At 67.8% G+C, this 230,209-nt stretch carries 198 protein-coding genes, 2 tRNA genes and 1 pseudogene (1 of these 201 cut by a window edge); 110 read left to right on the forward strand and 91 right to left on the reverse strand.

Annotation, left to right across the window (positions count from 1 at the left end):
* The first annotated feature begins 83 nt into the window (after positions 1–83).
* Entirely contained in the window at positions 84–653 is a 570-nt protein-coding gene (locus GV007_RS06735; RefSeq protein WP_160071611.1) for a hypothetical protein, read from the forward strand.
* Positions 654–734: 81 nt separating this feature from the next.
* On the opposite strand, the gene GV007_RS06740 is transcribed toward GV007_RS06735, so the two are convergent.
* Together GV007_RS06740 and GV007_RS06745 are read right to left on the reverse strand one after the other, a co-directional pair.
* On the reverse strand, positions 735–1,181 hold the full coding sequence (locus tag GV007_RS06740; RefSeq protein ID WP_160071612.1) for a VOC family protein: 447 nt from the start codon (positions 1,179–1,181) through the stop codon (positions 735–737).
* Positions 1,178–1,657, reverse strand: a complete 480-nt coding sequence (locus tag GV007_RS06745) for an SRPBCC domain-containing protein (protein WP_160071613.1) — start codon at positions 1,655–1,657, stop codon at positions 1,178–1,180. The genes GV007_RS06740 and GV007_RS06745 overlap by 4 nt, the downstream gene beginning before the upstream one ends.
* Positions 1,658–1,831: 174 nt before the next feature.
* Here GV007_RS06745 and GV007_RS06750 point away from each other — a divergent pair, with 174 nt between their 5' ends.
* A complete protein-coding gene (locus GV007_RS06750) occupies positions 1,832–2,260 on the forward strand; it encodes a YciI family protein (RefSeq protein WP_104241075.1) in 429 nt (142 codons plus the stop codon).
* Positions 2,261–2,298: 38 nt separating this feature from the next.
* On the forward strand, positions 2,299–3,621 hold the full coding sequence (locus GV007_RS06755) for an RNA polymerase sigma factor (RefSeq protein WP_160071614.1): 1,323 nt from the start codon (positions 2,299–2,301) through the stop codon (positions 3,619–3,621).
* 179 nt (positions 3,622–3,800) lie between these two features.
* On the opposite strand, the gene GV007_RS06760 is transcribed toward GV007_RS06755, so the two are convergent.
* Entirely contained in the window at positions 3,801–4,502 is a 702-nt protein-coding gene (locus GV007_RS06760) for a YceI family protein (protein ID WP_160071615.1), read from the reverse strand.
* A 194-nt stretch (positions 4,503–4,696) separates the two neighbouring features.
* Here GV007_RS06760 and GV007_RS06765 point away from each other — a divergent pair, with 194 nt between their 5' ends.
* A complete protein-coding gene (locus GV007_RS06765; RefSeq protein ID WP_160071616.1) occupies positions 4,697–6,424 on the forward strand; it encodes a long-chain-fatty-acid--CoA ligase in 1,728 nt (575 codons plus the stop codon).
* Positions 6,425–6,447: 23 nt separating this feature from the next.
* Here GV007_RS06765 and GV007_RS06770 read toward each other — a convergent pair whose 3' ends face one another.
* The gene (locus GV007_RS06770) at positions 6,448–7,668 is read right to left on the reverse strand and encodes an alpha/beta hydrolase family protein (RefSeq protein ID WP_160071617.1); all 1,221 of its coding nucleotides are present in this window, start codon (positions 7,666–7,668) and stop codon (positions 6,448–6,450) included.
* A gap of 123 nt (positions 7,669–7,791) precedes the next feature.
* Here GV007_RS06770 and GV007_RS06775 point away from each other — a divergent pair, with 123 nt between their 5' ends.
* The 3 genes and pseudogenes from GV007_RS06775 to GV007_RS06780 all read left to right on the forward strand — a co-directional run bounded on the left by GV007_RS06775 (position 7,792) and on the right by GV007_RS06780 (position 8,519).
* Positions 7,792–8,094 carry a DUF4287 domain-containing protein gene (locus GV007_RS06775; RefSeq protein WP_160071618.1) on the forward strand — a complete coding sequence of 101 codons (303 nt, stop codon included), beginning with the start codon at positions 7,792–7,794 and terminating at the stop codon, positions 8,092–8,094.
* A pseudogene (locus GV007_RS19440) lies at positions 8,091–8,168 on the forward strand (hypothetical protein); the annotation flags it as partial. The gene GV007_RS06775 and the pseudogene GV007_RS19440, both read left to right, overlap by 4 nt.
* Positions 8,169–8,231: 63 nt before the next feature.
* On the forward strand, positions 8,232–8,519 hold the full coding sequence (locus tag GV007_RS06780; protein ID WP_442960384.1) for a YchJ family protein: 288 nt from the start codon (positions 8,232–8,234) through the stop codon (positions 8,517–8,519).
* Positions 8,520–8,648: 129 nt separating this feature from the next.
* Here the strand turns inward: GV007_RS06780 and GV007_RS06785 are convergent, their stop codons facing one another.
* The 4 genes from GV007_RS06785 to GV007_RS06800 form a co-directional block, all read right to left on the reverse strand.
* Complete coding sequence (locus GV007_RS06785) at positions 8,649–11,351, reverse strand: phosphoenolpyruvate carboxylase (protein WP_160071620.1); 2,703 nt, start codon at positions 11,349–11,351, stop codon at positions 8,649–8,651.
* A 105-nt stretch (positions 11,352–11,456) separates the two neighbouring features.
* A complete protein-coding gene (locus GV007_RS06790; RefSeq protein ID WP_160071621.1) occupies positions 11,457–11,933 on the reverse strand; it encodes an SRPBCC domain-containing protein in 477 nt (158 codons plus the stop codon).
* Positions 11,934–11,942: 9 nt separating this feature from the next.
* A complete protein-coding gene (locus GV007_RS06795; RefSeq protein ID WP_160071622.1) occupies positions 11,943–13,052 on the reverse strand; it encodes a DNA alkylation repair protein in 1,110 nt (369 codons plus the stop codon).
* Entirely contained in the window at positions 13,039–13,779 is a 741-nt protein-coding gene (locus GV007_RS06800) for a TetR/AcrR family transcriptional regulator (protein WP_160071623.1), read from the reverse strand. The genes GV007_RS06795 and GV007_RS06800 overlap by 14 nt, the downstream gene beginning before the upstream one ends.
* A 182-nt stretch (positions 13,780–13,961) precedes the next feature.
* Between GV007_RS06800 and GV007_RS06805 the strand changes: the two genes are divergently transcribed.
* The 4 genes from GV007_RS06805 (at position 13,962) to GV007_RS06820 (ending at position 18,043) form a co-directional block, all read left to right on the forward strand.
* Positions 13,962–14,570, forward strand: a complete 609-nt coding sequence (locus GV007_RS06805; RefSeq protein ID WP_160071624.1) for a hypothetical protein — start codon at positions 13,962–13,964, stop codon at positions 14,568–14,570.
* A gap of 68 nt (positions 14,571–14,638) precedes the next feature.
* Entirely contained in the window at positions 14,639–15,817 is a 1,179-nt protein-coding gene (locus GV007_RS06810) for an aminotransferase class I/II-fold pyridoxal phosphate-dependent enzyme (protein WP_160071625.1), read from the forward strand.
* A 56-nt stretch (positions 15,818–15,873) separates the two neighbouring features.
* Complete coding sequence (locus GV007_RS06815; RefSeq protein ID WP_160071627.1) at positions 15,874–16,557, forward strand: ABC transporter ATP-binding protein; 684 nt, start codon at positions 15,874–15,876, stop codon at positions 16,555–16,557.
* The gene (locus tag GV007_RS06820) at positions 16,544–18,043 is read left to right on the forward strand and encodes a hypothetical protein (protein ID WP_236558394.1); all 1,500 of its coding nucleotides are present in this window, start codon (positions 16,544–16,546) and stop codon (positions 18,041–18,043) included. The genes GV007_RS06815 and GV007_RS06820 overlap by 14 nt, the downstream gene beginning before the upstream one ends.
* Here GV007_RS06820 and GV007_RS06825 read toward each other — a convergent pair.
* Positions 18,028–18,591: a dihydrofolate reductase family protein gene (locus tag GV007_RS06825; protein WP_160071630.1), complete on the reverse strand. Its 564-nt coding sequence runs from the start codon at positions 18,589–18,591 to the stop codon at positions 18,028–18,030. The two genes, GV007_RS06820 and GV007_RS06825, sit on opposite strands and share 16 nt — an antisense overlap.
* 94 nt (positions 18,592–18,685) lie before the next feature.
* Between GV007_RS06825 and GV007_RS06830 the strand changes: the two genes are divergently transcribed.
* A complete protein-coding gene (locus GV007_RS06830) occupies positions 18,686–19,729 on the forward strand; it encodes an LLM class flavin-dependent oxidoreductase (RefSeq protein ID WP_160071632.1) in 1,044 nt (347 codons plus the stop codon).
* A gap of 13 nt (positions 19,730–19,742) precedes the next feature.
* Here GV007_RS06830 and GV007_RS06835 read toward each other — a convergent pair whose 3' ends face one another.
* Entirely contained in the window at positions 19,743–20,306 is a 564-nt protein-coding gene (locus tag GV007_RS06835; RefSeq protein WP_160071633.1) for a dihydrofolate reductase family protein, read from the reverse strand.
* 154 nt (positions 20,307–20,460) lie between these two features.
* Between GV007_RS06835 and GV007_RS06840 the strand changes: the two genes are divergently transcribed.
* Positions 20,461–22,086 carry an HNH endonuclease signature motif containing protein gene (locus GV007_RS06840; RefSeq protein WP_160071635.1) on the forward strand — a complete coding sequence of 542 codons (1,626 nt, stop codon included), beginning with the start codon at positions 20,461–20,463 and terminating at the stop codon, positions 22,084–22,086.
* Positions 22,087–22,306: 220 nt separating this feature from the next.
* On the opposite strand, the gene GV007_RS06845 is transcribed toward GV007_RS06840, so the two are convergent.
* A complete protein-coding gene (locus GV007_RS06845; RefSeq protein WP_160071637.1) occupies positions 22,307–23,116 on the reverse strand; it encodes a substrate-binding domain-containing protein in 810 nt (269 codons plus the stop codon).
* Positions 23,117–23,212: 96 nt separating this feature from the next.
* Here GV007_RS06845 and GV007_RS06850 point away from each other — a divergent pair, with 96 nt between their 5' ends.
* The gene (locus tag GV007_RS06850; protein ID WP_201297726.1) at positions 23,213–23,569 is read left to right on the forward strand and encodes a DUF5997 family protein; all 357 of its coding nucleotides are present in this window, start codon (positions 23,213–23,215) and stop codon (positions 23,567–23,569) included.
* A gap of 7 nt (positions 23,570–23,576) precedes the next feature.
* Positions 23,577–24,158 carry an MOSC domain-containing protein gene (locus GV007_RS06855; RefSeq protein WP_160071640.1) on the forward strand — a complete coding sequence of 194 codons (582 nt, stop codon included), beginning with the start codon at positions 23,577–23,579 and terminating at the stop codon, positions 24,156–24,158.
* 589 nt (positions 24,159–24,747) lie between these two features.
* Here GV007_RS06855 and GV007_RS06865 read toward each other — a convergent pair.
* Genes GV007_RS06865 through GV007_RS06875 form a run of 3 tightly spaced genes read right to left on the reverse strand, consistent with a single transcriptional unit; the run spans position 24,748 to position 27,915 of the window.
* The gene (locus GV007_RS06865; protein ID WP_236558396.1) at positions 24,748–26,166 is read right to left on the reverse strand and encodes a dihydrolipoyl dehydrogenase family protein; all 1,419 of its coding nucleotides are present in this window, start codon (positions 26,164–26,166) and stop codon (positions 24,748–24,750) included.
* 25 nt (positions 26,167–26,191) lie between these two features.
* Positions 26,192–26,833 (reverse strand): MBL fold metallo-hydrolase, encoded by a 642-nt coding sequence (locus GV007_RS06870; RefSeq protein ID WP_236558398.1) that lies wholly within the window; start codon positions 26,831–26,833, stop codon positions 26,192–26,194.
* Positions 26,830–27,915 (reverse strand): S-(hydroxymethyl)mycothiol dehydrogenase, encoded by a 1,086-nt coding sequence (locus tag GV007_RS06875; protein ID WP_160074116.1) that lies wholly within the window; start codon positions 27,913–27,915, stop codon positions 26,830–26,832. The genes GV007_RS06870 and GV007_RS06875 overlap by 4 nt, the downstream gene beginning before the upstream one ends.
* 28 nt (positions 27,916–27,943) lie before the next feature.
* Here GV007_RS06875 and GV007_RS06880 point away from each other — a divergent pair, with 28 nt between their 5' ends.
* Positions 27,944–28,876, forward strand: coding sequence for a DUF4031 domain-containing protein (locus GV007_RS06880; RefSeq protein ID WP_160071646.1), 933 nt, complete (start codon positions 27,944–27,946; stop codon positions 28,874–28,876).
* Here the strand turns inward: GV007_RS06880 and GV007_RS06885 are convergent.
* Entirely contained in the window at positions 28,873–31,122 is a 2,250-nt protein-coding gene (locus tag GV007_RS06885) for an ATP-binding cassette domain-containing protein (protein ID WP_160071647.1), read from the reverse strand. The genes GV007_RS06880 and GV007_RS06885 overlap by 4 nt on opposite strands.
* A 69-nt stretch (positions 31,123–31,191) precedes the next feature.
* Between GV007_RS06885 and mgtE the strand changes: the two genes are divergently transcribed.
* Positions 31,192–32,544 carry a magnesium transporter gene (gene mgtE, locus GV007_RS06890; RefSeq protein ID WP_160071648.1) on the forward strand — a complete coding sequence of 451 codons (1,353 nt, stop codon included), beginning with the start codon at positions 31,192–31,194 and terminating at the stop codon, positions 32,542–32,544.
* A 330-nt stretch (positions 32,545–32,874) separates the two neighbouring features.
* Positions 32,875–35,346 (forward strand): helix-turn-helix transcriptional regulator, encoded by a 2,472-nt coding sequence (locus GV007_RS06895; protein WP_160071650.1) that lies wholly within the window; start codon positions 32,875–32,877, stop codon positions 35,344–35,346.
* Positions 35,347–35,362: 16 nt separating this feature from the next.
* On the opposite strand, the gene GV007_RS06900 is transcribed toward GV007_RS06895, so the two are convergent.
* Genes GV007_RS06900 through GV007_RS06910 form a run of 3 tightly spaced genes read right to left on the reverse strand, consistent with a single transcriptional unit; the run spans position 35,363 to position 40,136 of the window.
* Entirely contained in the window at positions 35,363–36,385 is a 1,023-nt protein-coding gene (locus tag GV007_RS06900) for an NAD-dependent epimerase/dehydratase family protein (protein WP_160071652.1), read from the reverse strand.
* Positions 36,382–39,120, reverse strand: a complete 2,739-nt coding sequence (locus GV007_RS06905; RefSeq protein ID WP_160071654.1) for an alpha/beta fold hydrolase — start codon at positions 39,118–39,120, stop codon at positions 36,382–36,384. Before GV007_RS06905 ends, GV007_RS06900 begins: the two co-directional genes overlap by 4 nt.
* Complete coding sequence (locus tag GV007_RS06910) at positions 39,114–40,136, reverse strand: 3-oxoacyl-ACP synthase III (RefSeq protein ID WP_160071656.1); 1,023 nt, start codon at positions 40,134–40,136, stop codon at positions 39,114–39,116. The genes GV007_RS06905 and GV007_RS06910 overlap by 7 nt, the downstream gene beginning before the upstream one ends.
* Positions 40,137–40,246: 110 nt before the next feature.
* Here GV007_RS06910 and GV007_RS06915 point away from each other — a divergent pair, with 110 nt between their 5' ends.
* Entirely contained in the window at positions 40,247–41,377 is a 1,131-nt protein-coding gene (locus GV007_RS06915) for a baeRF11 domain-containing protein (RefSeq protein ID WP_160071658.1), read from the forward strand.
* A gap of 128 nt (positions 41,378–41,505) precedes the next feature.
* Here GV007_RS06915 and GV007_RS06920 read toward each other — a convergent pair whose 3' ends face one another.
* A complete protein-coding gene (locus GV007_RS06920; RefSeq protein ID WP_160071660.1) occupies positions 41,506–43,212 on the reverse strand; it encodes a cation:proton antiporter in 1,707 nt (568 codons plus the stop codon).
* 191 nt (positions 43,213–43,403) lie between these two features.
* On the opposite strand from GV007_RS06920, the gene GV007_RS06925 reads away from it, so the two are divergent.
* Positions 43,404–44,651 (forward strand): LLM class flavin-dependent oxidoreductase, encoded by a 1,248-nt coding sequence (locus tag GV007_RS06925; protein ID WP_160071661.1) that lies wholly within the window; start codon positions 43,404–43,406, stop codon positions 44,649–44,651.
* Positions 44,648–46,057: an NtaA/DmoA family FMN-dependent monooxygenase gene (locus GV007_RS06930; protein WP_160071662.1), complete on the forward strand. Its 1,410-nt coding sequence runs from the start codon at positions 44,648–44,650 to the stop codon at positions 46,055–46,057. Before GV007_RS06925 ends, GV007_RS06930 begins: the two co-directional genes overlap by 4 nt.
* On the opposite strand, the gene GV007_RS06935 is transcribed toward GV007_RS06930, so the two are convergent.
* Positions 46,009–47,472, reverse strand: a complete 1,464-nt coding sequence (locus GV007_RS06935) for an XRE family transcriptional regulator (protein ID WP_160071663.1) — start codon at positions 47,470–47,472, stop codon at positions 46,009–46,011. The two genes, GV007_RS06930 and GV007_RS06935, sit on opposite strands and share 49 nt — an antisense overlap.
* 134 nt (positions 47,473–47,606) lie before the next feature.
* Between GV007_RS06935 and aceA the strand changes: the two genes are divergently transcribed.
* Complete coding sequence (gene aceA / locus GV007_RS06940) at positions 47,607–48,917, forward strand: isocitrate lyase (RefSeq protein WP_160071664.1); 1,311 nt, start codon at positions 47,607–47,609, stop codon at positions 48,915–48,917.
* A 112-nt stretch (positions 48,918–49,029) separates the two neighbouring features.
* The gene (aceB, locus tag GV007_RS06945) at positions 49,030–50,697 is read left to right on the forward strand and encodes a malate synthase A (protein WP_160071665.1); all 1,668 of its coding nucleotides are present in this window, start codon (positions 49,030–49,032) and stop codon (positions 50,695–50,697) included.
* A 130-nt stretch (positions 50,698–50,827) separates the two neighbouring features.
* Here the strand turns inward: aceB and GV007_RS06950 are convergent, their stop codons facing one another.
* Positions 50,828–51,526: a MarR family transcriptional regulator gene (locus GV007_RS06950; RefSeq protein ID WP_160071666.1), complete on the reverse strand. Its 699-nt coding sequence runs from the start codon at positions 51,524–51,526 to the stop codon at positions 50,828–50,830.
* A 60-nt stretch (positions 51,527–51,586) separates the two neighbouring features.
* On the opposite strand from GV007_RS06950, the gene GV007_RS06955 reads away from it, so the two are divergent.
* From GV007_RS06955 to GV007_RS06990, 8 genes are all read left to right on the forward strand, one after another.
* Entirely contained in the window at positions 51,587–52,471 is an 885-nt protein-coding gene (locus GV007_RS06955) for a VOC family protein (RefSeq protein WP_160071667.1), read from the forward strand.
* Positions 52,468–53,106, forward strand: a complete 639-nt coding sequence (locus GV007_RS06960) for an alpha/beta hydrolase (RefSeq protein ID WP_160071668.1) — start codon at positions 52,468–52,470, stop codon at positions 53,104–53,106. Before GV007_RS06955 ends, GV007_RS06960 begins: the two co-directional genes overlap by 4 nt.
* A gap of 133 nt (positions 53,107–53,239) precedes the next feature.
* Positions 53,240–54,841, forward strand: a complete 1,602-nt coding sequence (locus GV007_RS06965; RefSeq protein ID WP_160071669.1) for an ABC transporter substrate-binding protein — start codon at positions 53,240–53,242, stop codon at positions 54,839–54,841.
* Positions 54,842–54,845: 4 nt separating this feature from the next.
* Positions 54,846–55,880, forward strand: coding sequence for an ABC transporter permease (locus GV007_RS06970; RefSeq protein ID WP_160071670.1), 1,035 nt, complete (start codon positions 54,846–54,848; stop codon positions 55,878–55,880).
* Positions 55,877–56,836 (forward strand): ABC transporter permease, encoded by a 960-nt coding sequence (locus GV007_RS06975; protein WP_160071671.1) that lies wholly within the window; start codon positions 55,877–55,879, stop codon positions 56,834–56,836. The genes GV007_RS06970 and GV007_RS06975 overlap by 4 nt, the downstream gene beginning before the upstream one ends.
* Positions 56,833–58,506: a dipeptide ABC transporter ATP-binding protein gene (locus GV007_RS06980; protein WP_201297631.1), complete on the forward strand. Its 1,674-nt coding sequence runs from the start codon at positions 56,833–56,835 to the stop codon at positions 58,504–58,506. The genes GV007_RS06975 and GV007_RS06980 overlap by 4 nt, the downstream gene beginning before the upstream one ends.
* Positions 58,503–60,545, forward strand: a complete 2,043-nt coding sequence (locus GV007_RS06985) for an FAD/NAD(P)-binding protein (protein ID WP_201297633.1) — start codon at positions 58,503–58,505, stop codon at positions 60,543–60,545. Before GV007_RS06980 ends, GV007_RS06985 begins: the two co-directional genes overlap by 4 nt.
* On the forward strand, positions 60,472–61,260 hold the full coding sequence (locus GV007_RS06990) for a DUF1684 domain-containing protein (protein WP_160071672.1): 789 nt from the start codon (positions 60,472–60,474) through the stop codon (positions 61,258–61,260). Before GV007_RS06985 ends, GV007_RS06990 begins: the two co-directional genes overlap by 74 nt.
* A gap of 72 nt (positions 61,261–61,332) precedes the next feature.
* On the opposite strand, the gene GV007_RS06995 is transcribed toward GV007_RS06990, so the two are convergent.
* A complete protein-coding gene (locus GV007_RS06995) occupies positions 61,333–61,758 on the reverse strand; it encodes an RNA-binding S4 domain-containing protein (RefSeq protein ID WP_104331119.1) in 426 nt (141 codons plus the stop codon).
* Positions 61,759–61,924: 166 nt separating this feature from the next.
* Here GV007_RS06995 and GV007_RS07000 point away from each other — a divergent pair, with 166 nt between their 5' ends.
* On the forward strand, positions 61,925–62,497 hold the full coding sequence (locus GV007_RS07000; RefSeq protein WP_160071673.1) for a CDP-alcohol phosphatidyltransferase family protein: 573 nt from the start codon (positions 61,925–61,927) through the stop codon (positions 62,495–62,497).
* Here GV007_RS07000 and GV007_RS07005 read toward each other — a convergent pair.
* The gene (locus GV007_RS07005) at positions 62,469–63,374 is read right to left on the reverse strand and encodes a DUF3097 family protein (RefSeq protein WP_236558400.1); all 906 of its coding nucleotides are present in this window, start codon (positions 63,372–63,374) and stop codon (positions 62,469–62,471) included. The two genes, GV007_RS07000 and GV007_RS07005, sit on opposite strands and share 29 nt — an antisense overlap.
* A 167-nt stretch (positions 63,375–63,541) precedes the next feature.
* On the opposite strand from GV007_RS07005, the gene GV007_RS07010 reads away from it, so the two are divergent.
* The 3 genes from GV007_RS07010 (at position 63,542) to GV007_RS07020 (ending at position 65,580) form a co-directional block, all read left to right on the forward strand.
* Entirely contained in the window at positions 63,542–64,042 is a 501-nt protein-coding gene (locus GV007_RS07010; protein ID WP_068478243.1) for an FHA domain-containing protein, read from the forward strand.
* An 11-nt stretch (positions 64,043–64,053) separates the two neighbouring features.
* On the forward strand, positions 64,054–64,737 hold the full coding sequence (ftsR, locus tag GV007_RS07015; protein ID WP_160071674.1) for a transcriptional regulator FtsR: 684 nt from the start codon (positions 64,054–64,056) through the stop codon (positions 64,735–64,737).
* A gap of 300 nt (positions 64,738–65,037) precedes the next feature.
* The gene (locus GV007_RS07020) at positions 65,038–65,580 is read left to right on the forward strand and encodes a MerR family transcriptional regulator (RefSeq protein WP_104241118.1); all 543 of its coding nucleotides are present in this window, start codon (positions 65,038–65,040) and stop codon (positions 65,578–65,580) included.
* 111 nt (positions 65,581–65,691) lie between these two features.
* On the opposite strand, the gene GV007_RS07025 is transcribed toward GV007_RS07020, so the two are convergent.
* The gene (locus GV007_RS07025) at positions 65,692–66,558 is read right to left on the reverse strand and encodes a ParA family protein (protein WP_160071675.1); all 867 of its coding nucleotides are present in this window, start codon (positions 66,556–66,558) and stop codon (positions 65,692–65,694) included.
* A gap of 77 nt (positions 66,559–66,635) precedes the next feature.
* Here GV007_RS07025 and GV007_RS07030 point away from each other — a divergent pair, with 77 nt between their 5' ends.
* Genes GV007_RS07030 through def form a run of 3 tightly spaced genes read left to right on the forward strand, consistent with a single transcriptional unit; the run spans position 66,636 to position 72,005 of the window.
* The gene (locus GV007_RS07030; protein ID WP_160071676.1) at positions 66,636–70,058 is read left to right on the forward strand and encodes a pyruvate carboxylase; all 3,423 of its coding nucleotides are present in this window, start codon (positions 66,636–66,638) and stop codon (positions 70,056–70,058) included.
* Positions 70,051–71,457, forward strand: coding sequence for a mycothione reductase (locus GV007_RS07035; RefSeq protein ID WP_160071677.1), 1,407 nt, complete (start codon positions 70,051–70,053; stop codon positions 71,455–71,457). The genes GV007_RS07030 and GV007_RS07035 overlap by 8 nt, the downstream gene beginning before the upstream one ends.
* A complete protein-coding gene (gene def, locus GV007_RS07040; RefSeq protein WP_160071678.1) occupies positions 71,454–72,005 on the forward strand; it encodes a peptide deformylase in 552 nt (183 codons plus the stop codon). The genes GV007_RS07035 and def overlap by 4 nt, the downstream gene beginning before the upstream one ends.
* Positions 72,006–72,050: 45 nt before the next feature.
* On the opposite strand, the gene GV007_RS07045 is transcribed toward def, so the two are convergent.
* Positions 72,051–73,871, reverse strand: coding sequence for an AMP-dependent synthetase/ligase (locus GV007_RS07045; RefSeq protein ID WP_160071679.1), 1,821 nt, complete (start codon positions 73,869–73,871; stop codon positions 72,051–72,053).
* A 175-nt stretch (positions 73,872–74,046) separates the two neighbouring features.
* On the opposite strand from GV007_RS07045, the gene GV007_RS07050 reads away from it, so the two are divergent.
* The 3 genes from GV007_RS07050 to GV007_RS07060 all read left to right on the forward strand — a co-directional run bounded on the left by GV007_RS07050 (position 74,047) and on the right by GV007_RS07060 (position 78,193).
* Positions 74,047–74,766: a lysophospholipid acyltransferase family protein gene (locus tag GV007_RS07050; RefSeq protein ID WP_104241124.1), complete on the forward strand. Its 720-nt coding sequence runs from the start codon at positions 74,047–74,049 to the stop codon at positions 74,764–74,766.
* 169 nt (positions 74,767–74,935) lie between these two features.
* The gene (locus tag GV007_RS07055) at positions 74,936–76,321 is read left to right on the forward strand and encodes a class II 3-deoxy-7-phosphoheptulonate synthase (protein WP_160071680.1); all 1,386 of its coding nucleotides are present in this window, start codon (positions 74,936–74,938) and stop codon (positions 76,319–76,321) included.
* A gap of 168 nt (positions 76,322–76,489) precedes the next feature.
* Positions 76,490–78,193 (forward strand): acyltransferase, encoded by a 1,704-nt coding sequence (locus GV007_RS07060; protein ID WP_160071681.1) that lies wholly within the window; start codon positions 76,490–76,492, stop codon positions 78,191–78,193.
* Between the two features lie 115 nt (positions 78,194–78,308).
* On the opposite strand, the gene pknB is transcribed toward GV007_RS07060, so the two are convergent.
* Complete coding sequence (gene pknB / locus GV007_RS07065; RefSeq protein ID WP_160074126.1) at positions 78,309–80,324, reverse strand: Stk1 family PASTA domain-containing Ser/Thr kinase; 2,016 nt, start codon at positions 80,322–80,324, stop codon at positions 78,309–78,311.
* Between the two features lie 134 nt (positions 80,325–80,458).
* On the opposite strand from pknB, the gene GV007_RS07070 reads away from it, so the two are divergent.
* A complete protein-coding gene (locus GV007_RS07070) occupies positions 80,459–80,803 on the forward strand; it encodes an Rv2175c family DNA-binding protein (protein ID WP_104241128.1) in 345 nt (114 codons plus the stop codon).
* A gap of 110 nt (positions 80,804–80,913) precedes the next feature.
* Here GV007_RS07070 and GV007_RS07075 read toward each other — a convergent pair whose 3' ends face one another.
* Entirely contained in the window at positions 80,914–81,996 is a 1,083-nt protein-coding gene (locus GV007_RS07075) for a polyprenyl synthetase family protein (RefSeq protein WP_160071682.1), read from the reverse strand.
* A gap of 87 nt (positions 81,997–82,083) precedes the next feature.
* On the opposite strand from GV007_RS07075, the gene GV007_RS07080 reads away from it, so the two are divergent.
* The 24 genes from GV007_RS07080 (at position 82,084) to GV007_RS07195 (ending at position 108,973) form a co-directional block, all read left to right on the forward strand.
* On the forward strand, positions 82,084–82,467 hold the full coding sequence (locus GV007_RS07080; RefSeq protein WP_160071683.1) for a DUF3040 domain-containing protein: 384 nt from the start codon (positions 82,084–82,086) through the stop codon (positions 82,465–82,467).
* A gap of 266 nt (positions 82,468–82,733) precedes the next feature.
* Entirely contained in the window at positions 82,734–83,165 is a 432-nt protein-coding gene (gene mraZ / locus GV007_RS07085) for a division/cell wall cluster transcriptional repressor MraZ (RefSeq protein ID WP_160071684.1), read from the forward strand.
* Positions 83,166–83,357: 192 nt separating this feature from the next.
* A complete protein-coding gene (rsmH, locus tag GV007_RS07090) occupies positions 83,358–84,359 on the forward strand; it encodes a 16S rRNA (cytosine(1402)-N(4))-methyltransferase RsmH (RefSeq protein ID WP_228502430.1) in 1,002 nt (333 codons plus the stop codon).
* On the forward strand, positions 84,356–84,919 hold the full coding sequence (locus GV007_RS07095) for a hypothetical protein (protein ID WP_160071686.1): 564 nt from the start codon (positions 84,356–84,358) through the stop codon (positions 84,917–84,919). Before rsmH ends, GV007_RS07095 begins: the two co-directional genes overlap by 4 nt.
* Before the next feature lie 36 nt (positions 84,920–84,955).
* The gene (locus GV007_RS07100) at positions 84,956–86,725 is read left to right on the forward strand and encodes a peptidoglycan D,D-transpeptidase FtsI family protein (RefSeq protein WP_160071687.1); all 1,770 of its coding nucleotides are present in this window, start codon (positions 84,956–84,958) and stop codon (positions 86,723–86,725) included.
* A gap of 23 nt (positions 86,726–86,748) precedes the next feature.
* On the forward strand, positions 86,749–88,281 hold the full coding sequence (locus GV007_RS07105; protein WP_160071688.1) for a Mur ligase family protein: 1,533 nt from the start codon (positions 86,749–86,751) through the stop codon (positions 88,279–88,281).
* A gap of 4 nt (positions 88,282–88,285) precedes the next feature.
* A complete protein-coding gene (locus GV007_RS07110) occupies positions 88,286–89,704 on the forward strand; it encodes a UDP-N-acetylmuramoyl-tripeptide--D-alanyl-D-alanine ligase (RefSeq protein ID WP_160071689.1) in 1,419 nt (472 codons plus the stop codon).
* On the forward strand, positions 89,701–90,798 hold the full coding sequence (gene mraY, locus GV007_RS07115; protein WP_104241137.1) for a phospho-N-acetylmuramoyl-pentapeptide-transferase: 1,098 nt from the start codon (positions 89,701–89,703) through the stop codon (positions 90,796–90,798). Before GV007_RS07110 ends, mraY begins: the two co-directional genes overlap by 4 nt.
* On the forward strand, positions 90,795–92,306 hold the full coding sequence (murD, locus tag GV007_RS07120) for a UDP-N-acetylmuramoyl-L-alanine--D-glutamate ligase (protein ID WP_160071690.1): 1,512 nt from the start codon (positions 90,795–90,797) through the stop codon (positions 92,304–92,306). Before mraY ends, murD begins: the two co-directional genes overlap by 4 nt.
* Complete coding sequence (gene ftsW, locus GV007_RS07125; RefSeq protein WP_160071691.1) at positions 92,266–93,495, forward strand: putative lipid II flippase FtsW; 1,230 nt, start codon at positions 92,266–92,268, stop codon at positions 93,493–93,495. The genes murD and ftsW overlap by 41 nt, the downstream gene beginning before the upstream one ends.
* Positions 93,492–94,577, forward strand: coding sequence for a UDP-N-acetylglucosamine--N-acetylmuramyl-(pentapeptide) pyrophosphoryl-undecaprenol N-acetylglucosamine transferase (locus GV007_RS07130; protein ID WP_160071692.1), 1,086 nt, complete (start codon positions 93,492–93,494; stop codon positions 94,575–94,577). The genes ftsW and GV007_RS07130 overlap by 4 nt, the downstream gene beginning before the upstream one ends.
* Before the next feature lie 89 nt (positions 94,578–94,666).
* Positions 94,667–96,076, forward strand: a complete 1,410-nt coding sequence (murC, locus tag GV007_RS07135; protein ID WP_160071693.1) for a UDP-N-acetylmuramate--L-alanine ligase — start codon at positions 94,667–94,669, stop codon at positions 96,074–96,076.
* Complete coding sequence (locus GV007_RS07140; RefSeq protein WP_160071694.1) at positions 96,073–96,795, forward strand: FtsQ-type POTRA domain-containing protein; 723 nt, start codon at positions 96,073–96,075, stop codon at positions 96,793–96,795. The genes murC and GV007_RS07140 overlap by 4 nt, the downstream gene beginning before the upstream one ends.
* Positions 96,796–97,048: 253 nt before the next feature.
* Positions 97,049–98,275 (forward strand): cell division protein FtsZ, encoded by a 1,227-nt coding sequence (gene ftsZ / locus GV007_RS07145; protein WP_104241143.1) that lies wholly within the window; start codon positions 97,049–97,051, stop codon positions 98,273–98,275.
* A 7-nt stretch (positions 98,276–98,282) separates the two neighbouring features.
* A complete protein-coding gene (locus tag GV007_RS07150; protein ID WP_160071695.1) occupies positions 98,283–98,999 on the forward strand; it encodes a YggS family pyridoxal phosphate-dependent enzyme in 717 nt (238 codons plus the stop codon).
* 33 nt (positions 99,000–99,032) lie between these two features.
* The gene (locus GV007_RS07155; RefSeq protein WP_104241145.1) at positions 99,033–99,539 is read left to right on the forward strand and encodes a cell division protein SepF; all 507 of its coding nucleotides are present in this window, start codon (positions 99,033–99,035) and stop codon (positions 99,537–99,539) included.
* Between the two features lie 118 nt (positions 99,540–99,657).
* On the forward strand, positions 99,658–99,942 hold the full coding sequence (locus GV007_RS07160) for a YggT family protein (protein WP_104241146.1): 285 nt from the start codon (positions 99,658–99,660) through the stop codon (positions 99,940–99,942).
* 306 nt (positions 99,943–100,248) lie between these two features.
* On the forward strand, positions 100,249–100,995 hold the full coding sequence (locus GV007_RS07165) for a DivIVA domain-containing protein (RefSeq protein WP_104331145.1): 747 nt from the start codon (positions 100,249–100,251) through the stop codon (positions 100,993–100,995).
* 10 nt (positions 100,996–101,005) lie between these two features.
* A complete protein-coding gene (gene lspA, locus GV007_RS07170; RefSeq protein ID WP_236558404.1) occupies positions 101,006–101,557 on the forward strand; it encodes a signal peptidase II in 552 nt (183 codons plus the stop codon).
* Complete coding sequence (locus GV007_RS07175; protein ID WP_160074128.1) at positions 101,557–102,483, forward strand: RluA family pseudouridine synthase; 927 nt, start codon at positions 101,557–101,559, stop codon at positions 102,481–102,483. The genes lspA and GV007_RS07175 overlap by 1 nt, the downstream gene beginning before the upstream one ends.
* Before the next feature lie 76 nt (positions 102,484–102,559).
* Positions 102,560–106,069, forward strand: a complete 3,510-nt coding sequence (gene dnaE / locus GV007_RS07180; protein ID WP_104241149.1) for a DNA polymerase III subunit alpha — start codon at positions 102,560–102,562, stop codon at positions 106,067–106,069.
* 62 nt (positions 106,070–106,131) lie between these two features.
* Positions 106,132–107,436 (forward strand): histidinol dehydrogenase, encoded by a 1,305-nt coding sequence (hisD, locus tag GV007_RS07185; protein WP_160071696.1) that lies wholly within the window; start codon positions 106,132–106,134, stop codon positions 107,434–107,436.
* The gene (gene nrdR, locus GV007_RS07190; protein WP_104241151.1) at positions 107,436–107,945 is read left to right on the forward strand and encodes a transcriptional regulator NrdR; all 510 of its coding nucleotides are present in this window, start codon (positions 107,436–107,438) and stop codon (positions 107,943–107,945) included. Before hisD ends, nrdR begins: the two co-directional genes overlap by 1 nt.
* Complete coding sequence (locus tag GV007_RS07195; RefSeq protein ID WP_160071697.1) at positions 107,942–108,973, forward strand: quinone-dependent dihydroorotate dehydrogenase; 1,032 nt, start codon at positions 107,942–107,944, stop codon at positions 108,971–108,973. Before nrdR ends, GV007_RS07195 begins: the two co-directional genes overlap by 4 nt.
* Before the next feature lie 164 nt (positions 108,974–109,137).
* On the opposite strand, the gene GV007_RS07200 is transcribed toward GV007_RS07195, so the two are convergent.
* On the reverse strand, positions 109,138–109,722 hold the full coding sequence (locus GV007_RS07200) for a DUF3043 domain-containing protein (protein WP_160071698.1): 585 nt from the start codon (positions 109,720–109,722) through the stop codon (positions 109,138–109,140).
* A gap of 40 nt (positions 109,723–109,762) precedes the next feature.
* Between GV007_RS07200 and GV007_RS07205 the strand changes: the two genes are divergently transcribed.
* The 5 genes from GV007_RS07205 to GV007_RS07225 all read left to right on the forward strand — a co-directional run bounded on the left by GV007_RS07205 (position 109,763) and on the right by GV007_RS07225 (position 114,881).
* Complete coding sequence (locus GV007_RS07205) at positions 109,763–111,181, forward strand: dipeptidase (protein WP_160071699.1); 1,419 nt, start codon at positions 109,763–109,765, stop codon at positions 111,179–111,181.
* A 100-nt stretch (positions 111,182–111,281) separates the two neighbouring features.
* A complete protein-coding gene (locus tag GV007_RS07210; protein ID WP_104241155.1) occupies positions 111,282–111,647 on the forward strand; it encodes a HesB/IscA family protein in 366 nt (121 codons plus the stop codon).
* 128 nt (positions 111,648–111,775) lie between these two features.
* A complete protein-coding gene (ctaC, locus tag GV007_RS07215; RefSeq protein ID WP_104241156.1) occupies positions 111,776–112,729 on the forward strand; it encodes an aa3-type cytochrome oxidase subunit II in 954 nt (317 codons plus the stop codon).
* Between the two features lie 11 nt (positions 112,730–112,740).
* Positions 112,741–114,462, forward strand: coding sequence for an aa3-type cytochrome oxidase subunit I (ctaD, locus tag GV007_RS07220; protein WP_104241157.1), 1,722 nt, complete (start codon positions 112,741–112,743; stop codon positions 114,460–114,462).
* On the forward strand, positions 114,459–114,881 hold the full coding sequence (locus tag GV007_RS07225; protein ID WP_104331153.1) for a cytochrome c oxidase subunit 4: 423 nt from the start codon (positions 114,459–114,461) through the stop codon (positions 114,879–114,881). Before ctaD ends, GV007_RS07225 begins: the two co-directional genes overlap by 4 nt.
* A 1,111-nt stretch (positions 114,882–115,992) precedes the next feature.
* Here GV007_RS07225 and qcrB read toward each other — a convergent pair.
* From qcrB to ctaE, 4 genes are all read right to left on the reverse strand, one after another.
* The gene (qcrB, locus tag GV007_RS07230; RefSeq protein WP_104331154.1) at positions 115,993–117,597 is read right to left on the reverse strand and encodes a cytochrome bc1 complex cytochrome b subunit; all 1,605 of its coding nucleotides are present in this window, start codon (positions 117,595–117,597) and stop codon (positions 115,993–115,995) included.
* Positions 117,581–118,660, reverse strand: a complete 1,080-nt coding sequence (qcrA, locus tag GV007_RS07235; protein WP_104241161.1) for a cytochrome bc1 complex Rieske iron-sulfur subunit — start codon at positions 118,658–118,660, stop codon at positions 117,581–117,583. Before qcrA ends, qcrB begins: the two co-directional genes overlap by 17 nt.
* Positions 118,661–118,732: 72 nt before the next feature.
* Positions 118,733–119,566 (reverse strand): cytochrome bc1 complex diheme cytochrome c subunit, encoded by an 834-nt coding sequence (qcrC, locus tag GV007_RS07240; RefSeq protein ID WP_104241162.1) that lies wholly within the window; start codon positions 119,564–119,566, stop codon positions 118,733–118,735.
* A gap of 22 nt (positions 119,567–119,588) precedes the next feature.
* Positions 119,589–120,221: an aa3-type cytochrome oxidase subunit III gene (gene ctaE / locus GV007_RS07245; protein ID WP_236558405.1), complete on the reverse strand. Its 633-nt coding sequence runs from the start codon at positions 120,219–120,221 to the stop codon at positions 119,589–119,591.
* 106 nt (positions 120,222–120,327) lie between these two features.
* Between ctaE and trpD the strand changes: the two genes are divergently transcribed.
* Positions 120,328–121,386, forward strand: a complete 1,059-nt coding sequence (trpD, locus tag GV007_RS07250) for an anthranilate phosphoribosyltransferase (protein ID WP_160071700.1) — start codon at positions 120,328–120,330, stop codon at positions 121,384–121,386.
* A 126-nt stretch (positions 121,387–121,512) separates the two neighbouring features.
* Here the strand turns inward: trpD and glpK are convergent, their stop codons facing one another.
* Entirely contained in the window at positions 121,513–123,027 is a 1,515-nt protein-coding gene (glpK, locus tag GV007_RS07255) for a glycerol kinase GlpK (protein WP_160071701.1), read from the reverse strand.
* Between the two features lie 154 nt (positions 123,028–123,181).
* On the reverse strand, positions 123,182–123,979 hold the full coding sequence (locus GV007_RS07260; RefSeq protein WP_104241166.1) for an MIP/aquaporin family protein: 798 nt from the start codon (positions 123,977–123,979) through the stop codon (positions 123,182–123,184).
* Positions 123,980–124,167: 188 nt separating this feature from the next.
* On the opposite strand from GV007_RS07260, the gene dhaK reads away from it, so the two are divergent.
* The 6 genes from dhaK (at position 124,168) to GV007_RS07290 (ending at position 129,261) form a co-directional block, all read left to right on the forward strand.
* Positions 124,168–125,169 carry a dihydroxyacetone kinase subunit DhaK gene (gene dhaK, locus GV007_RS07265; RefSeq protein ID WP_104331378.1) on the forward strand — a complete coding sequence of 334 codons (1,002 nt, stop codon included), beginning with the start codon at positions 124,168–124,170 and terminating at the stop codon, positions 125,167–125,169.
* 3 nt (positions 125,170–125,172) lie between these two features.
* Positions 125,173–125,805, forward strand: a complete 633-nt coding sequence (gene dhaL, locus GV007_RS07270) for a dihydroxyacetone kinase subunit DhaL (protein ID WP_160071702.1) — start codon at positions 125,173–125,175, stop codon at positions 125,803–125,805.
* Positions 125,802–126,506, forward strand: a complete 705-nt coding sequence (gene dhaM / locus GV007_RS07275; RefSeq protein WP_160071703.1) for a dihydroxyacetone kinase phosphoryl donor subunit DhaM — start codon at positions 125,802–125,804, stop codon at positions 126,504–126,506. Before dhaL ends, dhaM begins: the two co-directional genes overlap by 4 nt.
* Before the next feature lie 133 nt (positions 126,507–126,639).
* On the forward strand, positions 126,640–127,107 hold the full coding sequence (locus tag GV007_RS07280) for an NfeD family protein (RefSeq protein WP_160071704.1): 468 nt from the start codon (positions 126,640–126,642) through the stop codon (positions 127,105–127,107).
* A gap of 95 nt (positions 127,108–127,202) precedes the next feature.
* Positions 127,203–128,678 carry a flotillin family protein gene (locus GV007_RS07285; protein ID WP_104241170.1) on the forward strand — a complete coding sequence of 492 codons (1,476 nt, stop codon included), beginning with the start codon at positions 127,203–127,205 and terminating at the stop codon, positions 128,676–128,678.
* Between the two features lie 91 nt (positions 128,679–128,769).
* On the forward strand, positions 128,770–129,261 hold the full coding sequence (locus GV007_RS07290; protein ID WP_160071705.1) for a hypothetical protein: 492 nt from the start codon (positions 128,770–128,772) through the stop codon (positions 129,259–129,261).
* Here the strand turns inward: GV007_RS07290 and GV007_RS07295 are convergent.
* Complete coding sequence (locus GV007_RS07295; RefSeq protein ID WP_160071706.1) at positions 129,258–131,201, reverse strand: potassium transporter Kup; 1,944 nt, start codon at positions 131,199–131,201, stop codon at positions 129,258–129,260. The genes GV007_RS07290 and GV007_RS07295 overlap by 4 nt on opposite strands.
* An 87-nt stretch (positions 131,202–131,288) precedes the next feature.
* Here GV007_RS07295 and GV007_RS07300 point away from each other — a divergent pair, with 87 nt between their 5' ends.
* Complete coding sequence (locus GV007_RS07300) at positions 131,289–132,746, forward strand: amino acid permease (protein ID WP_194677313.1); 1,458 nt, start codon at positions 131,289–131,291, stop codon at positions 132,744–132,746.
* Here the strand turns inward: GV007_RS07300 and GV007_RS07305 are convergent.
* The 3 genes from GV007_RS07305 to GV007_RS07315 form a co-directional block, all read right to left on the reverse strand.
* A complete protein-coding gene (locus GV007_RS07305) occupies positions 132,728–134,743 on the reverse strand; it encodes an ABC1 kinase family protein (protein ID WP_160071708.1) in 2,016 nt (671 codons plus the stop codon). The genes GV007_RS07300 and GV007_RS07305 overlap by 19 nt on opposite strands.
* A gap of 128 nt (positions 134,744–134,871) precedes the next feature.
* Entirely contained in the window at positions 134,872–135,918 is a 1,047-nt protein-coding gene (locus tag GV007_RS07310) for an LLM class flavin-dependent oxidoreductase (RefSeq protein WP_160071709.1), read from the reverse strand.
* Positions 135,919–136,129: 211 nt separating this feature from the next.
* Positions 136,130–136,276 carry a hypothetical protein gene (locus tag GV007_RS07315; protein WP_160071710.1) on the reverse strand — a complete coding sequence of 49 codons (147 nt, stop codon included), beginning with the start codon at positions 136,274–136,276 and terminating at the stop codon, positions 136,130–136,132.
* A gap of 147 nt (positions 136,277–136,423) precedes the next feature.
* Here GV007_RS07315 and GV007_RS07320 point away from each other — a divergent pair, with 147 nt between their 5' ends.
* Both GV007_RS07320 and GV007_RS07325 read left to right on the forward strand, forming a co-directional pair.
* Positions 136,424–136,603: a hypothetical protein gene (locus GV007_RS07320; protein ID WP_160071711.1), complete on the forward strand. Its 180-nt coding sequence runs from the start codon at positions 136,424–136,426 to the stop codon at positions 136,601–136,603.
* Between the two features lie 20 nt (positions 136,604–136,623).
* Positions 136,624–137,088: an SRPBCC family protein gene (locus tag GV007_RS07325; RefSeq protein ID WP_160071712.1), complete on the forward strand. Its 465-nt coding sequence runs from the start codon at positions 136,624–136,626 to the stop codon at positions 137,086–137,088.
* 97 nt (positions 137,089–137,185) lie between these two features.
* Here the strand turns inward: GV007_RS07325 and GV007_RS07330 are convergent, their stop codons facing one another.
* Positions 137,186–137,965, reverse strand: coding sequence for an SDR family oxidoreductase (locus GV007_RS07330; RefSeq protein ID WP_201297635.1), 780 nt, complete (start codon positions 137,963–137,965; stop codon positions 137,186–137,188).
* A gap of 52 nt (positions 137,966–138,017) precedes the next feature.
* Here GV007_RS07330 and GV007_RS07335 point away from each other — a divergent pair, with 52 nt between their 5' ends.
* Both GV007_RS07335 and GV007_RS07340 read left to right on the forward strand, forming a co-directional pair.
* Entirely contained in the window at positions 138,018–138,788 is a 771-nt protein-coding gene (locus GV007_RS07335) for a glycerophosphodiester phosphodiesterase family protein (RefSeq protein ID WP_160071713.1), read from the forward strand.
* A 99-nt stretch (positions 138,789–138,887) separates the two neighbouring features.
* Complete coding sequence (locus tag GV007_RS07340) at positions 138,888–139,256, forward strand: RNA polymerase-binding protein RbpA (protein WP_068479689.1); 369 nt, start codon at positions 138,888–138,890, stop codon at positions 139,254–139,256.
* A 124-nt stretch (positions 139,257–139,380) separates the two neighbouring features.
* Here GV007_RS07340 and lnt read toward each other — a convergent pair whose 3' ends face one another.
* The 11 genes from lnt to GV007_RS07395 form a co-directional block, all read right to left on the reverse strand.
* Positions 139,381–140,901, reverse strand: coding sequence for an apolipoprotein N-acyltransferase (lnt, locus tag GV007_RS07345; protein ID WP_160071714.1), 1,521 nt, complete (start codon positions 140,899–140,901; stop codon positions 139,381–139,383).
* Positions 140,902–140,921: 20 nt separating this feature from the next.
* Complete coding sequence (locus tag GV007_RS07350; RefSeq protein ID WP_160071715.1) at positions 140,922–143,372, reverse strand: DEAD/DEAH box helicase; 2,451 nt, start codon at positions 143,370–143,372, stop codon at positions 140,922–140,924.
* Positions 143,369–144,238 (reverse strand): twin-arginine translocase subunit TatC, encoded by an 870-nt coding sequence (gene tatC, locus GV007_RS07355; RefSeq protein ID WP_236558406.1) that lies wholly within the window; start codon positions 144,236–144,238, stop codon positions 143,369–143,371. The genes GV007_RS07350 and tatC overlap by 4 nt, the downstream gene beginning before the upstream one ends.
* A 1-nt stretch (position 144,239) precedes the next feature.
* Positions 144,240–144,575, reverse strand: a complete 336-nt coding sequence (gene tatA, locus GV007_RS07360) for a Sec-independent protein translocase subunit TatA (protein ID WP_160071716.1) — start codon at positions 144,573–144,575, stop codon at positions 144,240–144,242.
* Between the two features lie 4 nt (positions 144,576–144,579).
* Entirely contained in the window at positions 144,580–144,897 is a 318-nt protein-coding gene (locus GV007_RS07365) for a hypothetical protein (protein ID WP_146080545.1), read from the reverse strand.
* A gap of 106 nt (positions 144,898–145,003) precedes the next feature.
* The gene (locus GV007_RS07370) at positions 145,004–145,975 is read right to left on the reverse strand and encodes a helix-turn-helix transcriptional regulator (RefSeq protein ID WP_160071717.1); all 972 of its coding nucleotides are present in this window, start codon (positions 145,973–145,975) and stop codon (positions 145,004–145,006) included.
* On the reverse strand, positions 145,972–146,997 hold the full coding sequence (locus GV007_RS07375; RefSeq protein WP_160071718.1) for a helix-turn-helix transcriptional regulator: 1,026 nt from the start codon (positions 146,995–146,997) through the stop codon (positions 145,972–145,974). Before GV007_RS07375 ends, GV007_RS07370 begins: the two co-directional genes overlap by 4 nt.
* A gap of 9 nt (positions 146,998–147,006) precedes the next feature.
* The gene (locus tag GV007_RS07380) at positions 147,007–147,924 is read right to left on the reverse strand and encodes an FKBP-type peptidyl-prolyl cis-trans isomerase (RefSeq protein ID WP_160071719.1); all 918 of its coding nucleotides are present in this window, start codon (positions 147,922–147,924) and stop codon (positions 147,007–147,009) included.
* Positions 147,925–147,975: 51 nt separating this feature from the next.
* Complete coding sequence (locus GV007_RS07385) at positions 147,976–148,971, reverse strand: hypothetical protein (protein ID WP_160071720.1); 996 nt, start codon at positions 148,969–148,971, stop codon at positions 147,976–147,978.
* On the reverse strand, positions 148,968–150,023 hold the full coding sequence (locus GV007_RS07390; protein ID WP_160071721.1) for a tRNA (adenine-N1)-methyltransferase: 1,056 nt from the start codon (positions 150,021–150,023) through the stop codon (positions 148,968–148,970). Before GV007_RS07390 ends, GV007_RS07385 begins: the two co-directional genes overlap by 4 nt.
* Entirely contained in the window at positions 150,020–150,760 is a 741-nt protein-coding gene (locus tag GV007_RS07395; protein WP_160071722.1) for an HAD family hydrolase, read from the reverse strand. Before GV007_RS07395 ends, GV007_RS07390 begins: the two co-directional genes overlap by 4 nt.
* Before the next feature lie 87 nt (positions 150,761–150,847).
* On the opposite strand from GV007_RS07395, the gene GV007_RS07400 reads away from it, so the two are divergent.
* Complete coding sequence (locus GV007_RS07400) at positions 150,848–151,993, forward strand: proteasome assembly chaperone family protein (protein ID WP_236558407.1); 1,146 nt, start codon at positions 150,848–150,850, stop codon at positions 151,991–151,993.
* A 45-nt stretch (positions 151,994–152,038) separates the two neighbouring features.
* Here GV007_RS07400 and mshC read toward each other — a convergent pair whose 3' ends face one another.
* The 3 genes from mshC to GV007_RS07415 form a co-directional block, all read right to left on the reverse strand.
* The gene (gene mshC, locus GV007_RS07405; protein WP_160071724.1) at positions 152,039–153,355 is read right to left on the reverse strand and encodes a cysteine--1-D-myo-inosityl 2-amino-2-deoxy-alpha-D-glucopyranoside ligase; all 1,317 of its coding nucleotides are present in this window, start codon (positions 153,353–153,355) and stop codon (positions 152,039–152,041) included.
* 64 nt (positions 153,356–153,419) lie between these two features.
* Positions 153,420–154,262: an undecaprenyl-diphosphate phosphatase gene (locus GV007_RS07410; protein ID WP_104241188.1), complete on the reverse strand. Its 843-nt coding sequence runs from the start codon at positions 154,260–154,262 to the stop codon at positions 153,420–153,422.
* 163 nt (positions 154,263–154,425) lie between these two features.
* Complete coding sequence (locus GV007_RS07415) at positions 154,426–155,736, reverse strand: M20/M25/M40 family metallo-hydrolase (RefSeq protein ID WP_160071725.1); 1,311 nt, start codon at positions 155,734–155,736, stop codon at positions 154,426–154,428.
* Between the two features lie 132 nt (positions 155,737–155,868).
* Between GV007_RS07415 and GV007_RS07420 the strand changes: the two genes are divergently transcribed.
* The 3 genes from GV007_RS07420 to GV007_RS07430 all read left to right on the forward strand — a co-directional run bounded on the left by GV007_RS07420 (position 155,869) and on the right by GV007_RS07430 (position 157,526).
* Positions 155,869–155,954 (forward strand) — tRNA-Leu (locus tag GV007_RS07420).
* A 214-nt stretch (positions 155,955–156,168) separates the two neighbouring features.
* Positions 156,169–156,717, forward strand: coding sequence for a flavin reductase family protein (locus GV007_RS07425; RefSeq protein ID WP_160071726.1), 549 nt, complete (start codon positions 156,169–156,171; stop codon positions 156,715–156,717).
* Positions 156,718–156,824: 107 nt separating this feature from the next.
* Entirely contained in the window at positions 156,825–157,526 is a 702-nt protein-coding gene (locus GV007_RS07430) for a DedA family protein (protein WP_160071727.1), read from the forward strand.
* A 34-nt stretch (positions 157,527–157,560) separates the two neighbouring features.
* On the opposite strand, the gene GV007_RS07435 is transcribed toward GV007_RS07430, so the two are convergent.
* A complete protein-coding gene (locus tag GV007_RS07435; protein ID WP_160071728.1) occupies positions 157,561–159,390 on the reverse strand; it encodes a DEAD/DEAH box helicase in 1,830 nt (609 codons plus the stop codon).
* 35 nt (positions 159,391–159,425) lie between these two features.
* Positions 159,426–160,604, reverse strand: a complete 1,179-nt coding sequence (locus GV007_RS07440; protein WP_160071729.1) for an acyl-CoA dehydrogenase family protein — start codon at positions 160,602–160,604, stop codon at positions 159,426–159,428.
* 97 nt (positions 160,605–160,701) lie between these two features.
* Here GV007_RS07440 and GV007_RS07445 point away from each other — a divergent pair, with 97 nt between their 5' ends.
* Positions 160,702–161,511 (forward strand): SGNH/GDSL hydrolase family protein, encoded by an 810-nt coding sequence (locus tag GV007_RS07445; protein ID WP_160071730.1) that lies wholly within the window; start codon positions 160,702–160,704, stop codon positions 161,509–161,511.
* Positions 161,512–161,523: 12 nt separating this feature from the next.
* Here the strand turns inward: GV007_RS07445 and GV007_RS07450 are convergent, their stop codons facing one another.
* Positions 161,524–162,363 carry a TrmH family RNA methyltransferase gene (locus GV007_RS07450; RefSeq protein WP_160071731.1) on the reverse strand — a complete coding sequence of 280 codons (840 nt, stop codon included), beginning with the start codon at positions 162,361–162,363 and terminating at the stop codon, positions 161,524–161,526.
* Here GV007_RS07450 and GV007_RS07455 point away from each other — a divergent pair.
* A complete protein-coding gene (locus tag GV007_RS07455) occupies positions 162,362–163,237 on the forward strand; it encodes a Sir2 family NAD-dependent protein deacetylase (protein WP_236558408.1) in 876 nt (291 codons plus the stop codon). The genes GV007_RS07450 and GV007_RS07455 overlap by 2 nt on opposite strands.
* Positions 163,238–163,271: 34 nt before the next feature.
* On the opposite strand, the gene GV007_RS07460 is transcribed toward GV007_RS07455, so the two are convergent.
* Complete coding sequence (locus tag GV007_RS07460) at positions 163,272–164,351, reverse strand: glycosyltransferase family 4 protein (RefSeq protein ID WP_160071732.1); 1,080 nt, start codon at positions 164,349–164,351, stop codon at positions 163,272–163,274.
* Positions 164,348–165,259: an alpha/beta fold hydrolase gene (locus GV007_RS07465; RefSeq protein ID WP_160071733.1), complete on the reverse strand. Its 912-nt coding sequence runs from the start codon at positions 165,257–165,259 to the stop codon at positions 164,348–164,350. Before GV007_RS07465 ends, GV007_RS07460 begins: the two co-directional genes overlap by 4 nt.
* Positions 165,260–165,364: 105 nt before the next feature.
* On the opposite strand from GV007_RS07465, the gene GV007_RS07470 reads away from it, so the two are divergent.
* On the forward strand, positions 165,365–166,060 hold the full coding sequence (locus tag GV007_RS07470; protein WP_160071734.1) for an exonuclease domain-containing protein: 696 nt from the start codon (positions 165,365–165,367) through the stop codon (positions 166,058–166,060).
* Between the two features lie 84 nt (positions 166,061–166,144).
* On the opposite strand, the gene GV007_RS07475 is transcribed toward GV007_RS07470, so the two are convergent.
* The 3 genes from GV007_RS07475 to glgA all read right to left on the reverse strand — a co-directional run bounded on the left by GV007_RS07475 (position 166,145) and on the right by glgA (position 168,514).
* Complete coding sequence (locus GV007_RS07475) at positions 166,145–166,405, reverse strand: type B 50S ribosomal protein L31 (RefSeq protein ID WP_068481959.1); 261 nt, start codon at positions 166,403–166,405, stop codon at positions 166,145–166,147.
* An 88-nt stretch (positions 166,406–166,493) separates the two neighbouring features.
* Positions 166,494–167,279: an ABC transporter ATP-binding protein gene (locus GV007_RS07480; protein ID WP_160071735.1), complete on the reverse strand. Its 786-nt coding sequence runs from the start codon at positions 167,277–167,279 to the stop codon at positions 166,494–166,496.
* Between the two features lie 50 nt (positions 167,280–167,329).
* The gene (glgA, locus tag GV007_RS07485; RefSeq protein ID WP_160071736.1) at positions 167,330–168,514 is read right to left on the reverse strand and encodes a glycogen synthase; all 1,185 of its coding nucleotides are present in this window, start codon (positions 168,512–168,514) and stop codon (positions 167,330–167,332) included.
* A 47-nt stretch (positions 168,515–168,561) separates the two neighbouring features.
* On the opposite strand from glgA, the gene GV007_RS07490 reads away from it, so the two are divergent.
* Positions 168,562–169,803: a glucose-1-phosphate adenylyltransferase gene (locus GV007_RS07490; RefSeq protein WP_160071737.1), complete on the forward strand. Its 1,242-nt coding sequence runs from the start codon at positions 168,562–168,564 to the stop codon at positions 169,801–169,803.
* Positions 169,800–170,459, forward strand: a complete 660-nt coding sequence (gene serB, locus GV007_RS07495) for a phosphoserine phosphatase SerB (protein ID WP_160071738.1) — start codon at positions 169,800–169,802, stop codon at positions 170,457–170,459. The genes GV007_RS07490 and serB overlap by 4 nt, the downstream gene beginning before the upstream one ends.
* 133 nt (positions 170,460–170,592) lie before the next feature.
* Here serB and GV007_RS07500 read toward each other — a convergent pair whose 3' ends face one another.
* Positions 170,593–171,303, reverse strand: a complete 711-nt coding sequence (locus GV007_RS07500) for a beta-ketoacyl-ACP reductase (protein WP_104306605.1) — start codon at positions 171,301–171,303, stop codon at positions 170,593–170,595.
* 80 nt (positions 171,304–171,383) lie between these two features.
* Here GV007_RS07500 and GV007_RS07505 point away from each other — a divergent pair, with 80 nt between their 5' ends.
* The 3 genes from GV007_RS07505 to GV007_RS07515 are packed head-to-tail and all read left to right on the forward strand — an operon-like array spanning position 171,384 to position 172,784.
* Positions 171,384–171,659, forward strand: a complete 276-nt coding sequence (locus GV007_RS07505; protein ID WP_146080201.1) for a DUF3099 domain-containing protein — start codon at positions 171,384–171,386, stop codon at positions 171,657–171,659.
* Positions 171,652–171,933 carry an acetone carboxylase gene (locus GV007_RS07510; protein ID WP_236558409.1) on the forward strand — a complete coding sequence of 94 codons (282 nt, stop codon included), beginning with the start codon at positions 171,652–171,654 and terminating at the stop codon, positions 171,931–171,933. Before GV007_RS07505 ends, GV007_RS07510 begins: the two co-directional genes overlap by 8 nt.
* The gene (locus GV007_RS07515; protein WP_160071739.1) at positions 171,930–172,784 is read left to right on the forward strand and encodes an SURF1 family cytochrome oxidase biogenesis protein; all 855 of its coding nucleotides are present in this window, start codon (positions 171,930–171,932) and stop codon (positions 172,782–172,784) included. Before GV007_RS07510 ends, GV007_RS07515 begins: the two co-directional genes overlap by 4 nt.
* Before the next feature lie 93 nt (positions 172,785–172,877).
* Here the strand turns inward: GV007_RS07515 and GV007_RS07520 are convergent, their stop codons facing one another.
* The 6 genes from GV007_RS07520 to sufB form a co-directional block, all read right to left on the reverse strand.
* Positions 172,878–174,476, reverse strand: a complete 1,599-nt coding sequence (locus GV007_RS07520) for an ABC-F family ATP-binding cassette domain-containing protein (protein WP_104241205.1) — start codon at positions 174,474–174,476, stop codon at positions 172,878–172,880.
* A gap of 180 nt (positions 174,477–174,656) precedes the next feature.
* Positions 174,657–174,989 carry a metal-sulfur cluster assembly factor gene (locus GV007_RS07525; protein WP_104241206.1) on the reverse strand — a complete coding sequence of 111 codons (333 nt, stop codon included), beginning with the start codon at positions 174,987–174,989 and terminating at the stop codon, positions 174,657–174,659.
* Positions 174,990–174,998: 9 nt separating this feature from the next.
* Complete coding sequence (gene sufC / locus GV007_RS07530; protein ID WP_068481926.1) at positions 174,999–175,763, reverse strand: Fe-S cluster assembly ATPase SufC; 765 nt, start codon at positions 175,761–175,763, stop codon at positions 174,999–175,001.
* Between the two features lie 3 nt (positions 175,764–175,766).
* Positions 175,767–176,099, reverse strand: a complete 333-nt coding sequence (locus tag GV007_RS07535; protein WP_104299032.1) for a non-heme iron oxygenase ferredoxin subunit — start codon at positions 176,097–176,099, stop codon at positions 175,767–175,769.
* Positions 176,096–177,301, reverse strand: coding sequence for a Fe-S cluster assembly protein SufD (gene sufD / locus GV007_RS07540; RefSeq protein ID WP_160071740.1), 1,206 nt, complete (start codon positions 177,299–177,301; stop codon positions 176,096–176,098). Before sufD ends, GV007_RS07535 begins: the two co-directional genes overlap by 4 nt.
* A complete protein-coding gene (gene sufB, locus GV007_RS07545; RefSeq protein WP_104242038.1) occupies positions 177,302–178,720 on the reverse strand; it encodes a Fe-S cluster assembly protein SufB in 1,419 nt (472 codons plus the stop codon). It lies immediately after the preceding gene.
* A 262-nt stretch (positions 178,721–178,982) separates the two neighbouring features.
* On the opposite strand from sufB, the gene GV007_RS07550 reads away from it, so the two are divergent.
* The gene (locus tag GV007_RS07550; RefSeq protein WP_160071741.1) at positions 178,983–179,948 is read left to right on the forward strand and encodes a COX15/CtaA family protein; all 966 of its coding nucleotides are present in this window, start codon (positions 178,983–178,985) and stop codon (positions 179,946–179,948) included.
* A 674-nt stretch (positions 179,949–180,622) separates the two neighbouring features.
* On the opposite strand, the gene GV007_RS07555 is transcribed toward GV007_RS07550, so the two are convergent.
* A complete protein-coding gene (locus tag GV007_RS07555; protein ID WP_236558549.1) occupies positions 180,623–181,525 on the reverse strand; it encodes a heme o synthase in 903 nt (300 codons plus the stop codon).
* Between the two features lie 243 nt (positions 181,526–181,768).
* Here GV007_RS07555 and tkt point away from each other — a divergent pair, with 243 nt between their 5' ends.
* The 6 genes from tkt to pgl all read left to right on the forward strand — a co-directional run bounded on the left by tkt (position 181,769) and on the right by pgl (position 190,047).
* Entirely contained in the window at positions 181,769–183,859 is a 2,091-nt protein-coding gene (gene tkt / locus GV007_RS07560) for a transketolase (RefSeq protein WP_160071742.1), read from the forward strand.
* A gap of 79 nt (positions 183,860–183,938) precedes the next feature.
* Positions 183,939–185,057, forward strand: a complete 1,119-nt coding sequence (tal, locus tag GV007_RS07565) for a transaldolase (RefSeq protein ID WP_160071743.1) — start codon at positions 183,939–183,941, stop codon at positions 185,055–185,057.
* 9 nt (positions 185,058–185,066) lie between these two features.
* On the forward strand, positions 185,067–186,653 hold the full coding sequence (locus tag GV007_RS07570) for a glucose-6-phosphate isomerase (RefSeq protein WP_160071744.1): 1,587 nt from the start codon (positions 185,067–185,069) through the stop codon (positions 186,651–186,653).
* Positions 186,654–186,758: 105 nt separating this feature from the next.
* A complete protein-coding gene (gene zwf, locus GV007_RS07575) occupies positions 186,759–188,300 on the forward strand; it encodes a glucose-6-phosphate dehydrogenase (protein ID WP_236558410.1) in 1,542 nt (513 codons plus the stop codon).
* Complete coding sequence (locus GV007_RS07580) at positions 188,297–189,295, forward strand: glucose-6-phosphate dehydrogenase assembly protein OpcA (protein ID WP_160071746.1); 999 nt, start codon at positions 188,297–188,299, stop codon at positions 189,293–189,295. The genes zwf and GV007_RS07580 overlap by 4 nt, the downstream gene beginning before the upstream one ends.
* Positions 189,292–190,047: a 6-phosphogluconolactonase gene (gene pgl / locus GV007_RS07585; RefSeq protein ID WP_160071747.1), complete on the forward strand. Its 756-nt coding sequence runs from the start codon at positions 189,292–189,294 to the stop codon at positions 190,045–190,047. Before GV007_RS07580 ends, pgl begins: the two co-directional genes overlap by 4 nt.
* A gap of 91 nt (positions 190,048–190,138) precedes the next feature.
* Here the strand turns inward: pgl and GV007_RS07590 are convergent, their stop codons facing one another.
* The 11 genes from GV007_RS07590 to GV007_RS07640 form a co-directional block, all read right to left on the reverse strand.
* Entirely contained in the window at positions 190,139–190,507 is a 369-nt protein-coding gene (locus tag GV007_RS07590; RefSeq protein ID WP_104241217.1) for an RNA polymerase-binding protein RbpA, read from the reverse strand.
* Complete coding sequence (secG, locus tag GV007_RS07595) at positions 190,507–190,764, reverse strand: preprotein translocase subunit SecG (protein ID WP_104241218.1); 258 nt, start codon at positions 190,762–190,764, stop codon at positions 190,507–190,509. Before secG ends, GV007_RS07590 begins: the two co-directional genes overlap by 1 nt.
* A gap of 81 nt (positions 190,765–190,845) precedes the next feature.
* On the reverse strand, positions 190,846–191,634 hold the full coding sequence (gene tpiA / locus GV007_RS07600) for a triose-phosphate isomerase (RefSeq protein ID WP_104331204.1): 789 nt from the start codon (positions 191,632–191,634) through the stop codon (positions 190,846–190,848).
* A complete protein-coding gene (locus GV007_RS07605) occupies positions 191,628–192,839 on the reverse strand; it encodes a phosphoglycerate kinase (protein WP_160071748.1) in 1,212 nt (403 codons plus the stop codon). The genes tpiA and GV007_RS07605 overlap by 7 nt, the downstream gene beginning before the upstream one ends.
* Before the next feature lie 31 nt (positions 192,840–192,870).
* The gene (gene gap / locus GV007_RS07610) at positions 192,871–193,872 is read right to left on the reverse strand and encodes a type I glyceraldehyde-3-phosphate dehydrogenase (protein ID WP_236558411.1); all 1,002 of its coding nucleotides are present in this window, start codon (positions 193,870–193,872) and stop codon (positions 192,871–192,873) included.
* A 184-nt stretch (positions 193,873–194,056) separates the two neighbouring features.
* On the reverse strand, positions 194,057–195,034 hold the full coding sequence (gene whiA, locus GV007_RS07615; RefSeq protein WP_068481866.1) for a DNA-binding protein WhiA: 978 nt from the start codon (positions 195,032–195,034) through the stop codon (positions 194,057–194,059).
* 71 nt (positions 195,035–195,105) lie between these two features.
* On the reverse strand, positions 195,106–195,993 hold the full coding sequence (gene rapZ / locus GV007_RS07620; RefSeq protein ID WP_068481863.1) for an RNase adapter RapZ: 888 nt from the start codon (positions 195,991–195,993) through the stop codon (positions 195,106–195,108).
* A gap of 58 nt (positions 195,994–196,051) precedes the next feature.
* Positions 196,052–197,974, reverse strand: coding sequence for an excinuclease ABC subunit UvrC (gene uvrC, locus GV007_RS07625; RefSeq protein ID WP_160071750.1), 1,923 nt, complete (start codon positions 197,972–197,974; stop codon positions 196,052–196,054).
* Positions 197,974–200,847: an excinuclease ABC subunit UvrA gene (uvrA, locus tag GV007_RS07630; protein ID WP_104241223.1), complete on the reverse strand. Its 2,874-nt coding sequence runs from the start codon at positions 200,845–200,847 to the stop codon at positions 197,974–197,976. Before uvrA ends, uvrC begins: the two co-directional genes overlap by 1 nt.
* Before the next feature lie 64 nt (positions 200,848–200,911).
* Positions 200,912–202,990, reverse strand: a complete 2,079-nt coding sequence (gene uvrB, locus GV007_RS07635) for an excinuclease ABC subunit UvrB (protein WP_104241224.1) — start codon at positions 202,988–202,990, stop codon at positions 200,912–200,914.
* A gap of 96 nt (positions 202,991–203,086) precedes the next feature.
* Complete coding sequence (locus GV007_RS07640; RefSeq protein WP_160071751.1) at positions 203,087–203,623, reverse strand: Dps family protein; 537 nt, start codon at positions 203,621–203,623, stop codon at positions 203,087–203,089.
* Positions 203,624–203,766: 143 nt separating this feature from the next.
* Between GV007_RS07640 and GV007_RS07645 the strand changes: the two genes are divergently transcribed.
* A complete protein-coding gene (locus GV007_RS07645; protein WP_160071752.1) occupies positions 203,767–204,492 on the forward strand; it encodes an IMPACT family protein in 726 nt (241 codons plus the stop codon).
* Positions 204,493–204,547: 55 nt separating this feature from the next.
* Here the strand turns inward: GV007_RS07645 and coaE are convergent, their stop codons facing one another.
* Positions 204,548–205,183 carry a dephospho-CoA kinase gene (coaE, locus tag GV007_RS07650; protein WP_160071753.1) on the reverse strand — a complete coding sequence of 212 codons (636 nt, stop codon included), beginning with the start codon at positions 205,181–205,183 and terminating at the stop codon, positions 204,548–204,550.
* Between the two features lie 150 nt (positions 205,184–205,333).
* On the opposite strand from coaE, the gene GV007_RS07655 reads away from it, so the two are divergent.
* Complete coding sequence (locus GV007_RS07655; protein ID WP_160071754.1) at positions 205,334–205,978, forward strand: DUF4126 domain-containing protein; 645 nt, start codon at positions 205,334–205,336, stop codon at positions 205,976–205,978.
* Between the two features lie 157 nt (positions 205,979–206,135).
* On the opposite strand, the gene rpsA is transcribed toward GV007_RS07655, so the two are convergent.
* The 4 genes from rpsA to GV007_RS07675 all read right to left on the reverse strand — a co-directional run bounded on the left by rpsA (position 206,136) and on the right by GV007_RS07675 (position 210,605).
* Complete coding sequence (rpsA, locus tag GV007_RS07660; RefSeq protein ID WP_104241229.1) at positions 206,136–207,593, reverse strand: 30S ribosomal protein S1; 1,458 nt, start codon at positions 207,591–207,593, stop codon at positions 206,136–206,138.
* Positions 207,594–207,811: 218 nt separating this feature from the next.
* The gene (locus GV007_RS07665; RefSeq protein WP_160071755.1) at positions 207,812–208,273 is read right to left on the reverse strand and encodes a DUF779 domain-containing protein; all 462 of its coding nucleotides are present in this window, start codon (positions 208,271–208,273) and stop codon (positions 207,812–207,814) included.
* A 125-nt stretch (positions 208,274–208,398) separates the two neighbouring features.
* The gene (locus GV007_RS07670) at positions 208,399–209,700 is read right to left on the reverse strand and encodes an MFS transporter (protein ID WP_160071756.1); all 1,302 of its coding nucleotides are present in this window, start codon (positions 209,698–209,700) and stop codon (positions 208,399–208,401) included.
* Positions 209,697–210,605 (reverse strand): shikimate dehydrogenase, encoded by a 909-nt coding sequence (locus tag GV007_RS07675; protein ID WP_201297728.1) that lies wholly within the window; start codon positions 210,603–210,605, stop codon positions 209,697–209,699. The genes GV007_RS07670 and GV007_RS07675 overlap by 4 nt, the downstream gene beginning before the upstream one ends.
* A gap of 130 nt (positions 210,606–210,735) precedes the next feature.
* Here GV007_RS07675 and GV007_RS07680 point away from each other — a divergent pair, with 130 nt between their 5' ends.
* Entirely contained in the window at positions 210,736–212,568 is a 1,833-nt protein-coding gene (locus GV007_RS07680; RefSeq protein WP_160071758.1) for a sugar phosphate isomerase/epimerase and 4-hydroxyphenylpyruvate domain-containing protein, read from the forward strand.
* A complete protein-coding gene (locus GV007_RS07685; protein ID WP_160071759.1) occupies positions 212,534–213,172 on the forward strand; it encodes a TetR/AcrR family transcriptional regulator in 639 nt (212 codons plus the stop codon). Before GV007_RS07680 ends, GV007_RS07685 begins: the two co-directional genes overlap by 35 nt.
* Before the next feature lie 65 nt (positions 213,173–213,237).
* On the opposite strand, the gene exaC is transcribed toward GV007_RS07685, so the two are convergent.
* The 4 genes from exaC to polA form a co-directional block, all read right to left on the reverse strand.
* Complete coding sequence (exaC, locus tag GV007_RS07690) at positions 213,238–214,761, reverse strand: acetaldehyde dehydrogenase ExaC (protein ID WP_160071760.1); 1,524 nt, start codon at positions 214,759–214,761, stop codon at positions 213,238–213,240.
* 100 nt (positions 214,762–214,861) lie between these two features.
* Positions 214,862–216,181, reverse strand: a complete 1,320-nt coding sequence (locus GV007_RS07695; RefSeq protein WP_160071761.1) for a helix-turn-helix domain-containing protein — start codon at positions 216,179–216,181, stop codon at positions 214,862–214,864.
* Between the two features lie 117 nt (positions 216,182–216,298).
* A complete protein-coding gene (locus GV007_RS07700) occupies positions 216,299–217,996 on the reverse strand; it encodes a DUF885 domain-containing protein (RefSeq protein WP_160071762.1) in 1,698 nt (565 codons plus the stop codon).
* Positions 217,997–218,091: 95 nt separating this feature from the next.
* The gene (gene polA, locus GV007_RS07705) at positions 218,092–220,722 is read right to left on the reverse strand and encodes a DNA polymerase I (RefSeq protein WP_160071763.1); all 2,631 of its coding nucleotides are present in this window, start codon (positions 220,720–220,722) and stop codon (positions 218,092–218,094) included.
* Positions 220,723–220,826: 104 nt separating this feature from the next.
* On the opposite strand from polA, the gene GV007_RS07710 reads away from it, so the two are divergent.
* On the forward strand, positions 220,827–221,273 hold the full coding sequence (locus GV007_RS07710) for a PaaI family thioesterase (protein WP_160071764.1): 447 nt from the start codon (positions 220,827–220,829) through the stop codon (positions 221,271–221,273).
* 68 nt (positions 221,274–221,341) lie between these two features.
* Here the strand turns inward: GV007_RS07710 and GV007_RS07715 are convergent, their stop codons facing one another.
* Positions 221,342–221,944, reverse strand: coding sequence for an ANTAR domain-containing response regulator (locus GV007_RS07715; RefSeq protein ID WP_104241240.1), 603 nt, complete (start codon positions 221,942–221,944; stop codon positions 221,342–221,344).
* Positions 221,945–221,979: 35 nt separating this feature from the next.
* Here GV007_RS07715 and GV007_RS07720 point away from each other — a divergent pair.
* Positions 221,980–222,062 (forward strand) — tRNA-Leu (locus tag GV007_RS07720).
* 64 nt (positions 222,063–222,126) lie between these two features.
* A complete protein-coding gene (locus GV007_RS07725; RefSeq protein WP_160071765.1) occupies positions 222,127–224,079 on the forward strand; it encodes an LPXTG cell wall anchor domain-containing protein in 1,953 nt (650 codons plus the stop codon).
* Positions 224,080–224,281: 202 nt separating this feature from the next.
* Here the strand turns inward: GV007_RS07725 and GV007_RS07730 are convergent, their stop codons facing one another.
* Entirely contained in the window at positions 224,282–224,542 is a 261-nt protein-coding gene (locus GV007_RS07730) for a hypothetical protein (protein WP_160071766.1), read from the reverse strand.
* 274 nt (positions 224,543–224,816) lie between these two features.
* Between GV007_RS07730 and GV007_RS07735 the strand changes: the two genes are divergently transcribed.
* Positions 224,817–230,209, forward strand: partial view of a glutamate synthase-related protein gene (locus GV007_RS07735; protein ID WP_236558413.1) — the 5' portion only. It continues 205 nt past the right edge of the window; the window shows 5,393 of its 5,598 coding nt (coding positions 1–5,393); its start codon is at positions 224,817–224,819; its stop codon lies beyond the right edge, outside the window.

Consider the following 230,209-nt stretch of genomic DNA (forward strand, 5'->3'; position numbering starts at 1 on the left):
GAGGGGGCGGGGGCGGAGGCGATGCAGCTGCCCCGGGCGGTCCGCCTTCGTTCACGCCCAGTGTGAGGGCGCTCGAATCGCCGATGAGCTCGCTCCTCACCCCGGTGCTGTGTCGACCCTGCGGCGGCGGTGGGGGAGGCGCACGCCTGACTGCGCCGGCCCCGCCGAGGAGCTTCACGGTCAGCGACGTGCTCACGCTGGCACCGGCATCGGTGTCGCTCATGGCGGAGCCGTCCACGTGGAGCATCGTCGGGTCCCACACGAACTTCTTCACGACGGCGACCAAGCACACCGCTTCAGGCACCGTCCTCGGGTACCCCGTCACCGCGACGTTCACGCCCGTGTCCTACCGGTGGGACTCCGGCGACGGCACCACGCGGGAGACGACCACGCCCGGAGCCAGCTGGGCGGCACTCGGCCAAGAGGACTTCACCGCAACGGCGACCAGTCACGTCTATCGGGAGAAGGCCACCGTGCAAGCTTCCGTCACCGTCGTCTACACGGCGAGCGTGACCCTCGCGAACGGCACGAGCATCCCCGTCACGGGCACCCTCGACCGAGCCTCCGCGGCTGTGGCGATCGAGCTCTTCACCGCCGACACCGTCATCACCGTCGGCGACTGCAGCGAGCACCCGCAACAGCCCCGCTGCTGACCTGCCCCTGACAACGACCGTCGCGAGCGAAGCCGAGCCAGCGCGAACTCGAGCGCGAACTCGAACCCAGCTCGAGGCGGGCTATTCCTGCCCGTCCTGATCGAAGACGACGGAACCGTCGGGCAGCACCGCCCAGCCCGGGTTGTGCGCCACCTCCCAGACGACACCGTTCGGGTCCTCGACGAGTCCATGGAAGACCCCGCCGAACTCACCCTCCTGCGGCACCTTCAACATCACCCCGCCACCGGAAGCCATGGCCGACACCACCGCGACGACCTCCTCCCGGCTGCCCACATTGTGCGCCAAAGTCACACCGGACACCGTCGACCGCTGCTCTCCCGTGCCCAGGTCACGGTCGAACTTCTCCGCATCGAAGAAACCCAGCACCTGACCGGCCCCGATCTGGAAGAACAGCACCTCGTCCACCACATCCAGCAACGGCTCCCACCCCAGCGCCTCCGAGTAGAAGCGCCGCGCCTCGTCAAGATCACGAGTCGCGAACGTCACGAAGTTCACCTGCTGCTTCACTGGCGACCCACAAACGCCGACAGGTTCTCCAGCGACGACGACATGCCATCGACGTGTTCCCCCTGAGCGATGCCGCTCGGCACGTCGTAGGCCGAGACCGTCACCAAGGTCCCGCCTGGGAACTCCGCCAGCTCCCACACCATCGTCATCGTCCCAGCGAACGTGGGGTCTTCCGACTCGAACACGACCTGCTGCGAGACCCGCTCGTCGGGGACGAGCTCCACGAGCACGGAGGCCGACACATCCCGAGACGCGGACGTCTTCCCGCCACCCGCCGGGGCCTCTGAGTAGGTGAGCTCGAGCACGCTGCGCCCGCCCACCCAGGGCTCGAAGCTGAGGTATTTCCCCGACATGCCCTGCGGCGGCAACCAGGATTCAAGCGCCCGCTGGTCCAGCAGAGCCCCATAGACGCTGGATGCGCTCGCCGGCAGCACCCGGGAGACCCGGTCGACGCGTGGTTCGAAATCGCTTGTCATGACCGGAAGGTAACAACCCGAGGTGGGGATGCGCCGACCGGCCTCCAGAAGAAAATCCGAAGAAGATTCCGACGTGTGTCGATTCCGCCGGCCCTCGTTCGACGCAATAGTAGAAGGGTGCTGACCGGCACCCTGAAACCGGCCCCGAGTGGGTCGCAGACAAGGAGAACCATCATGAAGTTCATGCTCATCATGCGCGCCACCGACGAAGCCAAGGCCTCCTACGAGAACACCGACTTCACCGAGATCATCAATGCCATGGGCAAGTACAACGAGTCGATGATGGAAGCCGGTGTCCTGCTCGCAGGCGAAGGGCTCGCCGACGACCTCAGCACGGCCTTCGTGGTCGACTTCACGGGCGAGCAGCCCGTCGTCACCGACGGCCCCTACGGCGAGACGCATGAGCTCTTCAACGGCTTCTGGATCATCGAGACCGCCACCCGCGACGAAGCCATCCAGTGGGCGTCCCGCGCCCCGCTCCAAGGCCCAGGGTCGAAGCTCGAAGTTCGCCGCGTCACCGACATGAGCGACTTCGAAGGCCATGAGGACAACGAGTACCTCCGCAAGGAAGAGGGCTGGCGTGAGGAGCAGGCGGGCGCCTGAAGCCGGACACGTCTCGAATCCTCATCTCGCCAACGGTCATGACCGCCTCCGAACACGGCCACGAAGCTGAGACGCGCGGCGGCTCCACCGGGAGTGCGAATGCCGACGCCAGCGAAGCTCCACGTGCCAGCGTGGCGGCTATCGACGCCGTCTGGCGCATCGAGAGCGCGAGAATCGTGGCCACCTTGACGAGGATGGTCGGCGACGTCTCCCTTGCAGAGGACCTCGCGCAGGAAGCGGTCGCCGATGCTCTGACGCAGTGGCCAGAGTCGGGCGTCCCGGTCAACCCGGGGGCCTGGCTCACGGCCGTCGCCAAGCGCAAGGCCATCGACGGATGGCGGCGGCGCGAGCGACTCGACGAGCGCTACAGCGCCATCGCGCGAGACCTCAGCGAAGCGGATGCATCTGCGAGCGACGAGTGGGAGCCGATCAGCGACGACGTCCTCCGGCTCATGTTCGTCGCCTGCCATCCGGCACTCTCCCGCGAAGCCCAGGTGGCCCTCACCCTGCGCATCGTCGGCGGCCTGACGAGTGGCGAGATCGCGCGCCTCTTCCTGCTGCCGGTCGCGACCGTACAGCAGCGCATCGTGCGCGCCAAGAAGAGCCTCGCCGCCGCCAAGGTGCCGTTCGAGACGCCCGACCCCAGCGAATGGACCGCCCGTCTCAAGGGAGTCCTCGCCGTGATCTACCTCATCTTCACGGAGGGGTACGCGGCGACTTCCGGCGACCGCTGGCTGAGATCCGACCTTGCGGCCGAGGCGCTGCGCCTCGGCCGCGCCCTCAGCAGCATGCTGCCGCGCGAGCCCGAGGTGCTGGGGCTCGTCGCGCTCATGGAACTGCAGTCCTCGCGCTTCGCGGCGCGCGAAGCGGCGGATGGCACGCCGATCCTCCTCGCAGACCAGGACCGTCGCCGCTGGGACCGATCTGCGATCCTCCGCGGCCGCACCCTCCTATCGCGAGCGGATGCGCTGGGCAAGGGGCGAGGCACCTACTGTCTGCAGGCCGCCATCGCCGAACGTCATGCGGTCGCACCGTCCGTTGCTGACACCGACTGGCAGCAGATCGTCCTCCTCTACGAGGTCCTCGGCCGCATCGCGCCGAGCCCCATCGTCGAGCTCAACCGTGCGGTGGCCGTGTCGATGGCGACGGGACCTGCCAGCGCACTGGCGATCGTCGACCGGCTGGGAGCATCCGGCGCTCTCGCCAGTGGTCCGCTGCTCGCGAGCATCCGAGGGGAGCTGCTGGTGCAGCTCGGGAGGGTCGAGGAGGCTCGCTCGGAGCTGCTGGTCGCCGTCCGGCTGAGCGATAACGAGCAGCAGCGCGGGGTGCTGCAAGGGAAGCTCGACGCGCTCGGAGCCTGAAACCAGGCCACGTCGAACGCGCGTCACGCAGAAACGACCAACTTGCGTGACAGAGGGGCTGCCTGAGCCGAGCTCTGGCCGGATGCATCGGTTCTGTCACGCAAGTTGGTCAGCGGGTGGAGAGGGCGGTCGGGTTGAAGAGGGACCCAGGCCGGAGGTGTCGGCTGGGGCGGTGAACGCTAGGCGCGCTCGAGCACCAGGAGGAACTCGACATCGCCTGTGGGCTCGACGGAGACGAACCCGAGGTTCGGTGCCTCGACGCCGTAGTCGGCGAAGGTCACGGGAATGCTGCCGGCGACCTGCACGGTCTCGCCGTCGAGGCCGGCCGTGATGTCGATGCTCACCTGCTGGCTGACGCCGTTGAGCGTGAGCGTGCCCGTTGCCGGGATGGTCTCCTGCGTGCCTTCTGCGAGGCCATCGAGTGCTGCGACGGGCTCGTCGAGCGTGAAGGTCGCTTCCGGGTTCGTGGCGGTGTCGAGGGCTTCGCTGCGGAAGTACTCGTCGCGGCGCTGCTCGTCGGTGGCGATGGACGCCACGTCGACCGTGATGTCGGCTGCCGTGAGCTCGGTGTCGGTGGTCGTGAGCGTTCCGGAGACGGTCTCGGTGCGTCCGGTGACGGTCACGTCCGTGCCGTTGAGGACCTCGTCGACGCGGTAGCCCGCGTATGAGCCAGCGGCGACGGTCCAGGAGCCGGCGAGCGATCCGACATCGGCGCTGCTCGTGGTCGTGGATTCGATCTCGAGGGCGGGGGCCTCAGCTGCGGGCGCCGCGATGACATCGCGGTAGATCATGGGGCCGAACACTGCGGCCGCGATGCCGATCACCACGACGACAGCCGCGATGACGATGCCGATGGTGGCTTTCTTCGATGGCTTCTTCATAGTTGTAGCTTGAAGCACTTTTCTATGGACAAGCTATGGGTTTGACGTCTCCTTCGTCTGTGCGGGGATGCGCACCTTATCCGTGACGTGTCCACGACGTGGCAGTGACCGACGCACGGCTCCAGCACAACCGCCCCGTCATAGGGTTCGAGTGCACCGCTGTGCGCGCAGCCGTGATTGTCGAAGGGACCCCGGTGAACGACGCCAACGAGACCAGCAAGACTTCCGCCCTCGCATCCCGGCCTTGGCTGGCCGCCTACGCGGAAGACGTGCCCCATGACATCCCGGAGGTGCGGGAATCGCTCGTTGACCTTCTCGACAACGCGGTCAAGCGGTTCGGGTCTCGCCCCGCGCTCGAGTTCTTCGGCGCGGAGACCAGCTACGGCGAGCTCGGCGAGCAGGTGGCTCGGGCTGCCGAGGGGCTCCGCAAGCTCGGAGTCGGGGCAGGCGACCGGGTTGCACTCGTGCTCCCCAACTGCCCGCAGCATGTCGTCGCCTTTTACGCGGCGCTCCGCCTGGGGGCCATCGTCATCGAGCACAACCCGCTGTACACGGCCCGGGAGCTGCGGCACCAGTTCGAAGACCACGGCGCGAAGCTCGCGATCGTCTGGGACAAGGTCGCGGACCTCATCTCCGAGCTGCCGAGCGATGTGGTCCCGGAGACGATCGTCGCCGTCGACATGTCCTCGGCGCTCCCGTTCGGGAAGCGAGTCGCTCTGCGTCTGCCGATCGCCAAGGCGCGCGAGTCTCGCGAGGCCATGACGGCGACACCCTCGGACCGCAGCGTGCTCAAGTGGGAGCGCATCGCGAACGCCAAGCGCATCTCGAAGCGAGTGCCGCATCCCGGCATCGACGACGTCGCCCTGCTGCAGTACACGAGCGGAACGACCGGCAACCCCAAGGGGGCCATCCTCACGCACCGCAACCTGCGGGCGAACGCGGCGCAGGGACGCGCCTGGGTGCCGGGCCTCACCGAGGGGCGCGAGACCTTCTACGGCGTCCTGCCGCTCTTCCACGCGTACGGCATGACACTGTGTCTGACTTTTGCCATGAGCCTCGGCGCCAAGCTCGTCCTCTTCCCGAAGTTCGACGTCGATCTCGTGGTCGCCGCGGCGAAGGCGTCGCCGCCGACGTTCCTGCCCGCGGTTCCGCCCATCTACGACGCGCTCTCGCGGGCGGCCTCCCGCAAGGGAGTCAGCTTCACGAGCATCCGCTTTGCGATCTCCGGGGCCATGAGCCTGCCCGTGAAGACCGTCGAACGGTGGGAAGAGGTCACCGGCGGACTCCTCGTCGAGGGGTACGGCATGACCGAGACCTCACCGGTCGCGCTCGGCAACCCGGTCGGCCCGAGCCGCCGCCCCGGCACGGTTGGCGTGCCGTTCCCGAGCACGCACATCCGTGTCGTCGACCCCGAGGACCCGACCGTGGAGCGTGCCTTCGGCGAACCGGGCGAGCTGCTCATCCGCGGCCCCCAGGTCTTCCAGGGCTACTGGAAGCGCCCAGACGAGACGCGGGAGGTGCTGCTCGCCGGCGGATGGCTTCGCACGGGCGACATCGTCACCGTCTCGGACGACGGGTTCGTGACGGTCGTCGACCGCATGAAGGAGCTCATCATCACGGGAGGCTTCAACGTGAGCCCCTCCGAGGTCGAGGAGGCGCTCACGGCGCATCCCGACGTGGACGGGGCGGCAGTGGTCGGCCTGCCCCGCAGTTCCGGCGGTGAGGATGTGACAGCGGCGGTTGTCCTCCGGGAGGGCGCCGCGTTCGATGCAGACGCCCTTCGTGACTTCTGCCGCTCCCGCCTCGCTTCCTACAAGGTGCCGAAGCGGGTCGTGCAGGTCGACGAGCTGCCGAAGTCGCTTATCGGCAAGGTGCTCCGTCGACAGGTGCGGGACGGGCTCGTCGCGAAGCGCAGCGAGTAGCGCGGGGAGGCTAGCGAACGAGGCTAGCGAACGAGGCGCGCATCGAGCCAATCGAGGAGCACCTCGTTGACTGCGGTGCGAGCGAGCGGCTCGCAGTGGGAGTCGGCCCCGTTGACGGCTGTGAAGCGAACGAGCTCGGCCTCGGGCACAAGCGACGCGAGTTCCTCGGCTTGGCCTGGCCAGAACTGCTCGTTCTCCGGTGCCGTGATGAGCAGCGGAGTCGTGATCGAGCTGGCGATTTCAGCGGTGAGGCGATACTTCTCGACCTCGCGGTAGACGGCGAAGTAGCCGGTGCTGGCGTACGGCTTCGCGCGGAAGCTCCACACGGCGCGCTCCGCCGCACTGTGGCCGAGCCCCAGCTTCATGTACTGGTCGAAGTGCTTCGAGTCGCCCTTCGCAAGTTCGCGGCGCAGGGGAGAGGGCAGGTGCGAGAGCCACGAGGTCGATACGTCCGTCACACCGGGGTCGACCATGGCCGCGGCCACGCGGTGCTCGAACGCGAGCGCTCGTGGCACCCAGTAGCCGGCCTGGCTGACGCCATAGACCGCCAGTCGTGAGGCATCCACGCCCGCGAGGCCGAGGGCCGCATCGATGACCGGCGTCAGCACAGCCTCGAAATCGGGCCTGAAGTGCGACCCCGCGATGAGCTGGCTCTGCTGGCCGGGGCCGTCGAAGTAGAGCACGGCGTAGCCCCGGGCGGCGGCGGAGGCTCCGATCGTGGCATAGAGGTCGGTGAGTGTTCCGTCGCTGCCGTTCACGAGCACCAGAAGCGGAGACGGCCCGTCTTCGGCACCGAACTCGGGACGCTGCAGGTAGCCCGGGAGCCTGCCCCTGCCGAAGGGGATCGAGAGTCGTTCCAACGGCACGCGCCTGAGCTCCGCGAAGCGATCCCAGGCAGCACGGTGCAGTGCGAAGGCGTTCGCGTAGCCGTCATCGTCGCCGATCGCGGCGATCGCGTTCAGGGCATGGCCGTAGTAGGCGGATGCGCGAAGCCATTGGGCGGCGGCCGTCACGGTTCGCCCATTGCCCGTCGAGACCTCGGCAAGCTGCCGCGTGACCTGGGCTCGCGCGAACCACGCCCTGATCCACGACTCGCGCTTCCCGTCCTCGATGGCGGCGAGCGTCGCGAAGATCTCGCCCAGATCGCCGGCACCCGCACCGACAGATCCGAGGACGATCTTGGCTTCGAAGTTCTGGTCTGCGTCGTGGAACAGCGGCCGCGACAGTGCTGGATGGTGCGACATAGCCTCATCATCCTCCTGCCCTGACGGGCCCGGTCCGATCCGCAGGCATTTGGAAGGAAGGTCGGGTCGTTAGGATGCCAGCACGGTTCTCCGGCCAGAGGCGAGCCTAGGGAAGGTGCATCCATGTCGTTCCAGTCGTACCTCGACAACATCGAGGAGAAGACGGGCCTCACGCCGCGTCAGTTCATCGCGATCGCGAAGGAGAAGGGCCTCGACGGCGAGGCCACGAAGGCTGGCGAGATCCTCGCCTGGCTCAAGGAGGACTACGACCTCGGGCGAGGCCACGGGATGGCGCTGGTGCACGTCATCAAGAAGGGCCCGAAGATCAGCGACAAGCACGTCGGGAAGACGGGCCCGCACGGCGACGAGTCCGACACCCTGTGGCTGGATGGCAAGGCGACCAAGCCCTCGGCGGCGGGCGAATGAGCGAGGCAGCGTCCGGCGACGCGACGCAGGGCGCCCAGGCCCAGACCGAGCTCTGCCCTTGCGGAAGCGGGGCCACGTATGCCGCGTGCTGCGGCGTCTTCCATGCGGGCGCGCCGGCGCCAACAGCTGAGGCACTCATGCGATCCCGTTACTCAGCGTTCGCGCGGCGGCTGCCGGACTATCTCAACGCGACCTGGGACTCGGAGACCCGCCCAGCGGACCTCGAGCTCGAGGACGGCACGGTGTGGCGGCGTCTGCAGATCGTCGACACGTTCGACGGGGCCGAAGGCGACTCGACGGGAGTTGTCGAGTTCCGGGCGTCCTACCGTGACGCGGACGGTGCCGGCCTGCTCCACGAACGCGCCCGCTTCACGCGCAACAACGGGCGCTGGGTCTACGTCGACGGCAGGGTCATCCGCGACTGAGGCGGGCACGCCGGAGGGACGTGCCCGCGCGATGTCCAACAGTCAGCGACGCCAGAAAGACGGAGAGGCCTTCATCCCTGCGGGGATGAAGGCCTCTCGCTGTGTCGGCGAAGACGGTCGCCGGTGGCGTCAGCCGGTGTTCTGGAGACCGGCCGCGACGCCGTTCACGGAGAGCAGCAGGAGTCGCTGGAGCTCGGCGGCCTCATCCCCGTCGGGCTTCCTGGCGTCGTCACGCAGCCTGCGGAGCGCGCGCAGCTGCAGGAGCGACAGCGCGTCCACGTAGGGGCTGCGCATCTTCACGGCGCGCTGCAGCACGGGCTTGCGCTCGAGCAGCTCGGCGCCACCTGTGATCCGGGTGACCCAGCTCGCCGTGAGGTCGAGCTCGCTCGTCACCAGCTCGGCGAGCTCCGGGCGGTCGCCGAGCTCCAGGTAGCGGCGGGCGATGCGTCCGTCTGTCTTCGCGAGACTCATCGCGACGTTGTCGATCATCGACCTGAAGAGCGGCCATTCGGCGTAGGCGGCCTGCAGCTGGTCGAGGTCGCCGACCGCGTCGAGCGCCGTGCCGAGGCCGAACCAGCCGGTGAGGTTGATGCGCGCCTGCGTCCACGCGAACACCCACGGGATGGCGCGCAGATCCTCGAGGGACTCCACGGAGAGGCCGCGGCGAGCGGGGCGCGACCCGAGGGCGAGCATCCCGACCTCCTCCATGGGGGTCACACGGGCGAACCAGGGTGCGAAACCGGGGGCCTTCACGAGCGCGAAGAAACGCTCGCGTGAAGCGGAGTCCATGGTCGCGGCGACCCCTGCGTACTTCTGGGCGGCGTCCGCGTTGCGGGTCTCCGTCGACGGGGCAGAGGCGAGGAGCGTCGCCGAGATCACCTGGTCGATGTGCCTGGCCGCGATGTCCGGGTCGCCATACCTGGCGAAGATGACCTCACCCTGCTCGGTCAGCTTGAAGCGACCGTCGACGGAGTGCGGCGGCTGGGCCAGGATCGCGACGTTCGCGGGGCCACCGCCGCGGCCGAGCGCACCGCCGCGACCGTGGAAGAGGGTGAGCTCGATGCCGTTCTCACGGGCCCAGGCGGCGATCTGGCTCTGCGCCTCGTACAGGGCGAGCGTTGCAGCCACTGGCCCGACGTCCTTCGAGGAGTCGGAATAGCCGAGCATTACCTCGAGCCTGCGCCCGTTGCCGGCGAGCAGCTCGACGACCTCGGGCTGCTCGAGCATCTCGGCGAGGATGCGAGGAGCCGCCTGCAGGTCGGCGAACGTCTCGAAGAGGGGGATCACGTTGAGCGCGGGCGGCGTCGCCCCGGGGCCTGTCGCCGCGACGGCGAGCTTGTAGACGTTGGCGATGTCCTCGGACGACTGCGTGAAGGACACGATGTAGCGGCCCGCCGCGCGCGGACCGTGGCGCTCCTGGATGAACGCGATCGAGCGGAACACGTCGAGCACCTCGGCGGCCAGCTCGCTGGGCTCTGCGCCCGCCTGCTGCTCGGCGAGCTCGGCGAGCACCTTGCGGTGCACCTGCGAGTGCTGGCGCACCTCGAGCTCGGTGAGGTGGAAGCCGAACGTCTCGACCTGCCAGATGAGGTGCTGCAGCTCGCCGTAGGCGTGCCGGCCAGCGCCAGCGGCGACAAGAGATGCCTGCAAGATGCGCAGCTCCCGCAGCAGCTCGTCCGGCACCTTGTAGGCGAGGTCCGCGTTGCGTCTCCGGGTCGCCTCGATGCGGCGGGCGATGAGCAGCAGGATGCGGCGGTGCGGCTCCCCGGGGGAGCGCTGGGCGATCTCGGCTGCTGCACTCTCGTCGCCGCTGCCGAGTCGCGCGAGGAGGGTCGCTGCGGCCGGGTCGAGGGGGGTGGTGTCGGCGCCGAGCGTGAGCGTGCGCCCGATTCGAGCCGAGGCGCGTTCGAGGCCGAGGAGGACGTGCTCGGACGCGATGACTGCTGCCTGACGGCTGACCTTCGCGGTCACGAACGGGTTGCCATCTCGGTCGCCGCCGATCCAGGAGCCGACGCGCACGAAGGGCTCAGCGATGGGCTTCGACGTTCCAGAGAGCGCGCCCTGCAGGGCCTCGTCGACTCGGCGGTAGACGCGGGGGACCGTCGTGAAGAGGGTCTCGTCGAAGACGGCCATGACGGTGCGCACCTCGTCGACGGGCGTCGGCTTGTCGCTGCGCAGCGGAGAGGTGCGCCACAGCAGGTCGATCTCCTCGAGCAGGCGACGGGTCAGCTCCTGAGCGGCGGGGCTGCCCTCGGATGCGCCACCCGAGAGCCGCTGTTCGTCGCGTTCCTCGAGCAGGTCGCTGATGCGACGGATCGCCGAGGAGACAGCGCGACGGCGGGCCTCGGTCGGGTGCGCCGTGAAGACGGGGTGGAAGCGCAGGGCGCGGACCCGCACCGACGCGGCGTCCGCGCCGATCTCGTCGCTCAGGCGCGCGAACGCCTGCGAGATCGTGTCCTCCTGCTGCTTCGAGGGTGAGGTGCCGCGGGCGCGGAGCACGCGCACGCGGTGGTGCTCCTCGGCGAGGTTCACGAGGTGGAAGTAGCAGGTGAACGCGCGCGCAACCTCGTCCGCCCGTGCCGGTGAGAGTGCATCCACGAGCTCCTCGGCGGAGGCGAACGAGTCGTTCGCGGCCGCGCCGTCGTGCTCGTAGGCCGAGATCGTGAGGCGCCGCAGCCGCTCGACGTCGTCGAGGAGCTCTGGGCCTCCCGTCTCTGTCAGAACCTGGCCGAGCAGGGTGCCGAGGAGGTGCACGTCAGAGCGCAGCTCATCTGGCAGTTCAGCGCCAGCCTCAGTGCGGCTGGCGGGGGAGTTCGTTGGGGCTTCGAGCATGAGTCCAGGCTACCGATGCCGTGTATCGACAATGTGACACGGCATCCATCATGACCGGGAATGACATCCCCCGAGTGAGGCGAAGGGGAGTGCGGACCGCCGCGGTCACGCCTCTTCTGCAGGGGCCTCCAGGTAGTCCTCGAAGACGGGCGTCTCGAGGCCGTCCTTGGCCGCCAGCATCAGGTCGAGATAGTAGTTCCAGCCTGCCCGGATATCCGAGATCATCGCCACGGGCACCTCGAAGTGCTCGAAGACGAGCCGAGTGGCCTCGCCCCGCACCCCGGACTCCGCCAATGAGACACGCAGATGCCACGATCCGGCTGCATCCTCGGTCGTGAGTTCCAACAGGCTCGGGGGCTCGCAGCGCCAGATCGTCGCCGCGCTTGCTGGGGCGCCCTCCTCTGCCACGAGCTGCAGCCCGATCCGACCGCGCTCTTTGTCAGTGAAGTGCCACGGGCCGATCCACTGGGCCGTCTTCTCGCTCGCCGTGAACCACAGCCACAGCTCCTCCCGAGCGGTGTCCACGCTCCGCTCGAGGCGAATGGTCTCGGTGTCGACTGCTTCGGAACGATCTTCGGACATGCGGGTATCTCAGCACACCGGGTCGAGAACCAGGTCGAATTCGGCGAAACCGTGCCGGATCCCGTTGACCTGCAGCTCGATGGCGTGCACGCCGGCGTAGTAGCGACGAGTGGTGATGGGCCTGACGGCGTGCCGCTTACCGATGCTCAGCGTGGCGCCGGGTGCGAGTTTCGTCGTCGAGATCTTGAACGTCTTCGGGGTGCGGCTGCCGTCCGCCTTCACATGGTGCACGACATAGTCGACGACAAGATCCGCGGCGACCTGCCCACGATTCGTGATGCTGGCGGTGATGAGCAGTTCCTCGCCGAGCACCAGGCTCGCTCGATCAAGCGTGGGCCCGTCCACGACGACCTCCGCCGAGCCGAAGCCGAGCAGGGCCAAGGCGTCGGAGTCACCGCGTTTCACGAGCGTCCTGAGGGCGTGGCGGACGAGCTTCGGCGTGCGCTCGTCACCGTCGGCGAGCCACGCGGCGGCCGTCTCGCGGACCAGGTCCGCGTCGTGCCTGCTGATGTCGTTCAGGTGGTTGGCGACCGAACGGCGAACGTACTCGCTGTCGTCGCGGTAGAGCGCATCCAGAATCGGGATGCAGAGACGCGCATCGCGGGTGATCTCGGCCACACGGGTGCCCCACGGCAGGTACGGCCGCGTCCCCTCAGACGCGAGCCGACGCACGTGCTCGTTGTCGCTCCTTGTCCACTCGAGCATGATCTCGAGTGCCCGCTCGAGCCTCGCCCGCAGCATGGGCCGCACCGCCCACTCGCAGGTCAGCCGAGGGGTGAGTTCCGCGAGGAGCCGCATTCCGTCGTCGAACGCCGGAGCGCCGCCATCGGCGATGGCGGCGGCTGACACCGCGTTCGAGATGGGCCACACCATCCACCCCTCGAGGGACGACGACACCAGCGCGCGGCGAATGATCGAGGCGAACTCGGGGTAGTCGACCGGGAGGTCTTCCAGGATGGCGGCTGCCAGATGGGAACTCCGCGCGCCGAGGGCGAGCCCGTCGAGGCCCTCAGCGGTCGCACGCGTCGCGGAGAGCTGATGGTTTTCGGCCGCCGATTGCAGCAGCTTGACCATCGCGGAAGCCTGCTGGAGTCCCAGGAGCTCATCAGCGAAGGGCATGCTGCGTCTCCTCCTCGAAAGACGTGCCTCGCGCGTCGTCATCCATCTCAGAGATGCCGCCCGTCTGGGAGCCACCGAAGGCTGAGTCCATGAGCTTGCCGACGCGCTCGGCGCTCTCCGGCGTCGTCAGGCCGAGCAGAATGATCCGCCAATGCACCCCGATGCGCTCCAGGAGGTCCTGCCGGTCGGTCAGCGCCCCAGAGAGCAGCTGCGTTCCCGTGAAGGACGAGACGAAGAGCGAGCTGACGTCGTCGGCGCTGAAGTCGCCGCGGATGCTGCCCTCTCGCTGGCAGATCCGAATGACGGGGCGGATGCGCGCAAGCCAGTCCAGATAGGAGCCGTGCGAGAGGAAACTGGAGCCGATCTCCGACGTCACGATGACGCCTGCGAGGACCACGACATCGCTCTGCAGGAGCTTCGCGAAGGCGACGGACACCCTCAGGAGTGCATCGATGCCGCTTGACGCTGATCTTGTCGCCTCGGCCACCGCGTCCGAGGCCCGCGCCGCGTACTCGCCGAGGACTGCCTCGGCGACGGCCTCGCGCGTCGCGAAGTGGTGGTAGAAGGCCCCGTTCGTGACTCCCGAGTTCGCCCGGATGCGCGACAAGGTCGAGCTGGCGAAGCCGTACTCCACGAAGGTCGTGGCAGCGGCGAGCACCAAGCGGCTCCGGGTCTGGATGCTGCGCTGCTGCTGGGGTCCGCCGGCCGATCGGGCGAGGGCATTCATAGCCAGTGAGTGTAGTGACGATCGGGGCAGCACCGCACCCGTTCGGGGTAGGTCGGGGATGCCGGATTCCGCCATATGTGAAGACGAATTCGTCGCGAACAGGAGGCGGATGCCCCTTCGGCGTGCTACGTTGCGCGGAGATTTTCAGCGCGGAGCAACACCGCTCGCGAGGTTGGAGAGCCGTGGGAATACTCGTACATCCGGACCAGGAAGTGCACCCCGCCGTCCGGTGGGCGATCGTCGAGGGGCTGCTTCGAGTTGTCGCCGACCACGGTTCGGGTGCACCGTGGCTGCTCGCGCGACCATTGGAGCGGGCCCTCACCGAGGTCCGAACGAGGCACCTCGACCTCATCTTCCTCACTCGCCTCTCCAGCGAGCCGGCGACATCCGTCGTGCTGCGGGCCCAGGGGCGACGATTCCTGGACGAGCTCGACGACCTCCCGGAGCTGCTCGTACCATCCGCGGTCATGATCGCCAAGGACCGGACCGGAGCGCTGCGGGTCCAAGGCGCACGCCCCGGAGAACGAGGGCAGAGCAGACCGGTGTGGCTGGAGGAGGGAATGGCGGCCTTCATCAGTGACGACCCCCGTCTTCTCGAGGAGGTCTTCTCGCCCCGTTCTGGGCACCTTGACCGGGACGCCTGGCAGTTAATCAAGACCATCCCAGCGGGCACGTGGCTGCACACCCAGGCGGGCAGGAGCCCGCGAGTGCGCGCACTCGTCGACGACCCGGCCCCTTCACCTTCCGAGAGCGAGTGCACGGAGGCTGGGGCTGGCGCCACCAGCAGTTGAGCCTCACTCCGCTCAGCAGGCGCGCCCGCTCACCGCCGCGAGACCGGGCTACCTGGCATCCTTGGGGCATGAAGCTCTCGCATCGCGCCCAGACGGTCGAGCCGTTCCACGCCATGGCGTTCGGGCAGCGCGCCGCTGCCCTCGAAGCCGAGGGCAAGCGCGTCGTGAAGCTCTCCTTGGGGGAACCCGACTTCGGGGCGCCACCCCAGGTTCGGGAGGCGATGCGCGAGGCCATGGACGGTCGACCGCTCCCGTACACCGTCGCGCTCGGTCTCCCAGCGCTGCGCGAGGCGATCAGCGAGTTCTACCGCATCCGTCACGGCGTCGAGGTCGACCCGGCCCGCATCCTCGTGACCTCAGGCGCATCGGCAGCCCTCCTCGTCGTCGTGGCCGCCACCACCGACCCCGGTGACGATGTGATCATGGCCGATCCGTCGTACCCCTGCAATCGGCAGCTGGTCGAGAGCTTCGGCGGGCGGGTGGTCGGCGTCCCCACGAGCATTGAATCTCGCTACCAGCTCGACGTGCCCAGCGTCGAAGCGGTCTGGGGTGAGCGGACGGCCTCGATCATGATCGCGACGCCATCGAACCCGACCGGCACCTCCGTGCCATTCGAGGAGCTTGCCACCCTCTGCGCGTTCGTCCGCGAGCGGGGCGCGTGGCGAATCGTCGACGAGATCTATCTGAACCTCTCCGACCCGGGCGAGGGTGGCACCCCGCCGCGGAGCGTCCTGAACGTCGACCCTGAAGCGATCGTCGTCAACAGCTTCTCCAAGTACTTCGGCATGACCGGCTGGCGACTCGGCTGGGCCGTCCTCCCGGAGGCTCTTGTTCCGGCCGTCGAGAAGCTCGCGACGAACTACTTCCTGTCGGCGTCGGCACCGGCACAGCTTGCCGCGCTCGCTGCGTTCACCCCCGAGTCGCTGTCGATCTGCGAAGAGCGCCGGGTCGAGCTCGCCGATCGTCGCGATCTCGTGCTCGAGGGCCTGAAGCGCATCGGACTCCCCGTTCCGGTGCTGCCCGACGGTGCCTTCTACGTGTACTTCGACGTGTCCCGGACCGGTCTGTCCTCGTGGGATTTCTGCGGACGGGCCCTCGAGGAGGCCCAGGTCGCGCTGACGCCTGGCCGCGACTTCGGGGCGCACACGGGCGAGAGCCACGTCAGGCTCTCCTACGCCGCCTCGCGAACGGAGCTCGTCGAGGGGCTGCGCCGCCTCGAGTCGTTCGTCGAAGGGCTGCTGCCGTGAGCGGGTCTGGCCCCGAACGACTTGATCGCGGTCCTGGTCGAGGGGAGGATGGCTGCATGCCAGTCGTGCGCGTCGAGGGTCTCTCCGTGAAGCGTGGGGGCATGCGGGTGCTCTCCGATGTCGATCTCGCGGTGCCTGCCGGATCGGTGCTGTGCCTCACCGGGTCGAACGGCTCCGGGAAGACGACGCTGCTCCGCGCGCTGGCCGGGCTCGTGAGGCCGAGCGAGGGCCGAATCCTCCTCGACGACGGGCCGGTGGATGAACGGAGTCCGCGGTTCCGGCGAAGCCTCGCGGCCTTGCTCGGATCGGTCCCGTTCTCGCTGACCCTGACTGCCAGAGAGCATCTGACGGCGGTCGCAGCGTCGTGGGGGACCAGCACGCTCGAGGGGGAGCGTTCCGCCGATTCGGTGCTGGCGCGCCTCGGCATCGAGCACCTTGCGACGCGGTTCCCGCACGAGCTCTCGTCCGGGCAGTTCCAGATGCTCTCGCTGGCCACGGTGCTGGCGCGCCCGTTCGACGTGCTTGTGCTCGACGAACCCGAGCAGCGTCTCGACGAGGAGCGACGTGAGCTGCTTGCCCGCATCCTGACGGAAGAGCGAGACAGGGGCGCGACGGTCATCGTCGCGACCCACAGCCGAGCGCTCATCGAGGCGCTGGGCGCGGACGAGTTGCGGCTTGCCGGGGAACGCGAACGCGACGGCGACAACCAGGGCAAGGGCGGTGGGCGTGCGGCGGCGTGAGGGTGCGTATCGCGCGTACCTTGCGGGAGCGGTGGTGCTCGTCGCGGTCGCGCCGCTGGCGCGGATGCTGTTCATCGCGCTCCTGGAACCGGCCTCGATCGCCTGGCTCACGTCCCCGGCGTTCGCGGAGCAGCTGCGGGTCTTGTCTGCGGCGGTGGTGCCGCTCGGCCTGCTGGTGGGGACGACTCGTGGTCCGGCACTTCTTGATCCCTTCGCGACGGTCACCCTCGGTTCCAATCACGTGCCGAGGCGCCGCTCGTTGCGGCGGCCGTTCCGGCGGAGTGTGCTCGCTGCCTCGGTGGGGACGGGGATTCTTGTCTGTCTCCTGGGGGCCGCACTGGTCGTGGGCTCCGGGGCTCCTCTGGTGCCAGTGGCGTGCTTCGCGGCGGCCGCAGTCGCACTGGCCTACCTCGGCGTGGTCGCGGCACTCGTGGGGCAGGTCATCGGCAGCCTGCGCGCATGGGTGGCGGCGATCGCTCTCGGTCTTCTCGGGGTGTCGCCCCTTGGGGTCGGGGCCTGGTTCGGGTCGATCTGGACCGGCGTCGTGGGCCGGAGTGGTGGGAACGGTCAAGGGCTTCATTCGGCCCTCGAGGGTTTTCTTGGTCATGACGGCGGCCTGAGTCTCGTTCTCGTCGGTGCGCTGGCGCTCCTCGGGGTCCTGGCGGCTGCGCTTGTATCCGTCCCTCGGCTGCTGGACCGACTGCGGGGTGACGCGCTCCTTCGTCAAGCTCGGCGCCGTGAGGCTGCCGCGTTCGCTGCAGCTGCCGGGGAGCTGTCTGGCGCATCGGCGGCCTACCGCGAGTTGCCCTCGGTGGGGAGGGGGCTTCATGCCGTCGTCGGCGGGCCGCGCGTGCTCTCCATGCTCGTCCGCGATGCAGTCGGTGCGTTGCGGACACCGCAGCGCACCGCGTTCGGGCTCGTCGGGGTTGTGGTCGCGGCCCTCCTCATGGGTCTGGCGGTCAGCCCGTCGGCGGTCACCGCGCTGGCCGCGCTCGGCGGCTCCATTCTGATGTTCCTCGCCCTGGCCCCGTTCACCGAGGGGTTCCGGCATGCGGCAGACGCAGCGGCCGGTGCCGCCGTCTTCGGAACGCCTACGGCAGAGCAGTTCCTGCTGCACGCCGTGTTCCCGTTGATCGTCATCCTCCTTGTCGTCGGTGTCACGCTCCTCGTCTCGAGCGGTGGCGGTGGTGGTGCCGCGCCCCTGCTCGCAAGCCTCGCCATGGTCGCCGTGCGCGCCTACGAAGCGGGCCGCGGGCACCTCCCTCCGCTGCTCCTGACGCCCATGCCGAGCGAGGTCGGCGACGTGTCCGTGCTCGCGAGGCTCGTCTGGCAGCTCGACTCGGTCATCATCGCTGCGCTCCTCGGGCTCGCCACGACGATGCTCTGGACCGTGGGCCTTCCTGTCGTCTCGGTCGTGCTTCTGCTCGCGGGCGCGTTTGTGCTCGCTCTCGCGACGAGATCGCGCCTTCGTCACCTCCGCGGGTAGCGCACCTCGTAGCGCGCTTCTACGAACTGTCCCCGGGCGTGCGCTGAGGTCAGGTGCAGTGCATCCGCTTCAATGCGGCGGGGGAGCACCGGAGCGCCGGAGGCCAGGGTGACCGGCGCGATCGAGAGGCGGATCTCAGTCAGATTGCCCGAGTCGTAGAACTGGCCGGCGAGGTCTCCGCCACCCACGACCCAGACATTGCGGTCGCCGCCGGCGGCAGCGATGGCGCCGATGTGGTCGGCGACGGCACCCCGCACGAGGTGGATGTCGAGTCCCTCAGGGACGGGCAGGTCGCGGCTCGTGAACACGAACGTCGGCCGGTCGGCGTAGGAGGCTCGCCACTTCTCGGGATGCTCGTCGAGACCCTCGTGGTCGTAGACCCACTGGTAGGTGGTCGATCCCATCACGAGCGCCCCGATGCTCGCCAGGAACGAGGCGAAGCTGTCGTCGTCGGGCTGGTCGACGACGAACAGCCAGTCGAGAGCGTCGTTGTCGTCGGCGATGAAGCCGGAGAGGGTTGTGGCGGTGTTGTAGATCACGTTCGTCATGCGAGGAAGGTAACCCCGACCTCCGACATTCGGGAGAAGGCGACACGCGAGCGGTCTCGGGAATGCGGCATCCATCCCAGACGCTGTGCTCAGCATGCGCAAGAAAATCGGCTTCCTCTCGTTCGGGCACTGGCACCCGTCTCCGCAGTCGGGCACGCGAACGGGCGGTGATGCGCTCGTGCAGTCCATCGAACTCGCGGTCGCGGCGGAAGAGCTCGGCATCGACGGCGCCTACTATCGCGTGCATCACTTCGCGCGACAGCTCGCTGCCCCATTCCCGCTCCTGGCAGCCGTCGGGGCTCGGACCAGCCGCATCGAGATCGGCACCGGCGTCATCGACATGCGCTACGAGAACCCGTTGTACATGGCAGAGGAGGCTGCCGCTGCCGACCTCATCAGCGCACACGCCGGCGGCGAGGGGCGGCTCCAGCTCGGTCTGAGCCGAGGATCGCCCGAGCCTGCCCAGGACGGCGCGCACGCGTTCGGCTTCACACCGCCTGAAGGCAAGACCGATGACGAGCTGGCTCGCGCCAAGACGGAGCTGTTCCGAGCGGCGATCACCGGTGCGGGGCTCGTCGCCGGCAACCCGCAGATGACAGGTTCGACGGCGCCGCTCCCCATCCAGCCACAGTCCGCCGGCCTGGACGACCGGATCTGGTGGGGCTCCGGGAGCCGCGCCAGCGCCGTGTGGGTAGCGGAGCAGGGCATGAACCTCATGAGCTCGACGCTGCTCACGGAAGACACGGGCGTGCCCTTCGACGAGCTTCAGGCCGAGCAGATCCAGGGGTACCGCGACGCATGGGCAGCCGCAGGACACCGTCGAGAGCCCCGGGTCTCGGTGAGCCGCAGCGTCATTCCCATCACCACCGACGAGGACGTGACCTACTTCGGCGGGCGAGGTGGCGGGGAGGGCGATCAGGTCGGCGTACTCGATGGGATGCGTTCACGCTTCGGTCGCACCTACCAGAGCGCTCCCGATCGTCTCGCCGAGGAGCTCGCAGCGGATGCTGCCGTCCAGGCGGCGGATACCCTCCTGCTGACCGTGCCGAATCAGCTCGGTGTCGCCTACAACACGCGGATGCTCGCCACCATCGCCGAGCACATCGCTCCGGCGATCGGCTGGTCGCGCGAGGCGTAGTCGACAGTCCGGGTCAGCGCAGGACTCGGTAGCGCAGATGCACGACGCCCGACTCGAAGGTTCGTGAGTCGAGCAGCTCGAGGTTCGTGCGGCGGTCGTTCTGTGAGAAGAACGGCGTGCCGCCTCCGACGAGGACGGGGCAGATGCGCAGCAGGTACTCGTCGATCAGATCGAGATCAGCCACCTGATGCGCCAGCTCTGCTCCACCGATCGCGATCGGTCCTTCTCCCGGTTCAGCCTTCAGGCGCTCGATCTCCTCGGCGAGTCCGTCTCCAGCGATCCGCGTATTGCCTTGCACCTCGGTGATCGTGTTCGAGAACACGATCTTCGGCAGGGCACGCCAGAGCTCGGCGAACTCCGTCTCGAGCTCCCCGTAGTCCCGCGCTTCATCGGTCGGCTCCCAATAGACCATCGTCTCGTAGAGGCGGCGACCCATCAGGTGGAAGTCGGCTGCTCGAACCTCCTCAGTCGCCAAGCGGAACACCTCTTCGCTGGGGTCCCCCCAGTCGAAGCTGCCGTCCGAGTCCTTGATGTAGCCGTCGAGGGTGAGGGCCAGTGAGTAGGTGACCTTGCGCATCAGCGAACCTCCTTGTTCGTGCCTTTGAATCTACCACCGGCTGGGGCGGCAAAGGCGTCCCGGCGTCTCGGAAACTCGCCGTCTGATCTGGGTTTTCACTGGGTTGTGAGCCTCTGGGGCCGCGATTGTCGGTGGTCCGGTCCAAGATGCGGGTATGTCTTCGACCGATGATGTGACGCCGACCGGGCTGGGGTGCGATCCCCGCGATCCGGGGTCGGTCGCTGCGCGTCGTCGGCTGCTCCTGGCGCGGGAGACGGGGCTGATGGCAGCGGCTGCTGTGGTCGCGGCGGCGCAGGTGCGAGTTCGTGCTGAGCTGGCGGAGATTGCGGCAGCCTTGGATGCGGCTGAGGGCTCGGTGGAGCACGGTTTGCATGTGCGGTCATTGGCAGCCGAGGTGGCGCTGGTCGAACAGGTTGGGCAGTCGGTCGCGGAGGGACTGCTGCAGGAGGCGGTGACAGCGGTGCGTGAGTTCCCGGGGCTCGTGGACGCACTGGGTGCGGGCGCGGTGAGCGAGGCGCAGCTGCGGGTGCTGACCGAGGCAGGCCTGTCGGTGTCGCATGTGGATGCGGTGGAGCAGACAGCGCGGCGGGCTGCGTTCGTACGCGAGATGCTCACGGAGTTCGGTGCGCGGGTGCTGCCGCCCCGCGCGTTGCGGGTGGCGGCCGCGAGGGTCGCCGAGTCGTTGACGCAGGAGTCGGTGTGCGAGCGGTTCGCGCGGGCGCGGACGACGCGGTACGTGTCGGTGACCGAGGCGGAGAACGGCATGTGCCTTCTGCGAGCGCGGTTGCCGCTCATCGAGGGCAAGGCGATCGCGGACCGCCTGCGCAAGCAGGCGAAGGCCGTGATCCGGGCGAGGCCTGCACCCACGGGCAGCACGGGCAGCACGGGCAGCGACGGGAGTGCCGGCAACACCCAGAGCGCCGGGAACATTCAGAGCACCGGGGGTACTGGGAACAGCGAGAGCGCCGCGAGCGGGGCCCGCGCTGAGGGGCCGGGCGAGATGCTGGACGAGGCTCCGGATGAGCGGACGGTCGACCAGGTCAAGGCCGACCTGTTCGCAGACGTGCTCCTCACCTCGACGCCCACCTCCAACGTCGCGGCTGCGGGGATCCAGGCGAGCGTGCAGTTCACGTTCCCGATCCTCACGCTCCTCGGCACTGGCGGCGCTCTCGCCTCGGATTCTTCCCGCCTGACTCCGGCGCCCGCGCTGCTCAACGGCATGTCACCCATTCCGCTCGAGGAAGCAAAGCGACTCGCGGCAAACGCTCCCTCATTCCAGCGCATCCTGACCCACCCCATCACGGGAGCGGTCGCGGCCGTCGATACCTACCGCCCCACCGCGGCGATGCGGGCCTTCCTCACCGCGAGAGACATCCACTGCCGCTGGCCCGGCTGCCGGCAACCCGCCGCCCGCTGCGACCTCGACCACACCCACGCCTGGGAACACGGCGGCACAACCAGCATCGACAACCTCTGCGGACTGTGCAGAGGGCACCACGTCATGAAACACGCCACCGCCTGGACGGTGAGACAACTCGGAGGTGGTGTCCTCGAATGGCGCACCCCCAGCGGCAAGAGCTACACCGACCGCCCAGAACACCACGACACTCACGCCAACACCAACGTCGAATTCAGGCCGAGCGACGAGGCGCGCGACGGCCGCGCCGCGACAGGCACGGGGATGCCGTGGCCTGCGTCTCAGCAGAACAGCAACGCCGAGCCGCCAACCCCAGATGAGTCGAAACAGCGGGGGAGCGCAGACGAACCGCCGCCCTTCTAAGCTCGGAGCCAAGCGGCGTCAGGAAGGCTGATCGCTGCCCCGGGCGCGAGGTCTCACCCGAACCCTGCTAGAGAATGCGGCAAGAGCTCTGCCTGCCTGCCTGCCTGCCTGCCAGCCCGCCAGCCTGCCTGCCCGCCCGCGCGTTGGTTTGTCGGCACATCTGTTTGGCAAGCCAGCAGGCAGAAGGGCGGCGAACCAGCGAGCAGCGAACCAGCCAGCGCTAGCGGCGCTTGCGCTTGCCGCCCGATCCGCCCGCCTTGGCACGCTTCGCGGCGAGCTGCGCGCCGCGGCTCGTTCCGGAGGAGGTTCCGATTCGCTTCGCGGTCGCCCGCTTCTTCTGCTGCTCCTTCACGCGGCGCTCGGCCTCCGCTAGCGCCTGCTGCTCTTCCCGCTGCAGCGCGGCCGACTTCGCGCCGGTGCGTCCCCTCGAGCTGCCCGCGGTGCGCCCGCGGACGATGCCCACGAACTCCTCGGTATCGAGACGGTCGTCGGCGACCGCCCAGACCACAGAAACGGGAACCCGAGGGAGGTCGCTGATGACCCGATACGTGACGTCCTTGCGAGCGTGCTGCCTCGCGACCGACTGAGGGACGATCGCGACCCCCGCGCCGCCCGCGACAAGCTCCATCGCATCCGCCGGATCGGTCGTCATGGCCGCCGCGCCCGAATCGAGCCCAAGGCGCTCTGCCGCCTCCGCCCAATCGGGGGTCCACGCAGCCAGCACCAGCTGCCAGTCGTCGAGCTCCTCCAACCGCAACGGCTCATCGATGTCGAGATCCGACTCGACCGCCACCACAGCCACCACGTCTTCGGCGAACAGATCGATCGCGTTCAACCCCTCACGTTCGAAGGGGTGCCGCACGAAGGCGACCTGCGCTCCGTCATCGAGAACGAGCTGCCTGGCCTCGGCCGAATGCAGGGTCGTGAACTCCAGCGGCGTCTCTGCTCTCCGCTCCTCCCACACTCGAGACCACTTCCGTGGGTTGATGCCGGGGGCGAGAGCGACCGTGAGGTGCGTCGGAGTCTCCATGCCCGCAAGGCTACTGGGTACGATGCTCAGATGAGCGAATCAGAAGGCAACTCGGCCGAGAGCCACACCGCGGCCGACCGCGGGTCAGACCAGACCATGAAGCCGGCGACCGCCGCCAAGAAGCTCGGCATCTACCTGCCGGCAACCCCAGAAGCGTTCCAGGAAGCCCCGCTCACCCGTAGCGAGTTCCTCGAGCTGCAGGAGACCCCGCCCGAATGGCTGCAGGAGCTGCGCCGCACGGGTCCCCACCCGCGCGACATCGTCGCCCGCAAGCTCGGCATCACCAACTCCGGCCTCGCCCGCGGCGGTGTCACCGAAGCGCTCACCACCGAAGAGATCCAGGCCCTGCTCGAGAACGCTCCATCGTGGCTCTCCCACGAGCGGGGCGTCCAGGCGAAGGTCCGCGCCGAGAACGCCCGCGTCGCCGAACTGCACGCGAAGCGAAAGAACTGAGCCGACCTTGGCCCAGCTGCTCGCCGTCTGCGCCGTTGCGCAGCTCCGCCGGGACCCCGGTGCCGTCGGCGTCACTGCGATCGACAAGCGAACCCTTGAGGGCGCCGTCAAGGTGGGGCGCTACGGGGTCTACGGCGACGTGCAAGCCGATCGAAAGCACCACGGCGGCCTCGACCAGGCGGTCTACGCCTACTCGCAGATCGACGCCGACCACTGGGCTGAAGAACTCGGCCGTCAGCTTCCACCGGGCTTCTTCGGCGAGAACCTCCGCATCGACGGGCTCGACGTCAACGAACTCCACATCGGTGACACCCTCCGCATCGGAGACCTCACCGCCGCGGGCTCGTCCCGCGTCGTCGAACTCGTCGTGACCGCCCCGCGTGTCCCATGCCAGACCTTCGCCAGGTGGGTCGGGGGAGACGACGAACGTGGCTGGGTGAAGCGATTCAGCTCAGCCGCCCGCGTCGGCGCCTACCTGCGCGTCGCGAGGAACGGCAAGATCGCGGCGGGCGACACCGTCGAAGTCCTCGAGACGGCCGAGGGTGCGCCGACAGTTCGTCAGGTTTTCTCCGGCGCCCACGGCGGCTGAGACGAGCGAAGTCGAAGTCGAAGTCGAAGTCGAACTCGGTGCCGGTGCCGGATCCGGAGCCAAAGTCGGAACCGGAGCCGAGGTCGGAACCGGTCGAGGCCGAACCCAAAGCCAAGGCAAAGTCAGAGCCGTCGCCGTCGCCGAAGCCGAAGTCAAAGCTGAAGTCAAAGCAAGAACAAGAGTAAGACCCGGGTCGGAGCAAGAGCCGGCGCGAGACCGAGCGCCGGATCCCGGACCAAGCGCCGAAAGCACACGGCCTCGTGCACACCTGGCTCCCGCCCGTTTGCTGACGCCGAGCCGTCGGTCTGCTGACGCCGGACGGCTGGTCTGCTGACGCCGGACGGCCGGTCTACTGACGCCGAGCCGTCTGCCGAGGTCGAGCCGCCCGTCTGCTGCCGTCGAGCCTCGAGCCTCGACCCTTTGAAGCCGAGCCGCGCGTCTGCCTCGCCCAGTCACCGGCGGGAGAGTGTTTCGAAGCCCGCTCGCACCCTCCGCCGGTGGGCAATCGCTTGAGCGTTTGCCGCAACCGCAACCGCAACCGCAACCGCAACCGCAACCGCAACCGCAACCGCAACCGCTACTGCTACTGCTACCGCGGGCGCCCGTAGCCCTCGAGCAGCCGCAGCCAGAGCTCGCTGATCGTCGGGAACGACGGAACCGCATGCCACAGCCGTGAGAGGGGCACCTCGCCGACGACCGCGATCGTCGCCGCGTGCAGCAGCTCGCCCACGTCGGGGCCGACCATGGTGAACCCGACGACAACCCCGCGATCTTCGTCCACGACCATCCGGGCCGTTCCCTCGTAGCCCTCCGCGTGCAGCGAAGCCCCCGACACGTTGCCGATGGGCACGTCGATGGCCCGCACCCGAAGGCCCTGCTTCTCGGCGGCACCGCTCGTGAGCCCGACAGCGGCGACCTCTGGGTCCGAGTAGACGAGCTGAGGCACCGCGGCGTGATCAGCCGTGGCCACGTGCGTGCCCCAGGGTCCATCGTCGAGGGTGCGTCCCGCGGCGCGCGCCGCGATCGCGTCACCGGCCGCCCGCGCCTGGTACTTGCCCTGGTGCGTCAGCAGGGCGCGATGGTTGACGTCGCCCGCCGCGTACAACCAGTCGCTGCCGCGGACGAGCATCGTGTCGTCGACATCGATCCAGGCCCCGGACTCGAGCCCGGCCGTCTCGAGACCGACATCGCCCGTGCGCGGGACCCGGCCCGTCGCCACAAGAAGCTCACTGCTCTCGAGGGTGCGGCCGTCGTCGAGCGTCACCGTGACAGGACCGGACGCATCCCGGGCAACACCGGTTGGCGACGCGCCCGTGATGATCGTCGCCCCACGCGAACGCAGGGCCGCCACGACCGCCTCACCAGCGAACTCCTCGAAGCCGCCGAGGACCGTGCTCCGGGCGACCAGCGTCACCCGGGCGCCGAGGTCCGTGTATGCGGTCGCGATCTCGACCGCCACAACGCCGCCGCCGATGATCGTGATCGATTCTGGGATGCGCTCGACCGACGTCGCCTCTCGGCTCGTCCACGGCTCCGCGTCAGCAAGCCCCGGGATGTCCGGCAGCAGCGCCGCCGATCCGGTCGCGACGACGACGGCGACACGCGCCGAGTACGTCGTCTCGCCGACCGTCACCTCACGCTCACCCGTCAGGCGGGCATGCCCACGGACGAGTTCGATGCCGGCGTCCGACAACCAGGCCACCTGACCGTCGTCGCTCCACTCAGACACGTACGAGTCGCGACGGGCCAGGACTGCCGACACGTCGAGGTCACCCGTCGCCGCCTCGCGGCTGCCCGGCACGGCCCGCGCCGCGCGCAGAGCAGCCCCGCTTCGAAGGAGCGCCTTCGAGGGGATGCACGCCCAGTACGAGCACTCACCGCCGACGAGCTCCTTCTCGACGATGAGCGTGCTCAGGCCACCCTGGACAGTGCGGTCAGCCACGTTCTCCCCGACGGGGCCTGCGCCGATGACGATGACGTCGAACGTCGTCGCACTGGTTGGAGGCACGTTCTCCTCGGACGAGGGCTGAGACTCAGTGGCCACGCGCGATCCATTCTTCGAGGTGCGGCGATTCCGCCCCGATCGTCGTCGAATCCCCGTGACCCGTGAAGACCTTCGTTTCCGCCGGCAGCGTCAGCAGGCGCTCCGAGATCGACGCGATGATCGTCCCGAAATCGCTGTAGCTCCGACCCGTGGCCCCGGGCCCGCCGCTGAAGAGCGTGTCTCCGCTGAACAGCGCCCCGAGGGCCGGAGCGTAGAAGCAGACCGACCCGGGCGAATGGCCCGGCGTGTGCAGCACCTGCAGGTCGACCTCATCGATCACGATTCGGTCGTCGTCCGTGAGCTCGATGTCGGGAGCCGAGCCGGGGTAGACCGCATCCCAGAGCATCCGGTCGCCGTCGTGCAGCGCGACGGGCGCGTCCACGAGCGTCGCGAACTCCTGCGCCGCCGCGATGTGATCGTCATGCCCGTGCGTCAGGAGCACCCGGCGCACGCGGCGGTCGCCGACCGCGTCACGCACCGCCTGGGCGTCGTGGGCCGGGTCGATCACGACGACGTCCTCGTCGTCGCCGACCAGGTACACGTTGTTGTCGACGTCCCATGTGCCCCCGTCGAGGGAGAACGTGCCGCTTGTGACGACACGGTCGATGCGCACCTTGCCGTGGCCGCTCACAGCTCCACCACCGAACGCAGAACCGTGCCGTCCTTCATGCGGCCGAACGACGCCTCGATGTCGTCGATGCCGATGCGCTCCGAGACGAAGGCGTCCAAGTCGAGCCTGCCGAGGCGGTACTGCTCGACGAGCATCGGGAAGTCGCGACTCGGGAGGCAGTCCCCGTACCAGGACGACTTCAGAGAGCCGCCGCGGCCGAAGACATCGAGCAGCGGAAGCTCGAGGGTCATCTCAGGCGTCGGCACCCCGACGAGCACAACGCGACCGGCGAGGTCGCGGGCGTAGAACGCCTGCTTGTACGTCTCGGGTCGACCAACGGCCTCGATGACCACATCGGCTCCGAACCCGCCCGTGAGGGCTCTGACGCCTTCGACGACGTCCTCCTCCCGGGAGTCGATGGTGTGCGTCGCCCCGAAGTGGGCGGCACGCTCCAGCTTCGCTGGGTCGATGTCGACGGCGATGATCGTCGTCGCCCCGGCCAAGGCGGCCCCGGCGATCGCCGCCATGCCCACCCCACCGCAGCCGATGACCGCGACCGACTCGCCGCGCTTCACCTCGCCCGTGTTGATGGCGGCACCGATGCCGGCCATGACGCCGCAGCCCAGGAGACCGACGGCAGCCGCATCCGACTCCTCGTCGACCTTCGTGCACTGGCCAGCGGCGACGAGCGTCTTCTCGATGAACGCGCCGATGCCGAGAGCGGGGGAGAGCTCCGTGCCGTCCTCCAGCGTCATCTTCTGCGTCGCGTTGTGGGTGTTGAAGCAGTACTGAGGCTGCCCCTTCGCGCAGGCACGGCACTCGCCGCACACCGCGCGCCAGTTCAGGATGACCCGGTCGCCGACCGCGACCTCCGTCACGCCCTCGCCGACCGCCGACACGCGACCGGTGGCCTCATGGCCGAGCAGGAACGGGAAGTCATCGCTGATCCCACCCTGCTGATAGTGGAGATCGGTGTGGCAGACACCGCTCGTGATGATGTCGACCACGGCTTCGCCTGGCCCCGGATCGGGGACCAGCACCGTCTCGATCGACACCGGTTCGTTCTTGCCACGGACAACTGCACCTTTGACACGGGAGACCATGTGGCAAGGGTAGTCGTAGTCTCTCTGGATGGTCATCCTGATCGATCCGCCCGTCTGGCCCGCGCACGGCACGACGTTCTCGCACCTCGTGTCCGACGACTCCGTCGACGAGCTGCACGCCTTCGCCCGGAAGGCGGGCATCCGCGACCGCGCCTTCGACGTCGACCACTACGACGTCCCGGCCGAGCAGTACGGCGCTCTCGTCGCGCTCGGGGCCGAACCCGTGGGGGGCTCCGAGCTCGTGCGCCGACTCGTCGCGGGAGGCGTGCGCGTGCCCGCGCGCGACAGGCCCAAGCGGGCCCGGCTCACCCTCGTCCGACGCTGGGCCGAGCTCGAGCTGCCCGTGACTGGTGGCAGGCAGCGGGCGACGGATGCACTGCGCGACGACCTCCTGGACGCCTGGTCGGCTCCCTCCCGGCACTACCACGACGTGACGCACCTGCTCTCGGTGCTGGACGCCATCGACATCATGCGCCTCCGCGCCGCCGAGACCCGGGAGCCCCTGGCCGAGCGCGAACTGCTGACCGCCAGGCTCGCCGCCTGGTTCCACGACGCGGTCTACGAGGGCGCCGCAGGCGACGACGAACGCGCCAGCGCCGACCTCGCCGTCGAGCGGCTCACGGCCCTCGGCGTCGACTCCACCCTCGTCGCCGACGTCGAGCGCCTCGTGCTCGCGACCATCGTCCACACGGTGGCGGAGAGCGACGCGGCCGGTCAGATCCTCATGGACGCCGACCTCGCCGTCCTCGCGCGCTCGGAGGACGGCTACGCGCGCTACGTCGCGCTGGTGAGGCGCGATTTCGCGCACGTCACCGACGAGCAGTGGCGAGCCGGCCGCGCGTCCGTGCTCGAGACACTGCTCGCGACGCCCCGCCTCTTCGTGTCACCCGCCGCCCCGGAGGACTGGGAGGAACGGGCGAGACGAAACCTCGAGCACGAGCTCGACGCACTTCGACGCTAGGCGCCCACGTAGCCCGCGAGGTGCTTGCCGGTGAGGGTCGACGGGTCGGCCACGAGCTGCGCGGGTGTCCCCTCGAACACCACCGAGCCGCCATCGTGGCCAGCGCCGGGGCCGATGTCGATGATCCAGTCGGCGTGCGCCATGACCGCCTGGTGATGCTCGATGACGATGACCGACTTGCCCGAGTCCACGAGCCGATCCAGGAGCGAGAGCAGCTGCCGCACATCCGCGAGGTGCAGGCCCGTCGTCGGCTCGTCGAGCACGTACACGCCGCCTTTCTCCGCCATGTGGATCGCCAGCTTGAGCCGCTGGCGCTCGCCACCCGACAGCGTCGTGAGCGGCTGCCCGAGCCCCAGGTAGCCGAGCCCGACGTCGACGAGGCGCCCCAGCACCTTGTTGGCGGGACCGGTGGCGAAGAACTCGTGCGCCTCCGCGATCGACATCGACAGCACCTCGCTGATGTTCTTGCCGTCGAGCGTGTAAGCGAGCACCTCAGCCTGGAAGCGCTTGCCCTCGCATTCCTCGCACACCGTCGACACCGCCGCCATCATGGCGAGGTCCGTGAAGATGACCCCGAGGCCGTTGCACTTCTGGCAGGCACCAGAGGAGTTAGCGCTGAACAGGCCAGGCTTGACGCCGTTGGCCTTCGCGAAGGCCGCCCGGATCGCGTCGAGGACCCCCGTGTAGGTGGCGGGCGTGCTCCGCCTGGAGCCGCGGATGGCGGTCTGGTCGACGACGACCACATTGGCCGACTTCGGGATCGACCCGTGGATGAGGGAGCTCTTGCCCGAGCCCGCGACCCCCGTCACGACCGTCAGCACGCCAAGGGGGATATCGACGTCCACATCCTTGAGGTTGTGACGCGTCGCCCCGCGGATCTCGAGGCTCGTCTTCGAACCGCGCGTCTCCTCCTTGAGCGAGACCCTGTCGTCGAGGTGCTTGCCCGTGAGGGTCCCCGACGCGCGCAGTCCCTCGACCGTGCCCGCGAACTGCAGCTCTCCGCCGCCGGACCCTGCACGGGGCCCAAGATCGACGACGTGGTCGGCGATCGCGATCGTCTCGGGCTTGTGCTCAACGACCAGCACCGTGTTCCCCTTGTCGCGCAAGCGCAGCAGGAGCTCGTTCATGCGCTGGATATCGTGCGGGTGGAGCCCGACCGTCGGCTCGTCGAACACGTAGGTGACGTCCGTGAGGCTCGAGCCCAGGTGCCGCACCATCTTCACGCGCTGTGCCTCGCCACCCGAGAGGCTCCCCGACTCGCGGTCGAGGCTCAGATAGCCGAGCCCGATGTTCACGAGGGAGTCGAGCGTCTCCTGCAGGGTCGCGATGACCGGGGCGACTTGCCGATCCCGCACACCCTTCATGAACGCCGCCAGGTCGCTGATCTGCATCGACGAGCAGTCGGCGATGTTCTTGCCCTGGATTCGGCTCGCGAGGGCCACCTGGTTCAGGCGCGTCCCCCCGCACTCGGGGCAGGCGGTGAACGTGACCGCACGGTCCATGAAGGCGCGGATCGCGGGCTGCACCGCTTCCGGGTCCTTCGACAGGATCGACTTGTGGATGCGGGGGATGAGCCCCTCGTAGCTCAGGTTCATGTTGAGGGCCGGCATGTTGACCTTCGTCGGCTCCTTGTAGAGGAAGTCGTGCAGCTCTGCCTCAGAGAAGTCGGCAACCTTCTTGTCGCCGTCGAGGAACGGCGCGTCCGAGTATCCGCGCACCATCCACCCATCGACCTTGTAGCCGGGAATCGTGATCGCGCCCTCGTTCAGCGACTTCGTTCGATCGACGACCTCATCGATGTCGAGGTCGGTGACGCGTCCGATGCCCTCGCAGCGAGGGCACATGCCCTCGGCGAGGTTGAAGCTGAAGTGGCCGGCCGGTCCCGCCGATGGAGCCCCGAGGCGGGAGAAGATGATGCGGAGCATCGTGTGCGCGTCGGTCGCCGTGCCCACCGTGGAGCGGGCGTTCGCGCCCATGCGCTCCTGGTCGACCACGATGGACGCGCTCAGCCCCTCGAGCACCTCGACGTCCGGCCGCGCGAGGCTGGGCATGAACGACTGCACGAAGGCCGTGTACGTCTCGTTGATGAGGCGCTGGGACTCGGCCGCGATCGTCCCGAACACGAGCGAGCTCTCGCCCGACCCGGAGACGCCAGTGAAGACCGTGAGCTTCCGCTTCGGGATGTCGACGTCGATTCCCTTGAGGTTGTTCTCGCGAGCGCCGCGCACGCGGATGGTTTCATGCATGCGGTGATCGTAGCGACCCGCCGGGGTGCGAGCCACGCTCCGGAGGTCAGGGTGTGCTTCGATGCCCCCATGCCTCCGATCCACTCCCTCGACGATCTCGTCGAACTCGTCACGACCGATCTCGCTCGCGGAGACCTGAGCGCCGCCGCGACCGCCCTGGGGAGCGCGCCGCTCCCGGACGTCGCGGTCCTGCTCGAGCGCCTCCCGGCCCGGGATGCCGGCGTCGCGTTCCGGCTGCTGCCGAAGGACGAGGCCATGACCGTGTTCGAGCGGATGGACGCCCCAGCGCAGCGCGAGGTCGTCACGCAGCTCTCCGATGCCGACGTCGCGCGGGTGTTCGCGGAGCTCGACGCCGACGACCGGGTCGCGCTGATGGACGAGCTCCCGGCGAAGATCGCGAAGCGCCTCGTGCAGGAGCTGCCGGCGGATGAACGCGGCGAGACGGCGATCATCCTCGGCTACCCGGTCGGTTCCGTCGGCAGGCGGATGACGCCCGACTACGTGCACGTGTACGCGCAGGAGCTCGTCGGGGTGGCGCTCGAGCGCATCCAGCAGCGAGGCGCGGACGCCGAGACGATCTACACGATCCCGGTCATCGACGATGGGCGGCGCCTCCTCGGGGTCGTCAGTCTCCGCGAGCTGTTCTTCGCGTCGCCGAACGACGCCGTCGAGGAGCACATGGCGACCGCCCTCTACGCGCACGCCGATGACGACGCGGAGGTGACGGCACGGACGCTCGTGGACCGGGGAGTCCTCGCGATGCCCATCGTCGACCGCGAGGAGCGCCTCCTCGGCCTCCTCACGGGCGACGACGCACACCGCATGGTCGAGGCCGCCCGCGACGAGGACGAGGCGCACGCGGGAGCCTCCGAGCCGCTGAGGCGCCCCTACCTGACGACCCCCGTCTTCGCGGTCGTGCGCTCGCGCGTCGTCTGGCTGTTCGTGCTCGCGATCTCCGCCATCCTGACCGTGAGTGTCCTCGAGCTCTTCGAGGCGACCCTCGAGCAGCAGGTCGCGCTCGCCCTGTTCATCCCGCTCCTCACGGGTATCGGCGGCAATACGGGCTCGCAGGCCGCGACAACCGTGACGAGGGCCTTGGCGATGGGGGAGGTGCGCCCGAGGAACGCCTGGCCCGTCGCCCTCAAGGAGCTGCGCACGGGCATCGTGCTCGGCATCTCGCTCGGAGCGGTGGCCTTCGCCGTCGCGACGTTCTTCTACGGGCTGGGCATCGGCACCGTCATCGGCCTGACGCTGCTCTCCGTCTGCACCATCTCGGCGACCGTCGGCGGCGTCATGCCGCTGGTAGCGAAGTCCATCCGGGTCGATCCGGCGGTCTTCTCGACGCCCTTCATCTCGACGTTCTGCGACGCGACGGGACTCATCGTCTACTTCTCGATCGCGAAATCCGTGCTGGGCATCTGACGGATGCGCCCCTGGCTCCCGTCCAGAGGTCGGAAACGCCCGAGCTGATTCGGGGGCATCTCATGCTCCTTGAGCTCGCGGGGCTCGCGGGGCGACAGTCAATTCTGCTTCTCAAGGGGGCGAAATCTGACACAGCGCACTGCACACGTCTCCTCCGCTCGTCGCCTCAGATGGAGATCGCTGGACAGCGCCGGACCGTATACGACGCGCGTAACTCCGAAACCGTATCGTGGGCCGAGGCGTGGCGACGGAGGACGAGCTCCGACACCACGCAGGACTCTGGGGGGAGTCCGCGGCGCGCAGCGCTGAGAACCAGCGGGGGAAACAAGCATGTCCAGCAGCACGCTCAACGATGGAGCTCGAGCCGCAGAGCCTTGGCACACGCTCGAACGCGACCGGCTCTCGGGGCTCGCGCTCGCCGAACAGCGCCTCACCCTCATCGTCGGGATGCCGGGCGACGGTCGCACGACCCTCCTCAGGCAGATGCGGGGCAAGCTCGGAGCGACCGGCTCCACGGTCCTCTGGTGCGCCTCTCGGGCCGAGCTGCTTCGCGTCCTCGCCGAGCTCGACTCCGGGGTGCACACGGGGCGCACCGCGGTCATGCTCGACGACCTCATCGTGGCGCAGGACGACGAGCTGTGGGAGCACATCAGGCGGTTTGTGGCCGGCCCCGACCGCGAGCTGGGTGTGCGGTTCCTCATCGCCTCCCTCGGCATGCCGGACTGGGCCTCCTCGCTCGGCCCCGAAGGCATGGTCATCCACCCGAGCCAGCTCGCCTTCGACGCTTCCGAGCTCGACGGGCTGCTGGCCCTCAACGAACCGGGGGCACCGCCAGCGCTTCGGATGCGGCTCCTCGATGCGCTCGCTGGCCACCCCCTCACAACCCGCATCGCCCTGCAGCGCTCCCGTTCTGACGCGGACGCGGAAGGATGGTCCGTCGTCAGTGGCACGTCGAGCGCGGCCATGACGCTGCAGGAGCTCCGCCGTTTCGACCCCGCCGAGCTCGACCGCGTCGACGCGGTCCGCATGATGCGAGCCCTGAGCGTGCTGCGCCGCTTCTCGAGGGGCGACCTCCAGCTGCTCACCGCGGAGATCGCCGGTGATCACTGGTTCGACCAGCTCGCCTCCTCGCCGTACGGCACCACCGAGATCAACCGTCTCACGCTCGACGTCGAGTTCGTCTGGCACGCCGACACCTTCAGGCTCCTCACCGCCGACCGCTCCCCACACGAGGCGCGGACGTTCGCCTCCGGGGCCATCGGATTCTTCCCGGGGGAGCAGAACATCATGCAGCGACTCTTCCTGGCCTTGAGGGCTCGCGCGTGGGGTGAGGCCGAATCGATAGCGCAGCGTCACTTCAGGACCATCTACGAGTACGCGCCCCGCGAGAGCGTCGAGGAGATGGTGCAAGTCCCCGCGAGCGTGCTCGCTCGACTCGTGAGCACACGCCTGCTCGTCGCGCTCTTCAAGTGGCGACGCTTCGGGGCGACACGGGGCGTCCTGCTCAGCCTCCGCGAGTCCAGCCTCGCGACCACGAGGATCGCCCCAAGTGACCCCGTCGGACTGTTCGCTCAGGTCACCAGGCACTCGCTCGCGACCTCCTTCGGGGGCGACCGTGCGGCTGCCCGGCGGGGCCTCCAGGATGCGAAGGCACTCATCCGCGACGTCGACGAAACCCTGCTCGCCGCGCTCGCCGCTTCTCCCATCGCTCGCGGCCGGTTCGCGGCCGACTGCCTCGTGCTCGAGTGGGCAGCGATCCTCTCCGACGACCTGCCCTTCGCGCTCGAGCTCGCCGCGCTCGCCGCCGAGCAGGGCGAGGACTTCAACCGAACCGACGCCGATGCGCTGCGGCACGTCGAGATCATCGGCGTCATCTGCGGCGTCCGCCAGACCGACGCGGAGATGCTCAGCGGCCGGAGCCTCCCGGGCTTCGCCGAGTGCTTCGAGCTCCTCGATGACGGCAAGGAAGCCGGGGCGCTCGACGTGGCCAGGAAGCTCCGAGACCTGCCGCGAGCGGTCCTGCCGAAAGACACGGCGGCCAGCGTCCGGATCCTCATGGAAGCCCTCGTCGGCGACGAGGACCCGGTCGCCGAGGTCGAAGAGCTCCTCGAGCTCAGCGCCGAGTCCTGGCGCGATGGGCGACCCTCCACTCTGCTGACGTTCGCGGCGACCACCTTCTTCCTCACTCGCGGCCAGAGCGCTCGCGCGCAGCGGGCGGCCGACTACCAAGGTGCGCAGGGCGACTGCTACATCAATCTCGCCCGGTCCCTCGTCGAGCTCGCCAGCGGCCGGCACAGAGAAGCCATCGCACACGCTGAGGCAGCCCTGGCCGACACCAAGCTCGCCTCGAGGTTCGCATCGATCGCGAGAACGATCACGGCGCTGTGCCTGCTGCGGATGGGCAACCTGGCCGCCGCCGCCAACCGCATCGCGACGATCGCCACCCAGTGCCTCGACGACCGCAACGCCCGATTCGCGCTCCGCTTCGCGACGGACAGCGACGCTGCCCTCATGGCGTCTATCAGCGACAAGCTGCCGGGCCGCATCGCCGCCCTTCTTGTTGTCGTCGCGGCAGACTCCCGACCCCTGTCAGCCTGCACGGTCGGCGAGGAGCTGTCGAGCGCCGAGATCGAGGTGCTCAGGCTCGTGGGCCAGAACTGGACCAACGCGCAGATCGCCGCGCAGCGCTTCGTCTCCGTGCACACCGTGCGTGCTCAGCTGCGCAGCGCGTTCCGCAAGCTCGGGACCGGCGACCGGCGGTCCGCGGTGGCTGCCGCCGAGCGGCGGGGCTTCCTCGACTAGGAGTGCCTGACACGAGCTAGCGTCGCTCTCGGCCCGATCCCGAGCCGGAATGCGAGCCGGATCCCGAGGCGGAACCCGCGGTGTGGTCGGTGAGTCGCTGCAGCCCTTCTTCCAGCGAGACCGCCGGCGTCCAGTCCAGATCCGCGCGCGTGCGTCGCTGATCGAACCAGTGCGCCGTCGAGAGCTGCTCGGCGAGGAATCTTGTCATCGGCGGCTCATCCTGCCCCGGTCGGATGCGCCACACGCCCTCGATGAGGGAGCCGGCGGCCCGAGCGATGACGGCTGGCACTCGGAGTCGGGGCGGCGGCGCTCCACCCGCGCGGCAGATCCCCTCCATGAGCTCCGCAACGGTCCGCGGCTCCCCGTTCGTGATGACGTAGCTGTTGCCGTGGGCGACCGGCGCTCGCCGCAACGCCGCTGCGATACCCGACGCGGCGTTGTCGACGTAGCATGAGTCGATGAGGGCCGCACCGCGCCCGAGGAGCGGCAGCGTGCCCCTCGTCGCCCGGTCGAGGATGCGAGCCACGAGCTGCGTGTCACCGGGGCCCCACACCAGGTGGGGGCGCACCGCGACGACGGCGAAGTCCGGGGAGTCGGCGGCGAGAGCACGCAGCTCCGCTTCCGCCTTCGTCCGGGCGTAGCTTCCGTGGGCGAGGTCGGGCCTGGCCTCATCCGCACCCGCGCCGTGGATGGCGGCACCGAAGTGGGCCACGGAGGGGGAGGAGACCATGACGAAGCGGGTCGCCCCCGCAGCCTTCGCATGCTCCACGAGACGCTCGGTCCCGGCGATGTTGACGGCCTCGAACTCCGCCTCCGCTCCGCTCAGCGACACCTTGGCCGCGAGGTGGACAACCCCCTCCATGCCGACGACAGCACGCGCAACGGCTGTGTCGTCGGTGATCGAGCCGAGCGCGTCCGTCACTCCGGCGATGCCGCTCGCGCTGCGCTGCATCGTCGTGACCTCATGGCCCTCGTCGCGCAGCTGCACCGCCACGGCGCGCCCCAGCATGCCGCTCGCCCCAGTGACGAGCACCCTCATGGGGCCGACACCCGCTCCCCGGAGAGCGCGCGCTCAGCCCAGCTGGCGAGCGCGGTCCGGTCGATCTTCGAGTTGTGTCTGATGTCGGTGGGCAGCTCGGGCACGATGAGGGCGGCAGCGAGGGGCTGCGTCGTGGAGGCGCGGAGCGCGTCGGCGAGCTCCGCCTCGGCCACACGGACCCCGCGAGAAGGCTCCCGGGTCTCGAGCACGGCCACCGCCTGCGCCGTTCCGGCTGGTCCGACACCGACGACGGCGGCGCGCCGCACCCACGGCAGCGTCTCGAGGTCCTGCTCAGTGCCGACCGGCGCGAGTGGACCGTCGACCGTCACGAAGACGTGGGGGAGGCGCCCCTCGATCCAGAGGCGTCCCTCGGCGTCGAGGTGGCCGACGTCGCCCGTGCGGTGCCAGCGGCGCCGGTCATCGTGATCGGGATGTCCGTGATCGGAACGTGCGTCATCGGAACAGGCCTGATCGGAAGGTCCCCGACTGGCGGACCCTGCGCCGCCGCCGGGCAGATCGCGCACGGCCGCCCGATCGGTCATCGCGAGGCGGTCGTAGCGCTCCTTGAGGTGTGGGGCGCTGATGATGACCTCGCCGAGCACTCCAGCCTGGTCGGAGGGGGCGCCGGTCGCGGCACCCGTCTCGTCAAGAGCGCTGATGCGGACGACGTTGCGCCCGATCGGTGTGCCGACGCACACTCCGTGGTCAGCGGCGAGCGCGGCGGCGGAGATGCCCTCGCGGTCGATGTCGGTGACGAGCAGGCACTCGGTCATCCCGTACGGCGTGTGCGCCTCCGCGTTCGGCATGAGGGCGCAGGCGTCGTCGAGCAGCCGCGCCCCGATGGGCGCCCCCGTCGAGAGGAACGTGTCGACGCTCCCGAGGGCCTCGCGCTGCGCCGCATCGAGGTCGTCGCGCGTCGCGACGACGTTGAGGATCGCGGCGGGCGAGAGGAACACGATGCGCGCATCCGCCGCTACGACCGCATCAGCCACGGCCGTGGCCGTGAGAGTTCGGGGGGAGGTGACGTCCATATCCGGCGTCACCGATCGGGTTCCGAGGGCCGGGCCGAGCAAGGCGAAGGGGGCGAAGCCCGTGACGAGGCCCGATTCGGCCGTCACCCCGTAGGTGTCGCGGAGCGTGTCCCGCACTGCCTGCAACTGGCGGTGCGTGTACACGACGCCCTTCGCGGGTCCGGTCGAGCCCGAGGTGAACAGCACCGCTGCAAGGTCCTCTGGACCTGGAGGAGTCGGCAGCGCCGCGCCGCGCCCGAGGGCGGCCACCTCGGCGAGCGAGTGCGCCACACCGAGGGCGGCTCGAGCGCTGGCCGGGATGCTCGTGGCGCTGATGCGCAGGCCAGGCCAGCCGAGCGCCTTGGCCGCTGTCAGACCGGGGACCTGGCCGATGATGACGTCGGGCCAGGCGCCGCGGACGGCGCGTGAGAGACCCTTGACGCCGAGCCCGGCATCCGCGACGACGACGACGGCGCCGATGCGCAGGCAGGCGTAGACGATGGCGGTGAGGGTGACACCAGGCTGCACGAGCAGCGACACGCGGTCGCCCCGGCGCACCCCGACGGCGCTCAGGCCGGCCGCGATCTCGTCGACTCGGCGCGCAAGCTGCCGCCAGGAGACCCGCAGCGGAGCTCCATCCGTCCCGCGCCCCATCTCGAGGGCAGCGATGCTCGGGTCGTCACGGTGCTCGTCCAGTGCAGCCCACATGGGCGTGGATGCGTCCTCGGGGCTCGGTTCCGGAGCGTGCTGGCCCCGGCGACGAGCAGTTCCCGCGGCGACGTCGTCGAGCCAGGCGAGGAGATGCGTCGCGTACGGGGTGTCCTCCGCGATGAGGTGTCCAGCGCCTTCGAAGCGGTGCACCTCAGCGTGGGGGAGGCGACGCATGAGGTCACCCAGGTACAGGTCGGTGAAGATCGGGTCGCGGGGGCCCCAGAGCAGCAGCGCTGGCACGTCGAGCGCGGCGACACCAGCGGAGACACCCTGCAGCGCCTCGTGGCTCCGTGTGGATTCGTCGACCGGGATGTCGGCCACGAACTGCTCGATGCCGAGCCGCGAGGCCCGATCGAGGTAGGGCGCCGAGTAGGCGGCCTTCACCTGGGGGGCGAGCGGCGGATTCGCGAGGGCGAGCGTCGTGGCCAGGAAGGCCGGACTCGTCGACGTGGATGCGCGCAGCACGGGGCCGAAGCGGGCGAGACGCAGGGCGGCCGGGATGGGCAGCTCGCTCGGCTGGTCGACGGCGGTGTTGAGGGAGGCGACCGCCGTGAGCAGCTCCGGGTGGCGGACCGCCCAGCCAAGCGCGACGACCCCGCCCCAGTCATGGCCGAGTGAGACGACGTTGCCGCTGAGACCGAGCTCGTCGGTCAGTGCGCCGAGATCGAGGATGCGCTGCTCGAGCGTGCGACGCACCTCGGTGCGCTCGGAGAAGCCCATCTCGAGCTGGTCGACCGCGATGACGCGCCACGCGGCCGCCCCGGATTCGGCGGCCGAGATCGATTCGCTCACCAGCGAGCGCCAGAGGTACGACCACGTGGGGTTGCCGTGCACGGCGAGGACCGTGCCGACGGGTTCGATGCCCAGCTCCTGGAGTATCGGCCCCGTGTCGAGGAGGTGCCAGGTGCGGCTCGAGCCGGTGTCCTCGCCGACGCCCGTCGTCTCGACGAGGCGGCTGAATCGTTCCTGGAGGCCGGGCAGGCCGGCGGGTGGGCGAGAGGCCGACCTCACCACTTGAGCTCCATCATCGCCGTGTTGAGGCCGGACCCGACCCCCATGAGGAGGACCCGGTCGTCGCGCTTCAGGCTCTTCGACTGCAGGTCGAGGGTGATGGGGATGGACGCGGGACCGACGTTCCCGAGCGTCGGGTAGGTGGTCGGCACGCGCTTGGCGTCGAGGCCGACGGCCTTGACGATCGCGTTGGTGTGGACGCGCGACACCTGGTGGGTGATGTAGTGGTCCATCGACGACCAGTTCCAGTCGGTCTGCGCCTCTTTCCAGGCCGACACGACGAGGTCGAGGCCGCCGCGCAGCAGCGCCTTGGCATCCGTGAACATGCCCTGCACGCTGCCGACGCACAGCTCGTGGAACTGGGTCGCTGCTCGCGTCACGCCGCCGAGGATCTGGTGCCCCTCGGGGTGCTCGTCCGTGCGTCCGAGCACGGCTGCCGCCGCACCGGAGCCGAGCGTGAGGCTCGCGAACTCACTCATGAAGTCCTCGCGCCCGATGTCGTCGCGGAGCAGTCGGTTGATGGTGTTCACCTGGATCTCGTCGGCGTCCTCGCCGTTGACGATGATGGCGTAGCGGATCTGGCCCGCCTCGATCATCTGCGCTGCGAGCGTCATGCCGTTCACGAAGCCGAGGCACGCGTTCGCGATGTCAAAGTTCACGGCGGAGCTCGGCATACCCAGGCCGTGGTGCATGCGCACGGCCACCGATGGCTCGAGATGGGTGCGGGTCACTGACGTGTTGATAAGCAGGCCCACCTCGCTCGCGTCCACACCCGCGCGGCGGAGCGCCTCGTGGCCGGCGGCGACGGTCGCCTCGGTGAACGATTCGCCCTCAGCCCAGTTCCGTCGCTCGGTCACGCCGGCGACGCGCTCGAGGAGGTTGCCTGGGAGTCGAAGCCGCTTCAAGCCGGCGGCGAGCTTGCCTTCGATGTCTGCCGAAGCCGTTGCCTTCGAGGGAAGGCTGCTCGCAACCGACAGCAGCGAGACGTTGTGGAAGCGAGTAGTCGCGTTACCTGTCATAGATGTAATTTGCGTCCTGAGCCGTGCAGAGAGTGGGGAGGGGCGTAACCACGTCAGTCTAGGTGTTCGTCGATGACCGTATTCTCAGGCCCGATCATTAGCGTGCAGAGATGTTGCCAAGTGATATTCCTAGCCATGAAGATCTGCTTGAACTGACCGAGTACCGGGGCGAGGGCAGCGTGAGCATCGCCATCCCGGCCTCGAGTGCCCCGAGCGAGTCGGAGGCCCTGCGACTGGAGTTGCGGGCCGCCGTGAGCCAGGCGGCGAAGGAGCTCGAGACTCTCGGTCTGGATCGGACGCGTATCGCGAAGATCCTCGATCCAGCGAAGCAGCTCGAGTCCGATCCCGAGTTCTGGCGGGCTCAATCCCGCTCCCTCGTCATCCTCGCGTCCGCCGACCGTTTCCGCACCTTCCGCCTCGCCAACCGCCTCGGCCAGCACGTCGCGGTTGGCGACCGCTTCGACGTCGGCGCACTGCTGCGCGCGACGACGTTCCCGAACTGCGGCTTCGTGCTCGGGCTCTCTCGAGGCGAGGTGACGCTTTTCGAGGTGCTCGCCGACGCGAAGCCGCGCCAGCTGCCCATCGAGGGGCTCCCCGACGACCTCGCGACGGTGCTCGAGCACACGACCACCGGCGGCCGCTTCGATCGACAGCGCGCGCAGGGAACGACGGGCGACCGGATCGGGCACGAGCGCTTCGCGCGCATCGTCCAGGAGCAGGTCATCCCGATTCTCCGAGACTCGGGTGCCCCGCTCATCCTCGCCGCGACCGGCGACTTCGACACCGCCTACCGGGCCGTGAACGAGTACCCGGGGCTCCTCGAGCAGCGCATCGGCGCCCACCCGGGTTCACTCGCGCCGGGGGAGCTCGACGCGAAGGCGCGCGGCATCCTCGACGACCACTACCGGGGGGAGATCAACGACTGGCGGGAGGAGTTCGGCACGAAGCGGAGCAACGGCCACGCGACCACCTCCATCAATGAGGTTGCGAAGGCGGCCTCGCAAGGCGCCGTCGCCGAGCTCTACTTCGACATGGACTCGACCCTGGAGGGCGAGCTGGACGAGGACGGCAAGCTCACGCGCGCCGAGACCCCCGGCCCGCACACCTACGCCATCGTGGACGAGATCGCCGCCCGCGCCCTCAAGCACGGCGCCAAGGTCAGGGCCGTTCGGCGAGGCGACCTCGTCGACGGCGCCGAGGTGGCCGCGACGCTTCGGTATCCCCTGAACGCCACGGCGTAGCCGCACCAGCAGAGCCCAAGGCAGCGCCCGACAGGCGCTCGAGCGAAACGGCGGGGTGCGGGCTCAGGACGAGCCCGCACCCCGCCGTCGTGCACGAGGGTGTCGCGTCGGGCGTCGCCGAACTCGCGTCAGGCGCCACCGAAGCGGAGGGCCTCGGCATCGAGGCGGTGCTGCGCCTGCTCGATGGTCCGAGACGAGTAGCTCCCTGACGACCTCGCATCGAGCAGCGCCAGCTGGGCGTTGTCGAGCAGGATGCGGGTGAGCTCTCGCCGCTGCACGTGCGTGTCCTGCGCGTCCTCGTCGAGGTCGACGGGCTTCGAGAGCAGCCGACTCATGCGGGACGCGACTGCCTGCACCTGCTCAAGCAGCTCAGCGTCGTACTCTCCACCATCCGCCCGCCGAAGCTCCGGGTTCGCGAGCGACTCGCGCGCGACGTCGAACACCTCGTCGGCGAGGCTCGCGAGCTCCCGCGCGTCCGCGTCGGCGTCCGTGCCGGTGACCCCGAGCTTCCTGATGAGGAGCGGGAGGGTCCCGCCCTGCACGACGAGCGTCACGATCGCCACCGTGAAGGCGATCAGCACGAGCTGCGGCCTGTACGGGAAATCGGCGGGCAGCGACTGCGCCGCCGCGAGCGTGACGACCCCGCGCATCCCGGACCACGCGAGCACTGCCCCGCCTCGCCAGCCGAGCCCCTCGTCACGATAGAACGCGATGTCGGCGCTCGCACGCTTGGCTCGGTCGACGAGGCGCGGTCGCGCGCTCGCGAGTCCTGGGGCGGTCACCCGCTTGAGGAACTGCTCGACGCGAGGCGCGACGAGCTCGGCGCGGCGCTGCTCCCTTCGGAGCATGAGCACGAGCGGGATGACGAACAGCACTCGGATGACGACCAGCGCGATCGTCGCGAGCAGGCCGATGCCGACAGCATGCAACAGCCCGATGCCGTCTGCGTCGCCGTCGACGGACTCGATGAGCGCGGACAGTTCGAAGCCCATGAGGAGGAAGACGCCGTTCTCCAGCAAGAGCTGCGCCGTGCGCCAGTTCGTGCGCTCGCTGATGCGATCCTGCGGGCTGAAGCGGCTCGCACTGGCGTGCCCCGTGATGAGGCCCGCGACCACGACCGCGAGCACACCGGAGCCACCCACCTCCTCCGTCGGCACGTAGGTCAGGAAAGGCACCGTGAAGGAGATCGCCGTCGTCAGCACGGCGCTGTCGAGCTTGGAGCGCACGTACACGGTGACCGCGCCGACCACGGCGCCGAGCACCACGGCCAGGGTCACGGCGAGCACGAAGTCACCGACAGCTCCCCAGAACGACAGCGCTCCCGCCGTCGCCGCGATCGCGCTGCGGAGCATGACAAGCGCCGTCGCATCGTTCACGAGGCCCTCGCCCTCGAGCACCGTCACGAGGCGCGGAGGAAGACCGAGCCGCTTGCCGACCGCCGTCGCGGCCACCGCATCCGGCGGGCTGATGACGGCCCCGAGCGCGATCGCGGCGGCGAGGTTCAGGTCGGGGAGGAGCGCGTAGAGGAGCAGCCCGCTGCCGAACGCCGAGATGATGACGAGCAGCACCGACAGCCCCGTGATGGAGCGCAGGTTGCGTCGGAAGTCCGCCAGCGGAACGTTCACGGCGGCCGAGTAGAGGATGGGCGGCAGCACGATCGTGAGGATCAGCTCAGGGGGGAACTCGAAGTCAGGGACCCCGGGCAGATAGCCGACGCCGATACCGACGAGCACCAGCAGGATGGGCGCCGCGACCCCCAGCTTGGGCGCGATGGCGGCCACGGCGACGATGATGAGGACCGCCGCCACACCGAAGACTGCGAGTTCGAGCTCCATGGAACAGCAGACTAATCGGCCACGGCCGTGATCCCGGTCGCTCGCGCGCGTCGCAATGTTGCACTCCATTTCGGCGGGTGACGCACCCAGGCTCCCGGCTGTGACGCGCGGAACTACGATCGGGCAACCCAGAACACCGCGGCTGCTGCGCTCCGCGGTGCTCGGACACCGGATCCCGTGAGAGAGGCATCATGTCGAGACGACCAAGCCCCGGACGATTCACGGTCGGGCTCGCCCTCCAGGGCGCAGGCTGGCACCCGGCCGCGTGGACGGTGCTGCCACGCGGTGACGGGACTCGGCTCACGGAGCTCGGCTACTGGCGCGATCTCGTCCAGCATGCCGAGCGCGCCGGGATCGACTACGTCACCTTCGAGGACGCCTACCAGATCGAGGGGAGCGCCCCGGACTGGGAGGCATCTCGCGATCTCGCCGAGGTGTCGCTCGACGCGACCCTGCTCGCGGCCGCCCTCGCCCCGCACACCAAGCGGATCGGGCTCGTCCCCACCATCGGCCTCACGCACGCGGAGCCCTTCCACGCGGCTACGAGCATCCAGACCCTCGACTTCGTGTCGCTCGGCCGTGCGGGCCTTCGGGCCAAGCTCAGCGCGAGTGCCGCGGAGGCGGCGAGCTTCGGACGCAAGAGCTCACTCGGTCTCGACGCGATCTTCGCCGAGGGAGCGGACTCGGTCGAGGTCATCCGGCGGCTCTGGGACAGCTGGGAGGACGATGCCGTCATCCGCGACGAGTCGACGGGCCGGTTCATCGACGCGGACCGCCTGCACTACGCGGACTTCGAGGGCGAGCACTTCAGCGTGAAGGGGCCCTCTATCGTGCCGCGCTCGCCGCAGGGGCAGCCGCCGGTCTTCGCGCTCGCGCAGACGCAGGACGCGTTCGAGTTCGCGGCGCGGCAGGCCGACGTCGTGTTCGTCACGCCTGGCCGAGCCACGGTCGCCGAGCTCCTCGCTGCGATCCGCGAGGCAGAGCAGCGCGTGGGCCGCACGGGCGAGCCCCTCCGCGTCGTCGCCGACCTGGAGATCTTCCTCGGCGACGAGGACGGGTCGACGGAGGAGCACTTCCGAGCGCTCGACGAGCGCGTCCGCGCTGACTCCGGCTACCGCAGCGACACCCGAGTCGTGGTCAGATCAAACGTGACGACCGCCGAGCTCATCGCCAAGTACGCGGACGCTGGCCTCGACGGCGTGCGCGTCCGCCCCCTGACCCACGGCGACGTCGCCGAGTTCGTCGACAGGGTGCGCCCCATGCTGGAGGCTCGAGGCATCGTCTCGCCCCCCAACCCCCGCGAGAAGTCACCGAGCCTGCGCAAGACTCTCGGGCTCGAACCGCGTCCCGCGAATCGCTTCGCCGCAGCCCACGCAGACCGCCAAGCGGCTCGCGGCCGCGGTGCCCTGGTCAACGATGGAAAGGCACAGCGCGCATGAGCGGCACGCCCCTCAAGCAGGTCCACCTCGCGGCGCACTTCCCCGGCGTCAACAACACGACCATCTGGACCGACCCTGATGCAGGAAGCCAGATCGACCTCGCCTCCTTCCGGGCCTTCGCGGAGACGGCCGAGCGCGGCAGGTTCGACTACCTGTTCCTCGCCGAGGGGCTTCGGCTTCGCGAGCACAAGGGGCGCATCCACGAGCTCGACGTCGTCGGGCGGCCCAACACGCTCGTGATCCTCGCCGCACTCGCCAGCCTCACCGAGCACATCGGACTCGTCGGCACACTCTCCTCGACCTTCAACGAGCCGGCAGATCTCGCGAGGCAGCTCGCGACCCTCGATCACCTCTCCGAAGGCCGAGCCGGCTGGAACGTCGTCACTTCGAGCGACGCGTTCCACGGTCAGAACTTCCGCCGCGGCGGGTTCCTGGAGTACGCGGAGCGCTATGAGCGGGCCGAGGAGTTCGTGCGGCTCTCGAAGCGCCTCTGGGACGCGTGGGAAGCGGACGCGATCGCCGCCAACCCCGGCCGGGGCGAGTACCTGCGCCCCGGCGGGGTCAGCCGCATCAACCACGTCGGCAAGCACTTCGACGTCGAGACGATCCCGAACCTGCCCCGCAGCCCCCAGCGCTACCCGGTCATCGTGCAGGCCGGCGACTCCCCGGCGGGGCGCGACTTCGCGTCGGCGAACGCCGAGATCATCTTCTCTCTCCACGCCGCCTTCGAGGACGGCAAGCGGTTCTACGACGACGTCAAGGGCCGCCTGCCTGCCGCCGGCCGCTCACGCGACTCTCTCCTGATCATGCCGGCAGCGACGTTCGTCATCGGCGATTCGGAGGCGGACGCCCGCGAGCGGTCCCGCGAGGAGGCCCTCGCCCAGGTCAGCCCGCAGACGGCGATCGCGATGCTCGAGCAGGTGTGGGGGAGGGACCTGTCTGGCGTCGACCCGGACGGTCCGCTTCCCGACCTCGAGCCGGGCGACGAGCGCATCCGCGCCGGTCAGGCGAACGACCTCTCCAAGCAGCGCGCCCAGATCTCCAAGTTCAGGGAGATCGCGGAGCGCGAGTCGCTCACCGTGCGCGAGCTGATGGTGAAGCTCAACACGCGGCACACCTTCGTCGGGACGGCGTCGCACATCGCCGACGAGATCTCCCGCTACGTCCAGGGCGGTGCGTCCGACGGGTTCGTCATCGTGCCCTCGCTGATCCCGAACGGGCTCGACCGCTTCGTCGACGGAGTGATCCCAGAGCTGCAGGAGCGCGGCGTGTACCGCGAGGAGTACACCCCCGGGGCCACCCTCCGCGAGACGCTCGGACTGCCAGCGGAGCCGCCGTCGGCGGATGCGCCCAGCGGTCAGCTGCTCGGCGCTGGCGGTGCCTCCGCCGGTGTCGGCGGGGCGTGACGCTCCAGGAACTCGTACACCTCCACCTCGTCGACGCCGGGGAACGCCCCGGTCGGCATCGCCGCGTGCAGTGAGGTGTGGAGTCGGGCGTTCGGGAACGAAGCGCCCGCCCACCTCGCCGACAGCTGCTCCGAGGGGCGGCGACAGCAGTCGCCGTTCGGGCAGGTGGAGGTATGCCTTCGCGTCGTCTCGCGTCCCGCGAACCACTTCGCGTGCTCGAAGGCCGTGCCGACGCTGACCGAGAAGGTGCCCCGAGGCGTGGTCTGGATGCGCGAGGTGCACCAGTAGGTCCCGACCGGCTTGTCCGTGTACTGGTGGTACGGGCTGAAGCGGTCCTCGACGTCGAACACCCGTCGCGCGCTCCACTGCCTGCACACGAACTGGCCCTCCACGGCGCCGAGCGCGTCGGTGGGGAAGCTGACGCTGTCGTTCTCGTAGGCCTTCGAGATGACCCCGGACTCGCTGACCTTGAGGAAGTGGACCGGGATGCCGAGGTGATGGGTGCTGAGGTTCGTGAACCGGTGCGCGGCGGTCTCGTAGCTCACGCCGTACGCGTCGCGGAGGTCCTCGACCGAAAGCGCCCGACGCTGCTGGGCCGCGCCCATGAGCTTCGCGGCGCCCAGCTCCGGGATCAGGAGCGCGCCGGTGAAGTAGTTCGTCTCGACCCGCTGCATGAGGAACTCCGCGTAGTCGCGCGGCGCCTCGTGGCCGAGCACGTAGCTCGAGATGGTCTGCAGGATGATCGATCGGGGGTCCGCATCCGCCGACTGGGCCAGGGGCACGTAGATGCGGCCGTGCCTCCGATCGACGACCGAACGGGTCGAGACGGGCAGGTCGCGCACATAGTGCAGCGTCAGCCCGAGGTGAGCCGCGATGTCGGCCGCGGTGCGCTGCGACAGCGGCCCGTCCGTGTGCCCGACGCTCGTGAGCAGCGCAGCGGCCTGCTCCTCGAGTTCCGCGTAGTAGTTGTCCCGCTCCCGCATGGCACGCCGCAGCTCGGTGTTGGCTCGCCGCGCCTCCTCTGGGGTCGCCGCCCGCTCTGAGTCGATTCTGGCGAGCTCCCGGTAGAGAGCGAGGATCGTCTCGATGGCCTCGTCGCTCAGCGAGCGGCGGATGGGGAGCGGATCCAGGCCGAGCGCGAGCGCGATCCGGCCCGCCTGCGCGCGTTCGAGTTCGACTTCGAGTGACGCGCGCTTCGAGAGCGGGGCGTCGGAGAGCAGCTCGTCGACGCTCACCCCGAAGAGGCGCGCGAAGGCCTGCAGCTCCGTCAATCGAACCTCGCGCTTCCCTGTCTCGATGGCGGAGATCTGCGAGGGTGCGCGCTTGATGGCGGTGCCGAGCGCCTCGAGGGTGAGGCCCCGCTCCTGCCGAATCGAGCGGATGCGTCGGCCGAGCGTCAGAACGTCGATGTCCATGTGCGCAACCGTGCCACACACATCCTTCTGCGCGCTAGAAGAACGGGCAGATTTCTAGTGGGAGTTTCCATCTCGGGCGTCCAGGACGGCGCAGGATCGACACAACACCAGTTCTTCGAGCAAAGGAGCTCATCATGGACCAGACGACGCCTCACGGAACCGAGTCGGCGCAGGCGACGGCCGCGAGCATCGAGAATGCCTGGAAGACAGAAGCGCGCTGGAGTGGCATCACGCGCGACTTCTCCGCCGAGGACGTCGTCGCCCTGCGGGGGAGTGTCGTCGAGGAGCAGACGCTCGCACGCCGAGGAGCGGAGCACCTCTGGGACCTCGTGAACGACGACGACGGCAGCTGGGTCGCTGCCCTCGGAGCCCTCACTGGCAACCAGGCCGTGCAGCAGGTGCGCGCCGGCCTCAAGGCCATCTACCTCTCCGGGTGGCAGGTCGCGGCCGACGCGAACCTCTCCGGCCAGACCTACCCGGACCAGAGTCTCTACCCGGCGAACTCCGTGCCGGCCGTCGTCCGCCGCATCAACAATGCCCTCCTCCGCGCCGACCAGATCGAGACCGCCGAGGACGGGGCGCCGAGCCGCGACTGGCTCGCGCCCATCGTCGCCGATGCCGAAGCGGGCTTCGGCGGCCCGCTCAATGCCTACGAGCTCATGGCCTCCATGATCCAAGCAGGAGCCGCTGGCGTGCATTGGGAAGACCAGCTCGCGAGCGAGAAGAAGTGCGGTCACATGGGCGGCAAGGTCCTCGTGCCGACCCAGCAGCACATCCGCACCCTCAACGCGGCCCGTCTCGCCGCCGACGTCGCCGGCGTGCCCAGCGTCATCATCGCCCGCACCGACTCCCTCGCCGCGAACCTCATCACGAGCGATGTCGACGAGCGCGACCGACCGTTCCTGACGGGCGACCGGACCGCCGAAGGGTTCTACGAGACGAAGCCAGGCATCGAGACCGTGCTCGCCCGCGGGCACGCCTACGCCCCGTACGCCGACCTCCTCTGGGTCGAGAGCGGCGAACCCGACCTCGAGCTGGCCCGAACCTTCGCCGAGAGCATCCACGCGGAGTTCCCCGGCAAGAAGCTGGCCTACAACTGCTCGCCGTCCTTCAACTGGAAGCGACACCTCGACGACGCGCAGATCGCCGCGTTCCAGCGTGAGCTCGCTGCGATGGGCTACACCTTCCAGTTCATCACCCTTGCCGGATTCCATGCGCTCAACCACTCCATGTACACCCTCGCCCGCGACTACAGCGCCCGCCACATGAGTGCCTACGTCGACCTCCAGGAGGCCGAGTTCGCGAGCGAGGCCGACGGCTACACGGCGACGAAGCACCAGCGCGAGGTCGGCACCGGCTACTTCGACCGCCTGTCCTCGAGCCTCAACCCCGCCAGCTCCACACTCGCGCTCGTCGGCTCCACCGAGTCCGAGCAGTTCCACTGAACCGCGCGACGTCACGCTCTCCCGCGACCCCTCTGACCCCCGCGACCTCTCTGACCCCCGCGACCTCTCTGACCCCCGCGACCTCTCTGACCCATCGACGCAGAAAGCAGCCATGACCATGAACAGCACACCAGAACCGCGCCTGAAGGTGACGGGGCCGATCGGCGACCGCTTCGACGAGATCCTCACCCGCGAAGCCCTCGAGTTCGTCCTGCGCCTCCACGACCAGTTCGCGGGCCGCCGCCACGAACGCCTCCTCGCCAGGATGGACGGCCGGAAAGCCGTCGAGAACGGCCGCGACTTCCGCTTCCTGAGTGAGACGGCAGCCGTGCGGGAGGACCCGAACTGGCGAGTCGCCGGCGCCGGCCCCGGCCTCGAGGACCGCCGCATCGAGATCACCGGCCCCACCGACCGAAAGATGACCATCAACGCCCTCAACTCGGGAGCGAACGCCTGGCTGGCCGACCTCGAGGACGCGACGAGCCCCACCTGGCAGAACATCGTCGGCGGGCAGGTCTCGCTGCTGGACGCCGTCAGAGAGCGCATCGAGTACACGAGCCCAGAAGGAAAGGAGTACTCGGTCACCGCCGACACGACGCCGACCATCATCGTCAGGCCTCGCGGCTGGCACCTCGTCGAGAAGCACCTCAGCTACACCGACCGCTCGGGCCAGCAGCGGCCCGCTTCCGGTTCCCTCGTGGACTTCGGGCTCTACTTCTTCCACAACGCCACGGAGTTGCTGGCACGCGGGCGCGGTCCGTACTTCTACCTGCCCAAGCTCGAGAACCACCTCGAGGCGCGCCTCTGGGACGACGTCTTCACCTTCTCGGAACGGGCCATCGGCATCGAGCACGGCACGATCCGGGCGACCGTGCTCATCGAGACGCTCCCGGCGGCCTTCGAGATGGACGAGATCCTCTACGAGCTCCGCGAGCACTGCGCCGGCCTCAACGCCGGACGATGGGACTACATCTTCAGCTTCATCAAGCACTACCGCTCGCGCGGACCCCAGTACGTCTTCCCGAACCGTGACCGGATCACGATGACGGTCCCGTTCATGCGTGCATACACGGAGCTGCTCGTGCGGACCTGCCACGCTCGGGGCGCGCACGCAATCGGCGGCATGAGCGCCTTCATCCCGAACTCCCGCGAGCCCGAGGTCACGGCGCGTGCCCTCGAGAAGGTGCGCGCCGACAAGGCGAGGGAGGCCGGTGACGGATTCGACGGGTCGTGGGTCGCGCATCCGGGACTCATCGACGTTGCACGCACTGAATTCGACGCCGTGCTCGGCGGGGCACCGAACCAGCTCGGACGGGACCGCTCCGAGGTCGACGTCACGGCGGCGCAGCTCCTCGACGTGCGCTCGCTGGAGAAGCACGTCACCGATGAGGGGGTGCGCGCCAATGTCTCCGTCGCGCTCCGCTACATCGAGAGCTGGCTGCGTGGGGTGGGTGCCGTCGCGATCGACGACCTCATGGAGGATGCGGCGACGGCGGAGATCTCACGCTCCCAGCTCTGGCAGTGGATCGCCCAACAGACCGTGACCGACTCCGGCACGGTGGTGACGCGTGAGCTGGTCGCGTCGCTGCTCGACGGCGCCCTCAGTGACGCGCAGCGCTTCGAGGGCGACCGCTTCGAGGCCGCCGCGCAGATCCTGCGACGAGTCTCACTGGACGACGAGTTCCCGACGTTCCTGACGATCCCCGCCTACGCGCACCACCTCTGCGAGCGGCCGGTCGCGCGGAGCATCGAGCGTGAGGCGCACCTCGCCGCAGCCTGAGCGAGAGTCAGCCCGCTGCCCGCCGTTGCGGCATGCCGCGGTGCTGACGGCCCTGGCGGTCCGGGCGTCTCTGTCCGTGTCTCTGTCCGTGCCTCTGCACGCGTCTCTGCACGCGTTCCTGCCCGGACCGTCAGCGCTGCAGCGGTGCGAGTCCGCGCGCCTCGAGGGCGCCCTCGAGGATGCCGACGGCGCGGGGGCCGACGCCGTGCAGGGAGAGCAGGTGCTCGCGGCTCGCACCGGCGACGTCGCCGAGCAGGGTCTGCCCATCGCCGGCGAGCGCACGGGTCGCTGGAGCCCCGATGCCCAATCGGGCGATCGGCTCAGAGTCCGAGCCTGACGGCTCCGTCGCGGTCCGGTGGACGCCGAAGCGGTCTTCCGGGTCGATCCGGTCGAGCAGCTTCTGGGAGATCCTGCCGAGCGCGCTGAACTCCTCGGGGGTGAGGGCATCCACGATGAGCTCCCGCACCTTGCCGACGTGGCCGGGCGCAGTCTCCTCGAGGAACAGCATGCCGCTGTCGCTGAGCTTCGCGATCTTCGCCCTGCGGTCGCCGGGGTGGCTCGTGCGCTCGACGTGACCGCGCTGCTCCAGGCCGAGGACTACACGGGAGAGGCGTGGGAGCGTGGCGTTGGTGCGCGTCGCGAGGTCGGTCATGCGCAGACTCCGGCCCGGCGACTCCGAGAGGACCGCCATCACGAGATACTCGTAGTGCGTGATGCCGGCGTCGTTGCCGAGCTGCGTGTCGAGCGCACCCGGGAGCAGCTCGACGACCCCGATGAAGTGCAGCCACGAGTGCTGCTCGTCCGCGGAGAGCCATCTGGGTTCGGTCATGCCTTCATCCTCGCGTCTTTTACTTGTAGATGCAAGTTCTTGAGTGCTACGGTTCGTGCCATGACGACATCAGATGGCGACAAGCTCGACGCAGGCACCGGGATGGGCCTCGTCTCACTCCACGTCGGCGACCTCGCCGCGCAATCCGAGTACTACCGCACGGCGCTCGCCCTCGAGCCGATCGCCGAGACCGACGGCGAGATCACGCTCGGACGAGGAGCCGCCCCGCTCGTGCGCCTCCGGCACACCCCCGGCCTCCCGGTCGCTCCGCGACGTGCCGCCGGGCTCTTCCACACCGCCCTCCTGTTCGACACGCCGAGCGACCTCGCCGCGACCGTCTACCGGGCGGCCCAGCACCCGCGCTCCCAGTTCGTCGGATCCTCCGACCACCACGTCAGCGAGGCCTTCTACTTCACCGACCCAGAGGGCAACGGCATCGAGCTCTACACCGACCGTCCGCGTGACACGTGGCTCGACGCCACCGGGCGCATCGCCATGTCCACCGAGTTCCTCGATCCCAACGCCTACCTGCGAGCCAATCTCGTCGAAGACACCGCGGATGCGCCCCAGAAGGCAGCAGCGGACGTCGGCCACGTGCACCTGCAGGTCGGCGACGTCGACACGGCCAAGAGCTTCTACGTCGACACCCTCGGCTTCGAGACGACGACCACCTATCCGGGAGCGCTCTTCGTGAGCGCGGGCGGCTACCACCACCACATCGCCCTCAACGTCTGGAACAGCGCAGGCGCCGGACCCCGAGCCGCGACCCTGGGGCTCGGCCAGCTCACGATCGAGGTTCCAGAACGGACCGAGCTCGACGCTGTTGCCGACCGGCTCCGCGGCGCCGGCCTTCAGTTCGCCGACGATGGGGCGACCATCACCGTGCTGGACCCCTGGCGCTCCGAAGTCGTGCTCCGCACGCGTGAGGAGGCAGTCGCAGCATGAGCGAGCTCGCGATCAGCACAGCCCTCTCGTCGGTCGATGCCTCTGGCAAGCGGCCGATCCTCCTGCTCATGCACGGCTACGGGTCGCACGAGGACGACCTCACGAGCCTCCTGCCGGCCCTCGGCGACGGCTTCGACTGGGCGTCCCTGCGCGCGCCCCTCGTCCTCCGTGAGAAGACGCCCGCCGAGGTCGGCTCCTACGCCTGGGTGCCCATCGACCGCCCCGGCCTGCCCGACCCGGCCAAAGCCGCAGCGGCCACGGACGCCGTGCTCGCCTGGCTCGACCAGAACACGGCACCGGCCGCGAGCGTCATCCCGATCGGCTTCTCGCAGGGCGGGCTCATGGTGACCCAGCTGCTTCGCCGGGAGCCGCAGCGCTTCGAGCGCGGAGCCATCCTCTCCGGCTTCTCCCTCCAGGGCGAGCAGCCGGGCGACGAGGAGCTCACCAGCATCCGCCCACCCGTGTTCTTCGGGCGCGGGGACCGGGACCAGATCATCAGCGACGCCACCTTCGACCGAACCACCGCGTGGCTGTCCGATCACGCGACGGCCAGCGAGCACGTCTACCCGGGCCTTGCGCACGGCATCTCGCCGCAGGAGCTGGAAGACCTCGCCGGGTTCCTCAGCGCAATGTGACCCTGCGTGTCCTCCTGGTACCTGAGATTTCGGCCGTCCACCTGAGTGGGCGGCCGTCTTCCTAGTCTCTGGACATCCCCGTACCTGGGGCCGATCCCGCAAGTGGGATGCGTTCCGCCTAGAAGGAGTCCAGATGACCCGCTCGACCAGACCGCTCTCCGCCGCCGCCCTCGCCGCGGTCGGGATGATGGCGCTCGCCTCGTGCGCGGCGCAGTCTGGAGCGGTTCCGGCGGCCGACGCAGAGCCCGTCCAGGGTGGCAACCTGCGCGTCGGCATCCTCAGCGACATCGGATGCATCGACCCGGCCCAGGTCGGCAACAACAACAACGTCAACATCGCCCGCCAGACCGTCGCGTCGCTCACGACGCAGGACGTCGAGACCGGCGAAGTGCTTCCGTGGCTCGCTGAGTCCTGGGAGATCTCGGACGACGCGAGGGAGTTCACCTTCACGCTCGCCGAGGGGCCGACCTTCGCCGACGGCACGCCCATCGACGCCGAAGCCGTCAAGGCCAACGCGGAGGGCGTCCAGGCGCTCGGCGCGAAGTCGCCGCTCGGCAACCTGTACCTCGCCGGCCTCGAGTCGGTCACCGTCGTGGACCCGCAGACGGTGACTTATACCTTCGCCGAGCCGTCCGCGCAGTTCTTGCAGGCGACCTCCACCTTCACGCTCGGGCTCGTCTCCACCGAGAGCACGAAGCTCAGCCAGGAAGCGCGCTGCGCTGGCGACTTCATCGGCTCAGGGCCCTTCTCCGTCGAGAGCTACACCCCCAACGCCGAGACGGTCCTCGCCGCCCGCGAGGACTACGCGTGGGGTGCATCGACGACCGGCAACACCGAGCGTCCCTACCTCGACACGATCACGTACTCGGTCATCCCGGAGGCATCGACGCTCACCGGGTCGCTCCAGTCCGGCCAGCTCGACGTCTCGACCGACGTCTCCTTCGTCGACCTCGACGCACTCAAGGGCGCCGGCGCGAACGTGCAGAACCGCGCCAACCCCGGCGTCGTCTACAACCTCATCCCGAATGCCTCGCACCCGATCCTCTCCGACAAGAACGTGCGCCTTGCCGTGCAGAAGAGCATCAACCGCGAGGAGCTCCTCGCCCTCCTGACGCCAGAGGACAGCCCAGCCACGAGCGTGCTCGCCACGTCGACGCCCTACTACAGCGACCAGAGCGACATCCTCGAGTACAACGTCGAGGACGCCGCGAAGCTGCTCGACGAAGCCGGCTGGGTCGAAGGCGCGGACGGCATCCGCGAGAAGGACGGCCAGAAGCTGAGCTTCGAGCTCGCCTACTGGCAGCCGACCACCAACGTCCTCGAGCAGGTGCAGGTCCAGCTCGCCGCCGTCGGCATCGACCTCCAGCTCCGCGAGGCTCCCATCGCCGACGTGACCGCGATCAACGATGGCACGCAGCCGTTCACCTGGGCGAACATCACCCGCGCCGACCCGGACGCGCTCCGCATCTTCTTCTCGGCTGAGGGCGGCAACAAGTACAACTACCGCGAGGTCGGCCCGATCGACGAGGTGCTCAACTCGCAGGCCGCCATCGTCGATGCGGATGCGCGCCAGACCGAGGTCGACGCGGCTGTCACCAAGCTGCTCGAAGAGGGCTACGCCGTCCCCGTCATCCAGCTCTCCACGAACCTCGTCCAGGCGCCCGGCGTCCAGGGAGTGCAGTTCGAGGCGTCCAGCAGGCTCGACTTCTCGGCAGCCTGGAAGGCCGCGGAGTAACCGTATGGCTCGCTACTTCGCGTGGAGGCTCGCCCTGGGGATCCTGGTCCTCTGGGCGGCCTTCACCCTGTCGTTCCTCCTCCTCTACCTCCTCCCTGGCGACGCGGCGGCCGTGGCCGCGGCCGGCGGCGGAGAAGGGGCAGCCGACCCGGCCGCCATCGAGGCGCTGAGAGCGGAGCTCGGGCTCGACGCTCCGTTCCACGAGCAGTACCTGGCCGCCCTCGGGGGGGCCCTGGTCCTCGACTTCGGCAGCTCCGTGCAGAACGGCATCCCCGCCACCGAGGTGCTCGCCCGCGCGCTCCCGTCGACGGCCACCCTCGCCGGGGCGGCCCTCGTCCTGTCCGTCATCGGCGGCATCGGGCTCGCGCTCATCAGCAACCTCATCCGATCCTCCTGGCTGCGCGGCATCCTCCAGTCGCTGCCCTCGCTCGCCATCGCGGTTCCGACGTTCTGGCTCGGGCTCCTGCTCCTGCAGGTCTTCTCCTTCCAGCTCGGCTGGGTGCCAGCCTTCGGCAGCACGGGCTTCGTGGGGCTCATCCTCCCTGCGCTGACACTCTCGATCCCGACCGGCGCCTACCTGGCCCAGGTGCTCACCCGCAGCCTGCACGAGACCCTCGCCCGGCCCTTCATCGAGCAGGCCAAGGCGAAGGGTGCCGGCGACACGCGCATCCTCGTGCGCCATGCCCTCAGGAACGCGGCCCTGCCGACTCTCACGATCGGCGGGGTGCTCGTCGGCCAGCTCCTCGCAGGAACCGTCGTCACCGAGACCGTCTTCTCCCGCGACGGCGTCGGCCGCATGATCGTGACCGCCGTCGCCAACCGGGACATCCCCCTCGTCATGATCGCGGTCGTCTTCGCCGCCGCGATCTTCGTCGTCACCAACCTCATCGTCGACGCGCTCTACCCGCTCGTCGACCCCCGCCTCTCGCACTCCACGAAGCAGCGCCCGGCGACCAAGGCGCGTCCGACACCCCCACCGGCGTCCGGTACCACTGCCACGGAGCCCGGCAGGACTCGAGCGAACGAGGTCGCAGCATGACCCAGCCCCTCCTCACACCGCCGTCAGACCTCGCTGCGCTGAGTCGCACCGAGCGGTACGTGGCCCCCGGCAGCGCTGGCGGCGTCGCCGCCGAGCGGACCCCGCAGCCCGTGCCAGCTGCCGCGAAGCCGTCGTCGTTCGCGCGCTTCCGCAGCCTCCTGCGCCTCCCGTCCCTCATCCTTGCGATCGCCGTGCTCGCAACCGTCATCGCGTGGGCCGTCGCGCCGTCGATCTTCACGCCGTACGACGCCATTAACGGCGCCCTCCTCGACCGCCTCCAGCCGCCGAGCCCCGCGCACCCCTTCGGCACCGACAACCTGGGCCGGGACACCCTCGCGCGCTTTATCCACGGCTCGCAGACCACCCTCCTCGCTTCCGGCCTCGCCGTCGTCATCGCGCTCGGCACCGGGGCGCTCCTCGGGCTTCTCGCCGGATACCTCCGGGGCTTCGTCGACGAGGCGATCATGCGATTCATGGACGTCATCCTCGCGATCCCAGCCCTGCTGCTCTCGCTCACCATCATCACGGGACTCGGCTTCGGGACGCTCAACATCGCGATCGCGGTCGGCCTCGCATCCACCGCAGCCTTCGCGCGCATCATGCGCTCGCAGGTCCTCTCGGTCGCCACTGCCGGCTACATCGAGGCGGCGAAGCTCTCGGGCGCTCGCTGGCCGAGCATCATCTTCCGCCAGGTCCTCCCCGCCGCGATCACCCCGGTCCTCGCGCTCGCCGCCATCGAGTTCGGCGCGGCAGTGCTCGCCATCTCCGCCCTCAGCTTCCTCGGCTTCGGAGCCCCGCCGCCCCAGCCGGAGTGGGGCGCCCTCATCTCCGAAGGCCGCGACTACCTCCAGGCCGCCTGGTGGCTCACCACCCTGCCCGGACTCGTGATCGTCGCGGTCGTGCTCTCCACGGCACGCATCTCGCGCTGGCTCCAAGAACGAGGAGACCGCTCATGACCTCCACACCCCTGACCCAGCAGGCAGGCAGCGAAACGCAGCCGCTCCTGTCCGTCCGCGACCTCCAGCTCGCCTACAAGGGGGCCACGACGCTCGCCGTCGCCGGCGTGTCCTTCGACGTGTACCCGGGCGAGCAGGTCGCCATCGTCGGCGAGTCCGGCTCCGGCAAGACCAGCGTCGCCAAGGCCATCGTCGATCTCCTCCCCGCGAGCACCGCGGTGACCGCGAACGCACTCCGCTACGACGGCCTCGACCTCACCGCCTTGACGCCGCTCGAATGGCGTGCCGTCCGCGGCGCACGCATCGGCCTCATCCCGCAGGACCCATCGGCGTCCCTGAACCCGCTGCAGACCGTCGGAGCGCAGGTCGCCGAGGTGCTCCTCATCCACGGCCTCGCCACGAAGAAGGATGCACGCGCGCGAGCCGTCGAGCTCCTCCATGACGCCGGGATCCCCGACGCGGCAAAGCGTGCAGCGCAGTACCCGCACCAGTTCTCCGGCGGCATGCGGCAGCGAGTCCTCATCGCGGCCGCGCTCGCAGCCTCGCCCGGCCTCATCATCGCCGACGAGCCGACGAGCGCACTCGACGTGACCGTCCAACGCCAGATCCTCGACCTCATCGCGGAGCGGGCCGCCGTCGCATCCACGGCCGTGCTCTTCATCACCCACGACCTCGGCGTGGCAGCCGACCGGGCCGACCGCATCCTCGTCATGCAGCACGGAACGATCGTCGAGGCCGGCCCGGCGGCCCAGGTCCTCGAGGACCCGCAGCACCCGTACACGAAGCGACTCGTCGCGGCCGCACCCACCAGGACCTCGACGCGACTCGCGCCGGCCAATGGGGCCCTCGGCATCGACCGCAGCCGCCCGGTGCTGGAGGTCAGGGGACTGAGCAAGACCTTCCGGCTGCCAGGAGGCGCACGGGTCGACGCGACGAAGGACGTCGCCTTCTCGATCGCCCGCGGCGAGAGCTACGCCCTCGTCGGCGAGTCGGGCTCCGGCAAGAGCACAACCGCTCGCCTCGCCCTGCTCCTCGAACGACCGGACCAAGGGAGCATCCGCCTCGACGGCCTCGACGGCCTCGAAGTCGCCGGCGCCAGAGGCAGCGCCCTGAGAGCCTTCCGCCGCAGGACCGGGCTCGTGCACCAGGACCCCTACTCATCGCTCGACCCGCGATTCACGGTCGCGGACTCCATCGAGCAGCCGCTGCGGGCCTTCGGGGTCGGCGACAAGCAGTCGCGCCGCGCGCGGGTGCTCGAGCTGCTGGACGACGTCGCGCTCCCCGCCGATTTCGCGCAACGGCGCTCGACGCAGCTCTCCGGAGGGCAGCGGCAGCGCGTCGCCATCGCACGAGCACTCGCCCTGAAGCCAGAGCTCATCGTCCTCGACGAAGCCGTCTCCGCCCTCGACGTCTCCGTCCAGGCGCAGATCCTCCAGCTCCTCGTCGACCTCCAGGCCGAGCACTCGCTGAGCTACCTGTTCATCACCCACGACCTCGGGGTCGTCCGCCAGATCGCCGACCGCGTCGGCGTGCTCCGAGGCGGCGAGCTGCTCGAGGAAGGCACCGTCGACGAGGTCTTCGAGCGCAGCACCAACGCCTACACTCGAGCGCTCGTCGACGCCATCCCGGGCGGCAAGCCCACCGAGCGCGTCCTGGAGGCGATCGCATGACATCCGCAGCCAGGCTCATCGATATCGACAGCACCAGGGGAGCCAGGTGCATCGCCGTCCTCGGCGCCGGACCTCGCGGAGCTGGGCTCCTCGAGCGCATCGTCGCCAACTACGACGGCGAGACCACTGGCCCGCTTGTCGTGCACCTCATCGACCCGCACCCGCCTGGAGCCGGACGCATCTGGCGAGACGCCCAGTCCGGGCTCCTGAAGCTCAACTCGCTGGCGGCCGACGTCACCATGTTCACCGACGAGACGAGCACCATCGAGGGCCCGGTAAAACAGGGCCCCTCCCTCGTCGAGTGGGCTGAGCTCGCGAGCCGCGGCGAGCTGGCAGGCTACGACCTCGACACGGAGGACCAGCAGGTGGCCGCCGAGGTGCGGTCACTCGGTCCGGCGAGCTTCCCTACGAGGCGCCTGCAGAGCAGGTACCTCGGCTGGTTCTTCGAGCAGGCGGCGGACGCGGCGCCAGAGGGCCTGACGGTCCTCGTCCACGCCGCCGAGGTGACGGGCGTCACGACGATCGACAACGGCGCGCAGCGCGTCGAGCTCGATACGGGCGACAGCCTCACCGTCGACGTCGTCGTGTACGCGCTCGGCCACTCCGGAACCCTGGTCCACGAAGGAACGAGAACCGCCGAGCTGAGCGAGTTCGCGGCCCGCCACGACCTCGCCTACGTGCCGCCCTCGTTCACGGCAGACGCAGACTTCAGTGCAGTGGAAGCTGGGGAGCCCGTCATCGTCCGCGGTCTCGGCCTCGCCGCCGTCGACCTGCTCGTCCTGCTCACCGAAGGGCGCGGGGGAGCGTTCCTGCCCGGAGACGAGCCGGGACGCCTCAGGTACCGTCCCTCCGGCCGCGAGCCCCGCATCCTCGTCGGCTCCAGGCGGGGCGTTCCCTACCACTCCAAGGTCACGAGCGTGCTCCAGGGGGAGCCGTTCGAGACCCGCTACTTCACGGCGGACATCGCCCGCGAGATCGTCGCCGAGCACGAGATCCTGGATTTCCGCACGCACTTCTGGCCGCTCCTCGCCAAGGAGATGCTGCACGGCTACTACCGCGAGCTCTTCACGGGGCACCCAGATCGAGTGCGCGTGTCCTGGGTCGAGTTCCGGGCCGAGCTCGACCGATTCGCCGCCCAGTCGCCCGAACTCCACGAGGCAGTGCTCGCCGCGCTCGTCGACCCGAGCGACGAGCTCGACATCGAGACCTTCGACCACCCCCTGCGCGGGGCCGCGGCAACCGACGTCGGCTCGGTGTCGGTCGCCCTCCACGACTACATCCGCGAAGACCTCCGCAGGAGGAACAGCCAGCAGCACAGCGAGAACCAAGGGCTCTTCCTCGCCCTCCTCTTCTCCTTCATGACCTTCGTCGAATTCCAGGATGCTCCCAACTGGTCGCCGGTATCGCTCGCCGGAGACGTTCGCGTCTGGTGGAAGGGCTTCTTCAGCTACGTTGCGTCCGGCCCGCCAGGACACCGTCTCGACGAGCTCCTCGCGCTCAGCGAGGCCGGTGTCGTGCACTTCCTGGGCGGCGAGCTGCGCGTTTGGGAGGACGAGGAAGCCGGCCTCTTCAGGGCAAAGGGCACAACGCTCGAGCGACAGGTGTCGGCCCGCGCGCTCATCGACGCCTGGCTTCCCGACGCCGACGTCGCCCACACCGACAACCTGGCGCTCAGGCAGCTCATCGAGTCTGGCGAGGGGCGCGAGCGCATCGCAGCCACCCCGGAGGGCAGCCTCGCCACCGGCGTCATCGAGGTGCGCCGCGAGGACTCGAGGATCGTGCAGGCAGACGGGACGACGCATCCCCGTCGGTTCGCAATCGGCCCGTACACGTCCAATCCATTCGTCGGGGCGTTCTCCCGCCCCCGGACCAACGCCGTCTCGTTCCGCGAGAACGACGCCGTCGCCCTGAGTACGTTGAGACTCGTCGGCGAGATCAGCAGAGAGAACGAGGAGAGGGAACAGCATGAGCACGCAGCAGAGCACCACTACCGGAGACCACTTCAGCGCACGGTGGGCGGTCTGGCACGAAAGTCGTGAGCGCGCGGTCCGTGCCCCGTACGGGCCGGCGGCCCTCGTCGCGACCAACTGGCTCGCCGATGGCATCGAGCTCGAACTGGAGGGCGTCGCGGGAACCTGGAGCATCGTCGACGGCACCGTCGTCGGCAGCGGGCTCGCCGAGAGCGGGTACGTGGACGCCTCCGGCTCCGGAGTCGGCGACCGCGTGACGCTGAAGACGGGTGAGGAGCTCCGCGACGGTGCGCGCATCGTCCGGGCGTTCGCGCGCGACGATCAGCGCGCCCTCCGAGTGCTCGACCCCGAGGCGTCGGGGCGAGCCGCGCTGCTCGGCATCGACAGCTACCAGCCTGACGACGACTACGTCGTGTCTGCGAGCTTCCGTTCCTCGACCGAGCAGGTCGACGTGCTCCAGGCAGACGGCTACGTGTCCAGGAAGGACCTCGGCGGGAAGCTCGACTTCGAGCTCGGCGGCTCGGCGTTCTCGATCGACGCCGACCACACCGAGGCAGGACTCCAGGTCGTGTTCGCCGACACAACGAGCGGTGTCGAGAGCTACCGTTTCCGGTTCCTGACCGTCCCCGCCCCCGAGGCCGACGGGGCGACGACGATCGACTTCAATCGCGCCTACCTACCGCCGTGCGCCTTCAGCGACCACTTCGTCTGCCCGACGCCTGCCGCCGACAACCGGCTCAGCGTGCCGGTCAGAGCTGGCGAGCGGAACGCCATCAAGGCCTGACGCCAGCGTCCAGTCGCCGACGACGATCGCGAACCGCGCCCGACGGAACCCAACCCGGAGCGCGGTTCGCGATCACTCGTCCGGATCGAGCAGGGGCCGCTCGTCGCGGCCGCGGATGCGATCGATCTCTCGACGCTCCCGCTTCGTCGGACGCCCGGCCCCACGGTCGCGGTACGCGATGGGGGAGGCGAACTCCCGAGGGGGAGGCGGAGGTGAGTTGTCGATGAGCGCCTTCGCCGCGATCGGCGCGCCGACGCGCTTCTTGAGGAGCTCCTGCGCGACGAGGACCCGGTCACGATCGGTCCGCACCCGAACCTCGTCGCCGACGTGGATGCGCTGCGCTGGCTTGGCCCGATCGCCGTCGATCTTGACGTGCCCGGCCTTGCAGGCTGCGGTCGCGGCGCTGCGGGTCTTGTAGATGCGGACCGCCCAGAGCCACACGTCGACCCGCACGGAAGCGGGTCCTGGCTGGTGGTAGCCCTGCTCGTCTCGGTCCATCCGATGATCGTATCGAGTTCGTGAGGCCGCGCCCAGCGGTCGTGCTCAGCGGTCGTGCCCTCGTGCGCGCACAGCAGATGGCGTCACCACGTGTCGACCCGCGCGGGCTTCACCGACACGCAGACGCGCCGAGACGCGCGAGGCGTGCCACTGCGACAATGACCTCATGGCAGGCGACCGGCACGAGAGCCCGATGCGGTGGGCGACGCTTCCCAACGCCATCTCGGTGGCGCGACTGCTCGTCTTCGTGCCCCTCACTATGTGGCTCGCCGCCGACGGCCGGGAGCTGGCCGCCACCCTGAGCCTCGCTGCGTTCGGGGCGACCGACTGGATCGACGGCTTCCTCGCCCGCCGCCTCGGGCAGGTTTCCCGAGTGGGGGAGGTCCTCGACCCGGTCGCCGACCGGCTCGGCATCATCATCATCGGCTTCGGCCTGGCACTCCTCGGCTACTTCCCGTGGTTCGTGCTGGTCACGATCTTCCTCTGCGACCTGGCGCTGCTCGTCATCGGGCTGGCGCGGCTCGAGCGGGTTCGCGAGGGGCGCGTGAACCTGCTCGGCAAGGCCAGGTCGGCGTTCATCATGGTTGCCATGCCGCTCCACCTGCTGTCATACGCCGAGCAGGTGCCCGCCGAGCCGCTGCGCACCATCACGTGGTGGATGCTGCTGATCGGGACGGTCCTGCACGTCGCAGCAGGAGCCGTCTACGCGGTCAGGTACCTGCGCCGCCGGGCTCCGTGACGAAGTCGATGAGCTCCTCCACCCGGCCGAGCAGCGACGGCTCCAGGTCCCGGTAGTCGCGGACGCGCTCCAGGATGCGCTGCCAGGCCCTTGCCGTGTCCGCCTGCTCCTCTGCGGGCCAGCCGAGGGCCCTGCAGATGCCCTTCTTCCAGTCCTGCCCTCGAGGAATGACGGGCCATGCCTTGAGTCCGAGGCGCTCGGGCTTCACCGACTGCCACACGTCGACGTACGGGTGGCCGACGACCCGCACGTGCGAGGCGCCGAAGCGCCGCGTGATGTCGTCGGCGATGCGCTGCTCCTTCGAGCCCTTGACGAGATGATCGAGCAGCACTCCGACGCGGCGTGTCGGGCTCGGTCCGAACACCGTCAGCACTTCGGCGAGGTGGTCGGCGCCCTGCAGGAACTCGACGACGACCCCGTCGATGCGCAGGTCGTGGCCCCAGACCTTCTCGACGAGCTCGGCGTCGTGCTTGCCCTCCACGAAGATTCGCCCGGCCCTCGCGGTCCTCGCCTTGGCATCGGCGACGTGGAAGGAGCCGGACGCGCTGCGTGCTCGCCCAGACTGCTGCTTGGCCGCCGGGGGCCCGAGGAGGATGGCCTCATCCTCGAGCAGGAAGATCGAATCGGCGGGGAACGCCTTGCGCTGACCGTCGAAGTCCTGCAGCGTCACGGTCTGCTTGTTGGCCGACGCGAGGCGGCCGTAGAAGCCGCTCGCCGCATCCTCGAGCCACATGCCGCTGGCCATGGGCACCTTCCGCGTGAGGGGCGCGGACTTGCGCTCGCGCATGCGGGCGATGGGGTCACCCGAGTAGCGGTCGTCGGACTCGGCGCGGCCGTCGAAACTCGCGCGATCGCCGGAGAGGGAGTCGTCTAGCACTCCGGAAGTGTACGCCGAGGGTGAAAATCGGGCTCGATCTTCCCGCTCGTTTCGACAACACTCAGTCGTCTGACGCACAATGGCAGGCGGTGCTGCTGCAATTAACCGACCGGAATTCGGGCACCCCCGATTCCGCTACGCTTGAGCATCGACTCGAGGAGGCAAATATGGCTGGTTCTGACGCTGAGGCGCGGACCCCTGAAGGCGACGGCGTCGTCGATGAGCAGACACAGTCTTCGACGATGTCGTTCACCGGCGATTTCAGCGCGCAGCTCGCTGCGCTCATCGCAGGTGGTGTGTCGAAGGAGGAGATGGAGTCCATCAGTGCGCTTCCCTCCGGATCCGCGCTCCTGATCGTCCGTCGCGGTTCCAACGTGGGAGCCAGGTTCCTGCTCGACACCGACCTCCAGGTCGCCGGCAGGCACCCGAACGCGGAGATCTTCCTCGACGACGTCACCGTGTCCCGACGTCACGCCGAGTTCACGCGGCACGGCCGCGAGTTCCACATGCGCGATCTTGGTTCGCTCAACGGCACGTACTACAACGGCGAGCGCATCAACTCCGCCGTCCTCACCAACGGCGGAGAAGTGCAGGTCGGCAAATTCCGGCTCACTTTCTACAGCTCTCCGCTTGACACCAGCCTGACTTCCGCGTCTGCCGGGAACTGATCGTGGCCGCTATGGCGGCGGCGGCTTCTGCGCGGGGACCAGGTCGGACGCTCAGTATCGGTCAGGTGCTGCAGCGGCTGAACGTCGAGTTCCCTGAGCTGAGCCCCTCCAAGCTCCGCTTCCTCGAGGACAAGGGCCTCGTGCATCCCGAGCGAACGCCGAAGGGGTATCGCAAGTTCTCCGCGGCCGACGTCGCTCGCCTGCGCGAGGTGCTCACCATGCAGCGCGACCTCTACCTGCCGCTCAAGGTGATCGCCGAGTACTTCGACGACCTCGATCGGGGCCTCGAGCCTGAGCTCCCGGGATCGCGGGCACCGCAGCGGCAGACCATGCTCGCCGCCGGCACCGTCCTCGATCGCGCGCAGCTGCTCGAGCGCTCTGGAGCCAAGCCCGCCCTGCTCGAGCAGGCCGTGAGTGCCGGACTCATCCCGGCGGCGAGTCGGTACCAGGAAGACGAGCTCACCATGCTGAGCACGCTCGTGGAGCTCGAGCGGGTGGGCATCGAGCCGCGCCACCTGCGCCCTTTTCGCGCTGCCGCACATCACGAGTACGGGCTCATCGAGCAAGCGCTCTCGACGAACACCCGGCGGGCGCGCTCGCAGGGCGAGGCCGTCGAGCGTGCCAACGAGCTCGCCGAGCAGCTCGGGTCGGTTCGCCGGTCCCTCATCCGCCAAGCGGTTCGCGGTCGCAGGTAGGTTCATCCTCCACTTGAACGTGAAGTGGATTCGCGAGCCACGATCTCGTGCCACGACACGCCGCAGGCCTGCCGCGGATGCCTGAAATCCGGGGCAAGTCGGGTCATGATCACATCGTTGTCGTTCGGAAGTAGCCGAGCGGCATGCACTCCAATAGAATCGACCCAGACGGCTCGGGACTTACCTCAAGTTCCCTTGTGGTACAAGGCTTCCCCAGGGCGCATCGGCTCCCCGGAGCGCAGGGCTTGCTCCAGGAGTACGGGGCGCTGAGTTGGTCGAAAACGTGTGAAAGGTGTAGGCATGAGCGAGCAGGGACAGGGCGACGCGCCAACCGGCGGCGAGTTGGTCTTCACCGACGGCATTCCGGACCTCGATCCGGGCTCCGGGTACCGTGGCGCCGTTGCCGCGCGTGCCGCGGGCATCACCTATCGGCAGCTTGACTACTGGGCTCGCACCGGCCTGGTCGAGCCGACGGTTCGCGGGGCGAAGGGCTCAGGCTCGCAGCGTCTCTACTCGTTCCGCGACATCCTCGTCCTCAAGCTCGTGAAGCGACTGCTCGAGACGGGCATCTCGCTCCAGCAGATCCGCACGGCGGTCGACCAGCTCGCCGAGACCGGCGTCGTTGACCTCGCGCAGACGACGCTCATGTCGGATGGCGCAAGCGTCTACCTGTGCACCTCGAACGACCAGGTCATCGACCTCGTGCACCGCGGGCAGGGCGTGTTCGGCATCTTCGTCGGCCAGGTGCTCCGCGAGGTCGAGTCGACCCTCGTCGACTTCGAGCAGCAGACGCTCGACCCAGTCGACGAGCTCGCAGCACGCCGCGCCAGCCGCGCGAGCTGAACCCGCAGACGGCCTCGCTGTCTCGGCACGTTCGGGCGCTTGACCGCGCTCCGGTTGCCTGACCACGCGAGGCAGGCCGCGGCGCCGAAGCCGCTGGTTTCCGGAAACTCGCTAGTTGTTCGACCGGCCCCGTTGACGCCCGCGCGTCACCGGGGCTTCGTCGTCGCCCGTGGCGGGGGCTTCCGCATAGGTGCCCAGCCGGCCGGCCCGCATGATGCGGTCGAGCAGCTTGTCGAAGTTCGCCGCCATCTCCTCGGCTGAGCTTCCCGGCCAGAGGTGCACGGGCTTCGCTGCGCCCTGCGCCTGCTGCAGTGAGGTGCGCTCTGGGAGCGCGGGGGAGAGCACGAGGGGACCGAACATGTCCCGGAGCTCGCCGAGACGGAACTGGTGCTCGAGGGACTGGTGCTTGGCCCGGTTGACGATGATGCCGAGCGGCTGGAGCCGCGGCGACAGCTCGCGCCTGATCTCGTCGACGGCCCGGAGCGCGCGGTCGGCGGCGGCGACCGAGAAGAGCCCGGGCTCGGTGACGACCGCGACACGGTCCGAAGCGGCCCAGGCCGTGCGCGTAAGCGCGTTCAGCGAGGGCGGGCAGTCGATGAGGACGAGGTCGTAGTCCTCCTCGACGACGGCAAGCGCCTCCTCGAGTCGCCAGATCTCTCGGATCGAGGGATTCGGGGTATCGAAGCTCAGCGCTGCTGGACTGCCCACCATGAGGTCGATGACGCCGCGGCTGCCTTCGCCCCACGCGGAGCGGGCGATCGCCGCGCGAACCGTGCTTGGCTTCGGCGAGCGGAGGACGTCGGAGATCGTGGCGCCATCCTGCGCGCGGGCATCGAGCCCTGTGGAGACGTCGGACTGGGGATCCAGGTCGACGACGAGGGTTCTGAGCCCGCGGGCCCAGGCGGCGGAAGCGAGGCCAAGGGTCACCGTGGTCTTGCCGACGCCGCCCTTGAGAGAACTGATGCTGAGGACGAACACCAGCCCAGGCTACATTCACTAGGCTTGAGGTCACGTTGCTGCATGCCCCTGTCGTGTTGTCGGAAGGTGGAACACCGGTGTTCAAGAAGATCCTGGTCGCGAATCGAGGCGAGATCGCGATCCGCGCATTCCGCGCCGCAGTCGAGCTCGGAGCGCGGACGGTCGCGGTCTACCCGTATGAGGACCGCAACTCCCTGCACCGCCTGAAAGCTGACGAGGCGTACCAGATCGGCACCGTCGGACAGCCTGTTCGCGCCTACCTCGATGTCGCCGAGATCCTCCGCGTCGCGAAGGAGTCGGGGGCTGACGCCATCTACCCGGGCTACGGCTTCCTGAGTGAGAACCCGGAACTCGCGCGCGCTGCTGAGGAGGCCGGCATCGCGTTCATCGGTCCGCCGCCACGGGTCCTCGAGTCCGCGGGCAACAAGGTCACGGCGAAGAACCAGGCCATTGCCGCCGGCGTGCCCGTGCTCGCCTCGAGCCAGCCCTCGACGGATCTCGACGAACTCTGCGCTGCCGCCGACGAGATCGGCTTCCCGATCTTCGCGAAGGCCGTCGCCGGAGGCGGCGGGCGCGGCATGCGTCGCGTCGAGCGAACAGAGGATCTGCGCGAGGCGCTCGAGTCTGCGATGAAGGAGGCAGAGAGCGCCTTCGGCGACCCGACGATGTTCGTGGAGCAGGCCGTGCTTCGGCCCCGCCACATCGAGGTGCAGATCCTCGCCGATGAGCACGGCAACGTCGTGCATCTGTTCGAGCGCGACTGCAGCGTCCAGCGGCGGCACCAGAAGGTCGTCGAGATCGCTCCGGCTCCGAACCTCCCGCAGGAGGTCAGGGACAAGCTCTACGCGGATGCCGTCGCCTTCGCGAAGTCCATCGACTACGTCAACGCCGGCACCGTGGAGTTCCTGCTGGACACGGCCGGACCGCGCGCCGGGCAGCATGTCTTCATCGAGATGAACCCGCGCATCCAGGTCGAGCACACCGTGACGGAGGAGGTCACGGACGTCGACCTCGTCCAGGCGCAGATGCGCGTGGCCTCGGGCGAGCGGCTCGACGACATGGGGCTTCAGCAGCACCAGCTGGAACTCCACGGCTTCGCGCTGCAGTGCCGCATCACGACTGAGGACCCCTCCCAGGGGTTCCGTCCCGACACCGGCGTCATCACGACGTACCGCTCCGCGGGCGGCTCCGGCATCCGCATCGACGGCGGCACCATCGCAACGGGGGCCGAGGTCCTGCCGCACTTCGACTCGATGCTCATGAAGCTCACGGCTCGCGGACGCGACTTCCCCGCAGCCGTTCGGCGGGCACGTCGAGCGCTCTCCGAGTTCCGCATCCGCGGCGTCGCCACGAACATCCCCTTCCTCCTCGGCGTGCTCGACGACCCCGACTTCCAGCGTGGCGACGTCGCGACCGACTTCATCGAGAAGCGTCCGGGGCTGCTCGAGTACCGCCGACCCGGCGATCGAGGGACGAAGATCGTCAACTGGCTCGCCGACGTCACGGTCAACGCTCCGCACGGCGCTCGGCCGACCTCCGTCGAGCCCCGCTCGAAGCTCCCTGAGCTCGACACCGCCCTCCCGCTGCCCTCCGGGCGCCGACAGGAGCTGCTTGAGCTCGGGCCGACGGCTTTTGCAGCGCAGCTCCGCTCGGAGCGACGACTCGCCGTGACCGACACCACGTTCCGCGACGCGCACCAATCGCTCCTCGCGACGCGCGTCCGAACGCGGGACCTCGTCACAGCGGCGCCCTACCTCGCGCGGCTCACGCCAGAGCTGCTCTCCATCGAAGCCTGGGGAGGGGCGACCTACGATGTCGCGCTCCGCTTCCTCGGGGAGGAACCCTGGGAGCGCCTCGCGAGCCTTCGCGAGGCTGTCCCGAACATCCCCCTGCAGATGCTGCTCCGCGGGCGCAACACCGTCGGCTACACGCCGTACCCCGAGGCTGTGACCAAGGCGTTCGTCCACGAGGCGACTGCGACGGGTGTCGACATCTTCCGCATCTTCGACGCGCTGAACGACGTCTCGCAGATGAAGCCCGCCATCGACGCAGTGCTCGAGACCGGCACCGCCGTCGCCGAGGTCGCCCTCTGCTACACCGGCAACCTCGCCGACCCCGCTGAGCCGTTCTACACGCTCGACTACTACCTGCGCCTCGCGGAGCAGATCGTGGAGGCGGGCGCGCACATCATCGCGATCAAGGACATGGCGGGACTCCTGCGCCCTCAGGCGGCCTCGATCCTCGTCAAGGCCCTGCGCGAGCGCTTCGACCTGCCCGTCCACCTGCACACGCACGACACCGCTGGTGGTCAGCTGGCGACGCTCCTGGCGTCAAGCGAGGCAGGCGTCGACGCCGTCGACGTGGCCAGTGCTCCGATGTCGGGCACGACCAGCCAAGCGAGTCTCTCGGCGCTGGTCGCATCGCTCGAGCACACGGAGCGAGACACCGGCATCAGCCTCACGAACGTCACCGATCTCGAGCCGTACTGGGAGGCGGTCCGCCTCGTCTACCGCCCCTTCGAGTCGGGTCTGCCCGGCCCGACCGGTCGCGTGTACAAGCACGAGATCCCCGGTGGCCAGCTGTCGAACCTCCGCCAGCAGGCCATCGCACTCGGACTCGCGGACCAGTTCGAGCGCATCGAGGACATGTACGACGCGGCCGACAAGATCCTCGGCCGCATTCCGAAGGTGACCCCCTCGTCGAAGGTCGTCGGAGACCTCGCCCTGCACCTCGTCGCGGTGGGCGCCGACCCGGCCGACTTCGCCGAGAACCCGGGCAAGTTCGACATCCCGGACTCGGTCATCGGCTTCATGGCGGGCGAACTCGGCGAGCTGCCCAACGGATGGCCGGAGCCCTTCCGCAGCAAGGTGCTCGAGGGTCGAGACGTCAAGATCGAGATCACGCCGCTCTCCGCAGCCGACGAAGCCGGCCTCGCCGGCGACAGCCTCGAGCGCAGGCGCACCCTCAACAGGCTCCTCTTTCCGCAGCCGACCGCGAGCTACGAGGACACGGTCCGGCTCTTCGGCGACCTGTCCGTGCTCGACACCCTCGACTACCTGTACGGGCTCGAACCTGGCGAGGAGCACGTCATCCACATCGGCAAGGGCGTGCAGCTCTTCGTCGGGCTCGAGGCCATCGGCGAGCCGGATGCGGACGGCATGCGCACGGTCATGGCCACCCTGAACGGTCAGCTGCGGCCCGTCTTCGTGCGTGACCGCAGCATCAAGGTCGACACGATCGAGCGCGAGAAGGCCGACAGCGGGAATCCCGGTCACGTGGCAGCGCCGTTCTCCGGCGTCGTCACGCTGCGGGTGGACGTCGGCGAACGCGTCGCCCAGGGACAGACCGTCGCGACGATCGAGGCGATGAAGATGGAGGCCGGGATCACCGCTCCAGTCGCTGGAGTCGTCGAGCGCCTCGCGATCTCCTCACCGCTGGAGGTCGGCAACGGAGACCTCCTCGTCGTCGTGCGTCCGGGTGCAGAGAGCGCCGATGCCTGAGCTCACCGACGCCGAGCACTTCGGCCTCATCATCATCGGCGCGGGCTCGGGGAACTCCCTCCCGCCAGGCGACGAGAGCGGGCCGAGGACCGCGATCATCGACGACGGCCCGCACTTCGGCGGAACCTGCCTCAACGTCGGCTGCATCCCGACCAAGATGTTCGTCCACGTGGCGGACATCGTGCGGGTTGCGCGCGACGCCGACCGCCTGGGCATCCACGACGTCCGGCTGCGCCCGTCGTGGCCGGAGGTGCGCGACCGTGTGTTCGGGCGCATCGACCACATCAGCGACAGCGGGGAGCAGTACCGGGAGAGCGGCAACCCTCGGGTCACGCTTGTCCGTGAGCGAGTCGAGATGCTCGGCGACCGCGAGGTGCTCACGGCATCCGGCAGGCGCCTAACCGCCGACACGCTGGTCATCGCCGCGGGAAGTCGCGCGCGCCACCACGACGTCGTTCCGCTCAGCTCGCCACTCGTCCACACCTCCGACACGATCATGCGCATCGATGACGCGCCCCGACGCCTAGCGATCATCGGCGGCGGCTCGATCGCGTCTGAGTTCGCGCACGTCTTCAGTGCCTTCGGCTCCGAGGTGACGCAGCTGGTGCGTGGGCGCGTGCTCTCCTCGCTCGATGCCGACGTCGCCGAGACCTTCGCGGAAGCGGCACGGGAGCGCTGGCGCCTCGAGACCAGCACCTCCGTCGTCGGCTTCTCCGATGACGGCGGCGTCGCGACGCTCACGACCGACTCGGGAGAGCGCATCGAGGTCGACGCTGTGCTCGTCGCGATCGGGCGCATCCCGAACACCGACACGCTCGGCACCTTCGAGGTCGGCTTCGACCACCACGACGACGGCCGGCTGCGCGTGGATGCCTACCAGCGCGTCCTGCGCGACGGCCACCAGGTGCCTGGCGTCTTCGCCCTCGGCGACATCGACTCGGAGCACCAGCTCAAGCACGTCGCCAACCACGAGGCGCGGGTCGTCGCCCACAACATCGCCGTCGAGCCCGGCCGTCGCCTCATGAAGAACACCCTCGGCCCGGTCCCGGACGTGGTGTTCACCGAACCTCAGATCGCCAGCTTCGGGGCAACCCTCGAGCGGGCCGAGCAGCTCGGCTACGACGCCTTCGAGGTCGTGCACGAGTACGGGTCCACTGCCTGGGGGTGGGCGCTCGAAGACCAGCGCAGCTTCTGTAAACTCGTCATAGCGCGTGGAAGCGCGACCATCCTCGGGGCGCACATCGTGGGCCCGGACGCGGCGGTCCTGCTCCAGCCCCTCGTCCTCGCGGCGAGCTTCGGGCACTCCATCCGGGGCCTCGCGCGTGGCCAGTACTGGCCCCACCCCGCGGCGAGCGAGGTGGTCGAGAACGCGCTGCTGCGCGCTGAGGAGGAACTGTGACCGTTCGCCCCATCCGCTTCTACGGAGATCCGGTGCTGCGCACGCCCGCCGAGCAGATCACTGTCGTGGACGACCGCATCCGCAGTCTTGTCACCGACCTGCTCGACACGACGGCGCTCGACGGCCGAGCCGGGGTGGCTGCTCCGCAGATCGGGGTCGGGCTCGCCGCGTTCTCGTACAACATCGACGGGCGGACCGGCTACGTCCTCAACCCGGTCCTCGAGAGCACCTGGGGAGACGTCGAGGAGATCGACGAGGGCTGCCTCTCCGTCCCCGGCCTCTGGAACAAGACGCCACGGTACGAGCACGCTCGGATCACCGGAATCGACCTGGACGGCGAGCCCGTCGTCCTCGAGGGCTCTGGCCTCATGGCTCAGATGCTGCAGCATGAGACCGACCACCTCAAGGGGCTCGTGTACATCGACACGCTCGCGCCAGAGCACCGCAAGGAAGCCATGCGGGAGATCCGGGGCAGCGAGTGGTTCGCGCCCGCGACCGTCTCTGCTGGATCCGCGAAGGCCAGCGCCTTCGGCCGCACGTCGCGCTGACGACGCTGACCGGAGGCGCTGGCCGCGAGGGTCCAGCTCTCCGAGCTACTTGAGCGTGATGCCCTGCGTCGCCGGTGCGGCGTTGTAGATGCCCTCGATGATTCCTCGGTACTTCTCGAGGATCACGTGGCGCTTGATCGACATCTTCGGAGTCAGCGTGCCGTCGGCCTCCGTGAACTCGCCATCGAGCACGACGAACTTGCGGATCGACTCGGCCCGGGAGACGCGCGTGTTCGCGAGGTCGACAGCATGCTGGATCTCGGCCAGCACCTTCGGGTGCTCCGCGGCCTGGGCGACCGAGATGCTCGGGTCCTCGCCGTTGTTGGAGAGCCAGGTCTTCAGCATCTCGGGATCGAGCGTGACGAGCGCGGAGATGAACGGTCGCTGATCTCCGACGACGACGATCTGGCCGACGAGCGGGTTGGCTCGGATCGGGTCCTCGAGCGCCGCGGGGGAGACGTTCTTCCCGCCGGAGGTCACGATGATCTCCTTGATGCGCCCGGTGACGGTGATGTAGCCGTCGTCGTCGATCGAGCCGAGATCTCCCGTCTTGAACCATTCGCCGTCGAAGGCCGCGGCCGTCGCCTCGGGGTTCTTCCAGTACTCGCGGAACACGTTGATGCCCTTGACCTGGAGCTCGCCGCTGTCATCGGTGCGCACGGCCACGCCGGGCAGTGCAGGCCCGACGGTGCCGATCTTCGACTTCTCCGCGAGGTTCACGGACGCAGGGGCCGTGGTCTCGGTGAGACCATAGCCCTCGAGGATGTTCACGCCGATAGCCCGGTAGAAGTGGCCGAGACGCGCGCCGAGTGGCGCCGAGCCCGAGACGGCGTGCTTGACCCGGCCGCCCATGACCTCACGCAGCTTCGAGTAGACGAGCTTGTCGAACAGCTTGTACTGCAGGCCGAGGACAAGCGGCGTCCGGCCCGCGTCCTGCGATTCCGAGTAGCGGACCGCGACGTCTGCCGCCTTGCGGAAGATCTTGCCCCGGCCGCCGGTCTCTGCCTTCTGCTCCGCCGAGTTGTAGACCTTCTCGAATACGCGGGGCACCGCGAGGAGGAAGGTCGGGTGGAAGGTACCGAGCGACTCGACGAGCTTCGAGGTGTCGTGCTGGTGGCCCACCTTGACCCCGCCGTAGATGCAGAGCACCGAGATGAAGCGAGCGAAGACATGCGCGAGCGTGATGAAGAGCACCGTGGATGCGCCGGGGTAGATGAGCGCGCCAAGCGGGTCCTTCACGTTGCGGCACAGCTCGACGAAGTTCGAGTGCGTGATGACACACCCCTTGGGGCGTCCCGTCGATCCCGAGGTGTAGATGAGCGTCGCGATGTCAGCGCCGTTCGCGATCCCGCGACGGCGCTCGATCTCCGCGTCCTCGACGCCGGCCCCGAGGCGGATGAGCTCCTCGATCGCGCCGGCATGCAGCGCGTAGCGCACGCGCAGCCCCGAGACGGTGTCAGAGATCTCGTCGAGCTTGTCGTCGTGCTCTGGGAGCTCGGAGATGATGCCGACGGCCTCTGAGTCCTCGAGCATCCACTCGATCTGCGCGGACGAGCTGGTCTCGTAGACCGGCACCATCACTGCCCCGGCATACCAGAGCGCGAAGTCGACGAGCGTCCACTCGTAGTTCGTCTTCGCGACGAACGCGATGCGCTCCCCGGGCTCGATGCCGGCGGCGACAAAGCCCTTGGCGAGGGTGTGCACCTTCGCGTGGAACTCCTTGACCGGCACGTCGCGCCAGGTGCTGCCTTCTGGCAGGGCGAAGAGGGCGAGATCCGGCGATTCTCGAAGTCGGTACTCGAGCAGATCTGTGGTGTTCCAGCTCGGCTCCGGGCTGACGACGGCGGGGGTCTCGGATAGCTTCATTGCAACTCCTGAGTGTGGTCCTGGTCGTGAGCCGCCTGAACGCCCATCGTCCGGACCGATTCGACTTCACGTTCCGTGGCTTCCAACCCTACCGTTTCGGAAACGGGGAGCGGCGCAACGGGGCCGGGCATGTCCCGAGTACACTGATGTGCCATCGCCTATCGGGAGGCCACGCATGTTGTATTGGGTGCTCAAGCATCTCTTCGCAGGGCCCTTGGTGCGCGGAACCTTCCGCCCTTGGGTGCGCGGCGTCGAGAACATACCGGCGAAGGGGCCGGTCATTCTGGCGTCGAACCACTTGTCGGTCATCGACTCGTTCTTCATGCCGTTGTCGATCGACCGCCGCGTCTACTTCCTCGCGAAGAAGGAGTACTTCACCGGAACGGGGATCAAGGGCTATCTGACGGCGCAGTTCTTCAAGTCGACGGGCATGCTCCCGATCGACCGGGGCGGCGGAGCAGCGAGCGAGGCGTCCCTGCAGACGGGTCTGCGAGTGCTGGGCGAGGGCAAGGTGCTCGGGATCTATCCGGAGGGCACCCGCAGCCCCGACGCACGGATGTTCCGTGGGCGCACGGGAATCGCCCGAATGATCATGCAGGCGGACAAGCCCGTCACGGTCGTCCCCGTGGTCATGGTCGACACGGAGCGCGTCCTGCCCATCGGAGCGAAGGTTCCTCGTCTGCGCAAGGTCGGCATGGTCTTCGGCGAGCCGCTCACCTTCACCAGGTACGAGGGCATGGCGGCCGACCGCTTCGTGCTCCGTTCCATCACGGACGAGATCATGAGCGAGCTGCACGCCCTCAGCAACCAGGACTATCGCGACATCTATGCCTCGTCCATCCGAACCAAGATGGACGCAGAGGCCAAGGCGCTCGCCGCCGCACAGAAGCACTGAATCGCCCAGCAAGTCTGAGCGTTCGAGAAGCCCTGAGCGATCAACAGAGCAGAGCGCCGCGGCCCCGAGTATCGTCGGGGCCGTTCGGCGTGAGATCCAGCAACACACCAGCGCTGCAGCGCCCAAGCTGCCAGCATGAGATCAGAGACATGAGATCAGAGAAGCGAGCATGAGCCAATTCACCTCCACCCGCACAGAGTCGATCCCGACGCCCCCCGGCGTGCTCGAGGGGCTCGATGCCTGGCGCGAGCTGCCGATCCGGCAGCAGCCGCAGTGGGGCGACGCGACCAAGGTCGCGAGCGTCTCAGGTGAGCTCGCGTCGCTGCCACCACTCGTCTTCGCCGGCGAGGTCGACCGCCTGCGCGACCGCATCGCGACAGCCGCTGCCGGGCAGGCGTTTGTCCTGCAGGGTGGCGACTGCGCCGAGACCTTCGCGGGCGCGACGGCGGACAAGATCCGTGCGCGTGTGCGAACGATCCTGCAGATGGCCGTCGTGCTGACGTACGGCGCGTCGATGCCGGTCGTCAAGATGGGCCGCATGGCCGGTCAGTTCGCGAAGCCCAGGTCGAGCGACAACGAGACCCGCGGCGACGTGACGCTGCCCGCGTACCGCGGGGACATCGTCAACGACTTCGACTTCACCGAGGAGGGCCGGACCCCGGACCCGGAGCGCATGCTCCGCGGCTACCACACGGCCGCATCCACGCTGAACCTCGTCCGCGCGTTCACGACGGGCGGCTTCGCCGACCTGCGCGAGGTGCACTCCTGGAACCAGGGCTTCGCCGCCAATCCCGCCAACGCGCGCTACGAGCAGCTCGCAGCTGAGATCGATCGTGCCGTGCGCTTCATGGCGGCCGCCGGGGCTGACTTCTACGCACTCCGCGACGTCGAGTTCTTCGTCGGCCATGAGGGGCTCCTCATGGACTACGAGCGACCCATGACCCGGATCGACTCGCGCACCGGTCTGCCATACGACACCTCCGGCCACTTCATCTGGATTGGGGAGCGCACGCGCGACCTGGACGAGGCGCACGTCGACTTCTTCAGCCGCGTGAAGAACCCCATCGGCGTGAAGCTCGGGCCGTCGACGACGCCCGAGACCATGCTGCGGCTCATCGACAAGATCGACCCGAACCGCGAACCTGGTCGCCTCACCTTCATCACCCGCATGGGCGCAGGCAAGATCCGCGATGCGCTTCCACCCCTGCTCGAGGCGATCAAGAGCAGCGATGCGCAGCCGCTGTGGATCACCGACCCGATGCACGGAAACGGGATCACGACGCCGAACGGCTACAAGACGCGTCGCTTCGACGACGTCGTCGACGAGGTGAAGGGCTTCTTCGAGGCGCATCGCGCCGCGGGCACGCACCCGGGTGGCATCCACGTCGAGCTCACGGGCGACGATGTCACCGAGTGCCTCGGCGGTTCCGAGCACATCGACGAGAAGACCCTCGAGACCCGCTACGAGTCGCTGTGCGACCCGCGACTCAACCACATGCAGTCGCTCGAGCTCGCGTTCCTCGTGGCTGAGGAGCTGCGCGCGGGCAAGCACTAGAGGGACTCGGCCGTGACCTGCTTGGTGGCGATTCCGGTCGTGTGAGGTGACGAGGCCTCCTGGGGTGGTGGAGCTGTGAGCTCTGCCATCACCAGGAGGCCTCTGTCGGAGTGTGGGAGCACGGAACCCTGAACTCTCTCGCCGCATCACCCGTGAAATGATGAGCGCATGACGGCTGACGGCGTGCGCAGAGTCGATTTCCTCCCATGGGAGTACGATCCCCACTCCGCTGACGGAGCCGCTCAGGCTGAGCGGCTGGGCGAACTGGCGGCGTCGGGCGCCGCGATCGGCGATCGGGTCTTCGTCTCGGCGAGTGCCGCCGTCTTCTGCGACCGGCTGTCGATCGGCGACCGCAGCTATATCGCCGCCAACGCCTACGTCACCGACAACGTCGCGATCGGCGCGGATTGCTCCGTCAACCCGTTCGCCGTGGTCCGCGGCGACGTGCAGATGGGCGACGGCGTCCGGATCGGCGCACACACCTCGATCCTCGGCTTCAACCACTTGATGGAGCCGGACGCTCCGGTCTTCACCCAGGGGCTCTCGAGTCGAGGGATCGTTCTCGGAGACGATGTCTGGATCGGCTCGCAGGTGACGATCCTCGACGGGGTGGTGGTCGGCGACCACGTCGTCATCGGCGCTGGTTCGGTGGTCACGAAGAGTGTCCCGGACCACGCGATCGTGGCAGGCAACCCGGCGCGCGTCCTGCGCGACCGCCGGGCTCCGGCACGCCAGACTGGGCTCGGGGAGGCGCTCCGACGCTTCGGGGACACGGCTCGGGCTGAGATCCCGGCAGTGCTCGAGCGGTGCTTCGAGGGCGGCCGCTTCGTCGATCGCCCAGGCACGGCTGCAGCGCCCACCCTGCGCCCATGGGCCGACGCGGTCGAGCTCGCCGACCTGCTGCTGGACGCACCGCCGCCGGGCTTCGCCGCCGCGGACCTGCTCCGGCGGCTGACGACGAGGCAGGATCCTGCGACGGGGCTGGTCGCCGACGGCGATCTCTCGGACGCCGGCCTCGAGCGAGCGCAGACGTCGCCCGATCGGCAGCCATCGGAGCCGCTTTCGGCGTTCGACGGGCCGGCGAGCTACCACGTCCTCAGCGTCAGCTACGCCGTGCGGCTGCTGGGCGGGCGGATGCCCCACCCGATCCGCGCCGTGCACGGGCTCACGGGAACGGACCTGACGGCCGCCCTCGACGCCCGCGACTGGGGCGCTGGCGCCTGGGGCTCCGGCGCCGCGGTCGACGCGGTCGCTACGGCCTGCGCCGCGAACATTCTGGATCATTCCGACGCCTTCGACGACGGGGGAGCCGGGCCTCTCCTCACCTTGCTTGGCTGGGCTGTCGCACGCGCGGACCCGCGAACAGGCCTGTGGGGGGAGGTGCTGCCCGGCTCGGAGTTACCACGGCTGCAGGCCGTGAACGGTTTCTACCGGCTGACCCGCGGACTCTTCGCGCAGTTCGGACTGCCGCTGCCGTATCCGGTCGCGACGATCGACACCGTGCTGCTGCACGCGGCTGACCCTCACCTCTCCACGCCAGCTGGCTGGACCGCGTGCAACGTCCTCGACATCGTGCATCCGCTCTGGCTTGCTTCGCAGCAGACCCCGCACCGCCGCGCGGAGATCGCGGAGTGGGCGCGCGGGGCGCTCGAGCAGGCGCTCGGCCAGTGGGTTCCCGGCGAGGGGATAGCGTTCGCTCCGCGTTCCCAGAGCGCGGGTGGCGCACCAGGGTTGCAGGGAACCGAGATGTGGTCGAGCATCATCTGGCTGCTCGCCGACCTGCTTCACGCATCGGATTCGCTGGGCTACCGCATGCGCGGGGTGCATCGTCCTGATCCGATAGCGGCACTTCGGCCGACGTCACTCTCGTAGCGCTCGACTGCGGTCTGAGAGAGTCTGCACCAGCCGGGACGTGTCCCGGCGGCGTCGGAACGAGTTCGAGCAGAGGCCCTGATCGTGATCCCGCGCGCGTCAGCGGCCCGAGCACCTACAGCGTCGCGGTGGCCGTCAGCGTGACGTTCGACCCGGCCGGTACCTCGACCCCGGCGGCGGGGGACTGCGTCGAGACGACGAACTTGATGACCGGGTTCGGGTCGTTGACGATGCCGGGGGGAACGTTGTGGCCGACCGTCAGCCCGAGTCCCTCGAGCGTCGCGATGGCTTCGCCGATGGGTGCGCCGACGACGTCTGGGAGGACGACGGGGGCTGGCCCCTTCGAGACCGATATGTTGATCGTGTCGCCCGGAACGACCGGATCGGTGGTGGTCGAGGAGGCGATGACGACGCCGCTGGCCACCGAGGCTGAGAACTCCCGGCTCGACACGTTCACGACGAGTCCGGCCTCCTCGATGAGCTTCGTCGCGTTCGCTTCCGTCTCGCCAGCTACGTCCGGGAGGACTCCTGCCGAGGCCACGAGACGGATGGGCTGGCCCTCGGCGAGCGTGGAGGGGAGTGGAGCGCCGGTGGTGTCCGTCGCCGCGATCACGACGTCGGCTTCCTCATCGGAGAACTGGCGCAGGGTCGTGGCCTGGTCGTAGGTGAAGCCGGCCTCGGTGATGGCGGACTCCGCCGCCTCGAGCGTCAGCCCTTCGAGGGCCGGTACCGTGAGCATCTCCGGCCCGGCGGAGACGATGAGGGAGATCGGAGTCTCGGGGGCGAGCGACGTGCCGGCTTGCGGGTCCATGTCCATGACGGTGCCGGCAGCGACCTCGAGCGAGAACTCCTGCGTGACGTCGCCGACGGTGAAGCCGGCAGCGGTGATCGCCGACTCCGCGTCCGCCTGGGTGAGCGAAACCGCCTCGGGGACCGTGTTGTAGGACCCAGGTCCGAGTCCGAACCACCAGCCGATGCCGCCGGCCGCCGCGACCAGTGCGATGACCAAGATGGCGATGACTGCGCCGAAGGTGCGTCGCTTGCGGGCGCCCTGCTCGGCCGTCGAGGTGGCTTGCGGGAGCGAGGGCACGAGCTCTGCAACGCCCGTCTCCGGGAAGATCGGCGCCCCTACGACTGTGGGGGAGTCTCCGGGTCTGAAGGACTCGACGTGTCCTTCGGAGAACTCCGGAGGGGAAGACGCCGATGACATCTGGCTCGTGATGAGGGCGAGCTGCGTCGGGTCCGTGTCCTCGACGTCGCTCTGGCTCGCGGTGGCCAGGACCGCCGTCGGGTCGACAGCTCGGGCCGATTGGCCGAGCTCGGCTTCCGCGCGACGCAGCGCTTCGAGCATCACGCCGGCGTCCGCCGGCCGAAGTTCGGGATCGCGTTCCGTCGACCAGGCGACGAGCTCGTCGAGTTCATGCGGCACGCTGGCGTTGACCTCGCTTGGAGCGGGAACCGTCTCGTTGGCGTGCCGGTACGCGATGTTGACGGGCTGGTCGCCTCGGTATGGCTGCTCGCCCGTCAGCATCTCGAAGAGCATGATGCCCAACGAGTAGATGTCGCTGCGCACGTCGGCGGTGCCCTTGGTCACGAGCTCGGGACTCAGGTAGGCGATGGTGCCGAGCAGGACCTGCCCGGTCGCCGTGTTCGCGCTCGCCGCACGGGCGAGACCGAAGTCGCTGAGCTTGATGCGGCCGTCGTCGGCGAGCAGGACGTTCTCGGGCTTGAGGTCGCGATGCACGATGCCGAGCTTGTGAGCCGCCTGCAGGCCCGCGAGTACGGCGTCCATGACGTCGATCGACTGCTCCGGGGTGAGTCGGTGATGGTCGTGGAGCAGGTCGCGGAGCGTGATGCCCGGGATGTACTCCATCACCATGTAGGCGAAGACCTCGTCGTCACCCTGGTCGTAGACGTTCACGACGTTCGGGTGGGTGATCTTCGCCGCGGAGCGCGCCTCGCGGATGAACCGCTCGCGGAAGCGCTCGTCGGCGGCGAGGTGGTCGTGCATCACCTTGATCGCGACCCTGCGCTCGAGGCGCAGATCAGTGGCGACATAGACCGTAGCCATGCCGCCCTTGGCGATCAGAGAGCGCACTTGATATCGGCCGTCGATCAGACGGCCGATCATGTCGTCGGGACCAACGGGACTCACGTCGTGCAGGATAGCCCGACGAGGCACGCGCCTCCCGGATGAAACACCGCACGGCGCCGAGGAATCGCTCGGGCTCGCATCGATGCGCGGAGTCTGCGACCATGTGAGGCGTGAGCGACGTCTTCAGTACCCGTGAGTGGTACACGATTCCCCAGGCAGCATCCGAGCTCGGTGTCTCGACGGGGCGCGTGTCGACCCTGATCGAGGACAAGCAGCTGCTGTCGTTCCGCATCGAGCGAGAGCCGCGCATCCCGCAGGAGTTCATCAAGGACGGCGAGCCGCTGGCTGGCCTCCGGGGGACGCTGTTCCTGCTCGGCGACGCAGGGCTCAGCGCGCACGACCAGATGGTGTGGCTCCTGAGCGTCGATGAGACGCTCGGCGTCGCCCCTCTTGACGCGCTCGTGCAGGGACGCAAGACGCAGGTGCGTCACGCCGTCCAGCTGCTCGCCATCTAGTCGATCAGCGCTGCTCGACCTCCGCTGCTCGACGGGTGCTGCGTCTCGGCACCGCTGGCCAACCGGTGCTGGCGCCGAGCAGGCTGCCAGCTGGTCAGTGCTCCAGCTGGTCAGTGCTCCCGGTGAGCCGTACGCTCCGCGAGCTGCTCAAGCAGCTGTCGCGAGCCGGGGTCGAGCTCGAGGCTCTCCAGTCCGGCGAGCGCCTCGACGAGTGAGGTGCTGATCAGCTCCTCCACACGCTGCAGTCCGCCAGACTCCGCGATGAGCGCCTGCATCCAGGCGATCTGAGAGTCATCCAGCCCCTGGTCTCCGAGGAGCTCGTCGAGCCGCGCCGAGTCCGAAGGCGATGCCAGCTCCTGAGCTGCGGCGATCATGAGCGTTCGCTTGCCCTCTCGGAGGTCGTCTCCGCTGGGCTTGCCGGTGACCGCCTCGTCTCCGAACACGCCGAGGACGTCATCCCGAAGCTGGAAGGCGAGGCCGAGGGGCAACCCGAAGGCGCGAATCTGCTCCACGCGGGCATCGGATGCACCCCCGAGGAGCGCTCCGAGCACAAGAGGCTCCTCGACGCTGTACCTGGCGGACTTCGAGATCGCGATCGTCGTGGCCCGGGAGGCGCGTTCGTCGATGGGAACGACCGGCCACGCCACCTCCTCGACGAGGTCGAGGTACTGGCCGATGGTCACCTCGCTGCGCATCTTGCTGAACTCGGCTCGTGCGCGGACGGCGTCCGCGGGAGGCACGAGGGCACAGGCCTCCACGAAGAGCTGGTCGCTCCAGACGAGCAGCAGGTCGCCGAGCAGGATCGCGGCGCTGAGACCGAAGTGCTCCTCGTCGCCAGCCCAGCCGGCGGCGCGGTGGTGCTTCGAGAAGGCGCGGTGGGTGGAAGGAGCGCCCCTGCGAGTGTCGGAGCGATCGATGATGTCGTCGTGGACCAGAGCTGCGGCGTGGAAGAGCTCGATCGAGGCTGCAGCGAGGATCACCGCCTCGCTCTGCTCTGGAGTGCCGGCGGCGCTGCTGTACCCGGCGGCGCAGAACGAGGCCCGGAGGCGCTTGCCGCCCGTCGTGAAGGCCCCGGCCTGTTCGAGGAAGGCGGGCACATCGACGCCGATCGGCCCCAGAACCTGAAGATTCTCGGCAATTGTGGCGTCCAGACGACGCTGGACTTTGGAGGACAGCGTAGAACTCTCAGACACGACACCACTCTACCCAGGTGCGCGCGCCTACAATGGGCGCAATACTTCGGAGCGGGGCTCCGATCGCCCCCTGAGCACGAGGTCAACATGGCACTATCTGAGCAAGAGCAGCGGTTGCTTGATGAGATGGAGCGCAGCTTCTACCAGAACGATGCGGACGTGGTGTCCACATCGCCGAGAAGCGGCGCTGCGGTCACCACGCGAGCCGTCGTGGTCGCGTTCCTTTCCGTCGCAGTCGGCATCGGCGTCGTCGTCGCCGGCGTCGCGACCAACATCCCGGTCCTGGGGGTCGTCGGGTTCGTCCTGATGCTCGCTGGAGTCGTCTACGCGTTCGCCGCCCCGAAGGGCGGGTCTTCGCAGTCCGATCCACTGCCAACAGGTCGCCCCTCATCGAAGAGTGGTGATTCGTCTGACGGTTCGTTCATGGACAAGCTCGGCAACCGCTGGGACAAGCGGCAGCAGGGGGAGTAGCGGCGGGGAGCCGCCACAGCCCTCCACCTCGCACCTTCTCTCACCACTCCACTTTCATACCTCGGGACCGGCCACCTGGCCGGTCCCTTTTTTTGTGCCCACGTGAGGTGAAAACAGCTCCACTTCCCTCCACCCTTGAGAGGCCAGTAATTTACTGGCCTCTTTCTGCATTCACAGGCGAGAAATAGTGCGTTTGCGTAGATGTGTGGTGGGTTGTGGAGTAAAGTGGAGCATGTGGGGATTCAGCGACAGGGAGGGAGGCGTGCATGTTCCTTGGCACGTACTCGCCCAAGCTCGACGAGAAAGGGCGGCTCATCCTTCCGGCCAAGTTCCGCGAAGAGCTCGAAGAGGGTGTCGTGCTGACTCGCGGGCAGGACCGCTGCGTCTACGTCTTCTCTACGAGCGAGTTCGAGGAGCTCCACAACCGCATCCGCCAGGCCCCAGTCACCAGCAAGCAGGCTCGCGACTACCTGCGTCTTCTGCTCTCCGGAGCCCACGCGGAGACGCCTGACCGGCAGAACCGCGTGACCATCCCGCAACAGCTCAGGCAGTACGCAGGGCTCGACCGCGAGCTCGCCGTGATCGGTGCTGGCAGCCGCGCCGAGATCTGGGATGCCGAGGCCTGGAACACCTACGTCGCGGCCAACGAGGCCGCCTTCTCCGAGACCGCGGAGGAGGTGATCCCGGGACTCTTCTGACCCTGACCGCCGATTCTCAGCCGTTCCGCTCTGAAGCGCCTTCCCTCGCAGCAGAGCTCAGCAGCACCGCGGAGCCCCATCTGAAGCCACTTCCCCGGCGGCAGAAGGAATCTCCACTTCGCTCCCCTCGCGCATCGCTGCGGGGAGAGAGAACGGATGGGAATCAGTGATCAGGGAGGAACCCGCATCGTCATGACACAGAACAGCCAGAACACACAGCCGGAGAACGACGGCGAACGCGACCCGGCATCGCTGCACACGCCAGTGCTCCTCGAGCGCTGCGTGGAGCTCCTCGCACCCGCTCTGCAGGCCCCAGGCAGCATCTACGTCGACGCGACGCTCGGCATGGGTGGCCACAGCGAGGCAGTCCTCGACCGCTGCCCGAACGCCCGCCTGGTCGGATTCGATCGCGACTCGGAGGCACTCGGCCTCGCCGGTCGACGCCTCGCTCGCTTCGGCGATCGGGTCACGCTCGTGCACGCCGTCTACGACGAGTTCGAGTCCTCGCTCGACGAGCTCGGGATCGACACCGTCGACGCCGTTCTGTTCGACCTCGGTGTCTCGTCGCTCCAGCTCGACGAAGCGAGCCGCGGTTTCTCCTACAGCCAGGACGCGCCCCTCGACATGCGCATGGACGCCACGAAGGGCGTCACGGCGGCAGAGATCGTCGCCACGTACGGTGAAGAGGAGCTCAAGCAGCTCTTCTACCGGTACGGCGACGAGAAGCTCGCTCCGCGGTACGCGAGCTGGATCGTGCGCGAGCGGGCCCAGGGTCCGATCGCGACGACTGGACAGCTCGTCGACGTCCTCCAACGAGCCACCCCGGCCGCGAAGCGCGACGCCGGCCACCCCGCGAAGCGCGTCTTCCAGGCCCTCCGCATCGAAGTCAATGCTGAACTGGGCGCACTCGAGCGTGCCCTCCCGCAGGCCCTCGACCGAGTCAGTCTCGGCGGACGCGTCGTCGTCGAGGCCTACCAGTCCCTCGAGGATCGCTTCGTGAAGCGGCTGTTCGAGGCGAAGACCACGTCGACCGCCCCGAGCGGCCTTCCGGTCGAGCTGCCCGAGCACAAGCCCGAGTTCGAACGCCTCGTGCGCGGCGCGGAGCGCGCCGGCGCCGACGAGGGCGAGATCAATCCACGAGCACTTCCCGTGCGCTTGCGCGCGGTGGCGAGAGTTAGGAGCCCACGGGCATGACTGCAGCAACAAGCCTCCTCCGCGGGTCCACCTCCACGCGTCGCCAGAAGTCGCCCCCTAGGGCGGCGACCCCGTCGCCGCGGTTGCGCCTCGTCGAGGCACCCGGCACCCGGAGGCTCCCGAGCCTTCGCTCGATGCTCATCTCCCTCGTGGTCCTCGCCGGGGTCTTCGTCACGCAGCTCGCACTGAGCATCGCGATCTCCCAGGGCGCCTACGAGGTCAGCGGGCTCGAGCAGACGCAGACCGAGCTCGCTCGCACCGAGTCAGCGGCACTCGAGGAGCTCAGCGCGATGTCGTCGGCGCAGAACCTCGCGGTCGAGGCCACGAAGCTCGGAATGGTGCCGACCGACTCGCAGGCGTTCCTGCAGGTCGGCAGCGGCTCGCTCGCCACCGATGCAGCCTCCACCGGCACCTCCGCTCCCATCAACACGGGGCTCGTCACGAACGAGGTCACGCAGCCAGCGGCACCGGTCGCCGACCCCAACGGAGTTTCAGCGGAGCAGGCCGCCGCGCCTGCCGTACCCTCGGTCACCGAGCTGCGTTCTCCCTCCACGAGGTAGACCCACCAAGAGCAACACCAGAGGGGGAGGACCACCGTGTCACCGAAAGTGTCCAGGCGCAGGGCGGGCCTCGTCATCATCCTCGTGACCGCGGTGCTCGTCGCCTTCGGGGTGCGCCTCATCGACGTGCAGCTGGTCTCCGCGTCGACCATCAACGCCGACGCCGAATCCAAGCGCGGCGTCTCCAGCACGATCTTCAGCGAGCGCGGGTCGATCATCGACAAGAACGGCGAGATCCTCGCCGATTCCGCCGACCGCTTCGACCTCACGGTAGCCCCCGCGAATGTCGACGAGTTCGATCGCAAGGGCGACGACGGCAAGACCACCACGGTCTCCAGGGATCAGGCGCTCGGCGAGATCGCAGCCATCACCGGGCAGCAGCAGGCAGAGCTCATCGGCGTCATCGACGGGGCGCTTGCCATCGACCCGGAGAGCAACTTCGCGTACCTCAGCCGGGGGCTCGAGCTCGCGGCCTATCAGAAGGTGCGCGCGCTCGAGATCCCATGGATCTACCCGAAGAGGGAAGCGGCGCGCGTCTACCCCAACGGCCAGGTGGCCGGAAACCTCACCGGTTTCCTCGGCGCTGATGGCGAGCCTCTCGCCGGACTCGAATACTCCGAGAACCAGTGCCTCGCGGGCGTCGACGGCGAGGAGACTTACGAGCGCAGCGCTGACAACGTTCGCATCCCAGGCACCGAGGTCACGCTGACCGAGGCGAAGCAGGGTGGCACGCTCAAGCTCACGGTCGACGCCGACCTGCAGTACTACGCACTCCAGGTGCTCGCTCAGCAGGTCACGGCGATGGGCGGCCAATGGGGGCACGTCATCGTCCAGGAGGTCGACACCGGCAAGGTCCTCGCCGCGGCGGACTATCCGTCCGTCGACCCCAACGACCCAGGCGCCACGGCGACCGAGGACCGCGGCTCGCGCGCGTTCACGGCACCGTACGAGCCCGGCTCGACGATGAAGGCCCTCACCGCCGCGATGGTCTTCGACAAGGGACTCTCAACGCCCGGTGAGCAGTTCACGGTGCCCGGCCGCTTCGAGCAGACCGACGTCAGCTTCGGCGACGACTGGGCGCACGGAGATGAGCGGTGGACCGCGGCGGGCATCATGACACGCTCCTCCAACATCGGCATCGCCCTGATGGGGCAGCGACTCAGCGCTGGCGAGCGCTACGACTACATGCTCGACTTCGGCCTGAACGCCGACACCGAGGCCGGCTTCCTCGGCGAGGAGGCCGGAACGGTCCGCCCCTACGACGAGTGGGACCCGCAGACGAACTACGCCACGATGTTCGGCCAGGGCCTGCAAGTCACGGCCCCACAGATGGCGAGCGCCTACCAGACCATCGCCAACGGCGGTCAGCGGCTTCCCGTCCAGCTCGTCGAGGGCTGTGAGACGGAGGACGGCTTCGTGCCGACCGAACCCGGTGAGGCGCGCCAGGTCGTCTCCGCGAAGGCCGCAACCGACACGCTGACGCTGCTCGAGGCCACGGCGCAGAGCGGGAGCCTCGCGAACGAGGTGGCGATCCCCGGCTACCGGGTCGGCATTAAGACGGGCACCGCGGAGGTCTCTGATGGACAGGGGCAGTACGTCGCGGGGAGCTTCATGACCTCGATGGCGGGAGTCGCCCCGATCGACGACCCCAAGTACGTCGTCACGGTCTCGATCATGAACCCAACTACGATGAGGGGCAGCGCCGCCACCGCGCCAGCATGGCACGATGTCATGGCCTACGTCCTCCAATCCAACCGGGTGGCACCATCGCCGAGCCCGTGGCCGACGATCCCGACCACGTTCTGATCCGCACTACTGCACAGGAAGTCATGCCCGCAGCAAGCATTCGTCCATCCCACCCAGTGCCGCGCTCGCTCTCTGAGCTGTGCGCGCACTTCGGACTCGACGCCCCCGAAGGCGTCGACCAGGTCGAGGTGACCGGCGTCTCCATCTCATCACTGGACGTCGAAGCCGGAGATCTGTACGTGGGGCTTCCCGGTGCTCGCGTGCACGGGGCCAGCTACGCCGCGAACGCGGCTGAGGCCGGCGCCGTCGCGGTCCTCACCGACGCCGCCGGGGCCGAGCTGGCCAGCGACCTCGGAGTGCCGGTCCTCGTGACCGAGGAGCCGCGTCTCGCACTCGGCGACGTCTCCGCGTGGATCTACCGCACCGACCCGGACCAGCCGAAGCTCTTCGGCGTCACGGGGACCAACGGGAAGACGTCCGTCGTCTACATCCTCGACGGCCTCCTGCTGCAGCTCGGCGTCGTCACCGGCCTCACCACGACCGTCGAGCGCCGTATCGGCGAAGAGCGGATCGAGGCGAGCCTGACGACGCCAGAAGCCAGCGAGCTGCACGCACTGCTCGCCCGCATGCGCGAGGTCGGCGTCCACGCGGCCAGCATCGAGGTCTCCGCGCAGGCCATCACGAGGCACCGGGTCGACGGCATCGAGTTCGACGTCGTCGGCTTCATCAACCTCTCACATGACCACCTCGACGACTACGTCGACTTCGATGCCTACTTCGGCGAGAAGCTCAAGCTCTTCACGCCGGAGCGCGCTCGACGCGGCGTCGTGTCGCTCGACTCCGAGTGGGGCGCGCGCGTCGTCGAGGACTCCCGCATTCCCGTCACGACCATCTCCTCGAAGCCCGGGATCGACGCCGACTGGAACCTGGTCGTCACCGACTCCAGCGGAGGCAGCACGAGCTTCACGCTCACGAGCCCCGATGACCGGGTGCTGCACACGAGCATCCCGATGCCAGGCTGGTTCTCTGCCGCCAACGCGGGACTCGCGATCGCGATGCTCGTCGAGTCCGGCTACGACCTCGGCGAGATCGCCGAGGTGCTCGAGCGTGACGGCGGCATCGACGCCTTCGTGCCTGGGCGCCTCGAACTGGTCTCCGGTGAGCGAGGCCCACGACTGTACGTCGACTACGGGCACACCCCGGATGCGTTCGAGCAGACGCTCGGCGCGCTTCGAGCGATGACGACGGGACGCCTCTTCATGGTCTTCGGTGCCGACGGCGACCGCGACCGCACGAAGCGCCCCGAGATGGCGCGAGTCGCCGCCGCGGGCAGCGACGTCGTCATCATCACCGACTACAACCCCCGCACCGAGGACCCGGACGAGATCAGACGCGTCCTCGTCGAGAGCGCCAGGTCCAGCCACCCAGAACGCGAACTCTACGAGATCGCCGACGCGAGCCTCGGTCTGCGCAAGGCGGTTTCGCTTGCGGGCGCAGAGGACACTATCCTCATTGCCGGTCCGGGCCACGAGAGCTACACCGAGGTCGCGGGCAAGAAGATCCAGTATTCGGCACGAGAAGAGGCCAGAGCGGCGCTCAGGGAAGCAGGGTGGTGAACGGATGATCGAACTCCGACTTCGCGAGATCGCAGAGATCACCGGGGGAGAAGCCCGACCGGCGGCAGGCGACACCCTCGAGAGCGTCTTCTCCGGGACCGTCGACACCGACTCTCGGCTCATCCGACCCGGCGACATCTTCGTCGCCAAGCCGGGCGAGGTCACCGACGGCCACCTCTTCGCGCCGAAGGCGGCCGAGAACGGAGCCGCGCTCCTGCTCGTCGAGCGCATCCTCGACCTCCCCGTCACCCAGGTCGTCGTCGATGACGCGGTCCTCGCGCTCGGGCGCCTCGCTACAGAGGTCGTGACCCGCGTCAAGGCCGGCGGCGAGCTCGTGACGATCGCCGTGACCGGGTCCAATGGCAAGACGACGACCAAGAACCTCCTGCGCGAGATCTTCTCGGCTCGAGGGGAGACCGTCGCCCCCGTCGCCAGCTTCAACAACGAGGTCGGAGCCCCGCTCACGTTCCTCAAGCTGACCGAGGGCACGCAGACCCTCATCGCCGAGATGGGGGCAAGCGCACCCGGCGAGATCAGCAGGCTCATCGCCATGGCCAAGCCCGACGTCGGGATCGTGCTCACGGTCGGCCTCGCCCACGCCGGCGAGTTCGGCGGCATCGAGGTGACGCTGACCTCGAAGACCGAGATGGTCCAGGGCCTCGCCGCCGGAGACACCGCCGTGCTGAACGCCGACGACGGCCGGGTCGCCTCGATGGCCGACAAGACCGAGGCCGATGTGCTGTGGTTCGGCAGGGGTGCTCGCGCGGATGTGCGTGCCAGCGACGTCTCGACGAGTCTCGCCGGCACCCAGTTCACCCTGCACGTACCTGGTGAGGACGCCGTCCTGGTGCGCTTCGGAGTCATCGGAGAGCATCACGTCACCAACGCGCTCGCCGCGGCAGCCGCGGCGCACACGCAGGGAGTCCCCGCGACCGAGATCCGGGATGCGCTCGAGCGCGTCACCCGCGCGGAGCAGTGGCGCATGGAGCTCCAGCATGCGGGCCAGGTCAACCTGATCAACGACGCGTACAACGCGAGCCCTGACTCCATGGCTGCTGCGCTGAAGACCATCGCGCAGATCGCACCGACGGGGTCTCGGACGGTCGCGGTGCTCGGTGCCATGAGCGAGCTCGGCGATGCGTCGATCGAGGAGCACGACCGCCTCGGGCTCCTTGCTGTCCGCCTCGGCATCGATCAGCTCATCGTCGTCGGCCGGGACGCGCGCGCGCTTCACCTCGGGGCCATCGCCCAGGGATCCTGGGACGGCGAATCCATCTTCGTCGAGTCCATGGACGAGGCCTACGAGCTCCTCGTGCGGGAGACCCGCCCAGGCGACCTCGTGCTCGTCAAGTCTTCGAACTCAGCGGGCCTCCGACACCTTGGGGACCGTTTCGCCGAGCACCTCAGGGGGCACTTCGCGTGATAGCGATCCTTATTGCCGGGGGCGTCGGTCTGGCGTTCACGCTCTTCATGACGCCGCTCTTCATCAGGCTCTTCCATCGCCTCGAGTGGGGTCAGTTCATCCGCGAGGACGGGCCTCAAGCCCACCACTCGAAGCGGGGAACAGCGACGATGGGCGGCATCGTCTTCATCGTCGGGTCGGTGCTCGCCTACTTCGCGGCGACGCTCGCGACGGGCGACCAGGTGACGGCCGCGGGACTCCTCATCCTCGGCATGATGGTCGGCCTCGGCGTCATCGGCTTCATCGACGATTTCCTCAAGGTGCGCAAGCAGCAGTCGCTGGGCCTCGGCGGATGGTCGAAGATCGTCGGCCAGGTCGTCGTCGCCGGACTCTTCGCGGTGGTCGGCCTCCAGTTCCGCAACAACGACGGCGTGCCGGTCATCTCCACGCACATCTCGTTCATCCGTGACCTGCCCATCGACTTCATGGCGCTCGGCGCCGTCGCGGGAACGATCGCGCTCATCATCTGGATCGTCGTCATCACGACGAGCACTTCCAACGCCGTCAACGTGACGGACGGCCTCGACGGCCTCGCCACGGGGGCCTCGATCATCTCGATCGGCTCGTACGGCATCATCGCCTACTGGCAGTTCAACCAGGCCTGCGGGACCGAGCGTCTTGCCGAGTCGCTCGAGTCGGCGTGCTACACGGCGTACGCGCCCCTCGACGTCGCGATCGTCGCGGCTGGCATCGCGGGAGCCCTCATCGGCTTCCTCTGGTGGAACACCTCGCCTGCGCAGATCTTCATGGGCGACACCGGCTCGCTCGGCTTGGGTGGTGCCATCGCCGCCTTCGCCATCATCACCCGCACCGAGCTGCTCCTCGTCCTCATCGGCGGTCTGTTCGTCATGACGACCGGATCCGTCATCGTGCAGCGCATCTACTTCAAGCTCACCAAGGGCAAGCGCATCTTCCTCATGAGCCCGATCCACCACCACTTCGAGCTGAAGGGCTGGGCTGAGACGACGGTTGTCGTCAGGTTCTGGATCATCGCGGGGCTGTGCGCCGCGCTCGGCATCGGCCTCTTCTACGCGGAGTGGGGAGTCACGACGTGACCCGCGACATCGAGGCGCTGCGGAGCTGGCACGACGACTGGAACGGCATCGCCGTCGCAGTTCTCGGACTCGGCAAGACCGGGTTCTCGGTCGCCGACACCCTCGCCGAACTCGGTGCGAGGCCGCACGTCATCGCCCAGTCCCACGACGAGGAGCGCGAGCGCATCCTGGAAGTCCTCGACGTCCCCGTCACGGTCGCCGAGAGTGACGACGTCGCGGTCGAGGCGCTGCGGGGCCTCGGCGCCGACCTCGTGGTCGCGTCTCCCGGCTTCGCGCCGAGCCACCCGCTCATCGCGGCGGCTGAAGCGCTCGGCGTTCCACTCTGGGGCGACGTGGAACTCGCCTGGCGGCTTCGCGACAAGTTCGGGGAGCCGGCCCCGTGGCTCGCGGTCACCGGCACGAACGGCAAGACGACCACCACACAGCTCGCAGCGCACATGGGGCTCGCCGCTGGCATCCGCACCGCGCCGTGCGGCAACATCGGCGTGCCGGTACTCGACGTGCTCAGGGATCCGGCAGAGTTCCAGCTGCTCGTCGTCGAGCTCTCCAGCTTCCAGCTGCACTCGCTGCATTCGATGTCGGCGCACGCGGCCGTCGTCCTCAACATCGCGGACGACCATCTCGACTGGCACGGCGGAGCCGAGGCCTACCGTGCAGCGAAGGGGCGCGTCTACGAGCGTGCCCAGATCGCCTGCGTCTACAACAAGGGTGACGAGGCGACGCTGGATCTCGTAGAGGCGGCCGACGTCATCGAAGGATGCCGTGCGATCGGCTTCGGCACGGACGTGCCGGGCCCCAGCGATTTCGGTGTCGTCGACGGCATCCTCGTCGACCGCGCGTTCCTCGATGATCGAGCGAGCACCGCGCTCGAGCTGACGACGTTGGATGAGCTGCGCCTGCGCGGGCTCTCCTCGAAGCACCTCGTCGAGGACGTGCTGGCGGCCTCCGCTCTCGTCCGTGCGGTCGGGGTTCCCGTCTCCGCCATCTCGGCTGCGCTCTCGACGTTCTCCGTCGACCGGCACCGCCATGAGGTCCTCGCCGAGCGCTCGGGCGTCCTTTGGGTCGACGACTCCAAGGCCACGAACGTGCACGCGGCCGATGCCTCTCTCGCCGCTCACCGCAGTGTCGTCTGGCTGGTCGGCGGGCTCTTGAAGGGCGTCGACATCGCACCCCTCGTCGCGAAGCACGCGGGGCGGCTGCGGGGCGCCGTCGTGCTCGGCACCTCGCGCTCTGAGGTGGTCGACGCGTTCACGCAACACGCGCCCCAGGTCACCTTCATCGAGATCGACGTGAGCGAAACTGACTCCATCATGAGTCGTGCCGTGGCGGAAGCCGCTCGGCTCGCGCAGGACGGGGACACCGTGCTGCTCGCACCGGCGGCCGCCTCCATGGATCAGTTCGTGAGTTACAGCGACCGTGGTCAGCGATTCGCGCTGGCCGTCGCGTCGCATCTTGAAGGGGGCCTGCATGCCGAGACAGAAGGCTCCCCAGACCGCACCCCCGAGTAGTCCAGGCGGCTCGAGCGCCCGCACCGCGCAAGCCCGCAAGAGCTCCTCGACCGCCGTCGTGGTCTCGCTCGGCAAGCGCATCCGCGGCGTCAACAGGAACTTCGTGCTCCTGCTGTCGATCACGTTGTTCCTCGTCGCCTTCGGCATCGTCATGGTGCTCTCGAGCTCCTCGGTCGAGGAGTTCGCGGGAGGGAACGCGGTCTCGTCACGGTTCGTGAGCCAGGCGACGTTCGCCGCGCTCGGCATCCCGCTCATGCTCTTCGCATCTCGGATGCCCCTCAGCTTCTGGAAGAGATCGGCGTGGGCCGCGCTCGCCGTCGCCATCATCCTCCAGGCGCTCGTCTTCACTCCTATCGGCGTGGACATCAACGGCAACCGGGCGTGGATCAACCTCGGCTTCACGACGATGCAGCCGGCGGAGGTCGTCAAGGTCGCCCTTGTGCTCTGGCTCGGTCTCATCATCGGCCGCAAGCAGGGCAAGCTCCACATCGGCAAGGAGGTCGCGGTCCCGATCGTGCCGGTCCTGCTCCTCTGCTTCGGGATCATGCTCCTGAGCAAGGACCTCGGCACCATCATCGTGGTCGGGGCGCTTGTGCTCGGCGCGCTGTACTTCGGGGGAGTGGCGACCAGATACCTCCTGCTGGCTCTCACCGTCGCCGTGGCCGGGGCAGTGCTGATGTCGGTCTTCAGCGACAACCGCATGGCTCGCATCACCAACTTCTTCGGCGGCGACGTCGACTACGAGTCGTGGGGGTGGCAGAGCGCGCACGGCCTCTATGCGCTGGCCGCCGGTGGCCTCTTCGGCTCCGGCCTCGGGAACTCGAAGGCCAAGTGGTCGTGGCTGCCCGAGGCCGACAACGACTTCATCTTCGCGATCATCGGCGAAGAGCTCGGGCTCATCGGCGCGATCGTGGTGATCGGGCTCTTCGTCCTGCTCGCCGTCGTGCTCGTGCGCATCTACCACGAGGCGAGCGACTGGACCGCGAAGACGATCGTCGGCGGTGTGCTGACCTGGATCGTCTTCCAGGCCTTCGTGAACATCGCGGTGGTCATCGGCTTCCTCCCCGTGCTCGGCGTGCCGCTCCCGCTCGTCTCCTCCGGTGGTTCCGCGCTCATCACGACGCTCTTCGCGATTGGCATAGTCTTGTCGATCGCCCGCAACCCGAAGAGATCGGAGTCACGCACGTGACCAACTACCTGCTCGCCGGAGGCGGCACGGCCGGCCACGTCAACCCGCTTCTCGCAGTCGCCGACGCGCTGCGCGCCCGTGACCCGGAATCCAAGATCTTCGTCCTCGGCACGAAGGAGGGGCTCGAGGCGCGCCTCGTGCCAGCTCGCGGATACGAGCTCCTGACCATCCCGAAGCTGCCGTTCCCGCGCCGCCCGAACGCGCAGGTCCTGACGTTCCTGCCGCGGCTCCGCGAGACCGTCGCCTCCGTCCGGCGCATGCTCGCCGAGCACGACATCGAGGCGGTCGCGGGGTTCGGCGGCTACGCGGCCGCACCCGCCTACCTGGCCGCCCGGGGACGAGTGCCGATCGTCGTGCACGAGGCGAACGCGCTCCCCGGCATGGCGAACAAGCTCGGCGCGCGCTGGGCGAAGCGGGTTGGCGTGGCCTTCGACGGCACCCCGCTCCGCGGCGCCGTGACCGTCGGCATGCCCCTGCGCGCCGAGATCGAGCACCTCGATCGCGAAGCGAAGCGAGGCGAGGCCGTCGAGTTCTTCGGATTGGACCCGGCACGCCGCACCCTCCTCGTCACCGGGGGCTCGCTCGGCGCGAGGCGCGTCAACGAGACCGTGAGAGCCGTCGTCCCCGCGCTCATCGCGGAGGGGTGGCAGATCCTCCACCTCGTCGGTGGGCTGTCGAAGTTCGAGCATGACGAGCTCGACGGCTACCACGTCCTCGAGTACTGCGACCGCATGGACCTGGCCTTCGCGGCCGCCGACCTGGTCGTCGCCCGCGCTGGCGCGTCGACCGTCAGCGAACTCGGCGTCGTCGGACTCCCCGCGGTCTACGTGCCGTACCCCGCGGCCACGGGCGATCACCAGACGATCAACATCCGCTCGGTGCTCGCCGCCGGCGGTGCGCTTCGCGTGACGGACGCCGACTTCTCACCTGAGTGGGCGTCGAAAGAGCTCCTCGCGCTCGCGCGCGACGGGGAGCGCCGCGCTCGCATGGAGGCCGCGACCCTCGCGTCTGCGCAGCGTGACGGCGCCGCGCGCGTCGTCACGCTCCTCGACGAGGCGCTGCAGAGCCCTCAGGGGCGCTAGGCGCCTCACATCGATCAGGCGGAGTACCCTCGACCATCGACGTGGCAGACGCCGCGCAGCTCGAAGACCGAGCGAACCCAGGAGCAGAGATGATCAATCCAGACGCCACCGCGCAGATCCCCGATGAGATCGGCACGGTGCACTTCATCGGCATCGGCGGCTCGGGCATGAGCGGTATCGCACGCATGATGCTCGATCGCGGCCTCACCGTCTCCGGCAGCGATCGCACGGAGAACTACGCGACCCGGGAGCTTCGCGAACGCGGAGCCCGGGTGGAGATCGGGCACGCGGCCGAGCACCTCGGCGACGCCGACACCATCGTCGTGACGAGCGCCCTCTGGCCAGACAACCCGGAGCTCGTCCTGGCGAAGCAGCGCGGACTCAACGTCCTGCACCGCTCGCAGGCGCTCGTCTGGCTGACGCGCGGCAGTCGACTCGTCTCGGTCGCAGGCGCACACGGGAAGACCACGTCGACCGGCATGATCGTCACGGCACTGGACGCGCTCGATGCCTCCCCGAGCTTCGTGAACGGCGGCATCATCTCGGCGCTCGGCACGAGCTCCGCGGTGGGCTCCGGCGAGGCGTTCGTCGTCGAGGCCGACGAGTCCGACGGATCCTTCCTGTTCTACGACACGGCGATCGCGCTCATCACGAACGTCGACAACGACCACCTCGACCATTACGGCACCGTCGATGCCTTCGAAGCCGCGTTCGTCCAGTTCGCAGACGCCGCCACAGAGGCCGTCGTCATCTCGAGCGATGACCCCCTCGCGGTCGAGCTGACCGGAAAGCTCTCGCACGAGCGGGTACTGACCTTCGGCCAGGCCCCATCGGCCGACGCGCGCGTCTCCGACATCGCGTCCGAGGGCGGGCAGACCCGGTTCACCGTGACCTGGCAGGGCGTCGACTACCCGGCGCTCCTGCACGTTCCCGGAGTTCACAACGCGCTCAACGCGACCGGCGCGTTTGTCGTCCTCGTCCAGCTCGGCTTCGAGCCCGCCGCCGTCCTCGACGCGCTCGCGAAGTTCGGCGGCACCAAGCGCCGCTTCGAGCTGCACGGCACGGTGAGCGGTGTCAGCGTCTACGACGACTACGCCCACCACCCGGCCGAGGTCGAGGCGGCGCTCTCCGCGGCTCGCACCGTCGTCGGCTCCGGCCGCCTCATCGCCGTCCACCAGCCGCACCTGTACTCGCGCACGCTGGCGATGAGCGACGTGTTCGCGGAGGTCTACGAGCGTCTTGCCGATGAGACCGTCGTGCTCGACGTGTGCGGAGCTCGCGAGGACCCGATCGAGGGCGTCACCGGGGCCCTGGTGGAGAACGCCTTCGTCGACCAGAGCAAGGTCGCGTACCGGCCCGACTGGCAGGATGCCGCCGATACCGTCGCGCAGATCTCCCGAGATGGCGACTTCGTGATCACCTTCGGCTGCGGCGACGTCAACCTCATCGTGCCCCAGCTCCTCGACGCGCTCGGCGCGAAGGAGCAAGGCAAGTCGTGAGCGTGCTCGGCGACGAAGCGCGCCGATTCACCTGGCGCGCGCGGCGGCGTCGCCGCATCCTGCTCTGGATCGCGGCGGCTCTCGCCGCCCTCGTGGCATTCGTGGCGGTCGCCGTCTACAGCCCCATCATGTCCGTGCGGGAGATCGTCGTGTCCGGCGCCGAGCGCGTCGACAAGGCACAGATCGACGCATCGCTCGCTGATCTCAACGGCCAGCCGCTCGCCCTCGTCACGAACGAGGACGTCGAGAGTCGGTTGCAGTCCTACGTTCTGGTGCAGAGCTACTCCATCCGAGTCGAACCGCCGAGCAGGCTCGTCGTGACGATCGTCGAGCGCTCGCCGATCGGGACCGTCCAGGTGCCGGCAGGCTACGACGTCATGGACGCGGCCGGAGTCGTGCTGTGGACACAGTCGGAGCCCGCCGCCGACATCCCCACCCTCGAGCTCGACGGGCAGGGAGTCGACTCCGAGGCGTTCGCGTCGGCGGCCGCAGTGTCGCTCGCGCTGCCCGTGGAGTTCCGCTCCGGAGTGGCTGCGGTCACGGCCAAGAGCATCGACGACGTCCGCCTCACGATGCGAAGCGGAGCCGAGGTCGTCTGGGGGAGCGCGGAGGAGTCCGACCGCAAGGCCGAGGTGCTCGCGGCTCTCGTCGCGGCGACGGCCGAGCAGTCCATCTCGAGCTACGACGTATCGAGTCCGGAGACACCCGTCACCCGCTGATGCGAGCCCGCGGCGGCGGTCACGGGGAAACCTTCAAGTGGGGGTTGAAGCGACTCGCTGTCATTCGCCGCGCAAAACGCAACACACCTGCGGACTGCACGGATCGTGCGGGCTTCGCGACCTAGCGTCGAAGCAAGCAATCAGGAAACCGCATATCTCTGAGCTTCAAGTAGAGGTTGAAGCTCTCGGGCTTCTCGCCGAGGTGTGCACTCCGTACTTCATCCACACCACACGCCAACGAGGGGCCGGACACGTGTCGAACACCAACAACTACCTCGCCGTCATCAAGGTCGTCGGCATCGGCGGCGGCGGCGTCAATGCAGTCAACCGCATGATCGAGCTCGGCCTCCGTGGCGTCGAGTTCATCGCGATCAACACCGATGCTCAGGCGCTGCTCATGAGCGACGCCGACGTCAAGCTGGACGTGGGCCGCGAGCTCACCCGCGGTCTCGGAGCAGGAGCCGACCCTGAGGTCGGACGCCGTGCCGCCGAGGACCACGCCGAGGAGATCGAGCAGGCGCTCGCCGGCGCCGACATGGTCTTCGTGACCGCAGGAGAAGGCGGAGGCACCGGAACGGGTGGCGCTCCGGTCGTCGCCCGCATCGCCAAGTCGATCGGCGCCCTGACGATCGGTGTCGTCACGAAGCCCTTCAGCTTCGAGGGCCGCCGCCGCATGCAGCAGGCCGAGCAGGGTGTCGCGACCCTGAAGGAAGAGGTCGACACCCTCATCGTCGTCCCCAACGACCGTCTCCTGGAGATCAGCGACCGCGGAATCTCGATGATCGAGGCGTTCTCCACGGCAGACCAGGTGCTGCTCGCCGGTGTGCAGGGCATCACCGACCTCATCACGACTCCCGGCCTCATCAACCTCGACTTCGCCGACGTGAAGTCGGTCATGCAGGGGGCGGGCTCGGCCCTCATGGGAATCGGCTCCTCCCGAGGTGCGGACCGTGCCATCAAGGCGGCCGAGCTCGCCGTTGCCTCACCGCTGCTCGAGGCGAGCATCGAGGGTGCCCACGGCGTCCTGCTGTCGATCCAGGGTGGCTCAAACCTCGGCATCTTCGAGATCAACGACGCCGCCAAGCTCGTGCAGGAGGCCGTCCACCAGGAGGCCAACATCATCTTCGGAGCCGTCATCGACGACACCCTCGGTGATGAGGTGCGCGTGACGGTCATCGCCGCAGGCTTCGCCGGTGGCGAGCCCAAGACGATCCAGGAGCAGCAGGCGGCCCCAGCGGTCGCGGCGGCTCCCGTGCAGCAGGCGAACACCGGAGCGATCGGTCTCGGCGCTGCTGCTGCGGCAGTCGCCTCGGCCCCAGCCGCACCCATCGAACGGGAGCCCGTCCAGGCGCCGGTTCCCGTGGCTCAGGCCCCGTCCTGGTCGACGGCAGAGGCTCCCACGATTGCTCCGCGCCGCGAGCCCGAGGCGGCGTACGACGACGCCGAGGACATCCTCGACGTCCCGGACTTCCTCAAGTAGCTCGTCTATGCCAGAGCATGCGGTGGAGGCGCTCGGCCAGGGTCATTCGACGCTGGCCGGGCGCCTCTCGGCGATCCAGGCGGCCATCGGCGAGAGCTGCAGCGCTGCAGGCCGGGACGTGTCCGAGGTCACCCTCATCCCGGTCACCAAGTTCCACGGACCCGAGCTCGTGGCCGAGCTCATCGACCTCGGACTGCGCCGTTTCGCGGAGAGCAGGCATCCGGAGGCCAGGGACAAGGCCGAGGCCCTCGCAGGCCGCGCCGAGCTCGAGTGGCACTTCGTCGGGCAGATCCAGACCAAGAAAGCCAGGCAGATCGCTCAGTACGCGGATGCCGTGCACTCGATCGACCGTGCAGGCCTCGTCGACGCCCTGTCGACGATCGAGCGCGAGCAGCCGCTGCCCGTCTTCGTGCAGGTCAACATGACGCCTGACGTCGCCCGTGGCGGCGTCCAGCCCAAGGAGCTCGACGCGCTTGTCGAGCACGTGCTCCGCACTCCGACCCTCGAGCTGCAGGGCCTCATGTGCGTCGCCCCGCTGGGGGAGGAGCCGCGCGCATCCTTCGGCGAGCTCAGGGTGCTCAGCCAGCGCATCCAGGCGCTGGCCCCCGCTGCCACCGGACTCTCGATGGGCATGTCGAACGATTTCAGGGAAGCCATCGAAAACGGTGCGACACACCTAAGGATCGGCGCGGCAATCACGGGAAAGCGCCCCGACCGGACGTAGCGTGGACGCACGCCGAACACACGGAGGAGCACAATGGCCAACCCGCTGCGCAATGCCATGGTCTACCTGGGCCTTGCTGACGAAGACGAGCAGAATCTGCACGACGAGACGCCCCAGGCGCAGCAGCAGCAGAGGCAGTCGCCCACGGCGGCCCCCTCGCCGCAGCTCTCCCCGGTGGTCACCGAGCGCCCCAAGCCGGCGCCAGTGACTCCGATCACCAAAGCTCCCAAGCACACTTCGACCCCGGCGATGGCGGAAATGAACGAGATCCTCACGGTCCACCCGAAGGCCTACAACAAAGACGCGCAGGTCATCGCCGAGAACTTCCGCGATGGCGTCCCGGTCATCATGAACCTCTCGGAGATGGACGAGGCTGAAGCCCGTCGCCTCATCGACTTCGCGAGCGGACTCTCCCAGGGCCTGTATGGCAAGATCGAGCGCGTGACGAGCCGGGTCTTCCTGCTCTCTCCGCAGCACATCGCCGTCCACGGCGAGTCGAGCAAGCTCGAGGCGGAGAAGGAAGCCTCGTTCTTCCAGTAGCCCCATCCAGTCAGGCTCTGCCGCCAGGCGGACCGGCCCGCATTCGCGCGAACGGTGAGACGGTGCATCCAGTGGGTGCACCGTCGCCGTGTCTGCGCGACAACATCTCAGGAAACGAATGAACATCCTCGGCGCGATCCTCGGCTTCATCATCGGTCTCTACATCATGGTGATGTGGGGGCGGCTGATCCTCGACTACGCGCGCATGTTCGCCCCGCGCTGGAAGCCGAAGGGCTTCGTCCTCGTGCTCTGCGAAGGCGTCTACTCGCTGACCGACCCGCCCCTCCGTGCGGTCCGCAAGGTCGTTCCGCCTCTCCGCATCGGCAACATTGCGCTCGACCTCGCCTGGATCATCGTGATGTTCGCTCTCGTCATCACGTCGAATCTCGTCCGACTCCTCTGAGCTCGGCTGCCGTGCGGCGCCGCTTCTGCCCCGAGAACGGCCGGAATCGGCGTATTCCACGAGGTCAATGCCGACTTTCCCGGCAGAATGTGACGCGCGGGACCCAAGTGCCGTAATGTGACCTATGTGCTGTGCAGCACAGCAACGTTCTGCGCGCACACCTGTGCAACGCTAGTGTTGTCAAGTCAGACCCAGTGTCTTGAAGCAAGATCCAATGTCTTGAAGTCAGGCCCAGAGTCTTGAAGTAAAACTCAGTGTCTATACCAGATACAGACCAATCGCAGAGAGAGTCGAAAGGTGGCCGACATGGCACTCACTCCTGAGGACGTCATCAACAAACGCTTCCAGCAGACCAAGTTCCGCGAGGGGTACGACCAAGATGAGGTCGACGACTTCCTCGACGAGGTCGTTGCAGAGATGCGCCGCCTCGTGGGGGAGAACGAGCAGCTTCGTCAGCAGCTCGAAGAGGCACAGGCTCGCGCGGATCACGCGCCGGCTGCAGCCGCTCCCGCCCCGGTCGAGGAGCCCAGCGTCGAGGTCGAGGCAGCGCCCGAGCCCGAGCCGGAGCCAATCGCTCCGCTCGCTCAGCCCGCAGCTCCCGCACCCGTCGTCGCACAGGGCGAAGACGAGGCCGAGACGAGCAGCTCGCTCATCGCGCTCGCCCGTCGCCTCCACGACGAGCACGTCGAAGAGGGAACGCGCAAGCGCGATGAGATCATCGCAACGGGTGAGACCCGTGCGCGGGAGATCGTCGCCGAGTCCGAGAACCGCGCCCGTCAGATCGAGGGCGACAGCGAGAAGCGTGCCCGCGAGATCACGGCCGAGTCCGAGGGTCGTGCCCGCACGATCGTCACCGAGGCCGAGGCCAAGGAACGCGAGACCCTGGGTCGCCTCGAGGAGACCAAGACGAAGCTCGAGGCTCGTATCGAGGAACTTCGCATCTTCGAGCGCGAGTACCGCAACAACCTGCGCTCCTACATCGAGGGACAGCTCAACGACCTGAACCGTCAGGCCAGCGACGTCCTCGAAGGCTCCGCACCAGCGGGCCAGTAGCATTCGGAACGTGGAGGACACACCTCTGCAGACCACCGAACGGCGATCGCGACCGAGCATCCGCATTCTTGCGATGCTCGCCGCGGTCGCCGTCGGCGCGTTTGCGCTCGACCAGATCAGCAAGGCCGCCGTCGTCGGATCGATGACCGAGGGTCAGACCATCGAAGTGCTCGGGGGATTCCTCCAATGGCATTTCGTCAGGAACCCCGGCGCGGCCTTCTCGTTCGCCGCCGGCTCGACGTGGATCTTCACGGGCGTCTCGACCATCATGGTGATCGTCATCATCGTCGTGGCCAGGAAGCTCGGTTCGAAGCTGTGGGCCGCCGTCTTCGGGCTCGTGCTCGGCGGGGCGCTCGGCAACCTCTGGGACCGGCTCTTCCGCGAGCCGGGCTTCGGCGTCGGTCACGTCATCGACTTCATCTACACGCCCTGGATGCTGCCAGCGATCTACAACGTCGCGGACATGTGCATCGTCGTGGGGATGTCGGCGTTCGTGCTGCTGACCCTGTTCGACATCGGATTCGACGGCAAGCGCCGACCAAAGGCGAAGAAAGACGCGTGATGCAATCCAGGACGATCCCGATCCCAGACGGCCTCGAGGGGGCCCGCGTCGACGCGGGAGTCTCGAAGCTCCTCGGTCTCAGCAGGACACAGGTGGCCGACATCGCGGCAGCGGGCGGCATCACGATCGACGGCAAGCAGGTCGGCAAGTCCGACCGGATGATGGCGGGCTCCGTCATCTCCGTCGAATGGCAGCAGGCTGGGCCGGTCGAAGTCGTGCCCATCGCCGTGCCCGACCTCAAGATCGTGCACGACGAGGACGACTTCGTCGTGATCGACAAGCCCGTCGGCGTGGCAGCTCATCCATCCATCGGGTGGGATGGGCCCACGGTCCTGGGGGCGCTCGCTGCAGCGGGCTTCACGATCTCGACGTCCGGGCAATCCGAGCGCCAGGGCATCGTGCATCGCCTCGACGCGGGAACCAGCGGACTCATGGTCGTCGCGAAGAGCGAGCTGGCGTACGCGCAGCTCAAGAAGGCCTTCCACGACCGTGAGGTCGACAAGGTCTACCACGCCGTCGTCCAGGGTCACCCTGATCCGCTCTCCGGAACGATCGACGCCCCTATCGGGCGCCACCCCGGTTCCTCGTGGAAATTCGCCGTGACGAGCGAGGGCAAGCCCTCCGTCACGCACTACGAGACCACGGAGGCGTTCCGTCGCGGAGCCCTCCTCGAGGTGCACCTCGAGACGGGGCGCACACATCAGATCCGCGTGCACATGGCCGCACAGCGTCATCCCTGCATCGGCGACCCGCTCTACGGATCCGACCCGATCATCGCCGCGAAGCTCGGACTCAAGCGCCAGTGGCTGCACGCCAAGGAGCTCGGGTTCGCGCACCCGCGGACAGGTGAGCCCGTGCGGTTCACGACGGAGTACCCCGACGACCTGGCGCACTCGCTTGAGGTGCTTCGCGAGGGCGAGCTGTAGTCCACAGGCACGCTCGCGGACCCGCTCCAGCGATCTAAGATGGGTGCGCCGATCCACCCTTCTTCCCGGAGAGACATTGCCTTCAGCAGACTCGTTCGCCCACCTCCACGTCCACAGCGAGTACTCGATGCTCGACGGGGCAGCCCGGATCGGCGAGCTCATGAAGGCCGCTGTCGAGCAGGGCATGCCCGCCGTGGCGATGACCGACCACGGCAACGTGTTCGGCGCCTACGAGTTCGCGAAGGCCGCGAAAGAGCACGGCATCAAGCCGATCATCGGCACGGAGGCCTATCTGACGCCGGGGACGCACCGCGGCGACCGGACTCGGGTGAAGTGGGGCAACGGCGGGGGAGACGATGTCTCCGGTTCCGGTGCCTACACGCACATCACGATGCTCAGCGAGACGACGCAGGGCATGCACAACCTCTTCCGGCTCTCGAGCCGCGCGTCCATGGAGGGCTACTACTTCAAGCCGCGCATGGACCGCGAGCTGCTCAACACGTACTCGAAGGGCCTCATCGCGACGACCGGATGCCCCTCCGGCGAGGTCCAGACGAGGCTGCGGCTCGGGCAGTACAACGAAGCTCGTGCCGCCGCCGCGGAGTTCCGGGACATCTTCGGCGCGGAGAACTACTTCTGCGAGATCATGGACCACGGCATCGACATCGAGCGCCGCGTCATGCCCGACCTGCTCAAGCTCGCGAAGGACCTCGGCCTTCCGCTGGTCGCGACGAACGACCTCCACTACACGCATTCGCACGATGCTGACAGCCACTCTGCGCTCCTCTGCGTCCAGTCCGGGTCGACCATGGACGACCCGAACCGCTTCCAGTTCTCTGGCACGGGCTACTACCTCAAGTCGGCCGCCGAGATGCGCGCGATCTTCCGCGACCACCCGGAAGCGTGCGACAACACGCTGCTCATCGCCGAGCGCTGCTCCGCGGAGTTCGACGAGAGCGCCAACTACATGCCTCGCTTCCCCGTGCCAGAGGGAGAGACGGAGAGCAGCTGGTTCATCAAGGAGGTCGACACCGGCCTCGGCAAGCGCTACCCGGGCGGGATCCCGAGCGACGTGCGCAAGCAAGCCGACTACGAGATCGGCGTCATCAACCAGATGGGGTTCCCCGGCTACTTCCTCGTCGTCGCCGACTTCATCAACTGGGCGAAGGACAACGGCATCCGCGTCGGTCCCGGCCGTGGATCCGGTGCCGGGTCGATGGCCGCCTACGCGATGGGCATCACCGACCTCGACCCACTGCGCCACGGCCTCATCTTCGAACGCTTCCTCAACCCCGACCGCGTCTCGATGCCCGACTTCGACGTCGACTTCGACGATCGCCGCAGGTCGGAGGTCATCAAGTACGTCACCGAGAAGTACGGCTCGGAGCGAGTCGCGCAGATCGTGACGTACGGCACCATCAAGGCGAAGCAGGCCCTCAAGGACGCGTCGCGCGTGCTCGGCTACCCGTTCTCCATGGGCGATCAGCTGACGAAGGCGATGCCGGCGGCCGTCATGGGCAAGGACATCCCGCTCAGCGGCATCTTCGACAAGGAGCACAAGCGCTACTCGGAGGCTTCCGAGATGCGCGCCTTCATCGAGAGCAACCCAGATGCGAAGAAGGTCTTCGACACGGCGAGCGGGCTCGAGAACCTCAAGCGCCAGTGGGGTGTGCACGCGGCTGGCGTCATCATGTCGAGCGATCCGCTGATCGACATCATCCCCATCATGAAGCGGGAGCAGGACGGCCAGATCGTCACGCAGTTCGACTACCCGGCGAGTGAGTCCCTCGGCCTGATCAAGATGGACTTCCTGGGCCTGCGCAACCTCACGATCGTGAGTGACGCGCTGGTCAACATCAAGGCGAACCGCGACATCGACCTCGTTCTGGAAGATCTCGAGCTCGACGACGTCGGCGCCTACGAGCTGCTGACCCGTGGAGACACGCTCGGCGTGTTCCAGCTCGACGGTGGCCCGATGCGATCGCTCCTGCGTCTGCTCAAGCCCGACAACTTCGAGGACATCTCGGCCGTCATCGCGCTCTACCGCCCGGGCCCCATGGGCGCGAACTCGCACATCAACTACGCGCTGCGCAAGAACGGCGAGCAGGAGATCACGCCGATCCACCCGCAGCTCGAGGAGCCCCTCAAGGAGATCCTCTCCACCAGCTACGGCCTGATCATCTATCAGGAGCAGGTCATGGCCATCGCGCAGAAGGTCGCAGGGTTCTCCCTCGGCCAGGCCGACATCCTGCGTCGAGCGATGGGCAAGAAGAAGAAGTCGGAGCTGGACAAGCAGTTCGCCGGCTTCCAGGGCGGCATGCACGCGAACGGCTTCTCCGACGAAGCGGTCAAGATGCTCTGGGACATTCTGCTGCCCTTCTCCGACTACGCCTTCAACAAGGCGCACTCCGCGGCCTACGGCGTGGTCTCGTATTGGACCGCCTACCTCAAGGCGCACTACCCGGCCGAGTACATGGCCGCCCTCCTCACGAGCGTCGGCGACTCCCGCGACAAGCTCGCGATGTACCTCAACGAATGCCGCCGCATGGGCATCACCGTGCTCGCACCGGACGTCAACGAGTCCTTCGTCAACTTCTCGGCGGTCGGCGAGGACATCCGCTTCGGCCTCGGCGCTGTCCGCAACGTCGGCGCGAACGTGGTCGAGGAGATCCAGAAGGCCAGGGAGTCGAAGACGGCGTTCACGTCCTTCCACGACTTCCTGAAGAAGGTGCCGACGACGGTCGCGAACAAGCGCACTGTCGAGTCGCTCATCAAAGCCGGTGCGTTCGACTCGCTCGGCAACACCCGCCGCGCGCTCGTCGAGGTCCACGAGAACGCCATCGACGTGGCGGTCTCGCGGAAGCGGAACGAAGCGCACGGCCAGGTCGACCTGTTCGCTGGACTCGACGAGTTCGAGGCGGAGGAGGACGACGTTCCCGTCCGCCCCGAGTTCAACCGCAGAGACAAGCTCGCCTTCGAGCGCGACATGCTCGGACTCTACGTGTCCGATCATCCGCTCGCGGGTCTCGAGCGCGACCTCGCGAAGCTCGCGACGACGAGCATCCTCGACCTCACGCAGGCCGAGAACCTGGAAGACGGCTCCCAGGTGACCATCGCGGGCCTCATCACGAGCGTGCAGCACCGGGTCGCCCGCAACTCGGGCAACCCCTACGGCATGATCGAGGTCGAGGACTTCGGCGGCACCATGACCGTGATGTTCATGGGCAAGACCTACCAGGAGTTCCAGACGCAGCTTCAGGGTGACGTGATCGTTGCGGTCAAGGGCCGTGTCTCGAAGCGTGACGACGGCATGAACCTCCACGCGCAGGGGCTGACGCTGCCGAAGATCTCCGCGGCCGAGGACGCCGGCACGCTGACGCTCACGATCCCGGACACGCGTGCCACAGAGCCCGTCGTGGATGCACTCGGCAAGGTGCTGCGACGGCACTCGGGCGAGAGCGAGGTGCGGCTCAGGCTGCGCACTCCCGGTGTCATCCGCCGCTTCGAGCTGCCGCACCGCGTGCGCATCACGCAGGACCTCTACGGGGAGCTCAAGGCGCTCCTCGGGCCGAGCTGCCTGGAGTAGAGCCCCCTCGGCCGTTGCTGTCGCGACGGCACTCCCTCCTGCCTGACTACGATGGAGAAACCATGATGCAACTCATCGATCTGCGTGGTTCTGCGCTCAGCGCCTCCGAGCTCCGGAACATCCTCCCTCGTGCCGAGCTCGACGTGACGCGCGCCCTCGGCACCGCAGCGGAGCTCATCTCCGCGGTCCGCGACGAAGGCGGGGCCGCCCTCCGTGAACAGGCCCTTCGCCTCGACGGCGTCGAGCCGCCCCATCTGCGGGTACCTCAGGAGGCCATCGACGAAGCGACGGCTGGCCTCGACCCTCGGGTTCGCGCTGGCCTCGAGGCCATGATCGAGCGCGTGCGGGCCGGATCCGCGGCGCAGGTCCCTGCGCCGCGGGTGACGACGCTCGGCGACGGCGCCATCGTCGAGCTCCGCTGGCACCCTGTGGCCCACGTGGGCCTGTACGTGCCAGGAGGCAAGGCCGTCTATCCGTCGAGCGTCGTCATGAACGTCTGTGCGGCCGCGGCCGCCGGGGTGACCTCGATCGCCATCGCGTCGCCGCCTCAGCGCGAATTCGGCGGGAGCGTGCACCCGACGATCCTCGGTGCGGCTGGCCTGCTCGGCATCACGGAGGTCTACGCGATGGGCGGGGCCGGCGCGATCGGCGCGCTGGCACACGGCGTCCCAGACATCGGCCTCGAGCCCGTTGAGGTCATCACGGGCCCTGGCAACATCTACGTGGCGGCTGCGAAGCGCATCGTGCAGTCGTTCGTCGGGATCGACTCCGAGGCCGGACCTACCGAGATCCTCGTGCTCGCCGACGACTCGGCGGATCCCGACCATGTCGCCGCTGACCTCGTCAGCCAGGCGGAGCACGACGAGCTCGCCTCGGCCCTCCTCGTCACACCGGACCCAGAGTGGGCTGAACGAGTGCTCGAGCGCGTCGCCGCCAGAGCCGCGTCCACGAAGCACGCCGAACGGGTCCGCATCTCGCTCGGCGGACGCCAGTCCGCGCTCATCCTCGTCGACGACCTCGCTGCCGGAGCCGTGGTCTCGAACGCGTACGCACCTGAGCACCTCGAAGTGCAGACCCGTGAGCCCGAGGCGGTGCTCGCGACGCTCCACAACGCCGGTGCGATCTTCATGGGGGCGAACTCGCCCGTGAGCCTCGGCGACTACCTCGCAGGGTCGAACCACGTGCTGCCGACGGGAGGGCAGGCCGCCCACACTCCCGGCCTCGGGGCGCACACGTTCCTGCGGCCGCAGCAGATCATCCGTTATGACCGCGAGGCGCTGCGGACGGTGAGCGGCCACGTCGTGGCGCTCGCCGAAGCTGAGGACCTCCCCGCGCACGGCGAAGCAGTGACGGCGAGGTTCAGCTGATGCACTGCCCCTTCTGCCGGCACCCCGACTCGAGGGTCATCGACTCCCGGACCAGCGACGACGGCTTCGCGATCCGTCGCAGGCGGCAGTGCCCCGAATGCGGTCGCCGTTTCTCGACGACCGAGACGGCGAGCCTCGCGGTGATCAAGCGCAATGGCGTCGTCGAGTCCTTCTCGAGGGACAAGGTCGTCGCCGGGGTGCGCAAGGCGTGCCAGGGGAGGCCCGTCACCGACACCGATCTCGCTCTGCTGGCTCAGCGGGTCGAGGAGAGCATCAGATCGACGGGGGCATCCCAGATCGAGGCCAACGACATCGGGCTCGCGATCCTGCCACCGCTGCGCGAGCTCGACGATGTCGCGTACCTCCGGTTCGCGAGCGTCTACCAGGGCTTCGCGAGCCTCGACGACTTCCGAGCCGCCATCGAGCAGATGCACGAAGACGGCATCAGGGCCCAGTACGCCACGGAGTCGGCCGACGGCGAGCCCACCATCGAGGAAGAGGTCAGATGAACGCCGCGTACCGCCTGCTCTTCGCCCACGTTCTGTCGAAGATGGACACGGAGCGTGCCCACGCCCTCGCGTCGGGGGTCATCAGGACTCTCGGGCGTCGCTTACCGGCCAAGATGACGTCGCCGTTCACGGCCCCGGCCGCGTCGCTGGCGGTCGAGACGATGGGGCTTCGCTTCGCATCGCCGTTCGGTCTCGCAGCAGGATTCGACAAGGACGCAGAAGACATCGATGGGCTTGCGGCCCTCGGTTTCGGGCACGTCGAGGTCGGCACGGTCACGCCGCGCCCGCAGCCCGGGAATCCGGGCCCACGCCTCTTCAGGCTCGTCGCGGATGGCGCGCTCATCAACCGCATGGGCTTCAACAACCGGGGAGCGGAGCTCGCGGCGGCGAACATCGCGGCTCGCCGAAACCGCACCGTCATCGTCGGCGTCAACATCGGCAAGAACAAGACCACCGAAGCAGAGGACGCGCACCTCGACTACGCCGCAGCCGCGTCGGGGGTGAAGGACGTCGCCGACTACCTGGTCGTCAACGTCTCATCGCCGAACACGCCCGGCCTGCGCAGCCTGCAATCGCTCGAGTCCCTCACGCCCATCCTGCGGGCTGCCCGTGACGCTGCGCCAGACGTGCCGCTACTGGTCAAGATCGCACCAGACCTCACGGACGGCGAGATCCGCGAGGTGACGCAGCTGGCCATCGACGAGGGGCTCGCTGGCGTCATCGCCGCGAACACGACCATCTCGAGGTCCGGACTCCGCACGTCCTCGCGGGTCGTCGAGGCGTTCGGTGCTGGAGGCCTCTCTGGACGCCCGCTCACGGAACGCTCCTTCGAGGTGCTGCGAATCGTCAAGGAGACGGCGGGGGACCGCCTCTGCATCATCTCCGTCGGAGGTGTCGCCGATGCCGCCGAAGTGCAGCGGCGTCTCGACGCCGGCGCGACGCTTGTGCAGGGGTACACGGAGTTTCTCTATGCCGGCCCTGGTTGGGCTGCCAGCATCAACCGGGGGCTCGCGCGCCTGCAGCGCTGAGAGCAGGCCTCGCTGCTCGCAGATCGTGCCGTCTTCGCGATTCTCAGGCAGCTGACACCTGCTGGGCACCGTGCAGGTCTAGATTGTGAAACAGCGAAGGCCCGAGCGGAATACCGTTCGGGCCTTCGAGTTTCTGCAGACGAGCAAGAAGCTCCGGGCGAGGACTACTTGCCCGTGAACTCGATCTTGGCGCCGCGCTTGACCTGCGACTTCGGCATGCGCATGACGCGCAGCTGCAGGCTCCGGGCGATCGTGCCGATCATGATGCCCTTCTCGACCTTGTCCTTGCCGACGACAGCCGCGATGCGTCGCTTGATGATGTTCGCGATCATGACAGCTTCGAGCACGCAGACGGCGAGGAATGCCCAGATGAAGCTCATGGCCCAGATGCCGACAGACTGGCTCGGGATGAAGGTGGCGAAGATGACGAGGAACATCATCGGGAGCAGGAGCTCGCCGATCGAGTACCGCGCATCGATGTAGTTGCGCATGAAGCGCTTCTGCGGGCCGCGCTCGGTGGGACGGAGGTAGCGGTCGTCGCCCTTGGCGAGCCCCTCACGTGCCTTGGCCTGCTCGATGCGCACCTTCGCCTGCATCTCGCGCTTGGCCTGTTTGCGGTCCTCGGGGACGAGGGGACGCAGATTCTGCGCCTCGCGCTCGCGCCTCGTGGGGGTCGGCTGCTGCTTCTTGGCCGGACTCTTCGCGGGAAGCGATGCTGTCTCGGCGCTCTTGGACTCGTGCTTCGACATGATGCCTCTCAAGAACTCTGGGTGATTTAGCCTAACCGCTATGACTCTCTCCGATGCCCCACTCGATGCACATGACCAGGAACAGGCGCTCCTCCGAGCGGTGGAGGACCGCTTTCCGACCACGATCGCGCGGCTAGCCGGGCTTGTCCGCATTCCATCAGTGTCCTGGGATGCCTTCGACCGAGTCCACGTGCGACGCAGTGCAGAGCGCACCGCGGAGCTGCTCCGCGAGACGGGGGTGTTCGAAACCGTGGACATCGACGGCGTCGAGACCGCCGACGGCTATGCCGGGCAGCCCGCGGTGATCGCAACGAGGCCGGCGGAGCCCGGCCAGCCGACGGTTCTGCTCTACGCGCACCACGACGTCCAACCGCAGGGCAGCGCCGACGACTGGCGCACTCCACCGTTCGAGCCGACGCTTCGCGATGGCCGCCTGTACGGCCGCGGTGCCAGCGACGACAAGGCCGGGGTCATGACCCACATCGCGGCTGTCGAGGCGCTCAGCGCGGCGACGTCCGGGCGGCCGAAGATCGGCATCTCGGTCTTCATCGAGGGGGAGGAGGAGAATGGCTCGCGGAGCTTCGCCGACTTCCTCGAGAAGCACAAGGCGGCTCTCGGCGCTGACGCCATCATCGTCGCGGACAGCGACAACCCCTCGACGAGCGTCCCCGGCCTGACCGTCTCGCTGCGCGGCAACGTGACGATGAAGGTGACCGTGCGAACGCTCGGCCATGCCTCGCACTCCGGAATGCTCGGGGGAGCGGTCCCGGATGCGATGCTCGCGACCGTCAGGCTCCTCGATTCCCTCTGGGACGAGCGCGGAGCCGTCGCGGTCTCCGGGCTCGTCTCGCGTGCCGACGGACCCTCCGGGGGCGACGAGTCCGACGTGCGCCGTGACGCGGAATTGCTCGAGGGAGTCACCACGATCGGCGCCGGCACCGTCCATGACCGACTTTGGAACCAGCCCGCGATCACGATCACGGGCATCGACGCGCCGAGCGTCGACGAGGCCTCGAACACGCTCCTCCCAGCGGTCTCCGTGCGCCTGTCCGCGCGCATCGCCCCGGGCGACGACGCCGCACGCGCGTTCGAGGCCATCGAACGGCACCTTCGCGAGCATGCGCCCTTCGGGGCGCACATCGAGATCACCCAGCCCGACCTGGGGCAGCCGTTCCTGGTCGACACGGCCGGACCAGCCGTCGGTCTCATGAAGACGGCGATGGAGGACGGATGGGACGCCCAGCCAGCGGAGACGGGCATCGGCGGATCGATCCCCTTCATCGCGGCACTCGCCGAGGTGTACCCGGAGGCGGAGATCCTGGTGACAGGAGTCGAGGACCCGGCGACGATGGCGCACAGCCCGAACGAGTCGCAGGACCTCGGAGTCCTCCGCCGGGCGATCTCAGCAGAGGCACTGTTCCTGCACCGCTTCGCTCGCGTCGACGAGGACATCCGGTGATGCGATTCCTGCGTGGGAGGAATATCCTTGGCTCACACGCCGTTATCGACGTGAAGAGCGCGGGAGCAGGTCGTCCCGCCGAGCAGCACGAGGAGAATCAATGAGCGCAGTTCTTGAAGGCATCACCGTGAGCGAGGCCACGCACTCCGTGACCCTCACGCAGGCGGCCCTGGACAAGATCAAGAACCTCATCGGCCAGGAGAGCGAAGGCGGACTCCGCCTCCGCATCGCCGTGCAGCCTGGCGGCTGCTCTGGGCTGATCTACCAGCTGTTCTTCGACGAGCGCATCCTCGACGGCGACGCGACCGTCGACTTCGACGGTGTGGAAGTCATCGTCGATCCGATGAGCGTCCCCTACCTTGACAGCGCGAAGATCGACTTCGAAGACACGATCCAGAAGCAGGGCTTCACGATCGATAACCCGAGCGCGCAGGGATCCTGTGCCTGTGGCGACTCCTTCCACTGATCCGACACGCGGGGCAGCGTCCCGCGACACACCCGAAACGGCGTGGTCTTTGACCGCGCCGTTTCGTCGTCTCCGCGCGCCCCGAGTCGTTCGCCCGCGAGATTCCCACTAGACTGACAGCAACCTGTATGCGTCACCTCGAAAGGTTTGCCGTGCGAGACACCCGCCGCGTGAAGTGGTTCGCCGCTCCGATTGCAGCAGCCCTGATTCTGATTCTGGCTGGCTGCACGTCGCAAGAACTACGGGGCTACATGCCCGGTGACCCCGGCGTCACCAACCATTCCGACGCCTTTACGAACTTCTGGGTCAACTCCTGGATCATTCTGCTTGTCGTGGGCGGCATCACCTGGGGGCTCATCATCTGGGCATCCGTGATGTACCGCCGCCGCAAGGGCGAAAAGGGTCTGCCAGCGCAGCTGCGCTACCACATGCCCATCGAGATCCTCTTCACCGTGGTCCCGATCATCCTCGTCGCCGGCTTCTTCGCCTTCACGGTGCGAGAGGAGGCCCCCGTCGTCTCGAACTTCGCCGAAGAAGAGCAGGACGTGAAGATCGAGGTCTATGGCAAGCAGTGGGCATGGGACTTCAACTACCTGCCGACCAGCAACACCGCTTACGACTCTGGCGTCTACTACGAGGGCATCCAGGCGCAGGAAGACCGCGAGCCGTCTGTCGACGGCGAGCGAGGAGCTGCGACCGGAACCATCGACGAGGCAGCGCTGCCCAAGCTCGTCCTCCCGGTCGGCGCAAACGTCACGCTGGACATCAAGTCGCGCGACGTCATCCACTCCTTCTGGGTCGTCGACTTCCACTACAAGATCGACAACATCCCCGGCCACACCAACACCATGTCGTTCGTGCCAGAACGTGAAGGCACCTACATGGGCAAGTGCGCCGAGCTGTGCGGCGAGTACCACTCGATGATGCTCTTCCAGGTCGAGGTCGTCTCGCAGGCCGAGTACAACGCCTACATCGCCGAGCTGCGCGCGGCGGGCAACGTCGGCGCCCACGGCGACGACTACAACCGCAACCAGAACCTTCCGGGCACTGATGTTCCCGAGTTCAACCACGAGTCGGAATAGGGGCGACGAAAATGACGTCAACGCTGAACCGTCCAGGCATCACCCCGGTCTCTGAGGCGACCACGGCTCCGAGCCGCTCTGTCGAGCGCAAGGGCAACGTCCTCGTCACCTGGATCACCTCGACGGACCACAAGACCATCGGGTACATGTACCTGATCTCGAGCTTTGTCTGGTTCTGCATCGGCGGAGTCATGGCATTGGTCATCCGCACCCAGCTCTTCGAGCCGGGCATGGAGATCATCGATACCAAAGAGCAGTACAACCAGCTGTTCACGATGCACGGCACGATCATGCTGCTCATGTTCGGAACGCCGCTCTTCTCCGGCTTCGCGAACGTGCTCGTGCCCCTGCAGATCGGCACGGCCGACGTCGCGTTCCCGCGACTGAACGCGTTCGCCTTCTGGCTCTTCACCTTCGGCGCGCTCATCGCGGTCGGTGGCTTCCTCACGCCGGGAGGTGCGGCATCCTTCGGCTGGACGGCCTACGTCCCCTTGTCGACGATGACCTATTCACCGGGAGTCGGAGGCAACCTCTGGGTTGCCGGGCTCGCGGCGACAGGATTCGCGACGATCTTCGGAGCCGTGAACTTCATCACGACGATCATCACGATGCGCGCACCTGGCATGACGATGTGGCGCATGCCGATCTTCACCTGGAACGCGATGATCACGTCGATCCTCGTGCTCTTCGCCTTCCCCGTTCTCGCGGCCGCCTGGTTCGGTCTGCTGATGGACCGCGTGTTCCTGACGCACATCTATGACGTCGAGGCCGGGGGAGCGATCCTCTACCAGCACCTGTTCTGGTTCTTCGGCCACCCAGAGGTCTACGTCCTCGCGCTGCCGTTCTTCGGCATCGTGTCCGAGATATTCCCGGCCTTCAGCCGAAAACCGATCTTCGGCTACAAGACCCTCGTCTACGCGACGATCGCCATCGCGGCACTCTCAGCCTCCGTGTGGGCTCACCACATGTACGTAACGGGTACTGTGCTCCTGCCGTTCTTCGCGCTCATGACGATGCTCATCGCGGTGCCGACGGGCGTGAAGATCTTCAACTGGCTGGGAACGCTCTGGCGTGGCTCGGTCACGTTCGAGACGCCGATGCTGTTCTCGCTCGGCTTCCTCGTCACCTTCGTCTTCGGTGGTCTGACGGGCGTCATCCTGGCTTCGCCCATGCTCGACTTCCACGTGTCAGACACGTACTTCGTCGTGGCGCACTTCCATTACGTGATCTTCGGAACGATCGTCTTCGCCATGTTCGCCGGCTTCTTCTTCTGGTGGCCGAAGTGGACGGGGAAGATGCTCAACGAGCGCCTCGGCAAGATCCAGTTCTGGCTGCTGTTCATCGGCTTCCACATGACGTTCCTCATCCAGCACTGGCTGGGCGTCATGGGCATGCCGCGTCGATACGCGACGTACCAGCCCGAAGACAACTTCACGTGGATGAACCAGCTCTCGACGTTCGGTGCCTTCGTGCTCGCGATCTCGCTGCTGCCGTTCTTCCTGAACGTCTTCATCACGGCCCGCAACGCACCGAAGGTGACCGTCGACGACCCGTGGGGCTACGGCTCCTCGCTCGAGTGGGCGACCAGCTGCCCGCCGCCGCGTCACAACTTCACGTCCATCCCGCGCATCCGCTCGGAGCGTCCGGCGTTCGACCTCAACCACCCCGAGGTCGCACCGCACGGCTACCGCGACCTGACGCCAGTCAACGACAAGATCGGAGAACGAGAGTGAAGACCTCCGCACGCCTCCTCTGGGTCCTCGCCGTCTTCTACGCGGTCGTGACCGTCGTCTACACCCTCTGGACTCATGCGGCCCTCGGCCACTACGAGTGGGTTGGCATCGTGGCGCTGGCGCTGTCGGGTATCTTCGTCGCCTTCGTCGCCTTCTACCTCGGCAGCTCGGCGAAGCCGTTCCGAGTGCACGTCCTCCCCGAGGACAGGCTCGACGGCGAGATCGCTGACGCTGACCCTGAGCTCGGGTTCTTCCCGCCGCAGAGCTGGTGGCCGTTTGTGCTCGCTCTCGCTGTCGGGCTGATCTTCCTCGGCCTGTCGATCGGCGGATGGTGGTTCGCGTACTTCGCGGCGCCCCTGTTCATCGTCGCCATCGTCGGCTGGGTGTTCGAGTACTACCGCGGACGCTACGCCCACTAGGCGCCGCCTGCAGGCTTCAGGCCCGTCCCTCGTAAGAGGGGCGGGCCTTTTGCCGTCCCTGCTGCAGCGACCAACTCGGCCCAGGCCGACCGCACCCGCGCCGACCGCACCCGCGGCGACCGCACCCGCGGCGACCGCACCCGCGGCGACCGCACCCGCGGCGACCGCACCCGCGGCGACCGCACCCGCGGCGACCGCACCCGCGCCGGGTGCCTCACGGTCACGTGCTGCCGTGCCGGGAACTGCACTCTGCTGAGTGAGAGGCTCTCGCTGCGTCCTGACAAGTCCGACGGCGGCTGGACAGTCCCGACGGCGCCCCGATCACCCGTGAAGTTCCCCACGTTGCCCTGTGACGCTCCTGGACTCGACGGTTTGTGTTCGTGCTCCAGGGGAGGGGTTGAGGCCCCAGTACGCGCAGAAGGAGCACGCGCACGTTGGGCCGCGAGGCTTCTGCTTCTGCTTCTGCTTCTGCTTCTGCCTCTGCCTCTGCTTCTGCCTCTCTCTGCCGGACGCTGCTCACCCGATGCTCGCTGGCGGCAGGCGGTGCAAGAGTGTCCGTCCTGGGTCCGATGCCGCGGGCCCGCATCCGGTGCGCGCCAAGCGTGGGCAGTGCAGTGGATATGGCGGGCTCCCTCCCGTCTCGAGTCCAGGAGGTCGCGGAAGTGGGCCGAGCCCGTGCAGGGTCTCCGTGCCGGTAGCGACCTCGGGGCTCCTGCTGCGTTCGTTCTGTCTTCAGGCCGTTCCTCATGAAATCTGGGGGCGCTCCTGGGGGCAGGACAGCGACTCGAGTGTCGGGGAACTCGCGGCGGGATTCGGCAACGCTGACGGCTCCTGCTTGTTTCCGCGTCTACTGGCTTCTCCGTTCCCTCGTGCGACTTCGCGTGCGGGCGACTCGTCTGAGAGCTGCCGATGGCGAGAACGCAACGGCGCTCCAAGAGATCTCGTCCCGGTCGAGAGTCCTGAAGCGTGGGAACAGCCTCCGTGGTCTCCCGTCCGTGTCCCCCAGGCCCTCACGGAGGAGTGGCCCGAGTACAAGAAGAGGGGCTGTCAGGCCGCTGAAGCGGAACTGACAGCCCCTCTTGCGCCCGAAGGCTCAGGGAGTTGCTACGACCTAGTGGTGGCCGTGGTGTGCCTGCTCGATCTCCGTCTTCGTGACGGGTTCGACGCGGTCCTCGAAGAACCAGCGCGACATTGCGGCGCGCAGGCGCATGGGAGCCGTGATCTTGCCGTCCTCGTTCGGACGAAGCATGATCGGGGCCTGCTCGTTGTAGGAGACCAGCTCCCACCGGTCGTACTTGTCGAGCGGAACCTCGACCTCGACGAACTCGCCGTGGGGGAGCCGCAGGACACGACCCGACTCGACACCGTGCAGCGCAAGCGAACGATCGCGCTTCTGCAGTCCGAGGCAGATCCGCTTCGTCGCGATGTACGCGATGACCGGTCCGAGGAACAGCATCACCTGCAGGAAGTGGATGACGTGCTCCATGGCGAGGTGGAAGTGCGTCGCCATGAGGTCGGAGCTCGCGGCGGCCCACATGACGGCGTAGAAGGTCACGCCAGCAGCGCCGATTGCGGTACGGGTGGGAGCGTTGCGCGGGCGGTCGAGCAGGTGGTGCTCGCGCTTGTCACCGGTGATCCATGCCTCGATGAAGGGGTAGACGACAACCAGCACGATGAAGATTCCGATGAGGATCAGCGGGGTCAGGATCGCGAACGACCACGTGTGGTTGAACCAGTACACCTCCCAGCCGGGCGGGATGAGTCGCAGCATGCCGTCGGCGAATCCGATGTACCAGTCGGGCTGGGTACCGGCGGAGACGGGGGACGGGTCGTACGGTCCGTAGTTCCAGACCGGGTTGATCGAGAAGAACGACGCGATGAGGAAGATGAGGCCGAAGATCAGGAAGAAGAATCCGCCTGCCTTGCCAGCGAACACCGGGAGGACCGGGTTTCCAACGACGTTGCCGTTCGTTCGGCCGGGTCCGGGCCACTGCGTGTGCTTGTTGATCACCATGAGCGCCAGGTGCAACGCGATGAACAGGATGACCATCGCGGGCAGGATCATGATGTGCAGCGAATAGAGGCGTCCGACGATCTCGGTGCCTGGGAACTCGCCGCCGAAGAACAGGAAGGAGACCCAGGTTCCGACGAGCGGAATGCCCTTCATGATTCCGTCGATGATGCGCAGGCCGTTGCCGGAGAGCAGGTCATCGGGGAGCGAGTAGCCGGTGAAGCCCTCTGCCATCGCGAGGATGAAGAGCACGAAGCCGACGACCCAGTTGAGCTCGCGGGGCTTGCGGAACGCTCCGGTGAAGAAGACGCGCAGCATGTGGAGCCCGATGGACGCCACGAACAGCAGCGCTGCCCAGTGGTGCACCTGGCGCATGAGCAGTCCGCCGCGGATGTCGAAGGAGATGTCGAGCGTCGACGCCATGGCGGCCGACATGCCCATGCCCTTGAGCGGGAGGTAGGAGCCTTCGTACTCGACGTGGGCCATCGACGGGTCGAAGAAGAACGTCAGGAAGGTTCCGGAGAGCAGGATGACGACGAAGCTGTAGAGCGCGATCTCACCGAGCATGAAGGACCAGTGGTCCGGGAAGATCTTGCGCCCGAACTCCTTGACCGCACCGGAGATGGTGGTGCGCTCGTCGAGATAGTTGGCTGCGCCGGCGATGAACCCGCCCTCGCGTACCGGAGCTTTATACGTTGTAGTCATGGCGTCGCTCCCAGAAGCTCGGTCCGACAGGTTCGGTGAAGTCGCTCTGCGCGATGAGGTAGCCCTCGTCGTCGACAGCGATCGGCAGCTGCGGGAGCGGGCGTCCCGCCGGTCCGAAGATGACCTCGCAGTGGTTCTTGACGTCGAACTGCGACTGGTGGCAGGGGCAGAGCAGGTGGTGCGTCTGCTGCTCGTAGAGAGCGACCGGGCAACCGACGTGCGTGCAGACCTTGGAGTAGGCGACGATTCCGTCGTAGGACCATCCAGCGCGGTCCTCGCGCTCGTTGAGCTGGTCAGCAGGCAAGCGCATGAGCAGGACAACCGCCTTGGCCTTCTCCTCGAGCAGGTGATGCTCGAGATCGATCAGGCCGTCGGGGATGACGTGGAAGGCAGATCCGTAGGTGACGTCCGCAGCGCGGATCGGCGTTCCCGTGGGGTCGCGGACGAGGCGGGTTCCCTCTTCCCACATGGTGTGGGAGAGCGACTCGACCGGGTCCGGGTTGTTGCCGTTGTAGAGGTCGCGGAAGAGCACGATGCCAGGAAGCGGCATGGCGACAAGAGCTCCGATGAGGGAGTTGCGGAACAGCTTGCGGCGGCTGAAGCCTGACTCCTCGTTCGCCTGCGCGAAGACCTCGACCGCTCGCGAGCGAGTGGCGGGGGAGCCCTTGCCCGGGTGGCGGGCCTCAGCCATCTCGTGGTCGGCCATGAGGTACTTGGACCAGGCGACCGTGCCGATGCCGATGGCGAGCATCGCAAGCGCGATGCCAATGCCGAGGAACATGTTGTTCAGGCGGACGGTGGAGATGTCCTCGCGGCTGATCGGCCACACGAAGTAGGCGACGACAGCGAAGATGCTGGCGAGTGCCGAGAACACGAACAGCGCAACGAGGAGGCGCTCCGTGCGCTTCGCCTGCGCGGGGTCCGCGTCTGTGATCCGGTCGCGGTGCGCCGGCATGCCAGGGTTCTCGAAGCCGTCCTTGGGAAGGATCGCGGTCCCGATGTGAGGCGCCCGCTCCGACGAAGGAGCAGTGCGAAGCTCTCCGCCGTGTTCGCCATCAGCCATGGTGATCCCTTTCTGGGTGTGTCTGTTCAGCTGCAGTAAGTCGTTTGGACCCGGGCCGGGTTTCTTCCGGCACTAGTTCGGTCGAGTGGCGATCCAGACCGCCATCGCGACGCCTGCGCCGATTCCGAAGATCCAGATGAAGAGGCCCTCGGAGACTGGACCAAGCGATCCGAGGCTGTTGCCGCCGATCGTGCCGGTGACCTCGGTCTGCCAGCGAATCGCCGTGATGATGTCGGCCTTGTCCTGAGGGGTGAGGTTCGCGTCGTTGAAGACGGGCATGTTCTGCGGGCCCGTGATCATCGCCTCGTAGAGGTGGACGGGCTCGACCGTCATGAGCTCGGGCGCGAACTTGCCCTCGGTGAGGGCACCGCCCGCACCTGCGACGTTGTGGCACATAGCGCAGTTGATGCGGAACAGCTCTGCTCCACGGGCTGCGTCGCCGTCGGCCTGCAAGTACTTCTCGTCGGGCACGGCGGGGCCGGGGGCCAGCGATGCGATGTAGTCACCGAGGTCGGAGATGCCCTGCTCGTCGAACTGGACGGGCTTGGCGGGGGCCTGGGCGGCGTTGGCCTGCATGGGCATGCGGCCGGTACCGACCTGGAAGTCCACGGCAGCCGCGCCGACGCCGATGAGGCTCGGGCCGTTCTCGGTGCCCGCGGCGTTCATGCCGTGACACGTTGCGCAGTTTGCGCCGAAGAGCGCAGCGCCGTTCTCGATGTCGGCGGCGCTGGCAGGGGCCACGTCCTCGGCTGCAGCAGCCGTGGTTGCCGTGTCGATCGCGGTGTACGCGCCACCGGTCAGCAGGAGTCCTGCGCCGAGGAGGGCTGCGGTGGCGAGGGGGGTGCGGCGGCGAGCCGTCTTGCGGGTCGCCGTCTTCGCAGTCCGTGGTTTGGTCGTTCGGAACATTGGTGTGTTCTCCAGGATCGGGCTACGAGAAGTAGGGCAGCAGGTAGATGACGAAGAAGAGCGCAACCCAGACCACGTCGACGAAGTGCCAGTAGTAGGAGATGCCCAGCGCGCTGCTGACCTCGCGAGTTCCCATGCGGCGGGCAGAGTACATGCGGCCGATCACGAGGAGGAACGTGACGAGTCCGCCAGTCACGTGCAGGCCGTGGAAGCCGGTCGTCATGTAGAAGGCGCTCGTGAACGCGTTCAGGTTGAGGACGTAGCCCTCGCTGACGAAGGTGGCGTACTCCCAGACCTGACCGGCGACGAAGATTCCTCCGAGCAGGACGGTGAGGTAGAACCACTCGATCGCCCCCCAGTTCTTGGGGCTCTTGCCGGTGGCGCGGGCCTGCTCGCGCTCAGCCGCGAACGTGCCGAACTGGCACGTGAACGATGAGCTGACGAGGATCAGCGTGTTGATGGTGGCGAAGGGCACGTTCAGCGCACTGTGGCCTTCGGCGAACTGCTCTGGCGCCATTGAGCGCAGAGTGAAGAAGATCGCGAAGAGCCCAGCGAAGAACATCACCTCACTACCGAGCCAAACGATGACGCCGATGGCAGTCGTATTGGGGCGATGGACCGTGTGCACGGCCTGAGCGGTGGTTGCAGCAGTCACCTGACCATTATGACCGATTTCCCAGGTTCCCGAGACAACGCACGGCTGACCGGCGGGTCGCGTCCGATTAGGTGTGCCTGGGTGGTGGACGGCTATCGTTTCCTGCATGACATCGACCGAGACCTGGCCCGGATTGCTCGAGAAGCTCCTTGGCGGTGATGACCTCAGCGTCGCACAGGCCACTTGGGCCATGCGCCAGGTCATGAGCGGCGAGGTCAGCGAAGCGCGTCTCGCAGCGTTCCTGGTCGCCCTCCGCGCCAAGGGCGAGACGGTCGAGGAGGTCGTCGGGTTCCGCGACGCGATCCTCGAGCATGCCGTGCCGCTCGAGGTTCCTCCTCTGGCGCTGGACATCGTCGGCACCGGCGGCGACATGGTCGGGACGGTGAACGTCTCGACGATGGCGTCGATGGTCTGCGCCGGTGCGGGTGTCCCCGTCGTGAAGCACGGGGGTGGCGCGTCGAGCGCGAAGTCCGGTTCGAGCGACGTGCTCTCGGCGCTTGGCGCAGTCCACACGGCTGACCCTGTTCGAGTGGGACGGATCTTCGAGGAGGTCGGACTCACCTTCGTCTATGCCGCGCAGTTCCACCCGGGGTTCCGCCATGCCAAGAAAGTGCGTGGCGAGCTCGGAGTTCCCACGGTCTTCAACCTGCTCGGCCCTCTCACGAATCCTGCTCGACCCGAGGCGTCCGCCGTCGGGGTCGCCCGCCAGGCAGCCATCCCGCTCATCACCGGGGTCTTCCGCACCCGCGGCGCCACCGCTCTGGTCTTCCGGGGCGACGATGGCCTCGACGAGCTGAGCGTCACCGGCTACAGCCACATCTGGGAGGTGTCGAACGGGGCGATCACCGAACACGATCTGCACCCACGGGATGTCGGCCTCGGCACCTACGACATGCGGGAGCTCCTCGGCGGTCTGCCAGAGGAGAACGCGGCCATCGCCCGCGCTGTGCTTTCTGGGAAGCAGCACGGTGCTGTCCGAGACATCGTGCTGCTCAACGCGGCGGCGGGCCTCGTGGCCTACGACCTCGCGGTGACGCCTGAAGCGGCGGAGCGGCCGCTCCGGGAGCGCCTCGCGGCGCGCATCGCCGACGCGGCCACCAGCATCGACTCCGGCCGCGCGATCGCAACGCTGGATGCGTGGGTGGCAGCGACGCGCTCCGCGTGAAGCCAGTCGCCGATCGGCGCAGCGGGATGGCAAGGTGAGCGACTCGCCGCCGCCGCGCCAGGACGGACCGAGGCCCTCAGCAGGAAATTGCTGAGGGCCTCGGTCGTCGGGAAGTGCGCAGGCGCGCTACTTGACGTCCTCGTCAACCCAGTCGAGGGTCTTCGAGACGGCCTTCTTCCAGTTCCGGTAGAGACGCTCGCGCTCTTCCTCCGGCATCTGCGGCGTCCAGCGCTTGTCTTCCTGCCAGTTGGCGGACACCTCGTCAAGGTCCTTCCAGAACCCGACCGCGAGCCCAGCGGCGTAGGCCGCGCCGAGGGCGGTCGTCTCCGTGACGACGGGGCGCACGACATCCGTGTTCAGGATGTCCGCCTGGAACTGCATGAGCGTGTCGTTCGCGACCATGCCGCCATCGACCTTCAGCTCCGCGAGGGGCACCCCGGAGTCCGCGTTGGATGCCTCGAGGACGTCGCGGGTCTGGTACGCCGTGGATTCGAGGGCCGCGCGCGCGATGTGGTTCTTGTTCACGAAGCGCGTGAGGCCGACGATGGCGCCGCGTGCGTCCGGTCGCCAATACGGGGCGAAGAGTCCGGAGAACGCCGGGACGATGTAGGTGCCGCCGTTGTCCTCGACCTTGCTCGCCAGCTCTTCGATCTCCGGAGCCGAGTTGATGAGGCCCAGGTTGTCGCGCAGCCACTGCACGAGCGACCCGGTCACGGCGATCGAGCCTTCGAGCGCGTAGACGGGAGCCGCGTCGCCGAGCTTGTAGCAGAGCGTCGTGAGGAGTCCGTTCTCGGACTTCACGATCTTCTCGCCCGTGTTGTAGATGAGGAACGATCCGGTGCCGTACGTGTTCTTCGCCTCTCCTGAGGAGAAGGCCGTCTGGCCGAACGTCGCCGCCTGCTGGTCACCGAGGATGCCGGAGATGGGAACCTCGCGCAGCAGCGACTGCGTGCTGGCGTGGCCGTACACCTCGGAGGACGACTTGATCTCAGGGAGCATCGATGCGGGAACCCCGAATGCGTCGAGGATCGACTGGTCCCAGGCGAGCGTCTCGAGGTCCATGAAGAGCGTGCGGGAGGCATTCGTGACGTCGGTGACATGGACGCCTCCGTTAACGCCGCCGGTGAGGTTCCAGAGCACCCAGCTGTCAGTCGTGCCGAAGATCAGGTCGCCTGCCTCGGCGCGCTCCCGTGCACCCTCGACGTTCTCCAGGATCCAGACGATCTTCGTTCCGGAGAAGTAGGTGGCGAGGGGGAGTCCGACGGTGTCCTTGAAACGCTCGACGCCACCCTCGGCCGCGAGCCGATCGACGATGGGCTGCGTGCGCGTGTCCTGCCACACGATGGCGTTGTAGACGGGTTCGCCGGTGGTCTTGTCCCAGACGACGGCTGTCTCGCGCTGGTTCGTGATGCCGATCGTCGCGATGTCGTGCCTCGTGATGTTCGCCTTCGAGAGGGCCTGCCCGATGACCTCGCGCGTGTTGTTCCAGATCTCCTTGGGGTCGTGCTCGACCCAGCCGGCCTTCGGGAAGATCTGCTCGTGCTCGAGCTGTCCCGTGGACACGATCGACCCGGAGTGGTCGAAGACGATGGCTCGCGAGGAGGTGGTTCCCTGGTCGATGGCGATGACGTACTTGCTCACGGAGTGACTCCCTTGTCAGAGGTGGTGATGTGCCAGCGGTGAAAAACACGATGCGGGACTGGCGCGAGCATCGCTGGTGGTGTCCTGCAGACAGTTTCGGGGCCGGAACTGTGAAGACTCCGGCCCAGAAAGCGTCGAGGTTGCCCTGTGGGTGCTAGGCGCCGAAGGCGGAAGCTGCGGCAGGGAGGATCGCTGTGCCGACGAGGCCGGCGAGGACACCGCCGATGATCGGTCCGACGATCGGAACCCAGGAGTAGCTCCAGTCGCTGCCGCCCTTGCCCTTGATGGGAAGGAAGGCGTGCGCGAGGCGCGGCCCGAGGTCGCGGGCTGGGTTGATGGCGTAGCCGGTCGGGCCACCGAGGCTCGCACCGATGGCCACGACGACGATCGCGACGGCGAGCGGTGCGAGGTTCCCGAGGCTGCCCATGTCGGGTGCGGTCGAGTCAGTGTTCGCCATCGAGAAGGCCGGGAAGTTCTGGAATGCGATGACGGCGAGGACCAGGACGAAGGTCGCGATGATCTCCGTCACGGTGTTCCAGCCGAGGCTGCGCTTGGCCGGACCCGTCGCGAAGACCGCGAGCTTCGAACCAGCGTCCGGTTCGTCGTCGAAGTGGAGCTTGTAGGCGAGCCAGACGACGACGGCACCGAGGATGGCGCCGATGAGCTGAGCGACGATGCGCAGCCCGACTTCGGCGACGTCCACGGAGCCGCCGGTGACGACGGTGTTGGCCGCGAGTCCCAGCGTCACTGCTGGGTTGAGGTGGCCGCCTGATGCCGCTGACGAGAGCACGCCGATGAAGACGGCGAAGCCCCAGCCGAAGTTGATGAGAAGCCAGCCGCCGCCATTGCCCTTCGTGTCTTTGAGGACGACGTTGGCGACGACACCGCAACCGAGGAGGACGAGCACTGCGGTGCCCACCAGCTCGGCCAAGAAGATCGATCCTAGATCCACGGGATTGCCTTTCTGGGAAGTTCGATACGGGGCGAGCCCGTGCCGCGATTGAGCGGTTCTTCACCCTAGGCACAGGAACAACTCTGGCGTGCGTGTTACGAGCGAATTTCCCGAATTGTGACCCGCCGTCGGCACTAGGCTGAGCATGGCTGCAATGCTGCTGCCGAAATCTCGTCGAGAGGATGATCGTGAAGAAGCTGATCAACGATCCGAAGGACGTTGTCAAGGAAGCGCTCGAGGGTATGGCGCTGGCCCACGCGGATATTCTCCGGGTGGCGCCGGAGCCCGCATTCCTCGTGCGAAACGATGCACCTGTGGAGGGCAAGGTCGGGATCGTCTCCGGCGGCGGCTCCGGGCACGAGCCAATGCACGGCGGGCTGGTCGGCTACGGGATGCTCGACGCTGCAGTGCCAGGGCCGGTCTTCACCTCCCCGACGCCTGACCCCATCCTCGAGGCCACGAAGGCCGTGGACGCCGGTCGGGGTGTGCTCCACATCGTCAAGAACTACACCGGCGACGTCCTGAACTTCGAGACGGCCTCCGACCTTGCGCTGGCTGAGGACATCGAGGTGCGGACGGTCCTCGTGGACGACGACGTCGCCGTGAAGGACTCGCTCTACACCGCCGGTCGGCGGGGGGTCGCTGGAACGGTGCTGGTGGAGAAGGTCGCCGGGGCAGCGGCAGAGCGCGGAGACGACCTCGACACCGTCGCAGAGCTCGCGACCAGGGTCAACGCGAACACGAGGTCCATGGGCGTCGCCCTCTCAGCCTGCACCGTGCCGCACGCTGGCGAGCCGAGCTTCGACCTCGCCGAGGATGAGATCGAGATCGGGATCGGCATTCACGGAGAGCCGGGCCGCGCGAGAATCGCGATCGAGCCTGCCGATGCGATTGTCGACCGTCTGCTCACCCCGATTCTCGAGGATCTGCCATTCGCCTCCGGCGATAACGTGCTGCTGTTTGTCAATGGAATGGGCGGCACCCCAGAAATCGAGCTCTACATCGTGTTCCGTCGCGCCGCGCAGGTGCTGAAGGAACACGGAATTACGGTAACCAGGCACCTCGTCGGGAACTTCACGACATCACTCGAGATGCAAGGCTGCTCGATCAGCGTTCTCAGACTCGACGACGAACTCACGGCATTGTGGGATGCACCGGTGCACACAGCGGCACTTCGGTGGGGAAGGTAGAACATGACACTCGACGGAAACTGGGCGAGGCGCTGGGTGGAGCTCTCCGCCACCTCGATGGCCGAGAACCGCACTGAGCTCATCCATCTGGATCGCAACATCGGCGATGGAGACCACGGGGAGAACATGGATCGCGGATTCCAGGCCGCGCTCGGGAAGCTCTCCTCGCTCGACGCGGATGCCACGCCAGCCGACGTGCTGAAGCTGCTCGCGACGACGCTGATCTCCACGGTCGGCGGAGCGGCCGGACCGCTGTACGGGACGGCTTTCCTGAAGGGTGCTGTAGCGCTCAAGGGCAAGCCCGAGCTGGAGCCCGGGGACGTGGCTGCCTTCGTCGAGGCGGCCTCGGCAGGGCTGCAGCAGCGTGGCAAGGCACAGCCGGGGGACAAGACCATGGTCGACGCCTGGGCTCCCGCCGCTTCCGCCGCGAGCAAGGCGGCCGCCGCTGGCGACGACGGCGTCGCGGTGCTCCGCGCCGCGGCGTTCGCGGCCGTAGAGGGTGCGGCCGCGACGGAGCCACTCGTCGCCAGGAAGGGCCGAGCGAGCTACCTGGGCGAACGAAGCGCCGGGCACCGAGATCCGGGCGCGCAGTCGACCGCCTACCTTCTTGGCGCGGCTGTCGAGGCGGCTTCATGACAGTCGGCATCGTCGTCGTGTCACACTCTGCCCGGATCGCGGAGGGCCTCGTCGAGCTTGCAGGACAGATGGCCGAGGACGTGACGATCGTCGCTGCTGGCGGCACCGAGGACGGCCGCATCGGCACGAGCTTCGAGCTGATCGAACGCGCCGTCGCGACAGCGCAGTCGGGAGAGGGAGTTGCCGTCTTCACCGACCTCGGCTCCGCTGTCCTCACCGCCGAGACGGTGCTCGAGATGCTCGACGATGACGCCGGGGACGTGCGCCTGGTGGATGCGCCGCTCGTGGAAGGCACCGTCGCTGCCGCCGTCGCCGCGGCCGGAGGGGCTTCGCTGGAGGCCGTGTCGCAAGCGGGGGAGTCGGCCTGGCAGAGGGACGGCGGCGAGCAGGATGCGCCAGGAAACGGGGTGACGGCACCGTCGGCTGAGGACGAGGCCGCGGCTCCTCGCGTGAGCACCAAGGTCGAGATCGTCAACGAGCAGGGGCTCCACGCACGGCCAGCGGCCCAGCTGGTATCGGCGGCAGGGAAGTTCGATGCGCAGATCACGATCGGCGGGGCCGACGCGGAGAGCCTGCTCCGGATCATCTCCCTCGGGGCCTCGAAGGGGCAGGAGATCGAGGTCTCGGCAACGGGCGCGGAGGCCGAGCGGGCCGTATCCGAGATCGCGGCGCTCATCAGCTCCGGCTTCGGAGAAGCCTGATCTCCGTCGGAATGCAGGCTGAGGCGCCGCCGCGCCGGAGAGGTCTCCGCGCCGCGGTGTCTCAGCCTTCGGTAGAATCAACGCGAGGCGGCGGGACACCCCGCCGCACGCGGCCACCAGGGAGCTCACCGTCATGACCGTCTTCATCATCATCGGAGCGATCGGCCTGGGGCTTCTGGTCTTCTCGCTCTTCTTCGGGGAAGTCCTCGACGTCGATGCTGGCGGGCTGCTCTCAGTTCCCGGCCTGGCCGTCGCGCTCGTCGTCTTCGGCGCCTCGGGCGCCATCACCGACAGCATGGGCCTGCCGCAGTTCTGGGCCTACATCGTCGCGATCGTCATCGGCCTCATCGCCTACGTCGGTTCGTCGCTGCTCGTGCGCAACCTGTCGAGAAGCAGCGACGGCGTGCCCCGGGACGTCACGGGAGACACCGGCACGGCGATGTCCAAGATCACGATCTCAAGCGGAGAGGTCGCGCTCGATGGGTCCCACGAGATCGAGCGACGCCTCGCGTTCGCCGACGGTGAGATCGAGCAGGGCGCGCGCATCCGCGTCGTGCAGCACCTCGGTTCGCGCGTCAAAGTCGAACGCGAATACATCTGATCGGGAGACGCCCAGCTGGCCGACTCCCTGCGCCGTCGGGCGCCTCATGACCACAGCATGACCACCCACGACCTCCACGACAGGAAATCGACCATATGGACTTGATAACTGCCAACGTCACTGTGATCGGCGTCATCGCGATCATCATCGCGCTGCTCGCCCTCGGAGTGTTCATCGCGTCGCGCATCCGACGCGTCCCGCCGAACGAGGCGCTCATCATCGTCGGTCGCGGCGCCGGCCAGAAGGCGCAGAGCGACATGACGGGGCAGCGCGTCGTCATCGGCGGCCGCACCTTCGTGTGGCCCATCCTGCAGCAGGGCTTCGCCCTCTCGCTCGAGCAGCGTCAGATCGGCATCCAGGTCGAGGGTGTCGACAAGAACCGCATCAAGATCGCCATCAAGGCATCCATCAACTTCAAGGTGTCCGGCACCGAGGAAGGCGTTCGCCGCGCGGCCCAGCGCTTCCTCGACCAGCAGGAGGCCCTCACGGACATCATCCGCGAGTCGCTCGAGGGCTCGCTGCGCTCCATCGTCGGCGACATGACGATCGAGCAGATCATCTCCGACCGCAAGAGCCTCTCCGACCGAGTCGTGTCGGAGACGAAGGCCGACCTCATCGAGCAGGGCCTGCAGGTCGACCTCCTCAACATCTCCGACATCTCGACCCCCGGTAGCGACTACCTGCAGAACCTCGGCCGTTCCGAGTCCGCTCGTGCGCGCCAGGTCGCAGAGGTCAGCGAGGCTGAGGCCGCTCGGGTCTCCGAGTTCGCCAAGATCGAGGCATCCGAGCGCATCGCGGAACGTGAGAAGGAACTCCGACTGCGCCAGGCGTCGATCAAGGCCGAGACCGACCGAGCGAACGCCGAGGCCGAAGCGGCCGGTCAGTTCGCTCGCGCCGAGCAGGACCGGCTCGTCGCCCAGCAGGAGCGCGAGGCGCTCATCGAGCAGGCTCTCGTGACTCAGGAGCGACTCGACATCGAGATCCGCAAGCCCGCCGAGGCCGACGCCTACGCGAAGGTCCAGCAGGCCAACGCCATCCGCGACACCGAGAACGCGGCTACCGACGCCGAGGTCTACAAGCGCACACGCACGGCAGAGGCCAACAAGGTCGCCGCCGTCCAGGACGCCGAGGCCGCCGCCGCCGCCGTGCGGTACTCCGGTGAAGCCGACCGTGACCGCCAGATCGCGCTCGCAGCGGGTATCCGCGCCGAGGGTGACGCTCGCGCCGCTGCGATCCAGGCTGAGGGTCTCGCCGAGGCTGCCGCGACGGACGCCAAGGCGCAGGCGCTGCAGAAGTACGGCGAGGCTGCCATCGCGCAGGAGATCATCTCCCGCCTCCCGGAGATCGTCCGCGCCGCGGCCGACCCGATCAGCAACATCGAGAAGCTCACCGTCATCTCGACGGACGGCGCCAGTGCCGTCACGAAGACGGTCGGCTCCGTGCTGGGCGAGGGCACCGAGGTGCTCAAGACCCTCACGGGCATCGACCTGCAGCAGCTGGTCGGCTCGTTCTCCAAGCAGGGCGGCATGAACCCGACCGGCGCGACGAGCGATACGACTCCCGGGGTCTGACCGACCGCGAGACACGCAGCACCGTTCCCGAGACGGGGCGGCCCCACCGGGCCGCCCCGTCTCGTCGTCTGCGGCGGCTACACTGACCCGCGTGAGCGCCGCCCCCCTCGAAGATTCCCCGTCGATCTCCCTCGCCGCGTTCCGGCCCAGTCAGCGCGAGGTGCTCAGCCGACTCGTCCCGACGCTCGTGGCTGTTGGCCTCGTCATGTTCTTCGGCTATGCGCTGCTCACCGAGGTCGGTCGAGTGCAGCTCGATCAGCGCGGCTTCCTGCCGCTGCTCCTCGGCTGGCTGGCGATGCTCCTGCTGTGCATCCTCGGTGCAGTCGCGGCGCTCGCCGCTGAGCGGGGAGTGTCGACCGGGCTGCGTTCGTACACGCGCCGGCGGGTGCTGCCGCTCGCGATCGGCCATTCGATCCTCGCCGCAGCCGGTGCGACATTCTGCAGCTTCTGGATTTCCGGCGGCGCTTACGACCTGCTCACGGTCATGACGTGCACCTTCGTGCTCACGCTCCTGTTCACGGCGTCCGTGCTGGTGCCCGCATACCTGACCGGCTTCGCGGAGGCGGAGGCCGACCGCTCCTAGAGCAGCACCTGCGGGGAGATCTCAACCGTCTGCTCGGGGGGAAGCCCGAACTGCGCGGCCGGCGAAGAGGCTCCGCGGGACATGAGTACGAAGAGCTTGGCGCGCCACGTGGCCATGCCGCTGGCGTGGCCCGGCCGGAGGGCGATCCGAGACAGGAAGAAGATCGCGCTCTCGTTGTCGAACTGCGAGACGGTGCCCGCGAGGCGTGCGTCCCGGAGTGAGAGGGGAACGTCGCGGCGGTCGAGGAACCCGTACGTCAGGGTGATGTGCACGAGGCCCTCCGGGGCCGGCCCGATGTCGTCGATGGTGCAGCGCCGACGTTCCGGGATGTGGGGCACGTCCGCGGTCGCGACTCGGACGAGCAGCACGTGCTCGTGGAGCGCGTGGTTGACGCGCGTGTTGAGCCGAAGCGCCAGGGGAGCGGTGCGTGCCCCGCCGTGCGGGTAGACGGCCCACCCAGGCACGCGGGTCGGCTGGTCCAGGAGCAGGCGGCGCATGAGCTCCTGCAGTGTGCCCTCGAGGCGCTCCCGTCGTCCGGTGACGATCTCACGACCGCGTTTCCAGGTGAGCATGGTCAGGATGAGGGCGCCAGCCAGGACGAGCGGGAGCCAGCCACCGGCAAAGAACTTCACGAGTCCCGACACGAAGAAGGCGAGCTCGAGGACGACGATGGGGACCGTCACGATGAGGACTCGGTACCAGGGCCACTCCCACACGAGGCGGAGGTACACGATGAACAGCGAGGAGGTGAGCAGGAACGTGGTGGTGACCGCCAGGCCGTAGGCGGCCGCCAGGTTCTCCGAGTTTCGGAACCCGAGGACGACGCCGATGATCAGCACGAGCAGCAGCAGCGAGACGACCGGGATGTAGATCTGCCCGATGGACGCGCGGGACGTGTGCTTGACCGTGAGATTCGGGAGGAAGCCGAGCCGCATGGCCTGCCTCGCGACAGAGAAGGTGCCGGAGATGACGGACTGGGACGCGATGACCGTCGCGAGCGTCGCGAGGCCGATGAGGGGGAACACGGCCCAGGTTGGTGCCATCCGGAAGAACGGGTTGTCGATGGCCGACGGATCCTCGATGACGAGGGCGCCCTGCCCGAGGTAGCAGATCGTCAAAGCCGGGAAGACGACGAAGAGCCACGCCTTCGAGATGGGGGAGCGGCCGAAGTGGCCGAGGTCCGCGTAGAGCGCCTCCGCTCCGGTGACGGCCAGCACGACAGCGCCGAGGGCGACGCCCGCGATGAGCGGTTCGCCGATGATGAAGGCGATGGCGTGGTGCGGGGAGAAGGCCGCCAGGATCTCGGGATGCGCCAGGATGTGGGGGATGCCGAGGCACGCGAGGGTGATGAACCAGATCAGCATGATCGGCCCGAAGAGGCGACCGATACCACCCGTGCCGAAGCGCTGCAGCGCGAAGAGCCCGACGAGCACGGCCAGCGCGATGGGGACGACGAGCGCCTCGGTGCCGGGAAGCGCGATCTCCAGTCCCTCGACCGCGGAGAGCACAGAGACCGCCGGGGTGATGACGCTGTCCCCGAAGAACAGGGCGGCGCCGATGATGCCGACGAGGGTCGTCGCGGCCATGGCGCGCCGGGACCCGCGGAGTCGGCGCCCGATCAGGGTCGAGAGCGCAAGGATGCCGCCCTCGCCCTCGTGATCGGCCCTGAGCACGAAGAGAACGTACTTGACGGTCACGAGCAACGTCACGGCCCAGATGATGAGCGAGATGAGTCCGTACACGTGCGCGATGCTGGGCTGCACGACACCGTCATGCTCCGAGAACACCGCCCGCAGCGCGTACAGGGGGCTCGTGCCGATGTCGCCGAAGACGATGCCGATGGCGGCGACGCCGACCGCCGAGCGGGCGAGGAGGGTGCCGCTTGTGCGGTGGTGAGAGGCGGCGGCGGCCTCGGGTCGCGCAGTGCGCAGATCGTGCATGCGACCAATGTAGACCCGGTAGTCGAGCTTCCTGAGCCACTACTAGAATTCGTGGGTTCGGCATCGACCAGCATCGAGGGGGTTCCGGTGACCAGCAGGGCAATCCAGACCGAAGCGCAGCATCCACACGGCGATGAGACGGGCAACGACGGTCTCCGACGTGGGCTCAAGTCCCGCCACCTGCAGCTGCTCGCCATCGGCGGTGCGATCGGAACGGGGCTCTTCCTCGGCTCGGGGACGACGATCAGTCTCGCGGGTCCCTCCATCATCTTCGTGTACGCCATCGTCGGGTTCGCGCTCTTCTTCGTGATGCGCGCGCTGGGGGAGCTGCTGCTCTCCAACCTCGGATACAAGACCTTCGGGGATGTCGCTGCTGACCTCATCGGGCCCTGGGCCGGGTACGTGGTCGCCTGGACGTACTGGCTGGCGTGGGTCATCACGGTCATCGCCGACATCGTGGCGATCACCGGGTACGTGGCGTTCTTCAACGACGACATCCCTGCATGGGCACCGGCGATCGCGACGGCGATCGGCCTGCTCCTCCTGAACCTGCAGCCCGTGAAGGCGTTCGGCGAGACGGAGTTCTGGTTCGCGATCATCAAGGTCGTCGCGATCCTCGCTCTGATCGCCGTCGGCATCGTCCTGCTCGTGACCGGGTTCACGAGTGCGGACGGTGTGACGGCGTCCGTCTCCCACCTGTGGGATCAGGGCGGCATGTTCCCGTTCGGGATCAGCGGCTTCATCCTGGGGTTCCAGATGGGGGTCTTCGCCTTCGTCGGCATCGAACTCGTCGGAACGGCATCAGCCGAGGCTGAGGACCCGGAGAAGAACCTGCCGAAGGCCATCAACTCGGTGGTCGTTCGCATCCTCGTCTTCTACGTGGGGGCCCTGGTCATCATCATGTCAGTCACTCCGTGGAACCTGATCGAGCCCGGGGTGAGTCCCTTCACGTCCATGTTCGAACTCATCGGCTTCCCGGCCGCGGCGATCGTCGTGAACCTGGTCGTGCTGACGTCGGCGGCCTCGAGCGCCAATTCCGGCTTCTACTCGTCGACGCGGATGCTGTACGGCCTCGCGAAGGACGGTCAGGCCACCCGGCGGTTCGGGCTCCTGAATGCACGCGGCGTGCCGACGCAGGGCGTCTTCTTCACGACGGCGTTCCTGTTCGCGGCCCTCCCGGTGCTGGCTCTCGGTGACAACGTGATGGCCGCGTTCACCGTGGTGACCTCGGTGAGCTCGCTGAACTTCATCGCCACCTGGACGTTCATCCTGGTCAGCTACCTCATGTTCCGGAAGAAGCGTCCTGAGCTCCATGAGGCCTCGAAGTTCAAGATGCCGGGCGGACGCTTCATGCCCTGGGTCGTGCTGGCGTTCTTCGCCTTCATCCTGGTCGCGCTGTTCCTGGGGGAGGACACTCGTGCGGGCCTCATCGTCCTGCCCTTCTGGTTCCTCGGCCTCGGGCTGATGTGGCGGTTCGTGATCAGCAAGCGGGTCGCGCGCGCCAGAGCGGAGGAGCGCTCACCGTCTCAGTCGGAGAAGGCCTGACCACGCGCGCCGACGATGGACCTCAGCATCGAGCGGAGGATCCCGAAGAAGCCGAGGAGGCCGATCACGGCGCCGAGCAGGTTGAAGAGCTCCAGGCCAGGAGCCAGTGTCGGGCCGCCTCCCGCGACCACGAGCACGATCGCGAGGATCACCGCAGTCAGCGCGACCGCGGTGTCGATTCCCCGGCTCACCAGCCCGCCGAGCCAGCTGCGGTCCTGGCGGTCCGAGAACGGACTCACTCGCACGCTCAACTCGCCGTCCTCCAGCTTCGAGACGATCGTGTCGGTGCGGTTCGGCATTCGCGCCGCGTATGCGGCAGCGACGGCGGCCTTCGCCTGAGCCGTGCCGATGACCCGCTTGAGGGCGAGCAGCTGCTTCAGCAGCTCGGGCACGAACGGCAGCGCCCGCTGCACGAAGTCGAAGTCGGGCTCGATCACTCGCAGGCAGCCCTCGAGCGTCGCGAAACTGCGGAACGCGGACGCCAAGGTGGAGGGAAGCGCCAGGTGGTGCTTCCGGATGACGTCGAGCATCATCGTGAAGATCGATCCCTCTCCGCGCGGCCAGTGCTGGACCGAGGTGAGCGCTATCCCGATGTCGTGTCGGAACGCGTCGACGTCGAGGTCCTCCGGCGCATCCACGATGAGGAGGAGCGCATCTGCCGCTGACACGTCGTCGTCGCTCGCCGCGGAGAGGAGGAAGGCCGCAAGATGTTCGCGCTGACTTCGCTGGACGATCCCGATCGCCCCGAAGTCGATCAGGCCGAGCGAGCCGTCGTCACGGATGAACACGTTCCCTGGATGCAGATCCGCGTGGAAGACGCCGTAGACGAGGATCTGCTCGATAACTGTCTCCATGAGCGTCTGAGCGAGGTCATGGCGTGCTTCCGGGCCGAGCGCTCCGAGCCGCTCGTCAGCTGAGCTCAGCGGGCTGCCGTCCATGACATCCATCGTCAGCACCCTGCGGGTGCTTGCCGCGGCGTAGACGGAGGGGACAGCGATCTCCTGGAGTCTCGGCGACCCCGCGTGGATGTCGCGCATCGTGCTCTCGATCATGTGCACATTGCGGGCCTCGACCCGGTAGTCCAGCTCTTCAGCGAGCGTGGTCGTGAAGCCGGCAGCCATCGCGGAGAGACGCATCTCCCTGCCGAGTGCCGTATGAGTCTCCGCGCGGTCCGCGAGGCGCCCGATGATGTCGACGTCGGCCTCGACCTGCGCACGCGCGTCAGGTCGCTGGACCTTGACGACCACGGGTGTGCCGTCGACCAGGCGGGCGCGGTGCACCTGGGCGACGGAGGCCGCGGCCAGGGGAGTGGAGTCGATCTCCCCGAACACGGTGTCCAGCGGCACCCCGAGCTCGCTCTTGAGCACCGCTTCGATCTCGGGCCATGGCACGGTCGTGGCGTTCGACTGCAGCCGAGCGAGGGCGGACAGGTAGGGCTCTGGCACGAGGTCTCGCCTCGTCGAGAGCACCTGGCCGAGCTTCACGAAGGTGACGCCGGCGTTGTTGATCGTCGTGACCAGCGCATCCGCTCGCTGCTGAGCGGTCGTGCGCCCCTCGGTGGCAGTGCTCCGGCGTCCGTGCAGGAGCCACCCTGCGCCGTCGCGCGAGGCGATCGTGAGGATCTGCAGGTACCGCTTCGTGCGGCTCCTGCGGCGAATCGCGGAGCGCACGAGCTCGATCGGGTTGGGGAAGGCCCTGGTCGGGATCGTCGCCTCGAGGGCCACGAGGATCAGCACGCCAAGCGCGAAGATCCACGAGACGGCGAGGAGGACGACAACGACGACGACCGTGAAATTGGTCTCCCCGTCTTCGAGCTGGTCGACGCCCGTCTCCCGGATGATCCAGTTGCCGAACGGGATCGAGGCGATCACGACGAGCGCACCGACGATGATCGAGCGGATGTAGCCGATCGGCACACCGAGGACCCGGCGGGCGACGAGCCCAACCAGGATGGCGGCGAGGATGGCGACGGCGATCAGCAGGGCGTTGGCGAACACGGCGCTCCTCGTGGTGTGGGGTCCCGCCCAGGCTAGCGGCAAGGCCGATCGTCAGGCCACGCCAGGGGTCGAACCGTGCCTGTCCTGCCGCTCGGCCGCAAGCTGCAGCGCTCCGGCGGTGACTCCAGTCAGCGCAGGAAGGGGAGGTGGGGTGCGGCGTCCTCGGCGAATTGACGCAGGATGCGCCGCTGCGTCTCGGCCGGGTAATCGAAGGGGAGTGCGATGACCAGCTCGTCAGCCGCGTGGATGCCCGCATCGTCGATGAGCGCCTCGGCGATCTGCTCGCCTGATCCGTGCGCGACCCGGCCGAACTGGAAGGGCAGCGGCCCCTCGCCGACATTGGCTGCGCGCTCGGCGTCGCGCTCGAGCAGCCACTCCAGCTCAGCGCGTTCCGTCGTCGAATCAAAGGGCGCGATGGCGCGACTCACGGACGCGAAGGAGGGGGATGAGCGCACCTTGGCGTGCTCTTCGCGGTACGTGCGAATCGATTGGGCCTGGGTGTCCTCGAAGCCGAGCTCGCCGATTTCCGTGTTGAGCGTCGACAGCTGGAGCCGCAGCCCGCGCGTGCCGGTCTTCTTCGCACTGGTGCCGCCACCAGCGCCGTAGGCGACGCGGTCTCGCAGGCCCGGACTGTGCGGCTGCACGGTGAGCTCGGCACCCGCCTTGGCAAACGAGAGATCCGATTCGGCCGTCGCGACCGTGCGCCCCTCGAGCGCGACGAGGAAGCTCGAGAGTCGAGCGTCGACGAGCGCCCTGATGTCATCTCCCTCTATCTCGCCGAATGCCTGCGAGAACGTCGACTCCGTGGCCGCGTACCCAGAACTCAGCCCCAGCTCGAGCCGGCCCTCCGAGAGCAGATCGAGCGTCGCCGCGTCCTCGGCGAGCCGCACGGGCTGCTCGAATCGCAGGGGAGTGACGCTCGTTCCGATCCGGATTCGCGTCGCACGCTGCGAGACCGCCGCGAGGAACGTGAACGGCGAGGAGAGGTACGTCTCCAGGTGGCGGTGACGCACGTAGCCGGTGTCGTAGCCGAGGTCCTCCGCATACTCGAAGAGCTCGAGGCCTTCCTGGAGTCCGAGCGAGCGGTTCGAGGACACGCGCGTGTGCTCGACGAATGCCAGGAAGGAGAGGCGCTTGCGGGTGGTGGCTGCGGGGTGCGTGTCTGACTCGCTCATGATGCCCTCAGCATCCCGCTGGCGGGGGAGTTCGAATGGCGCCTGGGTCACGCGACGTAAAGACCGGTAAGACGACGAAAAGCCCGATCTCGTCCGACGGCCGCGCAAGAGCGTTCTCGCGTCTCATTCTTCGCGCAGCAGGCTCCGTGCTCGATCGATTCTGGCGTGATTCTCGATCGGCTCGGGCGAATCGCCCGGGGCGTCGACTCCGTCAGAGCTCGGTGAGCCGTACAGCGTCGCCGTCGAGACAGACCGGTACCGGATCGAGCGGGTGCGGGCCTGGCCGCAGGATGCTGTCGACGGCGGGGAGGAGGCGTGGCGCGGCGAACGAGGACAGACAGTCTGCTCGTAATGTCATAATGTGCATTATCGGATGTAGTGGAACCTGGGCTGGCCTGCGCCGGTTCTGCCTCGGTGATCAAGTAGGCTGTGAGTGCACGGTGAGTACTTCGCCGTGGCAGACTTCGTGGCCTGAGCCACATCGAGATCCTGGGAGCCGACACTCGTGAGCGTTCTGATTGCCATCGGTTGCATCATCATCTTCGGCGCCGGACTCTGGTGCTACGGCCTGGCGTTCCAGGTCGACGGCGACACGCTTCGCCTCCTGGTCTTCCTGGCTGGCATCCTGCTGAACTCGCTGGCACTCTTCATCCCGTGGCAGCTCGTGGGACAAAGCCGCAAGTAGCGACCGAAGCCTCCCGCGCGGTGTTCACCCCCAGCATCGACATCAGCGTTCGGATCAAAGCTCCAGCTGAGCTCATCTGGCAAGCGCTTGTCGATGAAGACCTGCGCGAGCTCTGGTGGGCCGATTCCGAGTTCAAGACCAAACGTGGCGCGAAGATCACGGCTCGGTCACTTCGACCCGGTAAGAAGAAACCCCGGATCACCACGGGAAACATTACCAAGATCGACGCCCCGGAGGAACTCCACTTCACGTGGAAGACGAAATCCGGCGATTTCGAGACCGATGTCGTTCTCATCGTTGTCCAGCAGAAGGACAAGAAGAGCAAGGTGAGAGTGCTCGAGCAGGGATTCCCCCGCGGTGACTATGCCGAGATCCACGTGGCCAAGTACCGCGATGGCTGGCGTGAGCACCTCCTCCAGCTCCAGGAGCTGTTCGAGGATGGACCAGGCCGGAAGCTCGCGACGAACTCGCTCAAGAACGCCTGACGTCCAGGTCGTCGACGCTCATCGGCGAGATCAGGAATGACCATGCCCGGACCAGATGGTCCGGGCATGGTCATTCGTGAAGGCAGGATCCCCGCGTCTAGGCTCCGGTTGCGAAGCCCGATGTGTCGCCGATGAGGCGGATGTTGTCAGCGGGAACCGGCTCGATGACGGCCTTCGTCACCTCGGCTGCGAACTCCTGCACGTTGTAGAGCTTGCCGGCTTCTTCGCGACGGGCGGCGATCGCGCCCGGGTTGAGGCGATCGAGCAGCGTGGCGGTGATCGTGCCCTCGATCATGTCGCCGGAGACGACGACGAACTCGATGCCACGCTCAGCGAGCTCCGGAACGCGCTCGAGGAGAGCATCCTCCCCTGCGCGCTTCGAGCTGGCGACTGCCTCGTACTCGGGCATCGTCGGCGTCGTGCGGATGAAGTGCGCCTGGTGGCTCGTGACGAAGACGACACGGCCCCCGTCGCGCATGAGCTCGAGGGCGCCCGTGAGCGTCTCGACCTGCGCGTCGCGGTTGAGCTTCAGCGCGTAGTCCTCGCCGAGGCCCGCCTCCATGCCGCCGGAGGCGTTGAGGACAAGCACGTCGAGGCCCCCATACTCGCGCTCGATGGTCGAGAAGAGCTCTTGGCGGCTCGCGGCGTCGGTGAGGTCGGCGCCGACGGCGATCGCGGTGCCGCCATCGGCCGAGATCGCGTCGACGAGCTTGACGGCCCGCGCTTCCTTGTTGCGGTAGTTCACGACGACCTTGGCGCCAGCCTGCGCGAGGAACTTGACGGTGTCCGCGCCGATGCCGCGGGAGGAACCCGTGACAAGCGCGCGCTTGCCCTCGAGTGCTCCGGCGGCCAGCGGGTTGAGAATCTGTTCAGCCATGTGCTCGATTCTATTGGGCGTGACGAGGGCCGGGCGCACTACCGTAGGACGCATGCAGCACCCGTACCTGGATGGCGCTCCCCCACGTGTCCTTGCCCACCGCGGGCTCGCGCTGCGGGCCACTGAGAACACCAGCGAAGCCTTCCGTGCCGCCCTCGACGTCGGCGCCACGCACATCGAGACGGATGCGCGAGCATCGAGCGACGGGCGCGCGGTGCTCTGGCACGACGCGACCCTCGAGGGCTTCGACGGGAGCGATCGCAGCCTCGCCGACTCCCCCATCGCCGAGCTCTCGCGGCTGACCTCGGCCGGGCGCACTCCTGGCGCACGGCTGCTGCCCCTCGATGAAGCACTCGACGCCTTCCCCCATGCTCGATTCAACATCGACGTGAAGTCAGCGGATGCGGTCGACGCCGTCGCTGCCGCCGTGCGACGGGCCAACGCGCAGCGACGAGTGCTCGTCACGTCCTTCTCAGCTCGTCGCCTGCAGCTGACCGCGAACCTCATTCCAGACGCAGCTCGCGGTGCCGCGAGCTCCGCCATCGCAGCTGCGCTCGTCGCAATGTCACTGCGGTCGCGAGGGATGCTCCATCGAGCGCTCCGGGGCGTCTCTGCGGTGCAGATTCCCGAGCGAGCCGCGCGCATCGACCTCCTCTCCCCCGCGAGGCTGCGAGCCTTCCACCGCCACGTCCCGGAAGTGCACGTCTGGACGATCAACGACCCGGCGAAGATGGCGGAGCTCCTCGACCGAGGCGTCGACGGTCTCGTGACGGATCGCGCGGATCTTGCCGTCGAGGTCGTTCGAAGCCGCAGGAATGTGTGAGTTTCGAAGGAAAAGAGGGAACGCGCGGGAATACCCCGGCACAATGGGACGTTGGGACGATAGAAGTAGAACCGCACTGACGAGGAGAGGAGGTCAGCAATGGCTGATCGGAGTCTGCGCGGAATGCGGCTCGGCGCACAGAGCCTGCAGAGTGACGAGGGCGTTGTCCTTGTCGACCGCCAGGTGCGAACGTACGAGACGACCCTGGGTGAGCGCTTCGCCGTCACCTTCGCCGCTGAAGCGGAGGTGCCCGAGGTCTGGGCGTCGCCGAAGAGCGGCAACGAGGGTCGTCTGCTTGACGAGGGCGGCGAGCAGGTCGCCTATGAGGCGCCGGAGCAGAAGCACCAGCGCACTCACTGGGACATGCTGCTCGAGCGTCGCACGCGGGAGGAGCTCGAAGAGGTCCTCCAGGAGCGGCTCACGTTCCTGCGCTCACGGCGCGGAACCAAGGGCGCGAAAGACGTCTGACCCCCGCAGGTCGCTCAGCGAGCGACCGTGACTGTCGAAAGGGACGAGGCCTCCAGGCTTCGTCCCTTTCGTGTGTCCGGTCGCCGCGCCACCGCCTCGTCCGTCTCGGACTGACCTGGCTCGGCTAGCGTCGCGGGATGCGCGCGGTCGCGATGCTCATCCGCTGCGTCTTCGAGCTCCCTGCGCCGACCAGCAGGCCCAGCCCGAGCACCGCGAGGGTGACCTCGATACCGCGCCCGAACAGCACCGCTGGGGTGAGGCCATCGGCAAGCGGGACATCCACGATCATGACACCTGGCTCGTACCAGGGCAGCTCGGCGAGCACGCTGCCCTCGGGTGAGTAGATGGCGCTCAAGCCCACGGTCGACGCCTGCACGATGGAGCGGCCCGTCTCCATCGAGCGCAGACGTGCGAACGCGAGCTGCTGTGCCGGCTCGTCGGTCTTCCCGAAGTCGGCGTTGTTGCTCGGTGCGAAGAGCACGGTGGCCCCCTCGAGGACCGCGTCGCGGATCAGCACGTCATCGACGATGTCGTAGCAGATGTAGGTGCCTGCCCTGATGTCACCGACCTCGAGGATGCTGTCGCGCTCCCCCGGCGAATAGCCGCGCCCGATCAGGCCGATCAGGTCGGGGGCCAAGGAGTACCAGAACTCGCGATCCGGGACGTACTCGCCGAACGGAATCGGGTGCTTCTTGTCGTATTGGTCGCCCCAGCCGTTCTCCGCGTCCCAGACGAACTGCGAATTGAAGAACCGGTCGTCGTCGGCGGTCGCGCCCTCCTCGACCGTCACGGCGTTCGCCACGATCGGGGCAGCGTATTGCTCGCTCAGCTGGTCCAGTGTGCGGCGCACTCCGGTCGAGGTCTTCGGGTTGAGGTCGATCGAGCCCTCTGGCCACAGGATGACGTCGACATCGGCGTCATCCGGGATGGTGAGGGTCGCATCGACATGGCCGAGGAAGACGTCTCCGGGGTCTCCGTCGACGAAGTAGGCGGCCTCTGGGGTGTCACCCTGGACCGCGGCGATCCGCGCGGAACCGATCTCGTTCGTCGGGTAGATGGGGACAACCGCGACGACGAGAACGGCTGCTGCAGCCGTCGCCCAGGTCACGGGTCTGACCCGGGCCCGCCCCAGCTCCAGGGCCAGCGCCACGAGGAAGACCATGACGAAGCCCATGCCCGAGAGTCCCAGCCACGACACGAGCTCAGCGAAGGGACTCGCCGACTGCGACTGTGCCACTCTCCCCCAGGCGAAGCCTCCGTACGGCCAGGCCGAGTAGATCGCTTCGCGCAGCGTCCACAGCCCCGCGACCGCCGCCGGGACGAGGACCAAGCGTCGCGCGCCGCCCTCCCAGCGCGCCGTGAGACGACGGTAGGCGAGCGCGATGAGCACCGCTCCCCCGGCCCAGAACAGCGACGAGAGGATGCTCAGCGCACTCCACGGGATAGGGCCGAGGAAGAGCGAAGCCCAGGCGATGAGCGGGAAGTAGTAGGCGAGCCCGGAGGCCAGGCCCACGAGGAACGCTCCTCCGGCGGAACGGTGCATGAGGGAGCAGAGCACGAGCCCGATGCCGACGAAGGCAAGCGGCCACAGCGCGGGTCCTGGGAAGGCGGCTCTCAGCAGCAGGCCACCCGCAACGGCAGCCATCAGGGAGAGCCAGACGGACCTCACCCCACCCCCGAATAGGCAACGATGCCCCGACGCACGCTGCTGGACGCCTGTCGGGCTGTCGTCGCGAACTTGCCCTCTGCGACCTTCTCGATCTGGTCGAGCACGTCGAGCACCTGCTTGCACCACCGCACGAAGTCGCCCGCCGCGAGGTTCGACTCCTCGAGGACCCGCTCGAGCTCGGCGCCATGCGCCCAGTGGAAGATGGCGGGGGCGAGGTTCGTGGCCAGGCGCGACGAGCGTGGCACGCGGTACTTCTCGGCCAGCTCGTCGAGCGACTGCCAGTGCTTCTCGGTGGTCTGCATGGCCCCGCGGAACGCTCCGCGAGGAAGCTGGTACTCCTCGAGGGTCTCCTCTTCGCGGCGCGGCTCGTAGACGAGGACTGCAGCCATGGCGGCAAGCTGCTGGGGGTTCAGCTCGTTCCACACCTGTCTGCGCAGGCACTCGGCGATGAGCAGGTCACGCTCGCCGTAGATGCGCGCGAGCGTGCGGCCGTGGTCGGTCACGGCGAGGTCTTTGTCGCCGCTGTCGGCGGGGGCCAGGTAGCCGAGATCCAGCAGGAGTTCGGTGATCCGGTCGAAGACCTGCGCGACGGCGCCCGTTCTCGATTCGATCTGCCGGGTCAGCTTGTCGTTGTCGTGCTTCAGCTTCCAGTAGCGCTCACCCCAGCGAGCATGCTGCTCCCTGTCCGGGCAGACATGGCAGGGGTGCCGCTTGAGGGCGTTCTGGAGCTGCGTCAGCTTCGCCTGCCTGCGCTCGCGCGCGGCGTGCTGGTGCGCCTCGTCGTGGGGGATGCGCTTGCGCTCGAGATCGTTGAGCTCGCGGCGGATGCGCGAGTACTCGAAGAAGTCGCCGAGGTGGCAGTTCATGCCGTCCTCGTAGCCCGCGAGGGCCTCCTCCTGCTGACGCACTCGCTTCGCGAGGTCGACGACTGCTCTGTCCGCCTGGAACTGCGCGAACGATGACTCGAGCACGGAGCGGGTACGCGCGCGTCCGAACCGGTCGATGAGGTTGACCGCCATGTTGAAGGTCGGTTTGAAGCTCGAATTCATCGGGTAGGAGCGACGCGAGGCGAGCGAGGCGATCGCCTGGGGATGCATTCCGCCGACCCACTGCACGACTGCGTGGCCTTCGATGTCGATGCCACGGCGGCCTGCTCGTCCGGTCAGCTGCGTGTACTCGCCGGGAGTGATGGGCACTCGCGATTCGCCGTTGAACTTCTCGAGCTTCTCCAGCACGACCGTGCGGGCCGGCATGTTGATGCCGAGCGCTAGCGTCTCGGTCGCGAAGACGAGCTTCACGAGCTTGCGCTGGAAGAGCTCCTCGACGACTTCCTTGAACGCAGGCAGCAGCCCCGCGTGGTGGGCGGCGATGCCGCGCTCGAGGGCTTCCGTCCACTCGTAGTAGCCGAGGACCGCGAGGTCCTGATCGAGGAGGTTGCGGCAGCGGTCCTCGACGATCCAGCGGATCTCGTCGCGTTCCTCGCGAGTGGTCAGCGAGACGCCGGCGCGAAGCACCTGGGAGACGGCCTGGTCGCACCCCTTGCGGCTGAAGATGAAGTTGATGGCAGGCAGCATGTCGGCATCGTCGAGCATGCGGGTCAGGCCCGCTCGGTCGGCCCTGGCCGTCTGGAATCGCTGCTCCTTCCAGCTGCTCCCCCGGCCCCTGCGTCCGACGCGGTCGCGGTCGCGGCCGTCTTCGCGCCGCCCGCCGCCGCCCTGCGTGGCCCGGACGAGGTCGGGGTTCACGCGGTCGGCGATGTCGCCGTCACGGGTCTCGAAGAGGTCGTAGAGGCGCTGGCCGACGAGCACGTGCTGGAACAGCGGTGTGGGGCGCTCTTCGGAGACGATGACGTCGGTGTCGCCGCGCACAGTCTGCAGCCAGTCGCCGAACTCCTCGGCGTTCGAGACCGTCGCCGACAGGGAGATGAGTCGCACCTCGCTGGGAAGGTGGATGATCACCTCTTCCCAGACGGCACCCCTGAACCGGTCGGCGAGGTAGTGGACTTCGTCCATGATGACGTACGCGAGGTCGTCGAGCAGGTCGCTGCCTGCGTAGAGCATGTTCCGCAGCACTTCGGTGGTCATGACGACGATCCGCGCGCGCGGGTTGATGTTGACGTCTCCCGTGAGGAGGCCGACTTCGCTCTCGCCGTAGCGGCGCACGAACTCGCTGAACTTCTGATTGCTCAGCGCCTTGATCGGCGCCGTGTAGAAGATCTTGGCGTTCGGCTGGCGCATGGCGAGGAAGACGCCGAACTCGGCGACGACGGTCTTGCCAGCGCCCGTCGGCGCCGCGACGAGCACGCTCTTGCCGGCCTCGACGCTCGCGCAGGACGCGATCTGGAACTCGTCGAGGTCGAAGCTCAGTTCGCGACGGAACAGCTCGAACTGCTGCAGCTGAGCGCGGGACCTGCTGGCCGCGAAGCGCTCGGACGGGCTCGGGGTCATGCAGCCGACGCTTCGGCCGCCGCCAGCTCGGCCTCGAACTTCTTGTGCTTCTTCGCGCGCCGTCGGTCGTTGATCATGGCGATGCCGACGGCGAGGAAGTACAGGCCGAGCATTGGGGCCATCAGGAAGAACATGGAGAGGACGTCAGCCGACGGCGTTGCCATCGCCGCGAAGAGCGCGACGAGCAGCACGGCCGTGCGCCACCCCTTGAGAATCGCTGAGCCCGTGATGACGCCCGCGAAGTTGAGCATGACGAGGATCACCGGGAGCACGAAGGCGATGCCCACCGCGATGCACAGCGTCATGATGAGCTTGTAGTAGTCGCCAGCGCTGATGAGGCTCGCGCTGTCCTCAGGCGCGAAGCTGACCATGACCTCGACGATGCGGGGCATCAGCAGCCAGGCGACCCAGACACCAGCGAGGAACAGCGGGATCGCCGTCCCCACGAAGCCGATGGCGTACCACCGTTCGTTCTTCTTGAGTCCGGGGACGACGAACATCCAGATCTGGTAGAGCCAGACCGGCGAGGACAGGATCACACCGAGGCCGAGGGAGATCTGCAGTCGCAGATCGAAGGCGCCCGTGATGCTCTGGAAGTTCAGGTCCGCCGTTCGACCGCGGGTCTCAGCGATGTCGTGGATGGGGGCGGCCATCAGGTTGAAGACCCAGTCCGTGAGCAGGAAGCCGCCCACCATGCCGAGCACGATGCCGATCGCGGAGATGATGAGCCGGTTGCGGAACTCGATGAGGTGCTCCGCGAGGCGCATGCGCCCGTCAGGATCGCGCCTGCGGTCCTTCTTCGCTCTCTTCGGCGTCGCCTTCGGTGCTTCGACCGGGGACGGCCCCTCGCTTGGCTGGAGGGTCACGTCAGTTGGATGGACCAGTGGTGCCCCTGGCGTCGGAGCTCGGGGCAGCGGGCGCCTCAGGAGCCGGCGCTGCCGGAGCGGAGTTCTGAACGGGAGGCGTCACAGGTGCCTGCGGCGCGGCGGGCGCCTGTGGCGCAGCGGCAGCAGGCTGCGAGTACACGTCTGTCGACGGCGTGCCGTCGACCTCGTCGTCCTTCTTCATGTTCTTGACTTCACCGCGGAAGATGCGCATCGACTGTCCGATGCTCTTCGCGAGGCCCGGGAGCTTCGGGGCGCCGAAGAGCAACAGGACGATCACCAGGATGATGATGAGGTGTGGGCCAGTCAGATTCGGCATGGTGTCAGTTGCCTTTCACAAGGTGTTCATATTGAAACGGGTCTGCGGTCGTCAGCTCACGGCCACGCTCGAGGCGTTGCTCGTGACGCTGCTCTTTGGTTTCGTCGAGCGCTTCTTTCAGCGCACCTCGCTCGACTTGGACCTCGCGGAGACCGCGAACGATCGCATTGCTCCGTGGAGGCGTGAATGAGACGAGCGTTTGCGCACGCTTCTCGAACGCCTCGAGGAGAACCTCGAGGCCCGCCAGCTCGCCCTGCAGGAGGACGACCTTCTTGAAGAGCCAGTAGCCCAGTGCACCGAGCACGCCAAGCAGGATGAGCACGAGGCCCACCCAGATGAGAACCCAACTCCACCACGGCATAGTGACTCCAACGATACCTGGTCTGCGCTGAATCGCCAGTCACCCGGCGTCGGCCCGCCGTCGGGGTTCAGCGCTCGTCGTGCTCGCGGAGCGCCGTAGCAGCCCAGTCGGCGACGGCAGCACGCGCGGACGCGGGCGCCATGACGCGCATCTCCCCCGCGTTCCCGGCGATAAGACGGGCAAGATGTCGCATCGAGGCGATCCGGACCTGCACGGTAGCGCGTCCACGTTCGTCGACAGCCGGCGCGGGCTGACCCGGCGGCAGGTAGTCGCGCAGGAGCGGCAGGACAGCGGCTCCAGCCTCGATCGTGACGAGGACATGATCCTCGCTCGGCGTGAAGATCGGGCGGGACGTCTCGACCGCAGGATGAGACTCGGCAGAAACATCCGTGACCACCGCCTCGCGCATTCGGTCGAGCCGGAACACGCGCTCGGCGTCGCGCTCCAGGCACCAGCCGCGCAAAAACAGGTCGCCGCCCAGGGTCTCGAGTGTGAAGGGATCCACGTGGCGCATGCTCTCCTCGCCGTCCTCGCGCCGGTATCGGAAGCGCAGGCGCCTTCGCGTGGCGAGAGCGGCTGAGACGGCGTCGCGGGCAGCAGGAGGCTCAGCGGTCGAGCCGAAGGCGAAGTGGGGCGCTGCGCCGCTCGCTCCGAGCTTCCGGAGGAGATCGTCGATGCGGTTCTCATCGACGAGTCGAGGGAGGCTGCGCAGGAACCCGAGGCCGGCGATCACGGCTGCCGCTTCTCGGTTGGACATGCGCGGCGCTTCCTCGAGGGCGACGAAGTGGGTCACCTCGATGAGGTCGTGCGCCTCGAAGGCATCCCAGTTGATGTCGAAGAGGTCGAGGTGGCTGTAGACCCCCGCATCTCCCGGTGTGCCGGACACCGCGATGAGTCGGACCGCATCCCGGACCTGCGTTGTGCTCACGCCGAAGTGGCTCGCCGCGGTCTCGACGGGCACCGCTGCTTCCTGCTGGCGCAGGTACGGCACGAGTGACACGAGGAGCGCGAGACGGTCGGCGGAGACGAAGGGGCTCACGGGGCGACCTCGCTGTGGTCGGAGACGACCGCGGTCAGACGCGCCTCGACGAGCTTGGCGAGCTGTTCAGGCTCGAGCACACGGACCTCCGAGCCGAAGGAGGCGAGGCGATTCGCGAGGAGGTCCACGTCGGTGTAGCCGAGCTCGATCTCGCGCCAGGGGGTGTCGGCCGCGGACGCGACGGAGCGGAGCCTGACCTCCGCGTCCGAGCCCTCACGGACCTCGAGTCGCGCGCGCTGCCTGCGCGCGAGTTCCGCCAGCGCGTCGAGCGCTCGTGCCGCGTGCTGTTCAGGGGTCACGCCCGGGTAGCGCTTCGTGTCGACCGCGCCGAGTGTCCTCGGCGTCGAGAGGATGCGCGCCAGGAGGAACATGCGCTCGCTGGCCCGGTCGAGATCGTAGGAGACGAGCAGCCAGTTCGCGTCGGCCAACACCAGCGCAAGCGGTTCGACCCGGCGAACCCGCGCAGCTTCCTCGCCGGGCTTCGCGTACGAGAACGAGACGAGTCGCCCCTCCTCGATGGCTGTCGAGAGGGGCTCGAAGGCCGCGTCGCGAGCCCGAAGGCGCGGTGCCACGCCGACGAGGTCCTCGCTGGTGGTCTCCCCCAGCGCCTTCAGCTTCATGAGGCCGCGCCTCGACTCCTGCGAGACCGAGCCCTCGCGCCACACCTGGGCGGCCAGTGCGAGCAGGGCCGTCTCCTCAGCATCGAACTCGAGTCCTGCCGGCATGGAGAACCCGCCTTGAGGAACCCGGTAGCGAGCGAGCTGGTTGTTGCCGGGCGCCGAAGGGTCGTCGATGACCTCGACGGGAACGCCGAGGTCTCTCAGCTCGGTCTTGTCGCGCTCGAATCGTTTCTCGCGCGCGGTAGCCGCACTCCCGCTGCCGTCGCCCGAGTACCCGTGCACGGTCTCGAAGATGTCGCTCTTCGTGAGTCCTCGCTCGGTCGTCAGGAGCGCGAGGACCAGCGAGAACTGGCGCTCAGCAGCGGAGGGCGCCTTGGCTCGGGGTGTTCGCTCGCTTGCCACGCCTCGATGTTAGATCGTGCCGAGGATGTCGACGACGAAGACCAGCGTGGAGCCGGCGGGAATCGCCTCGCTCGCCTGGTCGCCATAGCCGAGGGCCGGCGGGATGACGGCGATGACCTGCGAGCCGACCGTCTGGCCGACCAGGGCCTGCGCGAAGCCGTCGACGACACCGGTGGTGGAGAACTGGGCTGGGGTGCCGCGGTCCCAGGAGCTGTCGAACGTCTCGCCCGTCGCGAAGAGGACGCCCGTGTACTGGACGACGACGGAGCTGCCTTCCGCCACGACGGGGCCGGTGCCGAGCTTGCGTGTCTCGAGGACCAGCTCGTCCGGCGCAGTCGCACCGTCGACGATCGTGACCTGCGGAGCGCCTTCGGCTGCATCCGTCACCGTGACGAGCGACTGGGTCGATGCCTGCTCGGCTCCCGTGGCCCGCGTCTCCGGGACCTCGATAACGTCTGCGACGACAAGCGCGGGAGGCGTGTCCGTCGCTCCGGCGTTGGCCGTTCCTTCGAGGAGCAGGGCCGCGGGGATGAGGGCGACGACGCGCGAGCCGGAAGTCACGCCATCGAAGAGCCCCGTGAGGTAGCCCGGGATGCCCTCCGCGTTGAGGTCGAGGACCTGCCCGAGCGGCGCGTACGGGCTCTCCTCGGCTTTCGTGCCTGCGTCGTACACCGTGAGGTTCGCGGCGACCGTGGAGTCGAGCGTGATCTCCTCGCCGTCACCCTCGATCTCGACGCGGCGCTCCATCTCCTCGCCGAGACCTGCAACGTCGCCGATCTCGACGCTCGGCGCTGCGCCGTACTCACCGCTGACCTGGACGCCGTTGAGCGCGTCTCCGCTCGCGGCGGGGGTCGAGCTGCCGGCGCATGAGGCCAGGCCGAGCGAGATGAGGAGGGCCGCGGCGATCGCGGGGAGACGTCGTTGCATTGATCCGCCTTGCGTGGAGTCGGGAGGGAGGTTGGGGAGTCGGCCTGGTCGCTACTCGGCGGCCAGGATGTCGATCACGAAGACCAGGGTGCGTCCCTGCGTGGCTGTGGCGTTCAACGGCCCTGGCTGGGACGCGAGGCGCTCGGGAGGAAGGACGACGACGAGCTGCGAGCCCACCGGGGTGCCGACGATCTCCTGGCTCAGGCCGAAGAGCCCGTCTGTGGGTGCCATGGTGAGCTGGAGCACGTTGTTGCCGGGCGTCCACGTGGATGCGACCTGCTCGCCCGTCGTCCAGTCGAAGGCCGAGAGCTGCATCGTCACTGCCTGTCCCTCGGCGACCGGGGAGCCGTAGCCGTCGATGCGCACGTGTCGCTTCGGGGCTGCTGGCGGGTCCTGGGCTGGCATGGTGACACCCGGGGTGCCGTTCGGCGCCGTCACGACGGCCGGGATGCCGTCTTCGGGGGCGGCGATGCGCCCACCGGCACTCGACGGGTACACGTCGAGCACATCGGCGATGGCGACGATCGTCATGGCCGGGTCGACGCCCGTCGACGCCGCGGCTTCGCCGAACAGGATGCTCGCGGGCATGACGGCGACGACGCGCTCGCCGGTCTGCGAGCACTCGATCGCCTCCGCCAGCCCAGGGAAGGTGTTCGCGATCGTCGCAACACTCGTGGGCGCCGAGGCGCCGGACTCGTCCGCAACCGTCGGGCTGTAGGGAACGAGCACCTCGCCGCCGGCTCCGTCGAGCAGCTCGAAGTTGGCTCGCACGACTCCGGACGGAGTGACCGGGTCGCCGGTTCCGACGCCGTCACGTGTGGTCTCGAGAGCGGTCACCGACAGCGGATGCGGCAGGGTCGCACCGCTGAGCTCGCCGAATGCGCCGTCCGCCGAGATGCTCGTCGACGCGGTGCCCTCCACGCCGGGCAGCTCGCACGCCGCGACGTCGAGCTCGCTCTCCGGCCAGGTGACGCAGCCCGTGAGGGCGATCGCGACGGCGGACGCGGTCAGCGCGGCCCCCGCGAGTCGGATTCGTGTGCGATTCATTCGCTCTCTCCCTCTGGTCCGGTGCTCTGCGCCTCGGTGTCGTCCTGCTGCGTCTCGGGGGCAGCCGGCTCGCTGCCCTGCCCCGAGGTGATGGCCGCGCCGCGCTGCGCGAGTCTGGCGCGCTTGCGGAGCACCTTGTCGCTCACCTGTCGGTCGCCCAGCGATCCCGGCGTCCAGATCTCCACGTCCTCGTCGCTGAAGTCCGACTTGGAGGCTCGGCGCTTGAGGTTCGGCAGGACGGCGCCATCCGCGAGGCGGCGGGCGGTGAGCAGGAAGCCGGTGTGACCGATCATGCGGTGGTCGGGACGCACCGCGAGGCCCTCGACGTGCCAGCCGCGGACCATCGTCTCGTCGGCATTCGGATCGGTGAAGAGTCCGGTTGCGCGGATGGCCTCGGCGACGCGGGACAGCTGGGTGACCGTGGCAACGTAGCAGAGCAGCACTCCGCCGGGCTTGAGGGCGTCCGCGACGACCTCGAGGCACTCCCAGGGGGCGAGCATGTCGAGCACGGCCCGGTCGGCCGTCCCGTCGGCGTGCTGCGCGGGGAGCGCTTCGGCGAGGTCGCCGAGCACGAGGTTCCAGTTGTCCGGCTTCTCGCCCATGACGCTGATGACGTTGCCCTCCGCGACCTGGGCGAACTCCTCCCGGCGCTCGAAGGACGTGAGCGAGCCCGTGCCCCCGAGCATGCGCAGGATCCAGAGCGAGAGCGCGCCCGAGCCGACGCCGGCTTCGATGACGCGTGCACCAGGGCGGATGTCGGCCTTCGCGAGAATCGCCGCGGCATCCTTCGGGTAGATGATGGCGGCACCGCGCGGCATGGACATGACGATGTCCTCGAGCAGCGGACGCAGCGCCAGGTACTGGCCCCCGTCGGTCGCGGCGATGACCGAGCCCTCGTCGACGCCGATGATCGTGTCGTGGTCGATCATGCCCTTGTGCATGAAGTAGCGCTTGCCTGGCTCCAGGTAGAGGGTGCTGACGCGCCCCTTCGGGCCGGTCAGCTGCACGCGGTCTCCAGCGCGGAAGGGTCCGCCGATGTCGGTCTGGGTCATAGCTGTGCTTCGCTTTCTCGGTTGGCGGCGTCGTCTGCCGTCTGTGCGTCTTGTCCCGTCGCCGCTGCGCTTGCGACGCGCTCAACGAGTTCGCCGAGCTCGTCGAGGGTGATGCCCTCGAGCGTGTGCGTCACGAGATGCGCGTGGTGCGCCTCGAGCGTCTGGCCGTGAGGGATGCCGATCGTCGCGCATCCGGCGGCCCGAGCGGCCTCGAGGCCGCGGCGCGAGTCCTCGACCGCGATGCAGCTCTCCGGTGCGACGCCCAGCTGCTCGGCCGCGCGGAGGTAAGGTTCGGGGTGCGGCTTGCCGTTGTCGACCTCGTCGCCAGCGATCACGATCGTGAACAGCGGGGCGTCGAGCGTCGAGACGACTGCGTCGGCGAGGATGCGCGTCGAGTTCGTCACGAGCGCGTTCGGGATGCCCGCAGCGTGCAGGTCCGTCAGCAGCTCCAGAGCTCCGGGCCGCCAGTCGAGCTCCCTGAGGATGCTCGCCATGACGGTCGAGTTCATGTGATCCACGATCGCCTGCGGCTCGAGCCTGACGCCGAGGCGAGCGAAGAACTCGGACGCGTCGGCCATGCTCGAGCCCACCATCCCCAGCTCCTGCTCTTCGGTGAGCGGAGGCAGGCCGTGGTCGCTGAGGAGGTTCAGCTGGGCGGTCTGCCAGTACTGCTCGGTGTCGACGATGGTGCCGTCCATGTCCCACAGGACGGCGGCGGGAAGTTTCGAAGGAGCCACGGGGCGACAGTCTACGGGGCGGCCGGGCGGCTGCCGACGCCCCGCCGCGTATCCTTGGACGACAGTCCATCCATGGCGAGGAGCACGGTGACGGATCACAGCGAGGCCACCACACCATTTGCGCGAGGCCGACTGCTCGTGGTCGCCCTGCTCGGTTGGAACGACGCGGGCGATGCGGCCTCGAGCGCCGTCCGATCGCTGCAGGAGGCTATCGGCGCGGACCGCCTCATCGAGGACATCGACGACGAGTCGTTCTTCGACTACTCGATCCACCGCCCGGTCATGAAGGCAGGCGTGGAGGGCATCCGGAAGATCCAGTGGCCGAGCGTCGCCTTCAGTGGCATCCCGCTTCGTGAGGCCTCGGAGGCGGATGCCCCGGCCGAGACCACGGAGCTCGCGGCAGACGCGGGGCTCTCCGTGAGCTCCGACAACGGAGAGAACGTGTTCGTGCTCATCGGCCCCGAGCCGACGCTGCGGTGGCGGAGCTTCACGAAGCACGTCGTCGACCTGTGCGAGCGGGAGGGCATCACACGCATCGTGCTCGTCGGCGCGCTCCTCGCTGACGTACCCCACACCCGACCGATCACCATCTTCATGTCGAGCGACGACGCTGCGGTCCGGGAAGAGCTCGACATCGACCGCAGTGAGTACGAGGGCCCGACGGGGGTGCTGTCGGCGATCGGCGAGGAAGCGCGTTCGCGCGGCATGCTGGTGCTCTCGCTCTGGGCCTCCGTTCCCCACTACGCGCATCACTCGCCGTCCCCGAAGGCCACGCTCGCGCTCGTCGACCGACTCACCGAGATAGTTGATGTCTCGATCCCCCACGGCGAGCTCGTCACCGAGTCCGCAGAATGGGAGGCGGAGGTGACGGAGGCGACCGCGCAGGACGAGGAGATCGCGCAGTACGTCGGCTACCTCGAGCGGACGCGCGACATGGTCGAGGCGCCTGAGGCGTCCGGGGAGGCGATCGCGCAGGAGTTCGAGCGCTTCCTCGAGCAGGCGGCCGGGAAGAAGCCGCAGCCGGGGCCAGGGGCGTTCCCGACGGATCTCTCCGGGACCGCGCAGCGGCCCATGGGAGGCGACCGTCGAGCGACGCCCGAGGACGGCGCCCAGGATGCGGATGCCGCCGAGCCCGAGTCCGATGCCGCCCAGGACACCGAAGGCGGTCCCGGCCGGGAACCCCGCGACCGTGACGGTGAGACAACCGAGGGTACCGAGGACGCCGAGGACTGACCCAGCCAGGAGCGGCGGGTCTCCGAGCCAGGATCCTGCTCGGAGCTACTCGCTGGTGAGGCTCACACCCAGGAGAGCGTCGACGAGCCTGGCGACGTCGCCGTCTCTGTCGGCCGGAGGCGCCTGAACCCACTCGTCGACGATCTCGACGACTGCTGGGGTGTTCAGATCCTCGGCGATCGCAGCCCGCATCCGCGTGACGAAGCTGCTCTGCTCGGGCGAGACCGCTCCGGTGGTCGACCGCCCTGCCCGCTCGCGCCAGGCAGACAGGCGCTCGCTCGAGCGCTCGAGCTCCGCGTCGGTCCACTCCCAGTCGCTCCGGTAGTGGTGGGAGAGCATCGCGAGCCTGATCGCCATGGGATCGACGCCATCGGCGGTGAGCCGCGAGACGAGCACGAGGTTGCCGAGGGACTTCGACATCTTGGTTCCGTCGTAGGCGATGAGGCCAGCATGCGCGTACGCTCGCGCGAAGTCGGCGGCTGAGCCGTTCGAGTCCGCCGAGGTCAGCGAGATCGCGTGCGCGGCCGAGAGCTCGTGGTGGGGGAAGCGAAGGTCCCGGCCGCCGCCCTGCACCGAGATCGGGGCCCCGAGCGTGCGTGTCGCGATGACGGAGCACTCGATATGCCAACCGGGACGACCGAGTCCCACGGCGCTCTCGAAGGCGGGCTCGCCGTCTCGCGCGCTGCGCCAGAGCAGTGGGTCGAAGGGGCCGTGCTTGCCCTCACGGTCGGGGTCTCCCCCGAACTCGAGGAATGCGGCTTCCATCTCGGCCGGGGTGTACCCGGAGACGTCGCCCATCGTCCAGCTGCTGGCGGTTTCGGCGGCCGCGACGTCGTAGTACACGTCGCCGAGCTCCGTGACAGGAGCGGGCGCCGCGTCGCTCGCGACGGCGACCCGGTAGGCGAGTCCCGCGTCGATGAGCTTCGCGATGGCGTCGCCCGTCTCGGCAATGCTGTCCTGCACCCGAACGTACGCGTCGGGCGGCAGCACGCGAAGCGCGGCCATGTCCGAACGGAAGAGGTCGGTCTGCGAGGTCGCGATCTCCTGCCAGTCGCGCCCCGTCTTGGCGGCGCGCTCGAGGAGTGGGTCGTCGACGTCCGTGATGTTCTGCGCGTACCTGACCTCGAGACCCGCATCGCGCCAGGCGCGTCCGAGGGTGTCGAACGCGAGGTACGTGGCCGCGTGGCCGAGGTGCGTCGCGTCGTATGGGGTGATCCCGCAGACGTAGAGGGTCGCGATCCCATCGGGGGTGACGGTGTCCTGCACACGTCCGCTCGCCGAGTCGAAGACCCTGATCGGACCACCGCCGTTGCCGGCTACCGAGGGGACTGCAGGGATGGGCCACGAGGGAACGGTTCGCACCGGGACATCCTATGTCGCACCCCAGCCTTCACCGTCGAGTGGAACTCCCCACCGCGTGTCAGCGTCAGGCGGCGCCGCTCGTCGGGTCCATGAGCCCGAACGACAGCAGGATGATGATGAGCGTCCCGAGTGCGATTCGGTACACCACGAATGGCAGGAAGCTGCCCTTGTTGAGGTACGCCATGAGGTACTTGATGACGACGAGGCCGACCACGAACGAGATGATCGTCGCGATGATCGTTCCGACGACGGGCGCCTGGGCCCCCTCCGTCTCCCCGAACGCGGAGACGAGCTCGTAGAAGCCGGAGCCGAAGACGGCTGGCACGGCCAGGAGGAAGCTGTAGCGGGCAGCCGACGGGCGGTCGTAGCCCATGATGCGTCCAGCCGTGATCGTGCCGCCAGAGCGCGAGACGCCGGGGATGAGGGCGAGCGCCTGAGCGAACCCGTAGACGATGCCGTCTCTCGTGTTGAGGTCCTGCAGTGCCTTCGCGCGCTTCCCGAAGATGTCGGCGAGGCCGAGGATGACGCCGAAGATGATGAGCGTGAACGCCACGATCCACAGCGACCTGAACTGGTCCCGGATCAGGCTCTGCAGCAGGAAGCCGAGGACGACGATCGGGATCGAGCCGAAGATGATGAGCCAGCCCATGCGCGCATCCGGATCGCTCCGGGGAACACTGCCGCGAAGCGAGCCGAACCAGCGCGAGATGATGCGCTTGATGTCGCCCCAGAAGTAGACAAGGACGGCCGCCTCGGTGCCCAGCTGGATGATGGCGGTGAACGTCGCCCCAGGGTCCTGCACGCCGATCCACTCGCCGACGATGCGAATGTGCGCGCTCGAGGAGATCGGGAGGAACTCAGTGAGCGCCTGCACGAGTCCGAGGATGACGGCGTCAAACCAGTTCATTGCCACTGCCTTTTCGAGAGAGATTTCCTGCTGCGGCCGCGGTCGAGGTCACGTCGGGCCCGGCGCACGCTAACACGAATCCGGGAGTCGGGCGCGGAGGGCACCCCGGAGTCGAATGGATGTGGAGCGGGGGCGTGCCCAAACGGGGCACGCCCCCGGGCGCTCAGTAGCTGCGCAGGAAGTCTCCGAGCACCTTGCGCCCGAAGACCAGCGACTCGAGCGGCACGCGCTCGTCGACGCCGTGGAACATCGCCGGGAAGTCGATGCCCTCCGGGAGTCGGAGCGGGGCGAAGCCGTAGCCCTCGATGCCGAGCGTCGCGAGCGCCTTGTTGTCGGTTCCGCCGGAGAGGAAGTACGGCACGACGACGGCCTCGGGGTCGTGCCGCTGCAGGGCCGCCGTCGCCGCGTCGACGATCGGCCCCGAGACGGGAGCCTGCGTGCCGATGCCTCGGAACACGGTCTCGATCTCGATGTCGTCGCCGACGATCGCCTGGATCTCCGCGAGGAGCTCGTCCTCGGCGCCGGGGAAGGGCCGCGCGTCGATGGCGACGCTCGCCGACTCGGGGATGACGTTGTGCTTGTAGCCGGCGTTCAGCATCGTGGGGTTCGTCGTCGAACGGAGGCTGGCCGTGAGGAACCCAGACGCGCTGCCGGTCGCGAGGACGATGGCGCCAGGCGTGGTCTCCTGGGGGTCGACCTCGAGGAGGCGAGCGAGCTCCGTGATCATCGAGGAGGTCGTGTCGTTGAGGAGAACGGGCCACTCGTGGGAGCCGAGCTTCGCGATGGCCTGGGCCAGGCGCGTCACGGCATTCTCCTCAGCAGGAATGACCCGTGAGCCGTGAGCCGCCCGCCCCTTGGCGTGGAGCCGCAGCCACAGGAGCGCCTTCTCCCCCGTCTGCAGCAGGTAGGCGCGCTTGCCGCCGACCGTGATCGAGTAGCCGCCGACCTCGGAGATCGCCTGGGTCGCGCCCGCGAAGAGCTCTGGATGGTCGCGGGCGATGGGCTCGGATCCGAACTGGCCGCCGTTCTCCTCGTCGGCGAAGAACGCGAGGACCAGCTCGCGCTCAGGCAGCTCACCCGCGCCGAGGATCTCCTCGACGGCGGTCAGGATCATGGCGTCCATGTTCTTCATGTCGACGGCACCGCGCCCCCACAGGAGGCCGTCCTTGATGACGCCGGCGAACGGATCGACGCTCCAGCTGCCAGCTTCCGCTGGGACGACATCGGTGTGGCCGTGCACGACGAGCGCCGGCTTCTCCGGGTTGCGCCCCGGGATGCGGGTGAAGATGCTCGGACGTCCTGGGGCCGCCTCGATCGTCGTGACGTCCAGGCCGAGAGCCCGGAGTCGCGCTTCCAGGTACTGCGCAGCCTCGGTCTCGCCCTTGGAGCGGCCTTCGCCGTAGTTCGTGGTGTCGAGGCGGATGAGGTCCTGGGTCGTCGTGACGGTCGGATCGAGTTCGAGGGAGTCAGCCATGTCCCCAACGCTACCGCCGCAGAGTCCCCCAGTTGCTCCTCGCGACTCGCCCGGGATGCACGCTTTTCGGCCCCGATTAGCGTTTCGCCGGAATCCTGGTAATGTTTCTCCTCGTGCTCAACAGCACAACCTGCGCGGGTGGCGGAAATGGCAGACGCGCTAGCTTGAGGTGCTAGTGCCCGTATTAGGGCGTGGGGGTTCAAGTCCCCCCTCGCGCACAGGTTGAAAGGCCCGGGAGTTTTCTCCCGGGCCTTTCGTGTTCCTTCCCGCAGCTGTCGTGCTCCCTCCCGCAGGTCATCTGCGATGCGCTTCCTGACGCACTGCGTAGTGAGACGGCGCGGAGAGAAACACTCGGCAACCTTGGTTTGCCAGGACAAGCTCCGCAGGTGACGCTCGATGATGTCCATCCACCGTCATCCCAGGAGTGCACCAGTGCCCGCTGAAACCACGTCGCTCGTGAACCACACCCAGATCGATCAGACCGAGCTCTCCGAGAGCTTCCGCTCGCTGTTCCGCCAGCACCCCTCAGGCGTCGCTGTGCTCACGGCTGCGAGCGAAGCCGGTCCGGTCGCGATGACGATCACGTCGCTCACGTCGGTCAACGTATCCCCCGCCCTCGTGGCCTTCTCGCTGTCGAAGGCCTCCTCAGCGACGCCCGGAATTCTGGCGTCGTCCAGTGTGCTCGTGCACTTCATCGACGAGGCGTCGCTCACGGTGGCCCAGGTGGCCGCCACGAGCGGTATCGACCGCTTCGCAGACCGAGATAGCTGGGGCTATCTGCCGAGCGGAGAACCCCACTACAAGGCCGTCACGCGCTGGGCGCGCGGCAGCGTCCGCAGCACGCTCGACGTGGACGGGGCGGTTCTCGTCGTCCTGGACATCGTCGAGGCCAGGGACGGGAGCGCTGGCGCCCCGCTGGAGGACGACGGGGTCGTGTACCGCAACCGCGTGTGGCGAAAGCTCGGCGCCCCGCACAGCTGAGAGGGACTCGAGGTGTGGTCGGGTAGTTTGGGGGCGCAGCACTGTGACGAGCGATTGGCGCATGAACTGCCTCCACGCTCCCAGACCGAGAAGGACCTCCTCGAACCATGCCTGGCCTCGCCACGACACTCCTGAACGCCGCAAGCTCAGGAGGGGGCGCCGTCGATGAGGCAACGGGCGGCATCTTCGGGGTCATCTCCGATTGGGCGATCGAGATCATGGGAACCATCGGAGCTCCCGGCGCCGGCATCGCCGTCGCGCTGGAGAATCTGTTCCCGCCTATCCCCTCTGAGATCATCCTCCCGCTGGCAGGCTTGGCCGCGCACCAGGGCAAGTTCTCCGTGCTCGAGGCGATCATCTGGACCACGATCGGCTCGGTGGTCGGCGCCTATGCCCTCTACTGGCTCGGTCGCTGGCTCGGACACAACCGCATGGTGTGGCTCGCTCGGAAGATCCCACTCGTCGACGCGGCCGACGTCGTCAAGACGACCAACTGGTTCAAGAAGCACGGCAAGAAGGCCGTGTTCTTCGGCCGGTTCCTGCCGATCTTCCGGAGTCTGATCTCGATACCGGCCGGCATCGAGCGGATGCCCGCGCTGCAGTTCGGCCTGCTGACGCTCGCCGGCTCCGCGATCTGGAACACCGTGTTCGTCATGGCCGGCTACCTGCTCGGCGATTCCTGGGAGCAGATCCTCATCTACGCAGACGCGCTGAAGTACCTCGTGTATGCGCTCGTGGGAGGCGCGATCATCTGGTTCCTGGTCGTGAAGATCCGCGGGCGGGTGCACCGCGGCGGCCACTCGGCCTGAAGGCGCGCGCTCAGGTCGGCTGACCGCTGACGGCTCACGAGCGCATGCGCCGCCGGAGCACGTCGATACGGGCCTGGATCTGCGACACCGTCGCCTGTCCCACCGCTGGCCCCCCGCAGCTGCGGCGCAGCTCCGCGTGGACGATGCCGTGGGGCTCCCCCGATTGCTTGGCGTAGACCGACACGAGGCTGTTGAGCAGCGTGCGCTGCTCCTTCAGGGTGCGGTGCAGAGCCTGGGGCGGTGCAGGAGCCGGCGGGCCGGCTTTGACGCGCGACTCCTGGATGCGCCCCTGCTTCGCCTGTCGCTGGGACAGCACCGACCGCACCTGGTCGGCGTCGAGGATGCCGGGCAGCCCGAGGAACTCCAGCTCCTCCTCGCTGCCGACTTCGGCCGCGTAACCGAAGTCACCGCCGTCGTAGAGGACCTTGTCGAACAGCGCCTCGCTCGAGATGGCCTCGAACGTGAACTTCCCGAGCTCGTCCGAGGTCTTGTCCGGCCGCTCTGCGGCGGCCATCATGTCTTCTTCCGGAGCGCGGGAGTCGTCGGCGTCGGCGAGCCGATCAAGCGCGTGGTTGCGCTCCATCTCCAGCGCGTGCGCGAGTTTCGTGAGCTGCGGCACGCTCGGCACGAAGACCGTCGCGGTCTCGCCCTTCTTGCGGGCGCGGACGAAGCGGCCGATGGCCTGCGCGAAGAACATCGGCGTCGATGCGTTGGTCGCGTAGACGCCCACCGCGAGCCGGGGCACGTCGACGCCCTCTGACACCATTCGGACAGCGACCATCCACCGCTCGTCGCTCGCGGAGAATTCTGTGATGCGGTCGGACGCGCCCTTGTCGTCGGAGAGGATGAGCGCGGGCTTCGTTCCGGTGATGGTCTTCAGGATCGCCGCGTAGCCCTTCGCCGCCGCGTGATCGGTCGCGATGACGAGGCCGCCGGCATCGGGGACTTCCTGGCGGACCTCGCTGAGGCGCTGGTCGGCCGCTTGGAGGACCTGCGGGATCCACTGCCCTTCGTGGTCGAGGGCAGTGCGCCATGCCTGGGAGACGATGTCCTTCGTGTTGTCTTCCGCGAGGCCCGCTGACATCTCCTCACCCTGCGTGTCCCGCCACCGCACGTTGCCGGCGTAGGACATGAAGAGCACTGGGCGGACGACGCCGTCCTCGAGCGCCCGGCCGTACCCGTAGGAGTAGTCGGTGAGCGACGTGCGGATGCCGTCCTCGTTCGGCGCGTAGGTGACGAATGGGATCGGCGCGGAGTCGGAGCGGAACGGGGTTCCCGTGAGTGAGAGGCGGCGGTCGGCGTGCCCGAAGGCCTCGCGGATCGCATCTCCCCAGCTCAGCGCATCTCCGCCATGGTGCACCTCGTCGAGGATGACGAGTGTGCGTCCTGAGGCGGTCAGGTGGCTGTGGACGCTCGGCTTCATGGCGACCTGGGCGTAGGTCACGGCCACGCCGTGGAACTGACGCGAGTGGATGCCCTGGTTGTTGCCGTAGCGCGGGTCGATGCGGATGCCGACTCGGGCGGCAGCCTCCGCCCACTGCGTCTTGAGGTGGTCGGTGGGCGCGACGATCGTGATGCGATCGACGGAGCGGCGCTGGAGGAGCTCGGTCGCAAGTCGCAGGGCGAAGGTCGTCTTGCCGGCACCTGGCGTCGCAGAGGCGAGGAAGTCTCGAGGCTCGGACTCGAAGTAGACGTCGAGCGCCTCAGCCTGCCAGGCGCGCAGCCTTCCGGCGGTGCCCCATGGCGCACGCTGCGGGAAGGATGGAGAGAGGTGCTCGGCGGCGAAGGTGCCGACCTGGTGACCGTAGCGGGAGCCGTCGTGGCTGGAGGGTTGAGCTTCCTGGACGGCTTCGCGTTCGGTCATAGCTGCGTCGAGTTCCTCTCAGGGCAGTCGCCCGGTCAGCGCCGTGCGGGTGGGTCTTGGATTGGTCCGAGTCGATGGCTGGCGTGCAGCCGGCGCACGGCTCGCTCGTTCGACGGGTGCAAACCGCCTGCGAGCACGTCTCGCAGCAGTCGCGCGAGCTCATGTCCGGAACGGTAGCCGCTACCGCCGACAATCCCGAGCGCGTCCTGCGTCGTGGTCGCCGCGGCGGCCACCGCCTCGTACTTCGCCATCGTCAGGCGAGCGAACCAGGCGTCGCCGTGAGGCGCCCCCTCGTCGACATCGCGAGCGATGGACTCAACGAGGGTACGCGCTGCGAGCTGTCGGATGCTCATCCTGGCGATTTCCTCTCGAACCTGAACGTCGTCAGCGAGACGGATCCCGCTCTGCGTCGAGCTCGTCCGGTGCTCGGCGGCCTCGATCGCCAGCTCGAGCGCGCGGTCGCCGATCCCGACGTAGCATGCGGCGACGAGGAGCAGGAAGTTCGAGTGAACGGCGAAGATGTGCGGTTCGCTGCTCGGTCCGACCGGGAGCCGAGCGATGACGCGCTCGGCGGGGATGAGCGCACCGTCCAGGGAGGTGGAGCAGCTCTGCGTCGCCCGCATGCCGAGCGTGTCCCAGTCATCGTGGATGCGCACGCCGTCGTCGCCGCGTCGCAGCACTCCGTGGACCAGGCTCGGCTCCGCTCCCGTGTCGTCGCGGCCGAAGGTCACGAGGCTCGTCCAGACCGGAGAGAGCGAGGTGAAGATCTTCATCCCGTGCAGCCGGTAGCCGCCGTCGGCCTCCGGCTCGGCCCGGACATTCGAGTCGTAGAGGACGGCGTCGTTGCCGATCTCGGAGATGGCGAGCGCGTAGGTCTCCCCCGCGACGATCTCGCGCAGCATCCAATCGAGGCCGGCATCGCCCGCCTCGTGCCTCGCGCGGGCGATGCCGGCGACCACATGGTGCATGTTCACGGCGAGCGCCGTCGCTGGAGCCGCGGCCGCGAGGCGCGCCTGGCATCGCACGGCCTGCTCGAGAGATGCCCCTGTGCCGCCGAAGTCGCGCGGAACCAGCAGCCGCAGGTAGCCGATCTCGCGGAGTGCCTCGAGGTCGTCCGCGGGGAAGGAGTTCTCCGCGTCGTGGCGGCTCGCGCGCTGATTGAGCACCTCGAGCAGGTCATCGGCCAAAATGGTTCTCGGGTCTGAAGCTGGCATGCCCACCACGGTACTCGTCACGGCTTCGACCTCGATGACCACGGCAGCGTCCGTGACGGTCTAGTCTTCAGTTCCGATCGAGGAGAGAAACGGCGAGATGTCAGAACCCGAACTCATACCCTGGAGCCGCTACGTGGCGATCGGCGATTCCTTCACCGAGGGTGTCGGCGACCCTGAACCGACCGCTCCCGGCGGTCTCCGCGGCTGGGCCGATCGTGTGGCAGAGGAACTTGCCGCACACCGCTCCGACTTCGCCTACGCGAACCTGGCCATCCGCGGCCGACTGCTGGATCAGATCGTGGTGGAGCAGCTCGAACCGGCGCTCGAGCTGAAGCCCGACCTCGTGACGGTCTCGGCAGGTGGCAACGACATCATCCGCCCCGGCGCCGACCCGGACGCGATCGCCGCCCGGTTCTCGCGCCTCGTCGGCTCGCTGCGTGCCAGCGGTGCCACCGTCGTGGTGTTCACCGGAGTGGACACGAAGTTCGCGCCGGTGTTCTCCTCGATGCGCGGCAAGATCGCCATCTACAACGAGCACATCCGCGGGATTGCCGAATATCACGACTGCATCGTCGCCGATCAGTGGGCTCTTCGCTCCATCCAACGCCCGAGCATGTGGGTCAGCGACCGCCTGCACCTCAACGCCTACGGGCACCACGAGGTGGCTCGCATGGTGCTCGCCGCGTTGAACGTCGAGAACGAGCTCGTGGCGATGCAGCCTGCACCGGCTCGTCCCTCGCGATGGCGCGAGGCCCGCGCCCAGGACATGGTGTGGGCGAGACAGCACCTCGTTCCCTGGGTGCTGCGGCGACTCAGGAACGAGTCATCGGGCGACAACGTGATCGCCAAGCGTCCGTTCGCCGAGCCCTTCTCCTTCGGCACCGACGTCGACTCTCCTCTCCGGTGAGCGCGTAGCGCCCTATCCGGTGAGCGCGTAGAGCGCGACGGCACTCGCCGCAGCGACGTTGAGCGAGTCGACGCCATGGAGCATCGGAATCGTCACGGTCGTCGTCGCAGCGCTGAGGGCGCCGCGGCTCAGGCCGTCCCCTTCCGTGCCGAGCATGATCGCGACGCGCTCGGGCCGGTTCGCGGCGTAGTCGCGGAGCGAGACCGCGTCATCGTCCAGGGCGAGCGCTGCGACGTCGAAGCCAGCGTCGGCGAACAGGGTGGCAGCCTCCTGCCACACCGGCAGCCGGGTCCACGGCACCTGGAAGACGGTGCCCATGCTGACGCGCACACTGCGCCGGTAGAGGGGATCGGCGCATTCCTGGGTGACGAGCACCGCGTCGGCCCCGAGACCGGCAGCGGCCCGGAACACCGCGCCGACGTTCGTGTGATCGACGAGATCCTCGAGCACGACGACGGTCTTCGCCGTCGCGAGCAGGTCTGCGGGGTCGAGCAGCGGGGGCCTGTGCATCGAGGCCAGGGCTCCCCGGTGCATGCGGAAGCCGGTGAGCTGCTCGAGCTGCTCGCTGGAACCGACGTACACGGGTACGTCGGGGAACGCCTCGAGCAGCGGCTCGACGGTCGGGAGCCACTGCTCCATGAGGAGCACGGAACGGGGCGTGTGGCCTGCCCGCAGCGCCCGCTCGATGACCTTCGGCGATTCGGCGAGGTACAGGCCCCCTTCCGGCTCGAGGCGACGGCGGAGGGCCACGTCGGTCAGGCGGGAATAGTCGTCGAGTCCAGAATGTTCGAGTGAACGGACGGATGGGGCCGCACGTGGCCAATCGGTCGACTGGAGAGGGGTCAGGCGCATGGAGGCAATCCTGTCAGAAGCGGGCGGTGCCATGGCGGAGCGGTCGCGAGCTGAGGGTCTTGCACGTGCCGCGGATGTGCTGGCGGATCGGGCGTTCGCGGTGCTCACCGGCGCCGGGCTCTCGACGGATTCGGGCATCCCCGACTACCGCGGGGACGGCAAGGCGCCACGGATCTCGCCCATGACGATCCAGCAGTTCATGTCCGATGAGTCGACGCGCAGGCGCTACTGGGCCGGCGCTGCGCTCGGTGCGGCGCGTTTCTCCGGAGCAGAGCCCAACGCGGGCCACCTGGCGCTCGCCGAGCTCGAGCGACACGGCGCCGCGACGGGGGTCGCCACGCAGAACGTCGATGGCCTCCACCTCCGGGCAGGCAGCCGCAACGTCGTCGAGCTCCACGGCAGCATGCGCACCGCGAGCTGCACGCAGTGCGGGCATGAGGTCTCACGAGCTTCGCTCCTCGCCGCCATCATCGAGTCCTCCCCCGGCATCGCCGAGCTGGCGGCCGACGCGAGCAGCCGACCAGACGGTGACGCTGAGGCGAGCGGAGCGGAGATCGAGGAGCTCCCGAGCTGCCCGGTCTGCGGGGGCATCCTGCAACCAGACGTCGTGATGTTCGGTGACGTCGTTCGTCCCGAGGTCGCCGAGCGTGCCCGCAACCTCGTCGACGAATCCGACGCGCTCCTCGTCGCCGGCACATCGCTGGTCGTCAACACGGGACGAAGGCTCGTGCATCGTGCCGTGGCGGCAGGCAAGCCGGTCGTGCTGTTCAACCGTGGCGGGGCTGCGATCGAGCACCTGGCCTTCGTCTATGTCGACGGCGGCACCTCAGAGTCGCTCGCCGACCTCGCGGCCCGGCTCACCTCGAATTCCTAGGCTGGCCCCGGACTCGGAGACCGGCCAGAAGCCGTCAGCGCTGTCGGTGCGCTGCCACCTCACGGCAGGCGTTGAGCAGCGAGGCGGCGGATCGCTCCCACGCGTACTCGGCGGCCCTGGCCACGCCAGCGGCTGAAGCGAAGGCCCACGCCTCCGTGCTGCCGTCGAGCTGCCTCGCCTTCGTCGCGAGCAGCGCCGCGTCGTCGGCCGGGAAGTACCCGGCTGCCGCTCCCCCGACCTCGCGGAAGATCGGGGTGTCGCTCACGAGAATGGGTGTGCCGGCGGACATGGCTTCCACGAGCGGCAGCCCGAAGCCCTCGCTCTTCGACGCGGTCACGAGGGCGGTGGCGTTGCCGAGGAGCGCACGGTACTCGTCGTCGCTCACTCCCTGGTGAGCGACGATCGAACCCGTGGGGGCGAGATCCTCGAGCGCCGCCAGGGTGCGCGCATCCGCCTTCGAGCAGAGGTGGAGTCGCCAGCCAGGCAGGTCGCGCATGGCGCGCGCCAGCGTCTCGACGTTCTTGTACGGCATGAAGGAGCCCATGTAGATGAGGTTGGGATCGCTTGGCGGCTCGGACCTCGCTGGCGCTGCGAACGCGGGATCTGGCGCGTTGGGCACGAGTGGGATGGGGCGGCGGGTGAGCTTCTTGGACTCGAGGAGTTCGCGGGTCGTCGCCGAGACCACCGCGACCTGGTCCGCACCCGCGAGGAGGAGCCGCTGCGGCCAGAAGGACAGGTGGTAGACCCGCCACAGCGCGCGCACGTACCAGGGGAGGAACTGCGGCGGCTTCGGGTGCTCGTAGTAGATGAGGTCGTGGATCGTGAGGATGAGCCCGTAGTGGCGCCCGAGCGAGCCCATGGTCTGCATGGGGCTCACGACCACGTCGGGGCGCAGCGCATTGATCTGCCTCGCGACGAACGGCTCCGCTGGCGACGTCGGCGCGCTGATCAGCGCGTGCGGAAGGTCCGGCAGCATGGGCAGCTGTCGTTCGTCGGAGATGAGCATGGTGACCGGGTGCAGTTCGGAGAGCGCACGCACGAGCTCAGCCGAGTACCTGGATATGCCGTCGTGTCGGTCGATCCGGACGTACCTGCAGTCGAAGAGCAGCTTCACCGGCTGTGCTCCGAGTCGTCGGATGTGGAGTTCTCGTCGATGAACTCGGAGAGCAGGCGGGCGGCTGCGATCGGCGTCTCGTAGTGCACGAGGTGACCCGTTCCAGCGATCACGTGCAGCGGTAGCCCGGCGAGCCTGGCGAGTTCGAGCTGGGCTTCGAGCGGTGCGATGTCGTCGAGCGCGCCTGCGATGAGCGCGGTGGACGCTGGCAGCTCGTGTGCATGTGCGAGGACCGAGTCGGAGACGGATGCACGGAACGCGGCGAGGAGCGTGTCGCGGTCGGAGAAGTCAGAGAAGTGCCGTTCATGCTCGGCATGGATCCAGGCTCGAAGCGGCTTCGAGGTGGTCTTGGCCATCACCTCGCTCATGACACGTGTGATGAGCGGATGGGACAGCAGCACCCTGCCCGCCCGTTCTGGCAGCTTCGAGCCGAGCCAGTAGTAGAAGATCGCGAGCTTCGTGAGGATCGCCTGCTGGCCTTCCAGGGCGGGCGCGGCGATGGGGTTGACGAGCACGAGGCGCCGATCGCCGATCGCGGCGGGGCGCCGGGAGATCACGAGCGAGCCGAACGAATGGCCGAGGACGATGGCGGTCCCGTCCGGGTCGACCTGCTGGAGGAACGCCTCGAGCCAGGTCGAGTAGTCGTCGAGCGTGTGTCCGCCTCCGAGCGGCTGCGACTCCCCGAAACCGGGCAGGTCTGGTGCGAGGAAGCGAACGTCCGGGAGTCGTTCCACGACGGGGAGGAGCCCGTGGTGGGTGCCGCGGAAGCCGTGGACCAGCACGGCCGTCGCGCGGGCGTCGTCGGCCGATGGGCCGATCTCCCACCACGCGCATTCTGAGCCAAGGACACGCGCTGTGCGGGCGAGCGACGGGGACTCGGGAGTGGCTGCGAGAGCGGAGGAAGGCATCGTGCAAGAGTGTACCGAGCAGGGCGGGAAGCTGTGCTCAGGCGCTCCCGTGCGACGCACGGTGGAGGTGCCTGCAAGATGACGTCGAGGCGGGATGAGGAAGCAATGACCGAGTGGACGAAGCGGATCGCGGTGTTCGATCTCGAGACGACCGGCATCGATGTCGAGAACGACCGGATCGTGACGGCGTTCGTCGGGCTCATCGACGGCGATGGCACGATCGAGCGCGGCACGGACTGGCTCGCGGACCCGGGCATCCCCATCCCCGAGCGAGCGGCTGCCGTTCACGGCATCACCACGGAGATCGCCCAGTCCGAGGGGCGGCCGGCAGGTGAGGTCGTCGGGGAGCTACGGGCCGCGCTCGACTGGATCGCCCGGCACCGAGTTCCGCTGGTCATCTACAACGCGCCGTACGACCTCACCCTGTTCGCTCGGGAGTGCGCCCGCCACAGCCTGGAACAGGTCGTCTTCGCCGAGCAGGTCGTCGACCCGCTGGTCATCGACCGGGCGCTCGACAAATACCGCAAGGGCAAGCGCACGCTCACCGACACCGCCCTCTTCTATGGCGTCGAGCTGATCGACGCGCATTCCGCGGGTGACGATGCCGTCGCGGCGGGCCAGCTGGCGCTCGCACTGGCGGCCAAGTATCCCGCGGAACTCGGGCTGCCGCTTCAGGAGCTGCACACGAAGCAGGTCACGTGGGCGGCGGACCAGGCCAGGGACTTCGAGGCGTACATGCGCGCGAATCGAGACCCGGACTTCACCGCCGACGGCGCTTGGCCGGTGCGCAGCACTCCCTGACCGGCGGTGGGCCTCGGTGAGGCTTCCTGCAGACGCACGAAAGGGCGGCACCGAAACGGTGCCGCCCTTTCGTGGAGCAATGAACTACTTGCTGCCGCCGCCGAACTTGGCGTAGCGGTTCTTGAACTTCTCAACACGACCTGCGGAGTCCATGATGCGCTGCTTGCCCGTGTAGAACGGGTGCGAGGCGCTGGAGATCTCGACGTCGATGACTGGGTACGTGTTGCCGTCTTCCCATTCGATCGTCTTGGCGCTCGAGACCGTGGAACGGGTGAGGAACTTCTCCCCCGATGCGAGGTCGTTGAACACCACCGTGTTGTAGGTGGGGTGGACGTCAGCCTTCATAAGGGTTCCTTCAACGAGTTTGGTGAGCAGAATCGGACCACGGGTCCTGAGCCAAAGGACAACTTTAGCAGATAGGAGCCCGTGGGTGTCAGTTCGACGCGCGGGCGGCGTACCGGCCTTGAGCGTTGGTGACGTGGAGGGGAAGCCCGAACGTCATCTCGAGGTTCGAGCTCGTGAGCACCTCGGAGATCGGGCCGGCTGCGACGACCTTGCCTTCGCGGAGCAGGAGCACGTGGGTGATGCCCACTGGGATCTCCTCGACGTGGTGCGTGACCATGACGATCGCAGGCGCGAACTCGCTCTGCGCGAAGCTTGAAAGCGCAGCGAGGAGATTCTCACGAGCTCCGAGATCGAGGGATGCGCTTGGCTCGTCAAGGAGGAGCAGCTCGGGGTCGGTCATGATCGCCCGTGCGATGAGCGTTCGCTTCTGCTCGCCGTCACTGAGCGTGCCGAAGCTGCGCTCAGCGAACTCGCCGAGGTTCCATTCCTCGAGGACCCGCTGCGCGCGGCGCTCGTCGATCTCCTCGTAGGCCTCGTTCCAGCGGCCCGTGACCGCGTAGGAGGCTGTCAGCGCGACGTCGATGACCCGCTCGTCTTCGGGGATGCGCCTCGCCATCGCGCTCGACGCAACGCCGATGCGAGGACGAAGGTCGAAGACGTTGGTCCGGCCGAGGCGCTCTCCGAGCACGTCGACCTCACCTGATGTGGGGTGCTGCGTCGCCGAGGCGAGCGAGAGGAGCGTCGACTTCCCGGCGCCGTTCGGGCCGAGCACCGCCCAACGCTGCGTCTCATCGACGGACCAGGTGACATGGTCGAGGATCGGACGACCGTTGCGAACGACCGTAGCGTCGTTGAATTCGAGAACCGTTGCCATATGCCCCAGCCTAGACGCGGCTCGTGCGCTGGCTTCGGCGGCGCACCGCGTCAGCCAACGAGCTGCTCGTAGATGGAGATAGTCTCGTCGCTGATGCGGCGCCAGGTGAACTCGCGCTCGGCGCGCTCGCGCCCCGCCTTGCCGTATCGAGCGGCTGTCTCGGGGTCGCTGACGACCTCGGTGAGCACTCGTGCGAGGTCGGCGACGAACTTGTCGGGGTCGAGCGGGGTTCCCGTGCCGTCGGTTGCCTGCTCGATCGGCACGAGGCGTCCGGTCACTCCGTCGTCGACGACCTCGGGGATGCCGCCAGTCGCCGTGCCGACCACGGCCGTGCCGCAGGCCATGGCCTCGAGGTTCACGATGCCGAGCGGCTCGTAGATCGATGGGCAGGCGAAGACCGTCGATGCCGAGAGCGCGGTCATGATCTCGCGCTTGCTGAGGTGGCGCGCGAGCCAGAGGACGCCATCACGTTCGGTCTGCAGCTGCTCGACGAGCCCAGCGACCTCTGCCTCGATCTCGGGGGTGTCCGGGGCGCCGGCGCACAGGATGACCTGCACTTCAGGTGGCAGCTCGCGCACAGCGCGAAGGAAGTACGGGAGCCCCTTCTGTCGAGTGATGCGGCCGACGAAGACGACAGCGGGGCGGTCGGGGTCGATGCCGAGCGCACGTGCCGCCTCTGGGTCCTCGACGCGCTGCCAGGTCTCGAGGTCGATGCCGTTGTAGACGACCTCGACCTTCTGTGGGTCGAGGTTCGGGTAGGCACGGAGGATGTCGGCGCGCATCCCGTGGCTCACGGCGATGATGCGGTCTGCGTGCTCGTATGAGACCTGCTCGATCCAGCTGGAGAGGCGGTAGCCACCTCCGAGCTGCTCTGCCTTCCAAGGGCGGAGCGGCTCGAGGCTGTGCGCTGTGATGACGTGCGGGATGCCGTGCAGCAGCTTCGCGACGTGGCCCGCGGCGTTCGCGTACCACGTGTGGGAGTGCACCAGGTCGGCACCCGCGATGTCGTTCGCGATCTCGAGGTCGGTGCCGAGGAAGCCGAGAGCGGGGTTCGCGGATCGAAGGGCAGGGGGCGTGTTGTACGCATAGGTCTGCTGCTCGTCGCGCGCCTCTCCGAAGCAGCGGACGTTGACGTCGATGTCGCGTCTCATCGCCTTGACGAGCTCGGTGACGTGGACTCCGGCCCCGCCGTAGACGGCCGGTGGATACTCGCGTGTTACCAGATCAACTCTCACGGGCTCCACGGTAGTACAGCGGGGCTGGGAACCCCTAAGCTCGAGTCATGTCACAGGCAAAGGTGTTCGGCATCGTTCTCGCTGGTGGTGAGGGGAAGCGGCTCATGCCGCTCACCGCAGACCGGGCAAAGCCCGCTGTGCCCTTCGCAGGCCAGTATCGACTCATCGACTTCGCGCTTTCGAACCTGGTGAATTCCGGGCTCCACAAGATCGTCGTCCTGACGCAGTACAAGTCCCACTCGCTCGACCGGCACGTGTCGCACACGTGGCGTCTCCCCGCGATGCTCAACTCCTACGTCGCCTCCGTGCCAGCGCAGCAGCGACTCGGCAAGCGGTGGTTCTCGGGCTCGGCAGATGCCATCCGGCAGAGCCTGAACCTCATCAACGACGAGTCCCCGGACATCGTGGTCGTCGTCGGTGCGGACCACGTCTACCGCATGGACTTCTCGCAGATGATCGAGGCGCACATCGCCTCCGGGCGCAGCGCGACGGTCGCCGCGATCCGTCAGCCGATCTCGCTCTCGGACCAGTTCGGCGTGATCGACGTCGACCCGGACGACCGGACGCTGATCCGCGAGTTCCTCGAGAAGCCGGAAGACGCTCAGGGACTGCCGGACAGCCCGGGCGAGATCCTCGCCTCGATGGGAAACTACGTCTTCACGGCCGACAAGCTGGTCGAAGCGGTCATCCGCGACTCCACGCTCGAGGACTCCAAGCACGACATGGGCGGGGACATCATCCCGAGCTTCGTGGCTCTGGGAGACTGTGGGGTCTACGACCTCAAGGACAACATCGTTCCCGGGTCGACGGAGCGCGATCGCGACTACTGGCGCGACGTCGGAACGATCGACTCGTTCTACGACGCTCACATGGACCTCATCTCCACGCTGCCGATCTTCAATCTCTACAACGAGAAGTGGCCGATCTTCGCGCAGCAGCTGAACTCTCCCCCGGCCAAGTTCGTCCGGGACAGCCGTGGATCCACGGGCACGATGATCGACTCGATCATCTCGCTCGGCTCGGTCATCTCTGGTGCGCACATCGAGCGGAGCGTGCTCGGCCCCTGGGACAACGTCGAGTCCGGAGCCGCAGTCGTCGACTCCATCCTCTTCGACCGGGTCAACGTGCAGGCTGGTGCTGTCGTGCGTCGCGCGATCCTGGACAAGAACGTCATCGTCAAGGAAGGCGCCTCGGTCGGCGTCGACCGCGAGCACGACCTCCGACGCGGTTTCACGGTCACCGACTCTGGCCTCACGGTCGTGGAGAAGTTCGGGATCGTCGAGCCGTGACCTCGGGTCCGTCCCCCCGGTCCCCCTTCCTGGTCGTCCTCGACGTCGACTCAACCCTCATCGAAGACGAGGTCATCGAGCTGATCGCCGACTACGCCGGGGTGACCGCTGAGGTCGCCGAGGTGACCGAGCGAGCGATGGCGGGCGAGCTGAACTTCGAGGAGAGCCTGCGCCACCGCGTTGCGCTCCTCGAGGGCGTCTCCTCGACGGATGTCGCGTCAGTGGTGGATCGGGTTGTCGTCACGCACGGCGTCCCAGAGCTCATCGACGGCGTGCACGCGGCCGGCGGCTCCATCGCGGCGGTGTCGGGAGGCTTCCACGAGATCCTCGACGAGCTCGCCGAGCGGCTCGGACTCGACCGCTGGCGCGCGAACCGCTTCGAGGTCGTCGACGGCAAGCTCACGGGCAGGGTATCCGGCCCCATCATCGGGAGCGAGGCGAAGCGCGAGACGCTGCTCGAGTGGGCTCACGAGCTCGGTGTCGACCCGTCGCGCACGGTCGCGATCGGCGATGGCGCCAACGATCTCGGCATGATGTCGGCTGCCGGTCTCTCGATCGCGTTCGACGCGAAGCCGGTTGTCCGGGAACAGGCGCACGTCAGCCTCCCTGATCGCGATATGCGGCAGGTGCTCGCCGCCCTGGGCCTCGAGGGCTGACGGCCGAGCAGGGCTACGACCGAGCAGAGACGAACGAGCAGAGACGAACGAGCAGAGAGCGGGCCGAGCGGATCTGCATCCGCTCGGCCCGCTCTGCTCGTGGATCTCCGTGCGTCAGGACGACGACGTGCTGCTAGTGCCCCATGCCGAGGCCACCATCGACCGGGATGACGGCGCCGGAAATGTACCCGGCGTCATCGCTGGCGAGCCAGGCAGCGGTCTTGGCGATCTCGTCGACGCTTCCGTAGCGGGCCGCCGGGATCTGAGACAGGTATTCCTTCTTGGTCTCCTCGGGAAGCACCGCAGTCATCTCGGTCTCGATGAATCCCGGGGCGATGACGTTCGCGGTGATGCCCCGCGAGCCGAGCTCGCGGGTGAGGGAACGGGCCATGCCGACGAGGCCGGCCTTCGCGGACGAGTAGTTGATCTGGCCCGGCGAGCCGAAGAGCCCGACGACACTCGAGATGAAGACGACCCGACCGAAGCGAGCCTTGAGCATCCCCTTCGAGGAGCGCTTGAGAACGCGGAAGACGCCGGTCAGGTTCGTGTCGATGACCTGCTGGAAGTCGTCCTCCGACATGCGGAGCAGGAGGTTGTCCTTCGTGATGCCGGCATTCGCGATGAGCACCTCGACGGCCCCGAGCTGCTCCTCCACGGCCTTGAAGGCCGCGTCGACGCTCGCAGCGTCGGTGACGTCCGCCCGAACGGTGAGAGCGCCCTCAGGGCCGCCCTCCCCCGAGCGCGAGGTCACCGCGACGCGGTGACCAAGGCTGACGAAGTGTGCGGCGATGGCGTAGCCGATGCCGCGGTTTCCTCCCGTGACGAGGACGGTTCTTTGGGTCATGCTGCTCCCTTGAGACGGTTCGCTCCAGTCTAGGGGCGAGGAGTAAGCTGAGCAGATCGCCGAGAGGAGCACTTGCCACCGTGCGATCACACACCACGAACGTCACCTCCATGGGAGACAGCGAGTACGACGAGCGCGCTGCCCGCATGAGGAAGTACACCATCATGATGCTCATCAGGGTGGCCTGCTTCGTCGCGCTCATCTGGGTGCGCGGACCGTGGATGTTCGTCTTCGCGGCCGGAGCGATCTTCCTCCCCTACTTCGCTGTTGTCATCGCGAATGCTGCCACGCAGCGGCGCACGCGGAAGGTGGAACGGCCGAGCTTCCTGCAGCGACGGGGCAAGCCGGATGCGTGAGGGATTCGACCTGCTCGGCGCGCTCCAGAGCGGCGGGCTCGACGCCGCGGAAGCCGAGCCGCGATGCTCGCGTGCTGGGTGCAGCTCCGACGCGACGACCCGGATCGTGTGGCGCAATCCGCGCATCCACGACGAGGCGCGGCGCAAGATCTGGCTCGCCTGCGACGAGCACGCTGGCTACCTCGCAGACTTCCTCCGCCAGCGTGACTTCCCGGTGACAGCCTCGGCCATCTCGACCGGGCAGCTCGACGACGATGTGGACGGGCGCGCGTGAGCGGCGAGCGTCGCTGGCGCTTCGCCTTCTCGAAGCGCTGGCTCGGGTACCTCGGACTGCTGATCGTCTTCGCGATCGCCTGCGGCTTCCTGAGCCACTGGCAGTTCGAGCGGCGCGACGAGCGGGTCTCGGAGAACGCTCGGATCACTGGCAACTTCGACCGGGAGCCGGTTCCCCTCGAGAGCGAGCTCCCGGCGATCGACGACTTCTCGATCGACCAGGAGTGGACTCCCGTGCTCCTGCAGGGCAGATACCTCACGGACGAGCAGCTGCTCGCGAGGTCGCGGCCGCACAACGGGTTGCCGGGATTCGAGATCCTCACGCCCTTCGAGACCGACGATGGGCGGGTATTCATCGTCAACCGCGGCTGGATTCCGACGGGTGACGCGCAGGACTCCCCCGACCACATCCCCGCTGCCCCCGAAGGCGAAGCCACGATCGTGGCTCGCCTCAAGCCCGGCGAACCCGAGATCCCCGGACGGACAGCGCCTGCGGGACAGATCGCGACCATCCACCTGCCGCAGTTCGCTGATGAGCTCGGCACCGACCGCGTCTACACGGGCGCATACGGGCTCCTCTCGGCGGAGCGGCCCAACGCTGAGACGGGCGCGCTCACGACGAAGCCCGCGCTGAGCGAGGGCAACCATCTCTCGTACGCGTTCCAGTGGATCATCTTCGCCATCATCGCGCTCCTCGGCCTCATCTTCGGCCTGCGGGCCGAGTACCGCGACCGCAACCCGGACGACCCGAAGGTGCGTGAGGCCATCTCGCGTGAGCGTGAGCGCGCTGGTCGACGTCGCAAGACCGACGCCGAGATCGAGGACGAGATCCTCGATCGCGCCGGCGGGTGATTCCGGAAGCTCCCGCAGACACGAAGAGCGCATGCCCCCTGCTGGGAGCATGCGCTCTTCCTTGCAGAGACTGGCTCCGCTGCTGCGCCCTGCCTAGTTCATCGTGATGAGGTCGAAGTAGTCGGGCGTCCAGTGGTCTTCCACGCCGTCCGGCATGATGAGCACGCGCTCGGGGTTGAGCGCCTCGACCGCCCCCTCGTCGTGGCTGACCAGCACGACAGAGCCTTCGTAATGCGCGAGCGCGTCCAGGATCTGCTCGCGGCTGAGCGGGTCGAGGTTGTTCGTCGGCTCGTCGAGCAGGAGCACGTTGGCGCTCGACACGACCAGCATCGCAAGAGCGAGGCGAGTCTTTTCGCCGCCGGAGAGCACGCCGGCCGGCTTGTGCACGTCGTCGCCGGAGAACAGGAACGAGCCGAGCACCTTGCGTGCCTCGGTCTCGGTGAGGTGGCTGGATACGCTCACCATGTTCTGCAGCACGCTGCGCGCGACATCGAGAGTCTCGTGCTCCTGCGCGTAGTAGCCGATCTTGAGGCCGTGGCCGGGCTCGAGCGCCCCAGTGTCGGGCTCGTCGACGCCGGCGAGCATCCGCAGCAGCGTCGTCTTGCCTGCACCGTTGAGGCCGAGGATGACGACGCGAGATCCGCGGTCGATCGCCAGGTCGACGGCGGTGAAGATCTCGAGCGAGCCGTACGACTTCGAGAGGTTGGACGCGCGGAGCGGCGTCTTTCCACAAGCCGCGGGCGTTGGGAAGCGCAGCTTCGCGACTCGATCCGCGACGCGGACCTCCTCGAGACCCGAGAGCATCTTCTCTGCGCGCCTGGCCATCTGATGCGCCGCCGTGGCCTTCGTCGCCTTGGCGCCGAACTTCGCCGCCTGCTGCTGCAGGACGGAGGCCTTCTTCTCGATGTTTGCGCGCTCCTTCTTGCGGCGCTCCTGGTCGGCCTCGCGCTGACGGAGGTAGTGCTTCCACCCCATGTTGTAGACGTCGATGACCTGGCGGTTCGCGTCGAGGTAGAACACCCGGTTGACGGTGTCCCCCACGAGCTCCACGTCGTGGGAGATCACGATGAGTCCGCCCGCGTACCCCTTGAGGAACTCGCGCAGCCAGATGACGGAATCGATATCGAGGTGGTTCGTGGGCTCGTCGAGCAGCATGGTCTCGGCACCCGAGAAGAGGATGCGGGCGAGCTCGATGCGTCGGCGCTGTCCTCCGGAGAGCGTCTGCAGCTCCTGGTCGAGGATGCGGTCAGGCAGCTTGAGGTTGCTGGCGATGGCCGCCGCCTCGGCTTCTGCGGCATAGCCGCCAAGCGCCAGGAAGCGGTCGTCGAGGCGCGAGTACTTCTTCATCGCGGACTCCTGCTCAGCAGGGGTGCCCTCGGCCATCGCCATGGTCGCCTCGTCGATGCCGAGACGCAGCTCGCCGAGCCCACGGGCGTCAAGGATGCGGGTGCGGGCAGTCTGCGTGGGATCGCCGCTTCGCGGGTCCTGCGGCAGGTAGCCGATCTCGCCGCGGCGCTCGATCCGACCGGCGGTCGGGAGCGTGTCGCCGGCGAGGATCTTCGTCAGCGTCGTCTTGCCCGCGCCGTTGCGACCGACGAGGCCGATCTTGTCGCCAGCGGCAACACGAAAGTCGACTCCCGACATGAGGGTGCGGGCACCCATGGTGATTTCGAGGTCATGTACGGCGAGCAAGAAGTGATTCCATTCAGTGAAGTGCGGGTGTTCGGGGCGAGTCGTGTGGGCTGTCGGGAAACGGTGCGGGGCCAGGTCGCGGCGTGAACCGAGCCTGGCCCCATAGCCGACAACCTGCCCAGTCTAGACGAGGCGCGAAAGAGCCCCGCCGGGGCGGGGCTCTTCACTGCGGGACCGAGCTCAGATGTTGAACCCGAGCGCGCGCATCATGTCGCGGCCGTCGTCCGTGATCTTCTCAGGACCCCACGGCGGCATCCAGACCCAGTTGATGACGAAGCGCTCGACGGCGCCCTCGAGTGCCTCGGCGGTCTCGGACTCGATGACGTCGGTCAGCGGGCAGCCCGCTGAGGTGAGCGTCATCGAGATGACGAGCGCGTCGGAGTCGTCGTCCCAGTTCAGGTCGTAGATGAGCCCGAGGTCGACGATGTTGACGCCGAGCTCCGGGTCCACGACCTCCTTGAGCGCTTCCTCGATCTCGTCGTAGCGTGTCGCTTCGAGTGTCGTCAGTGCCATGGCGAGATCCTACGCCTCGACCTGCTGAGCGAGGTAGCGGTCGTAGCCCTCGTTCTCCAGGCGATCGGCGAGCTCGGGTCCGCCCTGGTCGGCGACCTTGCCCGCGACGAAGACGTGCACGAAGTCAGGCTTGATGTAGCGAAGGATGCGCGTGTAGTGCGTGATGAGCAGCACACCGAGGCCGGTGTTCTCCTTGACGCGGTTGACACCCTCCGACACGATGCGGAGCGCGTCCACGTCGAGGCCCGAGTCGGTCTCGTCGAGCACAGCGAACTTGGGCTTGAGGAGCTCGAGCTGGAGGATCTCGTTGCGCTTCTTCTCTCCACCGGAGAAGCCCTCGTTGACGTTGCGCTCGGAGAACACGGGGTCCATGCGGAGCGCCGCCATGGAGGCCTTGACCTCTTTGAGCCATGGGCGCAGGGGCGGAGCCTCGCCGGCGACCGCGGTCTTGGCGGTACGCAGGAAGTTCGCAACCGTCACGCCGGGGATCTCCACCGGGTACTGCATCGCGAGGAAGAGGCCGGCCTTGGCGCGCTCGTCGACGGACATCTCGAGGACGTCCTCGCCGTCGAGCGTGATCGAGCCGCTGGTCACCTCGTACTTGGGGTGGCCCGCGATCGTGTAGGCGAGGGTCGACTTGCCGGAGCCGTTCGGCCCCATGATGGCGTGGATCTCGCCCTTGTTGATCGTCAGGTCGACACCGCGGAGGATTTCCTTGGTGCCCTGGTCGGTCTCGACCGTGACGTGGAGGTCGGATATCTGCAGCGTGGACATGTGCTAGCTCTTCTCCTCGAAGATTGGAGTGGGGTCGATGTAGATGTCGCCCGCTTGCACCTGGATGCGGTACACGGGCACTGGTTCGTAGGCGGGGAGGGTGCGTGGCCAGCCGGTCTTGAGAGAGAACTGGGAGCCATGCGCCCAGCACTCGATCGAGTCGTCCTCCACGAAGCCCTCGGCGAGCGAGATGTCTCCGTGCGAGCACCGATCGCCGAGAGCGAAGAGCTCACCGGCCGAGTCTCGGACCAGGCAGATGGCCTGGCCCTCGATCTCGAAGCGCTGCGGCGACTCGACCTTCACGTCATCTGCCGCGCAGAGACGCACCGAGGTCATCGCTCGGCGACGAGCAGGGGGCTTGCGCCCTCGTTGAGCTCGCGTTCGAGCGCATCCCGCAGGTGGGTGGCGATCTCCTCGTTGCCGATCTGCTGGACGATCTCGTTGAGGAAGCCGTGGACCACCAGGCGGCGGCTCATGGCTTCGGAGACGCCACGGCTCATCAGGTAGAAGAGCTGCTCGTCGTCGAAGCGTCCGGTTGCCGAAGCGTGGCCGGCACCCTCGATGTCGCCCGTCTCGATCTCGAGGTTCGGGACCGAGTCGGCGCGTGTGCCCTCGGAGAGGACGAGGTTGCGGTTCTGCTCGTAGGAGTCAGTGCCCGGTGCGTTCCGGCGGATGAGGACATCGCCGATCCACACGGCACGCGCGCCTTCACCCTGCAGCGCGCCCTTGTAGTTGACGCGGCTGCGCGTGTGCGGCGCGTTGTGGTCGACGAACACCTGGTGCTCGAGGTGCTGGCCCGCGTCCGAGTAGTAGAGGCCGTACAGTTCGCCGTCAGCGCCCTGCGCGTTGAGCTGCAGCGTCGGGTTGAGGCGGACGATGCCGCCACCGAGCGAGACGACGATGTGCTTGATGAACGCGTCGCGCCCGACCGACAGGAAGTGCGTCGAGAGGTGCTGGGCCGAGTCCTCCCACTCCTGCATGGAGACGATCGTGACGTTCGCCCCGTCTCCGACGAGGATCTCAACGTTCTCCGCGACCGTCGCCGCGCCGGTGTGGCGCAGGATGATGAGGCCCCTGGCGTGCGGCTTGATGTCGATCACGACGTGGGCCGCGACAGCAGCGCCGCCGAAGCCCTTGCGATCCAAGACGAACTGCTTGTCGTCTTCACCGGAGACCTCGACGAGCAGCGCCTCCTCGAAGTTCGACCAGGCGTTCGCCGAGGCGCGGTCCTCCGGCTTGCCCGCGGATCCGATCCGCGCATCCGAGCGAGGGATCCAGCTGACTGCGACGCCCTCGGTCTCTGCGAACTCGAGCTCGGAGCGGGATCCCGTGAGCTCGCCGTTGATGAGGCCATCGAGCTTCGCGACAGGGGTGTACTTCCACTCGATCTCGCGACCGCTCAGCGGCGCGAAGTCGGCGAAGTCGAAGGAGGTGAACCGCTCCGACCTCGTCTGCACCGGCACCTCGGACCCAGGCCCGTGGCTGTGCTTGTTGAGACCGAGCGGATTGATCTGCTCGCTCGTCACCTGCGTCGTCATCTAGCCGACCGATCCTTCCATGCTCATCTCGATGAGCTTGTTGAGTTCCAGCGCGTACTCCATCGGCAGCTCGCGCGCGATGGGCTCGATGAAGCCGCGCACGATCATGGCCATCGCCTCGGTCTCCGGGAGGCCGCGGCTCATGAGGTAGAACAGCTGCTCCTCGGACACCTTCGTGACCGTGGCCTCATGGCCGAGCTGCACGTCGTCGACGCGGATGTCGATCGCGGGGTACGTGTCGGAGCGCGACTGCGTGTCGACGAGCAGCGCGTCGCAGACGACGCTGTTCGAGGAATGGTGCGCCTTCGCATCGATGCGCACCTCGCCGCGGTAGCCGGCTCGACCTCCGCCCCTCGCGATGGACTTCGACGTGATCGACGACTGCGTGTACGGAGCCATGTGGATCATCTTCGCGCCGGCATCCTGGTGCTGGCCAGGGCCTGCGAACGCGACGGACATGGTCTCGCCCTTGGCGTGCTCGCCGACAAGGTAGATCGACGGGTACTTCATCGTGACCTTGGACCCGATGTTGCCGTCGACCCACTCCATGGTGGCGCCCTCTTCAGCGATCGCACGCTTCGTGACGAGGTTGTAGACGTTGTTCGACCAGTTCTGGATGGTCGTGTAGCGGACTCGCGCGTTCTTCTTGACGATGATCTCGACGACCGCGGAGTGCAGTGAGTCGGACTTGTAGATAGGAGCCGTGCAGCCCTCGATGTAGTGCACGTAGCTGCCCTCGTCGGCGATGATGAGCGTCCGCTCGAACTGACCCATGTTCTCCGTGTTGATGCGGAAGTAGGCCTGCAGCGGGATCTCGACGTGGACGCCCTTGGGGACGTACACGAATGAGCCGCCAGACCACACGGCGGTGTTGAGTGCGGCGAACTTGTTATCGCCCGAGGGGATGACGGTGCCGAAGTACTCCTCGAAGAACTCCGGGTGCTCGCGAAGCGCCGTGTCGGTGTCCATGAAGATGACACCCTGCTTCTCGAGCTCCTCGTTGATCTGGTGGTACACGACCTCGGACTCGTACTGTGCGGCGACTCCGGCGACGAGGCGCTGGCGCTCTGCGTCCGGGATGCCGAGCTTCTCGTACGTGTTCTTGATGTCGTCCGGGAGGTCCTCCCAGGTCTGCGCCTGCTTCTCCGTCGAGCGCACGAAGTACTTGATGTTGTCGAAGTCGATCCCGGAGAGGTCTGCGCCCCAGTTCGGCATCGGCTTGCGCTCGAACATCTTGTAGCCCTTGAGGCGCGTCTTCAGCATCCACTCGGGTTCGTCTTTCAACTGCGAGATGTCGGCGACGACGGCATCGCTGATGCCTCGCTTCGCGGACGATCCCGCAACATCGGAGTCGGACCAGCCGAACTCATAGCGGCCGAGGCCCTCGAGTTCTGGGCGATCGATCAGGACATCTGACATGTCTGCCTCGTCTCTCTCATCTCTGAAGTCGTTCTCCACACGCGGCTGCTTCTGGGGCCTGTCGCCGTCGATCGTCTCGCGTATGGGGTCTTCGGCCGGTGGGCCCGCGGTCGCTTGGGCAGACGGCGTGCGTCTACCTCTCGTAGAATGGAACCCGCGAAGGGCCTCCATTGTTCCCTGCGCCGCGATTCGGGCGCACGTCCCGAGCGAAGACAACAACTTCTATCCTACGCCAGACATGCCAGGCGTCTGAAAGGAACTCGTGACCGCGCAAGTCGCTCCCGTCCGTCCCCCACGAGCGGATGACCTCCGCGCGCGGTTGCTGCCGACCAGCATCACGCGGTACACGCGCTTCCTGGCGTGGGCGAGCCTGATCGCGAACATCGCCATCGTCGGCACGGGCGGACTCGTGCGACTCACCGGCTCCGGCCTCGGCTGCCCGACCTGGCCGTACTGCACGGACGGGTCGCTCATCAACACGCCCGAGATGGGCATCCATGGCGTCATCGAGTTCGGCAACCGCCTGCTGACGGGCATCCTCTGCATCATCGCGCTGCTGCTATTCCTCGCCGTGCTGCGAGTGCGCCCCCGCGGCATGCGCCTCGCCGTCCCCGCGTTCTCGATCGGTCTCCTCATCATCCTGCAGGCGATCGTGGGCGGCATCACGGTGCTCACGGGGCTCAACCCCGACATCGTCGGCCTCCACTTCCTCATCTCCGGTCTCATCTGCGCCATCGCTGCGGTGCTGCTGTTCCGCGTGCGAAGCGGTGAGCCCGTCCCCGAGGTGGGGACCAGACTCGATGTCAGCCGGTCAGGCCTCGTGCTCACGATCAGCATCGTCGTCAACGTGTGGGTGTGGGTGACGGTCTTCGTCGGCGCGCTCACGACTGGCTCTGGGCCTCACGCCGGAGACTCTGCCGCCTCGCGGAACGGCCTCGACCCGGTCATCATGCAGCATGTGCACTCGTGGCCGGCCTACATCCTGCTCGCGTGCTCGCTCATCTTCGTCGTGGTCGCCTCGGTTCGGGGCTTCGCGGCAACGCGGCGAGTCTCGATCGGCCTGCTGTGCCTCATCGTCGCGCAGGCGGCCGTCGGCATCTGGCAGGCGCGCACCGGACTTCCCATCACGCTCGTCATCGTCCACATGGTGCTCTCGGTCACGACCATCGCCGTCGCCACGACGGCCGTCGCCACCATCCGCCGCGAAGGACGCCCATCGCGCGTCTGATCATGACCGGCGTATGAAGCGGCCTCGGCGAGCAGTGCTCGCCGGGGCCGCTTCACGCGCCGGCCGGCCTCAAGCCGCCGTGCCGCGCCGAGCTCCTCGCGGGCGCGGTGCCAATCCCGGCGAGTGCGGGCAGAGTTGTGGCGAAGCGCGGTTGTGGCAAGCGGCAACGGCACCTGGCCACAACCCTGCGCCTGTCCGCGGGCCCGCGCCGCGCCGGGCCCGCGCCCGCGGCTCTCGCGAGCGACGCGACCGCAAAGTTGTGGCCAGGTGAGGTCGGGAAGCGGAGCGACAGCATCCCGCCACAACTCCGTCGGGCAATCGAGGGGGGGCACGCGAGGCGAGCGGCCCAGCCAACGGCCGGGAGCTGAGTTGTGGTTGCTGCGAGCGAGGTTTCACGACCACAACCCCGCTTTGGGCGAGCGGACGATGGATCGGGAAGCCGCGGCGACCCGACCAGACTCGGATCGAGGCCGAGGGTTCGTCGGACGAGGAGCGAGATCGACCAGTTCAGAACGGAGATTGGAAAACCCAAGTCGAGCGCCTGCTGGAACTGATCTCGTTCACCACGGCGTTGCGACGACCGATTGGATCAGCCCATAGCTCGGCGGAGCCGCTTCAAGTGCATCTGCCCGCTGTCGCGAGCATGCTGGGTTGACCTCTCGGCCAACCGCGATCTAGGAGATCAGCGGGTCGATTCCAACCGCGACGAAGACGAGCGTCAGGTAGGTGATCGAGAGGTGGAAGACCTTCATGGGCTTCCCGCCCTTGCCGGTGATCGTGCGGTAGTAGAGCACGTGAGCCTCATAGAGGAACCAGCCACCCGACAGCAGCGCAACCGAGGTGTAGAGCCACCCCATGCCCGCGACCGGCACAAGCAGGAGCGAGCAGATGACAGTCGCCCACGCGTAGAGGACGGTCTGCAGTGAGACCGAGAGCTCGCCCTCCGTGACGGACAGCATCGGCACGCTCGCCTTGGCGTAGTCGTCCCGGTACTTCACCGAGAGCGGCCAGTAGTGAGCCGGAGTCCACAGGAAGATGATCGCGAACAGCACGAACGGCGCCCAGCTGAGCGAGTTGGTGACACCGGCCCAGCCGATGAGGACGGGCATGCAGCCGGCCACGCCACCCCAGATGATGTTCTGCTCCGTGCGGCGCTTGAGCACGATCGTGTAGAAGACGACGTAGAGCAGGATCGCGCCGAGCGAGAGTGCCGCAGTCAGCGGGTTCGCGACGAGCCACAGCACGACTATCGACAGGATGCCGAGGGCGAACGAGAAGACGAGAGCCTCTCGGTCCGAGAGCTCGCCCGTGACGAGCGGACGCTTCGCGGTGCGCTTCATCAGGCGGTCGATGTCGCGGTCGATGTAGCAGTTGAAGGCGCTCGCGCTGCCTGCAGACATCGCTCCGCCGAGGACCACACCGAGGACAAGCCACAGGTTCGGGACGCCACCGTGCGCCAGGAACATCGTCGGGACAGTCGTGATGAGGAGCAGCTCGATGATTCGAGGTTTCGTCAGCGCCACGTAGGCCCGTACCTTGCGCCCGAAAGGCTTGCGCTCCGGGGGTGCCACGGCCACTAGTTCATCGACAGACAAAGCCACCAATTCCTCTTCGCTCGAAATCTGCTGGCAATTCTATCTGCTCTTGCCCAGAAGCCGTCCCGTTTCCTGGGTGCGGCCAGCCTCACACCCGGCTGAAAGCGCTGTGAGGCTCGTCGCACGGAGAAACATGTCCGGGAACTGAACGACGTTCCCCCCGCGCGGACCCATCGTGGCGATAAGCTGTGAGGCGGCCCTTTCCCAACGACGACGGGACGCAGTGTGACGAATTTTGAGTGGTCCGAGCTCGATCGACGTGCAGTCGACACAGCAAGGATCTTGGCGGCAGACGCAGTTGAGAAGGCGAAGGGTGGACACCCCGGCACGGCGATGAGCCTTGCTCCCCTCGCGACGCTGCTCTACCAGCACGTGATGCGGGTCGACCCGAAGGACCCGCACTGGATCGGTCGAGACCGCTTCATCCTGTCCGCAGGGCACTCCTCGCTGACGCAGTACTGCCAGCTCTACCTGGGCGGCTTCGGTCTCGAGCTCGACGACCTCAAGCAGCTTCGCCAGTTCGGCTCGAAGACGCCGGGGCACCCCGAGTTCGGGCACACCGACCACGTCGAGATGACGACCGGCCCACTCGGCCAGGGACTCGCGTCCGCCGTCGGGTTCGCCTACGCGCAGCGCTTCGAGCGCGGCCTGTTCGACCCCGAGACCGCGGTCGGCGAGAGCCCGTTCGATCACCGCGTCTACGTCATCGCCAGCGACGGCGACCTGCAGGAAGGTGTCACCAGCGAGGCATCCTCGCTTGCCGGACACCAGGAGCTCGGCAACCTCATCGTGTTCTACGACGCGAACCAGATCTCCATCGAGGACGACACCGACATCGCCTTCACCGAGGATGTCGCGAAGCGCTACGAGGCCTACGGCTGGCACGTGCAGACGGTCGACTGGACCGCCGGAGAGCAGTACCACGAGGACCTCGCGGCCCTCCACGACGCGACGATCGCAGCGCAGGCCGAGACGGGCCGCCCCTCGATCATCGTGCTCCGGACCATCATCGGCTGGCCGAGCCCGACCAAGCAGAACACGGGCGGCATCCACGGCTCCGCGCTCGGGGAGACCGAGCTCGAGGCAGTCAAGAGCCTCGTCGGGTTCGACCCCAAGCAGAGCTTCGAGGTCGCCGACGACGTGCTTGCCTACACCCGCGGACTCGCCGACCGCGTCGCGCCCGTTCGCGCGGAGTGGCAGCAGAGCTTCGACGCCTGGAAGAGCGCCAACCCGGAGCGCGCGGAGCTCCTCGAGCGCCTCGAGGCCGATGAGCTGCCAGAGGGCATCGCGGACGCGCTCCCCGACTTCGCGGGCGTCGCCAAGGTCTCGACCCGCAAGGCCTCCGGTGAGGCGATCAACGCGCTTGCGGCACACCTGCCGGAGCTGTGGGGTGGCTCCGCCGACCTCGCCGGCTCGAACAACACGACCATCAGCAAGGCCGCGTCGTTCATTCCGGAGAAGTTCTCGACATCCAGCTGGACGGGCAACCCGTATGGCCGAGTGCTGCACTTCGGCATCCGCGAGCACGCCATGGGCGCGATCCTCAACGGGATCACCCTCCACGGCAAGACGCGCGCCTTCGGCGGCACCTTCCTCATGTTCAGCGACTACATGCGCCCCTCGGTGCGTCTCGCCGCGCTCATGAACATCCCGTCGATCTTCGTCTGGACGCATGACTCGATCGCCCTCGGCGGCGACGGGCCGACGCACCAGCCTGTCGAGTCGCTGACAGCGCTCCGCGCGATCCCGAACCTCGCGGTCGTGCGCCCAGCAGACGGCCCGGAGACGGCTGCCGCCTGGCTCGAGGTCGTGAGCCGTCGAGGCGGCCCGACCGGACTCATCCTCTCGCGTCAGGACCTCCCCGTCATCGCACGCGGTTCCGGCGACGCCAACGAGCAGGAGTTCGGCTCGGCTGCTGGCACGAAGCGCGGCGCCTACGTGCTCGCGGAAGCCGCCGGCGGAGCGCTTGAGGTCATCGTGCTCGCAACCGGTTCCGAGGTGCAGTACGCACTCGAGGCGCGCGAGACCCTGCAGGCGCAGGGACACCCGACGCGAGTCGTGTCCGTCCCGAGCTTCGAGTGGTTCGCTGAGCAGGACGACGCCTACCGGGAGCACGTGCTGCCGTCGGCCGTCGAGGCTCGCGTGAGCATCGAAGCCGGCCTCGCACTCCCGTGGCTCCAGTTCGTCGGACCCAAGGGCCGCAGCGTCTCCATCGAGACGTTCGGCGCATCCGCTGACCAGCCTGAGCTCTACAAGGCCTACGGCATCACGGCGGACGCCGTCGTCGACGCAGCGCTCGAGTCGCTCGCGCGCTAGCCGTCCGCGGGCGGCACACCGCTCGCCCATGCATCGGTACCCAGCACTTCTTCACCAGCAACGCGAAGGAACATCAGCAATGACTTCAACACCAACAGCAGCACTCGCCGAAGCCGGCGTCAGCATCTGGCTCGACGACCTCTCCCGCTCCAGCCTCGAGTCGGGCGCCCTCGAGCGCCTCATCGCCGAGCGGGGCATCGTCGGCGTGACCACCAACCCGACGATCTTCGCCGGGGCGCTCAGCAAGGGCGAGGCATACGACGCACAGGTCGCCGAGCTCCAGGCCCGTGGGGCCAGCGTCGACGAGGCGATCTTCGACATCACGACCGACGACGTGCGCTCGGCCTGCGACCTGTTCCTGCCGATCTACGAGGCGAGCAACGGACTCGACGGGCGCGTCTCGATCGAGGTCTCCCCCGAGCTCGCTCGCGACACCGACGCGACCATCGAAGAGGCCAAGCGACTCTGGGCCACGGTCGACCGCAAGAACGCCATGATCAAGATCCCGGCCACCGTCGAGGGCCTGCCCGCGATCACCGAGGTCATCGCCTCCGGCATCAGCGTCAACGTCACTCTCATCTTCAGCCTGAGCCGGTACCGCGAGGTCGTCAACGCGTACCTCTCCGGTCTCGAGCAGGCGCGTGAACGTGGACACGAGCTGTCGACGATCCGCTCCGTCGCCTCCTTCTTCGTGTCGCGTGTCGACGCCGAGATCGACAAGCGTCTCGTGGCGATCGGCACCGACGACGCGATCGCGCTCAAGAGCCTCGCGGCTCTCGCGAACGCACGCCTCGCCTACGCCGCCTTCGAGGAGGAATTCTCGAGCGAGCGCGCGAAGCTCCTGCTCGAGGAAGGTGCGCACAAGCAGCGTCCGCTCTGGGCCTCTACCGGTGTGAAGGACCCGGCGCTGCCCGACACCCTCTACGTCACGGAGCTCGTCGCGGCCGACACCGTCAACACCATGCCGGAGAAGACCCTCGAGGCTGTCGCCGACCACGGCGTCATCACCGGTGACACCGTCGCCGGTACCGCGCACGCCGCGAACACGACGCTGGACGCCCTCGAGTCGATCGGCGTCAGCTACGTCGAGGTGACCGAGCAGCTCGAGACCGAGGGTGTCGACAAGTTCATCGTCTCCTGGCAGGAGCTCAAGGCCACCGTCGACTCGCAGCTCCAGGCTGCAGCGGCGAAGGCGTAGGTCCGGGCCATGGGCATCAAGGTCAGCACCTCGGGCGCGGCCTCCGCTGCCGCCTCCGAGAAGGTCGGCGCCCTCGTGAGCGATCGCTTCGCCTCTCGCCTGTTCGCGCAGGACGCGACCCTGTGGGGAGCTGCTGCTGAGGCCGAATCCGCGATTCGACTCGGCTGGACTCGCGCGCACGAGGTCTCGCGCGACCTCGTGGACGGCATCCTGGCTCTCAAGGCCGAGTTCGCGGAGGCCGGCGTGACGCGGTTCGTGCTCTGCGGAATGGGCGGATCGTCGCTCGCTCCCGAGGTCATCACGCGCACCGCCGGCGTCGAGCTCGTGGTCCTCGATTCGACCGACCCGGCTCAGGTCCGGGCCGCCGTTGAGGAGAGCCTCGAGAAGACGGCCATCATCGTCTCCTCGAAGTCAGGCTCGACGGTCGAGACCGACTCGCAGCGCCGGACGTTCGCCCACGCCTTCGAGGCGGCGGGCATCAACCCGGCCAGCCGCATCGTGATCGTCACCGACCCGGGCTCGCCCATGGAAGCCGCCTCGCGCGAGGCCGGCTACCGGGTGTTCTTGGCCGACCCTCACGTCGGCGGCCGCTTCTCGGCGCTCACCGCGTTCGGCCTGGTCCCCTCCGGGCTCGCGGGAGTCGACATCGCCGGTCTCCTGGACGACGCGGGCGTCGCAGCGACCGTCGTCTCGGTCGACGACGAGAGCAACCCCGCGCTCGTCCTCGGCGCGGCGATCGCCGCCAAGCGATTCCTCGGCGTCCTCGACGACGGCACGTCGATCGTCGGCTTCGGCGACTGGGTCGAGCAGCTCATCGCCGAGTCGACCGGGAAAGACGATCTCGGGATCCTCCCCGTGGTCCTCACCTCCAGTGCGCCAGAAGTTGCCACGCGCCCCGCTGACCTGCAGCTGGTTCGGGTTGTCGACGACGCGGAGGCGACCCCGGCGGACGGCGACGACATCGCCGTCTCCGGCACCCTCGGCGGTCAGTTCGTCCTGTGGGAGACGGCAGTCGCCGTCGCGGGAGCCGTCATCGGGATCAACCCGTACGACCAGCCCGATGTCGAATCGGCCAAGGTCGCAGCACGCGGTCTGCTCGAGGCGACACCGGAGCCGACTCCGGCGGCCTTCGCGGTCGACGGCATCGAGGTGCGCGGCACCCAGTCAGTCGTCGAGGGGCAGAGCACGCTGAGCGGCGCTATCGACGCCCTCGTGGAGCTCATCCCGTCGGACGGCTACCTGTCAGTGCAGGCCTATGTCGACCGGAACCAGTTCGGTGCACTCGAGGCGCTCCGCGACGAGCTCGCGCAGCGTTCAGGCCGCCCCGTGACGTTCGGCTGGGGCCCGCGCTTCCTCCACTCCACCGGCCAGTTCCACAAGGGCGGCCCGAAGGTCGGGGCCTTCCTCCAGATCACCTCGGCTGAGCCGCAGGACCTGGAGATCCCAGAGCGCCCCTTCACCTTCGGGACGCTCATCTCCGCGCAGGCCGCAGGCGACGCCTCGGTGCTCGAGTCGCATTCGCAGCCAGTCCTGCGGATCGACCTCGGCCAAGGCGGACACGGGCTCGACGCGCTCCTCGGAGCCATCTCGCGCTGATCGATCATCGGGGCGGGGATGCGAGACCCATCGCATCCCCGCCCCGTCTCCGGGTCTCCCCGGAGAACAGAACACTCGTGCCTACACAAAAAAGGAGGCGACGCTGTGACGCCAGTCGACATCAGCGCTGACAACAACCCCCTCAGGTCCATCGATGACGGGCGACTCCGCCGCATCGCAGGACCCTCGAGCCTCGTCATCTTCGGAGTAACGGGCGACCTGTCCCGCAAGAAGCTCCTGCCAGCGGTCTACGACCTGGCCAACCGCGGACTCCTCTCCCCCTCGTTCGGTCTCGTCGGCTTCGCACGCCGGCCCTGGTCGGACGACGAGTTCCGTGCGTTCGTCAAGGAGAACGTCGAGCAGCACGCGAGGACCCCGTTCAACGAGGAGGTCTGGACGCAGCTCGCGAAGGGCATGCGCTTCGTCTCGGGCGAGTTCGACAACGACGAGTCCTTCGACTCGCTGAAGTCGGTGCTCGACGAGCTCGACGAGGACCAGGGCACGCGAGGCAACCACGCGTTCTACCTGTCGATCCCGCCGCGATCCTTCCCCGAGGTCACGACCCAGCTGCGACGCTCGGGACTCGCGGATGAGCGAGAGGACTCCTGGCGCCGAGTCATCATCGAGAAGCCGTTCGGACACGATCTCGCGTCGGCCCGTGAGCTGAACAGCATCGTTGAGTCCGTCTTCTCGAGCGATGCCATCTTCCGCATCGACCACTACCTCGGCAAGGAGACGGTACAGAACATCCTCGCGCTGCGCTTCGCGAACTCGATGTTCGAGCCGCTCTGGAACGCCAACACGGTCGATCACGTGCAGATCACCATGGCGGAGGACATCGGCGTGTCCGGTCGCGCCGGCTACTACGACGGAGTGGGCGCCGCACGCGACGTCATCCAGAACCACCTCCTGCAGCTGCTCGCGCTCACCGCGATGGAGGAGCCGCTTTCCTTCAACGCCAAGGACCTCCGCCAGGAGAAGGAGAAGGCACTCGCAGCAGTCCGACTCCCCCGCGACCTGTCGCTCGCCTCCGCCCGAGGCCAGTACGGCTCCGGATGGCAGGGCGGCGAGTTCGTGCGAGGCTTCCTCGAGGAAGACGGCATGAACCCGCAGTCGACCACGGAGACCTACGCCGCCCTCCGGGTGGAACTCGACTCCCGCCGCTGGGCTGGGGTGCCGTTCTACCTGCGGACGGGCAAGCGCCTGGGCCGCCGCGTGACGGAGATCGCCGTCACCTTCAAGCAGGGACCGCTGTACCTGTTCGAGGAGGCGCAGCGAACTTCGCTCGGGCCGAATGCCCTCGTGATCCGCGTGCAGCCGGACGAAGGTGTCACCATCCGCTTCGGCTCGAAGATCCCAGGGTCTGGCATGCACGTCCGCGACGTGACCATGGACTTCGGGTACGGCCACGCGTTCACCGAATCAAGCCCGGAAGCCTACGAGCGACTCATCCTCGACGTGCTGCTCGGCGACCCGCCCCTCTTCCCACGCCACGAGGAGGTCGAGCTCTCCTGGAAGATCCTCGACCCCGTCGAGGAGTACTGGGCGACGCAGGGACAACCCGAACTCTACAAACCCGGCAGCTGGGGTCCGGCCTCGGCCACGGCCCTCCTCGCCCGCGATGGCCGCACCTGGAGGCGCCCGTGATCATCGAACTCGGCAACACCACGACCTCAGCCGTCTCGAAGCGGCTCGTGTCGATGCGAGAAGAAGGCGGAGCGGTCGCGCTCGGGCGCGTGCTCACGCTCGTCATCTCGACCGGCGAACGGCGAGGCGAGGCTGCGATCGCCGCAGCCAACTCCGCCTCAGGCGAGCACCCAATGCGCGTCATCGTGATCCACGTCGTCGACCGCAACGCGAAGACCTCCAACATGGACGCGGAGATCCGAGTCGGCGGAGACGCCGGGGCCAGTGAAGTCATCGTGCTGCACGTCTCCGGACCCGCAGCGGACGACCCCGAGACCTTGGTGCAGGCGCTGCTCCTGCCGGACGCCCCGGTGGTCGCCTGGTGGCCCGACTCCGCGCTCGGCGCCCCGAGCGCCTCGTCGCTCGGTCGCATCGCCCAGCTGCGCATCGTCGACTCCGGCAGCGCCAGCAACGGCGGTGAGACCGTCACGAAGCTCGCAGAGGGCTTCTGCGACGGTGACAGCGACCTCGCGTGGACTCGGCTCACCAGCTGGCGCGCGCAGATCGCCGCGGTGCTCGACCAGCCCCCGTACGAGCCTATCCAGGAAGTCGAGGTCATCGGGCGCCCCTCGCACACGTCGACCCTCCTGATGGCGGCCTGGCTGCAGCTGGCACTGCAGGTTCCGGTCCGGCTCGCTCAGGCGACCGAGCGAGAGCTCGGCCGAGCTCAGCTCCGCGCGATCAAGCTCACCCGCCCGAGCGGCGTGGTCACGTTCGAGCGCGTCAGCGACTCCGCGGTTGTGCTCACGCAGCCGGGTCAGCCGGAGCAGAAGATCCCGATGCCCGTGAGGGACCTGCCGGATGTCCTCGCAGAGGAGCTCCGTTCGCTCGGTCCCGACCGCGTCTTCGGCGAGGTGCTCGCCGAGGCCGCCGAGACGGAAGCCCGGGAGCTCGCGGTCGCTGAGACCGCTTCCACGACGGGCGAGTCGGCGGAGAACGACGGAGCGCAGGCATGACACAGGCTGCTCGAAGCAGGCACGTGGAGCCCTCCGTCTCGGCGGTTGCCGAGCACACAGCGCAGCGCTTCGCGCGGCTGCTGGGTTCCACGACGGCGGAGCTCCACATCGCCGTGAGTGGCGGCTCCGTCGCCACGAAAGTGCTCCCCGCCTTCGTCGCCGCGGTGGAGAGCGCAGGCCTCGACTGGTCGCGCGTGCACGTCTGGTTCGCCGACGAGCGATTCGTTCCGACGGGTCACGACGACCGGAACGTCGTCGCGGTCGCCGAGGCTCTCAAGGGCGCGGCCGGCTTCGAGCAGGCACGCCTGCACGCGACGCTCGCGAGCGACAGCGGAGAGTCCCTCGAGGATGCCGCTGCAGCCTACGAGGCTGAGCTGCGTGCACTCGTCCCGCCGGCCGACGGCGTTCCGGGCGGCATCCCGTCGCTCGACCTCGTGCTGCTCGGCGCTGGCGGAGACGGACACACCGCGTCGCTCTTCCCCGGCACGGAGGGGCTCGAGGAGACCTCGGCGCTTGTCGACAGCATCCGTGACTCGCCGAAGCCGCCGGCGGAGCGAGTGACGCTGACCCTTCCGGCCATCCGCGAGTCCGCCCGTGTCTGGGCAGTGGTCACCGGTGCCGAGAAGGCCAACGCCGTTCGCCTCGCCGCCACCGAGGGAGTCACCGCGAAGGAATCACCACTCGGCGCCGCGACCGGTCGCCTCGAGACGCTGCTGCTGCTTGACGCCGCCGCCGCCGAAGCGCTCGGCTAGGAGCCAGCTCGGCACGAACAACGGCCCCGGTCGAGAGGAGACTCTCGGACGGGGCCGTTGTTCGTTGCTCAGTCTTGTGAAGCTGAGGTGTTCAGGACTTCGAAGTCGTCTTGCCGCGACGCTCGCGCAGCTTCGACAGCGCCTCCTCAAGGAGCCGTTCCGCTTCCTCCGCCGTACGTCGTTCCTTGACGTATGCGAGGTGCGTCTTGTACGGCGCGACCTTGACGGCGGCTGGCGGGTTCTCCCGGTCACGTCCGGCGGGAAGGCCGGAGATCGGGCAGTCGATGAGATCAGGGATGTCGTCCTCCGCGATTTCCGCGGAGTAATGCCTGACGGTCTCGTTGCCGTGCGCGTCCCAGTACGAGATAGACACGCGGGCAGCGTGCACCCCGTGATCTGTCTCCCCCATGGGACCGGCACCGACACGCGATCCCCTGATCGCAGATCCCCCCTGGGCCACTAGCTCACCACAACCGTTTGAATGCGGGTGATGATGCCCATAGCGACGATAGCGAGCAGCCAGATGACCGCGAGGGTCACCGTGATGCGATTCAGGTTCTTCTCCGCGACGCCGGAGGCACCCAGATTGGAGCCCATGCCGCCACCGAACATGTCGGAGAGTCCGCCGCCTCGTCCGCGGTGCAACAGAATGAACAGGATCAGCAGGACGCTGGTGATGGCCAGCACGACCTGCAGGATGACGAGGAGAATATCCACGGAATCCCTCTCAGATGAACGGACTCGGACGTGGCCTGAGTGAACAGGCCACGTCCGAGTATAGATGGTTCGCGTTTGCGACTAGGAACCGACGTGCTGACGGAACCGCGCGATGGCGCTGAACTCGTCGACCTTGAGGCTCGCGCCGCCGATGAGTGCGCCGTCGACGTCAGGTTCGCGCATGAAGCCGGCGATGTTGTCTGACTTGACCGAGCCGCCGTAGAGGATGCGCGTAGCTGCCGCCACGGACTCGCCCAGGAGCTCTTCGAGCGCGACGCGAAGTGCGTTCGCGACGGTCTGTGCCTGCTCAGGCGTTGCCGCCTGGCCGGAGCCGATCGCCCAGACCGGCTCGTAGGCGACGACGAGGTCAGGTGTTCCCTCGACGCCCTCCAAGGCTGCCTTGAGCTGAGCCACTGGGACGGCACTCGCGCCGAACTTCTCGAGGTCCTCAGACGTCTCGCCAACGCACAGCACTGGCACGAGTCCGTGCTTGATCGCCGCCTTGACCTTGCTGCCGACGACCTCATCGGTCTCCGCGTGCAGTGTGCGTCGCTCGGAGTGCCCGATGATGACGTACTTGCAGGCGAGAGCGCTCAGGAAAGCTCCCGAGATCTCGCCCGTGTAGGCACCGGAGTCGTGCGCCGAGACATCCTGGGCGCCGTAGCTGAGCGACAGCTTGTCGGCGTCCACGAGCGTCTGGACGCTTCGGAGGTCGGTGTAAGGCGGGAAGACAGCGACCTCGACGTCGTCGAAGTCGTGCTTCGCGTCCTTGAGCGCCCAAGCGAGCTTCTGCGTGAAGGCGATGGCCTGGAGGTGGTCCAGGTTCATCTTCCAGTTGCCCGCCATGAGCGGGGTGCGAGTCGTTACCATCCGAGAACCTGCAATCCGGGCAGCTGCTTGCCTTCGAGGAACTCGAGGCTCGCACCGCCACCAGTAGAGATGTGGCCAAAATCGTCATCAGCGAAGCCGAGCGTGCGCACGGCTGCCGCAGAGTCACCGCCGCCCACGACCGAGAGGCCGTCGACCTTGGTGAGTGCCTCAGCGACGGTGCGAGTGCCTTCCGCGAATGCGGGGAACTCGAACACGCCCATGGGGCCGTTCCAGAACACGGTGCTCGACTCGCGGATAGCCGCGGCGAAGGCCTTGGCCGTCTCCGGGCCGATGTCGAGCCCGATTCCGTCCGCGCCGAACGCGCTGTCTTCGATGCCGTCGGCTGGGACGACCTCGTGCTCGGCGTCTGCCGAGAACGAGGCGGCGACGACGATGTCCGTCGGGAGAACGATCGAGACGCCACGCTCCTGCGCGTCCGCCAAGTACTGGCGGACGGTGTCGAGCTGGTCCACCTCGAGCAGGGAGGCGCCGACCTTGTGCCCCTGAGCCGCGAGGAACGTGAAGAGCATTCCCCCGCCGATGAGGATCGAGTCGACCCTCGGCAGAAGGTGCTCGATGACTCCGAGCTTGTCGGAGACCTTCGAGCCGCCGAGCACAACCGCGTAGGGGCGCTCGACCGCGGAAGTGAGTCGCTCGAGGACCTCGAGCTCGTTCGCCACAAGAAGGCCTGCGGCGCTCGGCACGATCTGTGGGAGGTCGTAGACGGAAGCCTGCTTGCGATGCACGACCCCGAACCCATCGGAGACGAACGCGTCCGCGAAGTTCGCGAGCTGCTCTGCGAAGGCGCGGCGCTCAGCGTCGTCCTTGCTCGTCTCCCCCGGGTTGAAGCGCAGGTTCTCGAGCACGACGAGCTGGCCGTTCTCGAGCGCGGCAACACGGCGTTCTGCGTCCTCACCGACGGTGTCGGCTGCAAGCGGGGCATCGATCTCGAGCAGCTCGCCGAGCCTGGCAGCTGCCGGCGCGAGCGAGTACTGCGGTTCTGGTGCCCCCTTGGGCCGACCAAGGTGCGAGATCACGATGACCTGCGCACCCTGGTCGAGGAGGAGGCGGAGCGTACCGAGGGAGGCGCGAATCCGACCATCGTCGGTGATCACGCCCTCCTTGAGCGGCACGTTCAGGTCGCAGCGAACGATGACCTTCTTTCCCGTGAGGGAGCCGAGGGTCTCGATTGTGCGAAGCGCCATGTTGGCGTTCCTTCCTCTTTTGCCGAAGTGGTTAGAGCTTGCTTGCGACGTACTCGGTCAGGTCGACGAGACGGACCGTGTAGCCCCACTCGTTGTCGTACCAGGACGACAGCTTCACCTGGTTGCCGATGACCTTCGTGAGCGGTGCGTCGAAGATCGAGGAGTGGTTCTCCCCGACGATGTCGCGCGACACGATGTCTTCCTCGTTGTACATGAGGAGGCCCTTGAACTCGCCTTCAGCGGCTTCCTTGTAGGCGGCGTTGACCTCTTCGACGGTCACAGGCGTCTTGGAGACGACGGTGAGGTCGGTGATCGAGCCGGTCTCGGTGGGGACGCGCAGAGCGAAGCCGTCGAGCTTGCCCGCCAGCTCGGGGATGACGAGGCCGATGGCCTTCGCTGCACCCGTCGAGGTGGGGATGATGCTGAGCGCTGCTGCGCGCGCACGGCGGAGGTCCTTGTGGGGGCCGTCCTGCAGGTTCTGGTCGGACGTGTAGGCGTGAACCGTGGTCATGAGACCCGACTCGATGCCGAACTTGTCGTTGAAGACCTTCACGAGCGGCGCGAGGCAGTTCGTGGTGCAGGATGCGTTCGAGATGACGTCGTCATTCTCGGGGTCGTACTCGGTGTGGTTGACGCCGAAGACGAAGGTCGGGGCCGGTCCGGAGGCCGGAGCCGAGAGGATGACCTTCTTGGCGCCTGCGCTGATGTGCGCACGAGCCTTGTCGGGGTCAGTGAAGTGACCCGTGCTCTCGATGACGATCTCGACACCGAGCTCGGCCCACGGCAGGTTCGCGGGGTCGCGCTCTGCAGTTGCCGTGATCTTCTTGCCGTCGACGTAGATGGCGTCTTCGTCGAACGAGATGTCGTTCTTCAGCTTGCCACCCGTGGAGTCGTACTTGAGGAGGTGTGCAAGCGTCTTGTTGTCGGTGAGGTCGTTGATTGCAACGAGCTCGAGGTTGTTGTCATCCTGCAGCAGTGCGCGTGCGTAGCTGCGTCCGATGCGTCCGAAACCGTTGATGGCGATTTTCGTCACGTGATGCTCCTTTTTCCTGTTGTTTCTCCGATTTGACAGGACTGTGTGGCCTTTGAGGGCCGGGTGCACCATCGCACCGAGTTCGGGGGAACGGTCTGCTCGGCGAGCCCGTTCAACATCGTCAGCCTAGTCCCATGGGCGTGCGCCCAGGTGACCAAATGGGGTGAGCTGTTCGGCGTAGGGATCAGAGCTCGTCGAGGACGGGCAGATTGGACTCCGTGCCCGGGATGCCACGGTCAGAGGCCTGCTTGTCGGCGAGGGCCAGCAGGCGGCGGATGCGGCCTGCGACCGCGTCCTTCGTCATGGGCGGGTCCGCGTAGCGGCCGAGCTCGTCGAGTGAGGCTTCCCGGTGCGCGAGGCGCAGCTGCCCGGCGTACTTGAGGTGGTCAGGCGCGCCCTCACCGAGAATCTCCAGCGCACGCTCGACTCGGGTGCAGGCCGTGACAGCGGCCTGGGCGGACCGACGCAGGTTCGCATCGTCGAAGTTGACGAGACGGTTGGCGGTGGCGCGGGTCTCACGACGCTGGCGGAGGCTCTCCCAGCTCTCCACGGTCGCGTGGGCACCGATGACGGTGAGCATCGCGCTGATGGCGTCGCCGTCTCGGATGACAACACGGTGCACGCCGCGCACCTCGCGGGCCTTGGAGGAAACCCCGAGACGTCCGGCCGCTCCGACGAGGGCCATCGCCGTCTCCGAGTTCGGCGTGATGATGTCGAGCGACGCGGACCGGCCCGGGTCGGTCAGGGATCCGGCGGCGAGGAACGCACCACGCCAGACGGCGGTGAGGTCGTCCTGGCTGCCCGTGGTGAGACGGTTCGGGAGACCGCGGACGGTTCGCCGGCGTGCATCCATGAGGCCAGTCTGGCGGGCCAGCGTCTCACCGTTCTCGAGCACGCGGAGGAGGTAGCTCTCCCCTGGCCGGGCTCCCGAGCCGGCGACGATGGAGATCTTCGCCCGGACGCCGTACAGCTCGAGCAGCTCGCGGCCCAGACGACGCGCGAGCATCTCCGAGTCGAGCTGAGCCTCGACCGCGATGCGTCCGGAGATCAATTGCAGACCGCCCGCGAACCGCAGGAGCGACGCGACCTCGGCAGCACGAGCTTGGGTTGTGGCCGCGCGAGTGCGCAGAAGCTCGTGCTTGACATCGGCGGTGAGCGTCACCGGGGTACCTCCAGGGATCAGAGTGAGTGGGCGCGACGAATCGTCGTCGCGAGTGCGAGATGGAACGAGCGTCACTCGCGACCGAGGTCGCGGTGCCGGACGCTGATGATCGTGTCATCGCGTTCGCGGAGCAGGCTCGCGATGCGCTCGGTCATGGCGACCGAGCGGTGCTTGCCGCCGGTGCATCCGACGGCGAGCGTCACGTGCCGCTTGTTCTCCCGCTCGTAGCCCCGCAGGACGGGGTCAAGCATCTCAATGTAGTGGGTCAGGAACTCGTCCGCACCTTCTTGGTCGAAGACGTAGTCGGAAACCCGCTTGTCGCGACCATTGAACGCGCGCAGTTCCGGCTCCCAGAACGGGTTCGGCAGGAAGCGCATGTCGACGACAAGATCTGCGTCGGTCGGGATGCCGTACTTGAAGCCGAAGCTCTGGACGGTCACGGCGACCTTGTTCTGGTCGGCTTCGCCGAATCGCTTCACGATGCGAGTCACGAGCTGGTGGCCGTTGAGTTCCGAGGTGTCGATGACGATGTCGCTCGCCTCGCGGATCTCCTGCAGGCGGCTGCGCTCTCGAGCGATGCCGTCGAGGATCGTCCCGTTGCCCTGCAGTGGGTGCGGACGCCGCACTGCCTCGAACCGCCGGACGAGGGTGCCGTCGGTCGCATCGAGGAAGAGCACATCGACCTCGTGCGTCTCGCGAAGGCCGCCGACGAGAGCCGTGAACTCCTCGAGCAGGTGACCACCGCGCACATCGACCGAGACGGCGAGCTTCGGGAGGGAGTCCCGAGCCTTGCCGGCGACCTCGATGAGGGGCCGGATCATCTGCGGGGGAAGGTTGTCCACCACGAACCAGTCGAGGTCTTCGAACGCCTTGCAAGCTGTCGATCGCCCTGCACCGGACATGCCCGTGACGATCATGATGTGCTGGCGTCCTTCGCCGTCGATCTCCGCCGAACTCATGCGCAGGTCACCTCCCATGGACTAAAACACCAGCCTACATAGCCCGAGCGTGCGTCTCTCACGCTTCTGTCGATTGATCGAGTGCGAACCGCTCCGAAATCGCACTGGCCGTCGCCTCGCCGATGCCCTGCACGGTGGTGAGCTCCTCGACGGTCGCCGCGCGCAGCCGCTTGACGGAGCCGAACTTCTTGAGAAGTGCGGCGACCCGCGTCGGCCCGAGGCCGGGGATGTCGGCGAGCACCGTCCCGATGTCAGCTTTGCGCTTCGAGCGCTGGTGGCGGATCGCGAACCTGTGCGCCTCGTCGCGGAGTCGCTGCACCAGGAACAGCGCCTCCGAGCCGCGCGGGAGGATGACCGGAAAGTCGTCGTCCGGCAGCCACAGCTCCTCGAGGCGCTTGGCGATGCCGACGACGGCTATGCCGCGAACCCCCGACTCCTCGAGGGCCCGCTGAGCGGCGTTGACCTGAGGGACGCCGCCGTCGATGAGCAGGAGCTGAGGCCGGTAGGCGAACTTGGCCCGCGTGGACTCTTGGGCGGCCGCCTTGACGGGGCCAGCGGAGAGGGCGGCGTCTTCGACGATCTCGGCGGGACTGGCGTCGCCGCGGAGGTACGCGAGTCGGCGAGTGAGCACCTGGTGAATGGAATCGGTGTCGTCCGTCGACGAGGCGATGTTGAAGCGACGGTAGTGCGACTTGCGTGCCAGTCCGTCCTCGAAGACCACCATGGAGCCGACGATGCCGGTGCCCTGGAGGTGGGAGATGTCGTAGCACTCGATTCGCAGGGGTGCCTCTCCGAGACCGAGCGCGTTCTGCAACTCGGTCAGCGCGTCGGACCTCGCGACGTAGTCGCTGCTGCGCTTGAGCTTGTACTGGGCGAGGGCTCCCATCGCGTTGATCGTCGCGGTCTTCAGCAGTTCCGATTTCGGGCCGCGCACCGCAGTGCGCAGCTTGACCTTGGCCTGCCGTGTGGCCTCGAGCCATTCTGAGAGCGCGTCGGCGTCGTCTGGCAGAGCCGGCACGATGATCTCGCCCGGCGGGAAGAGCCCATCCTTGCCGTACACGCGCTGCATCGTCTGATCGATGATCGTGCCGATATCGGTGTCGAGTTCCTTGTCGAGCACCCAGTTGCGGACTCCGCGAATGCGTCCGCCCCGGACGGTGAACTGCTGCACGGAGGCGCTCAGCTCGTCCTCGGCGATGCCGAACAGGTCGAGGTCGACGTTGTCCGGCAGCACGACGGCGCTCTTCTCGAGCACGTTCTCGAGCGCACCGATACGGTCACGGAGCTTCGCCGCGTCCTCGAACCTCATCTCGGTGGCCGCGAGCTTCATCTCGTCCTGCAGAGTCGTCAGGAGGCTGCGGTCGTAGCTCTCCATGAAGCGCACGAACTCATTGACGATGACACGGTGCTCGTCGATCGTGACGCGTCCGCTGCATGGTCCCCCGCAGCGGCCGATCTGCCCGGGGAAGCACGGTCGGCCGCTCTGCATGGCTCGCTTGTAGTTCGAGTCGTTGCAGGTACGGATCGGGAAGGCCTTGACCATGAGGTCGATGGTCTCGTTGACCGCCCACACCTTGGGATACGGGCCGAAGTAGCGCGCCCCGCGGATGCGCGGATTGCGAGTTACGAGCACACGGGGCGCTTCGTCGCCGAGCGTCACCGCCATGAACGGGTAGCTCTTGTCGTCCTTGAACTTCACGTTGAAGGGCGGCGAGAACTCCTGGATCCAGGTGTACTCGAGCTGCAGAGCCTCGGTCTCCGTGCGGACGACGGTCCACTCGACGCGGGTCGCCGTCGTCACCATGTGCCGCGTTCGCTCGTGCAGGCGCTCGAGCGGCGCGAAGTAGTTGCTGAGCCTTGCGCGGAGGTTCTTCGCCTTGCCGACGTAGAGCACGCGGTCGTCGTCCCCGAGGAACCTGTAGACCCCGGGGCTGGTGGGGATGTCGCCCGTCGCGGGGCGATATGGCAGGACGTTCGCCATCAGCGCGCAGCTGCCTCCCGCTCGAAGATCTCCTTCAGGTACTGGCCCGTGTGGCTGTCTGAGATGCCGGCGATCTTCTCCGGCGTGCCGACGCCGACGACGGTTCCTCCACCGGAGCCGCCTTCGGGGCCCATGTCGATGAGCCAGTCCGCTGACTTGATGACGTCCAGGTTGTGCTCGATGACGATGACGGTGTTGCCCTTGTCGACGAGGCCGCCGAGCACCTTGAGCAGCTTGCGGACGTCTTCGAAGTGGAGGCCCGTGGTCGGCTCGTCGAGGACGTAGACGCTGCGCCCGTTTGAACGTCGCTGCAGCTCGGTCGCGAGCTTCACTCGCTGCGCCTCACCACCGGAGAGCGTCGTGGCGGACTGCCCGAGCCGCACGTAGCCGAGGCCGACCTCCACGAGGGTCGAGAGGTAGCGGTGGATGGCCGTGATGGGCTCGAAGAAGTCAGCTGCCTCCGAGATGGGCATCTGCAGGACCTCCGCGATGTTCTTGCCCTTGTAGTGCACGCTGAGCGTCTCCCGGTTGTAGCGGGATCCGCCGCACACCTCGCAGAGGACGTACACGTCGGGGAGGAAGTTCATCTCGATCTTCAGCGTGCCGTCGCCAGAGCAGGCCTCGCACCTGCCGCCCTTGACGTTGAAGCTGAAGCGCCCGGGAAGGTAGCCGCGCGCCTTGGCCTCGCTCGTCTCGGCGAAGAGGGTGCGGATGCGGTCGAAGACGCCCGTGTAGGTCGCGGGGTTCGAGCGAGGGGTGCGGCCGATCGGGTTTTGGTCGACGTGGATGACCTTGTCGAGCTGGTCGACCCCGGTGATGCGCGTGTGCTTGCCCGCGACGGCCCGCGCGCCGTTGAGCTTGGCGGCGAGGACGCGGTAGAGGATGTCGTTCACGAGGGACGACTTGCCGGAGCCGCTGACACCCGTCACAGCTGTGAGGATGCCGAGCGGGAAGCTCACCTGGACGTTCTTGAGGTTGTTGGCCCTGGCGCCCACGACCGTCAGCTCGCGCTTCTTGTCGTACTTGCGACGCTTCTTGGGCGTGGTGATGCCCATGCGTCCCGAGAGGTAGTCGCCGGTGATCGATCTGGTGTTCTTCTCGAGGTCGGCGACGGATCCGCTGTGGACGACCTCTCCCCCGTGCTCGCCTGCGCCTGGGCCGATGTCGACGATCCAGTCCGAGGTGCGGATGGTGTCTTCGTCGTGCTCGACCACGATGAGCGTGTTGCCGAGGTCGCGCAGCTTCACGAGCGTCTCGATGAGTCTGCGGTTGTCTCGCTGATGGAGCCCGATCGAGGGCTCGTCCAGCACGTAGAGCACTCCGGTGAGCCCGGATCCGATCTGCGTCGCGAGTCGGATGCGCTGCGCCTCGCCGCCGGACAGCGTGCCGGCCGCGCGTGCGAGGTCGAGGTAGCTGAGGCCGACCTCGATCAGGAAGTCGAGTCGAGCTCGGATCTCGCGCAGCACCTGCGCGGCGATCTTCGCCTCGCGGTCGGTGAGCTCGACGGTGTTCATGAAGTCGAGGCAGTCGGCGAGGCTGAGCGTCGTCGCGTCGGCGATCGAGCGACCGTGCACCTTGACGGCGAGCACTTCCGGGCGCAGACGCGCGCCGTTGCAGGCCGAGCAGGGGATCTCACGCAGGTACTGGGCCCAGCGTGCCCGCGTCGCGTCGGTCTCTGCCTCGGCGTACTGGCGCTCGATGTAGGGCATGACGCCCTCGAAGCCGGAGCTGTAGGTCATCTGGCGGCCGAAGCGGTTGCGGTACTTGACCCTGACCTCGTACTCGCGGCCTTCGAGGATCGCCTCGCGCACTTCTTCAGGGAGCTTCTTCCACGGCGTCGTGAGCTTGAACTCGATCTGCTCGGAAAGGCCGAGCAGCAGCCGCTCGTAGTACTGGTAGAGGCTCTTGCCCTGCGAGCTCCACGGCAGGATGACGCCGTCGGCGATCGAGGCGAGCGGGTCGCCGATCAGGAGCTCACGGTCGACGGACATGCGCGTGCCGAGACCGTCGCAGGTCTGGCAGGCGCCGAACGGGGCGTTGAATGAGAACGTCCTCGGCTCGATCTCCGTGAGCGCGATCGGGTGGTTGTTGGGGCAGGAGAGTTGCTCGGAGAAGGTGGTCCAGGCGTCGTCTCCCTCCGCATCCACGAAGTTGATCTGCACAAGACCATCGGCGAGGCGCAGGGCGGTCTCGAGCGAGTCGGTGAGTCGACCGAGCACGTCCTCGGCCGCGACCAGACGGTCGACGATGACCGAGATGTCATGCTTGAACGACTTCTTGAGCTTCGGCGGTTCGGTGAGCTGGACGCGCTCGCCGTCGACCATCGCACGCGCGTAGCCCTGTCCGGACAGCGACTGGAAGAGGTCGACGAACTCACCCTTCTTCTGCTGCACGACGGGCGCGAGCACCTGGTACCGCGTGCCCTCCTCGAGCTCCATGAGGTGGTCGGCGATCTGCTGGACCGTCTGTCGCTGGATGACCTCGCCGCAGACGGGGCAGTGCGGGACTCCGATGCGTGCCCAGAGCAGTCGCAGGTAATCGTAGATCTCGGTGATCGTGCCGACGGTGGACCGTGGATTGCGGTTGGTCGACTTCTGGTCGATCGAGACCGCAGGGCTCAGGCCCTCGATGAAGTCGACGTCCGGCCGGTCGACCTGACCGAGGAACTGGCGCGCGTACGCGGAGAGGGACTCGACGTAGCGTCGCTGCCCCTCGGCGAAGATCGTGTCGAAGGCGAGCGAGGATTTGCCCGAACCGGAGAGGCCCGTGAACACGACAAGGCTGTTGCGCGGGATCTCGAGGTCGACGTTCTTGAGGTTGTGCACGCGTGCGCCTTGAACGCGAAGCTGTGAAGTGGGAGGAAGGACGGCCATAGCTCTTTCGGGTTCTCTCGTCGTGTGGATGCTCTGTGCGCCCGTCGTCGGCGGGCGGCCGTGCTCAGCCCTTGGTGACGTGACCGGCACGTTCCATGGTTCGCAGGTCCTGCTTCAGCGCCGAGAGCTCGTCGCGGAGACGCGCGGCGAGCTCGAACTTGAGCTCGGAGGCCGCGTCGAGCATCTGCGCGTTGAGGTCCGAGATGAGGTTCTCGAGCTCTCGGGCGCCGGAGGCGGCGAGGCCCTCGCGCTTGAGTTTAGGTGTCGTCTGGCGCTTGTTGTCGCCCTTGCCGCGGGAGGCGAGGAGCTTCTCGGTGTCCTGGCCCTCGCGCATGAGGGATTCGGTGATGTCGGCGATCTTCTTGCGAAGCGGCGTCGGATCGATGCCGTGCTCCGCGTTGTAGGCAAGCTGCCGGTCTCTGCGCCTGTCGGTCTCCTCTATCGCCTTCGCCATGCTGTCCGTGATGCGGTCGGCGTACATGTGCACTTCGCCCGTCACATTTCGGGCGGCGCGGCCGATGGTCTGGATGAGGGACGTGCTGGAGCGCAGGAACCCTTCCTTGTCCGCATCGAGGATCGCGACAAGCGACACCTCTGGCAGGTCGAGTCCTTCACGCAGCAGGTTGATGCCGACGAGGACGTCGTAGAGCCCAGCGCGAAGCTCCGAGAGCAGCTCGACTCGTCGCAGCGTGTCGACGTCTGCGTGCAGGTAGCGCACGCGAACGCCGTTCTCGCCGAGGAAGTCGGTGAGCTCCTCTGCCATCTTCTTGGTCAGGGTCGTGACGAGGACACGCTCGTCGCGGTCTGCGCGGAGGCGGATCTCCTCGAGGAGGTCGTCGATCTGCCCCTTCGAGGGCTTCACGACGATCTGTGGGTCGACGAGACCCGTCGGGCGGATGATCTGCTCCACGAAGCCGTCTGCTTGAGCGAGCTCGTACTTGCCGGGAGTCGCCGAGAGGTAGACGGTCTGGCCGACCCGGTCGCTGAACTCGTCCCAGCGCAGGGGGCGGTTGTCGAGAGCGCTCGGCAGGCGGAAGCCGTGGTCGACGAGGGTGCGCTTGCGCGAGGCGTCGCCCTCGTACATCGCGCCGATCTGCGGCACCGTGACGTGGGACTCGTCGATCACTGTGATGAAGTCATCGGGGAAGTAGTCGATGAGGCAGTGGGGAGCCTCACCCGGCGCCCTGCCATCCATGTGGCGCGAGTAGTTCTCGATGCCGGAGCAGAAGCCGATCTGCTCCATCATCTCGAGGTCGAATGAGGTGCGCATGCGGAGCCGCTGCGCCTCGAGGAGCTTCTGCTCGCGTTCGAAGACGCCGAGGCGGTCATCCAGCTCGTCGCGGATCTGGCCCATCGCCCGCTGCATAGCGTCGGCTCCCGCGACGTAGTGCGAACCCGGGAAGACGCTCACGGAGTCCATGGACCTGACGACGTCACCAGTGAGGGGGTTCAGCGCAGTCAGGGCCTCGATCTCGTCGCCGAACATCTCGATTCGGATCGCGAGCTCCTCGTAGACGGGGATGATCTCGATCGTGTCTCCGCGGACGCGGAAGGTGCCGCGCTGGAACGCGACATCGTTGCGCTGGTACTGCATCGTCACGAAGCGGCGGATCAGCTCCTGCCGCGGGATGCGGTCGCCGACGTGCAGGGCGAGCATGGAGTTGAAGTACTCCTCTGGCTTGCCGAGTCCGTAGATGCAGGAGACCGTCGAGACGACGATGACGTCGCGCCGGCTCAGCAGCGAGTTGGTTGTCGAGTGGCGCAGGCGCTCGACTTCCTCGTTGACGGAGCTGTCCTTCTCGATGAAGGTGTCGGTCTGGGGGACGTACGCCTCTGGCTGGTAGTAGTCGTAGTACGAGACGAAGTACTCGACGGCGTTGTTCGGCATGAGCTCGCGGAACTCGGTGGCGAGCTGCGCGGCGAGCGTCTTGTTGTGGGCGAGGACGAGCGCTGGGCGCTGCAGTTTCTCGATGAGCCAGGCTGTCGTGGCCGATTTTCCGGTTCCCGTGGCGCCGAGGAGCACGACGTCGGGCTCACCCGCGTTGATGCGGCTGGCAAGCTCTGCGATGGCCTTCGGCTGGTCGCCACTGGGGGTGTACTCGCTGACGACTTCGAAGGGACGGACGCTGCGTGTTGCTTGCATAGAACAAGTGTACGTGGCGGCTGCGACATTTCGGGGCCTCCGTGATGCGCTCTGCGCGATCACGGAGGCCCCGAAGCGAGGTGCAGCCGACGCGGACTAGTCCTCGCTCGAGAGCACGCCCTGCGTGTTCTCGAGGTGTGCCCGGATGAACCACTGGAACTTCTCGAGCTCGGAGACCTGGCCGATGACGAGGTCCTGTGTCACGAGGTCGAGGTCGTCCAGCCGTTTGATCGCCTCGCGATGATCGGTGATGACGCCGACGTACACGTGGTCGAGTGCCTCGAGGTGCTGGCGCGTACCGGCCCGGAAGACCTGGTAGTCGCCCCAGGTGCGGGCTTCGACGAGTGCTCCGGGGAGCCCATTCGGCGGGACGCCCAGAGCTGCCATGCGCTCTGCGAGTTCGTCGGCGTAGCCGCGGACCAGCTCGATCTGGGGGTCGAGCATCTCGTGGACGCCGATGAAGTCGCGCCCGATGACGTTCCAATGCGCGTGCTTGAGCGTCAGGTGCAGGTCGTTCAGTGCGTGGAGGCGGAGCTGGAGCAGCTCGCCGATCTCGTGTCCCTTGTCGAGCGAGAGTCCGGGAACCGTGTACTCGCCGTTCTCGGTGTGCTGGCTTGAGGCTGTCGTGGTCATGTCAGTCCTCTCTTGGGAGCGCGTCGCGCGTCTCCCGATCAGTGAGTCCCGTTCGTTGCGGGATGACCAACACTGTCAGCCCGGTCTGAACGTTTGGTCGGAAGACGTGCGGGGCGTCGAAGCGACGGACGTAGACTGCCCCGATGCGCCGCGAAGAGTCCGAGGGCACCCAGCTGCACGAGCGGGGTCCGTCGGCTGCACCGAGCTACGGGGTCCTCGCGGCACGGACTCCCATCGATCACGAGATCGAGATCCGTCGGTCCAGGTTCATCTGCCGTCTCGAGCGCGTCGAGAGCGAAGAGCAGGCCAGGCAGGTCATCGCCGACCGACGCTCCGCGCATCGTCTTGCTCGCCACCACTGCAGCGCCTTTGTGCTCGGCGACCGCAGAGGCATCCAGCGATCCAACGACGACGGAGAGCCCTCGGGAACAGCAGGCGTTCCCATGCTCGAAGCTCTCGTGCTCCACGAGAGAGTGCGCGGCGAGGTCGATTCAGCAGACCTGAGCGACGTCGTGGCTGTCGTCACGCGGTACTTCGGGGGTGTGCTGCTAGGGGCTGGCGGGCTCGTGCGCGCCTACTCGGAGTCCGTGTCGTCCACTCTCCAGCTGGCTCTGCTCGCGAAGCGGGAGTCGAGGGCGATCTTCGGGCTCGAGGCGCCGCACGCCACCGCTGGCCGGTGGGAGAACGAGCTCCGAACTCGCGGGGTCCTCGTCACGGGGACGGAGTATGCGGGGTCGACGGCGCTGTTGAGCCTCGCGGTTCCCGACTCGGCGGATGCGAGACGCGGCCTGGCCTCCGAGGTCGCTTCGATCACCGCTGGTGAGGGCACGCTCGTCCCGCTCGGTACCGAATGGGTCGACCTGAGCTGAGGGGAACCGACAACAGGGCATCAGGGGCCGCGTCCCGCCCTGTCTCGTCAGCGCATCAGACCCCGTAGGTCTGCGTCTCTGGTGCGCGTAACGCGATGGCGGCGAGGCGTCTCCACTCCCCGTCGACCTGCTCCAGCGTCTGGTCGAGCGGTGCACTCGTGTCGATGAGGACATCGGCGATCCTCCGTCGTTCCTCGTCGCTCGCCTGCGAGGCGATACGCGCCCTGGCTTCGGCAAGAGACATGCCCCTGCTCTCGACCAGCCGTTCCTCTCGAACAGCCGCAGGGGCATCCGCGACCCAGATCTCCTCGTAGTCGTAGTTGCTCGTCGACTCCACGAGCAGGGGGATGACGTGGACGACCAGGGCGGCCGGGTCATCGCGGAGCACCTCTTCGAGCCGCTCGCCGGTGAGGCGACGGACCTCCGGGTGCACGATGTCGTTGAGGGCGCCACGGGCCTCGTCATCGCCGAAGACGAGCGCGCCGAGGGCAGGGCGGTCGAGTGCACCATCGTCGAGGATGACGCCATGTCCGAAGCGAGCTGCGATCTGCCGGAGCGCCGGCGAGCCGATCGCCACGGCTTCCCTCGCGAACACGTCCGCATCGAGGATCACGCCGCCGAGCTCTTCGAGGCGCTTGGCGATGGTCGTCTTTCCCGAGCCGATGCCTCCGGTCAGAGCGATGGTGACCATGATGTGCCGTCCTCTCATCTGCGGATGCCCGCTGCGGGCATTGCCGTGAAGCCCACGCTACTGCGCCGAGGCAGCGATCGCAGCGCGTTCTCCCCAAGCCGCGCTCAGCCGATCCGCATGCCAGACTGAGAGCCAGGAGGCACTCACATCATGCTTGAAATTCTGACCGGTCTCGGGCTCGCGACGGCCAGCGGGCTGAACGCGTTCATCCCGCTCCTGGGCATCGGGCTCCTCGCCCGTTTCACCGACCTCATCGCGCTGCCGGCGGGCTGGGCATGGCTCAGCAATGACTGGGTGCTCATCATCGTGGGCGTGCTCCTGGTGCTGGAGCTCGTCGCCGACAAGGTCCCGGCACTCGACCACGTCAACGACTGGATCCAGACGGTCATCCGCCCCACCTCCGGCGGGATCGTCTTCGGTGCAGGCACGGCAAGCTCGACCGCGGCCATCCAGGACCCGGCGTCGTTCTTCACGAGCAACGCGTGGGTTCCCGTGGTCATCGGAATTGGCGTGGCGCTGCTGACGCACCTCACGAAGAGCAGCACGAGAGCAGCCGCGAACGTCGTCACGGCGGGAGCCGCCGCACCGGTGCTCAGCGTCGGCGAGGACGCCCTCAGTGTCGGGCTGCTGTTCTCCGCGATCCTCGTTCCTCTGTTCGTCGTGGTCATGCTCGCCTTGATCGGCGTGCTGGCCTGGGTCCTCTTCCGCAGCTTCAAGCGAGTCCGGGATGCGCGCGCCGCGCGAACCACGTCAGCCGCTCCCCCAGTTCCCCCGGGTCCTGGCCTGTCTGCCTGACCTTCGCACAGACGTATCGCCCGGCTGGAGAATCAGCCGGGCGATACCTCTGTGCGCAGCACGACGCAGCCGCAGCCGACGTCGCGGCGCCGCCGCAACGGCCGAAGGCCGGCCCCAGATATGGGACCGGCCTTCGGTGCAGTGAGGCTGCTGGGAACTAGTTCCCTGCGAGCTTCTCGCGGAGGGCTGCAAGCGACTCGTCGTCGGCAAGCGTTCCTGCGCCAGCTGCTTCGCTCGTGAACGAGTTCGAGGAGCTCGACGGCGCGACTGCGCTGACGTTCTGCTCGATCTCGGCTGCCGAGGCGACCTGCTTCTTGTGTGCTTCCCAGCGAGTCTGGGCGAGAGCGTACTCCTGCTCCCAGGCTTCGCGCTGCGTGTCGAAGCCTTCCTTCCACTCGTTGGTCTCGGGGTCGAAGCCCTCGGGGTACGTGTAGTTCCCCTCGGCGTCGTACTCGGAGACCATGCCGTAGAGCGCGGCATCGAACTCGGTGCCCTCGGGGTCGACGCCATCGTTCGCCTGCTTGAGCGAGAGCGAGATGCGGCGACGGTCAAGGTCGATGTCGATGATCTTGACGAACAGCTCCTGGCCGACCGACACGACCTGCTCGGCGAGCTCGACGTGTCCGCTGGAGAGCTCCGAGATGTGCACGAGGCCCTCGATGCCGTCTGCGACGCGGACGAACGCGCCGAACGGAACGAGCTTCGTGACCTTGCCCGGTGCGATCTGACCGATGGCGTGCGTGCGAGCAAGCACCTGCCACGGGTCTTCCTGCGTTGCCTTCAGCGACAGCGAGACACGCTCGCGGTCGAGGTCGACCTCGAGGATCTCGACGGTGACCTCCTGGCCAACCTCGACGACCTCGGAAGCGTGCTCGATGTGCTTCCAGCTGAGCTCGGAGACGTGCACGAGGCCGTCAACGCCACCCAGGTCGACGAACGCACCGAAGTTGACGATCGAGGAGACCACACCCTTGCGGACCTGGCCCTTCTGGAGGTTGTTGAGGAAGTTCGAGCGGGTCTCGGACTGCGTCTGCTCGAGGAGAGCGCGACGCGACAGGACGACGTTGTTGCGGTTCTTGTCGAGCTCGAGGACCTTGGCCTCGAGTTCCTGACCGAGGTACGGCGTGAGGTCGCGCACACGGCGGAGCTCGATGAGCGAGGCCGGGAGGAAGCCGCGGAGGCCGATGTCGACGATGAGACCGCCCTTGACGACCTCGATGACGGTGCCGGTGACGACGCCGTCTTCTTCCTTGATCTTCTCCACGTCGCCCCAAGCGCGCTCGTACTGAGCACGCTTCTTGGACAGGATCAGACGGCCTTCCTTGTCCTCCTTCTGGAGAACGAGTGCCTCAACGGTGTCGCCGACCTGAACGACCTCGGTGGGGTCGACGTCGTGCTTGATCGAAAGCTCGCGCGAGGGGATGACACCCTCGGTCTTGTAACCGACGTCGAGGAGGACCTCGTCGCGGTCGATGCGAACGACGGTGCCCTCGATGAGGTCCCCGTCGTTGAAGAACTTCAGCGTCTCTTCGACCGCGGCAAGAAAGTCCTCAGCAGATCCGATGTCGTTGATGGCGACCTGCTTGGTTGCCTTTTCGGTCGTGGTGGTGGTCATGTAGGTAATGCTCCAGGTGGGCTATAAGTCGGCCCGGATGCGTTGCTCGGGGCGTGAAGCCAAGGGCAACGGGGTTCATCCGGGAATACGGATACGTGCACACAGAAAAGTGCTCTGTCAGCCTAGTCGGCAAAGTCAAGCCGAGGCAAGTGTCGCGCGCGGCGAGTTCCCCCGGGTTTCGCGGCGAGTCGCCGCGTGCGCGCCCCGGGGAGTTCGGATCAGGACTCAGCCAGCGAAGCAGCGTCGCTGCCGTCCTCGTTCATGAGCTGGGACCGGATGAGGAATCTCTTGCCCTCCGGTGCCTCGAGCGAGAATCCCGAGCCCCGTCCCGGGACGATATCGATAGTCAGGCGCGTATGCCGCCAGTACGTGAACTGCTCTCGCGACATCCAGAACTCGACGGTGCCCGCATCCGGGATCTCGGTCGTGCCGAGGAGCACGTCGGCATCGCCTGTGAGGAAGTCGCCCGCCGGGTAGCACATCGGCGATGAGCCATCGCAGCAGCCACCTGACTGGTGGAACATGAGCGGCCCGTGACGGCGCCCGAGCGATGAGATCATGTCGACCGCATCCTGGGTGAATGCGACCCTCGAGAAGGTCTCGCCGGGCACAGCCGGCTCGGCGACGAGCCCGACTCCCCTGGCTTCAGGCCTCGGCTCGGTCTGCACTTCCTTGTGCATGTCAGTTCCCTCCTTCAGAGTGCGGCGTCCGGAGCGTGCCCGGACCTCGCTGGTTCCGTGACCGTACGTCCTGAGACTGTGGTCAAGGTGTGTTCGCGAGAGTCCGAGCCGCTCAGGGCCGGCTTTTACGCGACCACGCGGATTCCGAGAGTGTCCGTTGGCACGCTCTTCGTCTCCTTGGCGGTGAGCGCCGAGATTGCGGCGATGAGGCAGATGACGCCGGTGAACGCCGAGATCACGACCCAGCCGCCCTCCTGCACGCCGCCGAGGGCCGCAACGATCGAGGGGGCGAAGCCAGCCATCAGGAAGCCGAGCTGGGTGCCGATCGCCATGCCTGAGAAGCGGACGCGGGCGCTGAACATCTCGCCGTAGAAGGAGGGCCAGACGGCGTTGGCCGCTGCGTAGCCGAACGAGAACACGAGGATGGCGAGCCCGAAGGTGAGCAGGGTGTTTCCCGATGACATGGAGAGCATGTAGAACGGCATGACCACGGCAGACGAGATCGCCCCGTAGACGAAGACGGGCTTGCGTCCGATCCGGTCGGCGAGGATCGCGAAGAGCGGTTGCGTGCCCAGTGCCACGATGTTGGCGACCACCACGAGCCAGAGTGTCAGGTTCTCTGCCAAGCCGACTTCCTTGCCGTAGGCGAGTGCGAGGTTGCCGAACACGGTCGAGACGGCGGCGATGAACGCGCAGAAGATGACGCGCAGGACGTCACGCCAGTGGTCGCGCATCAGCGGGATGAGCGGGATCCGCGCGATCTCCCCCTGTGCCTTCGCGTCTTGGAACGTGGGCGTCTCGTGGAGGGTGCGACGGATGAAGAACGCGACGATGACGACGACGGCGCTCAGCCAGAACGGGACGCGCCAGCCCCAGCTGTACTTGATCTCGTCGGGGAGGCTCAGGACCGGGATGAAAACAAGAGCGGCGAGGATCTGCCCACCCTGGGTTCCGGTGAGCGTCCATGAGGTGAAGAACGAGCGGCGGTTGTCGGGAGCGTGCTCGAGTGAGAGTGAGGCGGCGCCGGCCTGCTCGCCTGCGGCGGAGAGTCCCTGCATGAGGCGGCAGAGGACCAGCAGGGCTGGCGCGAACCAGCCGATCTGGTCGAAGGTCGGCAGGCAGCCGATGATGAACGTCGACACCCCCATGAGCACGAGCGTGAACATGAGGACGCGCTGGCGTCCTATCCGGTCACCGAAGTGGCCGAGCACCACGGCGCCAACCGGGCGCGCGATGTAGGCGAAGCCGAACGTGGCGAGCGACATCACGAGTGCGGCGTTGTCGTCGTCCGGGAAGAAGATGATCGGGAAGATCAGCGCTGCCGCGGATCCGAAGATGAAGAAGTCGTAGTACTCGACGGCGCTGCCCATGAAGCTGGCTGCGGCAGCTTTCACGGGGGTCCGCTTGACGGTCGTGGTTTCGGTCATTTCTGAGACCTCCATGTCTCGGATCGTGCCTCTTCGTCGTTGACGAGGCTCTGGAAGTGCTGGTGCATCCGCGTGGCGTCGGCGTCCCTGCCGGTCACGAGGCGGAAGGTGTCGACCGCCTGGCCGACGGCCATCGCGCCGCCGTCGAGCGTGCGGCACCCGAGTGCTCGCGCCGCGAGGATCAGCTGCGTCTCGAGCGGGCGGTAGACGATGTCCGCCACCCAGAGCTCGGGTCGGAGCAGCTCGGCGGGGAATGGGATGCCTGGGTGGTCATGCATCCCCACAGGCGTGCAGTGCACGACTCCGTCTGCCGTCGCGAGCAGCTCGGGCAGCGCGCCCATGCTCGCGCTGCGGATGCGGGGTCCGTCTGCTGCGCTCGAGTGCCGTCCGTCGAGATCCTGCGCGAGCTGCTCGGCGCGCTGCGTGTCGAGGTCGACGATCGTGAGCAGGCGTGTCCCGACTCGGATGAGTGCATCGGCGACTGCCGAGCCCGCTCCGCCCGCGCCCAGGAGGACAACCGACTTGGTGTGCACTCCCCCGAGGCCGCCGCGGAAGGCGCCCTCGAAGCCTGTCGTGTCGGTGTTGTAGCCCACGCGCCCGCTCGGGGTGAGGAGGACGGTGTTGACCGCTCCCAGTGCCCGCGCGAGCGGGTCGATCCGGTCGAGCAGCGGGATGACACTCTGCTTGCACGGATGCGTGATGTTGAGCGCGTCGAAGCCGAGGCGCTCGGCCCAGTCGAGGATCTCGGGGAGTCGCTCGGGCTCGAGGCCGAGGGTCGTCAGGTCGAGCGGGCGGAAGAGCAGGTTCAGTCCCTGCGCGTGTGCCTCCGCCATGTGCATGGGCGGCGTCAGTGACGGGGTCACTCCCGTTCCGACGAGTCCCATGAGGGTGGCGCGATGGTTGATCAAGGTACTCCTTTGTCCCAGACCGTCTAATGTACTAAACGGTGAGTACATAGTTCCCGCTGTCCTGTGGGCCTGTCAAGTGCGCGGCCGAGTGCCTGGTGACTTAATTAACCATTTGGTACATTGCGGTATGCGTACTTCCATAGCCACCGTCTGTCTGGCCGGAACTCTCGTCGAGAAGCTGCACGCCTGCGCCGAAGCAGGCTTCGACGGCATCGAGATCATGGATGCAGACCTCACCGCCGCCTACGAGTCGCCCGAGGAGATCCGCGCGCTCTGCGACCGCCTCGGCCTGACCATCGACCTGTTCCAGCCACTGCGCGACTTCGAGGGCGTCGACGATGAGACCCTCGCCCAGAACCTCCGGCGCGCGAAGGCCAAATTCGAGGTCATGCGACGCCTCGGAGCTTCCATGATCCTGCTCTGCAGCAACGTCGGCACTGCGACCATCTCGGACCGCACCACCACCGCCGCCCAGCTCGGGATGCTCGCTGATCTCGCCGCCGAATACAGCATCGACATCGCCTACGAAGCGCTTGCCTGGGGCCGCTATGTCGACGACTACCGAGACGCCTGGGAACTCGTGCGCCTCGCGGATCGACCGAACCTCGGCGTCTGCCTGGACAGCTTCCACGTGCTGTCGCGAGGGCACGATCCGGCCGCGATCGAGCGCATCGATGCAGAGAAGCTCTTCTTCCTCCAGCTCGCCGATGCACCGGACATGGACCTCGACGTCCTGTCCTGGAGCCGCCACCACCGGCTCTTCCCTGGCGAGGGCGACTTCGATCTCACCCGGTTCCTCTCGCACATGCTCCGCGCCGGGTACCGCGGCCCTCTCTCCCTCGAAGTCTTCAACGACACGTTCCGTCAGACGGATGCCAAGCGCACCGCCGCTCATGCGCTCAGGTCGCTCCGATGGCTGTTCGACCGCGCGGCGGCGCTCAACGGCTGGGACGACCAGCAGCTGGCCCCACCCCAGCCTCCACGAGCCATCGACTTCGTCGAGATCGCCGGTGAGGATCTCGCCGCGGTCGAGGCGACCCTCCAGCAGCTGGGCTTCGCCTTCGGAGGCAGACACCGCACCAAGCCCGTGCGACTCTGGCAGGCGGGTGCCGCGCGCATCATCCTCAACGAGCAGCGGCGGACGAAGGACGCGCGGCTCTCGGGGCTCGGCGTCGAGGTCGCGGACGCTGGCGCGGCAGCAGGCCGCGCCCACGCCATCGGCGCGCCCGCCGTCTTCCGACGCAGCTCCGCGGGCGAATACGAGCTGCGCGGCGTCGAGGCGCCCGACGGGACCGAGGTCGCCTGGAACTCACGGTCGGCGGGCGACTCCTGGCTGCCCGAATTCGTGGGCGGCGCCGAAGGCGACAGCGCGGCCTCGTCCCTGGACGGGGTCGTCGACCATCTCAACATCGCCTACCCGTGGCAGGAGTTCGACGAGGCAGTGCTCTTCTTCCGAAGCGTCCTCGCGCTCGACGCAGAGCCCGTCGCGGAGCTTCCGGGCCCACGGGGTCTCGTGCGCAGTCAGGTCATGCGCACACCTGACGGGGCGGTTCGCCTTGCGATGAACCTGGCGCCCCCGACTGCGCCCCTCCAGCCCCGACACATCGCCATCCGCGTCGACGACGCCGTCGCCGCTGCCAAGGCCGCGCGGGGGCGTGGCCTGCCCTTCCTGCCCATACCCAGCAACTACTACGACGACCTCCAGGCCCGCTTCGGGCTCGAGCACGTCGCGCTCGACGAGTTACGAGAACTCGACCTCCTCTACGACCGCGACGAGCAGGGGGCGTTCATCCACTTCTACACCCCCACCATCGACGGTCTCTTCTTCGAGATCGTCGAGCGCCGCGGGGCCTACGACGGATACGGCGCAGCCAGTACCCCGGTCCGGTTTGCGGCTCAGCTGCACCACACGGGAAGATACACAGATGACCGAGAACAGGGTGAAGCAGCGAGACGCTGAGCGAACCCGGGCCGAGCTGCTCGCTGAAGCGACATCGGCGTTCGCGGAGACGGGGTACTCGGGCACGAGCGTCGACGAGATCGCGAAGCGCAGCAGCACGACCAAGCGGATGATCTACTACTACTTCGGCAGCAAGGAGCAGCTCTACCTTGCGGTGCTCGAGGAGGCCTACCGTGGCATCCGCGTGGCCGAGCAGAAGCTGCAGGTCGATGGGCTCGCCCCCTTGGAAGCGGTGCGGAAGCTCGCAGAGATCACCTACGACCACCACCGAGAGCACGCGGACTTCATCCGCCTCGTCGCAATCGAGAACATTCACCGGGGTCGGTTCATCCGGCAGCTCGACTCGCTGCGAGAGCTCGGCACCCCCGCGCTCACACTTCTGGACGGTCTGCTGGAACGGGGGCGGCAGGCGGAGGTGTTCCGGGCCGATGTCGACGCGCTCGACGTGCATCTCCTCATCAGCTCGTACTGCGTCTTCCTGCTCGCGAACCAGTACACGTTCGGGTACCTCTTTGATGTGCAGCTGCAGGACCCGTCTCGTCAGGACCACCAGCGGGGCCTGATCGGCGACGTCATCGTCGCATGGCTGACCCGCGAGGAGTGATCCCCGCGGGTCAGCGCTGTGCGAGTGCAGTCTGAGTCAGGCGCGCGGACGCCGCGCGCGTCGAATCAGAAGAAGCCCAGCTTGTCCTCGCTGTAGCTCACGAGCAGGTTCTTCGTCTGCTGGTAGTGATCGAGCATCATGAGGTGGTTCTCGCGGCCGATGCCGGAGGACTTGTACCCGCCGAACGCGGAGTGCGCCGGGTAGGCGTGGTACTGGTTCACCCAGACTCGTCCGGCCTGGATGTCGCGGCCGGCGCGGTAGGCGGTGTTCCCCATGCGCGACCAGACGCCGGCGCCGAGCCCGTAGAGGGTGTCGTTCGCGATCGAGATCGCATCGTCGTAGTCGGAGAACTTGGTGACGGCCACCACCGGGCCGAAGATCTCCTCCTGGAAGATGCGCATGCTGTTCTGGCCCTCGAAGATCGTGGGCTGCACGTAGTAGCCGCCGGCCAGATCTCCCTCGAGTTCCGCCCGAGCGCCGCCGATGCGCACCTTCGCGCCCTCCTGGCGGCCGATCTCGAGATAGCTGAGGATCTTCTCGAGTTGGTCGTTCGACGCCTGAGCCCCGACCTGGGTGTCGGTGTCGAGCGGGTTGCCCTGGACGATCTTGCGGGTGCGTTCCGTCACATCCTCGAGGAAGCGGTCGTAGATGGAGTCCTGGATGAGGGCACGCGAGGGGCAGGTGCAGACCTCACCCTGGTTGAGGGCGAACAGCGTGAAGCCCTCTTGCGCCTTGTCGTAGTAGGCATCGTCGCGGAGCGCGATGTCCTCGAAGAAGATGTTCGGGCTCTTGCCGCCCAGCTCGAGCGTGACGGGGATGATGTTCTGCGAGGCGTACTGCATGATGAGACGCCCAGTTGTGGTCTCCCCCGTGAACGCGATCTTGCGGATGCGAGAGTTCGACGCGAGCGGCTTGCCCGCCTCCGCGCCGAAGCCGTTGACGATGTTGACGACTCCTGGGGGCAGGAGGTCTCCGATGAGCTCGAAGAGCACGAGGATCGAGGTCGGCGTCTGCTCAGCGGGCTTGAGGACGATCGCGTTGCCGGCGGCGAGCGCGGGGGCCAGCTTCCAGACGGCCATCAGGATCGGGAAGTTCCACGGGATGATCTGGCCGACGACGCCGAGCGGCTCGTGGAAATGGTAGGACGTGGTGTTCTCGTCGAGCTGGCTCAGCGTGCCCTCCTGGGCCCGGATGGCGCCAGCGAAGTACCGGAAATGGTCGATGGCGAGCGGAATGTCGGCCGCCAGGCACTCGCGGATCGGCTTCCCGTTGTCCCAGGTCTCGGTGACGGCGATGTACTCGAGGTTCTCCTCGATGCGGTCGGCGATCTTGTTCAGGATGATGGCACGTTCCGCAGGGCTGGTCTTGCCCCATCCAGGGGCCGCCGCGTGGGCCGCATCCAGCGCAGCCTCGATGTCCTCGGCGGTTCCCCTTGCCACCTCGGTGAACGGCTGACCCGTCACCGGTGTGATGTTCTCGAAGTACTCGCCCTTGACCGGCGGCACCCACTCTCCGCCGATGTAGTGCTCGTAGCGGGGCTTGAACGAGACGAGGGACCCGTCTGTACCCGGCTTCGCGTAAACAGTCATGAGGACTCCTTTGTCCGAGGGAACTCTTCCCTGGAAGCGTAGGAGCCTCGACGTTGCAATCGGGTTGCACTCGAGGCGGCAGTGATGCGGCGCGGGGCCCTCAGGACTCGAGGGCCTCGACCTTGGCCACGAGCCTCGAACGGGCCGGTGCGTGGGGAGGGAGAACTCTGAGCGCCGTGCGGAAGGCCTGTGCGTCCTGCGCGACTTCTGGCAGCTCGAGGTACCTGAGGAGCGTCGCGGGCTCCGCGGAGCTGAGGACCTGATCTCGGAGGGTCGCCGAGATCTCCGCGCGCAGCTCGCGAATGCCGGGCGCCTCCGACGCGGGCAGCAGCTCTCCGCGATAGGACTCGACGGCCGCAGCCACGTCACCTGCTTCGAGAAGGTCGAGCACATCGACGGCATCGCTCGCGATGCCCTGCGCCACCCGGTAGGGGCGCGGCACGAGGTCGAGACCGCGCTCCGCGAGCATCGGCCGCAACCGCGCGATCTCGGCCCTGAGCGTGACCTCCTTGGCGCTCTCGCCGTAGACCCGGAGCGCGAGCTCGCCCGAAGTGAGCCCAGAAGGCCGAGCGGCGAGGAGCGTCAGGATCTCCGCGTGCCGACCGCTCAGCTCGAACGGTGCACCATCGACGGTGGTGAGTCGGGCACGGTGGACACCGAGCGTACTGATCCGGCCCGTCGCGACGGTGTCCGCCTTCGCCGGGGCTCCGGGGTGAACACCCAGCTGCGACGAGTGGTGCGAGAGCAGCACGGCGAGTCGCATCTCCGCCTCGGCGGCGGCGACCGCGGCGCGCATCAGGGCAAGCGAGTGTGGGCCGACGGCTCGTTCGTCACCCGTGAGGTCGATAGCACCGACCGCGATGCCGGAAAACGGGTCGTGGATGGGCACGGCGGTGCAGCTGAGCAGCTGGACGGCAGGCGCGAAGTGCTCCGCCCCTGCGATCTGGACGCCTCGACCCGAGGCGAGCGCGGTCCCTGGGGCGCTCGTTCCGACGGCGGCCTCCGACCAATCGGCGCCCTCGACGAAGTCCATGCGCTCGGCTCGACGGAGCGTGGCACTGTCGCCACGCACCCAGAGCAGCCGTCCCTGCTCGTTCGTGATCGCGACGATCAGACCAGTGTCCCGAGCTGGCTCCACGAGAAGACGATCGAGCACGGGGAGGACACGTTGCAGGGGGCTGCGCTCTCTCGCCGCCGCAAGCGGCTCGAACTGGTCGAGATCGCGGGCCCGCGCGTTCGCTGGGCTCCCGAGCAGCTGCAGCGATCTCAGCCAGGAGTCGCGGACGACGCTGCGGAGTCCGGCGACCGCTGAGCGGAGCTCAGCGGAGGCACCGAGGCTGCCATGCGCGTCGATCAGGGTGTGCGCGGATGCTGCAGCAGCCTGGTCAAGGCCAGCTATCTCGCCACTCTGCGGATGCACCTCACAGCCTCCTCGGATTCGCGGCAGCGAGTGCGTCGGTGCACCCGCTGCCGCGAGCCTAGGCGACTCCGCCTGAGTTCTCCCGTGGCAAGCAGCGGCCGGCCGACGGGGAGCCGATCAGTCGGTGCTCAGCACCTCGCGAAGCGTGTCGAGGCCGAGTCCACCGAGGTCGAGGGCACGCGAATGCCACGCCTTGAGGTCGAAGTCGTCACCGGCACGCGCCTCGGCATCTGCACGAAGGTCCTCCCAGATCCGCTGCCCGATCTTGTACGACGGTGCCTGGCCCGGCCAGCCGAAGTACCGGTTCACCTCGAACTTCACGAAGCCGTCAGGCATGTTCACGTGCTGACGCATGAAGTCGAGCGCGTACTCGTAGTCCCAGACCTTGTCGCCCTCCGGCACGGTCTTGCCGAGGTGCACGCCGATGTCGAGGACCACGCGAGCGGCGCGCATCCGCTGCCCGTCGAGCATGCCCAGGCGGTCTGCCGGCTCGTCGAGGTACCCGAGCTGCTCCATGAGGCGCTCGGCGTAGAGCGCCCAGCCCTCGCCGTGCCCGGAGGTCCAGTTGTTGCGACGCCAGGTGTTGAGCTGGTCGCGGTTGAGGGTTGCGCGGGCGATCTGCAGGTGGTGGCCAGGGACGCCCTCGTGGTAGACCGTCGTGAGCTCGCGCCACGTGTCGAACTCCGTCACGCCGGGGGTGACCGACCACCACATGCGACCCGGACGCGTGAAGTCCTCGGATGGGCCCGTGTAGTAGATGCCGCCCTCTTCAGTCGGGGCGATCATGCACTCGAGTCGACGCATCGGCTCGGGGATATCGAAGTGGCTTTCCGCGAGCTCAGCGACCGCGCGGTCGCTCGTCTCCTGCATCCACGCCTGCAGGGCGGGCGTGCCGTGCAGCTTGCGGGCGGGGTCGAGCTCGAGGTGGGCGATGGCCTCTGCGACCGTCGCGCCAGGGAGGATCTCGTTGGCGATCGCCTCCTGCTCGGCCTTCATGCGCGCGAGCTCGGCGAGACCCCACTCGTAGGTCTCGTCGAGGTCGACTGCGGCGCCGAGGAAGCCCCGGGAAGCGAGCGCGTAGTGCTCGCGCCCGACGGCGTCCGTGTTGGTCGCAGCGGGAAGGAGCTCCTCGTGGAGGAACGTCGTGAACGAGCCGTACGCCGCGGAAGCGAGTTGCGCACCGTGACGAAGCTGCTCGCGGAGTGCGTCCGAGACCTCACCTGTCGCCGGGTTCGATGCCGCGAGCTGCTCGAAGAAGTTGCCGCTGGCCGCGTACTCGCCGGTCTGCATCGCAACTTCGCGGACCTGGCGCTTCGCCGGCACGACGCCGGCGGCGATGCCCGCGCTGAGGCGCTCCGTGTAGCCCTCGATCGCGGCGGGAAGGTTCTCGAAGCGCCGCGCGATGTCCTCGAAGTCGCTCACGGTCTCGCGCGGCATGAGGTCGAACACCATGCGGATGTCCTGCGCCGGAGACGCGATGTTCGAGAGCTCGCGCAGATGCAGTTTGGCGTCGATCATCTCGACCTCGAGGCCGAGGCTTCGGCGGAGCTCGAGCGCGGTGACCCGGTCGACCTCGTCGGCTTCGGTCAGCGTGTCGAGCTTGCTGAGCACATCGACGATCGCCGCGCGCTTGCGGGGCGCCGCTGCCGAGGAGTAGTCGCCGTACTCGGCCTTGTCGCCGTCTGCGCCGAGTTCCACGCGACGCTCGGGCGAGAGCTCGATCTCTGTGGCGACCCAGGCCTCCGCGAGCCGGTCGATGTCGGTCTGCGGTCGTGTCTGACTGGTGTTCTGGTGGTGCTGAGCGGAAGTCGTCATCCCCCAAGCCTAAGCTCGCCCCTCGGAAGAATCACCGAGAGGCGAGCCCCGTGTTCCTGCTACGGGGAGGCGCGGATTGGGGCGGACGGTGGCGGCTAGTGGCCGGCCTCGTCCCAGTTCGGTCCCCGGCCGATCTGCACCTCGAGCGGCACGGTGAGGTCGGCGGCGCCTGCCATCTCCTCGCGCACGATCGACTCCAACGTCTCCCCCTCACCGGCGGCAACCTCGAACACGAGCTCGTCGTGCACCTGGAGGAGCATCCGCGATGAGAGCTTCTCGGCGCTGATGCGCTCCTCGATGGAGTTCATCGCCCGCTTGATGATGTCTGCGGCCGACCCCTGGATGGGCGAGTTGAGCGCCTGACGCTCGGCGTTCTCGCGGGCGATGCGGTTCGTCGAGTGCAGGTCGGGGAACGGGCGCCTGCGGCCGAAGATCGTCTCGGTGTAGCCGTCCTCCTTCGCCTGCACGACGACGTTGCGGAGGTAATCGCGCACCTTGCCGAAGCGTTCGAAGTAGTCGATCATCAGCTTCTTGGCCTCGGCGACCTCGATCTGGAGCTGCTTCGAGAGGCCGAACGCCGACAGTCCGTAGGCGAGGCCGTACGACATCGCCTTGACCTTGGAGCGCATGGCCGGGGTGACGTCGGCCGGCTCCACGCCGAACACGCGAGAGCCGACGAAGCGGTGGAGGTCCTCCCCCGCGTTGAACGCCTCGATGAGCGCGGCATCGCCGGAGAGGTGCGCCATGATGCGCATCTCGATCTGCGAGTAGTCGGCGGTGAGGAGCGACTCGAACTCGGGCCCGTGCACAAACGCGCGACGGATGCGGCGCCCCTCATCGGACCGGATCGGGATGTTCTGCAGGTTGGGGTCGTTCGACGAGAGACGGCCGGTCGCCGAGCCGATCTGGTGGTAGCTCGTGTGGATGCGCGAGCTGTCGTCGACCGCCTTGAGCAGCGACTCCATGATCTGCCGCAGCTTGACCGAGTCGCGGTGCTTGCGCAGCGCGCCCAGGAACGGGTGCGGGCTGTTCCGCTCGAGGTCTGCGAGCGACTCTGCGTCGGTCGAGAAGCCGGTCTTCGTCTTGCGGGTCTTCGGCATCTCAAGCGTCTCGAACAGCACGACCTGCAGCTGCTTGGGCGATCCGAGGTTGATCTCGGTGCCGCCGATGGCGTCGAACGCCTCCTGCTCGTACGTTCGGATGCGCTCGGACAGGTCGTCGGCGAGGCCCTGGAGGAACTCCCGGTCGATGGCGACGCCCTGCAGCTCCATGCTGGATAGGGTCGCGAGCAACGGCGTCTCGATGCTCGTGAAGACGTCGAGGGTGCCCGGTTCGAGCATCTCGAGCGCTGCGGTCGTCGCGCGCTGCGTGTACCAGGCGTCGCTGGCGACCAGTGAGGACTCGTCTTCGAGCTGCAGCTGGTTCGGGTCGGATTCGGGCAGCTGCTCGTCGAGACGCATCTGCACGAGTTCAGCGAGACGCTTGGGCGCGTTCTGCGGGCGGTAGAGCCAGGCGGCGAGCTGGCCGTCCTTGACCTGGCCGCCGACGTCGAGCCCCGCGATTGTGAGCGCCTTCAGCTGCGGCTTGGCGTCGAACATCAGCTTGGGGGCGTCGCTTGCGAGCCACGCCTCGAAGGGGGCGTAGTCGAGGCGCTCCGGAATCCAGTGGAGCTCGGTCGCCTCGGCGGCGGTGGAGATGCCGACCGCGACGACGGTGCCGTCGGCGCCGTGGGAGACCGTGAGTCCGAGACCCTCCGGAGTCGCCTCGACCGCCTTCGCGAGCCACTGCTCGAGTTCCTCATCGAGGAGCTCGGGGCGGACGGGCGCCGCGACGGCCTCCGCTGGAGTGATGTCGTCGCCCGCCTCATCTGCGAGCTTCAGGACGCGGTCTTGGAGCGTGCGGAACTGGAGCTTCGTGAAGATCTCGCGAACCGCATCCGCGTCGATTGCCCCGCGGGACAGCTGCTCGGGGGCGACGGGCAGCTCGACGTCGTCGACGAGGCGGTTGAGCTTGCGGTTGCGCACCGCGTTCTCCCGGTGCTCGCGGAAGGACTCGCCGACCTTGCCGCCGATCTCGTCCGCGTGGTCGAGGATGCCCTGAAGGGAGCCGTACTGGGCGAGCCACTTGGCCGCGGTCTTCTCGCCGACCTTCGGCACGCCGGGCAGGTTGTCGCTCTTCTCGCCGACGAGGGCCGCCACGTCTGGATACTGCTCCGGTCGGACGCTGTAGCGCTCCTCGACCTTGGCCGGGTCGTAGCGCGTGAGCTTGGTCACGCCCTGCGTGGACGGGTAGAGCAGCGTGACGTCGTCGGTGACGAGCTGGATCGAGTCGCGGTCGCCCGAGACGACGAGGACCTTGAAGCCCTGCTCACGCCCCTGCCTGGCGAGGGTCGCGAGGATGTCGTCGGCCTCGAAGTCCTCCTTCACGATCGTCGTGATGCCCATGGCGTGCAGCGCGTCGCGAAGCAGCGGGACCTGACCCTTGAATTCGACGGGAGTCGCTTCCCGACCCGCCTTGTACTCCGGGTACTCGCGGGTGCGGAACGAGCTGCGGGAGATGTCGAACGCCACGGCGATGTGGCTCGGATTCTCGTTCTGCAGCAGGTTGAGGAGCATCGAGACGAAGCCGTGGATGGCATTCGTGTGCTGCCCCTCGGCGTTCACGAAGCTGTCGACCGGCAGGGCGAAGAACGCCCTGAAAGCAAGCGAGTGGCCGTCGATGACCATGAGGGTAGGCTGATTTTGCGCTGACACACGATCAGCCTACTTGCCGCCCCAGACACTGCGCCGATGCGCGCGTGTTGTGGGGCGTTCTTCGAGGAGGAAGCCTGATGACGCACTTGGAAACGCCGACGACGGTCAACGGGCTCAGCATCCCCGACCAGCACGAGGTGACCTACGGACGAGGCTTCGGGGCGCTCGCCGAGCGCATGGGCATCCTCTGCGTCGAGCTGAGCCCCGAGCGTGCCGTGGCTGTCATGCCGGTCGAGGGGAACACGCAGCCGATCGGCCTCCTGCACGGTGGCGCCTACTGCGTGCTCGGCGAGTCGCTCGGGTCGATGGCCGCGAACGTGCACGCCGGCCCGGGAAGGTTCGCGGTCGGCATCGACATCAACGCGACCCACACGGGCTCCGCCGTGAGTGGCTGGGTCACGGGCGAGTGCACGGCGGTGCATCTCGGCGGGTCGATGACGGTGCACGAGATCGTCATCACCGACCAGGCGGGCAAGCGCTGCTCGACGGTCCGCATCACGAACCTCATCCGCACCGCCAAGTAGCGTCAGGCGGATGCGAAGAAGCCCTCACCGCGACAACGCGGTGAGGGCTTCTGCTGATCGGGGCTCGGCTACTTCTTCGCCGAGAGCTGCTGGATGACCGCCTGCGCGACCTCCTGCATCGTGAGGCGACGGTCCATGGATGCCTTCTGGATCCAGCGGAACGCCTCGGGCTCGCTGAGGCCCATCTTCTGCGTGAGGAGGCCCTTGGCGCGGTCGACCTGCTTGCGCGTCTCGAAGCGCTCGTTGAGGTCGGAGATCTCGGCTTCGAGCGCGATGAGCTGCGCGTGGCGAGCCAGCGCGATCTCAATGGCGGGGAGCAGATCGTTCTGCGTGAACGGCTTCACGACGTACGCGAGGGCGCCCGCCTCCGTCGCGCGCTCGACCAGTTCCTTCTGGCTGAACGCGGTGAGGAGCACAACCGGGGCGATGCTGTCCTTCGACAGCTGCTCGGCGGCAGAGATGCCGTCGAGCTGCGGCATCTTGACGTCCATGATGACGAGGTCGGGGCGAAGCTCCTTCGCGAGGGCGACCGCGGTCTCACCGTCGCCGGCCTCTCCGACAACGTCGAAGCCGTTGTCGCGAAGGATCTCCACGATGTCGAGCCGGATGAGCGACTCGTCTTCGGCGACGACAACACGTCGCGGGGCTTGAGAGGTTTCCTGTTCAGTCACGTAGTGAGCTTACGATACTGTGTCCGAGGTGAAGCGCCGGCTTGGCGGAATGGCAGACGCGGTGCACTCAAAATGCTCTGTCCGAGAGGGCGTGTGGGTTCGAATCCCACAGCCGGCACGGTTCTGAAGGCCCCTGCTCTCCAGTGATTCACTGGTGAGTAGGGGCCTTTGTCATTCCCTCGATGCGCCCTCGGCCCACACTTTGCCCACAGCCGCAGAGATGTGAGCGAGATTCAGCGCAGAGCGCGGCCCCGAGGGCATGCACATCCGCACTAGTCTTTGCGGACACCCCCCTCTGTCGACGGAGACACATGAAGAAGCTCTCTGCCCTCCTCTGCGCCTGCATCGCCGCACTGCTGTTCTCTGTGATCTTGCTGCCAGCCCTTCCGGCGGCTGCGGACAACTACAACGAGTTCGATGTCGGGCCTGAACTGCTGTCCGCCGAGCTCGTCACGCCTACGACTGTCGGGGGCGGCGACGAGGTCCGCATCGAGTGGAGTGTGCTCAGCACACGGGGCGTTGCGTATAGCGCCGTTATCGTGGCGACCGGGTCGGTGTTCTCACCGCAGACCGAAAAGGTTCTGGGTCACTACGACACCGTCGTCACTGGACGCGACGGGGACGTTGTGTCCGGCACGACATCCTTCACAACGGGCGGCTCGAACTGGGCGCCTGGGGAATGGCGGGTGACCTCTCTCGGGTTCTTCGACGAACAGGACGTCCATGGAGGCGCGTCTGAGGAGTACAGCCCTATCATCCAGGCCCTGCCCCGGCTGCAGATCGACGTCGGCACGGACGGGGACCAGGAGTACCCCGAGCTCGTCGCCCTCGAGGTGGTCGCGCCGGACGAAGTCCGCCAGAGCGATGTCATCTGGTTCAACTGGACTGCGCGCGAGGCCAGCCGTGTCACGGCGCTCTCGCTCACGATCGTCGGCCCAGACGGGCGTACCTACGAGGCTCAGGGATTCGACCGGCAGGCCACGACCCGAGACGGGAATCTCGTCTCCGGATCTCTCCAGGTGACCGTGAACAACTTCACCTGGGCGCTCGGGGACTACCGCGTCGACAGCCTCCTCGTCGAGGACGAGCACGGCAATCGAAGCCCGCTCCTCGCCGCGGCCGAAAATGAAGCGCTCGCCGCTGCAGCGAAGTTCACAGTGGTTGATGCTGGCGGACCAGACGTGACTGCCCCGGAACTGCTTTCGGCTGGATTCGAGCAGTCGACGGTGCGAATGGGAGACGAGCCCGCTATCAACTGGGCTGTCCGCGACGAGAGCGACCTCGACGACGTCACGTTCTATCTCGAAGATGATCGGGGAACGATGTACAGGATGCGTGACTCGTCTCCTGCTGACCGATTGGGCGAGGTCATACGAGGGACTTCCGGTACTTGGTTGACGGTCACTCCATGGGAGGACGAAGTGCCGAAGTGGCACGACGGCGAGTACCAGGTGGTTGGAGCCGATCTCACGGACGAGTACGACAATGTCACGACCTTGACGTCCGAGCACCCAGTCATTGCCGGTTTGCCACCGATGGTGGTTCTCACAGAACATGCATCCATCCCGCCGCGAACACCCTCACCGACGGTGACCGCACCCCCGTCGCCGACCGCGACCGCGACGCCGACCGCGACTCCGTCGCCGACTTCGTCTCCGTCGTCGACGGAGACCGTGATCCCGACTGCGACCGCGGCGCCCTCACCAACGGAGACTGCGACGCCGACGCCGACGCGAACGCCGTCGCCGACGGAGACTGGCACATCGACACCTGCGCCGACAGCCTCGTCCACGGCCGGACCTACCGATCCTTCGACTGGGCCGCCTGTCCCCACGCAGTCCGTCGCGCCTCCCACGCAGGCCCCAACAGCGACTCCAACGTCCACGACATCGCTGGCGCCGTCAGCCACACCGCCGATGTCCTCCCCGGGCGCGACAGACGCGCCACCGCAGACGCCGCTCGGAACGCCGACTGTGATCACCGTCGAAGACGGCACGACGCCCGAGGCAGGAGATCAGGGAACGCTGGCGTCGACTGGATCGGACACCCTCGGGCCGGGTCTTCTCGGAGCGACGGCGCTCCTCGGGCTGGGAGCCGTGCTGCTCCTCATGCGGAGGCGCAGTCACGGCGGGTGATCGAGTCGTTCGGGTCCGGTTCCCGGGGTGTGCCGGGCCGGTGATCGAGTCTCGGTGACGGCGCGTCGCCGAGACGAGCAGGCAACAGTATTTCGACGCGAGCACGAAGTTCGCAGTCTGTGCACAGAAGCAAGCCCCGGTTCGGCCAGTGAATCACTGGCCGAACCGGGGCTTCGCTCGTGCGCGGTGCTCGTCTTCGGCGCTAGCCGATGCCGGTGACCGTCGCCTCAGCATCCGCGGCGCTGTCACCGGTTCCGGACCAGGTCGCGGTCGCGTCCCACAGATTCAGCGTGTCGTCGACGAGCACGTCGACCTGGACTTCGCCCTCCGGGATCGTGATGCCGTCGGCGGCAGCGGCCTCCACAAGGCGCTGCACGAGCCTGTCGGTGACCTCCGCGAGGGTGTCCTCGCCGGCGTCGGCCTCAGCGGAGGCAGTTCGCATGTATGTCTTGACGTCGCTCATGCCTCCATCATCTCAGCCGGAGAACAAGGACGCGGATGCAGGGGCGGACGCCGGCTGCCGGAGCCGCCCGTCCGAGTGCAGTGGGCGCAGAATCTGTCGACCAATCATCGGCGCGTGGCCTTGCGTCAGCTTTAGGCAACCCTTACCGTACGTATACCGCTATGCCGCTGGGAACCCCGCACCGCACCAAGTGACGACTCCCGCTGACGAAACCTCCAATGTTGCAGTGTTCGCGTCGCCTTTCCCCTCGCTGCTGTCCCTTGGAGGCATCTTCGTGTCGCAAAAAACCGTTGGTCTGTACCGTCCCGAGCTCGAGAAGAGCGACTGCGGCGTCGGCTTCATCACGCGCAAGGACGGCGTGCAGCACCATGATGTGATCCGGCTCGGAAACGAGGCGCTCTGCGCGATCCCCCACCGCGGAGGAATGTCCGCCGAAGGTGTCGGCGACGGCGCCGGCATCAACGTCGACCTGTCGGTCGAGTTCTTCAGCTCGCTCGTCGAGCGCGAGCTCGAGTCGGGCCTCTTCGGCGTGGGCAACTTCTTCATGCCGAGCGACGTCGAGCAGCTCGACATCGCGCACGAGCTCATCTCCAGCACGCTGCGCGCGCACGGCATCGAGCCGGTCCTCGTCCGCGACGTGCCCGTCGACGCCACCGTCGCACGCCCCGCGGCGGCCCACTACCAGCTGCCCATCGTCCAGTGGATCTTCGTCGCGGCCGAGGGCTGGAGCCGTGCCGAGATGGACGCTGCAGCCAACGCCGCCCTCCTCGACATCGAGGGCATCGCCTACTCGAACGCAGCGCTCCAGGGGCTCTACCCGCTGTCGCTGAGCGCCCGCACGCAGACGCTCAAGGGCCGCCTCAACTCGAACGAGGTCATCCCCTACTTCACCGACCTGCTCGACGAGCGCCAGTCGGTTCGCACGCTCTTCTTCCACACTCGCTTCTCGACCAACACGGAACCGCACCCGAGCATGGCGCAGCCGTTCCGCATGCTGGCGCACAACGGAGAGCTCAACACCGACCGCAAGAACCGCCTCTCCGAGAACGCGCTCGCCACCGCGCGGGGCCGCGTCATCGTGCATCCACCCGGACAGTCGGACAGCAGCCGCTTCGACCAGACCCTGCAGAGCCGCGTCTTCGATGACGGGCTCGAGCTCGTCGAGGCCGTCGTCTCGACCATGCCGCCGGCGTGGGAGAACGACCGCACGCTCACCCCGGAGGTCCGGGACATGCTCGAGTTCTTCTCCCTCTACGAGGAGAAGAACGACGGACCGGCAGCACTCGTCTTCAGCAACGGCGACATCATCGGCGCGCGGCTCGACCGCCTCGGGCTGCGCCCGTTGCGCACCGTCGAGACCGACGAGTACCTCGTGGTGAGCTCCGAGGCCGGGCAGATCCAGTTCGCACCGGGCAGCATCGTGCGCCGCGGTCGCATCGAAGCGGGCGGGATGCTCTACTTCGACCACACGCAGGGGCGCAGCTTCCGCACGTGGGAGGCGCTCGAGCAGCTCGCTCTGCGCCGCGACTACAGCGCAGACCTCGAGGCCGCGCGCGTCAATATCGAGGACATCGAGCTGCCCGAGATCGACCGGGGCAGCAACACGCTCGGCTACGACGGGGACCTCTCCCCCGCCGGCAGGTACGTCGCGTACTCGCTCAACCAGGAGAGCTTCAAGTTCATGATGGACCCGATGCTCGCCAACGGCACCGAGCGCATCTCCGCCATGGGCTACGGCAACGCCATCAACGCGCTCTCCGACCAGGAGGGCGGGCTCGCGAAGTACTTCTCGCAGCGCTTCGCGCAGGTCACGAACCCGCCGCTCGACAGCATCCGGGAGGCCGACGGCATGACGTTGCGCGTCGCACTCGGCGCGAAGCCCGACGGCGGCAACCAGACGCGGCAGATCGTCGTGCCCTCGCCCATCCTCAGCCACCTCAACATGGTCGTGCTCCGCGAGCAGCGCCTCGCGCCGCTCGAGCGCTTCGAGATCCTCTACACGCCCGTGCAGGGCGACGCCCCCGCCAACGCCGCCTCGCTTCGCGAAGCCGTCGAGCGTGTGTGCGACGCTGTGACCGCGTTTGCGCGCACGCACGGCGGCATCGCCGTGCTCACCGACCGCAACGTGTCGCGTGAGCTGGCCGCGATCCCCCTCATCCTGGTCATCGCGGCCGTCAACCAGCGACTCATCCGTGAGGGCCTGCGCCTGCGGGTGTCGATCATCGCGGAGAGCGGCCAGCTGCCCTCGTCGCACCACATCGCCGCCGCGCTCGGCTTCGGTGCCGCCGCGGTCTACCCGCTCTGCGTGCGCCTGCGCGCCGAGGAGCGCTACCCGAGCGGCGCCGCCTCGATCGACACGATCACGGACACCGACCTCGCCGTGGCCCGCTTCGCGAAGGCAGCAGAGAAGTCGCTCATGAAGACCATGGGCCGTGTCGGCCTGTGCACCGTCGAGAGCTACATCGGCGGCGAGTTCTTCGAGCCCAACTACCTCGACACGAAGGACCCCGTCCTCGCCGACTACTTCCCCCACCTGGCTGCCCCGGTCGGCGGCGTGCGCTTCGAGCGCATTGCCCTCGCGGTCGCCGAGTGGCACGAGCGGGCCGTCGCGGTCGCCGATGAGAAGCAGATCCCGCTCCTCGGCCTCTTCAAGGAGCGCCAGGAAGGAGCCGGCCACTCGTTCGGCACCACCGCGGTGCGCGGGTTCATCGACATGACCGAGGAGCCGCGCATCCTCGAGACGACGAAGGCACCGGAGGGGCCCGCCGCGAGCGAAGAGTCGCACCCAGGTCACGACTCGCTGCGACTCCTCACCCTCGGCCAGCTCGGCGACGCGTTCGGGCTCGACGACAAGGCGTACACGTACAGCGGCTACGGCGCACTCACGCCGGAGCAGATCGACGCGTTCGAGATCACCCCCGGCTACCGGGACTTCGTCACGAACACCATCCAGGAGCGCACGCGGCGTCCCTCGGCGCTCCGCGACGTGCTCTCGCTGCCCGCAGACGTCCGCCTCGCCTCGACGCCCTCCGAGTTCGCGCGGGAGCTCAGCCGCTTCTCGCTCGAGGGGAACAGCGACGTCCGCGTCCGCGGCCTCGAGATCGAGCACACGGAGAACTCCACCTACGAGCTGAAGCTCACCGGCCCCTTGGACGACGAATCGACCCGCTACGACGCGCTCGCGCAGGTCCTCACGGCCCTCGACGGCGACGCCATCACCGAGACGACCGCGACGGATTCGAAGCTCGAGGTGCGCATCGCCCCGGGCGCACCGAGCATCTTGAGCCTCCTCAGGACAGCGCCGGACAGCATCTCGCTCGATGAGGTGCAGCCCGCGCACGAGATCGCCCGCACGCTCGCATCCGGCGCCATGAGCCACGGGGCGCTCGTCGCGACCGCCCACGAGTCCGTCGCGCACGGCACGAACATGGTCGGCGGCATGTCGAACTGCGGCGAGGGCGGCGAGCACATCACCCGCTACAACACGATCCGCGGCTCCCGAATCAAGCAGTTCGCGTCCGGCCGCTTCGGCATCTGGGCCGGCTACCTCGCCGACCCGATGCTGCAGGAGCTCGAGATCAAGATCGGCCAGGGCGCGAAGCCCGGCGAAGGCGGCCAGCTGCCGGCGCCGAAGGTCACGGTCGACATCGCCGCGGCCCGAGGTGGGACGCCAGGCGTCGAGCTCGTCTCGCCGCCGCCGCACCACGACACCTACTCCATCGAGGACCTCGCGCAGCTCATCCACGACTGCAAGGCAGCACGGGTGCGGGTCGTCGTGAAGCTCGTCTCGTCGGAGGGCATCGGCACGATCGCCGTCGGCGTCGCCAAGGCGGGCGCCGACGTGATCAACGTCGCAGGCAACACGGGAGGCACGGGTGCGGCCGCCGTCACGAGCCTCAAGTACGCAGGACGCTCGGCGGAGATCGGCGTCGCTGAAGTCCACCAGGCACTCCTCGCGAACGGACTCAGGCAGAAGGTCGTCCTGCGCTGTTCCGGTGCCCACCAGATGGCAAGCGACGTCGTCACCTCCGCGCTTCTCGGCGGCGACAGCTTCGAATTCGGCACGACGGCGCTCATGATGCTCGGCTGCGTCATGGCGAAGAACTGCAACATCAAGTGCCCTGCCGGACTCACGACCAACCCCGAGGTGTTCGACGGCGACCCGCGCGCGCTCGCCCAGTACCTCCTCAACATCTCGCACGAGGTGCGGGAGATCCTCGCCTCGCTGGGGCTGCGCTCGCTCGGGGAAGCACGAGGGCGCGGCGACCTGCTGCAGCTCCTCGCGCACCCCGCGAGCGTCGGCGACCTCGACGTTCGCGACATGCTCGCGAAGGTTCCCGAGAAGATCGTCGCCAACCCCATCTACCTCGAGAAGGACTTCAGCATCGACGACTCCCTCGTCGACCAGATCCGAGCCGCCCTCGTCGACCGAGCGGAGCCGTCGATCCTCATCGAGGGCGTCGAGATGGGCAACCGCTTCAAGTCCGTCGGCGGTCAGCTCTCGATCGACATCGAGCGGATGCTCAATTACGAGCTCGACGCTGAGACGGTCGCCGGGCTCCCCGCAGTCGTCGAGGACGAGCGAGGCAGGCGCTCGCTCGTGGACGGCAGCATCACCGTCACGACGCAGGGATCCGCCGGGCAGTCCTACGGCGCCTTCAGCAACGACGGCATGCGCCTCGTGCACACGGGAACCGCGAACGACGGCGTCGGCAAGAGCCAGGGCGGCGGAACCATCGTCGTGCTCTCCCCCGGCGGCGGCGGCTCGGAGCCCGGCGAGAACGTGCTCATCGGCAACTTCGCGCTCTTCGGTGCGACGGGCGGACGCACGTTCGTGCAGGGCGAGGCGGGCGACCGCTTCGCAGTGCGCAATTCCGGCGCAACAGCGGTCGTCGAGGGCATCGGCGACTTCGGCTGCGAGTACATGACCAACGGGGCCGTCCTCAACCTCGGGAGTGCAGGCAAGGGCCTCGGCAACGGCATGAGCGGCGGATTCGTCTACCAGTACGACGCCGACGGCTCGACGCGCGAGAACGTGAGCGCCGACTCCCTGCTGGTGTTCCCCATCACCGACACGAGCCACGGCGACTTCCACGAGGCCGCAGTCAAGCTCCTCCTGCAGTGGCACCTCGATGCGACCGGTTCGCCGCTCGCCGCTCAGATCCTCCAGGACTGGGAGTCTGAGCGCAGCAGGTTCTTCTGCGGCATGCCGCGCGCGCTGCTGCTCTACCAGGACGCCGACAAGATCCTCGCCGCGAAGGGACGCAAGGAGCTGCTCGACGAGCTCTCCACCTCCATCGCAACCCAGCGCATCCGCCTCTTCAAGGAGGCCTACCGCGGCGGTCACCCGGTGATCGGCGGGCGCACCCCGGGCGGCTCGGAGTCGGACCGTGACGACAGGTTCGCCCTGCTCGCCTCTTACGCGGTGCTCAACATCTCGCAGGACATCGCGCTCACCCGAGTGCCGGACGCCAGCGGGCCCGACGACCCCAGGGTGGTCGACGCCGTCCGGAAGCTCATCCTCACCGAGGACTTCTTCGTCATGCAGCGCGTGAACAAGTACCTGCGCGGCGAACTCGACCGGTTCGAGGACGCGGAGCTCGCGGCCCTCATCGCCGCGAAGCGCCTCGAGGACTACAAGGACGCTCTTCGCCTGCGCAACGTGCG

Source organism: Pseudoclavibacter sp. 8L (assembly GCF_902506465.1).
GTDB lineage: Bacteria > Actinomycetota > Actinomycetes > Actinomycetales > Microbacteriaceae > Pseudoclavibacter.

What these genes read in the sequence shown, in the direction of transcription:
- GV007_RS07480 (WP_160071735.1), bottom strand. Translation starts at nt 167,279, where the DNA reads ATGGCAACGGTTCTCGAATTCAACGACGCTACGGTCGTTCGCAACGGT.
- GV007_RS07450 (WP_160071731.1), bottom strand. Translation starts at nt 162,363, where the DNA reads ATGCGCCTGACCCCTCTCCAGTCGACCGATTGGCCACGTGCGGCCCCA.
- GV007_RS07035 (WP_160071677.1), top strand. Translation starts at nt 70,051, where the DNA reads ATGCCTGAGCTCACCGACGCCGAGCACTTCGGCCTCATCATCATCGGC.
- GV007_RS06930 (WP_160071662.1), top strand. Translation starts at nt 44,648, where the DNA reads ATGAGCGGCACGCCCCTCAAGCAGGTCCACCTCGCGGCGCACTTCCCC.
- GV007_RS07410 (WP_104241188.1), bottom strand. Translation starts at nt 154,262, where the DNA reads ATGAACTGGTTTGACGCCGTCATCCTCGGACTCGTGCAGGCGCTCACT.
- polA (WP_160071763.1), bottom strand. Translation starts at nt 220,722, where the DNA reads ATGGTCATCGACGGCCACTCGCTTGCTTTCAGGGCGTTCTTCGCCCTG.
- GV007_RS07150 (WP_160071695.1), top strand. Translation starts at nt 98,283, where the DNA reads ATGCCAGAGCATGCGGTGGAGGCGCTCGGCCAGGGTCATTCGACGCTG.
- GV007_RS07640 (WP_160071751.1), bottom strand. Translation starts at nt 203,623, where the DNA reads ATGACCACGACAGCCTCAAGCCAGCACACCGAGAACGGCGAGTACACG.
- GV007_RS06990 (WP_160071672.1), top strand. Translation starts at nt 60,472, where the DNA reads ATGAGCACGCAGCAGAGCACCACTACCGGAGACCACTTCAGCGCACGG.
- GV007_RS07455 (WP_236558408.1), top strand. Translation starts at nt 162,362, where the DNA reads ATGGAGGCAATCCTGTCAGAAGCGGGCGGTGCCATGGCGGAGCGGTCG.
- GV007_RS06815 (WP_160071627.1), top strand. Translation starts at nt 15,874, where the DNA reads ATGCCAGTCGTGCGCGTCGAGGGTCTCTCCGTGAAGCGTGGGGGCATG.
- GV007_RS06835 (WP_160071633.1), bottom strand. Translation starts at nt 20,306, where the DNA reads ATGCGCAAGGTCACCTACTCACTGGCCCTCACCCTCGACGGCTACATC.
- GV007_RS06985 (WP_201297633.1), top strand. Translation starts at nt 58,503, where the DNA reads ATGACATCCGCAGCCAGGCTCATCGATATCGACAGCACCAGGGGAGCC.
- GV007_RS07175 (WP_160074128.1), top strand. Translation starts at nt 101,557, where the DNA reads ATGCAATCCAGGACGATCCCGATCCCAGACGGCCTCGAGGGGGCCCGC.
- GV007_RS07295 (WP_160071706.1), bottom strand. Translation starts at nt 131,201, where the DNA reads ATGCACGATCTGCGCACTGCGCGACCCGAGGCCGCCGCCGCCTCTCAC.
- GV007_RS06935 (WP_160071663.1), bottom strand. Translation starts at nt 47,472, where the DNA reads ATGGACATCGACGTTCTGACGCTCGGCCGACGCATCCGCTCGATTCGG.
- GV007_RS06795 (WP_160071622.1), bottom strand. Translation starts at nt 13,052, where the DNA reads ATGCCCTTCGCTGATGAGCTCCTGGGACTCCAGCAGGCTTCCGCGATG.
- GV007_RS07330 (WP_201297635.1), bottom strand. Translation starts at nt 137,965, where the DNA reads ATGGCTGAACAGATTCTCAACCCGCTGGCCGCCGGAGCACTCGAGGGC.
- GV007_RS07020 (WP_104241118.1), top strand. Translation starts at nt 65,038, where the DNA reads ATGAGCGAGCAGGGACAGGGCGACGCGCCAACCGGCGGCGAGTTGGTC.
- GV007_RS07045 (WP_160071679.1), bottom strand. Translation starts at nt 73,871, where the DNA reads ATGAAGCTATCCGAGACCCCCGCCGTCGTCAGCCCGGAGCCGAGCTGG.
- GV007_RS06735 (WP_160071611.1), top strand. Translation starts at nt 84, where the DNA reads ATGAGCTCGCTCCTCACCCCGGTGCTGTGTCGACCCTGCGGCGGCGGT.
- GV007_RS07440 (WP_160071729.1), bottom strand. Translation starts at nt 160,604, where the DNA reads ATGCCAGCTTCAGACCCGAGAACCATTTTGGCCGATGACCTGCTCGAG.
- GV007_RS07060 (WP_160071681.1), top strand. Translation starts at nt 76,490, where the DNA reads ATGACGGCTGACGGCGTGCGCAGAGTCGATTTCCTCCCATGGGAGTAC.
- GV007_RS07285 (WP_104241170.1), top strand. Translation starts at nt 127,203, where the DNA reads ATGGACTTGATAACTGCCAACGTCACTGTGATCGGCGTCATCGCGATC.
- rsmH (WP_228502430.1), top strand. Translation starts at nt 83,358, where the DNA reads ATGACACAGAACAGCCAGAACACACAGCCGGAGAACGACGGCGAACGC.
- GV007_RS07385 (WP_160071720.1), bottom strand. Translation starts at nt 148,971, where the DNA reads ATGAATCGCACACGAATCCGACTCGCGGGGGCCGCGCTGACCGCGTCC.
- GV007_RS06920 (WP_160071660.1), bottom strand. Translation starts at nt 43,212, where the DNA reads ATGGAGCTCGAACTCGCAGTCTTCGGTGTGGCGGCGGTCCTCATCATC.
- GV007_RS07315 (WP_160071710.1), bottom strand. Translation starts at nt 136,276, where the DNA reads ATGACATTACGAGCAGACTGTCTGTCCTCGTTCGCCGCGCCACGCCTC.
- GV007_RS07335 (WP_160071713.1), top strand. Translation starts at nt 138,018, where the DNA reads ATGCAGCACCCGTACCTGGATGGCGCTCCCCCACGTGTCCTTGCCCAC.
- qcrA (WP_104241161.1), bottom strand. Translation starts at nt 118,660, where the DNA reads ATGGCTGATGGCGAACACGGCGGAGAGCTTCGCACTGCTCCTTCGTCG.
- pknB (WP_160074126.1), bottom strand. Translation starts at nt 80,324, where the DNA reads ATGATCGGCCGTCTGATCGACGGCCGATATCAAGTGCGCTCTCTGATC.
- sufC (WP_068481926.1), bottom strand. Translation starts at nt 175,763, where the DNA reads ATGTCCACGCTGCAGATATCCGACCTCCACGTCACGGTCGAGACCGAC.
- GV007_RS06750 (WP_104241075.1), top strand. Translation starts at nt 1,832, where the DNA reads ATGAAGTTCATGCTCATCATGCGCGCCACCGACGAAGCCAAGGCCTCC.
- GV007_RS07340 (WP_068479689.1), top strand. Translation starts at nt 138,888, where the DNA reads ATGGCTGATCGGAGTCTGCGCGGAATGCGGCTCGGCGCACAGAGCCTG.
- GV007_RS07445 (WP_160071730.1), top strand. Translation starts at nt 160,702, where the DNA reads ATGTCAGAACCCGAACTCATACCCTGGAGCCGCTACGTGGCGATCGGC.
- rpsA (WP_104241229.1), bottom strand. Translation starts at nt 207,593, where the DNA reads ATGACCACCACCACGACCGAAAAGGCAACCAAGCAGGTCGCCATCAAC.
- GV007_RS07465 (WP_160071733.1), bottom strand. Translation starts at nt 165,259, where the DNA reads ATGCCTTCCTCCGCTCTCGCAGCCACTCCCGAGTCCCCGTCGCTCGCC.
- GV007_RS07680 (WP_160071758.1), top strand. Translation starts at nt 210,736, where the DNA reads ATGCGTACTTCCATAGCCACCGTCTGTCTGGCCGGAACTCTCGTCGAG.
- ctaC (WP_104241156.1), top strand. Translation starts at nt 111,776, where the DNA reads ATGCGTCACCTCGAAAGGTTTGCCGTGCGAGACACCCGCCGCGTGAAG.
- GV007_RS07350 (WP_160071715.1), bottom strand. Translation starts at nt 143,372, where the DNA reads ATGACCCCGAGCCCGTCCGAGCGCTTCGCGGCCAGCAGGTCCCGCGCT.
- GV007_RS07685 (WP_160071759.1), top strand. Translation starts at nt 212,534, where the DNA reads ATGACCGAGAACAGGGTGAAGCAGCGAGACGCTGAGCGAACCCGGGCC.
- GV007_RS07670 (WP_160071756.1), bottom strand. Translation starts at nt 209,700, where the DNA reads ATGACCGAAACCACGACCGTCAAGCGGACCCCCGTGAAAGCTGCCGCA.
- GV007_RS06980 (WP_201297631.1), top strand. Translation starts at nt 56,833, where the DNA reads ATGACCTCCACACCCCTGACCCAGCAGGCAGGCAGCGAAACGCAGCCG.
- GV007_RS06910 (WP_160071656.1), bottom strand. Translation starts at nt 40,136, where the DNA reads ATGACAGGTAACGCGACTACTCGCTTCCACAACGTCTCGCTGCTGTCG.
- coaE (WP_160071753.1), bottom strand. Translation starts at nt 205,183, where the DNA reads ATGGTCACCATCGCTCTGACCGGAGGCATCGGCTCGGGAAAGACGACC.
- GV007_RS06995 (WP_104331119.1), bottom strand. Translation starts at nt 61,758, where the DNA reads ATGGACCGAGACGAGCAGGGCTACCACCAGCCAGGACCCGCTTCCGTG.
- GV007_RS07645 (WP_160071752.1), top strand. Translation starts at nt 203,767, where the DNA reads ATGCGCCGCGAAGAGTCCGAGGGCACCCAGCTGCACGAGCGGGGTCCG.
- sufD (WP_160071740.1), bottom strand. Translation starts at nt 177,301, where the DNA reads ATGACGACGCAGGTGACGAGCGAGCAGATCAATCCGCTCGGTCTCAAC.
- GV007_RS07470 (WP_160071734.1), top strand. Translation starts at nt 165,365, where the DNA reads ATGACCGAGTGGACGAAGCGGATCGCGGTGTTCGATCTCGAGACGACC.
- GV007_RS07500 (WP_104306605.1), bottom strand. Translation starts at nt 171,303, where the DNA reads ATGACCCAAAGAACCGTCCTCGTCACGGGAGGAAACCGCGGCATCGGC.
- GV007_RS07310 (WP_160071709.1), bottom strand. Translation starts at nt 135,918, where the DNA reads ATGAGCGAGTCAGACACGCACCCCGCAGCCACCACCCGCAAGCGCCTC.
- GV007_RS07280 (WP_160071704.1), top strand. Translation starts at nt 126,640, where the DNA reads ATGACCGTCTTCATCATCATCGGAGCGATCGGCCTGGGGCTTCTGGTC.
- GV007_RS07475 (WP_068481959.1), bottom strand. Translation starts at nt 166,405, where the DNA reads ATGAAGGCTGACGTCCACCCCACCTACAACACGGTGGTGTTCAACGAC.
- GV007_RS06825 (WP_160071630.1), bottom strand. Translation starts at nt 18,591, where the DNA reads ATGACGAACGTGATCTACAACACCGCCACAACCCTCTCCGGCTTCATC.
- GV007_RS07160 (WP_104241146.1), top strand. Translation starts at nt 99,658, where the DNA reads ATGAACATCCTCGGCGCGATCCTCGGCTTCATCATCGGTCTCTACATC.
- GV007_RS07510 (WP_236558409.1), top strand. Translation starts at nt 171,652, where the DNA reads ATGCGTGAGGGATTCGACCTGCTCGGCGCGCTCCAGAGCGGCGGGCTC.
- sufB (WP_104242038.1), bottom strand. Translation starts at nt 178,720, where the DNA reads ATGTCAGATGTCCTGATCGATCGCCCAGAACTCGAGGGCCTCGGCCGC.
- GV007_RS07080 (WP_160071683.1), top strand. Translation starts at nt 82,084, where the DNA reads ATGGCACTATCTGAGCAAGAGCAGCGGTTGCTTGATGAGATGGAGCGC.
- GV007_RS07725 (WP_160071765.1), top strand. Translation starts at nt 222,127, where the DNA reads ATGCGCCCTCGGCCCACACTTTGCCCACAGCCGCAGAGATGTGAGCGA.
- GV007_RS06785 (WP_160071620.1), bottom strand. Translation starts at nt 11,351, where the DNA reads ATGCTCGAAGCCCCAACGAACTCCCCCGCCAGCCGCACTGAGGCTGGC.
- GV007_RS07435 (WP_160071728.1), bottom strand. Translation starts at nt 159,390, where the DNA reads ATGACCGAACGCGAAGCCGTCCAGGAAGCTCAACCCTCCAGCCACGAC.
- GV007_RS07010 (WP_068478243.1), top strand. Translation starts at nt 63,542, where the DNA reads ATGGCTGGTTCTGACGCTGAGGCGCGGACCCCTGAAGGCGACGGCGTC.
- GV007_RS06830 (WP_160071632.1), top strand. Translation starts at nt 18,686, where the DNA reads ATGCGCAAGAAAATCGGCTTCCTCTCGTTCGGGCACTGGCACCCGTCT.
- hisD (WP_160071696.1), top strand. Translation starts at nt 106,132, where the DNA reads ATGATGCAACTCATCGATCTGCGTGGTTCTGCGCTCAGCGCCTCCGAG.
- GV007_RS07000 (WP_160071673.1), top strand. Translation starts at nt 61,925, where the DNA reads ATGGCAGGCGACCGGCACGAGAGCCCGATGCGGTGGGCGACGCTTCCC.
- GV007_RS06850 (WP_201297726.1), top strand. Translation starts at nt 23,213, where the DNA reads ATGAAGCCGGCGACCGCCGCCAAGAAGCTCGGCATCTACCTGCCGGCA.
- GV007_RS06875 (WP_160074116.1), bottom strand. Translation starts at nt 27,915, where the DNA reads ATGGTCTCCCGTGTCAAAGGTGCAGTTGTCCGTGGCAAGAACGAACCG.
- GV007_RS07165 (WP_104331145.1), top strand. Translation starts at nt 100,249, where the DNA reads ATGGCACTCACTCCTGAGGACGTCATCAACAAACGCTTCCAGCAGACC.
- GV007_RS06965 (WP_160071669.1), top strand. Translation starts at nt 53,240, where the DNA reads ATGACCCGCTCGACCAGACCGCTCTCCGCCGCCGCCCTCGCCGCGGTC.
- GV007_RS07710 (WP_160071764.1), top strand. Translation starts at nt 220,827, where the DNA reads ATGACGCACTTGGAAACGCCGACGACGGTCAACGGGCTCAGCATCCCC.
- uvrA (WP_104241223.1), bottom strand. Translation starts at nt 200,847, where the DNA reads ATGGCCGTCCTTCCTCCCACTTCACAGCTTCGCGTTCAAGGCGCACGC.
- GV007_RS06760 (WP_160071615.1), bottom strand. Translation starts at nt 4,502, where the DNA reads ATGAAGAAGCCATCGAAGAAAGCCACCATCGGCATCGTCATCGCGGCT.
- GV007_RS07535 (WP_104299032.1), bottom strand. Translation starts at nt 176,099, where the DNA reads ATGACCTCGGTGCGTCTCTGCGCGGCAGATGACGTGAAGGTCGAGTCG.
- GV007_RS06900 (WP_160071652.1), bottom strand. Translation starts at nt 36,385, where the DNA reads ATGAGGGTGCTCGTCACTGGGGCGAGCGGCATGCTGGGGCGCGCCGTG.
- GV007_RS06770 (WP_160071617.1), bottom strand. Translation starts at nt 7,668, where the DNA reads ATGTCGCACCATCCAGCACTGTCGCGGCCGCTGTTCCACGACGCAGAC.
- GV007_RS06950 (WP_160071666.1), bottom strand. Translation starts at nt 51,526, where the DNA reads ATGACCGAACCCAGATGGCTCTCCGCGGACGAGCAGCACTCGTGGCTG.
- GV007_RS07050 (WP_104241124.1), top strand. Translation starts at nt 74,047, where the DNA reads ATGTTGTATTGGGTGCTCAAGCATCTCTTCGCAGGGCCCTTGGTGCGC.
- GV007_RS07095 (WP_160071686.1), top strand. Translation starts at nt 84,356, where the DNA reads ATGACTGCAGCAACAAGCCTCCTCCGCGGGTCCACCTCCACGCGTCGC.
- GV007_RS06975 (WP_160071671.1), top strand. Translation starts at nt 55,877, where the DNA reads ATGACCCAGCCCCTCCTCACACCGCCGTCAGACCTCGCTGCGCTGAGT.
- ftsR (WP_160071674.1), top strand. Translation starts at nt 64,054, where the DNA reads ATGGCGGCGGCGGCTTCTGCGCGGGGACCAGGTCGGACGCTCAGTATC.
- GV007_RS07055 (WP_160071680.1), top strand. Translation starts at nt 74,936, where the DNA reads ATGAGCCAATTCACCTCCACCCGCACAGAGTCGATCCCGACGCCCCCC.
- tpiA (WP_104331204.1), bottom strand. Translation starts at nt 191,634, where the DNA reads ATGGTAACGACTCGCACCCCGCTCATGGCGGGCAACTGGAAGATGAAC.
- GV007_RS06845 (WP_160071637.1), bottom strand. Translation starts at nt 23,116, where the DNA reads ATGGAGACTCCGACGCACCTCACGGTCGCTCTCGCCCCCGGCATCAAC.
- GV007_RS07490 (WP_160071737.1), top strand. Translation starts at nt 168,562, where the DNA reads ATGTCACAGGCAAAGGTGTTCGGCATCGTTCTCGCTGGTGGTGAGGGG.
- dhaM (WP_160071703.1), top strand. Translation starts at nt 125,802, where the DNA reads ATGACAGTCGGCATCGTCGTCGTGTCACACTCTGCCCGGATCGCGGAG.
- GV007_RS06880 (WP_160071646.1), top strand. Translation starts at nt 27,944, where the DNA reads ATGGTCATCCTGATCGATCCGCCCGTCTGGCCCGCGCACGGCACGACG.
- uvrC (WP_160071750.1), bottom strand. Translation starts at nt 197,974, where the DNA reads ATGGCGAACGTCCTGCCATATCGCCCCGCGACGGGCGACATCCCCACC.
- pgl (WP_160071747.1), top strand. Translation starts at nt 189,292, where the DNA reads ATGACACAGGCTGCTCGAAGCAGGCACGTGGAGCCCTCCGTCTCGGCG.
- GV007_RS07205 (WP_160071699.1), top strand. Translation starts at nt 109,763, where the DNA reads ATGACTCTCTCCGATGCCCCACTCGATGCACATGACCAGGAACAGGCG.
- GV007_RS07210 (WP_104241155.1), top strand. Translation starts at nt 111,282, where the DNA reads ATGAGCGCAGTTCTTGAAGGCATCACCGTGAGCGAGGCCACGCACTCC.
- murC (WP_160071693.1), top strand. Translation starts at nt 94,667, where the DNA reads ATGATCAATCCAGACGCCACCGCGCAGATCCCCGATGAGATCGGCACG.
- GV007_RS06745 (WP_160071613.1), bottom strand. Translation starts at nt 1,657, where the DNA reads ATGACAAGCGATTTCGAACCACGCGTCGACCGGGTCTCCCGGGTGCTG.
- GV007_RS06780 (WP_442960384.1), top strand. Translation starts at nt 8,232, where the DNA reads ATGCGATCCCGTTACTCAGCGTTCGCGCGGCGGCTGCCGGACTATCTC.
- lnt (WP_160071714.1), bottom strand. Translation starts at nt 140,901, where the DNA reads ATGGCTGCCGTTGCGGGTGGCCTGCTGCTGAGAGCCGCCTTCCCAGGA.
- GV007_RS06925 (WP_160071661.1), top strand. Translation starts at nt 43,404, where the DNA reads ATGTCGAGACGACCAAGCCCCGGACGATTCACGGTCGGGCTCGCCCTC.
- GV007_RS06960 (WP_160071668.1), top strand. Translation starts at nt 52,468, where the DNA reads ATGAGCGAGCTCGCGATCAGCACAGCCCTCTCGTCGGTCGATGCCTCT.
- GV007_RS07195 (WP_160071697.1), top strand. Translation starts at nt 107,942, where the DNA reads ATGAACGCCGCGTACCGCCTGCTCTTCGCCCACGTTCTGTCGAAGATG.
- GV007_RS06755 (WP_160071614.1), top strand. Translation starts at nt 2,299, where the DNA reads ATGACCGCCTCCGAACACGGCCACGAAGCTGAGACGCGCGGCGGCTCC.
- GV007_RS07110 (WP_160071689.1), top strand. Translation starts at nt 88,286, where the DNA reads ATGATCGAACTCCGACTTCGCGAGATCGCAGAGATCACCGGGGGAGAA.
- uvrB (WP_104241224.1), bottom strand. Translation starts at nt 202,990, where the DNA reads ATGCAAGCAACACGCAGCGTCCGTCCCTTCGAAGTCGTCAGCGAGTAC.
- GV007_RS06775 (WP_160071618.1), top strand. Translation starts at nt 7,792, where the DNA reads ATGTCGTTCCAGTCGTACCTCGACAACATCGAGGAGAAGACGGGCCTC.
- GV007_RS07700 (WP_160071762.1), bottom strand. Translation starts at nt 217,996, where the DNA reads ATGACGACTTCCGCTCAGCACCACCAGAACACCAGTCAGACACGACCG.
- GV007_RS07155 (WP_104241145.1), top strand. Translation starts at nt 99,033, where the DNA reads ATGGCCAACCCGCTGCGCAATGCCATGGTCTACCTGGGCCTTGCTGAC.
- GV007_RS06810 (WP_160071625.1), top strand. Translation starts at nt 14,639, where the DNA reads ATGAAGCTCTCGCATCGCGCCCAGACGGTCGAGCCGTTCCACGCCATG.
- aceB (WP_160071665.1), top strand. Translation starts at nt 49,030, where the DNA reads ATGACCATGAACAGCACACCAGAACCGCGCCTGAAGGTGACGGGGCCG.
- exaC (WP_160071760.1), bottom strand. Translation starts at nt 214,761, where the DNA reads ATGACTGTTTACGCGAAGCCGGGTACAGACGGGTCCCTCGTCTCGTTC.
- GV007_RS07390 (WP_160071721.1), bottom strand. Translation starts at nt 150,023, where the DNA reads ATGACCCAGACCGACATCGGCGGACCCTTCCGCGCTGGAGACCGCGTG.
- aceA (WP_160071664.1), top strand. Translation starts at nt 47,607, where the DNA reads ATGGACCAGACGACGCCTCACGGAACCGAGTCGGCGCAGGCGACGGCC.
- GV007_RS06915 (WP_160071658.1), top strand. Translation starts at nt 40,247, where the DNA reads ATGTTGCCAAGTGATATTCCTAGCCATGAAGATCTGCTTGAACTGACC.
- GV007_RS06885 (WP_160071647.1), bottom strand. Translation starts at nt 31,122, where the DNA reads ATGCATGAAACCATCCGCGTGCGCGGCGCTCGCGAGAACAACCTCAAG.
- qcrC (WP_104241162.1), bottom strand. Translation starts at nt 119,566, where the DNA reads ATGTTCCGAACGACCAAACCACGGACTGCGAAGACGGCGACCCGCAAG.
- GV007_RS07655 (WP_160071754.1), top strand. Translation starts at nt 205,334, where the DNA reads ATGCTTGAAATTCTGACCGGTCTCGGGCTCGCGACGGCCAGCGGGCTG.
- GV007_RS07605 (WP_160071748.1), bottom strand. Translation starts at nt 192,839, where the DNA reads ATGGCGCTTCGCACAATCGAGACCCTCGGCTCCCTCACGGGAAAGAAG.
- trpD (WP_160071700.1), top strand. Translation starts at nt 120,328, where the DNA reads ATGACATCGACCGAGACCTGGCCCGGATTGCTCGAGAAGCTCCTTGGC.
- rapZ (WP_068481863.1), bottom strand. Translation starts at nt 195,993, where the DNA reads ATGAGTTCGGCGGAGATCGACGGCGAAGGACGCCAGCACATCATGATC.
- GV007_RS07430 (WP_160071727.1), top strand. Translation starts at nt 156,825, where the DNA reads ATGCCTGGCCTCGCCACGACACTCCTGAACGCCGCAAGCTCAGGAGGG.
- nrdR (WP_104241151.1), top strand. Translation starts at nt 107,436, where the DNA reads ATGCACTGCCCCTTCTGCCGGCACCCCGACTCGAGGGTCATCGACTCC.
- GV007_RS07570 (WP_160071744.1), top strand. Translation starts at nt 185,067, where the DNA reads ATGGGCATCAAGGTCAGCACCTCGGGCGCGGCCTCCGCTGCCGCCTCC.
- GV007_RS06790 (WP_160071621.1), bottom strand. Translation starts at nt 11,933, where the DNA reads ATGTCCGAAGATCGTTCCGAAGCAGTCGACACCGAGACCATTCGCCTC.
- mgtE (WP_160071648.1), top strand. Translation starts at nt 31,192, where the DNA reads ATGCCTCCGATCCACTCCCTCGACGATCTCGTCGAACTCGTCACGACC.
- mraZ (WP_160071684.1), top strand. Translation starts at nt 82,734, where the DNA reads ATGTTCCTTGGCACGTACTCGCCCAAGCTCGACGAGAAAGGGCGGCTC.
- qcrB (WP_104331154.1), bottom strand. Translation starts at nt 117,597, where the DNA reads ATGACTACAACGTATAAAGCTCCGGTACGCGAGGGCGGGTTCATCGCC.
- GV007_RS07105 (WP_160071688.1), top strand. Translation starts at nt 86,749, where the DNA reads ATGCCCGCAGCAAGCATTCGTCCATCCCACCCAGTGCCGCGCTCGCTC.
- GV007_RS06955 (WP_160071667.1), top strand. Translation starts at nt 51,587, where the DNA reads ATGACGACATCAGATGGCGACAAGCTCGACGCAGGCACCGGGATGGGC.
- GV007_RS06970 (WP_160071670.1), top strand. Translation starts at nt 54,846, where the DNA reads ATGGCTCGCTACTTCGCGTGGAGGCTCGCCCTGGGGATCCTGGTCCTC.
- tatA (WP_160071716.1), bottom strand. Translation starts at nt 144,575, where the DNA reads ATGCCGAATCTGACTGGCCCACACCTCATCATCATCCTGGTGATCGTC.
- GV007_RS06895 (WP_160071650.1), top strand. Translation starts at nt 32,875, where the DNA reads ATGTCCAGCAGCACGCTCAACGATGGAGCTCGAGCCGCAGAGCCTTGG.
- GV007_RS06840 (WP_160071635.1), top strand. Translation starts at nt 20,461, where the DNA reads ATGTCTTCGACCGATGATGTGACGCCGACCGGGCTGGGGTGCGATCCC.
- GV007_RS07380 (WP_160071719.1), bottom strand. Translation starts at nt 147,924, where the DNA reads ATGCAACGACGTCTCCCCGCGATCGCCGCGGCCCTCCTCATCTCGCTC.
- GV007_RS07415 (WP_160071725.1), bottom strand. Translation starts at nt 155,736, where the DNA reads ATGGCTGACTCCCTCGAACTCGATCCGACCGTCACGACGACCCAGGAC.
- ftsW (WP_160071691.1), top strand. Translation starts at nt 92,266, where the DNA reads ATGCCGAGACAGAAGGCTCCCCAGACCGCACCCCCGAGTAGTCCAGGC.
- GV007_RS07730 (WP_160071766.1), bottom strand. Translation starts at nt 224,542, where the DNA reads ATGAGCGACGTCAAGACATACATGCGAACTGCCTCCGCTGAGGCCGAC.
- GV007_RS06800 (WP_160071623.1), bottom strand. Translation starts at nt 13,779, where the DNA reads ATGAATGCCCTCGCCCGATCGGCCGGCGGACCCCAGCAGCAGCGCAGC.
- GV007_RS07665 (WP_160071755.1), bottom strand. Translation starts at nt 208,273, where the DNA reads ATGCACAAGGAAGTGCAGACCGAGCCGAGGCCTGAAGCCAGGGGAGTC.
- tal (WP_160071743.1), top strand. Translation starts at nt 183,939, where the DNA reads ATGACTTCAACACCAACAGCAGCACTCGCCGAAGCCGGCGTCAGCATC.
- GV007_RS07525 (WP_104241206.1), bottom strand. Translation starts at nt 174,989, where the DNA reads ATGGCACTGACGACACTCGAAGCGACACGCTACGACGAGATCGAGGAA.
- ctaD (WP_104241157.1), top strand. Translation starts at nt 112,741, where the DNA reads ATGACGTCAACGCTGAACCGTCCAGGCATCACCCCGGTCTCTGAGGCG.
- dhaL (WP_160071702.1), top strand. Translation starts at nt 125,173, where the DNA reads ATGACACTCGACGGAAACTGGGCGAGGCGCTGGGTGGAGCTCTCCGCC.
- GV007_RS07200 (WP_160071698.1), bottom strand. Translation starts at nt 109,722, where the DNA reads ATGTCGAAGCACGAGTCCAAGAGCGCCGAGACAGCATCGCTTCCCGCG.